This is a genomic window from Streptomyces sp. SCSIO 75703, from assembly GCF_036607905.1.
Lineage (GTDB): Bacteria > Actinomycetota > Actinomycetes > Streptomycetales > Streptomycetaceae > Streptomyces.
In genome coordinates this window covers 3,212,918-3,441,882 of sequence record NZ_CP144555.1, presented here as the reverse complement: position 1 = coordinate 3,441,882, position 228,965 = coordinate 3,212,918, and the positions used below count along the sequence as shown (strand labels likewise).

The window sequence follows — 228,965 nt, the reverse complement described above, 5'->3', positions numbered from 1 at the left end:
CACGCACTCCGTGTGGCGCTCCTTCTTCCGGGACGCGCGGTTCACCCCGTCGCTCGCCCAGCGCCGGCTGGTCGAGTCCGGCCGGCTCGGCCGCAAGAGCGGCCGGGGCTGGTACGCGTACGGGGAGGGCGCCGAGCGCCCCGCCCCGCACACCGCCGCCCCCGCGGACCCGCCCGCGCACGTCGCCGTCACCGGCGGCCTGGGCCCCGCCGCCGGCCTGCCCGGACTGCTCCGCGAGGCCGGGATCGAGGTCCGCGACGGGGCACCGGACGGCGCGGGCGCGCTGCTCCTGCCCGGCGGGGGCCGCCTCCGTCTCGCGGACGGGCGCACCTCCGCCGAGCTGGGGGACACCGTCCAGTTCGACCTGGCGCTCGACTACGGCGCGGCCGGCCGGATCGCCCTGGCCGCCGGGGAGGGCACCGCGCCGCGCACCCTGGCGGAGGCCACCGGCCTGTTCCAGGCGCTCGGCAAGGAGGTCAGCGTCGTCGGAGACGTCCCGGGCATGATCGTCGCCCGTACGGTCGCGCGGATCGTCGACCTGGCGCACGACGCCGTCGCCCAGGGCGTCGCCACGCGCGAGGACGTCGACACGGCCATGCGGCTCGGCGTCAACTACCCGCTCGGTCCCTTCGCGTGGGGCGACCGGCTCGGCCGCGGATGGGCCCACGCCCTGCTCACCGAGGTGCACCGGCGCGAGCCCGCGGGGCGCTGCGCCCCGTCCCTCGCGCTGCACCGCCACGCACACGCCCGCGACGCAACGGAGGGCAGCGCCCCATGACCACCGCCAAGCGCGACACGTACACCCCCGAGACGCTGCTCTCCGTCGCCGTCCAGGTCTTCAACGAACGCGGCTACGACGGCACCTCCATGGAGCACCTCTCCAAGGCCGCCGGCATCTCCAAGTCGTCGATCTACCACCACGTCGCCGGCAAGGAGGAACTCCTGCGACGCGCCGTGAGCCGCGCCCTGGACGGCCTCTTCGCCATCCTCGACGAGGAGCGGGCGCGCGAGGGCGGCGCCGCCGCGCGCCTGGAGCACGTCGTGCGGCGCATGGTCGAGGTGCTGATGGCCGAACTGCCGTACGTGACGCTGCTGCTGAGGGTGCGGGGCAACACCGGCACCGAGCGGTGGGCGCTGGAGCGGCGGCGCGAGTTCGACCACCGGGTCGCCGCGCTGATGAGGGCCGCGGCGGCCGAGGGGGACGTGCGCGCCGACGTGGAGCCGCGGCTCGCCACCCGGCTCGTCTTCGGCATGATCAACTCGATCGTCGAGTGGTACCGGCCCGACGGCCGCGGCGCGGCCGAGCGCGAGGTGGCCGACGCCGTGGCGCGGCTGGTCTTCGGCGGGCTGCGCGGCGACCGGACGGCCTGACCCGCCTCGGGCCTCAGCCCTGCGGTTCCAGGTCCTCCGTCTCGAACACCAGCAGCGTGCGGGTGCTGAGCACCTGGGGTATCGCCTGGATGCGGGTGAGCACCAGCTCGCGCAGGGCCCGGTTGTCCTGCGTGTGCACCAGCAGCAGGACGTCGAAGTCACCGCCCAGCAGGGCGATGTGGGAGGCGCCGGGAAGCTGCCTGAGCTGCTCGCGCACCGTGCGCCAGGAATTCTGGACGATCTTCAGAGTGATGTAGGCCGAGGTGCCCTGGCCGGCCCGCTCGTGGTCGACGCGGGCGCCGAAGCCCCGGATGACGCCGTCCTCGATGAGCCGGTTGATGCGCGCGTAGGCGTTGGCGCGCGAGACGTGCACCCGTTCGGCGACCGAGCGGACCGAGGCGCGGCCGTCCGCGCGGAGCATGCGCAGGATGTCGTGGTCCACCGCGTCCAGCGGGCGCGGGGGCGGCGGGGTGCCGGACTCCTCCGGGCGCTCGGCCATTTGTTCAGATGCCATGTCCCCCCGCCTTCCTACCATGGACGTACTGCGTCCATCACAGGCTGTGGAGAACCGATTGTCCACAGCCTGGGGCCGCCTGTAGCCAAAATGCACCGACGACCGAACAATCGGTAGGTGAGGCCCGTCACACCCGTGGCGAGCCCGAAGCCGCTCCCACGAGGAGGTGCCGTCATGACGGTCATGGAGCAGCGGGGCGCTTACCGGCCCACACCGCCGCCCGCCTGGCAGCCCCGTACCGATCCCGCGCCCCTGCTGCCCGACGCGGAACCCCACCGCGTCCTGGGGACCGAGGCCGCCGCCGGGGCCGACCCCGCACTGCTGCTCCGGCTCCACGCGGAGCTGGTCAAGGGCCGCCGGTACAACGCGCAGGCCACCGCCCTCACCAAGCAGGGCCGGCTCGCCGTCTACCCCTCCAGCACCGGCCAGGAGGCGTGCGAGATCGCCGCCGCCCTCGTGCTGGCCGAGCGGGACTGGCTCTTCCCGAGCTACCGCGACACCCTCGCCGTCATCGCCCGCGGCGTCGATCCCGTCGAGGCCCTCACCCTGCTGCGCGGCGACTGGCACACCGGGTACGACCCCCGCGAGCACCGGGTCGCCCCGCTGTCCACGCCGCTCGCCACCCAGCTCCCGCACGCCGTCGGCCTCGCGCACGCGGCCCGCCTCCAGGGCGACGACGTGGTCGCGCTCGCCATGGTCGGCGACGGCGGCACCAGCGAGGGCGACTTCCACGAGGCGCTGAACTTCGCGGCCGTCTGGCAGGCCCCGGTCGTCTTCCTCGTGCAGAACAACGGCTTCGCCATCTCCGTCCCCCTCGCCAAGCAGACCGCGGCCCCCTCGCTGGCCCACAAGGCCGTCGGCTACGGGATGCCCGGCCGCCTCGTCGACGGCAACGACGCCGTCGCCGTGCACGAGGTCCTCGCGGACGCCGTGCGCCACGCCCGCGCGGGCGGCGGCCCCACCCTGGTCGAGGCGCTCACCTACCGCGTCGACGCCCACACCAACGCCGACGACGCCACCCGCTACCGGGGCGACGACGAGGTCGAGACCTGGCGGCGGCACGACCCGATCGCCCTGCTGGAGGAGGAGCTGACCCGGCGCGGGCTGCTCACCGAGGACGCCGTGCGCGGCGCGCGCGAGGACGCCGAGGCGATGGCCGCCGACCTGCGCGCGCGGATGAACGAGGACGCGCGCCTGGACCCGATGGACCTCTTCGCACACGTCTACGCCGAGCCGACCCCGCAACTGCGCGAGCAGCGGGACCTGCTGCGGGCGGAGCTGGCGGCCGAGGCCGAAGCAGAGACCGCCCCGACCACCGGGACCGGCCGGACCACCGGGACCGCCGCGAGCACGGAAGGACCCCGATGACGACCGTCGCCGCGAAGCCGGCCACCATGGCGCAGGCCCTGACCCGGGCGCTGCGCGACGCCATGGCCGACGACCCCGCGGTGCACGTCCTCGGCGAGGACGTCGGCACCCTCGGCGGCGTCTTCAGGATCACCGACGGGCTCGCCGCCGAGTTCGGCGAGGACCGCTGCGCGGACACCCCGCTCGCCGAGGCCGGCATCCTCGGCGCGGCCGTCGGCATGGCGATGTACGGGCTGCGCCCGGTCGTGGAGATGCAGTTCGACGCCTTCGCCTACCCGGCGTTCGAGCAGCTCGCCAGCCATGTCGCCAAGATGCGCAACCGCACCCGCGGCACGCTGCCCCTGCCGCTGACCATCCGCATCCCCTACGGCGGCGGCATCGGCGGCGTCGAGCACCACAGCGACTCCTCCGAGGCGTACTACATGGCGACCCCGGGGCTCCATGTCGTCACGCCCGCGACCGTCGCCGACGCCTACGGGCTGCTGCGCGCCGCCATCGCCTCCGACGACCCGGTGGTCTTCCTCGAACCCAAGCGGCTGTACTGGTCGAAGGACTCCTGGAACCCGGAGCGGCCCTCACCCGTTGAGCCGATAGGCCGCGCGGTGGTGCGGCGCTCCGGCCGGAGCGCCACGCTCCTCACGTACGGGCCCTCGGTCGCCGTCTGCATGGAGGCCGCCGAGGCGGCCCGAGCCGAGGGCTGGGACCTCGAAGTCGTCGACCTGCGCTCGCTGGTGCCGTTCGACGACGAGACGGTCTGCGCCTCGGTGCGGCGGACCGGACGCGCGGTCGTCGTCCACGAGGCGCACGCCTTCGGCGGCCCCGGGGGCGAGATCGCGGCCCGGGTCACGGAGCGCTGCTTCCACCACCTGGAGGCGCCGGTGCTGCGCGTGGCCGGGTTCGACGTCCCGTACCCGCCGCCGATGCTGGAGCGCCACCACCTGCCCGGTGTGGACCGCATCCTGGACGCCGTGGGGCGCTTGCAGTGGGAGGCCGAGAGCTGATGGCACAGGTGCTGGAGTTCAAGCTCCCCGACCTCGGTGAGGGGCTCACCGAGGCGGAGATCGTGCGCTGGCTGGTCGAGGTCGGCGAGCCGGTCGCCGTCGACCAGCCGGTCGTCGAGGTGGAGACCGCCAAGGCGATGGTCGAGGTGCCCTGCCCCTACGCCGGAGTGGTCACCGCCCGCTTCGGCGAGGAGGGCACGGAGCTGCCCGTCGGGGCGCCGCTGATCACGGTCGCCGTGGGCGAGCCGGCGCCGGAGGGGACCGCGGCGACCGGTCCGGGCACCGGGGCCGCCGGCACCCGGCAGGCCCCGGAGGGGGAGCGGGCGCCCGAGGCGGAGCGCGGGCAGGCGGCACCGGCCGAGGGCTCGGGCAACGTCCTGGTCGGCTACGGCACCTCAAAGGCCCCCGCCCGCCGGCGCCGGGTGCGGCCGGAGCGCACCGGCCCCGCCGCCCGCCTACCGGCGCGGGCCGACAGCCACCCGGCCCCCGCCGAGCAGCCGGACGGCCCGGTCCCCGTCATCTCCCCCCTGGTGCGCAGGCTCGCCCGGCAGAACGACCTCGACCTGCGCGAGATGACCGGCTCCGGACCCGACGGGCTGATCCTGCGCGCCGACGTGGAGTACGCGCTGCGCGCCGCCGCCGCACAGGGCGGCAGGACCGCCGCCGAGGCCGGGCCGCGCCCCGCCGCGCCGGTCGCGGCGCCGCCGCCCGCCGAGGGGACGCGCATCCCGCTCAAGGGCGTCCGGGGCGCCGTCGCCGACAAGCTCTCCCGCAGCCGGCGCGAGATCCCCGACGCCACCTGCTGGGTGGACGCCGACGCGACCGAGCTGATGCGGGCCCGCACCGCGATGAACGCCGCGGGCGGTCCGAAGGTCTCCCTGATCGCGCTGCTGGCCCGGATCTGCACCGCCGCCCTCGCCCGCTTCCCCGAGCTGAACTCCACCGTCGACACCCAGGCCCGGGAGGTCGTCCGCCTCGACCGGATCCACCTGGGCTTCGCCGCCCAGACCGACCGGGGCCTGGTGGTGCCCGTCATCCGGGACGCGCACACGCGGGACGCCGAGGGACTCACCGCCGAGTTCGCCCGGCTCACCGAGGCCGGCCGCGCCGGTCGGCTGACTCCCGGGGAGCTGAGCGGCGGCACCTTCACCCTCAACAACTACGGCGTGTTCGGCGTCGACGGCTCCACGCCGATCGTCAACCACCCCGAGGCGGCCATGCTCGGCGTCGGCCGCATCGTCCCCAAACCCTGGGTCCACGAGGGCGAGCTGGCGGCCCGCCAGGTCGTACAGCTCTCGCTCACCTTCGACCACCGGGTCTGCGACGGCGGCACCGCGGGCGGCTTCCTGCGGTACGTGGCGGACTGCGTCGAACAGCCGGCGGTGCTCCTGCGCACCCTGTGACCGGGTGACGGGGACCGTCGCCCCACCTCGTCCCCGTCTCCTCCGTCTCCTCCGTCTCCTCCACCGTCCGCGCGGCCGTGGGAGCGGCACCGGGAGGCTCCGCCCGGCGCGCGGTGTCCGGCCCGGCGTGTGCGCGGAGCGTGCCGTGGTGTGCCCCGGTGCTCGGATACGGGCCCCGACCCGCCCGCGCCGCACCAAGGCGGTGGGCCGGGGCGGGGGGGCCGGTCCGTGGCATCCGGCCAGGCCGGACGCCACGGACCGGTGCCGGCGGGGTGACGCCGGGCAGCCGGTCGCCCGAGCGTGACCCCGCACGCGGTGCCGGGGATGCCGGTCTCGTCCCCCTGCCGTTGTTGCCGCCGGTGGCGCCGGTGGCCGGTCGGCGGGGTCCCGCCCGGCACGCGGTGTCGGCCCGGGTGCCGGTGGCGCCGCCCCGTCGCCCCGCCGCCCCGTCGCTCCGTCGCCCCGCCGGGCCACCGGGCCGGGCGGGGGCGGCATCCGGGGCGGGGTCTCCCCGGGGCGGGTGCTCGCGCTGCTGCGGGGCGGCCCGCCGGGTGACCGGGCCGCCGGCGGTCCCTTTCCCGGGGGCGGGTGGGCGCACCGGGCGTGTCGTCTCCGCTCGGCGGCGGGCGCCGCCCCGCAGCCGACGGGCCCGGGAGGAGGGCGGCGGGCGCCCCCACGTTCCCTGTGATCGCGCGGACACGCATACTCGGGGGGTGACCGCGTACCGACCGCCCGGTGACCCAGGAGCCGGCCCCGCCCCCGCGCCGGGGACGGCGGCCGTCGCGTACGACGCCGTCGTGCTCGCCGGAGGGGCCGCACGGCGGCTGGGCGGCGCCGACAAGCCCGGTCTCCGCGTCGGCGGCCGGGCCCTGCTCGACCGGGTGCTCGCCGCGGCGGCCGGGGCGAACACCACCGTCGTCGTCGCCGACCCCCGGCCCACCGCCCGGCCCGTGGTCTGGGCGCGCGAGGACCCGCCGGGCGGCGGACCGCTCGCCGCGTTCGCCGCCGGACTGCGGCACACCACGGCCGAGCACGTCCTCGTGGTCTCGGCCGACCTGCCCTTCCTCGACGCCGCGGTCGTCGGCCGGCTGCTGGCGGAACTCGCCGCGGGCCCCGCCGACGCCGTGCTGCTCACCGACGCCGAGGGCCGCGACCAGCCCCTCGTCGCCGCCTACCGCGCCGGTGCGGTGCGCCGCGTCCTGGCCGGGCTCTCCGACGAACGGGGCGGCCTGGCCGGGCTCCCCCTGCGCCGGCTCACCGCCGCACTCCACCTCAGCCGCGTCCCCGACGCCGTCGCGTCCTTCGACTGCGACACCTGGGACGACATCGCCACCGCAAGGGCACGTATCAGGGAGCATGGTCACGTGTTGGATGAATGGATCTCCGCAGCCAAGGACGAGCTGGGCATCGACCTCGACGTCGACATCACCCTCCTGCTCGACCTCGCCCGCGACGCCGCGCACGGTGTCGCCCGCCCGGCCGCCCCGCTGACCACCTTCCTCGTCGGCTACGCCGCGGGACGGGCCGCGGGGGGACCGGAGGCCGTCGCCGAGGCCGTCCGCAAGGCCGAGGCACTGGCCCTGCGCTGGGCCGAGGAGGCGGCGGAGCCGGCGCCCCCCGGCCCGGCCACAAACACCGTCCCGCCGGGCGGCGACGGAACCGGGGCGCGTCCCGACAGCCAGCCGGACGTCTGATGACCGCCCCGGGCACGCGGGCCGGCGAGGAAGCGGACGATCTCGGCGCCGAGGAAGCACTCGCCCTGGTGAAGGAGAACCGCCCCCCGCACGACCCGGCGCCCGCGTCCCGCGCACCGCACACCCACGACGGCGCCCCGGCCCGTACGCCGGACCACCGCCACCGGGCCACGCCCTGGCCCGAGGCCCGCGCGACCGCCGAGCGCGCCGCGCGCACCGCCGTCCGCGCGGCCGGCCGGGCACCGCTCACCGTCCCCCTCGACGCCGCCCTCGGCCTCACCCTGGCCACGGCCCTGCCCGCCCTCACGGACCTGCCCTCCTTCGACACCTCCGCGATGGACGGCTGGGCGGTCGCCGGACCGGGCCCGTGGACCGTCCGCGAGGACGGGGTGCTCGCCGGGCACGCGGCGGCCCCGCCCCTCACCGACGGCGAGGCCGTCCGTATCGCCACCGGTGCCCGCGTCCCCCCGGACACCACGGCCGTCCTGCGCACCGAACACGGGCGCGTCGACCACGGGCGCCCGGGGGCGGGCCGCGGAGTGCAGGGCCGCACCGGGCCCGCGGTCACCGACGACGGCCATCCCGGCAGTCGTCCCGACAGCGGTCCCGGCGGCGGCCACGCCGAGCACGGCCGTACCGGACACGAGAGCGCCGCGTCCCGGGGCACCGGCGGTCCCGACCGGCTGCACGCCACCCACGAGGTCGTGCACGGCCAGGACATCCGCCCCCGGGGCCAGGAGTGCCGGGGCGGCGACCAGTTGCTGCCCCTCGGCACCCTGGTGACCCCCGCCGTGCTCGGGCTCGCGGCGGCGGCCGGTTACGACACCCTCGACGTGGTCCCCCGGCCGCGCGTCGACCTCCTCGTCCTCGGCGACGAACTGCTCACCGCCGGACTGCCCCGCGAGGGCCTCATCCGGGACGCCCTCGGCCCGATGCTGCCGCCCTGGATCCGGGCCCTGGGCGGCGAGACGGGCGCCGTCCGCCGGATCGGTGACGACGCCGAGGCCCTGCACCGGGCGATCACGGAATCGACCGCCGACCTGATCGTCACGACCGGCGGCACCGCGGCGGGCCCCGTCGACCACGTCCACCCGGTCCTCGCGCGGATCGGCGCCGACCTGCTGGTGGACGGGGTCAGGGTGCGTCCTGGGCACCCCATGCTGCTGGCCCGGACCGGGGAGGCCCAGCACCTCGTCGGGCTGCCCGGCAACCCCCTCGCCGCCGTATCCGGCCTGCTCACGCTGGCCGAGCCGCTGCTGCGCATTCTCGCCGCCCGGCCCGCCCCCGCGCCCCGCGCGCTGCCGGCCCGGGGCGCGGTGCCGGGCCATCCGTACGACACCCGGCTGGTTCCCGTCGCCCTGCGCGGCGGCGGCGCCGTGCCGCTGCACTACAACGGTCCGGCGATGCTGCGCGGCATGGCCGCGGCCGACGCCCTGGCGGTCGTCCCGCCCGGCGGCGTGCGGCCGGGACAGGAGACCGAGATCCTCGACCTGCCCTGGGCGGCCGGTGGAATCGGAGTGTGTTTCACGTGAAACTTCCGGGCCAGGACGCGATCGCCCGCCAGGCGGACGAACACCTCGTGACCCACCGGGTGAAACTCCCGAGGAAGGCGGTGGAACGGCCGTTCCGCCAGGTCGCCAAGCGGCTCTCGATGGCGGTGCTCGTCCTGATGGTCACCTCGGTGATCGTCTACGCCGACCGGGGCGGCTACCACGACGGCGCGGGCGACTCCGTGGACTTCCTCGACGCCTGCTACTACGCCACCGTCACGCTCTCCACCACCGGATACGGCGACATCACCCCGGTCGGGGACGCCGCCCGGCTGACCAACATCCTCGTCATCACGCCGCTGCGGGTGCTCTTCCTGATCATCCTCGTCGGCACCACGCTGGAAGTCCTCACCGAACGCACCCGGGAGGAATGGCGCCTGAACCGCTGGAGGTCCGCGTTGCGCGACCACACCGTCGTCGTCGGCTTCGGTACGAAGGGACGCTCGGCGCTCCAGACCGTCTGCGCGGCGGGGCTCCGCAAGGAGCAGGTCGTCGTGGTGGACCCGAGCAGCAAGGTGATCGACGCCGCCGCGGCCGACGGCTTCGCCGGGGTGGTCGGCGACGCCACCCGCAGCGATGTGCTGAAGCGCGCCGAGGTCCAGCGGGCCCGGCAGATCATCATCGCCACCCAGCGCGACGACACGGCCGTGCTGGTGACGCTGACCGCCCGGCAGATCAACCGCGGCGCGAAGATCGTGGTCGCGGTCCGCGAGGAGGAGAACGCGCCGCTGCTGAAGCAGTCCGGCGCCGACGCGGTGATCACCAGCGCCAGCGCCGCCGGCCGGCTGCTCGGGCTCTCCGTGCTCAGCCCCGCCGCGGGCATGGTGATAGAGGATCTCATCCACCAGGGCACCGGGCTCGACCTCGTGGAACGCCCCGTCATAAAGGCCGAGGTGGGCCGGAACCCCCGCGAGCTGGACGACCTCGTGGTGAGCGTCCTGCGCGGACACCGGGTGCTCGGCTACGACGATCCGGCCGTCGGCGGACTGGAGCTGACGGACCGCCTGATCACCATTGTCCGGGCCACCCCGGGCCGGCAGGTGACGCCCGACATCCGCCCGCTGCCCCGCGACTGACGCGTTTTCCCTTCCGCCACACCGGTTCCCGGACGGTGGCGGAAGGGTAGCGTCGGCCCCATGCATGCGATCACGATTCCCGAACCCGGAGGCCCCGAGGCGCTGGTGTGGGCCGAGGTCCCCGATCCGGTGCCCGGCGAGGGCGAGGTCCTGGTCGAGGTGGCGGCGAGCGCCGTCAACCGGGCCGACATCATGCAACGCATGGGCTTCTACGACCCGCCGCCCGGCTCCTCCCCCTACCCCGGCCTGGAATGCTCCGGGCGCATCACCGCGATCGGCACCGGTGTCTCCGGCTGGGCGGTCGGCGACGAGGTGTGCGCGCTGCTCGCGGGCGGCGGATACGCCGAGAAGGTCGTCGTCCCGGCCGGACAGCTCCTGCCGGTGCCCGAGGGCGTCGGCCTGACGGAGGCGGCGGCGCTGCCCGAGGTGGTCTGCACGGTCTGGTCCAACGTCTTCATGGTCGCCCACCTGCGCCCCGGGGAGACGCTTCTCGTGCACGGCGGCTCCAGCGGCATCGGCACCATGGCGATCCAGCTCGCCAAGGCCGTCGGCGCGAAGGTCGCCGTCACGGCGGGCACCGCGGCCAAGCTGGAGCGGTGCGCCGCGCTGGGCGCCGACATCCTGATCAACTACCGGGAGCAGGACTTCGTCGCCGAGATCAGGGAGGCCACCGGCGGCGCGGGCGCCGACGTCATCCTCGACAACATGGGCGCCAAGTACCTCGACCGCAATGTGCGGGCCCTCGCCGTGAACGGCCGCCTCGCCATCATCGGCCTCCAGGGCGGCGTGAAGGGCGAGCTGAACATCGGGGCCCTGCTCACCAAGCGCGCCGCCGTCAGCGCGACCTCCCTGCGGGCCCGCCCGCTGGAGGAGAAGGCGGCGATCGTGGCGGCCGTACGGGAGCACGTCTGGCCGCTGATCGCCGGGGGCCACGTGCGGCCGGTGATCGATCGTGAGCTGCCGCTGAGCGCGGCGGCGGACGGGCACCGGGTGCTGGAGGAGAGCGGGCACATCGGCAAGGTGCTGCTGATCGCCGGCGCGTAGCGGCTCCCCCGGGCCACCCGGCCCGGCGCCCGCCCTGGCCACCGGCCCCGCCCCGGCCCTGGCCCCGGCCCCGGCCCCGCCCACCGATCCGCCCCGGCTCAAGCCGCCGCGGCCCCGGCTCGGGAGACCGCCCGGGGCCGGGGTCGCCGCCTGGAGAGCGGGGGCCCGCCCCGGCCTCCAGACCGCGCGGCCGGCCGCGCCACGGAGAGCCGTCCGCGTCCCGGGCACACGCGGACGGCCCCGGTCCGGCCCCACACCGGCATCGACGGCCAGACACCCGCCGGCCGTGTCACCAACCTGTCCGGACAGCAGACCCTAGTGACGGCGCAGGCGGAGGCCGACGAAGGCGAGGGCCAGGCCGAGGCCGACCAGGACCAGTCCGGTGCCGAGCGGCAGCAGCCGCCGGACCGGTGCGCCGGCCGCGGCGGGCGTGCCGGTGTCCACCTCCGTGGCCGACGGGGTCGCGGAGGGCACGTGGAAGGCCGCGGAGGGCGGGACGGGGGTGTCCGGACCGTCGGGGACGCCGCTGCCCCCGGCCTGGGCGTCGCCGTCCTCGACCGCGGCGTCGGCGTCGGCGTCGGCGTTCTCCTCCGGTTCGGGGCGTCCCGGCCGCGGTCGTCCCTCACCGGGCCGGCTGCCCGCCCGGGAGGGCTCGGCCGAGGCGGACGGGGACGCGGCCGGGCCGGAGGGGTCGGTGGACGGGGGCCCGGGGGCGGGCACCGGTCCGTCGTCGGCAGGCGCGGCCGTCTCCGTGCCGCCCCGCCCGGCGTCGTCCCCGCCGTCGCCGCCCACGGCGTTCCCGGGCCCCGGCGGAACGGCCCCGCCGTCCGTCTCCTCCCGGTCTTCCCGGTCCGTGCCGTCGGCGTCCCCGGCCGGAGGGCCCGCCGTCGGTGGGACGGCCCCGCCCGGAGACGGCGCCGCCGAGGCCGGCCCGGCGGCCCTCGCCCCAGCGGTACCGGCCCTCACCCCACCGTCGCCGCCGCCCCCGTTCCCGTACGTCGGCCCGGACCCGGACCCGCCCGCGGACCGCGGCGCCGTCTCGTTCCCGCCCCCGGGCCCCGACCCCACCCCGGCCCCGCCGCCGTCCCCGCGCACCGAAACCCCCGGCCCGGCTCCCGTCCCCGCCTCCGACCGGGCGCCCGTCCCCTCCACCGCCGCTGTCAGCGTCCCCGGACCCGCCGCGTGTGCTCCGGCGGGGACGGGGGCCGTCGCGAGGGTGCCCAGGGTCAGGGCGCCCGCGAGGCCCGACGCGTGCAGGGTGCGGCGCCACGGAGTCATACGGAGACCCCCTCCCGGTCCGGATCGGCTCGGTCGACCCCGGTCCGCCGGCGCGGTCGACGGGACAAGCGTCACATTCCCCGGACCTCGCGGCATTCCGGATGCCGCCGAACGCGAGAACGGCGCCGGACCGGGGGGCGCCACTCGGACAGGAACGCCGGGTGCGCGACAATGGACGCATGGAGATGCCGAGGAACGACAGGTCGCCGGAGAAGCCCCAGATCCTGGTCGTCGGCCAGGACGGAATGGCGCTCAGCGGCGGCGGAGACGGCGGCGAGGACCGGGAGATCCCGGTGACGGAGCAGGTCGAGCAGCCTGCCAAGGTCATGCGGATCGGCAGCATGATCAAGCAGTTGCTCGAGGAGGTGCGGGTCGCGCCGCTGGACGAGGCGAGCCGGGTCCGGCTCAAGGAGATCCACGCCAGTTCCGTCAAGGAACTGGAGGACGGCCTGGCGCCCGAGCTGGTCGAGGAGCTGGAGCGGCTCTCGCTGCCCTTCACGGACGGAGCCACGCCCACCGACGCCGAGTTGCGGATCGCGCAGGCCCAGTTGGTCGGCTGGCTGGAGGGGCTCTTCCACGGCATCCAGACCACGCTGTTCGCCCAGCAGATGGCCGCCCGCGCCCAGCTCGAGCAGATGCGCCGCGCCCTGCCGCCCGGCGCCGGGCACGACGGCGACGAACCCCACCCCGGCGGTCGTACCGGCGGGCCCTACCTCTGAGACACCCCTCACCGCACCACGTGCGCGAAGGGCCCGGCAGCACCGGCTGCCGGGCCCTTCGTCGCGGGCGGGAGGGGGTCAGGAGGCGGGGTTGCCCGTCGAGACCTTGAGCTGGATCTCCGGCATGTCGTCGGGGTCGACGTCCGTGCCCGCCGAGGGGAACTGGTCGCGGACCGAGCCCTCGCCGTAGGTGTTCTCGTCCACGTGGACGATCTTCATCTGCCAGCCCGCGGCCTGGAAGCACTCCTTGACCGAGTCGATGTGCTTGAAGGTGAAGTCGGGCACCTTGACCTTGTCGGGGTCGTTGTACGACTCGTCGGGCTCCGTGCACTTGTCGGAGTCGATCTGCTTGCTCTTGTCCGGGCCCCGGTACCCCTCGGCCTTCGACGCCGAGGCGGACGCGGAGGCGCCGCCCCCGGCCCGGTCGTCCTTGCCGTCGCCCGCGTTGGCGTACATCAGCGCGCCGATCAGACCGCCGGCCACCAGGACGGCCCCCGCGACCATCCCGACGAGCATGCCCTTGCCGCCCCGGCCGCCGCCGCCCTGCGAGGGGGGCCCGACGGCGTAGGGCGGGGGCGTCGGCGTGCCCTGCTGCGGGTAGCCCGTGCCGTGCGGCGTCGGGTAGCCGCCCTGCTGCGGGTAGCCGTAGGACGGGGTCGGTGCCGGGGTGCCGTAGGGGTGCTGCTGCTGGGGGGCGGGCTGGTAGGGCGTCTGGACCGGGCCGGTCGGCGCCGGGGTGCCCTGGTCGACGGGAGGGAACACGGCGGAGCCGACGCCCGCGCCGCTGCCCGTGGCGGCGCCGGGGACGATGCTCGGCGGGGCCGCCTGGACGGAGGCCGCCACCCGCAGGCACTCGGACCGCATCGCCTCGGCGCTGGGGAAGCGTTCGTTGGGGTTCTTGCGCAGCGCGCGGCCGATCAGCGCGTCCACGGCCGGCGGCACCGAGCGGTTCACCGAGGAGGGGGCGACCGGCTCCTCCTGCACGTGGGCGTAGGCGATGGCCAGCGGCGAGTCCGCGTCGAAGGGCAGCCGCCCGGTGACGAGCTGGAAGAGCATGATGCCGACCGAGTACAGGTCGGAGCGGGCGTCCACGCCGCGGCCGAGGGCCTGTTCCGGCGAGAGGTACTGCGGGGTGCCGACGACCATGCCGGTCTGCGTCATGGACGTGACGCCGGACTGCATGGCGCGGGCGATGCCGAAGTCCATCACCTTGACCACGCCGCGCTTGGTCACCATCACGTTGCCCGGCTTGATGTCCCGGTGGACCAGGCCCATCTCGTGGCTGATCTCCAGGGCGGCCAGCACGTCGGCGGTGACCTCAAGGGCCTGGTCGACGGGCATGGCGCCCTGGCGCCGGACGTCCTCGTCGAGCACGGAGCCGAGCGGGCGGCCCTCCACGTACTCCATGACGATGTACGGCGTGGTGAGACCGTCGACGTCGTCCTCGCCGGTGTCGAAGACGGAGACGATGTTGGTGTGGGTGAGCTTCGCCACGGCCTGTGCCTCGCGGCGGAAACGCTCGCGGAACGCCTGCTCGCGGCCCAGCTCGGTGTGGAGGGTCTTGACGGCGACCTGCCGGTCCAGTACCGAGTCGTACGCCAGGTGGACCGAGGCCATGCCGCCCTCGCCGAGCAAGTCGCGAAGCTGGTAGCGGCCGCCGGCGAGCGCGCGCCCCGCGTACCGGCCCTGTCCGGCGTCCTGGCTCATGATCCGTGTCCCCCGTCGGCGCTCCGGCGCCGGAGGCAGCGACGCGAGCGCTCGTTGATCGAAAGTGTTATTCCCGGCCAAGTCTGCCCCAGGGCACCGACACGTCAAGCGCGGTGCCCGTTCCGTGACCGTACGCGAAAGAAGCGTCGCGGAAGCGTTACAGCGGGCACACGGCCGGTGCGCGGAATTTGCACGACGGCGCGGGAGCGGGGTTTCATGACCGGTCCGTCTCGTGCCGGTCCTGGCGCCCATCTCGGACCGGAGGCCCCTGCGAAGGCTGTAGCGTGGCCGACGGAGACCGTGACAACACCGCGCGCACCGCGGGCAGAAACGACGGCGAGGACTGATGGCACAGCAGCAGCGCGCCCAGGGCCCGTCCGACCCCGAGGCGACTGGCGGCGGTACGTCTGACGCGCCGGAGGCCTGGGGGAACGGCGGACTGGTCGGCGACGGTCGGTACCGGCTGACCCACAGACTCGGCCGGGGCGGCATGGCCGAGGTGTTCGCCGCCGAGGACGTGCGGCTCGGGCGCACCGTGGCGGTGAAGCTGCTCCGCGCCGACCTCGCGGAGGACCCGACCTCCAAGGCCCGCTTCACGCGCGAGGCGCAGTCCGTGGCCGGTCTCAACCACCATGCCATCGTGGCGGTGTACGACTCCGGCGAGGACATGGTCGGCGGCCAGTCCGTGCCGTACATCGTCATGGAGATCGTGGAGGGGCGCACCATCCGCGACCTCCTCCTCAACGCCGAGGCGCCCGGCCCCGAGCAGGCCCTGATCATCGTCACGGGCGTCCTGGAGGCGCTGGCCTACTCGCACCAGCACGGCATCGTGCACCGCGACATCAAGCCGGCGAACGTGATCATCACGCACAACGGCGCGGTGAAGGTCATGGACTTCGGCATCGCCCGCGCCCTGCACGGGGCGTCGACGACGATGACGCAGACCGGCATGGTCATGGGCACGCCGCAGTACCTCTCCCCGGAGCAGGCGCTCGGCAAGCCCGTCGACCGCCGCTCCGACCTGTACGCCACCGGTTGCCTGCTCTACGAACTCCTCGCGCTGCGCCCGCCGTTCACCGGCGAGACCCCGCTGTCGGTGGTCTACCAGCACGTCCAGGACATCCCGACGCCGCCCTCCGAGGTCTCCGACGCCTGCCCGCCGGAGCTGGACGGCCTCGTCATGCGCTCGCTGGCGAAGGAGCCGGACGACCGGTTCCAGACCGCCGAGGAGATGCGCGGCCTGATCCAGTACGCGCTCCAGATGCTCTACGACCAGGGCGGTCACACCGGCACCTGGAACACCGGCCCGGTCGACATGCACGACGGCCGGCACACCCCCGCGGGCGGCATGGCGGGCACCACCGCGCTGCCCCACCCGGACATGGGCGCGGGCACCACGCAGATCCCCCAGCCGATCCTGCCCGCCGGCTACGGCGGGGGCGACGACGGCGGCTTCGAGGGCCACGGCAACGCGGGCAGCGGCCGGGGCAAGCTGTGGGTGCTGGCCGTGCTCGCGGTGATCGCCGTGGTCGCGGGCGTCGCCCTGGCGCTGAACAACGGCGGTGGCGGCACGGGCGACAACACCGGCACCACGCAGTCGCCGACCACCTCGCCGAGCGCCCAGGAGGACGAGCCCAGCGCGACGCCGAGCGACGAGGCGACCGAGCACACCACCGACCCCGGCACCGGCCAGGGCGGCACCGGCGGTGGCTACGGCGGCGGCTACACCCCGTCGTACACGCCGTCGTACCCGCAGACGCAGCCCACCACGCAGGAGCCGAGCGACGACGTGCCGGACGACCAGACGCCGCCGACCTCGCCGACGACCGAGCAGCCGGGCGGCGGCCAGACCTCGAACCCGCCGCCGGTCTCCCCGCCGGGTGAGGGCGAGGAGGACCCCGGAGGCATCGAGAACCCCCTCGGCGGCTGACCCGGGCCCGCCGGACCCCTTAAACGACCGCCGCGCGCGTGCGCCCCGACGAGGGCGCACGCGCGCGGCACGTCGGGGGTGCGGTCCCGGGCGCTCAGCGCTCGCCGGGGGCGGTGGTCCGCAGCGCGGAGGCGGACTGCTGTCCCGGGACGCCCTCCGCGGAGTGCACGGTGCCGAAGCGCGGCTCGATGCGCAGGTAGACGGGGTCGTACGGTTCGCCGTCCACCTGGAGCGGGGCCGGGCCGAACCGCTCGATCTCGGCGGCGGTCGGCTCGTGCGGCTCGCAGCGGCCCACCACCTGCACGGCCCACAGCCCCTCGCCCGGCCGGGCCGAGCCGAGGTTGTCCGAGCCGTAGGCGACGACGCTCCCGGCGCAGACCTCGTGGTATCCGCAGCTTCGGGGCATGCGCAGCAGGACGTGGCCGTCGGCCACGATGTGCCGCGCGAAGGCGAGGGTGGGCAGGGCGCGCAGACTGGTGGCCGCCCGGCCGTAGGCGGTGCGGCCCAGCAGGCCGACCGCGAGCTGTTCGTCGGAACGCATGTACTCACTGTGCGTGAGCGGACGCGTCCCGCACAGAGTCGCCCGCCCCCGGTGCGGGGGGACGTAAGTCCCGAATGCGGCGGACCGGGCAGGCGCTCCGCGCCACCGGCCCGGGTCCGTCACCCGTCGCACCGCGCCACCGGCCCGGGTCCGTCACCCGTCGGTCCGCGTCCGCACCGGCACCCACGGCCCCCGCCCGTACGGCCGGCCGGCGCCCCGGGTCAGCGGTGCTCGGCCTGCATCCGGGCGACGAACGCGGCGGCCTGGGAGCGCCGCTGCATCCCCAGCTTGGCCAGCAGACTGGAGACGTAGTTCTTGATGGTCTTCTCGGCGAGGTGCAGGCGCTCGCCGATGGCGCGGTTGGTGAGCCCCTCGCCGATCAGCTCCAGGATGCGCCGCTCCTGCTCGGTGAGGCGGGCCAGCCGGTCGTCGCCGCGCCGCTCGCCCTCCCGCAGCCGTTGCAGCACCCGCGCGGTGGCCGAGGGGTCCAGCAGCGACCGGCCGGCGGCGACGTCCCGTACGGCGGAGAGCAGTTCGGTGCCCCGGATGTCCTTGAGGACGTAGCCGGCCGCCCCGGCCATGATCGCGTCGAAGAGGGCCTCGTCGTCGGAGAAGGAGGTGAGCATGAGGCACCGCACGGACTCGTCGCCGGAGCGGATCTCGCGGCAGACCTCCACCCCGCTGCCGTCCGGCAGCCGGACGTCCAGCACGGCCACGTCGGGCCGGGCAGCGGGGATGCGCGCCAGGGCGTCGGCCGCCGTCCCGGCCTCGCCGACCACCTCGATGTCGGGCTCCCCGGCGAGCAGCTCGTGCACCCCCCGGCGGACCACCTCGTGGTCATCAAGGAGGAATACCCGGATTTGTTCACTTTCGCGCACGAGGTCAGTCAAACACACCAAGTCTTCCCGTGCCCGGGGTGGCCGGGATAACGTGCCGTTGTTCCGGCCCCCTGCGAGGCTGTTGACCAGCACCTGTTCCGGACTGTGCCGATTTACTTGGAAACCCAAGTAAAAACGCAGGTCAGGCAGGGTTTCACAGAAATGTGGAGCACTGGGTAACGTGCCTTGTGCAGGGCGCTCGCCGGGGCACCTGTCACGCCTGACCCCGTCCGGTCCGCACCCACCCTGTGCGTCGGAGGGGCTCGGGCGAGCCGCTCCCCCGTCTCCTGAACGGAGCCGGGGGAATCCCAGCACCCGGCGAACCCGGGCGCCGGACCGACGGAGGAGCACACGTGACCGTGGAGAGCACTGCCGCGCGCAAGCCGCGACGCAGCGCCGGAGGCAAGGCCAGCACCACCGGCACCAAACGCACCACCCGCACCACCGCGAAGAAGGGCTCCGAGACGCAGCTCGTGCAGTTGCTGACGCCCGAGGGCAAGCGCGTCAAGAACGCCGCCGACGCGGAGTACGCGTCGTACGTCGACGGCATCACCGCCGACGAGCTGCGCGCCCTCTACCGCGACATGGTGCTGACCCGGCGTTTCGACGCCGAGGCCACCTCTCTCCAGCGCCAGGGCGAGCTGGGCCTGTGGGCCTCGCTGCTCGGCCAGGAGGCCGCCCAGATCGGCTCCGGCCGGGCCACCCGCGAGGACGACTACGTCTTCCCCACCTACCGCGAACACGGTGTCGCCTGGTGCCGCGGGGTGGACCCGACCAACCTCCTCGGCATGTTCCGCGGGGTGAACAACGGCGGCTGGGACCCCAACGGCAACAACTTCCACCTCTACACGATCGTCATCGGCTCCCAGGCGCTGCACGCCACCGGCTACGCCATGGGCGTCGCCAAGGACGGCGCCGACTCGGCCGTGATCGCCTACTTCGGCGACGGCGCCTCCAGCCAGGGCGACGTCAGCGAGGCGTTCAACTTCGCCGCGGTCTACAACGCCCCCGTCGTGTTCTTCTGCCAGAACAACCAGTGGGCCATCTCCGAGTCCAACGAGAAGCAGACCCGGGTGCCGCTCTACCAGCGCGCCCAGGGCTTCGGCTTCCCCGGCGTCCGCGTGGACGGCAACGACGTGCTCGCCTCCCTCGCGGTCACCCGCTGGGCGCTGGAGCGGGCCCGGCGCGGCGAGGGCCCGGCGCTCATCGAGGCGTTCACCTACCGCATGGGCGCCCACACCACCTCCGACGACCCCTCCCGCTACCGCCACGACGACGAGCGGGCCGCCTGGGAGGCCAAGGACCCGATCCTGCGCCTGCGCCGCCACCTGGAGGCCGACGGCCACGCGGACGAGGCGTTCTTCGGCGAGCTGGAGGCCGAGAGCGAGACGCTGGGCAGGCGGGTGCGGGAGGCGGTCCGCGCCATGCCGGACCCGGACCGCTTCGCCGTCTTCGAGAACGTGTACGCGGACGGGCACGCGCTCGTCGACGAGGAACGGGCCCAGTTCGCCGCCTACCAGGCGTCGTTCGCGGACTCCGAGGGGGTCTGAGATGTCGCAGACGGTGAAGAACCTGGCACTGGCCAAGGCGATCAACGAGTCGCTGCGCCGCGCGCTGGAGACGGACCCGAAGGTCCTGATCATGGGCGAGGACGTCGGCAAGCTCGGCGGCGTCTTCCGGGTGACGGACGGGCTCCAGAAGGACTTCGGCGAGGACCGCGTCATCGACACGCCGCTGGCCGAGTCCGGCATCGTCGGCACCGCCATCGGCCTGGCCCTGCGCGGCTACCGGCCGGTCGTGGAGATCCAGTTCGACGGCTTCGTGTTCCCTGCCTACGACCAGATCGTCACGCAGCTCGCCAAGATGCACGCCCGCTCGCTGGGCAAGGTCAGGCTGCCGGTCGTCATCCGCATCCCCTACGGCGGCGGCATCGGGGCGGTCGAGCACCACTCCGAGTCCCCCGAGGCGCTGTTCGCCCACGTGGCGGGCCTCAAGGTGGTCTCCCCGTCGAACGCGTCGGACGCCTACTGGATGCTCCAGCAGGCCATCCAGAGCGACGACCCGGTGATCTACTTCGAGCCCAAGCGCCGCTACTGGGACAAGGGCGAGGTCGACACCGAGGCCATCCCCGGCCCGCTGCACACCGCCCGCGTGGTGCGCGAGGGCACCGACCTCACGCTCGCCGCGTACGGCCCGATGGTGAAGCTCTGCCGGGAGGTCGCCGACGCGGCGGCCGAGGAGGGCCGCTCCCTGGAGGTGCTGGACCTGCGCTCGGTCTCGCCGCTCGACTTCGACACCGTCCAGGCGTCGGTCGAGAAGACCGGCCGGCTGGTCGTCGTGCACGAGGCGCCCGTCTTCTTCGGCTCCGGCGCGGAGATCGCCGCCCGGATCACGGAGCGCTGCTTCTACCACCTGGAGGCCCCGGTGCTCCGGGTCGGCGGCTACCACGCCCCGTACCCGCCGGCCCGCCTGGAGGAGGAGTACCTGCCCGACCTGGACCGGGTGCTGGACGCCGTCGACCGCTCGCTGGCGTACTGAGGAGAGGCCGTGACGACGATGACCGACAGCTCGGTACGCGAGTTCAAGATGCCCGACGTGGGCGAGGGGCTGACCGAGGCCGAGATCCTCACGTGGTACGTCAAGCCCGGTGACACGGTCACCGACGGCCAGGTGGTGTGCGAGGTCGAGACGGCCAAGGCCGCCGTCGAACTCCCCATCCCCTACGACGGCGTGGTAAGCGCCCTGCACTTCCCCGAGGGCACCACGGTCGACGTGGGCACCTCGATCATCGCGGTCGCCGTCGGCGGCGGCGCCGCGGCGCCCGCCGCCGCGCAGGGCCCCGCCCCGGCGGGGGAGGCCGCGGCCGGGACCGCGCCGGAGCCGGCCGCCGCGCCGGCCGAGGCCGCCGGGGAGCCGCGCAAGGAGGGCCGCCAGCCCGTCCTGGTCGGCTACGGCGTGGCCACCTCCTCGACCCGCCGCCGCCCCCGCAAGGGCGCCCCGGCCGCCGCGGAGCCGGCCGCCGCGGAGCCGGCCGCCGGGCCCGCCGCGCCGAACGGGCGGGCCCCGGCGAACGGGCGGGCCCCCGCCGCCCCGCAACGCCCGCTGGCCAAGCCGCCGGTGCGCAAGCTGGCGAAGGACCTCGGCGTCGACCTGACGACCGTGGTGCCCTCCGGCCCGGACGGCGTCATCACCCGCGAGGACGTGCACGCCGCGGCGGCGCCCGCCCCCGCTCCCGCGCCGGCCGCCGAACCGGCCCCGGCCGCGCCGGCGGCCGCCGCGTCCCCGGCGGCGGTGTCGTACGACACGGGGCGCGAGACCCGCGTGCCGGTCAAGGGCGTCCGCAAGGCGACGGCCGCGGCGATGGTCGGCTCGGCCTTCACCGCGCCGCACGTCACGGAGTTCGTGACCGTCGACGTGACGCGCACCATGAAGCTGGTCGAGGAGCTGAAGCAGGACCGCGACTTCGAGGGCCTGCGGGTCAACCCGCTGCTCCTGATCTCCAAGGCCCTGCTGGTCGCCATCCGGCGCAACCCGGAGATCAACGCCTCCTGGGACGAGGCGAACCAGGAGATCGTGGTCAAGCACTACGTCAACCTGGGCATCGCCGCGGCCACCCCGCGCGGCCTGATCGTGCCGAACATCAAGGACGCCCACAGCCGGACGCTGCCGCAACTGGCCGCGTCCCTGGGCGAACTGGTGGCGACGGCCCGGGAGGGCAAGACCTCCCCGGCCGCGATGCAGGGCGGCACGGTGACCATCACCAACGTCGGCGTCTTCGGCGTCGACACCGGCACGCCGATCCTCAACCCGGGGGAGTCCGCGATCCTCGCGGTCGGCGCGATCAAGCTCCAGCCGTGGGTGCACAAGGGCAAGGTGAAGCCGCGCCAGGTCACCACCCTGGCGCTCAGCTTCGACCACCGCCTGGTCGACGGGGAGCTGGGTTCCAAGGTCCTCGCCGACGTGGCGGCGATCCTGGAACGCCCCAAGCGCCTGCTCACCTGGGGCTGAGCGCGGGACAGGACACGGAACGCCGGGGCGGCCCAGTCGGGCCGCCCCGGCGTTCCGGTCTCCGCGGCGGACGGCCGGCTCCGGCGCCTGGGCGCCGGCCGGCCCGTGCGGCCGGTCAGCGCGTGCGGCCGGCCAGCGCGTTGAGCAGGGCCGCGCCCCGTTCCGCGTCGTCGACGCTCACCGCGAAGTCCGAACGGCGCCCGCGGGGGCGTACCACCAGGCACTCCCCGGCGCGCAGCATGACCGTCGTGCCCAGGTCGCTGAAGCGGTACCCCCAGCCTCCGGTCTGGGAGGGCGTGCGCCGCTCCGCGCGGGCGGTGACGATGTCGGCCGCGGCCCAGCGCCGCCGGAGCAGGCCGAAGGGCCCGAAGGAGATCTCCAGCCCCCGCTCCGAGACCCGGGCCTGCACCGAGGAGCACAGGCCCCCTGCCAGCGAGGCGACGGCCAGTCCGGCGAACAGCCCCCACAGTCCGCCCGGGTCGGCGAGGCCCCCGGCGAGCGCGGCCAGCGTGGCGACGGCGCCGAGACCGGTGACGGCGGCCAGCAGTTGCAGCCAGGGGTTGGCGGCGCGGGAGAACCACACCATCCGACGGCCCTCGGGGATCTCCAGCGCCGGCGCGCCGCCCCCGCCGCCGTGGGTGTCGCCGTGGCGCCGGGTGACGAGGAGCCAGCCCGCCACCCCGGCGAGCGTCGCGGCGATCAGCACCGCGGCGACCCACCAGCCCGGCATCCTGGCCTGGTGCCAGTCGGCGAGGTCGAGGTTGGACCGCACGACGGCGGCCTGCGCCCCGCCCAGCACGATTCCGGTCGGCAGCAGGACGACCGCCCACAGTCCGGCGGTCCGCCGGGCCGTCAGGATCACCACGGCCGCCGTCGCCAGCCAGATCAGCGCGGGCACGACGGACGCCGCCCACAACGGCATCGACCCGTCCGGGGCGGAGGAGTTCCAGTGGGTCGCCAGGCGTTCGGGCAGCCGCCCGCGCACCAGGAGCGGGGCCCCGGCGAGCACCGCCGTGATCCCGGCCGTCCAGAGCCAGGCGGGCCAGGCCGGCCCGGCCCGGCGCGCGGCGGAGCCGCCCCCGCTGCCCGTGCCCGTCCCGCTGCCGGTGCCGAGCCCGCCCGCGCCGGTGCCGGCGGGCCCGTCCGGGCCGTGGCCGGCCGTCCTCGGCGTGGCCGGTGTCCCGGGTCCGCGCCTCGCGCCCGGCGTCCCGTTCGTCCTGTCCGTCACGGCAGCCCCCTGATCATGTCGACGACATCGTTCCTGCTGTAGCCCAGCCGGGCCGCCTCGGCGACCAGCTCCCGTGCCCGCAGGTGCAGGACGGAGCGCGCGTCGGCGCCCGCGGCGACGGTGACGCCCCGGCCCCGGCGGAAGTCGAGCAGGCCCTCGTCCCGCAGCCCGCGCAGCCCGCGCAGCACGGTGTTGACGTTGACGTCCAGGGCCTCGGAGAGGTCGCGTGCCGACGGCAGGCGGTCGCCGGGCCCGCACTCGCCCTCGGCGATGGCCCGCCGGATCGCTCCGGCGACCTGCTCGTGCAGAGGGCGGGTGTCGTTCTTGTCGAGACTCAGCAGCATGGTGCTAATGACACTATCACCATGTGCTCCATTCGAGGAGGGCGGGAAACGCCGGAGGGCCCGTCGCCGCGCGACGGGCCCTCCGGGCAGCGGTGTGCGGGCGTCAGCCCAGCCGGGCGAAGCCGTAGTCCATGAGCCGGGTCGCGTCCTTGCCGCGCTGGGTGGCGGACGAGGACGCCAGGACGGTGCCGATCACGGTCTTGCCGTTCCGGGTCGCGGCGAAGACCAGGCAGTACTTGGCCGCCGGGCCCGAGCCGGTCTTCACCCCGGTCGCGCCCCGGTAGCTGCCGAGCAGGGTGTTGGTGTTGGACCAGGCCGCCATGGTGCGGGTGCCGCCGGTCTTGGTGGTCGTCTTGGCGGTGTACGACCTGGTCTTGACGATCGTGCGGAAGGTGGGGTTCTTCATCGCGCTGCTCGCGAGCTTCGTCAGGTCGCGCGGCGTGGAGTAGTTGGTGCCGTTGCCGATGCCGTCGAACGAGTCGAAGTGGGTGTTCTTCATCCCGAGGCCCTTGGCGGTGGTGTTCATCTTGCCGATGAACGACTTCACCCGGGCCGCCCGCGTCGAGCCGGTGCCGTAGGCGTCGGCCAGCGCGTAGGCCGCGTCGCAGCCGGAGGGCAGCATCAGCCCGTAGAGGAGCTGCCGGACGGTGACCTTGTCGCCCACGATCAGCCGGGCGGAGGAGGCGTTCTTCGACACGATGTAGTCGCTGTACGCCATCTGGATCGTGACCTTGCGGTCCAGGTTCAGCTTGGGCTGGGAGAGCACGACCTTGGCGGTCATGATCTTCGTCGTGGACCCGGTCGACAGCTTGGTGTCCGCCGCCTTGGTGTAGAGCGCGGAGCCGTTCGCGTCGTTCATCACGAAGCCGCCCTTGGCGGCGATCGCCGGCGCGGTGGCGGCCTGGGCGGGCGCGGTGGCGAGAGCCCCGCCGGCGAGCACGGCGCCGGTGGTCACGGTGACGACGGCGGCTCTGCGGAGACGGATGCCCGGAATGCCATTGATCAAGAGATATACCCCGATTGTGTGAAGTCGCCTGCGGGGCGGCCGGGTGGTGGGTGGAGCGCGGAGGGGTCCGCAACAGTGCGACATCCGGGCGGGCGGGATGGTTGCACCCCCCGCGGGGGAAATCGGGGCATCCCAGGTCGGGTGCGCGCCGTCCGCATGGTGGACGGCGGCCTCGTTGCACCCCTGTTGTATCTATCCTGTGGGCATGTCCCTGGCCGTGAAGCAACCCCCCGCCGCCGACCGCGTCTACGCCCACGTCAAACAAGCCGTCCTGGAACGCCGTTACGAGGGCGGCACGCTGCTCACCGAGGGGGAGCTGGCGGAGGCCGTGGGCGTCTCCCGCACGCCGGTGCGCGAGGCCCTGCTCCGGCTGGAGGTCGAGGGGCTGCTCCGGCTCTACCCGAAGAAGGGCGCCCTGGTGCTGCCGGTCTCCGCGCAGGAGATCGCCGACGTGGTGGAGACCCGGCTGCTCGTCGAGGAGCACGCGGCCCGCAAGGCCGTACCGGCCCCGCCCGGCCTCCTGGACCGGCTGGAGGAACTCCTCGCCCGGCAGCGCGAGCAGGCCGCCGCCGGGGACTTCGCCGCCGCCGCGGTCACCGACCGCTGCTTCCACGCCGAGATCGTCCGCAGCGGCGGCAACGAGATCCTCTCCCGCCTCTACGACCAGCTCCGCGACCGCCAACTGCGCATGGGCGTCGCCGTGATGCACTCCCACCCCGACCGCATCGCCAAGACCCTCGTCGAGCACGCCGAGATCCTCCGGGCGCTGCGCGAGGGCGACGCGGAGGCGGCCGTCGAGGCCGTCCACCGGCACGTGGGCTGGTTCTCCCACCTGGCCCGGGGCGAGGTGCGATGAACCCGGCGGACTCCGCGCGGTTCCCGGGCCCCGGCCGCCGGCGCGCGCTCCCCGGCGATCCGCCGGGCGGGCGCCGCGCCCTGGCCGTCTGGGGCGTCGGCGTCGCGGTCTACTTCGTCGCCGTCATCTTCCGCACCTCGCTGGGCGTGGCCGGACTGGAGGCGGCCGACCGCTTCCACGTCAACGCCTCGGCGCTGTCCACCTTCTCCATCCTCCAACTGCTCGTCTACGCGGGCATGCAGATACCCGTCGGGCTGCTCGTCGACCGGCTCGGCACCAGGAAGGTGCTGGGCATCGGCGTGGTGCTGTTCACGGCCGGCCAGCTCGGCTTCGCCCTCTCCCCGAGCTTCGGGACGGCGCTGGCCGCGCGCGCCCTGCTCGGCTGCGGCGACGCCATGACCTTCATCAGCGTGCTGCGGCTCGGCTCGCGCTGGTTCCCGGCCCGGCGCGGCCCCCTCGTCGCCCAGCTCGCCGGGCTGGTCGGCATGGCCGGCAACCTCGTCTCCACGCTCGTCATCGCCCGGCTGCTGCACGGCATCGGCTGGACCGCGGCCTTCGCGGGAAGCTCCCTGGCCGGCGTGGTCGTCCTCGTCCTGCTGCTGCTCTTCCTCAAGGACCACCCCGAGGGCCACGAGCCGGAGCCGCTGCCGCACCACGGCGCCGCGTACGTCCGGCGGCAGATCGCCACCTCCTGGCGGGAGCCGGGCACCCGGCTCGGCCTGTGGGTGCACTTCACCACCCAGTTCCCGGCGATGGTCTTCCTGCTGCTGTGGGGGATGCCGTTCCTGGTGGAGGCGCAGGGCCTCTCCCAGGCCAGGGCCGGCGAACTGCTGACCGTGGTCGTGGTCTCCAACATGAGCGTCGGCCTGGTCTACGGACAGATCGTCGGCCGGCACCACAACGCCCGGATGCCGCTGGTCCTCGGCACGGTCGGCACGACCGCCGCCCTGTGGGCCGCGACGCTCCTCCACCCGGCCGACCGCGCCCCGATGTGGCTGCTGGTGGCGCTCTGCGTGGTGCTGGGCGCCTGCGGACCGGCGTCGATGATCGGCTTCGACTTCGCGCGCCCCGCCAACCCGCCCGAACGTCAGGGCACCGCCTCCGGCATCACCAACATGGGCGGTTTCGTCGCCTCCATGACGACGCTGCTCGCCGTGGGTGTGCTGCTGGACGCGACCGGCCAGAACTACACCGTCGCCTTCTCCTCCGTCTTCGTGCTCCAGGCGCTCGGCCTCTCGCAGATCCTGCGCCTGCGCGGCCGGGCCGTCCGCCGCGAGCGGGAACGGCTGGTCGCCAGCCGCGTGGAGACGGTGCACGTTCCCGTCTGACGGCGGCCCGCGCCGCCTCCCCGGCCCACCCGGGCACGGGGAGGGCGGCGCGGGCCGCCGCGCTACGGGGTGACCGTGAAGTGCCGCAGGATCGCCGCCGCCAGCTCCGGGTCGCCGTCGGTCTTGACCCGGTCCCCCGCCGCCTCCGGGGTGATCCGGCCGCAGGCCAGCCGTACGTACGTCTCCCAGTCGAGGGAGAGGCTCGCGGCCGGGCCGAGCGCGGGGGAGGTCTCCAGGGTGCCGCGGCCCTGGATGTCCACGCGGACCGTGCGCAGGAACTCGACCGGGCCGTGCACGTCGAAGACGACGGCCGAACTGCGGGGCGCCTGCGCGTCGTCCGCGACCACCCGCGGCAGCTCGGCCAGGAGCACGTCGCGGGCGACGTACGCGCCCGGGGAGTCGAGGTTGCCCGGCTCGCCGAGGGCCGTGCGCAGGTCCTGCTCGTGCGCCCACACCGCGAAGGCGTGCCGGCGCATGGACTCCTCCAGCGTCAGTTCGGTGCCGAGGGGGCCGCGCACCGTGGCCGACGGGATCCGGGTCTCGTTCCGGAGCTGCCGGTTGCGCCGGATGATCATGTACTCCAGCTCGGAGGTGATCTCGGGCGCCGTGTGGTGGCGGCGCACGTCGACCTGCATCTCCATGTACCGCTGGTGGTCGTTGGTGACGTGGAAGAGGTCACGCGGCAGGGCGTGGATCGGCCGCGGGTCGCCCAGCATCTCCGAGTCCAGGCCCATCACGTGCGAGACGATGTCCCGCACGGACCACCCCGGGCAGGGGGTTCGACGGTTCCAATCTGCTTCCACGAGCGGCTGGACCAGCGCGGATATCGCCTCGATGGAGTGAGTCCAGGCGTCGGCGTAGGGCTGGAGGGTGGGATGCAGACTCACGGAACGGGACCCCTCGGCGGTCGGTACACGGGCAGGTGGTGGCGGCGGTGCCAGTGGGAGTGGCTGCGGTCGTCGGGCGTCGTGGGCCCCCCGAGCTCTCGCCTCCGCTCGAGCCGGGAGGGACCCCCAAGTTACGCTGCTGTGCGGCACCCCGGCAGTGCTTTCGTGTGACGATCGTAGGCCCGAGTCGACGACTCGCATGCCAGGACGGTGGTAGTGTGCGCGCTTCATTGATCCAAATCGCCGTGAACGAGGACGAAACGGCCGAAGCCCGCCGCCTGCGGGCGGCGTCGCTGGTCCGCGCCCAGGCGGGGGCCGACCTCGTCGTGCTGCCCGAGCTGTGGACCACGGGGGCGTTCGCCTTCGAGGAGTTCGCCGCGCGGGCCGAGCCGCTGGAGGGGCCGACCCACGAGGCGATGGCGAAGGCCGCGAGCGAGGCCGGCGTCTGGCTGCACGCGGGCTCCTTCCCCGAACGCGACGAGCACGGCGCCCTCTACAACACCTCCCTCGTCTTCTCCCCCTCCGGCGACCTGGCCGCCGCGTACCGCAAGATCCACCGCTTCGGCTTCGACAAGGGCGAGGCCGTGCTGATGAGCGCGGGCGACGCGCTCGTGACGGCCGCCCTGCCCGGCACCACCCTGGGCGTGGCCACCTGCTACGACCTCCGTTTCCCCGAGCTGTTCCGCGCCCTGGTCGACGCCGGCGCCGAGACGCTCGTCGTGCCGGCGGGCTGGCCGGAGCGCCGCCGCGCGCACTGGACGCTGCTGGCCCGCGCGCGGGCGGTGGAGAACCAGGCGTTCGTCCTGGCCTGCGGCACGGCCGGGACCCACGCCGGGGTGCCGCAGGCGGGCCACTCGCTCGTGGTCGACCCCTGGGGCGAGGTGCTGGCCGAGGCGGGCTCCGGCGAGGAGGTCCTCACCGTGGAGTTCGACCCGGCGGAGGTGGCCCGGACCCGGGAGCGCTTCCCGGCCCTCAGGGACCGCGTCCTGGGCCTGGACCGGCCGGCCCCCCGCGCCTGACACCCGGGGGCCGCCCCGGTCAGCCCTCCCGTTCCTTCTCCGCCAGGTGGATCACGCAGACCGCCAGGGCGATCAGCAGCGAGGGGTCCGCGTCCTCGCGGACCACGTCCACGCCGTAGGTGTCGCGCAGGGTCAGCCAACGCCGCGAGACGACCGCGAGCAGCTCACCGTCGTACTCGATGGCGAACTCGCGGTCGAGCACCTTGCCGCTGACGTCCAGTTCGGTGCCCTCGGCCATGGTGACCCGGTAGTGGTTGCGCAGCAGGGAGAGCCGCTTGCGCTTCAGGGTGGCGAGCGGTTCGCCGCCGCGCTCGATCACCATGGTGTCCCGCAGCGCGAACATCTTCCGGTGGATGTCGATCAGGACGCGGCCCCGGGTGTCCTTCAGCTCCCAGGTGTCGCGCAGCCGCATGGCCTTGCCGTCGACGAGGAACACCTTGTTGCCGTCGGCGTCCTCGATCCAGTAGTCGTCGCCGATGCCGAGGAGCCGGTCGTACACGAGGAATCTCATGCCGGATCGCTTCCCGTTCCGCCTCCGCGAAACCCGGCCGCCACACCGACGGCCGGTCCCCCGGGCGCCCGGCGGACGGGCGGGGGCGGGCGCGCGCGGGGGAGCGCGGCGGTAGTGGCACTCTTGGAGGCATGAGTAAGCGTGCCCGCGTCCGCGCCCCTGAGCTGCGAGGACGGTCCTGGATCAACACCGGCGGCAAGGAGCTGTCCCTCGCGGGCCTCCGGGGCCGCATCGTGGTGCTGGACTTCTGGACCTTCTGCTGTGTCAACTGCCTCCACGTCCTCGACGAGCTGCGGGAGCTGGAGGAGAAGCACCGGGACACCGTCGTGATCGTCGGCGTGCACTCGCCGAAGTTCGCGCACGAGGCCGAGCACCGGGCGGTGGTCGACGCGGTCGAGCGGTACGGCGTGGAGCACCCGGTGCTCGACGACCCGGAGCTGGCCACCTGGAAGCAGTACGCGGTGCGGGCCTGGCCCACCCTGGTCGTCATCGACCCCGAGGGCCACGTCGTCGCCCAGCACGCCGGCGAGGGGCACGCGCACGCCATCGAGAAGCTGGTGGCGGAGCTGGAGGCGGAGCACGGGGCGAAGGGCACGCTGCGGCGTGGCGACGGGCCCTACGTGGCGCCGGAGCCCGAGCCGACCGTGCTGCGCTTCCCGGGCAAGGCGCTGCTGCTGCCCTCCGGGACCTTCCTGGTCACCGACACCACCCGGCACCAGCTCGTCGAGCTGGACGAGGACGGCGAGAGCGTCCTGCGCCGGATCGGCGACGGCACCCGGGGCCTGGCCGACGGCCCGGCGGACCGCGCCCGTTTCCAGGAGCCGCAGGGCCTCGCGCCGCTGCCCGACGGCACCGTCGTCGTCGCCGACACGGTCAACCACGCGCTGCGCCGCTTCGACCCGGCGACCGGCGAGGTCACCACCCTGGCCGGCACCGGCCGCCAGTGGATGCAGGGCGAGCCCACCGCGGGCCCCGGCCGCGAGGTCGCCCTCTCCTCGCCCTGGGACGTGGCCTGGTGGCGGGACCGGGTGTGGATCGCCATGGCCGGCGTCCACCAGCTCTGGGCCTACGACCCGGCCGACGGCAGCGTGGGCGTGACCGCCGGCACCACCAACGAGGGCCTGGTCGACGGGCCCGGCGCCGAGGCGTGGTTCGCCCAGCCGTCCGGGCTCGCGGCCGGTACCGACCGGCTCTGGGTCGCCGACTCCGAGACCTCCGCCCTGCGCTTCGTGGACACCGACGGCACGGTCCACACCGCCGTCGGCACCGGCCTGTTCGACTTCGGCCACCGCGACGGGGAGGCGGGCCAGGCCCTGCTCCAGCACCCGCTGGGCGTCACCGTGCTGCCCGACGGCTCGGTCGCCGTCGCCGACACCTACAACCACGCCCTGCGCCGCTACGACCCGGCGAGCGGGGAGGTGACGACGCTCGCCACCGATCTGCGCGAGCCGAGCGACGCCGTCCTGGTGGGCGACGACATCGTGGTCGTGGAGTCGGCCCGGCACCGGCTGACCCGGCTGCGGCTGCCCGAGGAGGCGGTCCGCGTCGAGGCGGTCGCCCACCGCACGCGGCGCGAGGCGACCGAGGTGGCCCCGGGCACCCTCCTGCTCGACGTGGTCTTCCAGGCGCCCGCCGGGCAGAAGCTCGACACCCGCTACGGGCCCTCGACCCGGCTGCTGGTCTCCGCCACGCCGCCCGGCCTGCTGCGCTCGGGCGAGGGCGCGGGGACCGGCCTGGGCCGCGTGCTGGAGCTGGACCCCGAGGTGACGGAGGGGGTCCTGCACGTCTCCGCGATGGCCGCGTCCTGCGACGACGACCCGGCCAACGCGTACCCGGCCTGCCACGTCCACCAGCAGGACTGGGGCGTCCCGGTCCGGCTGACCGCGTCCGGCGCGACCCGGCTGCCGCTGGTCCTCGCCGGACTCGACGAAGGCGGCGCGGACGGCGCCGAGGGCACGGGCGCCGGCGCGGGTCAGACGCCGTAGCCGTCGTCGTACCCGTCGCGGGGGTGGTGGTGGGGCCGGTCCTCGACGATCGGGGTCGCCGGCGGCATCACCACCCGGCGGCGCCGGGCGATGCTGCCGAACGTGGCGACCCCGATCAGTCCGACGACCATGAAGATGACGCCGACCAGGTCGAGGTCGACGCCCCGCATCTCCCAGTCGGTCGCGAACGTGAGGATGGCTCCCACGGCGATGAGGATGATGCACCCGCCGAGGCCCATGAGCGTCGCCTCCCTGTAGGTCCGGTCGGCCGGACTCTCCGGCCGATCCGGTCCGTTCGGGTACCCCCGGGCGGAACGCCCATGCGGCCGGGGGGTGTTGCCCGCCGCGCGCGGCGGGCCTCCCGCGGCCCTATGGCCCTCAGCCCGTCAGGAACGCCGTCAGCGCGGCGGCGAGGAGGTGGGGGTCCTCGCCGCCGCACAGCTCCCGCGCGCTGTGCATCGACAGGATCGCCACGCCGATGTCGACGGTGTGGATGCCGTGCCGGGCCGCGGTGATCGGGCCGATGGTGGTGCCGCAGGGCATGGAGTTGTTCGAGACGAAGGTCTGGAAGGGCACGCCCGCCTTCTCGCAGGCGGCGGCGAACACCGCCCGGCCCGAACCGTCCGTCGCGTAGCGGTTGTTGACGTTGACCTTGAGGATGGGGCCGCCGTTGACGCGCGGGTGGTGTGTCGGGTCGTGCCGTTCGGCGTAGTTGGGGTGGACCGCGTGCCCGGTGTCGGAGGAGAGGCACACGGTGCCCGCGAAGGCCCGCGCCCGGTCCTCCCAGGAGCCGCCGCGGGCGAGGACGGAGCGTTCCAGCACCCCGCCGAGCAGCGGACCGTCGGCGCCGGTGTCGGACTGGGAGCCGTTCTCCTCGTGGTCGAAAGCGGCGAGCACGGGGACGTACGGCAGCGGCCCGCCGGACGCGGCGGCGGCGGTCAGCGCGGCCACCCCGGCGTGCACGGAGAGCAGGTTGTCCATGCGGGGGCCGGCCACCAGCTCGCGGTCGCGGCCCAGGTACGCCGGGGGCTCCACGGGGTGGGTCATCAGGTCCCAGCCGGTCACCTCCCCCGGGGCGACGCCCGCCTCCTCCTCCAGGAAGGCGACGAGGTCGCCGTCGCGGACGGTGTCGGCGAGGCCCCAGACGGGCTGGAGGTGGCGCTGCTTGTCCAGCTTGAGGCCCTCGGAGGAGACCGTGCGGTCCAGGTGGATGGCGAGCTGGGGCACGCGCAGCAGCGGCCGGGCGACGTCGACCAGGCGGGTGGTGCCGTCGCGCAGGCTCAGCCGGCCGGCGAGGCCGAGGTCGCGGTCGAGCCAGGAGTTGAGCAGCGGTCCGCCGTAGATCTCCACGGCGACCTGGCGCCAGCCGTGCGCCCCGCTGTCCGGGCGGGGCTTGACGCGCAGGTTGGGGGAGTCGGTGTGTGCGCCGACGATGCGGAAGGGGGTGTGCGGCCGGGCGCCCTCGGGGACGTACCAGGCGACGATCGCGCCGCCGCGCAGCACGTACCGTCCGCCGCTCCCCGCGGCGGAGACCTCCGCCGACTCGTCCCAGGAGTCCGTCTCCGACACCTGCCGGAAGCCGGCCTTCTCCAGCCGCTCGGCGGCGTTGGCCACGGCGTGGTACGGCGTCGGACTGGCGGCCAGGAAGGACATCAGGTCGTCGGTGTGACCGCGGTCGAAACGGAGGGGTTCGCTCATGGGTTCACCTTAACGACGGACCGGGGCCCGCTCCCGTCGGTGGGAGCGGGCCCCGTGAGGAGAGTGTGGAGGTACCCCCCGGGGGTCCGGGCCGCGCGGGCCCGGACCGGGGTCAGAAGGCGGCCTCGTCCAGCTCCATGAGGTCCAGCTCGACGCCCTGGGCGACCTTGCGGGCCAGGGTGACGCCGGGCAGGACGGTGGCGGCGAAGAACGTGGCCGCCGCGATCTTGCCGGTGTAGAAGGCCCGGTCCTTGGCGGAGGCGGTCGGCAGCTTCTCGGCGGCGACGGCGGCGCCCTTGAGGAGCAGGTAGCCGACGATCACGTCGCCGGAGGCCATCAGCAAGCGGGTGGTGTTGAGCCCGACCTTGTAGATGTTCTTGACGTCCTGCTCGGTGGCGGCGAGGTCGGTGAGCATGAGGCCGACCAGGGCCTCCAGCTCGACGGCGGCCTTCGCCAGGTGCTCGCGGGCGGCGGACAGCTCCTCGCCGCCGGTGGCGAGGGCGAGGAACTCCTTGATGTCCTCGGCGAGGGCGTTGAGCGCGGCGCCCTGGTTGCGGACGATCTTCCGGAAGAAGAAGTCCTGGCCCTGGATGGCCGTGGTGCCCTCGTAGAGGGTGTCGATCTTGGAGTCGCGGATGTACTGCTCGATCGGGTACTCCTGCAGGAAGCCGGAGCCGCCGAAGGTCTGGAGCGACTGCGCGAGCTGCTCGTAGCCCTTCTCGGAGCCGTAGCCCTTGACGATGGGCAGGAGCAGGTCGTTGAGGGCGTGGTCGGCGGTGGTGTCCTCGCCGTTCGCCTCCTTGACCGCGATGGTGTCCTGGACGGAGGCGGTGTAGAGCACCAGCGCCCGCATGCCCTCCGCGTACGCCTTCTGCGTCATGAGCGAGCGGCGCACGTCGGGGTGGTGCGTGATGGTGACCTTGGGCGCGGCCTTGTCCATGAAGTTGGCCAGGTCGGGCCCCTGGACGCGCTCCTTGGCGTACTCCAGCGCGTTGAGGTAGCCGGTGGAGAGGGTGGAGATCGCCTTCGTGCCGACCATCATGCGGGCGAACTCGATGATGCGGAACATCTGGCGGATGCCGTCGTGCTTCTCGCCGATCAGCCAGCCCTTGGCGGGGTGGCGGTCGCCGAAGGTCATCTCGCAGGTGTTGGACGCCTTCAGGCCCATCTTGTGCTCGACGTTGGTGGCGTAGACGCCGTTGCGCTCGCCCGGCTCGCCGGTCTCGGCGTCGAAGAGGTACTTCGGGACGAGGAAGAGGGAGAGGCCCTTGGTGCCGGGGCCGGCGCCCTCGGGGCGGGCGAGGACGTAGTGGAGGATGTTCTCGGACATGTCGTGCTCGCCCGAGGTGATGAAGCGCTTGACGCCCTCGATGTGCCAGGAGCCGTCCTCCTGCTTGACCGCCTTGGCGCGGCCGGCGCCCACGTCGGAGCCGGCGTCCGGCTCGGTGAGGACCATGGTGGAGCCCCACTGGCGCTCGACGGCGATCCGGGCGATCTTCTTCTGCTCGTCGGTGCCCTCGTCGTGGAGGATGCCGGCGAAGGCGGGGCCGGAGGAGTACATCCACACGGCCGGGTTGGCGCCCAGGATCAGCTCGGCGTAGGCCCAGATCAGCGAGGGCGGCGCGGTGGTGCCGCCGATGGCCTCGGGCAGGCCCAGCCGCCAGTACTCGGAGTCCATGAAGGCCTGGTAGCTCTTCTTGAAGGACGCGGGGACCGGAGCCGTGTTCGTCTCCGGGTCGAAGACCGGCGGGTTGCGGTCGGCGTCGGCGAAGGACTCGGCCAGCTCGTTCTCGGCGAGGCGGGTCAGTTCCTCGAGGACGCTGCGGGCGGTGTCGGTGTCCATCTCCGCGAACGGGCCGGTGCCGTACAGCTTGTCGCGGCCGAGCACCTCGAAGAGGTTGAACTCGATGTCCCGGAGATTCGGCTTGTAGTGCCCCATGGCGATGGCTCCGTTGAGAGATCGGCGAGGCGCTGTCTCCTCGCGTCCGTACACGTTCCGATTGGTGTTCCGATGATGCTACCCGTCGGTAATAAGAAGCAACCCCAAGCGGTCCATCTGTGACTCGTTACTCTTTGCCGCATGTACGGCTACGACCAGACCGCGGGCCCTCAGCAGCAGTACGCCCCGCCGCAGCAGCCGATGTCCGGCGGATACGGGCAGCAGCCGCCGCTGTACCCCGAGCCGTCCCCGCCCTCCCTCGCGGACGCGGTGCGCGCGTTCACGACGGGGCAGATGGCCGCCGAGGACTTCCAGCAGATCTTCGCCACCTCGAAGGTCTACTGCCCACGCGGCGACAACCCCGGCTTCCTCGCCCTGCACAACACCCAGCAGCCGGTGATCCCCATGTTCACCTCGCTCAAGGAGTTGCGCCGCTACGCGGGCAAGGAGTCCAAGTACTTCGTGATCACCGGCGCGGAGGTGATCGACCTGCTGCCGACGGGGTACGGCTTCGTGCTGGACATGGAGGGCGAGCACCGGATGGTGTTCGACGCCAAGGCCGTCGAACAGATGGTCGATTTCGCCATGCGCCGGATGTACGGATGACGCGCCGGACGCGCGGCTGACGTGGTCGCGCCGAAGCGAGCCCGGAGGGAATACCCTCCGGGCTTTCTCGGTTGGGAGTGGCAAGAAGTTCAACGCTCAACTAAAGTGGTCGTACCCGAGGAGGTACCGACATGCCCGCAGTGACCGTCGAGAACCCGTTGACGCTGCCCCGTGTATCCGCGCCCGCCGACGCCGTGGCGCGCCCCGTGCTCACCGTCACGACCGCGCCCGGCGGTTTCGAGGGGGAGGGCTTCCCGGTGCGCCGCGCGTTCGCCGGGATCAACTACCGCCATCTCGACCCGTTCATCATGATGGACCAGATGGGTGAGGTGGAGTACGCGCCCGGGGAGCCCAAGGGCACGCCCTGGCACCCCCACCGCGGCTTCGAGACCGTCACCTACATCATCGACGGCACCTTCGACCACCAGGACAGCCACGGCGGCGGCGGGACCATCACCGACGGCGACACCCAGTGGATGACCGCCGGCAGCGGCCTGCTCCACATCGAGGCCCCGCCGGAGGAGCTGGTCGTCTCCGGCGGCCTCTTCCACGGCCTCCAGCTCTGGGTGAACCTGCCGGCCAAGGACAAGATGATGGCGCCGCGCTACCAGGACATCCGCGGCGGCAGCGTCCAGCTCCTCACCTCCCCCGACGGCGGCGCGCTGCTGCGCGTCATCGCCGGCGCGCTGGACGGCCACGAGGGCCCCGGCATCACCCACACGCCGATCACCATGATCCACGCGACGCTGGCACCGGGCGCCGAGATCACCCTGCCCTGGCGCGAGGACTTCAACGGCCTCGCCTACGTCATGGCCGGCCGCGGCAGTGTCGGTGCCGAGCGGCGCCCGGTCCACCTGGGCCAGACCGCCGTCTTCGGCGCGGGCTCCTCGCTGACCGTCCGCGCGGACGAGAAGCAGGACTCCCACACCCCCGACCTGGAGGTCGTCCTGCTCGGCGGCCGGCCGATCCGGGAGCCGATGGCCCACTACGGCCCGTTCGTCATGAACACCCGCGAGGAACTCCAGCAGGCCTTCGAGGACTTCCAGAAGGGCCGTCTGGGCTCGGTCCCCGCCGTCCACGGCATGTCCGGCGAGGGCCCGGGGGCCTGATCCCCGGCTGACGCCGTGTCACCCGGGCGGCCTTCCGCACAGGACAGGCCGCCCGGCGCGTGGTCGGGTGGAGGCTGTGCAGCTCCTCCCCGACCCGGTACGCCGCTTCGCCGCCTGGTGCGTGGTCCTCCTGCTCGCCAGCGGCGTCGGCTGGGTCGCCATCCGGATCTGTGTCGAACTGCGCACCGCGGTCACGCCCGTCCTGCTGGCCCTGCTCGGCACCGCCCTGCTGCGGCCCCTGCACCGACGGCTCGTACGGGCCCGGGTGCAGCGTTCGCTCGCCGCCGGGCTGACCTGCGTCGCCGTCGTCGCCGTGGTCGGCGGTGCCGTCTACGTCGTGGTGACCGCGCTCGTCGACAGCGGCGCCCAGATCCTCGCCTCGCTGCGGCACGCCGCCCGCGGCATCGCCGAGCACTTCGGGGCGGCCGGCACCTCCCTGGACGACCTCGCCACCAACGCCCGCGAACTGCTGGCCAAGTTCGGCGGCACCGCCGCCTCCGGGGTGATCAGCGGGGTGAGCGTGGTCGGCGAGACCGCCGCCGTCGCGGTCCTCGCCCTGCTCCTCGTCTTCTTCTTCCTGCGCGACTCCGACCGCGCCGTCGGCGCTGTGCGGGCGGTGGCCCCGACGCACAGCGCCGACACGGTCGAGGCCATGGCCCGGCGGGCCTACGGCGCCGTCGAGGGCTTCATGCGCGGCACCACCTTCATCGCCCTGATCGACGCCTTCTGCATCACCGTCGGCCTGCTGGTCCTGCGCGTCCCCGGCGCGCTCGGCCTCGGCGCCCTGGTCTTCGTCGGCGCCTACATCCCCTACCTCGGCGCCTTCATCTCGGGCACCGTCTCCGTGCTGGTGGCCCTCGCCGACCGGGGGTTCGTCATCGCCGTGTGGGCGCTCGGGGTGGTGGTCGCCGTGCAGGTGCTGGAGGGGCACGTGCTCCAGCCGGTGATCCAGAGCCGCACCGTGCAGATGCACCCCGCGGTCGTGCTGCTCGCGCTGACCGCGGGCGCCGCCGTCGCCGGCATCCTCGGCATGCTCCTGGCCGTGCCGCTCACCGCGGCGGCCTTCGGCATCGTGCACGAACTCCAGGACCGCTACGCGGCCCCGCCGCCGGGAACGTCCCCGGGCTCCGCCGGGGCACCGGACTCGTAGACCTCGTACCAGATGCTCTTGCCGGTGCCGCGCGGGGCGACGCCCCAGGCGTCCGCGAGCATCTCGATCAGCACCAGTCCGCGCCCGGACGACGCCATCTCCCCCGGCCGCCGCTTGTGCGGCAGCTCCTTGCCGGAGTCGCTGACCTCCACGTGGATGCGCCGCTCGCCGGGCTCCCCGGTCACCTCCGCGACCAGCAGCGCGTCGGCGTCGGTGTGGACCAGGACGTTGGTCAGCATCTCGGAGAGCAGCAACACCGCCGCGTCCCGCTGCTCGCCGTCCGGCCAGTCGTACAACAGGTCCCGCAGGTGTTCGCGGGCGGCGGCGATCCGCTCCGGCTCGGCCTGCGCGATCGTCAGCATGGTCCGCCGGACCGGGGGCCGCCGCGCCGGGGCCCCGCCGGCCCCGGCCGCCACGTCCTGGCGGCACAGGAGCAGCAGGGCGATGTCGTCCTCGCGCCGGTCCACGAGGGGCCCGGTCGTGTAGTACGAGGTCGGGCCGTGCACGACCCCGACCAGGGCGTCGGCCAGCGCCTCCAGGTCGCCGGTGTGCCGCTCCAGGACGTTCCGCAGCCGGACCCAGCCGCTCTGCAGGTCGTGGCCGCCCGTCTCGACCAGCCCGTCCGTGCAGAGCAGCAGGGTGTCGCCGGGCTCCAGGGCGAGCCGCGTGGTCGGGTAGTCGGCGTCCGGGTCGATGCCGAGCGGCAGCCCGCCCGCCGTGGCCCGGATCAGCGCCGTCCCGTCCGCCATCCGCACCACCGGGTCCAGGTGCCCGGCGCGGGCGCTGTGCGCGGTCCCGGTGAGCGGGTCGACCTCGATGTAGAGGCAGGTGGCGAAGCGCACGTCGCCCGGGTCCTCGTCCGAGCCGTTGATGCCGCACAGGAAGCGGGAGGCGCGGGTGAGCACCGCGTCCGGGCGGTGGCCCTCGGCGGCGTAGGCGCGCAGCGCGATCCGCAACTGGCCCATCAGCCCGGCGGCCCGTACGTCATGGCCCTGGACGTCTCCGATGACCAGGGCGAAACGGTCGCCGGGCAGCGGGATCAGGTCGTACCAGTCGCCGCCGACCTGGAGCCCGCCGCCGGTCGGCACGTAGCGGGCGGCGATGTCCACGCCGGGGATGTCGGGGCCCAGCACGGGGAGCATGGACCGCTGGAGCCCGTCCGTCAGCTCCCGCTGCGTCTCCGCCGCCCCGGCCCGTGACAGCGCCTGTGCCAGCATCCGGGCGACGGTGGTCAGCACCGAGCGCTCGTCCGGGGTGAAGCCGACCGGGTAGGTGAAGCCCGCCATCCAGGCGCCCATGGTGTGGCCCGCCACCGTCAGCGGCAGGAAGGCCCAGGAACGGCGGTCGAAGGGCTCGGCGAGCGGCCAGGTGAGCGGGTAGCGGGTGCGGTACTCCTCGGGGGAGGAGAGGTAGACCGCGCGGCCGGTGCGGACCACCTCGGCCGCCGGGTAGTCGGTGTCCAGCGGCATGTTCGCGAAGGGGACCTCGTCGCCGTCCTGCTGTCCGTGGTGGCCGATGATGGTCAGCCGGTCGCCCTCCACCCCGAACACCGCGAGCCCCTCCGGGGAGAACCCCGGCATCGCCAGTCCCGCCGCGACCCGCAGCACCTCCCGGGTCGACCGGGCCTCGGCCAGCGCCCGTCCCGCGTCCAGCAGGAACGCCTCGCGCGAGCGGCGCCAGTCGCCGGTGACCGCCCGGCGCCCGGCGGGGGTGCCCGGTTCCGGCTGGGCGACCTCCTGGAGGGTGCCGATCAGCTCGTACGCCTTGCGGACGGGGTCGAAGGTGGGCCGGGAGCGGCTGCGCACGATCCGGACGACGTGATCCCGTTCGTCCATGATCCGCAGCCGGACCTCGGCGAGCGTGCCCTCGACGGCGGCGAGCCGGACCACACCGGTGATCTCGTTCCAGTCCTCGGGGTGCAGCCGGGCCCGCACCTGGACCTCGGTGAGCCGCACGCCGCGGGCCGGCAGCCCGAGCAGCCGGGCGGCCTCCGCGTCGACCGTGACCTCTCCGGTGGCGGTGTCCCACTGCCACAGGCCGGTGGCGAGAGCCGCCAGGACGTCCCCCACCTCGGGCAGGGGCTCACCAGTGCGCATTGCCCCACTTTAAGAAGAGGTGATCGGGGGCTGCCACCGCTCGCCCGCTCGACAAGTGGGAGGAAGCAGGCCATGAGTCCCCGGTACGCTGGGGTTGTTTCACGTGAAACACGGACCGTGAGCGCATGGGCCGTGCGACGCCGTGAGGCACCGTGATCCCCAGACCCCGATCCGCGAAGACTGGATGAACGACGATGCATCGGTACAGGTCCCACACCTGCGGCGAGCTCCGCGCCTCTGACGTCGGCACCGACGTCCGGCTGAGTGGCTGGCTGCACAATCGGCGAGACCTGGGCGGCATCCTCTTCATCGATCTGCGCGATCACTACGGCATCACGCAGCTCGTCGCCCGTCCGGGTACGGAGGCGTACGAGGCGCTGGACCGGATGACCAAGGAGTCGACCGTCCGCGTGGACGGCAAGGTCGTCTCCCGCGGCGCCGAGAACGTCAACCCCGAGCTGCCCACCGGCGAGATCGAGGTCGAGGTGGGCGAGGTCGAGCTGCTCGGCGCCGCCCAGCCGCTGCCCTTCACCATCAACACCGATGACGGGGTCAACGAGGAGCGGCGCCTGGAGTACCGCTTCCTCGACCTGCGTCGCGAGCGGATGCACCGCAACATCATGCTGCGCACCGCGGTCATCTCGGCCATCCGCCACAAGATGGTGGCCCTCGGCTTCAACGAGATGGCGACGCCCATCCTCACCGCCACCTCCCCCGAGGGCGCCCGCGACTTCGTCGTGCCCTCCCGGCTGCACGCGGGCCGCTTCTACGCCCTGCCGCAGGCGCCCCAGCAGTTCAAGCAGCTCCTGATGGTCTCCGGCTTCGACCGCTACTTCCAGATCGCGCCCTGCTTCCGCGACGAGGACGCCCGCGCCGACCGTTCGCCGGGCGAGTTCTACCAGCTCGACGTCGAGATGAGCTTCGTCGAGCAGGAGGACATCTTCCGCCCGGTCGAGCAGCTCATGACCGAGCTGTTCACCGAGTTCGGCGAGGGGCGCGAGGTCACCTCGCCCTTCCCGCGCATCCCGTTCCGCGAGGCGATGCTGAAGTACGGCTCCGACAAGCCGGACCTGCGCGCGCTCCTGGAACTGGTCGACATCACCGACATCTTCGAGGGCTCCGCCTTCAAGGCCTTCGCCGGCAAGCACGTGCGGGCCCTGCCGGTGCCGGACGTCTCCGACCGGCCCCGCAAGTTCTTCGACCAGCTCGGCGACTACGCCGTCTCGCAGGGCGCCAAGGGCCTGGCCTGGGTCCGTGTCGGCGAGGACGGTTCGCTGACCGGCCCGATCGCCAAGTTCCTCACCGAGGAGAACGTCGCCGAGCTGACCAAGCGGCTCTCGCTCGCCGCCGGCCACGCGGTCTTCTTCGGTGCCGGCGAGTTCGACGAGGTCTCCAAGATCATGGGCGCGGTGCGCGTCGAGGCCGCCCGCCGGGCCGGCCACTTCGAGGAGAACGTCTTCCGCTTCTGCTGGATCGTCGACTTCCCGATGTACGAGAAGGACGAGGAGACCGGCCGGATCGACTTCTCCCACAACCCCTTCTCGATGCCCCAGGGCGGTCTGGAGGCCCTGGAGAACCAGGACCCGCTGTCCATCCTGGCCTGGCAGTACGACATCGTCTGCAACGGCGTCGAGCTGTCCTCCGGCGCGATCCGGAACCACGAGCCGGAGATCATGCTCAAGGCGTTCGAGATCGCCGGGTACGACGCGGAGACCGTCGAGCGCGAGTTCGCGGGCATGCTGCGCGCCCTCCGCTTCGGCGCCCCTCCGCACGGCGGCATCGCCCCGGGCGTCGACCGCATCGTCATGCTGCTCGCCGACGAGCCCAACATCCGCGAGACGATCGCCTTCCCGCTCAACGGCAACGCCCAGGACCTCATGATGGGCGCCCCGAGCGAGCTGGACGAGGCCCGGCTGAGGGAGCTGCACCTGACGGTGCGCAAGCCCCAGCCGAAGTGACGGACGGCGGACCACGACGGACGACGGGCGGGGCCCGGCACCGGTACACCGGTGCCGGGCCCCGCCCGTCGCGTCGGCGACCCTAGCGGGCCACGAACTCGGTGAGGATCGCCTGCACCTCGTAGATGTCGACGCCCTTGGTGAAGGTCTTCTCCACCGGCTCCGCGGTGCCGGAGATCCAGATCTTCAGCTCGGCGTCCAGGTCCAGGTGCCCGGCCGTCTCCACCGAGAAGTGCGTGATGCTCCGGTACGGGATCGAGTGGTACTCCGTCTTCCGCCCCGTGATGCCCTGCTTGTCGATCAGCAGCAGCCGCCGGTCGGTGAAGAGGATGGTGTCGCGGATCAGCAGGTAGGCGGTCCGCACCTGCTCGCCGTGGCCCAGCAGCCGGGCGTACTCCTGCTGCGCCTGGGCCGGGTCGATGCTGTGCGCGTTGCCGAACAGTGCCATGGGTGACTCCCCCGGTGCGGTACGGCGGCCGGCCGGCCGCCGTACCGCGATCCTCGCAAGAACACGGGGACCGGGAGGGGGAAACCCCCCGCCCGGTCCCCGGTCGCGGCAGAGCCGTTACGCGTTCGGCTTCTCCTCGAGACGCGGGAACAGCACGGCGCCCTTGGTGACCGTGGACCCGGCCGGCAGCCGGCCCCAGTCGGCGGCCTCGCCGACCTTCTGGTCCGCGAGCGCCCCGAGGGACGCCTCGGCGCCCAGGGACTCCCACAGCTTGGCGCTGCTCTCCGGCATGACCGGGTTCAGCAGCACGGCGACCGCGCGCAGGGACTCGGCGGCCGTGTAGAGGATCGTCGCCAGGCGGGCGCGGCCCTCCTCGGAGGTGTCCTTGGCGACCTTCCAGGGCTCCTGCTCGGTGATGTAGCCGTTGACCCGCTTGACGAAGTCGAAGATCGCCAGGATGCCGCCCTGGAAGTCCAGCTCCTCGCCGATCTTCCGGTCGGACTCGGCGACGGCCAGGGCCAGCGCCTCGTGGATCGCCCGCTCGGCCTCGCCGTCCGCCGTGGCCTGCGGCAGGGCACCGTCGAAGTACTTGCCGACCATGGCGGCCACCCGCGAGGCGAGGTTGCCGTAGTCGTTGGCCAGCTCGCTGGTGTAGCGGGCGGAGAAGTCCTCCCAGGAGAACGAGCCGTCCTGCCCGAAGGCGATGGCCCGCAGGAAGTACCAGCGGTAGGCGTCCACACCGAAGTGCGAGGTCAGGTCCTGCGGCTTGATGCCGGTCAGGTTCGACTTCGACATCTTCTCGCCGCCGACCATCAGCCAGCCGTTGGCGGCGATCTTCCCCGGCAGCGGCAGGCCCTGCGCCATCAGCATCGCCGGCCAGATCACGGCGTGGAAGCGGAGGATGTCCTTGCCGACCAGGTGCACGTCGGCCGGGAAGGTGGCCTCGAACTTCTCCTGGTTCTCGTTGTAGCCGACCGCCGTGGCGTAGTTCAGCAGCGCGTCGACCCACACGTAGATGACGTGCTTGTCGTCCCAGGGGATCGGGATGCCCCAGTCGAAGGTGGAGCGGGAGATCGACAGGTCCTGGAGGCCCTGACGGACGAAGTTCACGACCTCGTTGCGCGCGGACTCGGGCTGGATGAAGCCCGGGTTGGCCTCGTAGTGCGCGAGGAGCTTGTCGCCGTACTCGCTCAGCTTGAAGAAGTAGTTCTCCTCGGCGAGGATCTCCACCGGCTTCTTGTGGATCGGGCACAGCTTCTGACCGGCGTACTCGCCCTCGCCGTCGAGCAGCTCGCCGGGGAGCTTGTACTCCTCGCAGCCCACGCAGTACGGGCCCTCGTAGCCGCCCTTGTAGATCTCGCCCTTGTCGTGCAGGTCCTGCACGAACTCCCGGACGCGGTCGGTGTGCCGCTGCTGCGTGGTGCGGATGAAGTCGTCGTTGGCGATGTCGAGGTGGTCCCACAGGGGTTTCCACGCCTCGTCGACGAGCTTGTCGGCCCACTCCTGGGGGCTGACGCCGTTCGCCTCCGCGGTGCGCATGATCTTCTGACCGTGCTCGTCCGTGCCGGTGAGGTACCACACCTTCTCGCCGCGCTGACGATGCCAGCGCGTGAGCACGTCCCCTGCGACGGTCGTGTAGGCGTGGCCCAGGTGAGGAGCGTCGTTGACGTAGTAGATGGGGGTGCTGACGTAGAACGCCTTGCCACCCTGCTTCTCGGTTCCAGTGGCCGCCATGGGCGAAATCCTACTGGTCCGCGGGAGGTCGCCTCACCCGCGTTCCGGGTGCCGGAACGGGCCCGCCCCCCGGCGGCGGCCTGGGGGCCGCGGCCGGGGGGCGGGCGGGTGTGCGGGCGGGGGGAGCCTTCCCGGGTGCCCGTGCGGGGTGTCTCCGCTACGGGCGCCAGCCCGCGAGGACGCCCTCGTACAGTTCCGCGTCGGTCAGCTCGCGCGGGGTCTCGCCGGCGAGGAAGTACGACGTGTTCGGCGTCTTCAGCTTGCGCAGGTAGTCGAACGCCTTGTTCTCCGGGTCGCCGAAGGCGACGAACGCGAAGAAGACGCCGGGGTGGGTCTCGGCTGCGGCCGTGAGCGCCTGGGTGGCCGGCGTCTTGGCGTCCGGGGCGCCGTCGGTCTGGAAGACCACCAGCGCGGGTGTGCCGGCGGGCTCCTCGCCGTGCCGGGCGAGGACCGCTTCGACGGCCACGTGGTAGCTGGTACGGCCCATGCGGCCCAGCGAGCCGTGCAGCTCGTCGATCTTGTTCTCGTACGCGTCCGGGGTCAGCTCGCCGGTGCCGTCCACCTCCGTGGAGAAGAACACGACCGGGACGGTGGTGCCCTCCGGGTCGAGGTGGGCGGCGAGGGCCAGGGTCTGCTCGGCGAGCGCCTGGGCGGAGCCGTCCTTGTAGTACGGGCGCATTGAGGCGGAGCGGTCGAGGACGAGGTAGACCTTGGCGCGGGTGCCCGTGAGGTCGTGGGCGCGGAGGGAGTCCTCGGCGGGGGTGCCTCCGGCGGGGGCGGGGGTGGCCTCGGCGGGGGTGCCTCCGTCGGCGGGGGTGGCCTCGGCTTCGCCTTCGGCCTCCGTGTTCCCACCCGCGCCACCCGTGCGGGATGCGTCGTCGGGTGCGGGTGCCGCCTGTGGGGTGTCCTCGCCGTCGGCGGGCGCGGGCTCGGGGGCCGACACGGGGGCCTCCGGCTCCGTCGCGGCCTCCGGCTCCGGCTCCGGCTGGGGTTCGGGGTCCGGGGTGGGCTGGGCGGGCGGCTCGGCCTCCGCCGCGGGTTCGGCTTCGGGGGTGGGCTCGGGTTCGGGGGTGGGCTCGGGCTCCGCTTCGGCCACGGGCCCGGAGGTGGGCTCGGTCGCCTGCTCCGGCTCCGGGGCGGGCTCCGGCTTCGTTTCGGCAGCGGGCTCCGGCGCCGGGGCCGGCTCCGTTTCCGCCGTCGGTTCCGGGGCGGGCTCCGCGGCCGGCTGCGCGGGCTCCGGCTCGGGGGCGGGTTCCGTCTCGGCCGTCGGCTCCTCGGCGGCCTGGGCCGGCTCCGTCGCGGCCTCCGGCTCCGGCTCCGGCTGGGGTTCGGGGGCCGGGGCGGGCTCGGCGGCCTGCTCGGGCTCGGGGGCCGGGGTGGGCTCCGGTTCGGGCCGGGCGGGCGGCTCGGCCTCCGCCGCGGGCTCGGGGCCGGCCTCGGGGCCGGGGGCCTCCGGTGCGTCTGCCGGCTCCGGCTCGGTGGCCGTCCCCGCCGCGGGCTCGGGGGCCGGCTCCGGGGCGGGGGCCGGTTCTTCCGCCGTCGGGGCGGGCTCGGGCGCCGGGGCCGGCTCTTCCCCCGTCGGCTTCGCGGCGGGGGCCGTGGGGGACTCGGGCCGCTCGGGCCCTTCGGGGGAGGTGGGGTGGGGGACCGTGATGTGGGCGAAGGCGGCGGTGACGAGTTCGTGCTCCCCGTCATCCTGCTCCTCCGTGCCGGCCGGCCGGGGCTCGGGGACCTGGGCGGCCGGAGCGGCCGGTTCGGCCGCGGGGGTGGGGGCGGTGGACTGGGAGGGGAGCTTCGGCTCCGGGGTGGCCGGTGCGGCGTCGTCGTCGGGGGCGGTCGGCGGCGCCGTCTCCGGCGTCACACCCTCCGCCTGGGCGGTCCTTGCTTTGCGTGACCGACCGAACGCGTTCCGCAGGAGAGTGAGAATGCCCATGTGCGCAACCCTTCGCGTGAGTTGATGCCCGTCAATCCCTGGCCAGGACGGACACGTAAGGTTAGCGGCCCCGGCTTGTGATCTTGTGCAGGGCCTGCCATGGAAGTCGGGGCGCGTCAAGAGCCGTAACGAGCCGTCCTCACCGTTCAGCCCGGGTCGGCGATCAACTTCCCTCCGTCTGCCACGGGTTCATCCGGCGTTCATTCCGCCGCCCGGCTCCCGCACGTATGTGCCCCTACGGTCGCGCTGACACCAAGGGTCTGCCAGGGGAGAACGAAGTGCGCAAGCCGCTGCCGCTCATCACCACGCCGTCCGGATCGCATCCCGGCGGACGGTCCGCCATGACCTGCCGCTTCCGGTGCGGTGACGCCTGCTTCCAGGAGGTTCCCAACACCAGCTCCAACGAGTACGTCGGTGACGTCATCGCGGGCGCGCTCAGCCGTCGTTCGATGATGCGCGCCGCCGCCGTCGTCACCGTCGCCGCCGCGGGGGCCACCGCCGCCGGCACCGCCCTCGCGCCGCCGGCCCAGGCCGTCCCCGTCGCCGGCAAGGGCAACGGGGAAACGCCGAAATCGCAGGCCGCCCGCGGGCTCCGCTTCACCCCCGTCGCCCCCAACACCCGCGACGCCGTGGTGATCCCGGACGGATACCGCCAGGACGTCGTCATCCGCTGGGGCGACCCGATCCTGCGCGGGGCCCCCGCCTTCGACCCGGAGCGGCAGACCGCCAGGGCACAGGCCGGGCAGTTCGGGTACAACAACGACTTCCTCGCGCTGCTGCCGCTGCCCGGTGAGCGGGGCCGCCAGGTCCTCGTCGCCAACCACGAGTACACCGACGAGGTGCTCATGTTCCGGGGCTACGACCCCGAGAACCCCACCCGCGAGCAGGTCGAGATCGCGTGGGCGGCGCACGGACTGTCCAGCATCGTCGTGGAGGAGGACCGCCGCACCGGCAACCTCACCCCCGTCCCCCGCCACCCCCTCAACCGCCGGCTCACCGCCACCAGCGAGTTCCGGCTGACCGGCCCCGCCGCCGGCTCCGCCCTGGTGCGGACCTCCGCCGACCGCAGTGGCACCACCGTGCTCGGCACCCTCAACAACTGCTCCGGCGGCACCACCCCGTGGGGCACGACGCTGCACGGCGAGGAGAACTTCAACCAGTACTTCACCGGCGGCGACCGGCCGACGGACAAGCGGTACGGCATCGGCACCGGCGCCACCGAGCGCAAGTGGGAGCGGTTCGACGAGCGGTTCGACATCGCCCGCGAGCCGAACGAGGCGCACCGCTTCGGCTACGTCGTCGAACTCGACCCGTACGACCCCACCTCCACGCCGCGCAAGCACACCGCGCTCGGCCGCTTCAAGCACGAGGCGGCGACGGTGCGCATGACCCGCGACGGCCGTCCGGTCGTCTACTCGGGCGACGACGAACGGTTCGACTACTTCTACAAGTTCGTCGGCAGCAAGCGCATGATGCCGGGCAACAGCCGCGCCGCGCGCCGCCACAACCTGACGCTGCTGGAGGAGGGCACCCTCTACGTCGCCAAGCTGACCGGCGACTCCCCGGCCGGGGACATCGACGGCACCGGGAAGCTGCCGAGCGACGGCGAGTTCGACGGCAGCGGCCAATGGATCCCGCTGGTCACCGCCACGGCCCGGGGCGCCGTCTCGCACGTGGAGGGCATGACCGCCGAGGAGGTCTGCGTCTTCACCCGGCTCGCCGGCGACAAGGCCGGCGCGACCAAGATGGACCGCCCCGAGGACATCGAGCCCTCGCCGCGCACCGGCAAGGTCTACGTCGCCCTCACCAACAACACCAAGCGCGGTGTCGGCTCCAACCCGGCGGCGGACGAGGCCAATCCGCGCAACGCCAACAAGCACGGCCACATCCTGGAGCTGACCGAGCGCGGCGACAAGGCGGAGAGCACCACCTTCGCCTGGTCGCTGTTCCTGGTCGCGGGCGACCCGCAGGACCCGTCGACCTACTTCGCGGGATTCCCGAAGGAGGCGGTCAGCCCGATCTCCTGCCCGGACAACGTGGCCTTCGACGACCACGGCAACCTGTGGATCTCCACCGACGGCAACGCGCTCGGCAGCCACGACGGCCTCTTCGGCGTCGCCACCACGGGCAGCCGGCGCGGTGAGCTGAAGCAGTTCCTGACCGTGCCGACCGGTGCGGAGACCTGCGGCCCGGTCATCCAGGACCGCCGCGTCCTGGTCGCCGTGCAGCACCCCGGCGAGGTCGACGGCGCCTCCGTCGAGAAGCCGGCCAGCACCTGGCCGGACGGACCGGGCCGGATCGTGCGCCCGGCGGTCGTGGTGGTGTGGCGCGCGGACGGATCCGGCATCGGCGTCTGATCCGCGGCCCCCCGCGGGGCGGTGGCGGGTCAGCCGTCGCCGTGCAGGGTGAGGTCGACGACGAGCGCCCGGTGGTCGGTGCCGGCCAGGCGCAGGAACCGGGCGCGGTGCGCGGTGAAGTGCTCCGACACCAGCACGTGGTCGATCTGCGCGCCGAACGCCGGGGTGCTCCGGGACGGCCAGCTCGGCGCGCGGTCGGCCCCGGCGAGGCGGGCCGCGTCCGTCAGCCCGGTGTCGAGCAGGCGCCGGAAGGCGGCGTGGTCCTGGGCGGCGTTGAAGTCGCCGGCGAGGATGGCGGGCCCCCGGCCGTCCCCGGCGGCGGCGTCGCGCAACGCCCCCAGTTCCGTGCGCCACAGGCTCACCTGGCCCGGCAGCGGCGGCATCGGGTGCGCCAGCCGCAGACGTACGGCGTGGCCGCGCACGTCGGCGACGGCCGCGGGCATGCCCATCGTGGCGGGGACGCCGGGCGCCGCCGTGAGCGGGTGGGCGCCGAGGATGACGGACCCCTCGGAGCCGCCGCCGGGGACGGCGCTGCGGTGCGGGTAGTCGTCCCCCAGCCCCTCTCGCAGCGCGGCCTCGCACCCGGGGTCGCACTCCTGGACGAAGACCAGGTCGGGCCTCTCGCGGCGCACGGTGGCGATCAGCGCGGACGTGCCCCGCCCGAACTCCACGTTCGAGGTCAGCACCCGCAGTTCGGCGACGGGCGGACCGGACGGGGGCCCGCCGGTCTTCCCGTACGGCCCGGTGTACCAGGCGAGCAGTCCCAGCAGCGCCACGCCCCACACCAGGCCGGTCCACCAGCGGGCGCGCAGCGCCAGCAGCAGGCCGAGGCCGACCGGGACCAGCAGCCAGGGCAGGAAGGCGAGCAGTTGCGGCACCGGCGTGACGCCGTCGGTGTCGGCGGCCCGGCAGGCGACGACCGCGCTCACCCCGGCGAGGAGCAGCCCGCCGCACCAGGCCCGCGGCCCGCGGCCCGGCCGGCGGTCCGGACGCTGCGAACCGGGCTCCTCCCGGTCGCCGGCCGCCGCCGTGTCGGTGTCCACGTGCCGCCTTCCGCTCGGCTGGGGCGCTGCCCTGGGGTGGCGCGGGCGGCGCGTACTGCGTCCGGCCGGGGCGCCGGGTGGTCCGGGGCGGACCGGGGTCCTTCCGTCCGGAGGACGGTCGGGGCGGACGGAAGGTTCCCGTCCGGGGTGGGCGGGGCCGGGCCCGGCCGGACGGCGCGGGGCCGGTCCCCGGCGGGTCAGAGGCGGGCGCGGCTCGGCGCGGGGCCGACGGCCGGCCCGGTGGGTACCCGGCGGCGGGCGCGGAGGCGGCCCGCGAGCCAGGAGAGCACGGCGACCGCCAGGCCGAGGCCCACCAGGACCCAGGCCGCCGTCCGCAGCGTCGCGGTGAGCGCGTCGTAGACGGCGCCCGCGGCCGGGCCGTCCACCGGGCCGGGCAGGCCCGCGACGGTGAGCCGCCGGCCGACCACGACGGCGAGCGCGAGCAGCCCGCCGCCGAGCGCGGTGCCGAGCCCGGTCGCGGTGACCGCCCGGCGGCGGCAGGCGGCGACGGCGATGCCCGCCACGGCGAAGACGACGGCCGCCAGCGGCAGCCAGAACGCGGCGACGTCGACCACGTGGTAGCCCTTCCTGAGCCGGTCCACGTCGTGGGCCGGGAGCACGGTGACCGGGGTGGGCCGGACGGGGATGCGGTCGGCCATCGGCACGTGGTCCTCGGCCAGCCGGTCGCGGACGCGGGCGGTGACGGGGGCGAGGTCGACGGTGACCGCGCGGCCGGTCCGCTCGTCGCGCAGGGCGCGCAGCACGGCGCCGTGCACGGTGCGGTTGGCCGCGTCCCAGCCCGCGCGGTACGCCGCCGTCCGGGTGAACGACCGCGCCGCGTCCCGGACGAACAGGCGCACGCCGTCGCTCGCCGGCACGGCCTGCCCGGCGCCCGGCACGCCGGTGTCCCGCGCCCCGGCCGTCTCCACCTCCGCGAGCACCCCCTCGCCCACCGCGTCGGCCACCGCCTCCCGCACGTGGGGATCGGTGGCCAGGGGCGCCATCGCGGCGACGTAGCGGCCCGTGTCGCCCAGCCCGTACGCCGCCCACGCGGCCAGCGCGCCGCACGGGGCGAGCAGGCAGGCGAGGACGGTCAGGAGGGCCGACAGACGGCTCCGCAGGCGTGGCGACACCCTTCCAGGCAACGCCCGGCGCGCGGGGCGGGCGAGCCGGGCGACTGCATATGGCCCTCCCCGCCCCGCCGAACGTGCGCCCGCCGGCCTGCCGGCGGCTCGGGTGCCTCAGGGCGGCTGGGGGCCCGCGTCCGGTGCGCCGACCGGGCTGAGGGACCGCGTCCGGTGCGCCGGGACCCGTACGGCGTCGGACCGTGCGCCGCCCGGCCCCGCCCGGAGACCCGGGCGGGAACCGTGCGCCGCCCGGCCCCGCCCGGAGACCCGGGCGGGAACCGTGCGGCGTCAGGCCGTACGGGGTGGGGCCGTGCGGCGTCAGGCCGTGCGGCGGCCCGCCGCGTCCTCGTGGGTGTAGTAGCGGTAGAAGAGGACGAGGAACGTCGCCGCGGCCACCACCAGCGACAGCCCGATGCACGTGAACATCGCCACGCCGGTCTGCGTGTACAGGAAACCCAGCGCGCTGCCGGTGAACGCCGCCCACAGCGCCGCGTGGCCCTCGCGCGGCAGCCGTCCCGCCACCGCCCGGACCGCCGCGTAGAGGACGGCGAAGGCGAGCGCCGCCATGAAGCCGTAGAACACGTTCCAGCCGGTGATCGGTCCGCCGAAACGGCGGTTGGCCGCCACCCAGTAGCCGTAGACCAGCCCCAGGACGACGGGGAGCACCCAGTGGGCCGCCAGATGGGTCCGCTCGCCGAAGACGTCGGGGGCTGCGCGCGGCCTCGCGGACGGGCCGCGCGCGGTTCCGGGGGTACCGGACGTCGGTAGTGCCTGGTGCGCCATGAGAGCACTCCTCTCTCCACGTCCCGGCTACCAGAGCACACCCGGATCGGCCGCCTGGCAAGTCCGGGATGCGGGGGACCGGATCGCGTGCTTCGCTGGGGCGCGTGAGGGGTCGTGTCCACAGGCGGGTGACCGGCCGATGGCAGTTCGTCGGCCGGCTGGTCGGGCGGACCGACGTCGAGTTGCGGCACGAACTGTTCAGCGTCCGCGGGCGCAGCATCGCGTGGCTGTTCCCCCTGGCGCTGCTGGGGGGCATCGCCGCCGTCGACGTCACCACCGGGGCGTTCCAGGTGATCTCCTGGACCGTGCTCGTGCCCGGTATCGCCGCCGCCATCTGCGGTGTCTGGGCGACGGCCGCGCTCGCCGTGCTGGCCGTGCTCGTCTACCTCCTCGCCGACACCTTCTGGCAGGTGCATAACAACACCGGTCTGCCGGGACTCGTCCTGGTGCTCCTCGGCGGCGTCATCGCCGTCGTCGCCTCCAGCGTCCGGGTGCGCGGCGAGGAACGCATGCTGCACATGCGGGACATCGCCGACACCACCCGCCGCACTGTGCTGCGCCCGATCCCGCAGGGGTGGGGGGGCCTCGACCACGCCGCCGTCTACCTGGCCGCGGACACCGAGGCCCGCGTCGGCGGCGACTTCTACGACATCCAGCTCGGCCCGCACGGCACCCGGGTCCTCATAGGGGACGTCCAGGGCAAGGGGCTGGGGGCGGTGGAGACGGCGTCCGCCCTGCTCGGCACCTTCCGGGAGACCGGCTACCACGAGGCCGACCTGCGCACCGTCGCCGAACGGCTCGACCAGCGCCTGCTGCGCCACCGCCAGCACAGCCAGGGGCTCGGCTACGCCGAGGGCGACGGCGACCGCTTCGCCACCGCCGTGCTGGTCGGCTTCTCCGAGGATCTGCCGGACGAGGTGGACGCCGTGGTCTTCGGCCACGAACCCCCGCTGGTCGTCGGCCCCAACGGCGTGCGGCGCCTAGGCTCCGAGGCCGGTCTGCCGCTCGGCATGGCCGACATCGCGCCCAGTGTGCTGCCGCCGGTGTGCCGGGTGGCCCTCGCCCACGACGAGACCCTGCTGCTGATGACCGACGGGGTGACGGAGGCCCGCGATCCCGAGGGCCGCTTCTACCAGCCGGCCGAGGACATCGTCCGCGCCCTCGCCGCCGATCCGGACGGCGTCGTCGTGCCGCAACGGCTGGTCGCCCTGGTCCGCGACGGCACGCTGCGGCACTGCCGGGGGCTGCTGGTCGACGACACGACGATCTTCGCCGTGCGGCGGGTCGCGAAGTGAGCGCCCCGTGGCGGGGTACGAGCGGTTAACGTGCTGATGTACGTGATCGATCGGGGGAGGGTCCGTTGTCCGGAACCGTGCTGCTGCTCGCGGCGTCGCCCGTGGGCCGGGGGTGCCTGGTGGACGCCGCGTCCGTCCTCCCCGTGCTCGCGGCCGTGCCGCCCGCCGTGCTCTCCGGCACGGAGACGGCGAACGTCGTGGAACTCGCCGACCCGCTGGACCCGCAGGCCGTCCTGACCCGGCTGCGCGCCGCGGCGGCGGCACCGGGCCCGCTGACGGTGTACATCGCCGGGCAGCTCCAGCTCGACCGGCGCCAGCGTCTGCCGCACCTCGCGCTGGCCCGGACGACGGCGGCGACGATGCGGTACACGGCGCTGCCGTGGCACTGGATCCGCGAGGAACTGCGGCTGCGGCCGAGCGGCGCGACGACGCTGTTCCTGGACCTGCACGCGGACCAGGAGACGTGGCGGTGGCTCCGGGAGTCGTCGGGCGGCGGGACGGCGGGGGCGCCCGGGGACGGCCCGTCCGGGGCGTTCGGGGTGTCCGGGGTGTCCGGGAGCGCGGTGGCGGGCGGTGGTGCGTTGGCCGGTGCCGGGGCGTCCGGGGCCGGTGTGGGACGGGCCGGCGGGGCCGGCGTGGGCGAGGCCGGTGCCGGTATGGCCGGTGCCGGTGTGGCCGGTGCCGGTGTTGCCGGGAGTGGGGCGGCGGCCGTTGGGTCTGGCGGGGCTTTTGCTGCCGCTACGACGGCCGGGGCTGGGGTGCCTGGTGGGGCGAGGGTGCCTGGTGGAGCTGGACAACCTGGTGAGGCCGCTGGAGCGCATGGTGGGGGTGGGCACCCTGGTGGGGCTGGGGTGCCTGGTGAGGCTGCTGGAATGCCCAGTGGGTTCACAGTGCCACCGGGGTTCACACCGGTGCGGGAGCCCGCGGCGGAACACGGGTGGACTCCGCCGCCGGGGTTCACAGGCTCACCAGAGTTCACACCCCCGGCGGGGCAGGCACCGGCAGCCGGGTTCACACCGTCACCGGAGTTCACAGCGCCCGACGGGCCCGCGCCGACACAGGAGTTCACACCGCCACCCGGGTTCACAGCGGCCCACCGCACCGCCGGGCCAGGCCCGGCGCCGGAGTTCACACCGACACCTGAGTTCACAGCATCTTCCGGGAACGCTTCGGTTCACGGGCTCACAGCCCGCCCCGAGTTCACAGCCCCAGCAGAGTTCACGGCCTCATCAGGGTTCACAGCTCCGCCCGGGTTCACAGAGGCACCAGGACGCCCCGGCGATCATGGGTCAACGCGGACAACCGAGTTCACAGCCTCCCACGGGTTCACACCCCCGCCCTCGGTTCCCCCAGCTCCCCCAGCCTCGGCAGCGCCCGCAGCGCCCGCAGCGCCCGCAGCCCCCACGGGCCCCCTGCCCACCCCGCCCCGGCCCGCCGCCCAGGCGGCACCTCGGCCCACCCCGTCGCTCCCCCTGGACTCCGGCCGGAACAACGCCGTCTACGGCCGCATCGCACCGCCGCCCTCCCGGCGGACGATGGGTTCCCCGTCGTACATGCGCACCCTCGCCACGATCCTGCGCAGCGGACACCGGCCGCCGCCGGACCTGCTCCACCAGCAGGTGCTGGCCCGCCTCGCCGCCGAGGACGCGGCGGCCGGCCCCGGCCTGGTGCTGACCGCTCCGGGACCCGCGGCCGGGGACCCCCACGCCCGGGTCGCCGACGCCGTACGCGCGGGCCGGCACACGGAGGCCGACGCGCTCGCCGCCCACCACGAGCGGGCCGCCGCGCAGGCACGCGGACCCGCCTCCGAGGACGCCCTGCACTGGGCGGAGGTCCGGGCCGACCTGGCGATGTTCGCCGGTGACCCGGTGCGGAGCTGCCGCGCCTGGCTGACCGTCGCCGAGGCCCGCCTCCGGGCCGGCCAGGCGCCGGACGCCCCCGCTGTCGAGGCCGCCGTCGACCGGGCCCACCACCAGTGGGGACGCATCACCTCCGCCGCGCAGGCCCGCGAACTGGGCGCGGCCCTCGCCGTACTCCGGGGTCACGTCCCCGGCCGCCGGGAGGGCGCCCTCGCCCACGTCCACCGGGAACTCCACCGCCTCCAGTCCCAGCCCTGACCCGAGGAGCCCCGACCCGAGGAAACCCGGACCCGGGGAGTCCGGACCCGGGGGCCCGGACCCGCCCGGCGCGGACGCCCGGCCGGTACCCCGCCGGAAATGCCCGCGTACGGCGACCGGTGCCCTTCCGGCCACCGCCGGGAACCCGCGCCGGGTGCGCAGGCCACCCGCCACACCGGGCACCTGCCACAACTGCCACCTGCCACACCGGGCAGCCACCGCACCGGCCAGCCACCACACCGGGCACACCGGCTCACACCGGACGCCCAGCACGCCGCCACACCCGGCTCAGCCGCCACACCCGCCTCACGCCGCGCGAAGGTACCGGTGGCCACCCGGGCTCCCCGGCGGCATCCCGGGCTTCCTGGCGGGGCGAGCCCGTCAGGGATTCAAGGGGTTCAGGGAGTCGGCCATGGGGGCCGTGTCCCGCTGGGGCGGGGCTGCCGGGGAGGCGGGCTCGGCCGTACGGGTCTGGCTCGCGGTTCCGGCCAGGAACAGGCAGGCCACGGCCGCCACGGCGGCGGCGAGGCCCCTGGCGTACCGTTCGGCGGTGCGGGTGCGTGTGGCCACGGCGTCCTCTGCGGGATCGTGTCAAGCGCTGTTAAGCGCGCTTAATTCGCGGTTTAACCTAGGGCCGTCGGAGCCTAACGGCAAGAGGCACAGGGGGAGTTGGCAGTGGGGGACCGTGACGACCGGGGCACCATCGGGCGACGGGTGCAGCGGTTGCGGGTGGAGCGCGGGATGACGCAGCGCCAGCTCGCGGAACCGGCGTACACGCCCGCGTACATCTCCACCCTGGAGGCCGGCCGGGTCCGGCCGTCGGACGACGCCCTGCGGCACATCGCCGAGCGGCTCGGCGTCGGTTACGAGGAACTGGTCACCGGACGCCCCGCCCGGCTCGCCACCGATCTGCGGCTCCGGCTCACCGAGGCGCAGCGCACGCTGGCCGCCGGGGACGCGGCGCGGGCGGCGGAGCTGTACGGCGGGCTGCTCGCGGAGGCGGAGGCGTACCACCTCGACGAGGAGCGGGCCGCCGCGCTGCTCGGGCTCGGCGAGTGCGCCGTGGACACCGGCGAACTGGACGCCGCCCACGAACACTTCGAGCGGGCGGAGGCGTGTCTGGCGGACGCCCCGCTGCCGGCCCGGGTCCCGGCGTTGCGCGGCCGGGCTGTCACCCACTACCTCGCCGGCGAACTCCGCTACGCCGTCTACCTGCTGGAGTCGGCGCTCGACGAGCTGAACCGCGGCGGGCTGCACGATCCCGACGCACTGCTGCTGCTCTACGCCAGCGTCATCGGCCCCTACATGGACATGGGCGCGCACGCGCGGGCCGCCAAGGCCGCCGAGTACGCCCTCGCGCTCGCGCCCCGGGCCGGTGACCCGGCGCTGGTGGCGCGCATGCACCGGTCCGTCGCCCGCACGCTGCTCGCCGAGGGCCGGCTCGCCGACGCCGACGCCTCGCTGGCCAAGGCGGCCGAGCTGTACCGCACGCTCCAGTTGCGCACGGAGCTGGCCAACTGCCACTGGATGCGCGGCTACGTCTACGCCCAGAACGGAGAACTCCAGCGTGCTGAGGAGGAGTTGCGTGAGGCGCTGGGCATGCACTCCGCGACCCGCGCCGCCCTCTACAGCAGCCAGGTCGCCGTCGAACTGGCCGACGTCCTCCACCGGCGCGGCAAGTCCGAGGAGGCCGCCGGGCTCCTGCGCGGTGTGCTGGACGACCTGTCCTCCGAACGCGGCGCGGTGCACTCCGCGGGCGCCCACCGGCTGCTCGGCATCATCGCCGAGGACGCCCGGGACACGGAGGCCGCCGAGGAGCACTACGTACGGGCGCTGAGCCTGCTGGAGCGCGCCGGTGCCGCCGGGGACCTCGCCGACCTGTGCCGGCTCCTGGGCGACCTGCTGCGCCGTACCGGCCGGGTGGAGGCGGCCCTCGACGCCTACCGCACCGGCCTCGGCCACCGCACCGCCCCCGGCACCACCACCCTCGGCCCCGCGCCCGCGCAACCGCCGCTCTAGCCGCCGCCGTTCCTCCGGCAGTGGTCCCTCCAGCAGTGGTCCCCCGGCCGCTGCTCCGGCAGTGGCCCCCCGGGCGGGTGCGGTCCCTCCGGTCGTGGCCCCTCGGTCGTGGCCCCCCGGCCGTTTCGCGGCCCCGTGCCGGGCAGTCGGGCGGCGGCGCCGCGGGACGAGCGAGGAGCGACGTCGCCCACGACGTGGTCGCCCACCGGCACCGCCTCCACCGGGACGCGTGACGGACACCGGCAGGGCACGAGGGGTCCCCAGACCGCGCCCGGCTCCGGCGGCGGATGTTCCCGGACCCGCGCCCGGCTCCGGCGGCGAGGTCGCTAGACCTGTGCGCGGCCCTGGCGGCGGATCTCCGTCAGGCGTTCCGCGCCGGTCTCCACGGCGGTACGGGTCGCCTCCTCGTCCGGCACGCCCCGCGCGCCGTGGGTGAGGCTGATCGCGTCCTCGCCGACCCGTACGGCGACGAGGTCCACGACGAGGACGTCCGGTGCGCCGGCGTCAGCCGCCGGTGCGCTCACCGTGATCCGCAGGCCCCGCCGGGCGTCCCCCGCCTCGGGTACCGGCGCCGGTTCCACCCGGACCTCGCGGGCGGCGTCCTTCGCCCCCCGGGCGGTGAACCGGCCGCAGGTGCCGGGCAGCGTGCCGAGCCAGTCCAGGGTCCTGTCGAGACCGGCCTCGGGGGCGGAGACGATCCGGTAGTGGAGCTGAGCCCCGTCACCCGCGCCGCTCCCGTCACCCGCGCCGCCCCCGTCGCCCACGCCGCTCCCGTCCTCGTCCCTCTCCCCGGCCTCACCCTCCCCGGCCCCGTCGCCCGCGTCGCCCGAGTCGTCCTCACCCGCGTACGCGTACGCCTCCTCCCCGCCGTCCAGGGCGGCCGTCGCGCGCGGGGCCGTGCCGAAGAGGTCCTCGGTGTAGAGGGCGTCCAGGAGGCGCCCGCAGTCCGGGTGGTCGGCGGTGGCCTTCAGCAGGGTGTCCCGCCAGGTCGCGGCGCCCCGCGTGGGTCGCCAGGGCTCGCCCAGGTCGGCGTCGGTGATCAGCGCGGCGCGCGCCTGCGCGGTGGTCAGCACGGGCGGGGCGGCCGGCGGGGCGGACGGAACCGCGGACGGTGGCCCGGCCGGGGCGGTGCCGGGCGGGCGTCCCGCCTCCGCGCCCGGGGCCGCGCAGGCGCTCGCCGCGAGGAGCAGGGCGGCGGTGGACGCACGGGCGGCGAGTCGGCGGCGGGCGGCCGGGGCGGTCAGCATCGGGGGAGCCTCCAGGGGAGCCGGGGCGGCCGTGCGGTCACGGCCCCTCCACGGCACCACCGGCCCCGCGCCGTCACCAGCGCGGGGGCCCGTCCGGGTGAGCCCGGCCTCCCGTCGCCGCGACCGTGAGAGCGCCCCGGCCGCCGCCTCCCCCGGCGACGGAACGTCAGGGCGCGTCACCGTGCGGAAGCGAGCGTTCCCTGTGTGACGAAGCTGTGAGCGGTCAAGAACTACCTTGAAATAATCGCGAGTTGACAGTATTCGGCGGCAGGACCACGATGGCTCCCACTGTGGCCCGAGTGATCGTGGGGCCCAGTCCTTCTCACTCACTCACCCCGGTACGGCCGGCGCGCGCTCGGTCGCTGCCCTGCCGCCGTCACCCGGGTGCAGCACACGCCAAGATGGGACCCGCATGTCGATAGCACGACGTGTCACCATGCGCCGCCTGCTGGGGACGGGCGCCGTGAGCCTCGCCCTGTGCGCCGCCTCCGTCGCCGGGGCCTCGGGCGCCTTCGCCCACGGCACGCCCGGCGGCGACGGCTGGAACAAGGGCGGCTCCTACAAGCCGGGCAGCGGCGCGGGGACGGCCACCGGGGAGGACCGCTGCCAGTTCTCGCTGGACGGCACCGACTTCCGCGACTCGGTCCAGGTCGACGACCGGAGCCTGCGGCCCACCGAGGACGGCAAGGTCCACATCCGGGTCCGCGCGGCCCGGGGCGCCGCTTCCTGCACCGCCTCGCTCTCCTCGTTCCTCGCCCACGGCCCGACCTTCGCCACCTCCGGCGAGCAGGTCTTCGTCGACTTCGACACGGCGACGGTCGAGCCGGGCGAGACCGGCACCCTGGACATCGCCGTGCCGGACGCGGGCTGCTTCGCCCAGATCGACCTGTACCGGGGCGCCGTCCGCTTCGACGGCAGGATCGGTGCGGACGACGGCTTCGAGCACGGCGAACTGCCCAAGGGCCCGGACCGCCCGGTCATCAAGGACAAGCTGATCGCGGCCTGGAACGGCGGCACCAGGGACTGCACGACCCCGGCCGGCGAGACGACCGGGGCGCCGGCCCCGGGCACCCCGGAGACCCCGGAGACCCCGGAGACCCCGGAGCCGGCGCCCGCCGCGCCGTCGGACACCCCCGAGAGCGCCACACCGTCGGCCGGGGCGCCTTCCGGGACCCCCGCCGGCACCCCGTCCGCCTCGGCCTCCCAGCCGGCCGCCGGCCCGGACGTCACCGCCCACGGGAGCGGCGGAAACCTCGCGGAGACCGGCGCCGACAGCAACACCGGCCCGGTCGCCATCGGCGCCGCCGTGCTGCTCATCGGCGGTATGGCGATCGTCGTCGCCACCCGGCGCCGCGACGCCGCCCGCTCCTGACCCGGGCCGGGCGCCCGCCGGGGCGGCGACGCCCCGGCCTCCGGCGCCCGGCGGCGCGCCCGCGCGGACCGCTCACCGCGCGGGCGCGCCCGTACCCGCGAAGAGCCGGCCCGCCGCCCCCGCCTCCCGGCACCCCGTCCCTCCCGCGGAAGTCCCCGCCCCGACGGGGGCCGGTCCCACGTCCCTCCCGCGGAGGTTCCTCGCCCTGTGGGAGAAGGCAACCGTGGGGAAAGATCGCGGCCGAGCGGTCTCGGGCACCCCGTGCAGCTCCGGCCGGTCGGGGAAGGCGGTCCATGGAGCCAGTCCGGGTGGTTCCGGATGAACTCCCGCAGCCCGGGATGCCGAGCCCCCGGCTCAGCGGCTCGCACGCCTGCTCGACACCCCGGCCAGAGCCAGAGGCATCATGGTCGCGTGGACATTGAGCTGCTTTACTTCGCGGGCTGCCCGAACTGGACCGTCGCTCAGGAGCACCTCACCGCGGCACTCGCCGCCGCAGGCCGCTCCGACCTGGACGTGAAGCTCCGCGCCGTCGAAACGGACGAGGAAGCCCAGGCAGCGCACTTCCCCGGCTCTCCCACGATTCACATCAACGGCCAGGATCCGTTCCCCGCCGCCTCCGATACATACGGTCTGACCTGCCGCGTCTACTCGACGCCGGGCGGCCTCGCAGGCGTGCCCACCGTCGATCAGCTCGTCCAGGCCCTCACCCGGACCTCCTGAGATCGTCGCAACACTCACCGGTGTTGCGACGATCCCTGGAATCCGCCGCGGTGGGCCGTGTCCGGTCACCGCCCCCCGGGGGCCGCGTCACAGGGAGCGCAGGGCGCTCCGGGCGAGGCCGGTGTCCCTCAGCGGCCTGAGCACCAGGCGGATGAGGACCAGCGGGTTGTCGTCGCCGGCGATCCGGTTGGCGCTCAGCCCACCGCACGCGCGGCACTCGTGGATGATCATCCACTCGCCGTCGGGCCGGACCGACATGCTCAGCGCCTCCATCCGGCCCCGGCAGTCCGCCGCCCGGTCGCCGGGCACCCGGCGGTCGACGTGCAGGCTGGCCAGGCAGTTCGGGCAGTGGTTGCGGTGGGTGGTGCCCGGCGCGTCCGGGGACACGTCCAGGCGGCAGCCCACACAGCGGAAGGCGTGCGTCCGGTGCCGTCCCTGGCCGTGGAGGACGTCCTTGGGCCGCTGCGGACGCCGGGCGGCCTGGGCACGCCGGCGCGGGTTCCTCGCTCGTCTCGGCATGGCGGGGTCCTTCTCCTTCCGGTTCAGAGGTCGCCGAAGGCTTCGAGCGGGAACGGGGGCTGGGCGAGGGGCCGTACGGCCATGCGCATCAGGACGAGCCGGTTGTCGTCGGCGTGGACGGGGCTGGAGGTCAGCTCGTCGCAGCGCACGCAGCGGTGGATGACCCGCCAGTCGCCCGTGCGCGGTACGGCGATGGAGAGCGGCGGCATCCGGCCCTCGCAGTCGCTGGGCCCGCCCTCGACGTGGTCGAGGACGTGCCGGGAGTGCAGGCAGGAGGGGCAGTGGTTGCGCGGGACGCCGTCGTCGGCGACGGAGGACACCGCCAGGCCGCACCATGCGCAGGCGAACGTGGCGGCGCGGGGGTCGTGAGGGTGGGACACCCGGGGGCTCCTTGCTGAGGAAGTCTGCGTGACAGCAAGAGCAGGCCGAGCGCCTCGGCGAGGGATCAGGGCACCGCGCGGCGGCGTCCGGTCACCGTCCGCGGGGGACGGCGTCGAGGACGGGGCCGGTCAGGCGGTGCTGCGAGGCGCGCTCGGCGCGGGCCGGGGCACAAAGTCTCTTTTCCAGGGCACGGAAGGCCCAGAGCAGGGAAAACGAACGGAGCGGAGCGACCGTAACACGGGGGCCGGGCGGGGTTCGACGGATTTAACGGGGCCCCGGGCCACTCGCCGGGGCCGGGTCCGGACGGCTCGTCGTGTGGGTTCGGGACGGCAGGGCGCCCGTCGTGGTCCCGCTCGGCCGGCCGCGTCAGGAGGCGCGCGTACGCCCCCCGCCCCCGGCCCCTGGGGCACCCGGGGTGCGCCGGCGGTATCGCCGGGGGTCGCCGGGGGTCACACGTGTCCCGGTCCGCCGCTGCCGAAGGCACCGCTCGACCCGGGCAGCCAGCGCCGCCGCGTCTGGTCGGCGCCCCGTCTGCTGCCGGAGTGGTGGAGCTGGTACGGCATCAGCCGTGGGCTCCCGTCCGTCGTCAGCGGGATCTCGTCGGGCTCCCGCATCTCGCGTTCCTCGCGGACGGCGCCGGTGGGCGGGAGCGTGGGCTGCTCGTCGGAGCGCGGCCGGGCCGGCTCCTGGTCCATGACCCGCATGCCGATCCGCACGGCCAGGATCAACGCACCCACGATCACCAGACCACCGACGAACGCCCCGGTCATCGCGAGCGCGTCGGGAGCGGCCTGCAGCACATACATCGCCGTACTCATGTTCTGATTATGTACCCGAAACGGAGAGAAAGCTCCCGGTATGTCCGGATCGCCGGTCCGTGCAGGTCCAGGGGTCGGCCGCGGCCCCGGGGGTGGCCGTCAGTCCCGGGAGGGCTCCGCGCCGGGGCGCCGCTCGTCCCGGTCGACGACCTCGCCCTGGATCACCCGGGGCGCGGCCGTGCCGTCCGGCTCGGCCGGGGCCGGAGCCGGGGCCGGAGCCGGGGCCGGGGCCGCCGGAGCGCCCTGCTCCTCCTTGAGGGCGCGCGCCTCCGACTTGAGGATGCGCGCCGACTTGCCCGCCGAGCGGGCCAGCTCGGGGAGCTTCTTCGCGGCGAGCACGGCGATGACGACGATGAGAATGATCGCGAGTTCGCTCAGTCCGAACACGACGCTCCCCGGGTGGCAGGCGGTCCGGGCCCGCACCCGCGGGCCCGCACGGAATCTACGGCAGACAGGGGCCGGCGGTCGACCGGCCGCGGGCCGGAAGAGGCCGGTCGCGGGCCCGGCCGTCCTCCGGCCGGGCCCGCGACCGGAGGGCCGCCCGGGGGCGGCTCAGAGGTCGAACTCGTGCGGCGGCAGGTCGAGCGCGAAGCACGCCTCGCGCACCACGGCCCGCTCGGTCTGGTCGAAGTCGCCGTCGGCGCCGCCGATGACGATGCCGATCTGCACCACCGCGCGCGCCTCGGCGGGCTTCTTCTTCGTCTTGGCGATCTCCTGGAGGATGCTGACCTTGCCGAAGTCGAAGTCGGCGGTCAGCTTGTCCAGATAACCCTCGAAGCGGCGGCGCAGGTCGTCGGCCGGGAAGTTCTGCAGCACCTCGTTGCTCGCGATGAGCTGCGCCACCCGCTGGCGCTCCGAGGGGTCGACGGAGCCGTCGGCGGCGGCGACCAGCGCGCACATCGCCATGCTCGCGTCGCGGAAGGCGCCGCTCTTGAGGTCGTTCTTCTTCGCGACGAGCTGGTTCTGCATCTGCGATGCGGATTCCTTGAGGCGATCCCAGAGGGCCATGAGAACTCCGTGAGGTCGAGAGGTGGTTCACCGGGGCGTGACGAAATCTACAGTTCTGTAGAAGTTATCAGGTCGGCTTTCCCGTCACGGGCGCCGCTCACTCGCCGTCCTCGCCGTCACCGGCGTCGTCCTCGAAGAAGTCGCCGACCTCGTCGATCACCTCGGCGGCCACCATCCCGCCCACGACGCCGACCGCGAGCCCCGCCGCGCCCGCCGCGACGGCGGTGCCGATGCCGGGGCCGGAGCGGGGCGCGTGCCCGCCGTCGTGGCCGTGGCCCGCCTCGTGGCCGTAGACCGCGTGCGAACCGTAGGCGGCGCGGTGCTCGACGAGCTGGCGGATCCAGCCGTCGACCAGGGCGTTCCAGTCCTGCGGGGCGGCCTCCTCGTGCGGGACCGTGAAGCGGCTGAGCGCGTCGTGCCCGTCGGAGAAGAGGCCGCCGCGCTTGTCCGCCTCCAGGACGATCTCCAGCCCGCCGGGCGTGGCGAGGAAGGTCAGCTCGATCTCCTCGACCTGGTGGGCGTAGCGCGGGGCCGGGCTCAGCTCGATCTCCTGGTAGAAGGGGAGCTGCTGCCCCGTGCCGCCGATCCGGCCGTACTCCAGGTCCGCCGAGCGGAAGCCGAAGCCCAGTTGGCCGAGGGCCTCCAGGATCGCCTCCTGGGCCGGCAGCGGCGTCACCGTCAGCGGGTCCAGGTCGCCCTTGTCGCGGGCGCCGGCCACCGCCAGCTCGGTGCGCACGCCGAGCACGATGCCGAGCGGCTGCCCGTACAGCTCGGTCACCGGCGTCTCCCAGGGCAGCACCAGCGTGAAGGGCAGCTCGCGGCGCTCCTCCGCCGCCAGCCGGAAGGCGCCCGCGACCACGTGCCGGTCGAAGGCGACCACGCCCTCGCCCTCCCCGCCCGCGTGCTCGGCCTCCACCCGCGCCACCAGTTCCAGCGTGACGTGCTCGATCTCGACGTCGGACGCCCCGCCGACCAGGTGGACCCGGCCCGACAGCGCGCCGCCCGGCCGGACCGCGACCGGATCGAGGACCGTGTCCACCGTGGGCCCGCCCACGCCGAGCGAACCGAGCAGCCGTTTGAACACCATCGCGGCGCTCACTCCTTCATCTCCGACGAGTGCGTCCGTGCAGCGCGTACGGGGAACGTCGGCAGGTCACCGGCGGTTCCGCGCAAGCGGGTAGAAGCATAGGGGCGGGAAGATCCACCGTCGGCGCGCTCCCGGCCGGTGTCCCCCGCCGGGCGGCCCTCCGGCCCGGGAAAGGCCGAAAATCGCCGTGCGGAAGTCGGGACGAAAGACCCGGTCACCTCCCTTTGCACGTCCTTTACCATGGTGGGGACCGTCCTCGGGCGGCCGGTCCCACCGGCCCCCCGCCGACCTCGATAGGAGCCCCGTTCCGTAATGGAGCCTCCCAGTACCGGCCGCGACGCGGCCGGCCCGTCACCCGCACCGTCCACGTGCCCCGTACGCACCGTGCGTGAGGGAAGCGGGGTGGCACGGTGACCGAGGTCCTGCTGCTCCTGCTGGCCCTCCTCCTCACACTCGCCTGCGCCGTCTTCGTCGCCGCCGAGTTCTCCCTGACCACCGTCGAGCGCGGTGACCTCGAACGCGCCGCCGAGTCCGGCGAGCGCGGCGCCGAGGGCGCGCTCAGGGCCGTCCGCGGGCTGACCCTCCAGCTCTCCGGCGCCCAGCTCGGCATCACCGTGACCTCCCTGGTCATCGGCATGCTCGCCGAACCGTCCCTCGCCGTCCTGCTCCGCGGCCCGCTGACCGCGCTCGGACTGGACGGCGCCGCGCCCACCGTCGCCACCGTGCTCGGCGTCGCCGTCTCCACCGTGGTGCTCATGGTCGTCGGCGAACTGGTCCCCAAGAACTGGGCGATCTCGCGCCCGCTGGCCGTCGCCAAGGTCGTCGCCGGCCCCCAGCGCGGCTTCACCGCCGCCTTCGGGCCCTTCATCCACCACCTCAACGACACGGCCAACCGCGTCGTACGCCGCTTCGGCCTCGAACCGGCCGAGGAACTGGCCTCCGCCCGCAGCCCCGAGGAACTGGTCGCCCTCGCCCAGCACTCGGCCGCCCTCGGCGCCCTGGAGGCCGACTCCGCCGAACTCTTCGTGCGGACCCTGCACCTGGGCGAACTGACCGCGGAGAACGTCATGACCCCGCGCGTGGACGTCAAGGCCCTGGAGGCCCACGCCACCGCCGCCGACGCCGCCAACCTCAGCCACGCCACCGGCCGCTCCCGCTTCCCCGTCTACCGGGGCACGCTGGACGAGGTCATCGGCACCGTCCACATCCGCGACGTCCTGGCGCTGGAGCCCGAGCGGCGCGCGGCCACCCCGGTCACCGAACTGGCCACCGCGCCGCTGCTGGTGCCCGACAGCCTGCCCGCCGACCGGCTCCTGGAGCGGATGCGGGCCGGCCGCACCATGGCCGTCGTCATCGACGAGTACGGCGGCACCGCCGGTGTGGCGACCGTCGAGGACATCGTCGAGGAGGTCGTCGGCGAGGTCCGCGACGAGCACGACCCCGCCGAGACCCCCGACCTCGTGCCCGTCCCCGCCGCCGGGGACGCCCCGCCGGCCTGGGTGGCCGACGGCTCGCTCCGCCTCGACCTGCTGGCCCGCACCGGCCTGACCGCGCCGGACGGCCCGTACGAGACCGTGGCCGGGCTGGTCGCCACCCACCTCGCCCGCATCCCCGCCGTGGGCGACGCCGTCACCCTGGACGGCTGGCGCCTGGAGGTCCTCGGCGTCGACCACCACCGCGCCCAGCGGGTCCGGGTCACCGCGCCCGCCCCGGCCGCGCCCGACGCCCCCGAGGCGCCGGGCGGCGCCACCGTGCCCGCCCCGCAGGCCGCACCCGCCGCCCGCCGCGAGCCGGAGGCGGCCCGATGACCGCCGTGCAGCTCCTCATCGGCGCCCTGACGCTGGTGACCAACGCCTTCTTCGTGGGCGGCGAGTTCGCCCTGATATCCGTACGCCGCAGCCAGATCGAGCCGCGCGCCAAGGAGGGCGACAAGCGGGCCCGCATGACCCTGTGGGGCCTGGAACACCTCTCCGCGATGATGGCCACCGCCCAGCTCGGCATCACCGTCTCCTCGCTGGTGCTCGGCGCGGTCGCGGAACCGGCCATCGCCCACCTCATGGAGCCGGTCTTCGCCGCCGTGCGCATGCCGCAGGGGCTGGTGCACCCGGTCGCCTTCGCCATCGCCCTGATCCTGGCGACCTACCTGCACATGCTCATCGGCGAGATGATCCCGAAGAACATCGCGCTGGCCGCCCCCGCGCCCACCGCGCTGCTCCTCGGCCCGCCGCTGGTCGCCCTCACCCGGGCGCTGCGGCCGGTCGTCTTCGGCATCAACGCCTTCGCCAACACCCTGCTCAAGCTGATGCGGGTGGAGCCGAAGGACGAGGTCGAGTCGGTCTTCACCGACCACCAGCTCGCCCGCATGGTCGTCGACGCCAGCGAGGCCGGACTGCTCAGCCCGGCCGACGGGGAACGCCTGCGCGACGCGCTGGAACTGGGCACCCGCCCGGTCGGCGAGATCCTCGTCCCCGTCCCCCGGATGCGCACCGCCCCGCACACCATCACCCCGGCCGGCCTGGAACGCCTCGCCGCGGAGGCGGGCTACTCCCGTTTCCCGGTCACCGGCCCCGGCGGCACCGTCCTCGGCTACCTCCACGTCAAGGACACGCTGGGCCTGACCGAGCGCGACCGGCCCTTCCCGCGCGCCGCGCTGCACCGCGTCACCCGGGTCGGCATCGACACCCCCCTCGACGACACGCTCACCGCCCTGCGCGCCGAGGACAGCCACCTGGCCGCCGTCACCGGCGAGAGCGGCGCCGTCCTGGGCTTCGTCACCATGGAGGACGTCCTGACCGAACTGGTGGGCCCCGCCCCGGCGACCCCCTGACCGGCCCCGCCCCGCCCGCTCGGTCCCCCTCCGCCGCGGAGGCGGACCGAGCGGGCTCGGCGAGGTGGGCGTGGGGGTCGTGTGGAGGGGTACCTGTGTTCGCCGGAGGAGGTATGTGGGGGGCGCGACTAGAATTCTGGTGCGGGGGAAGAGGATTCCCCGCGGCGGGCCGTGTCCCCAGCGGTCCGCGGGAAGGTATGCATGCCCCCGGAGAGCAGGCTGAGCGCCGAAGGTCGGCCGCAGGCCGCCGACCGGCTCGACGACGACGATTACCCGGCGTACACGATGGGCCGGGCCGCCGAACTGATCGGTGCCACGCCCGGATTCCTCCGTGCCCTCGGTGAGGCGCGCCTGATCAGCCCGATGCGGTCGGAGGGCGGTCACCGCCGTTATTCGCGCCGCCAGTTGCGCCGCGCCGCCCGAGCCCGGGAACTGGTCGACCAGGGCACGCCGGTCGAGGCCGCCTGCCGCATCGTCGGGCTGGAGGACGAGCTGGACGCGGCCCTGCGCGCCAACGAGGAACTGCGCGCGGCGGCCGGGCGGAACGGCGACGGATGAATATCTGTCCCGGGCGGGGGAGATATTCACGGGCCGTGGGAGCCGGTGTTTCCGGGAGATTCGCCGGGTGTTATTCCGGGTGATTATTCCTCCCGGTCGCCGGTGAAATGGGCGGGCTCCGACGGTGTTAGGGTCGTGGGTAGTTGCAGTTGTGGTTGCCGTGTGCGTTACCGGGTTTCCGGGCGGGTGATCATCGCAGCGATGGGAAGGTCCGCACAGTGCGGGTCTCCGGCATTGCTATAGGAGTCAATGACATGGCCACCGGTACCGTGAAGTGGTTCAACGCCGAAAAGGGCTTCGGTTTCATCGAGCAGGACGGCGGCGGCGCCGACGTCTTCGCCCACTACTCGAACATCGCCACCCAGGGCTACCGCGAGCTCCAGGAGGGCCAGCGGGTGAACTTCGACGTCACGCAGGGCCAGAAGGGCCCGCAGGCGGAGAACATCACCCCCGCGTAATGCACGGGTGAATCGCGACGAAGGGCCCGCACCGCACGGTGCGGGCCCTTCGTGCGTCCCGGTCCCGGACCTGGCCCCGGTGACCGCTCCCGGCCCCGGCCGGTGACCGCTCCCGGCCCCGGCCGGTGACCGCTCCCGGTCCCGGCGACCGCGCGGGCCGCCCACGGCTTTGCCCTCTCTTTACAACCCGGGCCGGGCGCGGGTCGTCTCTCCGCTCGATTCCGTGGACCCGTCCGGTCGTCGAGACCGGGCGGGCCGACCCCGAGAGAGAGCGATCCGATGCGCCGAACCCTGCTGTCCGCCGCCGCCCTCGCGTGCGCCGCCGTCGTGGCCGCCACCGCCCCCGCCCTCGCCGACGACTCGGCCCCCACCCCGGTCCCCTCACCCACCCTGGCCCCCGCCGACCCGGCCCCCGCCCCGGCCGAGCCCACGCCGGTGCCGTCCGTCAGCTCCCCGGCCGTGGCCGAGGAGCCCGCCCGGGAGGGCCAGGTCTCCGCCGTCCCCGAGGGCGCCCCCGACACCGGCGCCGTGGCGCGGGACGCCTCCTGGACCGGCGCGGGTGCCGCCGGCACGGGAGCCGTGGCGCTCCTCGCGGCCGGCGCCTCCGTCTACGTCGTACGGCGCCGGCGGGCGACCGGCGCGTGACCCCGTTCTCCGGGCGGGCCCTCGCCGCCCTCGCCCTGGCCGCGCTGCTCGCCGGCTGCGCCGGTTCCGGCGCCCCCGCGCCCCACGCCCGTACGGCGGCGCCGCCGGTGACGGCCGCCGGGCCCCCGGCGCGGCCCCTCGCGCGGTCCGTGCCGGTCGGCCTGAGCATCCCGGCGATCGGCGTCGACACCCCCGTGACCCGGCTCGGGCTCAACCCGGACGGCACGGTGGAGGTCCCGCCGCTCACCGCGCGCGACCCGGCCGGCTGGTACCGGCACTCGCCGACCCCCGGCCAGACCGGGCCCTCGGTCCTGCTCGGCCACGTCACCGTCGGCCGCCACGGCGACGGCGTCTTCCGCCGGCTGGACCGGCTGCGCCCCGGCGACCGGGTCCTGGCCCGCCTGGAGAACGGCACCACCGCCCCCTTCGCCGTCACCGAGGTCCGTACGGTGCGCAGGTCGCGGTTCCCGACCGACGACGTCTACGGCGACGTCGACCGCCCCGAGCTGCGGCTGGTCACCTGCGGAGGCCCCCGTTCCGGCGACGGCTACCGTGACAACGTGATCGTCTTCGCCGTGCTCACGGCACCGGACGACGACCCCGCCCCGCCCCCCGCGTCCGGCGCGCCCGACGACGACCCCGGAGGGCGCTGAGACGGTGAAACGGTCCCGTGACACGGAGGCGTCCGAGCTGTTCGGCGTCCTCTACCCACGCCTGGCCGGCTGGTGCCGCCGGCTGGTCGACGACGACGAGACGGCCCACGAGATCGCCTCGGAGGCGTTCACCCGGCTCTGGGCCCGCTGGACGTCCGTGGAGGAGCCCCGCGGCTTCCTCTACGTCACCGCCGCCAACCTGGTCCGCGACCACTGGCGCAAGCTGGAACGCGAGCGGCGCGCCGTCCGCCGGGTCACCGTGGAGGCGGCCGTGCGCCCGCACACCGAGCCGGCCGACCCGTCGGTGCGGCTCCTCGTGCAGTCCCTGCCCGAGCGGCTGCGCGTGCCGATCCTCCTCCACTACTACGCTGACATGCCGATCCGGGAGGTGTCCGCGCTGACCGGGCGCAAGGAAGGGACCGTCAAGGCCGACCTCCACGCGGCCCGCGAACTGCTCCGCGTCCACCTGAGGAGGAGCCTTGACCACACGCTGTGACGACGACCCGGAGTTCGGGCCGGACGATCCGCTGCTGGTCGTCCTGCGCCCCGGCGGAGACCGGCTGTCCCCGCCCCCCGGGCGTTACGAGGCGGTCCGCCGGGCCGCCGCCCGCCGGCGCCTGTTCCGCACCCTCGCGGGGGCCGCCGTGGCCTCTGCCGCCGCGGTCCTCGTCGCGCTGCCGCTGCAACGCGCCGTCGAACCGCCGGCCACCCGGCCCGTGGTCCCGCTGGCCCCGCCGCCCGCCACCGCCCCGTCGGGCCCGTCCGACCGGTCCCCCGTCCCCTCCCTCCCGCCCACCGCTCCGTCCGACCCCGCCCCCGTGCCCTCCGAGTCGGACCCCCGCCCCACCCCCACCGTCTCCGGCCCCGAGGCGCCCACGCCCTCCCCGAGCCTCACCGTGCCCGCCGCCACCGAGACCCCCGGCCCGCCGGCCGGCCGGTGACGGCGTGGGCCGGGCGGGGCCGCCTCAGTCCCGTGAGTTGCCGAACAGCAGGCGGTAGCCGATCAGCAGCACCAGGGCGCCGACGATCGCCGAACCCCACGTCGCCGCGTCGAAGAACTCCCGCTGCACCGGCCGCCCCAGGAACTGCGCCGACAGCCAGCCGCCCAGGAAGGCGCCCGCGATCCCGATGAACGTGGTCCCGACGCAGCCGCCGGGGTCCCGTCCGGGCAGGAGCAGCTTGGCGATCCCCCCGGCGAGCAGTCCCAGTACCAGCCAGGCGATGACACCCATCTCTTCCGTTCCCCTCTCTCGACGTCCTGTCCTTCATGAAGTGCTCGGGAAGCCTAGCTTCTACACTTGTGTAGAGGATGTGGCCGGAGCCGGCCGCGGGTCTGGCGGCGGGCGGGGAGGGGAACCGGGCGTCTATACGATGTCCGCCCGGAAGGCGGGCGGTGGCGGAAGGAGGCTCGGCGTGACGGATCACCCGCGTCCGCGGCGGCGCGGCCAGGGCGAGCTGGAGGCACTGGTACTGGCGGCGCTGCGCGAGGCGCAGGCACCGGAGACGGCCGGCGGCGTGCAGGAGCGCCTCGGCGGCGACCTGGCGTACACCACGGTGATCACGATCCTGACGCGGCTGCTGGACAAGGGCGCGGTCAGCCGGGAGCGTACGGGCCGGTCGTTCACGTGGACGGCCGCGGCGGACCAGGCGGGCCTGGCGGCACGGAAGATGCGCAAGGTCCTGGACGCCGAGAGCGACCGGGAGGCGGTGCTGGCCAGCTTCGTCACCGGCCTGGGCCCGGCCGACGAGCGGCTGCTGCGGGAACTGCTCGGGCAGGCACACGGCCCGGGGGACGACTGACGCCTCATGGGGGTCTTCGTCTTCCTGCCGCTGGTCCTGCCGCTGACCGCGTGGCCCATCGCCCGGCTGGCCGAGCAGCACCTGCACCCGCGCACCGCGACCCGGCTGCTGACCGGCGTCGCCGCCGTGATGGCGCTGTGCAGCACCGTCTCCCTCGCGCTGGTGATGGTGGTCGGCACCGCCCAGCTCCCGGGCAACCCGCTGCCCGACGGCTGGTCCGACCCGCAGGTGCGCGAGGCGGTGCCCTACGACGAGGTGGCGGGCAAGGCGGCGATACCCGCGCTCTGCGGGGTGCTGGTGGCGTGGGTCCGGGAGCTGTGGCGGCACGGGCGGGTACGGCGCGGGGCGCAGCGCGCGCTGGCCGGGCTCCCGGACACCTCCGTGGCCGTGCTGCCGGACCGGGTGCCGTACGCGTACGCGCTGCCCGGCGGGCGGCGGGACCGGGTGGTGGTGACCACCGCCCTGCTGGAGAAGCTGGAGTCCGCCGAGCGGCGGGCGCTCTTCGCGCACGAGCGGGCCCACCTCACCGGCCGGCACCACCGGTTCCTGCTGGCCGTGCGGCTCGCGGCGCTGGCCAACCCGTTCCTGCGCCCGCTGCGCACGGCGGTGGCGTACACGGCGGAGCGGTGGGCCGACGAGGAGGCGGCACGGGAGGTGGGCAGCCGCCGGGTGGTGGCCCGCGCGATCGGCAAGGCGGCGCTGGTCTCGCCGGGGACCCCGGTGCCGACGCTGGCCGGGCTGGCCGCCCCGGGCCCGGTGCCGCGCCGGGTGGCGGCGCTGCTCGGCCCGGCACCGGCGGCCCGCGCCTGGCCGTCGGTGTTCCGGTCGGTGTTCACGTCGGTGGGGCTGGCGGCGTGGGCCGCGGCGGCGGGGACCGCGGTGTCGGCGATGTCGTCGGCGAACTCGGCGGTGACGATGTTCTTCGTCCTCCAGGCGGCGGCGCCGCTGTGACGACACCGCGGCGGCGCCGCCGTGACGCCGCGGGGCCCGGCGCCGCCGTGACGCCGCGCGGCCCGGAGCGCCGGGCGCCGGGTCCGGTGACGGTGGGTGACCGGCGGCTCCGGCGGAGGGCGCCCCGCCCCGTCGCCCCCGCTGGTCCTTCCGTACACCTTCACCCTCGGCAACCCCTCCAACCCCGTTCTACATGACTGTAGAGTTCGCTTGTTCGTCGGAAAGAGCGTCGGACGCCCGTACGCGAGAAGCGGGCTGGGACAGGCCGGACAGAGGGACGTACCTCAGTGAGCGGTAGCGGAAGGCGGCGGCGCGCTGCCAGGGGAGACGGACCGGCCCGGCTGACCAAGCGGGGCAGGTACCTGCTGTGGGGCGCGGGCGTGTGCTCCGCCCTCCTCCTCGGCGTCGCCGGTGTCGGGGCCTGGGTCTACAACGACCTGAACGACAACATCCACTCCGCCGACCTCGACGACAAACTCGGCGGGAACCGCCCCGTCAACCTCAGCCCCGGCTCGAAGAACATCCTCGTCGTCGGATCCGACAGCCGCGACGGCGACAACGCCAAGTACGGCAAGGGCCTGACCACCATGCAGTCGGACACGCTGATGGTGCTGCACATCCCGGCCGACCGGAAGTGGGCCGCGGCGGTCTCCCTGCCCCGCGACTCCTGGGTGCGCATACCCAGTTGCGACAAGGGCGACGGCAGTACCTCCGACCCGCACCACTTCAAGATCAACGAGTCGTTCGCGATCGGCGGCACCACCGGTGAGGTCGCCGGGGCCGCCGCCTGCACCATCAAGACCGTCGAGGCCAACACCGGCCTGCGCATCGACCACTTCGTGTCCGTCGACTTCCAGGGCTTCAAGGGCATGGTCAACGCCCTGGGCGGCATCGAGATCTGTCCCGAGCAGGCCATCCACGACGAGAAGGCCCACCTCGACCTGGAGGCCGGCTGCCAGACCGTCCGCGACGAGCAGGCCCTCGGCTACGTCCGCGCCCGCTACGGCGTCGGCGACGGCTCCGACGTCGGACGCATCGGCCGCCAGCAGGAGTTCATGCAGGCCCTCGCCGACAAGGCGCGCTCCAAGCTGACCAGCCCGAGCGCCCTCTACGGCTTCCTCCAGTCCGCCACCAAGTCCCTCACCACCGACGAGGCCCTGGCCGGCATCAAGCCCCTGTCCGGCCTCGCCTCCGAGCTGAAGGACATCCCCGGCGACCGGCTGACCTTCCTCACCGTGCCCCACTACCCGCGCGAGGCGGACGTGCCGGGCGACAAGGCCAACGTGGTCTGGCAGTACCCGCAGGCCGCGGAGGTGTTCGCCGCGCTCGCCAAGGACCGGGAGATCGACAAGAAGCGGGTGGAAGAGGACGCGAAGGACCCCGTCTACGCCTCCCAGGTCCGCGTCCAGGTCCTCAACGGCACCGGCGTGCCGGGCCGGGCCGCCGCCGTGTCCGAGAGGCTGACCGAGGCCGGGATCGGCGTCGTCGGCACCGGCAACGCCGAGAAGAGCGGACGCACCACGGTCACCTACCCGCCCGGCCTGGAGCGGCGGGCCGCGGTCCTCGCCGGCCGGCTGCCCGGCGCGCAGACCCGCGAGGACGCCGAGGCCACCGCCGGCGTGGTGACCCTCGTCGTCGGCACCGACCTCGCGGTCGACGACATCCGCTGAGGGCCCGCCCCCGCGGCCGGTGGCGGGCCCCGCCTCTCCGGCCGGGGGAGGCGCCCGTCCCTCCTGCCGGTGGCGGGCCCCGCTCCTTCGGACCGTGGCGGGCCCAGCCTCTCCTGCCGGTGGCGGGCCCTGCTCCTCCGGATCGTGGCGGGTCCAGCCTCTCCTGCCGGTGGCGGGCCCTGCTCCTCCGGATCGTGGCGGGGCCCAGCCTCTCCTGCTGGTGGCGGCCCCCGCCTCTCCCGACCCTGGCGGGCCCCGCCCGTTGCTCGCCGGTCGAAACGGCGCACACCGCCGCGAAGCGGCCGCTCCCGTCCGACGTCCCCGCCCCCGAGGGACGTTGGGCCCCGCGGCCGGGACCCGGCGGGGACTGTTCGGCCCTGTCCGCCCCCGTGCCCCCGTGCCGATCATGTGACTGCGGCCGGGAAGTGCCGCGTCCTCTCCCGGCCACGCGGTACTTCCCCGCCGTCCAGGCCGGGGCGGTCCCGCCGACCGCCACCGCCCCGTCCGGCGCCCCGCCCTGGCCGGCGGCCACCGCTCCGCTCGCGGTGGTCGCCCTCGCCCTCGCCAAGGCGCTCGGCGGTCGCGGCATCACCGTCAACGCGGTCGCCCCCGGCATCGTCGACACCGACATCAACGCCTCCTGGCTGCGCGGCAACGAGGCCGCCGAGCGGTCCGCCGCCGCGCTCTCGGTCCTCGGCCGGGTGGGCCGGCCCGAGGACGTCGCCGACGTGGTCGCCTTCCTCGCCTCCGACGGCGGCCGCTGGGTGACGGGGCAGGTCGTCGACGCCACCGGCGGATCCCACCTCTGACGGAACCGGGCCCGCCCCGCCGAACGCGTACTCCTCCTGCTCGCCGGACCTCCCTCCGGCGCCCCGGCGTGGGGGCTGGTACGGCGAGAGGCGGCGAGGGGGAGGCGGCCCCGTCCGGGCGCGCTCCGACACCACCGCCGCCACCGCGCCGGGCTCGGTGGCGGCGGTGAGAGGGCACCTCATGCCTGACGGTGCCCGGCCGGAAGCGGTCCGACCGGGCGGCCGCTGAGGAGGCCCGCGCGGTTCACTTCCTCACGGTCGTGCCGAACGCGTCCCGAGCCCGGTCCAGCAGGGAGGCGAAGGGCCCGAGCGTCCACTGCATGGCCGGCGAGCCGGCGGCCGTGGGATGCGGATGCGTGGGCGCCGTCCGCTCCGCGGTGAGCAGCCGCTTGCCCATGGCCCGCCGTTGCTCCGGGGTGCAGCCCGACTCGATGGCGGGGAACTCCTCCATCTCCTCGTGCCGCGCGTGCGCCAGAACGTCCTGCTCGAACCGGGAGAAGCGGGTGTCGAACTCGGCGCTGGAGACGTCCAGCCTCTCCAGCTCGGCCAGGACCTTGTTGGCTTCCTTCTCCTCGGCGTTGCGGGCCTCGGCCTCCTCCTTGCCGGCGGTCTTCTTCGCTGCCGGACGCAACACCATCTCCTCGGCGGTCTCGTGCACGGCCAGCAGCCCCCGCAGCGTGTCGAAGGCATCCTGCTTCCGCTCGCCCTGGGAGTCCCTCACCTCACCGAAGAGGGTCCGGATACGGGCATGCTGATCGAGCAGGATCGTCACCACGTCCTCGTCGTGCGGCCCCGCGGTCTCGCCCTGACGGGACCGCCCGCCAGGCTCCGGGTTGTGTGTGCTCACGGCGTCGTCCTCTCGGTCTGCGCTGGGTGCGGAGGCTCCCGGGTGACCCCGCGGACCCACGCCAAACGCCCCGCCGCGCCCGTTGCCGGCGGGACCGGGGGCGAGAGGAGGACGCCCCGCCCCGGCCGCGCGGCCATGGCGGTCGCCGGGCCGGGCGGGGCAGGTCGCGGGCGGTCGCCGGGCCGGGCGGGGCCGGTCGCGGGCGGTCGCCGTGGCCTCGCTACGCGTCGGCCGGCCGCTCGCCCGGCGAAGGTGCCCGGCCGGGCTCCGGGTCCCGGCGGCGCTGCCGGATCAGGGCGACACCCGCCAGGACCGACACGGCCAGGAAGAGCAGGGCGCCGCCGGCCGCCATGACCGCCCCGACGGCCGCCCCGCCACCGTCGACGTCGCCGTCCAGGGCGACCACCCGAGGATCACCGGCCCGGTACCGGACGGGCAGCCGCGTGCCGACGGACGACTTGCCGGCGCCGCTGCCGACCGGCAGGTCCGCCACCACGGTCCGTCCGGCCGCCTCGAACTCGACCTGACAGTTGCCCGCCATGCACCCGCCCTGCCGGACCAGCGTCGCCTCGACCAGCTCCCCGTCCCGCAGGGAGCGCAGGTGCCCGGCGGCCGGGAACATCACCAGCAGCGACAGCGCGGCCAGCAGCAGCGCGATCACCAAGGAGACGATCACGGCTGCCCGGGGCGCCTGCACCGGCGTGGCCGCGGTCCGCCCCGGCGCCCCGGAAGACCCTGCGCTCACCATGCCGTCCAGTCCCCCTGCCGTCCGTTCCAGTGGTCCGAGCCGCGGGGTTCCGCCCCGCGGGGTCACGCGGTTCAGGGAACGGCCGGCGCGGCCCGGCCCGATTCTCCGTGGCCCGGCCCGCACTGTCCACCCGGCCCACCGGCCCGCCCCGGCACCGGAGTTGAGCCGCACCGCAGGAAACACCCACGCGGGAACGCCCCCGCCGCGCCGCCGGGGAACCGGAGGGCGATCGCCGGACGACCACCCCGCCCCGGGCGCGCGGACACCACGACGGGGAATCCGGGGGCATCGTCCCCCTCGTACGCCGGATGATGACGCGGACGGCCGAGGGGGCCGGGCGGCGCCACGCCTGCTGACGGGCCGGCACGACGGAAGGCGGCGGGGACGACGGCCCTCGTCTGCGCGAAGCGCGGAACGCGCCTCACCCCGGACCACTCGGCACGGGCGGCCCGACATGGCCTGCGGATGCGGCGCACGCCTCGCCCCCCTCGCCGCCGCATGCCTGGGGCCGTACGAACTCTTCCGCCCGCCGCGCACCCACCCCGTCGCAGGAGGACGCCGCGCTGAGCGGGTGCCGGCGAGGGCGGGGCCGGGCTCAGAGGGAGGGGACGCGTTTGCGGAGGAGGCAGAACTCGTTGCCCTCCGGGTCGGCGAGGACGTGCCAGGTCTCAGTGCCGGTCTGGCCGATGTCGGCGGGGCGCGCGCCGAGGGCGAGCAGGCGCTCCAGTTCGGCGTCCTGATCGCGGTCGGTGGGGCTGACGTCGAGGTGCAGCGGCAGCTTCCCGGCCCGGGGGGCGCTGGTGGGGCTGAGGACCAGGACGGGCCGGGGGCCGCCGAAGCCGGTGTCGGGCGGGCCGATCTCGACGCCTCCGTCGTCCTCCCGGCCGAGTTCGACGTAGCCGAGGACCTCGCACCAGAACGCCGCGAGCCGTTCCGGGTCGGCACAGTCGATGACCAGTTCGCTGATGCGGCATGCCATGTCCGCAGCGTACGCACTCGCCCGGCCGCGCGGGGCGAAGCGCCGTGCGGCGGCGGGAAATTGGCTGACAAGGGCGTGACGGCGTGTCTACGATGCCCGCGATGACGAACTCCTCGTGTGGGATGGGGGAATCATTCGCGCAAGGTGAGTGCTGATGGCACTTCACCGCGTGCACGTGATTCCGGCCCGCCTGTTGATGTGGCAGCGCGTGCGGAAGTACGCCGTGCCACCGTCCATGGTCGACACCGCGACCGCACGGCGTACGACCGGTGACTGGGCGGGGGCCTGCGCCGCCGCCCGGGTCGACGTCGACCTCGATCCGCGTGCCGTGCGCGACCGCCACGGCACCGAACTCGCCGCTCGGCTCCGGGCGGATCTGCGCCGGCTGGCGCCCGACCTGCTCCGCTGGCACATGCCCCGGAGCGCCCCCGACGGGCGGCTGCGGCCCGGTCTGACCCTCACCCTCGCCCGTTACCCGCGTCCCGGCGCCCCGCCGCTGCGGTTGGTGGTGCGGACGCCGCCCGCCCGTGCCGACGGCGGTCAGCGGATGTCCCTCGCCCTGTGGGAGGGGCCCGGCCACGGCGTCCCCGGACAGCATCCGCACCCGTATCCCGACCGGCGTTTCCGGCTCGACCTGCACCGGCACCTGTGGGACGCCTCCCGCAGCGGCGAGCTGGCCCGGCGCTCGGAGGACGGGGTGCCGGCCGTGATGCCCGCGGTGGCGGGGCCGGACGCGTCGCTGGCGGTGGGGCGCTGGGCTGCCGAGGGCGAGCTGCTGTTGCGGGCCGAGGGCCGGTCTCGCGGCGCCTTCACCGTACGGCTGGGCGCACGGCGCCGCGCCGTGCTCGAACTCGCCGCCCCCGACGACAGCCACGCCCCCGCCCTCCGGCCGTTGCGGCACGCGCTGCCCGCGCAGGAGATCGCCGCGCTTCCGGTACTGCCCGAGGCCGCGGTCAGGCGCCTTCCGGATCTGGAACTGCTGCGGGCCGGGCTGGTCCCGGCCGGGCGACTGCATCCGCTGGTCGCCGCGGCGCTGGACGCGATCCCGGCCGCCGGTTCCGCGTGCGAGGGCGGTGACCCGCCCGGCGGTGATCCGCACCGGGTGGAGTGCCGGGGCGAGGTGCACCGGATCGCCCTGCGGGACGGCGTGCTGACGGCCGTCGACCATACGCCGGACGAACTGCGCCGGGAGGACCTGCTCGTGGCGCTCGGCGGCCCCGCCCTGCCGTGCCTGCGGGCGATCGACGCGGTCCACCGCACCCCGGAGGCGCTGCCCGCCGTCCGGGAGCGGCTCGGTCACGGTGACGTCGTCGGCGCGCTGGACGTCGTCGAGGCGCTGCTCGGCCCCGGCGCCGTGTTGCGCGAGGGACCGCTGCGGGAGGCACTGGAGTCGGCGGCGGACCGCCGTGTCGGCCACGGTCTCTTCCGGGCCGGGCTCGTCACCGCGCATCCCGCCGCCGCCGAGCCGGGCCACCGGCTCCGGCCGGACCGGCACACGCCCGCCGTCCTGCGCCGCAAGCGCGCCGGCCGGACCCGTCCCCGAAACGGCCACGCCCCCTCCGACGGCCTGTAGGCCCTGTGCCCGGGCCCCGCGGGGCCCGCCACACCCCTTCGTGCCCTTCCTCCGGGACGAGAGGTCCCTCGTTCCCCCAACCACCCCGGGTGATGCCCATGAACCCCAGTGCCCCCCTGCCCACCCCCGAGCCCACCCCCACCCTCGGTACCGACGCCCAACTCTCCGTCGCCGGCGAGCTCCTGGACCTCCTCCGGTCCTCCACCACGGAGCCGCGCCCCGACGACCAGCTCGAAGCACTCACCCTCGCCGTCGCGGCCGACCTGCCCGTCCTGCTCTGGGGCGAGCCCGGCATCGGCAAGACCGCGGCCCTGACCCGGCTCGCCGCCTCCCTCGGGCTGCCGCTGACCACCGTCATCGCCAGTGTCCACGAGCCGTCCGACTTCTCCGGCCTGCCCGTCGTCGGAGACGACCCCGCCGTGCAGGGCGTGCCGATGGCGCCGCCGCAGTGGGCCGTGGAACTCGTCCGGGCGGGACGCGGACTGCTCTTCCTCGACGAGCTCTCCACCGCCACACCGGCCGTGCAGGCCGCCCTGCTCCGGGTCGTCCTGGAACGCCGGGTCGGCGCGCTCCGGCTCCCGCCCGGCGTACGGATCGTGGCCGCCGCCAACCCCCGCGCGTCGGCGGCGGACGGGTGGGAGCTGAGCCCGCCGCTGGCCAACCGGTTCGTGCACCTGTACTGGGTGCACGACCGGGAGGTGGTCGTCCGCGGGCTCGGCGGCGTCTGGCCCCGGGCCGGGCTGCCCCGTCTGGCGCCCCAACGGCTGGCGGAGGCCGTGCGGTTCGCGCGGGACGCGGTGTGCGGGTTCTTGGCGGTCCGGCCGACGCTGATCCACCGGCTGCCGACCACCGAGACGGGGCGCGGCGGGGCCTGGCCCTCGCCCCGGAGCTGGGAGGCCGCCCTGACGTTGCTGGCCTTCGCCACGGCTGCCTCCGTCTCCCGGGACGTACTGGCTCTCCTGGTCCGGGGGGCGGTCGGCGACGGTCCGGGGCTCGAACTCCTCGCCCACCTGGACCGGATGGACCTTCCGGACCCGGAGGAACTGCTGGCCGACCCGGCCTCGGCCGAGCTGCCCGTACGCGGCGACCTGCGGCAGGCCGCGTTGGACGCGGTGGTGGCCGCCGTCGGCGCGCGGCCCGAACGGGAACGGTGGGAGGCCGGATGGGCGGTGCTGGTAAGGGCGTTGGAGACCGGTGCCCCGGACCTGCTGGTGGCCCCGGCGCGGACCCTCGCCGCGCTGCGGCGCGCGGACTGGGAGGTGCCGGCGGCCGTGGAGCGGCTGGCGTCGGTGATCGGCCTCGCCCGGCGCGCGGACCGGTCGGTGCGGCGGGTCGCGGCGGCCACCGGGGGCCGAGGCGGAGGCGGGCACGGGTCGTGTGCCGGTACCGGCACCGGCACCGGGGCGGCGGGGGCGGGCCGATGACGGGGGCGAACGGGCAGGCGGGGCCGCGTCCGGGAGGCGAGGGGCGGGAGGCCGTGCGGCCGGGGTCCGACGGCCGCACGGCGCCGGGTCTGCGGCCGGCTCCGCCGCCCCGGCCGCTCCCGCGCCCCGCGCCGCCCCGCTCCGCACGGGGCGCCGGCGCCGGGCCGCCGTCCGGCCCCTCCGGCCGGTCCGCGGACCGTGCCCCGCTGCCCCTGGACCGGGACAAGCTGCTGGCCGCCCGCCTGCACGCGGTGAAGGTCCGCCCCTACCTGGCCGACGCGCTCTTCGCCCTGCACGTCGTGGAGGACCCGTCGGTGCCGACGATGGCGGTCGACGCGTACTGGCGCTGCTACGTCTCCCCCGGTTTCGTCGCCCGTACCCCCGTCGGGGAACTGGCGGGTGTCTGGGTGCACGAGGTATCCCACCTGCTCCGCGACCATCACGCCCGCAGCGAAGGGTACGCGCGCGAACACGAGGACCACCGGCCGCGCGGGCGGGCCCGTCCCGGCCATGCCCGGGACGGGGAACGGGCACGGCTGCGGCGGAACATCGCCGCCGACTTCGAGATCAACGACGACATTTACGGCGATGGCCTTCCCCTGCCCACCGGCGCCGTACTGCCGTCGATGCTGCGGCTGCCCGACGGACTGCTGATGGAGGAGTACCTGCGGACGTCGTCGATGTCCGGGCTCACCGGCGACCTGGCCTGGCTGGACTGCGGCAGCGGCGCCGACGGGCACGAGCGGCCATGGGAGCTGGGGCCCGACGGGGCGTACGGGCTGACCGCGCAACAGCGGGACGCCGTCCGATTCCGCGTCGCCGAGGGCATCAGGGGGAGGCCGGGCGAAGCGCCGCGAGGGTGGACGCGGTGGGCGGACGAGGCGTTCCATCCGCCGCAGCCCTGGCAGCGGCTGCTGGGCGCCGCGGTGCGCTCGGCGGCGGGCGCACCAGGGGCGGGCGAGAACCACAGCTACGGGCGTCCGTCGCGGCGTTCGGCAGTCCTGCCCGGGGTGGTGCTGCCGAGCCTGCGCCGGACACCGCCCCGGGTGTGCGTCGTGATCGACACCTCCGGGTCTGTGAGCGACGGCGAGCTGGGCAGCGCGCTCCTGGAGGTGGCCGCGATCTCGCGGGCGGTGGGCGGACGGCGCGACCTGGTCTCCGTGATCTCCTGCGACAAGGCCGCCGGGGTCGCCGTGCCGCTCTGCCGCGCCGAGAGGCTCACGCTGATCGGCGGGGGCGGGACCGACCTGCGCTCCGGGTTCGCCCGCGCGCTGCGCTCCGGCCCCCGCCCCGACGTCATCGTCGCGCTGACGGACGGGCAGACGCCGTGGCCCTCGGTCCCGCCGCCCTGCCGTACCGTCGTCGGTCTCTTCCCGCGCCCCGCCCGCGCGGTGGACGAGGAGAGTCCCGAGTACGTCCCGGACGCCCCGCCCTCCTGGGCCCGGGTCGTCGCCATCGGCTGAGGGAGACGGACGTCCCCCGCCCCTCGGCCCCTCAGCGCCCCGTCGGGCGGAACGCGGCGTCGTACACCGTCCGGTAGTCCGGGACGACGACGCGGGCCGCGGGGGACGCCTTCCCGACCTGGGCGAGGAAGGCGTCGAGGTCCATCGCCGGGTCGCGCACGGGCGTACCGGCCAGCGGCACCTCGAAGTTGTCCCAGTGGACGGGGACGACGACGCCGGGGTGGCCCAGCGCCGTCAGCAGGCGGGGCACGTAGCGGGGGGTGACGGTGCTGGAGGGGACGGCGACCATGGCGAGGTCGGGACGCGGGCCGCGTACCGCGCGCTCGTCGAAGTCGCTGGCGCCCATGAGGAAGGCCGACGGGCCGTCGGGGCCGACGGTCACCCGGAAGGCGAGCGTGTCGCCCTCGGGCAGGTCGGCGATGGTGCTCGGGGCGGTCGGCGGCGGGGCGTGCAGGGTGCCGGGGGCGAAGTAGGAGTACGCCTTGTTGCGGCTGTGCAGGCTCGGCACCGCCTCGACGGTGATGCCGCCGAAGTCCATCACCTCGCCGCCCTTCACCACGGAGATGTGCTCCGCGGCCACGCCGAGTGCCACGAGCAGGTGGTACGTGGTCTCCGTGCCGACGACGCGGGCGCCGGTGGTCTTGGCGATGTGGGGGACGTCGGCGAGGTGGTCCCAGTGGGAGTGGCTGACCAGGACGAGTGCGGGGCGGCCGATGTGCGCGTCCACGGTGTCCGGTTCGGACAGCAGCGGCGTCTTCGGGTCGAAGCCGCCGTCGAAGAGGCCCGTGGGGAAGCGGGTGAGGTACGGGTCGAAGAGGACGGTCCGTTCGCCCACGTCGATCCGCCAGCCGGCGGTGCCCAGCCAGCGGAACGACGCCGCGCCGGGGGCAGGGCCCCGCCCGCCCCTTCCGGCCCTCCCGGCCGGGGAGGCGGAAGCGACGGTGGGGGGCGTGGCGGTCGCGGCCGAGGCCGCGATCAGCGGGGCGGTCGCGCCGAGCGCGGCACCGCGCAGCAGTGCCCGGCGGCCGAGGCGGCGGCGGGAGGGCACGTCCGGCCCGCCCGTGACGTGGGTGTCCTGGGTCATGGGACGAGCAGACCAGGGCGTGAACGCGCCTGTCCAAGACCGGAACACGCCCCGGTCGATACGCGAACGCATATGCGGCCTGGTCAGCGGCGGTGGTTCCCGTCCCGGAGGTGGCCGACGGCGAGTGCCGCGGCCCGGCCGATCGCGGCGTCCACCGCGGTGCGGGAGGCGGCCAGGTCGTGGGTGCGGGCGAAGACGGCGATGGCGTAGTGCGCGCCGTCCGGGTAGCGGGCGACGCCGGCCTCCATGTGCAGTCCCGGCAGGGTGCCGGTCTTGGCCGCGACCGCGACGTCATCCGGGAAGCCGGACACCAGCCGATGCCGGAAGACCTGCCGTGCCATCAAGTCCCGTACGAACGCGCAGGCGTCCGGCGGGGCGGCGGTGTCGTCCCAGACGAGACGGAGCAGCCGGGTGATGTCGCGGGGGGTGCTCGCGGTGGTGTGGCGGGGGTCCAGTACGGCCAGCCGCCGTTTGCGCTCGTCGGGCAGGGCGGGGTAGCGGACGGCGAACTCGGCCTCGTCGCGCGCCCCGGTCTCCGCGAGCATCGATTCCAGGAGGTCGCGCGGGCCACCGGTGATCCGGGTCCGCTCCAGCCCGAGGCTCGCGGCGAGCAGCCGTACGGTGTCCAGGCCGACGCGGTCCAGCAGCACGTCGGCGGCGGTGTTGTCGCTGACGGACAGGGCGAAGTGGGCCAGATCGCGCAACGACAGTTCGACGTCGTCCAGGCAGCCGGCGGTGCCCCAGCCGCCGAGCCGGTCGGCCGCGGTCACCCGGACCCGCTCGCGCGGGTCGAGCTGCCCGGCGACGGCCTGCCGGGCGAACTCCAGCACCAGCAGCACCTTGAAGACCGACGCGATGACGACGGGGGTGTCGGCGCCCACGGCGACCTCCCGGCCGCCCGCTTCCGACCCGGAGTACCGGGCCTCCGCCTCAGTACCGGAGCGCCGGGCGTCCGCCTCCGCACCGGAGCGCAGGGCGTCCCCGGGGCGCCCGGTGTCCCCGGCGCCCGCCAAGTTCCCGGCGCCTCCCGAGTTCCGGGCGTCCCCCGTACGTCGTCCGCTCCGCGCCTCGGCGGGGCAGTCGATGGGAAGGACGTGCACCTGCCCCTCGGCGCCCGCCCCGGCGAAGACCTGCCGGACGCGTTCCTCGATCACTGTGAACCCCTTGCCGTCGATGGGTCGTTCCGTCGTGCCGGCCGCCAGGCGGCGCTTCCCGTACGATCCCGGGCGTGGATCTCTTGCGCCACCTGCGTCTCTTCGTCACCGTCGCCGACGAACTGCACTTCAGCCGCGCCGCCGAGCGGCTGGGCATGGCGCAGCCGCCGCTCAGCCAGGCGATCCGGCGGCTGGAGCGGGACCTCGGCGCGGAGCTGTTCGACCGTTCGCAGCGCGGGGTCCGGCTGAGCGCCGCCGGTGCGGCACTGCTGGAGGAGGCCCACGACCTCCTCGCCCGGGAGGAACGGCTGCGCGCCCTGGCCCGCCGCGCCGGTGACGGGGCGCTGGGAACCCTCCGCGCGGGAGTGCCGCCCGACACCACGGCCGCCGTGCTCTCCGCCCTGCTGACCGCCTGCGCGGAGCACGCCCCCGGGCTCTCCGTCGACCTCCAGGAGGTGACCACCGGGGAACAGGTGCGGCTGCTCGCCTCCGGCGGCCTGGACGTCGGACTCGTCCACCATCCCGTCGACGCCACCGGACTGCGACTGGGCCCCGAGGTCGCCCTCGACCTGGGCGTCGTCCTGCCGCGCACTTCGCCGCTGGCCCGGCTGCCGGAGGTGTCGCTCGGCGAACTGCCGGGCCACGATCTGGTGCTCTTCCCGCGCGCCCACGCGCCAGGCCGGTACGACCGGGTCCTCGATGTGTGCCGGGCCGGGGGCTTCGTCCCCGGGCGGCTACGGCACGCCTCCAACCCGGAGTTCCTGCTCGCCCTGGTGACGGCGGGGCACGGGGTCGCCTTCGACCAGGGCCCGGTGGCCCGCAAGGAACCCCGCGTGGCCTGGCGGCCGTTGGCCGGCCGCCCCCTCACCCTGCGCGTCGGCGGCGCCTGGCCCGCCGGCCGCGGCGCCCACCCGGCCGCCGCCCGCTTCGCCGACCTGGCCGCCGGCGTCCTCGCCCGTGATCACACCGCCGCCCGCGCCGGCCTCCCCCTGGCCGGCCCCCGCCCCTGGTCGGTGGTATACGGCTGACGCGCCGCCTCGGCTCCGGACCCGGGGCCGCCCCGGCGACCGCGCGTACGGCGGACGGGCGGGCTCTTTCCCGGTGGGGTCGGGGTGAGGACAATGGGCACTTCGCGGGCTTCGGGGGAGGGGCCGGATGGCGTGGTGGCCGGTGCGGCGGGGCGGGGCGGTGGGACGGCGCGGCGCCCTGGAGCGGCGGGGCGGGGGGCCTCCCGCGGAGCGGCACGTCGCGGGGCCCCTGTACGAGGCCGGCAGGCTCGGCTTCGTCGACCGGCCCGGGCGGGAGTACTGGTGGGACCGGCTCGGCGAGGGGGTGCGCGAGCGGATGGAGGCCCGGGTGGGGCCGGTCGTCGACTGGTGGGCGTACTGCCACCGGGGCGGCGAGCGCCCGTACGCCGTGGTCCTCGGGGAACGGGGTCTCGCCGAGTGCACGCCGACCGTCAACGACCGTGGCGGCCCGGCCCAGTTGCTGACCGTGGTGCCCTTCGTGCCGGCCTCGCTGCGGCACGCGGTGGTCGTACGGAAGGCGTCCCGGGCGCCCTTCGGCGGGAAGGACGGGAAGGACGGGAAGGGCGGGCCCGGGGGCGGGGAGGGCGGGCCCGGGGGCGGCACGGTGCCGTTGTCGGCGCGGATGCGGGGGTTCATGGGGCACCTTCCCGAAGAGGCGCAGGCCCGGTTGCAGTGGCCGTTCCTCGACGGCGACGTCCTCGACCGGGGTGACTTCCACTACCGCGGCGACGAACACGCCCTGGACGTCTGGTGCTACCTCGCCGGACGGCGCTGGGTGACCTTCGTGTCGGGCCACGGGACGGGGCTCTCCGGCCCCGCGCACCGGGCCTCCTGGCGGCTGGTCTGCCGCCGGGCCGAGGTCGCGGTGCGATGACCCCAAACGGCGAACCCGACCTCTACGCCGTGCTCGGCGTCCCGTCCGACGCCGACCGGTCCGCGATCACCCGGGCGTTCCGCCGCCGGGCCTTCGCCGGCCATCCCGACCGGGGCGGTGACGCGGAGACCTTCCGGCGCCTGCAGCGGGCCCGCGAGACCCTGCTCGACCCGGCGCGGCGGGCCGCGTACGACCGCCGCCGTACGGCCCCGCCGACGCCCGGAGCGGCCGGCGGTGCGGCGACGGGGGCGGCCGGTGAACCGGCGGGCTCCCGTGCGCGTGGGGACGCCGGCGCGGGGTCCGCACCGCCTGCGGCGGCCGGCGCGGGCTCGGCGGCCGATCCCTTCGCCTGGGAGCCGGGCGCCGGACCGGGGGCGGGCCCTCCCGGCACGGAGCCCGCCGCCGACGTCTCCTTCCCGGGGCGCGAGTCCGGGCGCTCGTGGCGCCGGGAGGACAGGTTCTCCTGGTGGCGGACGGAGGGGGAACCGCCGCCGGAACGGCCGCGCCGCCGCCGCTGAACCGACCGGCACCGCCCCTGCTCACCCGTCCGGGTCGAGCGGCACGATCGGCGGGCTGACCGACGGGACCGGGAGCCGCGCCGTGAGGCTCGGCCAGGGCAGCGGTTCGCCGAGGCCCGGGTCCGGCAGCCGCACCGGGGCGGACACCGTCGGCTGGAGCGGCCCCTGCGGAGGCACCGGCCGGTACGGCGGCGGGCTCGGCCGGTACGGGTCCGCCCCGATCAGCGCCGCCACCCACACCATCGCCGTGACGGCCAGCGCGCCCACCGTCACCCGGGCCACCCTCCGCTGGCGCCGCAGTTCCTCGACGACCAGGTCCGGGGCGCGCCGGGCGGGCCGCCTGGTCGTCGTCCGCCCGGCCGGCGCCGCGACCGTCCGCAGCGCCAGGACGACCGGCGCCCCGACGTCCAGACCGAGCCGCGTCAGCTCGCCGCGCAGGGCGCGCACCCCCGCACGGTCCCGGGCCGCGTCCGTCACCAGGGCCTCCAGGCGTCCGTCCGGGTCCCGCGGGCACTCCAGCACGTAACCCCGCGTCCAGCTCAGCACCCAGCGCGCCCGGCCCGCCCCGGCCAGGGCCTGCCCGGTCAACGCGTAGAGGGCTTCGGCCAGTTGTGCTTCGGGGTCGGCCGCGTCGGTGAGGCGGCGCAGCAGTTCCGCGCGGACGCCGGCGTGGTCGCGGTGGGTGCGGTCGCCGGGGTGGGTGCGGTGGGCGCGGTCGTCGGGGCTGCCGGGGTCGCCGGCGTCGTGTTCCAGCAGGCCGAGGACGGTGGCGAGGGTGGGCGGCGCGGACGGTTCGGTGCCGCCCGCCGCGTCGAGGAGGAGGCTCGCCGGCTCGATGGCGAACGCCTCGGCCGCCACCTCCGCCCACACCGCCGTCGGCAGCGCGGTCGCCGGGCCGCCCGCCTCGGCGAGCAGTCTCCGCTGTACCCGCAGGACCGGTGCCCGGTCGGTGAGCAGCGGCTCCTCCCCGACGGTGACGCGGGGCTCCGCGGCGGGCCGGGACTCGATCAGCGCCAGCCGCCGCGCCAACGGCGGGTGGGAGTCCAGCGGCGAGCGGGCCGTCTCGACCGGGTGCGCGCGCAGCGCCGCCGTCCGCTCCCGGACGAGCGGATCGTCCAGCATCGCGCCGAACGCCTCGTACACGTCCTCGGGGACGAACCCGACCCCCTGCACCGGCCGCAGGAACCGGCTCACGAACCCGGCCCACGCGGTGCCGAGCGCGTGGACCGAGCGCAGCGCCCCGGCCGTCGCCGCCGGCCCGGCCAGGGCCACCGCCTCCGCGTCCGCCTCCAGTTCCTGACGCCGGCGCACGGCGAGCGACACGCGCAGGTACAGCCACGCGTAGGCGCCGATCACCGCCTGGAACAGCCAGGCGTACCCGAGCCGGGCACCGTCCGACCGCGCGGTCATCCGCAGCCGGAACAGGGTCGACCGCAGCGAGGCCGCCCCGCGGTGGGTGAGCGCGCCGAAACGGGTGTGCCGGCCCGCGTAGTGGCCCAGTTCGTGGCAGAGGACGGCACGCAGTTCCAGCGGCTCCAGCCGCAGCAGGGGCACGCCGAGGTACAGGGTGCGCCGCCCGACGGCGAAGCCGAGCAGCCGCGCCTCCTCCGACACGGAGGCGTTGGCGTCCGGGGTGAGGCAGACGCGGCCCGGCGGGCGGGTGCGCAGGTGCCCGGCCAGCTCCTCGACCAGCCGCCACAGGCCGGGCGCCTCGGCCCGGCGGACCAGGACCGCGCCCGGCGGACGCGTCTCCACGCGGCTGACCGTGGCGACGCCGTACACGAGGGCGGCCACCGCCGGGATGCTGCCGCCCACGGCGAGGGACCAGTTGCCCGCCCGCGCCGGTGCCTCGGCCATGGTCCACAGCACCACGGCGACCAGGGCGGTGTCGGCGGCGAGCAGGGCCAGCGCCACGACGTAGAAGCCGGCGAGCAGCCCCACCGCGAGCAGCCCGCGCGCCCACCCCAGGAGCGTGCCCACGCTCACTCCTCCAGCCGTCGGGCCAGCGCGGCGCGTGCCCGTTCCCGGGTCTCCGGGGCCGCCTGGAGCGCCGCGCGCAGCCACGCCTCCGTGGTGCGCAGCGCCGTGACCACGGGGTCGCGGGAGGGGCCGGCCGGTCCGGGCGGCCCGGCCGGGGTGAACCGGCCGATGCCGGACGGGTCCGGCGCGGCCACGAAGGGGTCCCGGCCTGTCGTGTCGTCCGCCGCCATGTCCAGGGCCTCCCTCAGGGTCGCGCGGGCCTTGGACACGTTCGCGGCGACGCCGCCCCGCGTCATCCGCAGCGCCTTGGCGATCTCGCTCTGCGTCCAGCCGTGCAGGCAGAACAGCACCATGGTGATCCGCTGGCGGGGCGGCAGGGCGGCCAGCAGCGCCAGCACCTCGCGGGCCTCCGCGCTCTGCTCGGGGCTCGCCCGGACGGGCACCGGCAGGTCCGGCAGCCGCTCCCGGCCCCTGCGGCGTCGCCGCGCCGCCTTCCACACCCGCTGGACGGCGACCCGGTACACCCACGCCTCGGGCAACTCGTACCCGGCGATGCGGTCCCAGACCCGGTACGCCTCGACGAACGCCTCCTGGAGGGAGTCCTCCGCGTCCTCCCGGCTGCCGGCCACCATCATGAGCTGGGCCAGCAGGCGCGCGTGGGACTCGGCGAAGAACGTCTCGAAGTCGCGTGCCCACAGGGCCGGTTCGGCGGTCATCGGGGGGCCGCCACGGTGGTGCGGCGGGTGGTGCGCGCGCTGTTTCGGGGGGTGGTCCGGGTGGTGGGTTGGGGGGTGGTCCGGGTGATGGTTCGGATGGTTGCGGGCGCCGGGGACGGGCCGGGGGCGCGGTCACGGCGGGGGGACTGGGGGGCCTGGGTGTTCCCTGTCGGTTCCGTGGGTTCCGTGGGTTCCGTCGGCTTCGCGGCCCGGCGTGCCGTGAGTCTGTCACCGTCGGCGCGGGTGACCTCGACCACGCCGCCGGGCCCGGACGCCCGCACCACCGTGGCCACGGCGTGCGCCCACGACCGCTCCCACGCCGGGCGCGTCCACAGCGCCACCAGCGCGTACACCAGCCGGGCACCCGCGAGCGCCACGACCACCACCACAGGCTCGACCATCTCCAGCGTCCCCCTTCGGGATCAGAGCAGTTCCACCCTGATACAGCCGCTGCCGCCCTCGTGGTTTACCCCGGCCGGACAACCTCTCCCCTCGCGGATGTCATGCAGCCGGACCGGGCCGGACCGGACCGGGCCGAGGACGAGGGTGAGGACGTGCACGACTCGACACGTGCCCCGACGGAACCCCTACCCCTCGTTCTTCCCGGCCGCGCTCAGCCGGGGATGTCGGGGCTCACCTCGTCCCGCCCCCACTCGGAGGAACCGAGCGGATGGGTGTACGCGGGCCGGCCCACGTTCCCGCTCGTCCGGAAGGGCGAGCCGTTGTCGTCGACGCGCACCGTGCCCCGCCGGTCGCCGCTGGACCAGGTCAGCTCCAGGTACCAGCTCACGTGGTGCGCCCGCGCGTCCGCGAAGACGTAGAAGACCTCGGGATCGGACTCGCTCACCTTGTACGGGAAGTCGCGTTGACCCGCCCTGGGGGTGAGCGCGGGCCGCCCGGCATCGAGGTCCACCTCGAAGGCCGTCGTCTCCACGCCGCCTCCGCACCCGACGCCCATCACGAAGTCGTTCCAGGCGAGGGGCGCGCTCTTCTCCACCACCCGTACGTGCAGTTCTTCCAGGACGACGGTGGCGCCGCCGGTGCCCTGCACGGTCAGCGCGAGCAACTGCTGCCCGCCAGCGACCCCGCCCAGCGCGGTGACCCACCCGCGCGCGTCCGGCTCGCTCGGGGGCGGCGACACCCGCTCGGGCTTCCGGTCGACCAGGTAGTGCTGGCTGCACGGTCCTTCCCACTTGTACGGATTGACGGCGACGGCGGGCGGGCCGGCCCCGTTCACGGTCCCGCCGTCCCGGGCCGCCCCGCCCGCACCGGCCGCCCCGGTCCCGGAGGCGGAGACGGACGGCGCCGCGCTGCCGCCGAGCGAGGCGGACGGCGAGGCCGGCCGGCCCTTCGCGTCGGCCGGCTCGGAGGCGCCGGAGCCTTCGTCGGCGGCGTCGACGGAACGAGAGGCCGCTCCCACCGACCGCCGTCCGTCCGGGTCGTCCTCGCCCTGGCCGAGCACGAGACCCGCCGCGAGGGCGACCGACACCAGGGCGGCGGCCCCGGCGAGGACGGCGGTACGCCGCCGGGCCACGGGACGCTTCGCCGAGGGCCGGTGCTCACCCCCGGGCCCGGCCTCGACCACCATCTCCGGCGGCACCGGCCCGGCCGCCGCCGGTCCTGCCTCCGTCCTGCCGGGCTGTGCGGGTCCTGCCTCCGTCCTGCCGGGCCGCGCGGGCCCCGCCTCCGCCATCCCGGGCTGCGCCGGCCCGGACACCGTTGTCTCGGGCCTCGCCGTACCGGCCCCGGCCTCCTCGGCCCCGGCCTCCTCGGCCCCGGCCTCCTCGGCCCCGGCCTCCCCGGTCTCGGTCCCCCCTGTCCCGGCCAAGCCCCCGCCCGCCGCCCGGGTCCGCGGTTTCTCCTCGGCGGTGGCCCCACTCGCCCTCTGCCTCCGCCGGGCGTCCGCGAGCACCCACCGCCGGTGCAGTTCCACCAGTTCCTCGGGCGTGGCCTTGCACACCCGCGCGAACCGCTCCACGGGTGCGTAGTCCGTCGGCACGGCATCTCCGTTGACGTACCGGTGCAGCGTGGAGGTACTCGTGTGCAGTCGCTTCCCGAGTGCGCCGTAACTGAGCCCCGACCGCTCCTTCAAGTGGCCCAACAAATCGGAGAATTCGTCCCCCGCCACTGTTCCGTTCCCTTCCCGCGTCCCGGAACCCCGTCCCAGGGGGAGGTCATTCCCCCAGGTCAGAGCCATGAAAGGCGTTCCAGCGTCCCGGATACCCCGTCAGCCGTGGCGCTCGGGACGGAACGCCGCACAAGCTTGGGGACATCCAAGCACGCCGCTCCCGACGACCGGGTGAGCGGCCGACGCCACCGCGTGCACCACTCAAGGGGGATCACATGTCCACTCGCACCCACCACACCCACCACACCCACCACACCCACCAGGTCCACGAGGCCCACCAGACTCACCGCACCCACCGCACCCGCCTGTTCGCCGCCGCTGCCCTCGCCGCCGCCGCGCTGACGTTGACGGCGTGCGGTGGGGGACAGGGACTCCACGACGAGGGGGCCGCCTCGGCCGGTTCCGCGTCCTCGTCGGCGCCCACGGCCTCGCCCGGGGCGAGCGGGGGAGCCTCGGGGCCGAGCGACGCGGGCCAGGCGGGCTGGGCCTCCGGGGGCTCGGCGGACGGCGCGGCCGGTGCGAACGGCACGACGGGCACCCCGGGTGCGAACGGCTCCACGGGTGCGAAGGGCTCCACGGGCACCGAGGACTCGGCGTCCGCCTCGGCCCCCTGCACCGGCACCTCCACCCGGGTGACCGCCGCGGAGGTCACCCGCCCCCTGAACCACCTGCTCCTGACCGTCACCAACACCGGCTCGAAGAACTGCGACCTCGTCGGCTACCCGGCGGTCCGCTTCGACGAGGCCCAGTCCGTCCCGCCGGCCATCGAGGACTCCAAGCCGCAGGCGGTGGTCACGCTGGCCCCCGGCGAGTCCGGCTACGCCAGCGTCCTGCTCTCGGCCGCGGACGGCAGCGGTTCCCACGGCTACACCGCCACGTCCCTCACGGTCTTCTTCAACGACGGCGCGGGCACCGCCCGCCCGGCGCTCCCGGCGAAGGGCGTGTACGTGGACGACTCGATCGGCGTCTCGTACTGGCAGGCGACCATGGAGGACGCCCTGACCTGGTGACCCGGCGGTACCCAGATCCGACAGGCGCCACCTGATCACGGCAGGCGGCAAGCAGCAGCCGGCAAGCAGCAACCAGCAACCAGCAAGCAACAGCCAACAACCAACAGCCGGCAGGCAGTCGGCGGCGGGCGGCGGGACGGCCCGGGTCACATGATCCGGGCCGTCCCGCCGCCCGCGAGGCATGTCGCCGGCTCCCGCCCACATGCCTCTTGACCTGCACATACCCCTGTGCCTATTTTCACCGGGCGTCGGCCGGGGGGTGGCTCGGCAGGACGGCGGCGGTCCCGCCGCAACCCTGGCGGTGATCGTGCGTCTTACTTCTGTGGGCAGCTCTTTGCGAGGAATGAGCAGTTCCAGTCGCAAGTGACGAGAACAGCCCACGCTTCATGGCCGATACCTAACAAAGTAGTCACACGTTGATACCCATACCGCCGCGGGACGCCCCGCCGACAAGCCGAAGATCCGTGTTCTCCGCGAGCCCGCGGCCACGGGCGGGACTCTGGGCCGCAGCGGGTGTCGCGGCCCTCGGATTCCTGATCGCGCTGGAGTTCACCGCGCACCGCCACGGCCTGCCGGGGCCGATCGCCGGCCAGGTGCGGGAACTGGTCGTCGCCCCCAAATCGGGTGGCCTGCTCTACGCCGCCCTGGCGCTGACGATGGTGGTCCTCACCTGGCGGCAACGGTTCGTCGCGGTGGGCGCGGCGATCGGTATCGACCTCGTCTTCGCGCTGGTCCGGTGGATGACCGACGGCGGTACGAGCGGCGGCCACCCCTTCGGCAACGGCGCGCTGTGGGTGGTCCTCGGCTGCGGGGCCGTCGCGGTCACCCGCCGCACCGGCGAGGAGCGCGTCCTGCTGCTGAAGGGCGTCGGGCTCGGCCTGCTGCTGGTGGCCGGCCGCAAGACCGGGGACACCTGGCTGCTGATCACCTCGAAGGCCCGCCCGACCGTGCTCGACCAGTACGTGGCGACCGCCGACCACGCACTGGGCGAACCGTCCTGGCTGGTGGGCCGGGCGGTCGCGGCCACCGGCTCCCTCGGCTTCAACCTCCTCGACATCGTCTACGGCCAGCTCGCGGTGGCCGCGGTCGTCGTCGCCCTGTACCAACTGCGCGGAGTGGCGCGCGAACGCCGCTTCCCGGCCCATCACCTGGTGCGCACCTTCCTGGTGATCGGCCTCCTCGGACCGGCCTTCTACATGATCTTCCCGGTGGTCGGACCGCTCTTCGCCTACGGCACCGGCACCGACTACTGGGCGCCGGTCAGCCTGTGGGCCCCGGACATCCCGTCCAGCACGCAGTGGGCGGTGGGCGACCTGTGGCCGCGGACGCTGCCACCGCTCGCCACCCCACAGGCCATGCCCTTCGACGGGATCACCCCGCGCAACTGCATGCCCAGCCTGCACACGGCGTGGGCCGTGGCCATCTTCCTCCACACCCGCAAGGGCCCGCGCCTCCTGCGGTACGCAGGAACGTTCTGGCTGGTCGCCACCCTCACCGCGACCCTGGGCTTCGGCTACCACTACGGCGTGGACCTCATCGCCGGCGTGGTGTTCGTGCTCACCGTCGAGGCGGCCCTGCGCGCGTACGACCGGGGCTGGGACCGCGCGGGCACCCGGCTGGTCGCCTACGGAGCGACGGTCTTCACCGCCCTGCTCCTCTCCTACCGCTACCTGCCCCTCCCGATGGCCGAACACCCCCTGGTCGCCGGTCCGCTGCTCCTCCTGGCGACGACCTCGGTGATCTACGCCTACACCCGCACCACCACCTCGACCGCCACACCCCCACCCCGCCCCACCCCCACCCCCCAACCGGAACCCCTCTGACCGCCCACCCCCGGCCCACTCCGTGCGCCCGGAGCCGGGACGGCGCTCGCCGTCCCCGACGGAAAGCACGGGAGACCGAGGGGACGGCCTGGGACCGGCGCCTCCCGCCTGCTTTCCCCGGAGGGTGAGGCGATCCGCGCTCTCGGCGTGCCTGTCGCCCGCCCCGGGCGTCCACGTGCGGGGTTCGGCCGATCGGCGTGTCCGCACCGGGCGGGTCGCTTCGGGGCGGCACCCGGGTGCGGGGAGCCGGTCGGGGTACTGGAGCGCGGCTGAAGCCTCGCTCGGGAAGGCATCCAGGGCCGTCGCTCGTGGCGGCGGCGTCTGTAACGCTCGGGCCGAGAGACCTCGAATGTCTCGGACCTCGTGACGGGGAGTTCCGCATGCCCAGTGCCGCCTCTTCCATCGAATGCTCCGCCGTGCCTTCCGCCGGGGCCACCACCGGTGTCCTCCTCCGGCAGTTGGTGCTGTTGGCCGGACCGCTCAACGTGCTCCAGATCGGCTGCCCGCCCGAGTCGGTCACCGCCGGGCTCGCGGCGGCGCTGAGCGAGAACGGGCGCGGCCGGGTCATCTGCTGCGAGCCGGACCCCGTACGCGCCGAGGCCACCGCGGCGGCGGTCGAGAAGGCCGGGCTCGGGCGGTACGCGGAGGTGCGGGCGGATGGGCCCGAGCGGTTGCACACGACCGCCCCCGGGCCGGTCGACCTGCTGCTGCTCGGTGGTCCGCCGCAGTCCTTCCTCGCGTTGCTGAGGCTGGTGGAGCCCCGGATGCTGCCGGGCGCGGTGGTGGTGGCCCATGGCGCGCGGGACGTCGGGACGACGTGCGCCGAGTTCCTCGCCCACGTCCGGTCCTCCGGCGGCTACGTGTCGCTTGCGCTTCCCCTCGACGACGGTGTGGAGATGGCCGTCCGGGCCGCTTGACGACTCCGTCGCATCGACCCCATCGATACTTGGGAGTGCCGTGCCCCTTCGTCCGTTCGATCCGGATCTCCTCCCCGAGGGGCATCCCGACAAGAGCGCCGTATCACCCCGCCGCACTGCCCTGGAAGCTCTGTGGCGGTGGCTCGCGCGTTTCCTCCTGCTGCCGTCCTACCGGGCCCTGGTGGCGCTCGGGTCCGTGCACGCGGTCGCGTTCCGGCACCCGGGCTGCGAGCCCTTGTGCCGTCCGCCGCGGGCGGATCCGCCCCGCTACAGGGCGTTTCGAGCGGATCTTGAGAGGAGGCCGGAAGGCTGGCCGGGACATTCCACTCCCCCAGTTTCCCCAGAGAGCCGAGGAGATCTGTCATGAGCGACGTACGGTTGGTCGGCACCTGGACCACGCGGTTGGACGACGACGGGAAGGCCGTTCCCGGGCTCGTCTGCTTCTCGGCGGACGGTTCGGTCGTCTCCACGCAGCTCAACACCAAGAACATCGGCCTGGGTACCTGGCGTGCCACGGGCCCGGACAGCTTCGAGTACGGGTTCCACATCCTGGCCGCAGATCCCGAGGGCCGGCACGTGGGGGAGGCACACGTCCGGGTGTCGGGCGAGTTTGTCTCGGACACCGAGTGGCAGGGCACCGGCGGCGCCGACTTCTTCGACCCGCAGGGCACCAGGCTGCGCGGGCACGCGGGCTCAAAGGTGACCGCGGGCAAGTTCGGCCTCGACGGCTGATGCGGGCCGCGGTGCTGCGGGAACGGCTCGACGGGGACCTGGTTCTGCCGGACGAGGCGGGTTTCGCTCTGGCCCGGCAGCTCCAGAACACCGAGTACGACACGATCGAGCCGCACGCCGTCGCGTACTGCGTCTCCGAACGGGATGTCGCGCTGTGCGTGCGCCACGCCCGGGAGCACGGGGTGCGGCTGCACGTCCGGGGCGGCGGCCACAGCTTCAACGGCTGGTCGACCGGTCCGGGGCTGGTCGTCGACCTGTCCCGGATGAACCACGCCGTGACCCGGGGGCCCGTGGTGGGGCTCGGCGGGGGCGTCCGGTCGCTGGACGCGCTGGACGCCCTGCGCACCCAGGGACGGCAGATCACCACGGGCACGTTTCCCACGGTCGCCGCGGGCGGATTCCTGACCGGCGGCGGTATCGGCTGGCAGACGCGGAGGTTCGGACTCGGCAGCGACCGGGTCACCGCGGCACGTGTGGTGCTCGCGGACGGCAGGACGGTCCGCTGCTCGCCCACCGAGGAGCCCGATCTGTACTGGGCGCTGCGTGGTGGCGGCGGAGGAACCTTCGGCGTGGTCACGGAGTTCGACGTGCGTCCGATCCACGCGCCCGAGCTGACCGGCTTCGAGACGCTGTGGGCGTACGACGACGCCGTCGAAGTGCTGACGGCCTGGCAGCAGTGGGCCGTTGACGGCCCTGACGAGTTGGGCACCTCGCTGGTGGTGCTGCCGGGCATGTTCGGGCCCGGCGGACGTCCCGTGGTCAAGGTCTGGGGCGTGCACCTGGGCTCGGACGGGGCGTTGCGCGCGGGGCTGGACGAACTGGCGGAACGGGCCGGGAGCAAACCGCTGAGCCGCACCGTGGGCGCGCGAGGCGGCTACGCCGAGGTGATGCACGAGGCGCTGTGCGGTTCGAAGACGGTGGCCCAGTGTCGTCGTACCGGGACCGGACCCGGGGCGGAAGGGCACCGGCATCCGTACACTCGCCAGAGCTACCGGCTGACCGCCCGGGCCGCGACCCGGACGGAGTCGGCGGCGCTCCTCGCCGCCTGGGACCCCTCGCTCGACGCCGCGGGCCAGGAGCGGTACCTGCTGTGCATCGCGCTGGGCGGTGCGGCGAGCCGGGTGCCGGGGGCCGCGACCGCTTACGCCCACCGGGACGCACGGTTCCTGATCGGCTATCAGTTCGCGTGCCGCAGGGCGGCCGAGGACCCGGAGGCGCCGGCGAGGCTGACCACGCTGGCGGACCGTGCGGCGACGGCACTGGAACCGCTCGCCTGCGGCTCGTACATCAACTTCCCCAGCTCACGGATGGCCGGGGACTGGGAGAGGGAGTACTTCGGCGCGAACCTTCGCCGGCTGCGCGCCGTGAAGCGGGCCTACGACCCGGACGACTTCTTCCGGCACGCGCAGAGCATCGGCCTGCGCGCCCCGACGACCGAGGCGGAGTCATGAGGACGGATCTGCGGAACAAGGCCGTGCTGGTCACCGGCGCCTCTTCGGGCATCGGCCGGGCGACGGCGGTGGCGTACGGGGAAGAGAGGGCCAGGGTCGCGATCACCTACCACAGCGATAGGGACGGGGCCCGGGAGACGGCCCGGCTGGTGACCGAGGCGGGCGGTACACCGCTGGTGGTGCGCTACGACCTCGCGGACGAGCGGTGCATACGGGACACGGTGGGACGGGTCGCCGAGGAGTGGGGCGGCCTTGATGTGCTGGTGGCCAACGCGGTGGTCTGGAGCGAGGCGATCCCGCGGCCCGGGCAGCCGGTGCCGCGCTTCGAGGACGTACCGGCGAAGCAGTGGCAGGAGGTGCTGCGCACATCGGTCGACGCCGTGTTCCACACGCTGCAGGCGGCGCTGCCGTGGATGCGCGGGCGACCGTGGGGCCGGGTCGTGCTACTGGGGGCGGGACTCGCGGACACCGGCAAGGCCGGGGCGGGAGCATACGGCGCGGCGAAGTCCGCGTACTTCGGGCTGATGCGGAGCCTGGCCTGGGAGCTGGGGCCCGAGGGAATCCTGGTCAACATGGTGGTGCCGGGGCAGACCAGCACGCAGACCGTGCGGGCGCACGTGCCCCCCGGCTTCCTGGAGGAGAAGGGCCGCACCCTCCCGTCGGGCCGGATGTCGGCACCCGAGGACGTGGCCGCGGCCGTCGTCTTCCTCGGCTCGGCCGCCAACCGCAACACCCACGGCGAGACGCTCCGCGTGACCGGCGGCGCCTGACGCGTCCGGCCGGCTGCCCCTCGTCGTACCGCGCCCCCGTCGCCTCGCAGGGAAACCTGGAGCGCGACGGGGGCCGGTCCCTTTCCGTGCCGGTGCCCGCGTCCGGTGTCGAGTTGTCCTCGACGGTGCTTCGAGAGATCCGGGCCACCTTGTGGGCATGGAGATTCGAGCTCTCGACGGCGATGAGCCGGCGACCATCGCCGCGTTGCTTCCCGGGTTCCGGGAGACCATGAGCCTTGAGCTGCCCGGTGACCCGCCGGTCACGGAGTCGCTTCTGGCGCGGCTGTTCCAGCGACGGCAGGGGACCGAGCGGATCGTGCTCGTCGCGTACGACGGCGGCACCCCGGCCGGGGTGCTGAAGCTCGGGCTGGACCTGGAGGATCCGACCGGACCGGGACACGGTTCGCTGTGGGTGTTCCCCGGCTTCCGGCGACGTGGCGCCGGGCGGGCCCTGGCGGCCGCAGGACTGGCGGGGCTACGGGAGCGGGGACGGGAACTGCTGTTGGCCGACGCTCCCAGGACGGCGGCCGGTGAGCGCTTCGCGGCGGGGCTCGGCGCGGAACTCACCGGCGAGAGCGTGCGCCACCGGCTGTGTCCGGACGGTCCCGCCCGTGCCGTGCTGCAGGCCGCCGCGGCTCGGCCGGTGCCCGGATACCGGCAGGTGGCGTGGCAGGGTTCCTGCCCCGACGACCTGGTGGAAACCTACGCGCGGGCCTGGAGCGCGCTGGAGGAACGGGTCAACGGCCAGTCCCGGATGCGACGCCCCGCCGTCGACGAGGTAAGGGCGCGGGAGGCCGAGGCGGAGCGGGCCGGGCACCGGCCCCACGTGGTCGCGGCACTGCCCGAGGAAGGCACGGCGATCGTCGCGTACGCCACCGTGTTCGTGCGCAGCGGCCCCATGGCGGACGTCGGCGAGACGCTGGTGCTGCCACAGCACCGGCGGCGCGGTCTCGCCACGTGGCTGAAGGCCGCACTGCTGCTCGGGGCCGCCGGGGAAAACAGCCGTCTCGCGCTGTTCCAGGTCTTCAACGACACCGCCAACACGGCCGTGGTCGCGCTCAACCGGAAGCTCGGCTTCGAGGCCGACTCGCACTGGTCGACCTACGCGCTCAGGGCAGAGCGGTCGCCCGTTCCTGACCCTCCCCTACAAGAGCCGAACTGAGAGGACCCCATGACCACCGTGACCCCCGCCGGGCAGCGCGCGCGCAACGCCGAACTGGTCCGTGAGCTGTACGGGGCGCTCTACCGCGAGCGCCGCTTCGAGGAGACGGACCGCTTCTTCCACGCCGACTGGGTCGAACACGACCCGGAGGGCAGGCGGACACGGGACCGCGAATTCCCGGAGCTGCGCGCCGACATCGATCATCTGGTGGCGGACAACGACCGGGTGATGCTCTTCGCGAGGTGGACCGGACGCACCCGGTCGGGTGCCGATATCCGGCTGCACACGGCCGAGTTGTACCGGCTGAGGGACACCCGGGTCGCCGAGCACTGGAACGTGGTGGACCGGGACGTGCTCGCCGCGCTCGGCGTGGACTTCGGGCCGGAGCAGCCCCGTCAGCCGGCCGCCCCCGGTCTGCACGGCCCGCACACCGACATCGAGCGGGCCAACGCGGAGCTGGTGCTCGGCGCGTACCGTGACGTCTTCAGCCGGCACCGGCTGGACCTGGCCGGACGCTATTACCACCAGGACTACCGGCACCACAACATGCGTACCGACGCGGTGCCGGACGGGCTCGACGCGTTCAAGGCGTTCTTCGCGGACAACATCGCCGCCTTTCCCGATCTGGTCACCACCGTGGACCACATCGTCGCCGTGGACGACCGGGTGATGGTCTTCGTGACCTGGACCGGCACGCTCACCGGCGCGTGGAGCGGCGGCGGACCCTCCGGGCTGCCGCTTCGGATGCGTACCTGCGACCAGTTCCGCATCGAGCGCGGCAAGGTCGCGGAGCACTGGGAGGTCGTCGACTACCTGGACCTGGGCCGCGCTGGGCTGCCGACCCCGTGAGCAGAGCGATGCCCCGTTGCGTGAGCCGATGCCCGAAGCCGACGTCCAGAGAGGGACTTGTGCGATGACGACTGTCTCCGACCCTTCCCCCAGCGCGCCCGTACTGATCGTCGGCGGCAGCCTCGTCGGGCTGTCCACCGCCCTGTTCCTGGCCCGGCACGGAGTCCGGTGCACCCTGGTGGAGCGCCATCCGGGCACGTCCATCCACCCGAGGGCCGTCGGCTACTACCCCAGGACCGGGGAGCTGCTGCGGCAGGCCGGCGTGGAGGACGCGGCCGTACGGGAGGCGGCGGGGTTCGCCACCCACCGCACGCGTGCCGGGGTGACCTCGCTGGCGGGGGAGGTGCTGTTCAGCAAGGAGGAACTGGAGGGCGACGACGACCTGGGTGACCTCACCCCGTCGCGGCTGCTGCTGCTGCCCCAGGACCGGCTGGAGCCGCTGCTGCGTTACCGGGCCGCGGAGCTGGGCGCCGACCTCAGGTTCGGCACGGAACTGTCGTCCTTCGTGGAAGATCCGGAGGGGGTGACCGCCGTCCTCGGTGACGACAACGGCGCCCGCACCTTCCGAAGCTCCTACCTCGTGGCCTGCGACGGGCCGCGCAGTACGGTGCGAGAGGCACTGAAGGTGCCCCGGCAGGGGCGTGGTGTGCTGTCCCGGCATGTGAGCATCGCTTTCGGGGCGGATCTGCGGCCGGTGCTGGGGGAGCGCCGCTACAGCGTGATTCATGTGAAGAACGACCAGGTCACCGGCATCCTCGTGCATGACGACACCTTGACCGGGGGCACACTGATCGTCGAGTACCGGCCCGAGGACGGCGAGAGCCTGGAGGACTTCACCGAGGGCCGCTGTGCCGAGTTGGTGAGGGCCGCCGTAGGGGCGCCCGCGGCCGAGGTGACGATCCGATCGCGCTTCCCGTGGGACATGGCGGAACAGGTCGCCGAGGGCTTCGTGCACGGGCGGGTGCTGCTCGCCGGGGACGCGGCGCACGTGGTGCCGCCGACCGGGGGCTACGGAGCCAACACCGGTATCGCCGACGCCCACAACCTCGCCTGGAAGCTCGCCCTGGTGGTCGGGGGCGTCGCGGGGCCGGGCCTCGTGGACACGTACGACACCGAACGGCGGCCCGTGGCCGGCTACACGGCCGAACAGGGGGCCCTTCAGCTCGCCCTGCGCTCCGGCACCGCCACCCCGGAGCAGCGGGCCGCCGTCGCGGACGCGGTGACGGTGACGTCCGGCCAGGCGTACCGCTCCGCCGCGGTCGTCGGTGAGCCGGGAGGAGCGCACCTTCCCGTCGCCTCCGATCCGCGGGCGCTGCGCGGCGTGCCGGGGACCCGTGCGCCCTACGCGACGTTGTCACGGGGCGGCGAACCCGTCTCGACGCTCGACCTCTTCGGACGGGACTTCGTCCTGCTGACCGGGGAGCGCGGCGGCGAGTGGATCTCGGCCGCAGTCTCCGCGTCCGCCGAACTGGGCCTGCGACTCGTGGCCCGCCGGGTGGTGCCGGGCGCGGGCGGCGGGGCGGGCACGCTCACCGACCCGGACGGCACCTTCTCCGAACGCTACGGCGGTCTGCGCCCCGAGGGCGCGGTACTGATACGGCCGGACGGTGTGGTCGCGTGGCGGTCGCCGGGCGCGGACCCGCGGGGCGAGGAGACCGGGGTGCTGACGGCGGTCCTGCGCAGCGTCCTCGCGCGGGACTCCCGTACGGGTGAGGGGTAGCGGACCGGGGGCCGCGGCGATGGCCGTCGCGGCCCCTTCCCCGCTCGTGCCGGAGGGTCAGGCCGAGCCGGCATCCTGCTGCAACTCGCCTACGGAGTCCACGTACTTGATCAGCAGGCGGGCGAACTCCAGCCGTTCCTCCTCCGGCCAGTCCCCGGTGATGCGCTCGAAGGCCGCGCGCTGGTGGCGGCGGAAGCGGGCGAGCGTGTCATGCCCTTCCGGGGTGAGCTGGAGGATCGTACGGCGGCCGTCGCGTTGTGAGGCCGCGCGGATCAGATAGCCGGCGGTGATGCAGTCGGAGACCATCCGGCTCGCCACGGAGGGGTCGACGGCGAGTCGCTCGCCCACGACACCGACGGTGATCTCCTGGCCCTCCTGGTCCGGCCCGTCCTGGACGATGTTGAGGACCAGCGTCCTGGTCAAGTCCTTGCGGGACACCTGCTTCTCCACGTTCAGCGCCTGCGCACGCCGCAGCCGGGAGAAGGCGGGGCCGACGGCGTCGAGCAGGTCCTCTGCCCGCGGCGGGGGCTGAGTCGAAGTGTCCATGTCCGCATTCTAGGCGAGTTGATTACAACAGACGAGCATCTGTATGCTCTCCATCCACTGCATGACATCAAGCATATACCTGCTTTGGCGCATGTATTGCTCCCGTCCTTGGAGGACGCCGTGTCCCGTCCCTTGCCACCGGAGTCCGATCGTGACTTCGAGATCACCTACGACACCGACGTCGACTTCGACGTGCTGATCGTCGGCGGCGGCCCCGTCGGCATGCTGCTCGCCGCGGAGCTCCGCATCTCCCGGGTCCGGGCGGTCGTGCTCGAGCGGCTGCCCGAGCGCACCCCGCACTCCAAGGCATTCGGGCTGCACGCCCGCTCCCTGGAGTCGCTCGACCGGCGGGGCCTGCTCAAACGGTTCCGCGACGGCGCCCGCTCCTGGAACAACGGCCACTTCGCCGGTCTGGGCGAATGGGTCGACTTCTCCGCCCTCGACAGCGAGCACGGCTACGCCCTGCTCAGCGAGCAGACCAGGACCGAACGCCTGCTGGAGGAGCGTGCCGCCGAGTTCGGCGCCGAGATCCGGCGAGGACACGAGGTCACCGCGATACGGCAGGACACCGAGGGTGTCGAGGCCGAGGTGACCGGGCCCGACGGCTCCTACACCGTGCGCGCCAAGTACGCCGTGGGCTGCGACGGCGGTCGCAGTCTGGTTCGCCGGGAGGCCGGCATCGCCTTTCCGGGCACCGGCGGACGGGTCACCGCCCGGCTCGGCGACGTGATCCTCGCCGACCGAGAGAACGCCCCCATGGGCATGGAGCGCACCGAACGCGGCCTGTTGTTCTGTGTACCCCTCGACGACACCTACCACCGGGTGTCCACGTTCGACTTCGGGGCCGACCGGGAGTCCGGTGCGGAGCTCACCCTGGACGAGTTGACCGCGAGTCTGTGTGAGATCTGGGGCGACGACCTCGGCGCGCACTCGCCGCGCTGGCTCTCCGTCTTCACCGACTCCGCCTGCCAGGCCGACCGCTACCGCGAAGGCCGTCTGCTGATCGCGGGCGACGCCGCCCACACCCACTTCCCGGTCGGCGGCCAGGGTGTCAACCTCGGCCTCCAGGACGCCTTCAACCTCGGCTGGAAGCTGGCCGGCGCGGTGCACGGCTGGGCTCCCGAGGGCCTGCTCGACAGCTACGACCGCGAGCGTCAGGCTCCGGCCCGCGAGGTGCTGGCCAACACGCGGGCGCAGATCGCGCTGATGGACCCGGATCCGTATGTCACCCCGCTGCGCCGGCTCTTCACCGACCTCATGCGCAAGGAGCAGGTGAACCGCCACCTCGCCGAGATGCTCAGCGGGGTCACCGTCCGCTACCCGATCGCCGGCCCCCGGCATCGGCTGCTCGGCGACTTCGCCCGCGACCTGGAGCTGAGGACCGAGGACGGCGTCCGGCTCCTGCCCAAGTACCTGAAGCGCGGTACCGGCGTGCTGCTCGACCTGACCGGGGAGACACAGATCGGCCAGGTGCACGAAAAGTGGGCCGCGGGCGTCTCCTGGGCGGGCCGACTCCAGCACGTCCGGGCCGCGTGCGCTCAGGAACCGCAGTTGGCCGGCCTGCTGGTCCGCCCCGACGGCTATGTCGCCTGGGCCGCGGACCGGGACATGCCGGAGGCGGACCTGCGGGAGTCGCTGACCGCGGCCGTGACCACCTGGTTCGGCACCGTCTGACGAGGGGCCGAGGCGGCCGGGGCGCGGCCCCATTCCTTCGGCCGACGTGGCACCCTCACCCACACCACGTGTGCACGCAAGAGGACGAAGTGAGCAAACCCCCCTGGTCGCAAGAGTTGTTGGACAAGAGCGACCTGATCACCCCGATGGCCATCAGAGTGGCCGCCACCCTCGGACTGTCGGATCACATGGCCTCCGGAACGGTCACGGTCGAGTCGCTGGCCCGTGCGGCGGAGGTGGACGCGACCGCTCTGGGCCGCCTCCTCGGCCACCTGGTCAACGCCGGGATCTACCGCCCGCTCCCCGAGGGGGGCTACGAGCCGACCGAACTCGGCGCCCTGCTGCGCCACGACGTTCCGCAGTCGGGCCGCGACTGGCTCCGTCTGGACGGCCCGACCGGCCGGGGCGAGGCCGCGGCGTTCCGCCTGCTCGACGCCGTGCGCTCCGGCTCCCCCGTCTACCGTGCGCTGTACGGGCAGGAATTCTGGGCGGACATCGAGTCGGACCGCGCGCTCGCGGAGACCTTCGCGCGGCGGATGGCCGCGAGCATGCGCTGGGTCGTACCCGATCTGCTGGCCCAAGGCGACTGGCACGCCGTACGGCACGTCGTCGACGTGGGCGGCGGCAGTGGCGACCTGCTCGCGGCCGTGGTCGCCGCCACCCCGGGCGCGCGGGGCACCCTGCTCGACCTGGAGGGGCCCGCTGCGGCGGCCGAGCGGGACTTCGCGGCCGCCGGACTCCAGGAGCGCTGCCGCGCGGTGGCGGGCAGCTTCTTCGATCCGCTGCCCGCCGGCGGAGATGTGTACCTGCTGTCCAACGTCCTGCTGAACTGGCCCGACGGCCGGGCGGCCGAAATCCTGCGGCGCTGCGCCGAGGCAGTCCGCCCGCGCGGGCGGGTCCTGGTCATCGAGGGGCTGCTCGATGTCCAGACCGACCAGACCGATCTGGACCTGCGGATGCTCGTCTACCTGGGCGGGAGGATGCGCACCACCGAGCAACTGCGCGACCTGGCGGCCGGAGCCGGACTCTCGCTGGGCCGGGTGGCCGGGCTGGGCCGGGTGCGCTCGCTCGTCGAACTCGCCCCGGCCCGATCCGGCTCGTTACCGTCCCTCACCCCGTAACGCACTCGGCAGAACCCGCAGTGCACGCGAAAGAAAGAGGAATACGTCCATGCACATCGTCCGACACCACGAGTTCGGCGCCCCCTCGGTGCTGCGACTCGAGAAGGCCGGTACACCTGTTCCCGGTCCCGGCCAGGTCCTGATCCGCACGGAGGCGGTGGGGGTCAACTTCGCCGAGTGCCAGCGTCGTCAGGGCATCCCGGTCGGCGGCCCGGCCACCCTTCCCGGCTCGCCGGGCGGCGACGTGGCGGGTGTCGTGGAGCAGGTCGGCGAGGGCGTCGACCAGGTCGGAGTCGGCGACCGGGTGGTCACCGGGGTCGCCCAGGACGGATACGCCGAGTACGTCGTCACCCGGGCCGACTGGCTGTTCGCCGTCCCCGAGGGGATCGACGCCGGCCAGGCCACCTCGCTGCCCATCCCCGGCCAGACCGCTTACCACGTGATCGTCACCGCGGCGAAGCTCCGGCCGGGCGAGTCCGTATTGATCACCGCCGCGGCGGGAGGTATCGGCCATCTGCTGGTCCAGATGGCCAAGGCACTCGGTGCGGGCCAGGTCATCGCCGCCGCCCGCGGAGCGAAGAAGCTGGCCTTCGCCGCGTCGCTCGGCGCGGATGTCACCGTCGACTACGGCGAGGACGGCTGGGAGGAGAAGGTGCGCGCCGCGACCGGCGGCCGGGGGGTCGACGCCGCTTTGGAGACCGTCGGCGGGGAGATTCTCACCAAGTGCGTGAACCTCACCGCCCAGTTCGGGCGGACGGTGGTGTACGGCGCGGCGGGCGGCGAACTGCCGGCCCTCGAGGTCGCCGACATCTTCGACAACCGCGTCGTCATGGGTTTCAGCATGTGGGGTGTGATGGGCGGGAAGCCGGACGCCATGGCCGAGGGTGCCCGGGAACTGCTGCACATGGTGACCTCCGGCAAGGTCCGTCCCGTCGTCCACGCCGAGCTGCCGCTGAAGGACGCCGCGGCGGCGCACGAGCTGATGGAGTCGCGCTCCCAGCTCGGCCGCGTCGTGCTGGTTCCCTGACCCTCACCTCGATGCATTGATGCACAGATGTGCATCTTGACAATTACATGACTGATGACATGTAATGAAGGGGTGGCGGCACGCGATCGCCGTCCGCACTCCACCTTCCGCAACCCGGATCCCTGGGCGGAGCCGTCAGGCGATGAGTCCGCGGCTCGACAACACCTCCTAGTTGGGAGAACACCATGCGCATCGTCCGCCACTACGAGCACGGGGCCCCCTCGGTGCTGCGTGTCGAAGAGGCGGAGAGGCCGCAGCCCGGACCGGGCGAAGTGCTGATCCGCACCCAAGCCGTCGGCGTCACGTTCGCCGAGGTCCAGCGCCGTCAGGGCATCCCGATCGGCGGCCACGCCTCGCTGCCCGGTGCCCCCGGCGGCGATGTCGCCGGCGTCGTCGAGGCACTCGGCGAAGGCGTCACCCACGTCGGCATCGGCGACCGGATCGTCGTCGACGTCGACCGCGGCGCCTACGCCGACTACGTGACCGCCGACGCCGCCTGGGCCATCACCATCCCGGACACCATGGACGCCGCCGAGGCGACCCTGCTGCCCAGCCCGGCCCAGACGGCGTACCACGCCATCAAGGAGTCCGGCCGGCTCCAGCCCGGCGAGTCGATCCTGATCGACGCGGCCTCCGGGGGCGTCGGCCACCTCGCCGTGCAGATCGCCAAGGCGATGGGCGCCGGGAAGGTGATCGCCACCGCCGGCACCCAGGCCAAACTGGACTTCGTCCGTGACCTGGGTGCCGATGTCACGGTCAACTACACCGACGACGACTGGGACGAGCAGGTCCGGGCCGCCACCGAGGGCCGGGGCGTGGACGTCGTACTGGAGACCGTGGGCGGCGACATCCTCACCAAGAGCGTCGCCCTCACCGCCCAGTTCGGCCGACTGGTCTTCTACGGCTCGGCCAGCGGCGACATCCAGCCCATTCACCCGCTGATGCTCAGCCGGATGAAGACCGTGGCCGGATTCGCTCTCTACGCCATGCTCTACAACAAGCCCGAGGTCATCGCCGCGGGACAGCGCGACCTGCTCGACATGATCGCCACCGGCAAGGTGCGCCCGGTCGTCCACGAGCGGCTCGGGCTCGACGCGGCCGTCAAGGCACACGAACTGATGGAAGCCCGGGCCCAGCTCGGCAAGATCGTCCTCGTCCCCTGACGCGGGACCGGCGCCCGGCCTCCCGACCGACGTGACCGGTCACGATCATCCCCCGCTCGGGGCCGGTCACCCGCCGTACGGCACGCGAGGGTCTCGTCGTGCCGTACGGCGCACCCACCGCAGTCCACAGCGATCCCCCGACGGATCCCACACCGCAGACGACGCCGGCCGTACACGGCCGGCGGGACGGGGATGGCACTCACTCCAGCCCGAAAGGCGAATCACCGTGCCCTCCCGCACCACGGGGACCGACAGCCCGCTCACCGCCGTCGGCCCCCCGTCCCGGACCCGGATCCAACCCGTCATCGCCGCCTGCCTGCTGGCCGTCTTCCTGGCCATGCTGGACTCCCAGATCGTGGCCACCGCGCTGCCCCGCATCGTCGGGGACCTCGGCGGTCTCGACGTGTTCTCCTGGGTGACGACCGCGTACATCATCGCCGCCGGCGTCACCACGCCCGTCTACGGGAAACTGGGCGATCTCTTCGGCCGGAAGAAGATCTTCCTGTTCGCGGTCGTGGTCTTCCTCGTCGGCTCCGCGCTGAGCGGCGCCGCCCAGTCCATGGAGCAGCTCATCCTGTTCCGCACCGTGCAGGGCATCGGCGCCGGCGGCCTCTTCGTCTCGGTGCTCGCCATCATCGGAGAACTGTTCAACCCACGTGAGGCCGCCAGGTACTTCAACCTCTTCGGCATCGTCTTCGCGCTCGCCGCGCTGGCCGGCCCCGCCGTCGGCGGCGTGCTCACCGACCTGCTCGGCTGGCACTGGGTCTTCCTGATCAACCTGCCCGTGGGCATCGTGATCCTCGTCCTGGTCTCCGCCTCTCTGCACCTGCCGCGTACCGACCGCCCGGCGCGCATCGACTACCCGGGCTTCGTCCTGCTCAGCGCCGCGATCGTCGCGCTCACCCTGGCCGCGAGCTGGGGCGGAGTGAAGTACGCGTGGCTGGACTGGCGCATCCTCGGCCTCGCGGCAGGCGCGGTGCTGCTCGCCGTGGCCTTCGTCGCCGCCGAACGCCGGGCCGCCGAACCCGTCATCCCGCTGCACCTCTTCCGCGACTCCACCTTCAGCGTGAGCGTGCTGGTGAGCGTCGCGGCGGGCATCGTCTTCCTCGGCTCGGTCAACTTCCTGGCGATCTACATCCAGGTGGTGACCGGTGCCAGTCCCACCATGTCCGGTGTGGTGCTGCTGCCCATGATGTTCGGCCTGGTCGCCTCCTCGGTCGTCAGCGGCGTCGCGATCACCAAGACGGGGCGCTACAAGTGGTACCCCGTGCTCAGCATGGCCATCGGCGTCGTGGGCGCGCTGCTGCTGGCCACCATGGACGCCGGTACCTCCCGTGCCGTGGTCATCGGCTTCATGCTGGTCTTCGGCGTCGCCGCCGGCCTGAACATGCAGGTGCTCACCATGGCCGCGCAGAACACCGCGCCCCGCCACGACATCGGCGCGGTACACGCGACGGTGTCCTTCGCCCGGCAACTGGGCACCACCGTGGGCATCTCCCTGTTCGCCTCGATCTTCTACAGCAGGCTCACCGAGGAGATCGCCGAGCGGACGCCCGCCGACGCGCTGCGCGGCATCGACACCGACGCGCTGAACTCGACCGAGACCCTGGACCGGCTCACCGAGCCGGTGCGCAACGCGGTGGAGCAGTCGTACGCCGCCGCGCTCACGCCCGTGTTCCTCACCGCCGTACCGGTCCTCCTCCTCGGGCTGCTGGCCGCCCTGACGATGAAGAACCTCCCCCTGCGCGGCGAGGAGCACCAGGAGCACCAGGAGCACAGGGACCACGAGACGGAGGCCGTCGACAACTGACCCGCCTCACCTGCCGTACGTGAGCCGCCCTTCCGCACAGGGGGAGGGCGGCTCAGGCACGTCTTGCGCCTCCCCGCGCCCGGGCGGCCTTCAGCGCCCTTCGAGTCCGAATCGACGGCGCGCGAGCATCGTCGGCACTGCACAGCCGTACAACGCAGGCCGATCGACAGGCAGCGGCAGAGCAGGAGGCTCGCGTGACAACGACCGAAGACCCGCAGACGGCCCCGGCGGTCGACCCCGGACCACTGATCCGGCTGACCATCGCCGACTGTGCCGCGAAGGTGCTGCACAGCGCCGTGACCCTCGGAGTGTTCGGCGTGCTCGCGGGAGACCCCGCCGACGCCGCCGAGGTGGCCCGGCGCACCGGCATCCACCACCGGATGGCCCCGGACTTCCTGGACGCACTGGTCGGGCTCGGTCTGCTGGAGCGCACGGGGGGCCGCTACCGGAACTCCCCGCTGGCACGGGCCTACCTGGTCCCGGATTCCTCCACGTACCTCGGCGGCTTCGTCGAGCTGACCAACGAGACGCTGTACGGCACCTGGGGCCGGCTCACCGAGGCGCTGCGCTCGGGCGAACCCCAACACCTCGACGCGGACAAAGGCGGCTTCGTCGGGGACCGGCACGAGGACCCCGCCAGGATGAAGCGGTTCCTGGCCGGCCTCGACGCGTACAGCGACCGGATGGGTGCCGAACTCGCCCGGTGCCTCGACTGGACCCGGCGCTCCTCGTTCGTCGACCTCGGCGGCGCGCGCGGCAACCTCGCGGCCGTCCTGGTGCGGGCCTATCCGCATCTGCGGGCGACCTGCTTCGACCTGGAGCGGACACGGCCGCTGTTCACCGAGCACATCGGCGGCCTCGGCCTGGCCGAACGGGTCGCCTTCGCCGGCGGGGACTTCTTCACCGATCCGATCCCGCGGACCGACGTCGTCGTCCTCGGCCACATCCTGCACGGCTTCGACACCGCCCGACGGCGCGAGCTGATCGGCCGGGTGTTCGAGGCGGTGCGGCCGGGCGGCACGGTCCTCGTCTACGACCGGATGATCGACGACGACCGCAGCGACCCGGAGCGGCTGCTCAGCAGCCTGCACATGCGGCTGGTCAGTCCCGACGGCTCCGAGTACCGGGCCGCCGACTGCCGGGCCTGGCTGCGCGGGGCCGGCTTCACCGACGACGACGCACAGCCCCTGCTCGGCACCCACACCCTGGTCACCGCCCACAAGGAGGCAGCGTGAAGACGCACCGGACCCCAGTGCTCATCGTCGGCGGCGGGCTGACCGGACTGTCCGCGGCCCTCTTCCTCGCGCATCACGGCGTCTCCGCCACCCTGGTGGAGCGTCACGCCGACACCTCCACTCACCCCAAGGCCCGAGCCATCAACCCGCGGACGATGGAGCTGTACCGTGCGGTCGGCATGGAGGAGCGGGTACGTGCCGGGCGTTCCCCCATCTCGGGCAACAGCGACCTGGTGCACGTCGAGAGCCTCGCCGGCCGGGAACGTCTGCGGATGCCCAGCGCCTCCCCGGAGGACATCGGCCGGATCAGCCCCACCCAGTGGACGCTGATCGACCAGAACCAACTGGAGCCGATCCTGCGGGAACGGGCTGCCGAGGCTGGTGCGGACGTCCGCTTCGCCACCCGGGTCGACACGCTGCGCGAGGATGCGGAAGGGGTGCTGGTCGGCACCACCGACCTGGCCACCGGGGCGAGTTCGCGGATTCGGGCCGACTACGTCATCGCGGCGGACGGCAGTCGCAGCCCACTGCGAGCGATGCTGGGCATCGGGGCGCACGGCCGGGGCACCCTCACCGACCTCGTCAGCTTCTTCTTCGAAGCCGACCTGACCGAGGCGCTGCGCGGCCGTCGGATCATCGCGGCCTACGTCAACAACCCCGAGGTACGCGGCACGATCATCCCCATCGACAACGACCGCCGCTGGGTCATCAACGTCTCCTTCTTCCCCGAGAGGGGCCAGCGCGCGGAGGACTTCACCGAGGAGCGCTGCGGCGCACTGGTGCGGGCCGCGGTCGGGGTGCCCGATCTGCCGCTGAAGATCGAGTCGGTGGACATGCCCGCCTGGGACATCTCCGCACGTGTGGCGGACACCTTCGCGACCGGCCGGGTGTTCGTCGCCGGTGACGCCGCCCACGTGATGCCGCCCACCGGGGCGTTCGGCGCCAGCACCGGCATCCAGGACGTGTACAACCTGGCCTGGAAGCTGGCCCTGGTGCTGTCCGGCACGGCCGGCCCCGGGCTGCTGGAGAGCTACGACACCGAACGGCGGCCGGTGGCCGAGGAGACCGTCCGGCAGGCGATGCTGCGGTTCGCGGTGCGGGAGGGCAAGCGGTATCAGGAGGTCGCCGGCGATCTGCTGGACGAGACGACCATGACGTTCGGGTACTGCTACCGCTCCGGGGCCTTCGCCGAGGAGGAGGGGGCACCCGACTCGATCGTGGAGGACCCCGCGCATCCCGGCGCACGGCCCGGCGCACGGGCCCCGCACGTCCGGATCGACGCTCCCGAGGGGCCGATGTCCGTCATCGACCTGTACGGCGACGGGTTCACGCTGCTGGTGGACGAGGCGGCGGGGCGGTGGACCGGGGCGGTGGAGCAGGAGGCCGCGCGCCTCGGTGTCGGCCTGAAGGCCGTCCGCATCGGACCCGGCACCGGCTTCCGTGACCGGGACGGGACCTTCCGCAGCCGGTACGGCCTGCCGGCCGGCGGGGCGGTTCTGGTTCGGCCCGACGGGTTCGTCGGCTGGCGTACGACCGCAGGGCGCAGCGGACAGTCCGGCCGCAGGGCGATCGCGGCCCTGCGGGCGATCCTGGACCGGGCGTAGCGCCCCCGCACCGCACGGCCGCGGTGTTCCTTCCCGGAGCACCGCGGCCGTGGTGTGGGCGGGTCCGGAACCTACGGCCGGTCCCGCGCGGGGGCCGTGCGGTGCAGGACCGTGTCGAGAGCGGCCGTCAGGGACTCGGCGGGGTTCTGCGGCAGGCCGGTGCCGCGCCAGGCGATGAAGCCGTCCGGGCGGAGCAGGACCGCGCCGGTGTCCTGGACGCCGTAGCGGGTGAGGAAGCGCTCGACGACCCCGGCCGGCTCCCGTGCGCCGACGCGGTGGAAGGGCAGGCCGAGGGCGGCCGCCGGCTCTTGCCAGCCGGCGCCGTCCGGGCCGGCGAGGAGCCAGAAACCACCGTCGAGGAGGTCGTGCAGGGCAGTCTCCTTGCCCTGGCGGACCAGGGGGAGATGGGGGGCCCGGGTGCCGGGGCGGCCACTGGGGGCGGTCGGGTCCTCGACCACCGAGGTGTCGTCGTCGTCCTCGTTGACGAGGGCGCCGGACCGGTACACGTGGCCGAACAGCACCGTGGTCTCGGGACGGTGCCGGGCCGCTGCCGCCTCGTCGAGGCCACTGCGCTGGAGGTAGCGGATGACGCCTTGGTCGACGGTGAACTCCGCGACCGGCGCCCGCTCCTGTTCGTAGGTGTCCAGCAGCCCGGGACCCGCCTGCCCACGCAGCACCCGCGCGAGCTTCCATGCCAGGTTGTGCGCGTCCTGGATCCCCAGGTTGCCGCCGAACCCTCCCGTGGGCGGCATCACATGCGCACAGTCACCGGCGAGCAGCACCCGGCCGGAGCGGAACCGGTCCGCGACCCACGCGGCGATCTCCCAGCTCGTCGCGGACTCCACCGTTACCCGGAGACCGGGCACCCCCGCGGCGGCCCGCACCAGGTCCACGCAGTCCTCGGTGCCGTAGGAGCGGTGGTCGGCCCCGGGCGGCAGGCTCGGTGCGAGCACCCAGCGGTCGGAGTCCGCGCCACCGAGTTTGCCGAGTACGCCCTTGACGGCCGGGTTGCTGACGAAGCAGAGGAAGAAGGCGCGCCCCGCGACGTAGGGGTCGAGGTGGGCATGGAAGACGATGTTCATCTGCCTGCCGAACACGCCCGGTCCGTGGTGACCGATGCCGAGCGAGGTACGGATAGCCGCCCGTGAGCCGTCGGCCGCGACCAGGTACCGTGCCCGCACGGTCCGCTCGCAGCCGTTGCCCGGGCCGCGCAGGACGGCCGTGACTCCGTCCGCGTCCTGGGTGAACCCCGTCAGCTCGGTGGCGAAGCGGATGTCCGCGCCGAGTTGCTCCGCCCGCTCCCGCAGCACGGGTTCGAGACGGTCCTGCCCGATCAGGGTCCAGCCCGTCGTACCCACCTCGTCCGGGTCGTGCCGGAACGGGCCGGCGAAGCGCCCCAGTTCGGGCCCGGCGAGCGATTCGGCCTGCAGGATGTCGCCGTACTGGGCGTGCGGGTTCTCCCGGGCCCGCACCGCGTCCTCCAGGCCGAGCGCGCGCAGCAACTCCATGGTCCGCGGGCTCGCCGCCTGCGCCCGGGGGTGCGCCGAGATCTCCGCGTGCCGCTCCACCAGCAGTGCACGGATGCCCTGGCGCGCGAGGAACAGGGCCTGGGCAAGGCCCACCATGCTGCCGCCCACGATGAGTACTTCGGTCGTCTCGTCCGCCATACCGGCTCCTCGAAGGTCTGGGGATGTGTTCGGTTTCGGCGGCCCGATGCAACACCCGGAGCCTCGAACCGGGATCGCGGCGCGGGCGAACGGAACCCGCGCGGGGAGGCGCGCTCCCAGACGGATTCGAGTGTCGTGCGAGGAGCGGCTGACAGGTTCGTCCTGTTCCGGGCCCGAGGCGCGGCGCAGGACTCGAAGGAGGCGGAAGCGGTGGTGGAAGCATTGAGTGTGCTGGTGCTGACGGGCACCGGCCTGGTGGCGGGCGTGCTCTTCGCGGTCGCGGTGAGCGTGATGCCCGCGCTGACCGCGATGACACCGGAGCGGTACGTGTCCACGCACATCCTGCTCGGCAGGCGCTACGACCGGATCATGCCGTTCGTCGTCACCGGTTCCACCGCCGTGGACGCGGGGCTCGCGGTACGGGTGTCGGGCGGTCCCCGGCTTCTGTTCGTGGCCGCCGCCCTCTGCATGGCGGGGGTGGCCGTCGTGTCGCAGACCCGGAACGTACCGATCAACCGGACGGTCAAGCGGACCCGGCCCGAGGACCTGGGACCCGGCTGGCGCGACCCGCGGCCGGCCTGGCGCGACTGGCACCTGGTGCGCACCTGCCTCGCGATCGCGGGCTGTGTACTGACGGCAGCCGCGGTGGTGTGGTCATGACCCCCGTAGTCGTACGTGATCTGCCGCAAGGGGCGGAACGGGACGCGGCCGACGCCCGGATGAAGGAGTTGCTGGCCCGCCCCGAGCCCGGTCCGGCGGCCGAGCGGCTCGTACTGCTGCACTTCACAGGACGGCGCAGCGGGCGGCCGTACACCGTGCCCGCCGGTGTGCACACCCTCGGCGGCGCGCTGGTGGTGGCGACCGGCAGCGGCTGGCGACACAACTTCGCCGGCGGCTCGGCGGGCGAGCTGACCTGGCGGGGGGAGCGGCGACCGGTGCGGTTCGCGCTGGTCGACGACGCTGAGCGGACCGCGCGTGGCTATCTGGAGTTGTACCGCCGCTACGGGGACACGGCCCCACGCCGGCTCGGCATCGCGGTGCGCGGCGAGGGAACGCCCGGACTCGGCGCTTTCCGGGACGCCGTCGTCCGGGACGGGCTCTCCCTGGTGGAGGTCAGCCCCGCCGCCCGCGCCCCGGAGGGGAACGAAGCACCGTCATCAGACGCAGCGAACGAGAGGGCACGACGATGAGCGGAATCGCCGGCTGGGTGGACTTCGAGCGGGACCTGACACCGGAGGCGCCTACCGTACGGGCGATGGCGGAGGCACTCGCGCACCGTGGCCCCGACGGGGCCGGTGAGTGGGTCGAGGGGCATGCCGCGCTGGCCCACCGGCGGCTCGCCCTGCTGGACCCCGGACACGCGGTCCAGCCGGCCCTCGTGGATTCGGAGTCCGGAAGCCCGGTGGCCGTGCTGACCCTGGACGGGAGCATCACCAACCACCTGGAGCTGCGCAGTGCGCTGGCCGCCAAGGGACACCGATTCGCGACGTACGGCGATGCCGAGGTGGCGCTGCACGCCTACCTGGAGTGGGGCCCCTCGTTCCCCGAACGGCTGGAGGGGCTGTTCGCCCTGGCCGTGTGGGACGTACGACGGCAGGAACTCCTGCTGGTCCGGGACCGGTTGGGGGTAAAACCGCTGTGCTACTTCCTGACCCCGGCCGGGGTGGTCTTCGGCTCGGAGCCCAAGGCCCTCCTGGCGCACCCCTCGGTGCGACCGGTGGTCGACGCCGACGGGCTGCGGGAGCTGTTCGCGCACAGCCGCAAGCCGGGCACCGGGGTGTTCCGGGGCGTGCGCGAGGTACTTCCCGGCCACGCGATGACCGTGCGGGCTCCTGGCACCGGACACCGGCGTTACTGGTCGCTGCCCGCGCGTCCGCACACCGACGGCCTGGAGACCACGGTCGCCACCGTACGCAGGCTGCTGTCGGACGCGGTGGCAGCGCATCTGCGCGCGGATGTGCCGGTCGGCGCGATGCTCTCGGGCGGGATCGACTCCAGCGCGCTGACCGCGCTCGCCTCCCGGGAGCGGCGCGCGGCGGGGGGCGGGCTGAAGTCGTTCTCGGTGAACTTCACCGGATACGCACAGAACTTCGAGCCGCACCCGACCATGCGCGCCACCCCCGACGCCCCTTACGCGGCCCTCGCCGCGGAGCACATCGGCACCGAGCACACGGAGATCCTGCTGCGGACGTCGGCGCTCGCCGACCCGCGGACCCACGCCGCCGCCCTGCGCAGTCAGGACGCACCCTCGCCGCTCGGTGACATGGATGTCTCGCTGCTGCTGTTCTTCGAGGCACTGCGCGGATCGGGGATCACGGCCGTGCTCTCCGGGGAGACCGCCGACGAGGTGTTCAACGGCTTCTTCTGGGCGTACGACCCGGCGCACAGCAATTCCACCACCTTCCCCTGGGTCTCCTTCGAACGGGGCCACGACGCCGCCGCCGGCGGGTTGGGCTGCTCGCTGGTCGACCGCACCCTTCGCGGGGAGTTGGATTTCATGGAGTACGCCGACCAGCACTACCGCGACGCCCTCACCGAGGTTCCGCGGGTCTCCGGGGAGAGTGCCGCCGAGCGCAGGGCACGCGAGGTCACCTATCTGGCACTGACCAGGTGGGCCCCGACCCACCTGGACCGTGCCGACCGGATGAGCATGGCGCACGGGGTGCAACTGCGTCCGCCGTTCTGCGACCGGGCGCTGGTGGAGTACGTCTACAACGTGCCGGCCGCGATGAAGCGCGTGAACGGCCAGGAGAAGAGCCTGCTGCGCGCCGCTGTCGCCGATCTGCTGCCGGAGCCGGTGCTCAAGCGGCCGAAGAGTGCCTATCCGACGGTGCAGGAGGCGGCGTACGGCGAGTTCGTGCGGCAGCGCTTCGGGGACGTGGCCGGGGACCCGTCGGCACCGGTCGCCCCGCTGCTGGACACCGAGGCGACCCGGGTGACGCTGGGTGCGGCGGCGGCTCCCAGCGGTGCCTTCGCGTGGGTGGAGCGGGCGAGCATGGAGATGGTGCTGCGGTTGAACACCTGGCTGGAGGAGTACCGGGTCGAGCTGAGTCTGTGAGGCTGCCCGGAGGCTACACGATCCACATAAATGTGCATCTTGTCATCCATATGTCCGCTGGCATAGGATGCGTGGGCAAGGGTCAGGGGAATGCGGCATTCGGCTGGAGTGGAAACTCGACACCCCGCCGACGGTGGCCGCAGGGTTTTGTCGGATTCAACTTCTTTTCGGTGAACCGATTTCACGGGTAAAGGCGAGGCAATTTCTGGAGTTGCCGCCCGCGGAAAGTGTTTCGCTTGGAAATGAGTGACGCAGGAAGGTGAGCAGACGACAGCCTTCACCACATAGTGCGGCCAACTCAGGGGGAATGCAGTGATAGAGATCGGCCTGCTGGGCTCCATGCGAATACGAAGGAACGGGGAGGACGTCACACCGTCGGCCCCCAAACTGCGTCAAGTGCTGGCCCTGCTGGTGCTCAATGTCAACTCACTGGTCAGCGTGGACCAACTGTGCGAGGAGTTGTGGGAGGACCATCCCCCGCTCAGTGCGCTGACCACCCTGCAAACCTACATTTATCAACTGCGCCGGAGGCTGCTGTTGGCCACCGAACAGCACGGCGCGCCTTTCGGATCCCGCCCACCGCACGGCAGCCCCGCCATCCTGACCCGAGTGGGCGGGTACGAACTGCGGCTGGACGACAAGCGGTCGGTGGACGCCTACCGCTTCGACCGGCTCGCCGAACAGGGCATGGCACAGCTCCGTACCGGCGCTCCGCAGGAGGCGGCGGAGACCCTCAAGTCGGCCCTTTCCCTGTGGCACGGCGGGGCGCTGGTCGACGTCAGCACCGGACGCCGGCTGTCGGCTTGGTCGACCCAACTGGAGGAACGCCGGAAGAGCGTCCAGGAGCAACGTTTCTCCTTAGAGCTGGAACTCGGCCGTCACCAGGCCGTGCTGGACGAGCTGGCGGAAGCCTTCCGCGGCCACCCCACCCACGAGGCGTTCGCCGGGCAGTTCATGCGGGCCCTGCACCGTTGCGGGCGCCGCCCCGACGCCCTGAACGCCTTCCGTACCCTGCGCAGCCATCTCGTGGAGGAACTCGGACTGGAGCCCTCGGCGCAGTTGCAGCGGCTGCACCAGGAGGTGCTTGCGGACCGCGGCCACCTCAGGGGTCCGGCGCCGGCCAAGACCGAGGCCGGGCCCGGGACGCGCGCGCTCGTGCCGGGCCCGGCCCAGCTCCCCGCCGACGTGGGTGACTTCGTCGGACGGGAACGGGAACTGGGGCAACTGGAGACGTTCCTGGGCGCGGACCGGTCCAGCTCCGGCATGCGGGTCGTGGAGGTGCACGGCCCGCCCGGCGTCGGCAAGAGCGCCTTCGCCGTCCGAGCCGCGCACCGGCTGCGCCCGCGCTTTCCCGACGGGCAGCTCTTCATCGACCTGTCCGCCGTCGGCGAGGGCTCCCGACAACTCGCCGACGTGCTGTCGGCCTGTCTCACCGCCTGCGGCATCCAGCGCCGGGCCCAGCCCGCCGGGCTCGACGAGCTCAGCCGGCTCTTCCGCACCTGGACCGCCGACCGCCGGGTGCTGGTCGTGGTCGACGACGCGCTCACCGCCTCTCAGATCCGTGCCGTCCTGCCGGGCGGATCAGGCTGTGCGGTGATCGCCACCAACCGCTATCGGGCGCACAGCCTCTCCAGCGGCCGCAAGATCGTGCTCCCCGCCCTGTCCTCCAAAGAGTCCCTCCAGCTCTACGACAGGGTCGCCGGGGAGCGCTCACGGCAGGAGGACCCCGTGGCGGTGCAGGAGCTGATGGGGATGTGCGAAGGACTTCCCCTGGCGATCAGGGCGGTGGCCGGTCGGCTCACCGCCCGGCCCGGCTGGTCAGCGGCCCGGCTGGCACTGCGGCTGCGCGGCAACCACCGGACGCTGCTCGAACTCCCCGACGGCACACAGTCCTTCATGACCACGGTGGCTGCCAGCCACCGGCACCTGCCCGCCCGCTCCCGGCAACTCCTGCACCTGCTGCTCCAGCGCGAGCGCCCTCACTGGAGCCTCGCCGAGGTGGTGGCACGGCTGGGGCCCGGCATCGGTGACGCCGAGACGCTCCTCGAATACCTCGTCGACGTCCACCTCGTCCAGGAACACCTGACACCGGACGGTGAGCCTCTGTACTCCGTGCCCCGGCTCACCCGGCAGGCCCTGATCCTCCTGCTGCGGGGCACCTCCATGGGCTGCACGAACGGCCGGACGGCCGGGGCCGGTGACGTCGGCGACGGCGACGGCGTCACCCTGATGAAGGCGGACGTCCACCGTTAGCACAGCCCTCCACGGCCCGCCGCACCCCGGGTGCGGCGGGCCGCAGTGCTGACCCCAGCCTGCCGCAACGGGGGCCGCCAGCGGTTCTCCAGGCGCCCTCCAGAGCGCCTCGACCCAGGCCCACCAGGGTGAACGCAGAACCGACAAGCCGGGAGGACATCGTGCACCGAACGCTGATCGTGGCGAGGATGGATCTCGCCGACGCCGAGGGCGTCGCGCAGGTCTTCGCCGATTCGGACAGCACCGAACTGCCGCACCTGGTGGGGGTGTCGAGGCGGACCCTGTTCGCGTTCCACGACCTGTACTTCCATCTGGTGGAAGCCGACCAGGACATCGCGCCGAACCTGTACAAGGCGCGCAGCCACCCGCTCTACGAGGAGATCAACACCCGGCTCGGGCAATTCATCTCGCCCTACGACCCCGAGTGGCGCGAGCCCAGGGACGCCATGGCGGTCCCCTTCTACTCATGGACGCCCCAGCAGGGCCCGCGGACCGGCGCCCCGCGCTCGGCGAACCTGGGCGGTACCCGATGAGCGCCGCCACCACCAAGGTCTCGGCGAACGAGGTCCCCGCCAACACCAGGCGGGGCGGCGACATCCGGGTCACCCTCAGCCCCAGGACCGTGGGCTGCACGTCCGGCTTCGGCGGAGTGCTCCGACTGGCCGCCGGACACCATGTCACCGAGCACTACCACCCGTACTCCGAGGAGTTCCTGCATGTGATCCGGGGCCGCCTCGAAATGACGCTGAGCGGCGGCACCCCGGTCGAACTCGGCCCCGGCGACTCGCTGCTGGTGCCCATCGGAGTCCGCCACCGCCTGGTCAACAGCGGGACCGGGCCGGCCGAGGCGGTCTTCCACCTCGCGCCGCTCGCACCGCGCCCGGAGCTGGGCCACGTCGACACCGAGCAGCCACGCGACGCGTCCGCGGACAACCCCGACGTGGGAGCGCCCCGATGACGGCGCCGCACCGACGCGCCGTGATCACCGGGGTGGGTGCCGTCGCACCCGGCGGAACCGGCCGGGACGCCTACTGGGAGCTGCTCACCACCGGCCGCACTGCCACCCGCCGCATCAGCCTGTTCGACCCGGCCGGGTTCCGTTCCCAGGTCGCCGCAGAGTGCGACTTCGACCCGCTCGCCGCCGGGCTCACCCCCCAGGAGGCACGCCGGATGGACCGGGCGGGCCAGTTCGCGGTCGTCGCCGCCCGCGAGGCCGTCGCCGACAGCGGCGTCGAACTGCCCGGCACCGCCCCGGAGCGGGTCGCCGTCAGCATCGGCAGCGCCGTCGGCTGCACGATGGGCCTGGAGGAGGAGTACGCGGTCCTCTCCGACGGCGGCCGCGACTGGCTGGTCGACCACAGCTACGGCGTTCCCCACCTGTACGGCTACATGGTGCCCAGCACCCTCGCCGTCGAAGTGGCCCGGCAGGCCGGCGCCGAGGGGCCGGTCGCGCTGATCTCCACCGGCTGCACCTCGGGCCTGGACGCCATCGGACACGGCGTCCAGCTCATCGAGGAGGGCACGGCCGACGTCGTGCTCGCCGGCGCGACCGACGCCCCGTTGTCACCGATCACTTCCGCCTGCTTCGACGCCATCAAGGCCACCACCGCCAACAACGACGATCCCGAACACGCCTCGCGCCCCTTCGACGGACGGCGGGACGGCTTCGTCCTGGGCGAGGGTTCCGCCGTCATGGTGATCGAGGAACTGGAGTCGGCCAGGCACCGCGGCGCCACCGTGTACGCCGAGATTCTCGGTTTCGCCGGGCGCAGCAACGCCTTCCACATGACCGGACTCAAGCCCGACGGCCGGGAGATGGCGGAGGCCGTCCGGGTCGCCCTCGGCCGGGCGCGGCTCGCCCCCGGCGACATCGACTACATCAACGCGCACGGCTCGGGCACCCAGCAGAACGACCGGCACGAGACCGCCGCGTTCAAGCGCAGCCTCGGACAGCGTGCCTACGAGGTGCCGGTCAGCTCCATCAAGTCGATGATCGGGCACTCGCTCGGTGCCATCGGCTCCCTGGAGATCGCCGCCTGCGCACTGGCCCTGCGCCACCAGGTCGTCCCGCCGACGGCCAACCTGTCCACGCCCGATCCCGAGTGCGACCTCGACTACGTGCCGGTGACGGCCCGGGAACACCGGATGAACCGGGTGCTGAGTGTCGGCAGTGGGTTCGGCGGCTTCCAGACCGCGATGGTCCTGGGCCGGCCGGTCCCCGGCCGCGGGGAGGCGGCATGAGTGCTTCCGGCATACGTCCCGGCCGTCGCGGCCGGTCCGTGGTCACCGGGATCGGGGTGGTCGCGCCCACCGGGATCGGCGCCGCCCGGCACTGGGAGTCGGTGCTCGCCGGAAAGAGCGGCCTCGCCCGGATCACCCGCTTCGACCCGACCGGGTACCCCGTCCACGTGGCGGGCGAGGTACCCGGATTCCAGGCCGGCGAGCACGTGCCGGGACGGCTCGTCCCGCAGACCGACCGCTTCACCCACTTCGCGCTGGCCGCCGCGGAGGCCGCCCTCCTCGACGCCGCAGCCGACCCGGCGACCCTTCCGGAGTACGAGATGGCGGTGGTGACGGCCAGTTCCTCGGGCGGCACCGAGTTCGGACAGCACGAGATGGAGAACCTCTACCAGAAGGGCTCCCCCTGGGTCGGCGCCTACCAGTCCATCGCCTGGTTCTACGCGGCCACCACCGGCCAGATCTCCATCCGGCACGGCATGCGCGGCCCCTGCGGGGTCATCTGCGGCGAACAGGCCGGCGGCCTCGACGCCCTCGGCCAGTCCCGGCGACTGCTGGACACCGGCTCCCGGCTCGTGCTCAGCGGCGGCACCGACGCCTCGTTGTGCCCGTACGGCCTGGTGGCGCAGTTGTCCACCGGGCGACTGTCCACCGAGGACGATCCCGCCCGTGCCTACCTGCCCTTCGACACGGCCGCGTCCGGCTTCGTCCCGGGGGAGGGCGGCGCCATGCTCGTCGTCGAGAATGCGGGCACGGCACGCGCCCGCGGGGTCCCGGCGTACGGCGAACTACTGGGCTACGCAGCCGGGTTCGATGCAGCGGCGCACGACGGCGCCGCGCGGCACTCCGTGCTGGCCGCCGTCGTCCGGCGGGCCCTCGCCGACGCCTCGCTCGCCCCCGGCGACGTCGACGTGGTCTTCGCCGATGCCGCCGGAACCCTCGCCGAGGACCTCGCCGAGGCCCGCGCCATCACCGAGGTCTTCGGCCCTGGCGGCGTACCGGTGACCGCGCCGAAGACCCTCACGGGGCGCCTGTACGCGGGTGGCGCCGCACTGGACGCGGCGACCGCGCTGCTCAGCCTGAGCGCCGGCGTGATCCCGCACACCGCGGGGCTCGGCCGGCCGGCCCCCGGCTGCGACATCGACCTCGTACTCGACCGCCCCCGCCGGACCGACCCCCGCACGGCCATGGTCCTGGCCCGGGGCCACGGCGGCTTCACCTCCGCACTGATCCTCGGCGCCGGCGCTCACGACGCCCGCCCCAGGTGACCGGCCCACCATCCACGACGTACGAAAGGCGGCTCCCCATGGCGGAGTTCACCCTCGACGACATCCGGCGGATCCTGCGCGCGAGCGCCGGCGTCGACGAAGAAACCGATCTGGACGGCGAGCACTTCGCCGACACCGCGTTCGCCGACCTCGGCTACGACTCGCTGGCCCTGTTGGAACTCGTCAACCGCGTCGAGCGCGAGCACGGCATCCGGATCCCCGACGGCGACCTCACACACACCCAGACACCTCTCGAGGCCGTCTCCTATGTCCATGACCGGATCAGGAAGGCCCGCGTCTGATGGCTGGACACACCGACAACGCGATCGTCGTCGAGGCACCGATGGACCTGGTGTGGCGGATGACCAACGATGTCGCCGCCTGGCCCAAGCTCTTCAGCGAGTACGCCTCCGCCGAGATCCTCGGCAAGGAAGGTGACACCGTCACCTTCCGCCTTGCCCTGCACCCGGACGAGAACGGCACGGTCTGGAGCTGGGTCTCCGAGCGCACCGCCGACCCGGCCACCCGCACCGTCGTGGCCCGCCGTGTCGAGACCGGTGTCTTCGCCTACATGAACATCCGCTGGGAGTACGAGGAGGTGCCCGGTGGTGTACGGATGCGCTGGATCCAGGACTTCGCGATGAAGCCCGGCGCTCCGGTCGACGACACCGGGATGACGGCCAGACTCAACCGCAACACCCCGGTCCAGATGCGGCTGATCAAGGCCAAGGTGGAGACCGCGGCCCGCGCCGGGCGGCAACTGCGCGGAAAGCGCGTACTGGTGACCGGCGGCAGCCGCGGCATCGGGCGGGGTATCGTCCTCGCCGCGGCCCGTGCCGGCGCCGACATCGTCACCTGTTACCGCACCCCGGGCCCGGCCGTCGCCACCCTGGAGGAGGAACTGGCCGGCACCCCCGGCAAGCATCAGGTGCTGCGGGCCGACGCCGCCGCGCAGACGGATGTGGACCGGCTGGCCGCCGCGTGCGAGGCGAGCCTCGGCGGACTCGACGCCGTCGTCAACAACGCCGCCGCCTTCCGGCCCCGGGCCTACGCCGACCTCGGACACGCCGAGTGGGCCGCCAACCTCCGGGACAATCTCACCGCCACGCACCTGGTCACCCAGCGCGCCCTGCCGCTGCTCGGCGCCGGCTCCTCGGTGGTCAACATCGGGTCCACGGTCGCCTTCATCGGTATGGCCGGCGGCGTCCACTACACCGCCGTCAAGTCCGCGCTGGTCGGCATGACCCGTTCGCTGGCCCGGGAACTCGGACCGCGCGGAATCCGCGTCAACACGGTCTCGCCCGGCCGCATCGCCACCGAGGCGCTCGGCGAACTCCCCACCGAGGAGGCCGAACGGCAGCGCGCCACCTTTGCCTCCTTCACCGCGCTCGGCCGGCTCGGAACCCCCGACGACATCGCCCAGGCCGTGCTGTTCCTCATCAGTGACCGCGCCGGCTACATCACCGGCCAGAACATCCACGTCGACGGCTGCGTCTGAGCCGCGGCCCAGCCATGGAGGGAATCCCAGTGGACATCGCACTGCACGGCAGGAAACTGCTCGTCACCGGCGGCACCCGGGGCATCGGCCGGGGCATCGTCCTCGCCGCGGCGCGGGCAGGCGCCGACGTCCTCACGTGCTACCGGCAGGAGAGCGAGGCCGTCGACAGCCTGACCGCCGCGTTGAAGGAGACGGCCGGCGACCACCACGTGATCCGCGCGGACGTGGGCGACACCACCGAGGCCGACCGCCTCGTCGGCGAGGCCGAGGACCGCTTCGGCCGGCTCGACGGGATCGTCAACAACGCGGGCGTGATCAGCCACATCCCGTTCGCCGACCTGCCCGCGGACGAGTGGGCGCGGATCCTCGACACCAACCTCACCGCCGCCTACCGGATCACCCAGCAGGCGCTGCCGTTGCTGGGCGCCGGCGCCTCGGTGGTCAACATCGGCTCGCGCGGAGCCGCCGCGGGTATCCCGCTGCGCGCCCACTACACCGCCGCCAAAGCCGCGATGATCGGGCTGACCCGCTCCCTCGCCAAGGAACTCGGCCCGCAGGGCATCCGCGTCAACGTGGTCGCCCCCGGCGTCGTCGAGACCGAGGCCCTCGCCACCATGCCCCCCGACCGCGCCGACGGACTGCGGGCCACCTACTCCCGCAAGACCGCGCTCGCCCGCCTCGGCACCGTCGGGGAAGTCGCGGGCCCGGTGCTGTTCCTGCTCTCCGACGCCGCCGCGTACATCACCGGCGAGACCCTCAACGTCGACGGGGGGATCTGACGTGCTCGAACACGACGAGAAGGTGTTCCGGGTCATGCTGCGGATGCAGATCAAGCCCGGCATGGAGAACGACTTCGAGAAGGTGTGGCTAGAGGTCGGCGACTCGGTCACCACCCACCCCGCCAACCTCGGCCAGTGGCTGTCCCGCAGCACCGAGGAGGACGGCGTCTACTACATCGTCAGCGACTGGACGAACGAACCACTGTTCCGCGACTTCGAGACCAGTCACCGGCACCTGGAGCACCGCCGGAAGCTCCACCCGTACCGCTCCGGCGGCTCCATGACGACCATGCACGTCGTCGCCGCCCTGTCCGGCGCCGCATCGTGACCGGCGGCGCCATCGAGGTGGTGCTCTACCACCTGAGCGACGACCCGGGCCTGGTACTGCCCGCGTACCACGAGTCCAGCCGCCGGATGGCGGGCACCGCCGGTCTGCTCGGCAACAGGCTGCTGCACGCCATGGGCGACCCGCACTCCTATGTCGTGGTCAGCCGCTGGTCGGACTGGGAGGCGTTCAGCGCCTGGGAGAGCGGCCCCGCACACAAGGACCAGACCGCCCCGCTGCGGCCGCTGCGTGACACCGGCCGGGACCGGCCCTTCGAGATCTACCGGGAACTCGCCGGCTACACGGGAGACCGGGCAACCGCCGACGTCACGGAGGGAGTCTGACAATGGCAGGTACCAAAGCCCGGCAGACCACCGCGCCGATGGACCTGTTCACCCCCGCCTTCCACCAGAACCCGCACGAGGCGCTGGCCGGCCTGCGCCGGACCGCGCCCGCCGTGCCCGTGACGACACCGAACGGCCTGCGCACCTGGCTGGTCACCGGATACGAGCACGCCAGGGCCTTGCTCGCCGACCCCCGGCTGAGCAAGGACATGCGGGTAGGCAGGGACCTCATCCCGCAGAACTTCACCGACCCGGACAAACGGCGGGAGTTCCTCGCGGAGTCGGGCGAGCGAAGCCAGTTCCCGCACGTACTCAGCGTGCACATGCTGGACAGCGACCCGCCGGACCACACCCGGCTGCGCCGGCTCGTCGGCCGGGCGTTCACCGCACGCCGGGTCGAGTCCCTGCGACCGCGCATCACCGCGCTCACCGACGAACTGCTGGACGCCATGGCACGGCACGAGCGGCTGGACCTGATGGAGGCGCTGGCCTTCCCGGTGCCGTTCACGGTCATCTGCTGGCTGCTCGGGGTGCCCCCGGACGACCGGGCGGCCTTCCGCCGGTGGTCCAACCTGCTCGTCTCGGGCGCGGGCACGGACGAGGTGCGCGAGGCCGCCGTGTCGATGATCACGTACCTGAAGGCACTGCTCGAGGCGAAGCGGGCCGAACCGGCCGACGACATGCTCACCGACCTGGTGCACGCCAAGGACACCGACGGCGGTCTGTCGTCCGACGAACTGGTCTCCATGGCCTTCCTGCTGCTCGTGGCCGGACACGAGACCACGGTCAACCTCATCGGCAACGGCACCCTGGCCCTGCTCACCCACCCCGAGGCGCGGGAGCAACTCGCGGTGGACGAGTCGCTGTGGCCCGCCGCCGTCGAGGAGTTCCTCCGCCACGACGGCCCGGTCACCAACGCCACCTGGCGGTTCACCACCGAGCCGGTCGAGGTCGGCTCCGTGACCATCCCCGGGGGCGAGTTCGTGACCATCTCACTCGGCGCCGCCGGCCGCGACCCCGCCCGTTACCCCGAGCCGGACCGACTGGACATCACCCGGGCTCACACCGCCTCGGTCGCCTTCGGCCACGGCATCCACCACTGCCTGGGCGCCCCGCTCGCCCGGCTGGAGGGTCAGATCGTCCTCAGCCGCCTCTTCACGCGCCTTCCCGGACTGCGACTCGCCGCGGACGCGGGCCGACTGCGCTGGCGCAGCAGCCTGATGATGCGCGGCCTCGAAGAACTCCCGGTCCACACGGCGTAACGGCCGCCCCCATCCGCCCCCTACCGGAGGAGACCCCCGTGAAACGCCAGGACACCGAAACGGACCGCCCCGCCTGGGCGCCGCCGGAGGTCGACATCACCACCCCGAGCATCGCCCGGGTCTACGATCACTGGATCGGCGGCACCCACCACTTCGCGGTGGACCGGGAACTCGCCGACAAGGTCGCGGCGGGCAACCCCGGCCTCCCGGACACCCTCAGGGCCAACCGGGCCTTTCTGCGCCGCGCGGTACGCGAACTGTCCGCGCTCGGCATACGGCAGTTCCTCGACATCGGCTCCGGCATTCCTGCCGACGGCAACGTGCACGACATCGCCCTCTCCGCCCACCCGGACAGCAAGGTCGTCTACGTCGACATCGACCCGGTGGCCGTCGCACACGGCCGGGCACTGCTCGCCGACGAACCCAGAGCGACGGTCTTCCAGGGCGACTTGTACAAGTCCCAGGAGGTCCTGGAAGCGGAGGACACCCGCGGGCTGATCGACTTCGGCCGTCCGGTCGGACTGATCCTCGCCGCCGTACTGCACTTCGTTCCGGACGGCGACGACCCGCGCGCTCTGGTGGGCCGGTACACCGAGCGGCTGGTTCCCGGCAGCGCCATGGTGATCTCGCACGCCGGCGCGGAGGAGGTGCCGAGGGCAGCGCCGGAGGCGGCCGAGGAGTACCGGGGAGCCGTGAGCCGGGTGATATGGCGGGACAACCGGGAACTCGCCGCGCTGTTCGAGGGATTCGAGTTGATGGACCCCGGCGTGGTCCGGGCCCCGCTGTGGCGTCCCGAACCGGCCGAGACCCCCGACCCGGGGCTCGCGATGCTGGCCGGAGTGGCGTTGAAACCGGCCGGGTGACTCCCGGTGGACACCTCCCCGACTCCGTCACCGGACGCACGGCCGCTGTCCGCACCCGTCGTGGCGGTACCGGCGGGAAACCGCCGTGGCCCCGGCTTCGGCACCCTGCTCGCGGTCGACCTGTGGGAGCGGTTCAGCTTCTTCGGCATGGCGGCGATCCTGGTTCTCTACCTGACCGCTTCCGAGGCTCGCGGCGGCCTGGGCATGGCACCGCAGCCGGCCACCGCGCTCTTCGCCGCGTACATGTCGCTCACCTTCATGGCCGGCCTGCCGGGCGGCTGGCTCGCCGACCGGCTGCTGGGCGCGCGCCGGGCCGTGCTGCTCGGCGGTGTGCTCATCACCTGTGGCCACGCGGTACTCGCGGTACCGGTGACGGCAACGCTCTACGCGGGACTGCTGCTGGTCGTCGCGGGAACAGGGCTGGTCAAGCCCGCCATGGCGGCCATGGTCGCGGGAGTCAGCGGGGCCGGGCAGGGCCGGCGCGAGGCGGCCTTCTCGCTCTTCTACATGTGCATCCAGGCCAGCGCGCTCGTCGCCCCCGTGGTCACCGGGCTTCTGGCGGAGCGCGTCGCCTGGCATCTCGGTTTCGGGGCGGCTGCCCTCGGCATGACGGCAGGGCTGATCCAGTTCGCCGCGGGCCTGCACCGGTACGGCGACGTGGGCGCGCGTCCGCCCCGCCCGCTGCCACGCCCCGAGGCCGCGGCCACGCTCCGGCGCGTCGCCTGGGCCACCGTGGCGGTGGGTGCGCTCCTGGTCCTGCCGGCGGCGAGCGGGCTGCTGCCTCTCCCCGCGGTGCTCGCCGTCCTCGGCCTCACCACGGTCACCCTGCCCTTCTGGTACCTGTGTTCATTGCGCCGGACCCACGCGCTGGGAGCCGTCCACAAGCGGCGGCTGACCGGGTTCACCGCGCTGATGGCCGCCTCTGCCGCATTCTGGATGATCTTCGCGCAGAGCGGATCGGTGCTCAGCCTGTTCGCCGAGCGGCACACCGACCGGGACCTGCTCGGCTTCGAGGTCCCCGCCAGTTGGTTCCAGTCGGTGCACCCGCTTCTCGTCCTGTTGGCCGCTCCGCTCTTCGCCCGGCTGTGGCTGCGGGCCGGGCCGCGCGTCGACGTGTCCGTCAAGTTCGCGGGCGCGCTGGTCGCCGCCGGGCTCAGCTTTCTACTCATGGCCGTGGCGGCCCGGCTCGCCGAGCACGGTCCGGTGGGCCCCCAGTGGTTGCTGCTGGTCTACCTGCTCTACTCCTGCGGCGAGATCGCACTCGCCCCGGCCGGTCTGGCGCTGGCCGCCACGGTCGCGCCTCCCGGCAGCACCAGCCGTCTGCTCGCGGTGAACGGCATGTTCGGTGCCGTGGGTGTGGTGGTGGGCGGCCAGCTCTTCCGGCTGACCGCGGTACTGTCGCCGGCGGCCTACTTCCTGCTGGTGGGGTCCTTCGTGCTTCTCGCCGGTACGGCTGTCGCGCTGGGCACCCCACGACTACGCAGGCTGCTCGGCCGGCAGGCCGGCTCCACCGGCGGCTGAGGGCACGCCCTGGCCGGGGCGGGCTACGGATGCACTGCGGAGAAGCGCTCCAGGCGAACGACGGCCCCGCTGCTTCGCCTCGCGTGAGGCTCACGCTCCGCTCACCACACCTTGAGTACGGGTCGGAGGTCGCTGCCGGCCGGGAACACCGGGCTGAGGGCTCGCCTTCCGGCCGGCTCCTCGTGCGCACCACAAGGAGGAGCCACCGGAGAGCTGACGGCATGTGACCATCTGCCTTGCCGAGTCCACGCAGGCTCTGTATCGTTTTTCGATGCATCGATAATCGATATAGGGGCGTCGTGTCGAAGGTCCGCAATCCTCTGGAGCCGACATCGACGGCGGTCATGGCCGGACTGACGGTGGTCGCGACACTGACGGGCATGGGGCTGCTCGTGGCGCTGTTCGCCGACGACGCGTCCGTTCTCGGCATCGGCGACAAGTCCTTCTGCGTCACGGACACCACCACGACGATCGGTGTCGACGAGCAGCCGATTCCGGCCTTCAGGCCCGCACCGGGGGCCAGCTTCCGCGTGGACGCCCACCCGGAGTACTGCACTGAAGCTCCCAGTACGGTCCAGGCCCTGCTCAACGCCGCAACCCAGTTGGTTCCCTTCGTCTTCATCGTCGGGGCGCTCCTGCTCGCTCTCCGGCTGATCCGGGGCGCGGCGCGCGACGGCCTCTACATCACACGGACCGCGGAGCGGCTGCGCCGCCTGGGTTGGTGGCTGCTGGCAGGCAGTGTGCTCACCGCGATTGCCACCTCCATGGCTGAGAAGGCTCTCCTCGCCTCCCTGCGGCTCGACAGTGACATCAGTGCTGTCTCCGGACTGCTGTCGTGGGACGTTCCCTTCATGGCGGGCTTCGCCGGCCTCGGTGTCCTCTCCTTCGCCCGGATCATGCGCCTTGGCATCACCATGCGCGAGGACCTCGAAGGAACAGTCTGATGTCCGAGGAGGAGCAGGACCACGCGATCGAGGTCCATCTCGACCAGTTGCTCGCGGAGCGGGGGATGACTCTGACGGAGCTTGCCGGCCGGGTCGGAGTCACCCACGCGAATTTGTCGATCCTCAAGAACGGCAGGGCGAGAGCCGTGCGGTTCACCACCCTGAGCCGCATCTGCGAGGTGCTGGAGTGTCAGCCGGGTGATCTCCTCAGTCACCGTCCGCGCTGAGTGGTCGGCGAGCGGTCACCGCACCCGGGCGCGCGCTCGCGCGCCGAGCCGAGCGGGGTGACGTGCCCGGCGTTCGAGCCGGCCATGGTGCCGGGCCGCCGGTTCTCCGGCCATTGGCGCGCGGTTGTGGTGCGCGCGTCGCCGACCGGTCTGGACAACAAAGAACCCCCGGGTCACTGACCTGGGGGTTTCGCGTGGAGCGGGTGACGAGAATCGAACTCGCGCTCTCAGCTTGGGAAGCGACGGCGCTTGGGCGGGCTCTATGGCTCTGACCAGCTCAGATATCTGGTCGTCGGGATGGTCGTGTGGATCGGATCGCACCGCTGTTTACCGTGGTTTTCCGTCCTTACGGGCACGCGCAGGGCACGGAATCCCGGAATGGGGGAGACCGGCGCCACTGAGGGGGCAACTGCGCACGGTCCGCCCGGCGGGGATGTCAGCTACTGAAGGGGCGTTGCGGCTGCATAGCACCCACGTGCCTCCGGCCGCTGGGTTGCTTTGTCACCCGGTCTGAGCCTCGTGGCGCACTTGCCGCCCGCTATGCCATTTTCAATGGCATACTCGAGGTGTGGCTGATGAAGACGTTGACTTCCCACCCGGCGACGGCCCCACCAGTGGTATCTCCGTCACCCTGACCGCCGGAACTCTGCAAGCCATCCGCGAGCGGGTCGGCAAGCGGGGCGTCTCGGCGTACCTGGAGAAGGCGGCCCAGCGGCAGATTGAGCGGGACAATCTGGACGAGCTGATCGCGGACTTCGACAAGGTGCACGGCCCGGCCGATCCCGAGGCCGTGGCGGCCAAGCGTGCCCGGCTGACTGGCGACGCTTCAAACTCTGGGACGGCTGCGTGAGCGGTGCCCTGGTCCTGGACAGCGAGGGCCTGGCGAAGGCCGTACAGCGTGATCGGGAAATCCACGAGTGGCTGACGGCGGCTCGCGACGCGGACCTGCCCGTGGTCACGTCAGCTGCTGTGCTGGTCGAGGTGATCCACCCGAAGATCAACGACGCCGCGCTGAAGTGGACCCTGTCCCGTCTGGCCGTCGAGCCGGTGACCCAGGCCGTTGCGCACTCCGCTGCCGGCTTGCTACGGGCAGCGGGGCTGCACGGCCACAAGTACGCCATCGACGCCATGCTGTGCGCGACCGCCTTGCAGCATCCCGGCCGGGTGACGATTCTGACTTCGGACTTCGAAGACATCAGGCTGCTCACTGCCGGGCATCCGCGCCTGAGCGCCGAGAAGGTCTGAGCCGCGACGCCTTGTGGAAGCGGTGCTCGCCGTCCGGACTCGGCTCTGGCTCAGCGGTCTCCTTCCCAGCCTGCAGGCCGGCTGGGGGGCATCTCCTCCACCGGCTCGGATCGGGCTGCATGAGAGCGTGGTCGGCATCGGGCAGGGGTGCATTAAACGCGAGTAGCCGAGCCGTCACTGTTCCGAGTCCCCCGGAAGGGCACGGACTCGGGCTCCGGCACGCGCCAGACGATGCGGACTTGCTCGTCGAGAGGAAGCAAGGGGCCACCAATGTATATGCAGTGGATGAAATAGAGAACGGCCAGTCTGAATGCCTCCGGTTGGATGTCGGTCGACTTCGTCACCGTGGCCCGGCTCAGCTTGTTCACTTGGCGCACGGCGCTTGAATCGACTTCGAGTGGACCGAGCTCGCTGAGGATCTCCGGATCGAGTTCGGCTTCCTCGCGCATGGCCTGGATCGACCGTCTCAGCAGGTCAGGCTCCGATTCGACCCGCTCGACGATGCGGGCGATGACGTAGTCGTGGAGAACATCCGCCTCGATGCTGCCGTGCTCCACCGGCTCTTCGCCCGTGCAACTCAGGCATCCCTCGCACTCAGTGGGTTCGTCAGCCTCCCGACTGGAGACGAAGCACGAGACCACCCACATGATCTCGGCACGGTTCAGCTCCAGTTCCTCGGCGGTCGACAGGTCGGGGTCGCCCCATTGACTGCCGGAATCACTGCCATCTCCGTCTCCACCTCCCGGCGGCGCCATCTCGGAGCGCAGCAGGGATTCCAGACTGACGAGGTACGGTTCCCAGCCTTGCGCGCTCATCAGTAGCGTCGCCAGCGCGTCCCCCGGGCGCTTCCAGAAGATGAGGTCTTCGTCGAAACCGTTGACGAAGTGCAGGACGTGGTCCGTCGAATCGAACTCCACTCCGGACATCTCGCTCAGGTGGGTCAGGACCGCCTGACGACCCCGGTAACGTCCGACGTAACGGCGGGCCTGAGCGGCGAAGAACGGCACAGTGCCGTCGTTCAGCACAGCGTTTGGGCTGACGCCGATGAAACGGGGGGGATTCAGCGGACCGGACCGTCGGAGCTGTTGCGTCGCGTTCGCCCAGTGCAGTCGTCTGGTATCCGGGTCGTACACCACGCAGTAGACAGGAATGTTCCCGTCCGCCCAGGTGTCAGCGTGCTGGTCGACAGGCACCGCATAGCCGTTGCCTCGGCGCCAGCTAGTCCCACCCTTGACCTGGACCTTGATCGTGTCGCTCGTGAGATGTCCGTCGTCGGCGAAGGTGACGTAAAAATCCTCTCCGAAGTCGTTCTGCCCGGATATCTCTTGCACGATGTGGTCGTGGTCTTCAAGCAGGGTGCGCAACGCGTTCACGGCAGCCTGCCCCACACGCCGCCCCTTCGAGACCTTCGGCATGCCGTGCCCCCTCCGGAAGGTTCCTCGCCGGCCCCGCGGATGAAAGGCCGGTGTCTGCCCGGATCAGCCTGCCCCATAGCTATGACACCGCGGTCGGAACGAGGGAGGTCGCACGACGCCTGCTATGCGGCCTGGCATGGAGGAGTCCGGAAATGACTGAGGCCCAGGTCATGACCTGGGCCTTCTTCATGGAGCGGGTGACGAGAATCGAACTCGCGCTCTCAGCTTGGGAAGCTGATGTTCTACCATTAAACTACACCCGCGTGGTACGGACGCCGCTTCGAGTCGGTGTCCGGATGCTCGCTCACTGTACCTCATCGCAGGCCCCCGGCGTTCGTGCCGTTGGGGCCCGTGGTGCTTTCCGGGGGTGAACCGGCTGCGGTGGGCCGGAGTTGGGGCGTACGGTGGGGCGGTCGCGGAGGGGTGTGCGCGGGCCGGAGTGCCGCCTGGAGAGTCCTCCCTTTGATCCCGTAATGTGGCTTTTGTCGTCAGGGCAGCAAGCCAGACGCGGCTCTTGGGGAAGGGACTTGAAGGACTTGATGGAGCGCACCGTCGTCCGCTGTGCCGATGGGCACGTGTTCACCGCCACCTCGTTCCCGATGCAGCAGGCCGAGCGGCTCGGCCCCTGCCGGCTCGTGCGATGTCCGCGCTGCGCGCGGCTGCGGAGCGCGGTGCCGGTGAACGGGCGGAAGCGCTAACCGCGACAGCGGTGGCCCGCCTCGGAAGGGGGCGGGGCCGGTGGTTACACCATCGGGGTCGGCGCGTGGCGCGGCGGTGGTTGTCGTCGTGCCGCGCGCCTTGCGTATCCTCGGGGCGTGCTTCTCTCAGACAAGGACATCCGGGCCGAGATCGACGCCGGACGGGTGCGGATCGATCCCTACGACGACTCCATGGTGCAGCCGTCGAGCATCGACGTGCGCCTCGACCGCTACTTCCGGGTGTTCGAGAACCACCGGTACCCGAACATCGACCCCTCCATCGAGCAGGAGGACCTCACCCGGCTCGTGGAACCGGTGGGGGACGAACCGTTCATCTTGCACCCCGGTGAGTTCGTGCTGGCCAGCACCTTCGAGGTGATCGGCCTGCCGGACGACCTCGCCTCCCGCCTGGAGGGCAAGAGCTCGCTAGGCCGGCTCGGCCTCGTCACGCACTCGACCGCCGGGTTCATCGACCCCGGGTTCTCCGGGCACGTGACCCTGGAGCTGAGCAACCTGGCGACCCTGCCGATCAAGCTGTGGCCCGGCATGAAGATCGGCCAGCTCTGCCTGTTCCGGCTCACCTCGCCGGCCGAGCACCCCTACGGCAGCGAGCGGTACGGCTCCCGCTACCAGGGGCAGCGCGGTCCGACGGCGTCCCGCTCCTTCAAGAACTTCCACCGGACCCAGGTATGAGCGACGTCCGGGAGAACCTCACCTACGAGCAGTTCGGCGGCGCCGTCCGCGAGCTGGCGCAGGCGATCGCCGACGACGGCTACGAGCCGGACGTCGTGCTCTCCATCGCCCGCGGCGGCGTCTTCGTGGCCGGGGGACTGGCGTACGCGCTGGACTGCAAGAACATCCACCTGGTGAACGTCGAGTTCTACACCGGGGTCGGCACCACGCTCGACATGCCGGTGATGCTCGCCCCGGTGCCCAACGTCATCGACTTCTCCGACAAGAGGGTCCTCATCGCGGACGACGTCGCCGACACCGGCAAGACGCTGAAGCTGGTGCGGGACTTCTGCCTGGACACCGTCGCCGAGGTCCGCAGCGCGGTGATCTACGAGAAGTCGCAGTCGCTGGTGAAGTGCGAGTACGTGTGGAAGCGCACCGACGACTGGATCAACTTCCCCTGGAGCGTCCTGCCGCCCGTGCACCGGTCCGGTGAGGCGGCCAGGGCCAACACCGAGGCGCTCTGAGGGGGCCCCGGCGGGCGCCGGGTTCAGCGTCCCGTGTGCCGTTCGCCGAGCCAGTGCTCCACGCCGGTCAGCGCGGTCCGCGCCAGGGCGGTGGGGTGGCCGGTGAAGCCGTGCGGGGCCTCGGGGTAGATCCGTAGCTCCACGTCGTTGCCGGCGGCGGAGAGGCGGCCCGCCAGGGCGAGGTTGTCCTCCAGGAGGACGTCCGCCGCGCCGACCACCAGCAGCGTCGGGGGCAGCCCGTCGAGGGCGCCGTAGGACGGGGAGACGTCGGGCAGCGTACGGTCCTCGACGTGGCCCGCGTACGCCCGCAGGAAGTACTCGTCGGCGATGCGGCGGCCGGCCGGGGTGCGGGCGCTCAGGTCGTACGCGCCGTACCGCAGAGCGGCGCCGCGGAAGGCGCCGGCCGCGCCCCGGGCCTTCAGCCGCAGCAGCGTCGTCAGCGCGAGCGTGGCCCCCGCCGAGCGGCCGCCGATGGTCAGCCGGGACGTCCCGAAGAGGGCACCGGCCCGCTCGACGAGCCAGAGCGCCGCCGTCTCGCAGTCGTCGGGCGCGGCCGGCCAGGGGTGTTCGGGCGCGAGCCGGTAGTCGACGCTGACGACGGAGACGCCGAGGGCGTCCGCGAGGCGCCGGTTGCCCACGTCGCCCTCGGCGGCGGAGCCCTGGTAGAAGCCGCCGCCGTGGATCTCCAGGTGGACGCCGCGCGGCGGGCCGCCCGAGGGCGTGAGGATCCTCACCGGGACGCGTGCCCCCGCGGCCCCGGCGGTCTCCTCGACAGCGGGCGGATCGGCGGGACGCGGGGCGGACCGCCTCGCACGGGCTTCCTTCAGCTCCTCCGGGCTGGCGGGGCCGCGACCCGGCTTCCTCGACGCGTAGAAGGCGCGGGCCTCCTCGACCTGCTCCGCGGGCACGTCGGCGAACAGTGCCTCCAGCGCGAGCCGCACGCGTCCTCCTCGTCACTCGGGTGGTCCCGGCCCACGCTATCGCCGTTCGGCGGGCACCGGACCCAACCCCCTTGCGGCGCCCCGTCGTCGACGGCGCCGGCACGTGGTGGTGCGGGAACGCGAGGTCTCCGGGGAGCGGACGGACAGCCCGGACGCGGACAGCGCCACGCGGACTGCCCGGACGCCGGCGACCACGGGTCCGGCGGGCACGGCGCCGGCCGCCGGCGGGGCGCTTCGGGACGTTCTCGGCGGGCACCGGCCGGGTGCGGGGGCTCGCCCGGCGGTCGTGGTGGACCGGGCGGGCGCGGCTCGCCGACGACACCTCCCGGAGCGAGCCGCCGGCGTACCGGCGGAACCGGCCCGTCGAAGGCGTCGCCCGGAGAGACGGCGCCAGGGCCGCGCCGCTTTCGCAAGCGGGGCGCACGGTGCGGCCAGGAGCCCGGTCCGGCCGCGTGCCCGGAGGGAGGTGTCGGGCCCGGTCGTATCGCCGGACGGAGCCCTGGCCGCGGGACTGGCACAGAGCCTGCCCGCTGCCGCCAGTCGCCCGGTCGGTTCGCGGGTGGACGGGCACGCGCACCCCCGGCAGGGCGCGTTACGGCGTCCCTCGGACGGGGGCCCCCGCCAGGCGGTCCCACCATGAGCCCCTGCGCGGCGCCCCAGGACGCCGAAAGGCCCTCCGGGGCGGTCCCCCGTGGGGGGCCGGGGCCCGGAGGGCCTTGGGGTGCCGGTGGGGCCGCGGGTTACAGCGTGCCCAGCTTGACCAGGGAGAGCAGGGCGACCAGTTGGATGGCCGAGGCGCCCAGCGCGCGCGGCCACGGCAGGTCGTGCGAGCGGGAGACCATCAGGGTCAGCAGCGCGCCGCCGGCGACCCAGGTGGCCCAGCCGAGGATCTGCACGAAGGGCGCGTCGCCGCCGAGGAAGAGGGCGAAGACCAGGCGCGGCGCGTCGGTGATGGACATGATCAGCATGGAGAGGCCGACCGTCGGCTGCCAGGCGCCGTCGCCGCCGAGCTGGCGGGCGAGGGTGTGCGTGACCACGCCGAGGATGAGGGCGCTGAGCACCATGGCGACCGCGGTGATCAGGACGATCGGGATCGCGTTCGAGAGGGTGGCGTTGATCGCGTCCTCGCGGGCGGTGTCGAATCCGAAGATCGCGAGCAGGCCGTAGAGGAAGGTGACGACGAGGGCGGGCCCCCACATCGTGTAGTCCCGCATCCGGAGGAAGGTGCGGTCGGGGGAGAGGACGATCCCCTTGAGGAGGTCCTTCCAGTGCAGTCGGGGCCCGATCGGGCCGGGTGCCGGGGCGGCGCCGGCGCGGTAGGTGTCGCCCTGGCCGTAGGGTTCCTCGCCGAGCGAGAACGCCTGGGTGTGACCCGGGTTGTTGGCCGCGTACGGGTCGTACGGGGCGCCCCCGCCGTGCGGGTGCCGCGGGCCGCCCTGGGGGTAGCCGCCGTCGCCGAAGTACTCCGGCTCGCCGTGCCCGCCGGCGTTCGGCCAGGGCGAGCCGCCGGGGGCGCCCGCGCCGTACGGCTGCTGCGGGTACGGCGGTCGCGGCGCGGCGGGGCCGCCGTACGACGGTCCCTGCGGCGTCTGCTGCCCGTACGGAGGGTGTTGCGGTCGCGCGTGAGGAGCGCCGTCGTCCCGGCCGCGTCCGATCCTGAATCCAGCCACGCCATCGAACGTACCCGGTCCCGGGGAGTGAGGTGTGGGGGCGGTCCGTTCGAGTGAGGGTTTGCGGCCGAGCTGTGACATCCCCTACGGCTGCTCCCCGAGGCTTCCCTGAGCGCGGCCCCGAGCGCGGCCCCGAGACGCGGACGCGGACGCCCCGTGGTCCGGGGCGGCGTCCGCGGGGTCCCGGAACGCGCCGGAGGCCGCCGGGGGACCGCGGCGGTGCCCCGCGGAACGCCGACACCCCCGGGACGGCGTGGTCCCGGGGGTGTCGGTACGGACGGTGTTACTTCACCGGTTCCGGCGTCGGCTCGTTCTCCGACTCGGCTTCACCGGCCGGGTCGGCCGGGGTCTTGACGGACTCCAGCAGGAGCTGGGCGACGTCGACGACCTGGATGGACTCCTTGGCCTTGCCGTCGTTCTTCTTGCCGTTGACCGAGTCGGTCAGCATGACGAGGCAGAACGGGCAGGCGGTGGAGACGATGTCCGGGTTCAGGGCGAGGGCCTCGTCGACGCGCTCGTCGTTGATGCGCTTGCCGATCCGCTCCTCCATCCACATCCGGGCGCCGCCCGCGCCGCAGCAGAAGCCGCGCTCCTTGTGGCGGTGCATCTCCTCGTTGCGGATGCCCGGGACGCTGGCGATGATCTCGCGCGGGGGCGTGTAGATCTTGTTGTGGCGGCCCAGGTAGCACGGGTCGTGGTAGGTGATGATGCCCTCGACCGGGGTGACCGGCACCAGCTTGCCCTCGTCCACCAGGTGCTGGAGCAGCTGGGTGTGGTGGATGACCTCGTAGTCGCCGCCGATCTGCGGGTACTCGTTGGCGAGGGTGTTGAGGCAGTGCGGGCAGGTGGCGACGATCTTCTTCGCCGAACGGGGCTTGCGGGACTCCTCGGTCACCTTGCCGTCGTCGTCCATCTCCTCGCCGAAGGCGGCGTTGAGGGACATGACGTTCTCCATGCCGAGTTCCTGGAACAGGGGCTCGTTGCCGAGGCGGCGGGCGGAGTCGCCGGTGCACTTCTCGTCGCCGCCCATGATGGCGAAGCGGACGCCGGCCATGTGCAGCAGTTCGGCGAAGGCCTTGGTGGTCTTCTTGGCGCGGTCCTCCAGGGCGCCGGCGCAGCCGACCCAGTACAGGTACTCGACCTCGGTGAGGTCCTCGATGTCCTTGCCGACGACGGGGACCTCGAAGTCGACCTCCTTGAGCCACTCCAGGCGCTGCTTCTTCGCCAGGCCCCAGGGGTTGCCCTTCTTCTCCAGGTTCTTGAGCATCGTGCCCGCCTCGGACGGGAACGAGGACTCGATCATGACCTGGTAGCGGCGCATGTCGACGATGTGGTCGACGTGCTCGATGTCCACCGGGCACTGCTCGACGCAGGCGCCGCAGGTGGTGCAGGACCACAGGACGTCCGGGTCGATGACGCCGTTCTCCTCGGCGGTGCCGATCAGTGGCCGCTCGGCCTCGGCGAGCGCGGCGGCGGGGACGTCCTCGAGCTGGTCCTCGGACGCCTTCTCCTCGCCCTCCATGGTCTTGCCGCCGCCGGCCAGCAGGTAGGGGGCCTTGGCGTGCGCGTGGTCGCGCAGGGACATGATCAGGAGCTTGGGGGAGAGCGGCTTGCCGGTGTTCCAGGCCGGGCACTGCGACTGGCAGCGTCCGCACTCGGTGCAGGTGGAGAAGTCCAGCAGGCCCTTCCAGGAGAACTGCTCGACCTGGGAGACGCCGAAGACGTCGTCCTCGCCGGGGTCGGTGAAGTCGATCGGCTCCCCGCCCGAGGTCATCGGCTGGAGCGCGCCGAGGGCGGTGGAGCCGTCGGCCTCGCGCTTGAACCAGATGTTCGGGAAGGCGAGGAAGCGGTGCCAGGCCACGCCCATGTTGGTGTTGAGCGAGACCACGATCATCCAGACGAACGAGGTCCCGATCTTGATCATGGCGACCAGGTAGACCAGGTTCTGCAGCGTCGTGACGCCGAGGCCCTTGAAGGCGAGGACCAGCGGGTACGAGGCGAAGTACGACGCCTCGTAGTGGCCCACGTCGTGCAGGGCGCCCTCCAGGCCGCGCAGCACGTAGATGGCGAGGCCGATGGTGAGGATGACGTACTCGACGAAGTACGCCTGGCCCGACTTCGAGCCGGCGAAGCGGGACTTGCGGCCGGGGCGGGACGGCAGGCTCAGCAGGCGGATGACGATGAGCACGGCGATGCCGAGCACGGTCATCACACCGATGAACTCGATGTACATCTCGAACGGCAGGAAGCCGCCGAGGACGGGCAGCACCCAGTCGGCCTTGAAGAGCTGGCCGAACGCCTGGGCGAGGGTCGGCGGCAGTGTCAGGAAGCCGACCGCCACGAACCAGTGGGCGACGCCGACCACGCCCCACTTGTTCATGCGGGTGTGACCGAGGAACTCCTTCACCAGCACCACGCTGCGCTGGTAGGGGTTGTCGGTGCGGGTGCCGGCGGGCACGGGCTGGCCCAGCTTGAAGTACCGGACGAACTGGCCGATGGCGCGCGCGATCAATGCGACGCCGACCACGGTCAGGACCAGCGACACGATGATCGCGGCGAGTTGCATGAGGGCTCCTCGGGCCTGCGAGGCGGTTCTGCTGAGGCGTTGGCGGAGAGGGAACGGGGGTGGTGGTAACGGAGATTACTAAGCGGTAACTTACCCAGTCGGTCCGAGACTACCCGTATCCCCAGCCGCACTGTAGTCAGGGCGGCGGTGATCTGCGTCGCTGAGGCATGCCTGAGCGGCGGCCGTGCCGGACGGCCGCCGCCACGCCGGTCTGGGCAGGCGGTTCATCGCAAATCGTGATATTCCGCTTAGTTTAGTGCCCGTGCTCTACGGGATCGCCGCCGCCACCGCCTCCTTCCTCCTCGCCGCGCTGCTCACCGCACTGCTGCGGGCCCCAGCCCTGCGCCTCGGCCTGACCGACCGGCGCCGCCGCCGCCCGGTGCCGGTGCTCGGCGGGGTCGCCGTCCTCCTCGTCACCTGCCTCGTCGCCGTCGTCTGCGACCGGACCGGGCTCGTCCCGCTCGGCTCCGGGGCCGGGCGGCTGCTCGCCGCCGCGGCGGCCGTCGGCGGGCTCGGCCTGGTCGCCGACCTCCTCCGGCTGCGCCGGCGCTGGGTACTGGCCGGCACCGCGGCCGCCGCCGCGTGCGCCGTGCCGTACGCCGAGACGGGGATCGCCGCCGGGCTCTGCGCGGCGCTGTGGATCGCGCTGGTCGCCACCGCCTTCCGGGGGCTGGACCACGCCGACGGGGCGGCGGGCACGGTCGGTGTCCCGACCGCCTTCGGCGTCGGCATCTGCGCGGCGGCGGAACTGATGGACGGGCTCGCGGTGCTGTTGAGCGTGCTCGCCGCCGCGCTGACCGGCTTCCTGCTGCACAACTGGCACCCCGCGCGGATCACGCTGGGCACCTCCGGCTCGGCCTTCACCGGTTTCCTGCTCGCCGGGGGAGCGGTCTTCGCCCGGGCGGGACACGGGCCCGGGACGGGCGCCGGGGTGCTGTTCGTGCTGACCGCCGTGGTCAGCGCCGACGGCGTGCTCTTCCTGCTCGCGCGCCGGCCCGCCCGCGGTTCCGCGCCGCGCGGGCCCGGCCACCTCGTGCACCGGCTGCGGCGGCTCGGGCTCACGGCGCACGGCACGGTGGTGCTCCTCGGCGCGGGCGCGCTCTGCGGGGTGGTCGCGGGGGTGCTCGTGCACACCGGCGGGGCCGGCGAGACGGCCGTGGCGTGGGTGGCGGGCGGCTGGACCGCGCTGGTGCTGGGACTGCTGCGGGCGGGCACCCGGCGCGGTCCGCGGCCCCAGGTGGCGCGCCCGGTACGGACGTCCCCGCGCGGGGTGCCGGCGCGGGCGGCGGGGGTGCGGACCGGCGTGTCGCGGGGGCACTGTGCCGACACGGCCGGCGTGTCGCGTCGGCGCTCCGCCGACACGACTGACACGACCGACACGACCGACACGACCGACACGACCGGTGTGACGCGTGCGTCGCGGGGCAGGCGCGGCGTGTCGCGGATGGTGCGGAGCGGAAGGAGTGGCGTGTCGCGGGTGTTCTCGGTGGGGAGTGGCGTGTCGCGGCGGCTTCGGTTCGGCCGCGACGGCGTGTCGCGCGCACCGGGGAGGCGCGGGGTCCCGGCGGGCGTGTCCCGAGGGCGTCTCGCGGACGGCACCGGTGCCTTCCCCGCACGCGGCGGGCGTGGCGGGCGCGGGGCGCGGGAGGCGTCGTCCCCCGTCGGCTCCGTGGACGCCTGGGCCCCGGAGGACCCGTACGCCGCCGAGCCGTACTTTGTCGACCCGTACGCCGATGCCCGTGACGATCCGTACGCGGGCGGACGCGCGCCCGCGTACCGGGGTGTCCGCGCCGACGGCAGCCCGGAGCGGCGCCCTGACGGTCACCCGGACCGCCGCCCGGACCACCGGCCCGACGGCCGCCCCGCTCCGCTCGGCGGGGGGAGCGTGCCGCTGAGCGGGGCGCTCCGGGGGGCCGGCTTTCCGGTGCGGCAGGCCACTTCCGGCGAGAAATCGCAGGCCACGACGTCGTTGCGCGTAAGGAACGGATAAGAGTTGAGTCCGCTCGACTCACCTCTGTTGACCCGGCGCAGGCCGTCATGCACACTTGAGCCTGTTCCACTCAAGTCAGCTGGAGGAAATCACCATGGCACGTGCGGTCGGCATCGACCTGGGCACGACTAACTCCGTCGTCAGCGTTCTGGAGGGCGGCGAGCCCACCGTCATCACCAACGCCGAGGGCGCCAGGACCACGCCGTCCGTCGTCGCCTTCGCCAAGAACGGTGAGGTGCTCGTCGGCGAGGTCGCCAAGCGCCAGGCCGTCACCAACGTCGACAGGACCATCCGGTCGGTCAAGCGCCACATGGGCACCGACTGGAAGATCAACCTCGACGGCAAGGACTTCAACCCGCAGCAGATCAGCGCCTTCGTGCTGCAGAAGCTGAAGCGGGACGCCGAGGCATACCTGGGCGAGAAGGTGACCGACGCGGTCATCACCGTCCCGGCCTACTTCAACGACGCCGAGCGCCAGGCGACCAAGGAGGCCGGCGAGATCGCCGGCCTGAACGTGCTGCGCATCGTCAACGAGCCGACCGCCGCCGCGCTGGCGTACGGCCTCGACAAGGACGAGCAGGTCATCCTGGTCTTCGACCTCGGCGGCGGCACCTTCGACGTCTCGCTGCTGGAGATCGGCGACGGCGTCGTCGAGGTGAAGGCCACCAACGGCGACAACCACCTCGGTGGTGACGACTGGGACCAGCGCGTCGTCGACTACCTGGTCAAGCAGTTCCAGTCCGGGCACGGCGTGGACCTGTCCAAGGACAAGATGGCCCTCCAGCGGCTGCGCGAGGCGGCCGAGAAGGCCAAGATCGAGCTGTCCTCCTCCACGGAGACCTCGATCAACCTCCCCTACATCACCGCCTCCGCCGAGGGCCCCCTGCACCTCGACGAGAAGCTGACCCGCGCCCAGTTCCAGCAGCTCACGGCCGACCTGCTCGAGCGCTGCAAGACGCCGTTCAACAACGTCGTCAAGGACGCCGGCATCCAGCTCAGCGAGATCGACCACGTGGTCCTCGTCGGCGGTTCGACCCGTATGCCCGCCGTCGCCGAACTGGTCAAGGAGATGACCGGCGGCAAGGAGGCCAACAAGGGCGTCAACCCGGACGAGGTCGTCTCCATCGGCGCCGCCCTCCAGGCCGGTGTGCTCAAGGGCGAGGTCAAGGACGTCCTGCTGCTCGACGTCACCCCGCTGTCCCTCGGCATCGAGACCAAGGGCGGCATCATGACCAAGCTGATCGAGCGCAACACCACGATCCCGACGAAGCGTTCGGAGATCTTCACCACGGCCGAGGACAACCAGCCGTCGGTGCAGATCCAGGTCTACCAGGGCGAGCGCGAGATCGCGGCGTACAACAAGAAGCTCGGCATGTTCGAGCTGACCGGTCTGCCCCCGGCGCCGCGCGGCGTCCCGCAGATCGAGGTCTCCTTCGACATCGACGCCAACGGCATCATGCACGTCACGGCGAAGGACCTCGGCACCGGCAAGGAGCAGAAGATGACCGTCACCGGCGGCTCCTCGCTGCCGAAGGACGAGGTCGACCGCATGCGCGAGGAGGCCGAGCGCTACGCGGAGGAGGACCACAAGCGCCGCGAGGCCGCCGAGTCCCGTAACCAGGGCGAGCAGCTCGTCTACCAGACCGAGAAGTTCCTCAAGGACAACGAGGACAAGGTCCCCGGCGAGGTCAAGACCGAGGTCGAGGCCGCCGTCGCCGAGCTGAAGGAGAAGCTCAAGGGCGAGGACCCGGCCGAGATCCGCACGGCCACCGAGAAGGTCGCCGCGGTCTCGCAGAAGCTGGGCCAGGCGATGTACGCCGACGCCCAGGGCGCGCAGGCCGCCGGCGGTGCCGGTGACGCGGGTCAGGCCAAGGCCGACGACGACGTCGTCGACGCCGAGATCGTGGACGACGAGCGCAAGGACGGTGCGGCGTGACCGAGGAGACCCCGGGCTTCGAGGAGAAGCCCGACGTCCCCTCCGGCGCCACCCCTGACGCCGCCGAGCCGGCGGCCGCCCCCCAGGAGGAGGCGGCCCCGGCCGGGGACGCGAACGAGAAGACGGCCCTGGTGGCCGAGCTGGACCAGGCCCGCACCGCGCTCAACGAGCGCACGGGCGACCTCCAGCGCCTCCAGGCCGAATACCAGAACTACCGCCGTCGCGTGGAGCGGGACCGGGTCGCGGTCAAGGAGGTGGCAGTCGCGAACATCGTGTCCGAACTGCTGCCCGTGCTCGACGACATCGGCCGCGCCCGGGACCACGGCGAACTCGTCGGCGGCTTCAAGTCCGTCGCCGAGTCGCTGGAGACGGTCGTCGCGAAGATGGGCCTCCAGCAGTTCGGCAAGGAGGGCGAGCCCTTCGACCCGACGATCCACGAGGCCCTGATGCACTCGTACGCGCCCGACGTCACCGAGACGACGTGCGTGGCGATCCTCCAGGCCGGGTACCGGATCGGCGAGCGCACCATCCGCCCCGCGCGGGTGGCGGTGGCCGAGCCGCAGCCCGGCGCGCAGACCGTCAAGGCGGAGGAGCCGGCCGAGTCCACGGAGCCCGCGGACGCCGCGGAGTCCGCGGAGGACAAGGAGAACGGTGGCCCGGAGGAGGGCTGACGTCACGTCGTACGAGGGCACCCCGCACACCGCAGCCGCGTACGCACGAGAGGAGGGACGCCGGGGATGAGCACCAAGGACTTCATCGAGAAGGACTACTACAAGGTCCTCGGCGTCCCCAAGGACGCCACCGAGGCGGAGATCAAGAAGGCGTACCGGAAGCTCGCCCGCGAGTACCACCCGGACGCCAACAAGGGGAACGTCCGGGCCGAGGAGCGCTTCAAGGAGATCTCCGAGGCCAACGACATCCTCGGCGACCCCAAGAAGCGCAAGGAGTACGACGAGGCCCGCACCCTCTTCGGCAGCGGCGGATACCGTCCGGGGCCGGGCGCGGGCGGCGGCTCCTTCAACTTCGACCTGGGCGACCTCTTCGGCGGCGGCGGCCAGGGCGGCGGCGGTGCGGGCGGCTTCGGCGGCGGCATCGGCGACGTCTTCGGCGGGCTGTTCAACCGCACCGGGACCGGCACCGGCACCCGGACCCAGCCGCGGCGCGGCCAGGACATCGAGTCCGAGGTCACGCTGAGCTTCACCGAGGCCATCGAGGGGGCCACGGTGCCGCTGCGGATGTCCTCCCAGCAGCCCTGCAAGGCGTGTTCGGGCACCGGCGACAAGAACGGCACCCCCCGGGTGTGCCCGACCTGCGTGGGCACCGGGCAGGTCGCGCGGGGCTCCGGGGGCGGTTTCTCGCTCACCGACCCGTGCCCCGACTGCAAGGGCCGCGGTCTGATCGCGGAGAACCCCTGCGACATCTGTCACGGTTCGGGCCGCGCCAAGTCCTCGCGCACGATGCAGGTCCGCATCCCGGCCGGGGTGGCGGACGGACAGCGCATCCGGCTGCGGGGCAAGGGCGCGCCCGGCGAGCGGGGCGGTCCCGCGGGCGACCTGTACGTGGTCGTCCACGTCAAGGAGCACCCCGTCTTCGGCCGCAGGGGCGACAACCTCACGGTCACCGTCCCGGTCACCTACCCGGAGGCGGCGCTCGGCGGGGAGGTGCGGGTGCCGACGCTCGGCGGGCCGCCCGTCACGCTGAAGCTGCCGGCGGGCACGCCCAACGGCCGCACCATGCGCGCCCGGGGCAAGGGCGCGGTGCGCAAGGACGGCACCCGCGGCGACCTCCTGGTCACCGTGGAGGTGAGTGTCCCGGCGGACCTGACGGGGAAGGCTCGTGACGCACTGGAGGCGTATCGCGAGGCGACCGTGGACGAGGACCCGCGGGCGGAGCTGTTCCAGGCGGCGAAGGGAGCTTGAGAGAGATGGACGGTCGTCGGCGCAACCCGTATGAACTGACCGAGGACACTCCGGTCTACGTCATCTCGGTGGCGGCCCAGCTCTCCGGTCTGCATCCACAGACCCTCCGCCAGTACGACCGCCTGGGCCTGGTCTCCCCGGACCGGGCGGCCGGGCGCGGCCGGCGCTACTCGGCCCGTGACATCGAACTGCTCCGGCAGGTGCAGCAGTTGTCGCAGGACGAGGGCATCAACCTGGCCGGCATCAAGCGCATCATCGAACTGGAGAACCAGGTCGCCGCGCTCCAGTCCCGCGTCGCCGAGCTGGAGTCCGCCCTCGACGGCGCGGCGACGGCGATGCGGCAGCGGGAGGCCGCGGTGCACGCCTCCTACCGCCGGGACCTGGTCCCGTACCAGGAGGTCCAGCAGACCAGCGCGTTGGTGGTCTGGCGGCCCAAGCGGCAGCAGCAGGCGCCGGACTGACGGCGCGCGGCACACGGTCCAGGGGCCCGGGAGTTCGGTCGAACTCCCGGGCCCCTGGCCGTGGTTGGGGCGGCTCGATGCATGCCCCGTACATGCGTGCCGGGTGGAGTGGCTGTGAAGGGAGTCAGGAGGCGGTTCCGCTCCGTCTTCACGACGACTGCGGAGCGTGGTGTTGCCATCTCGTTAAGTGGTTCCGCTTGACGGTGGGTGCGCCGGAGCGTTGGCTTTTCAGTCACCTGGGTTGCAATGCGGCACCCGCGTCCGTAAGTCACCAGAAGTGAGCTCCTGCATGCGTCGTATCGCCATATCCGCGGCCGTGTCCGCCATGACCGTCTCACTGGGCGCCTGCGGCGTACTGGGGGCATCCGACAGCGGCGGGGGCGCGAGCCCGTCGAAGGGCAACGACATCACCGTCGGCCTGTTGCTTCCCGAGAAGGACAACACCAGGTACGAGGAGTTCGACTACCCCATCTTCAAGGCGAAGGTCGCCGACCTCACCCGGGAGCAGGGCAGGGTCGAGTACGCCAACGCCGAATCGAGCGCGACCAGGCAGAACGACCAGCTCCAGGAGATGATCGACGACAAGGTCGACGTGATCGTGCTGGACGCGGTGGACGCGCACGCGATCGCGGAGGGCGTGCGGAAGGCGAAGGACGCGGGCATCCCGGTGATCGCCTACGACCGGCTCGCCGAGGGCCCGATCGACGCCTACATCTCCTTCGACAACGCGCTGGTCGGCGAGGTCCAGGGCCGCTCCCTGCTGGAGGCGCTGGGCGTCAGCGGCAGCAGCTCCGAGAAGATCGTCATGATGAACGGCTCGTCGACCGACCCGAACGCCAAGCAGTTCAAGGCGGGGGCGCTGTCCGAACTGAACGGCAAGGTGACGATCGCCAAGTCCTACGACACCAAGGACTGGAAGCCGGAGAACGCCCAGGCGAACATGGCCGAGGCGATCGCCGCGATCGGCGCGGACGAGATCGCCGCCGTGTACTCCGCCAACGACGGCATGGCCGGCGGGGTCATCAAGGCGCTGGAGGCCGCCGGGGTGACGAAGCTGCCCCCGATCACCGGGCAGGACGCCGAACTCCCGGCGGTGCGGCGGATCATCGCGGGCGAGCAGTACATGAGCGTGTACAAGTCCTACCCGCGGGAGGCGGAGAACGCCGCGGAGATGGCGGTGGCCCGGGTGCAGGGCCGGGACATCCAGTTCGACGCGCTCACCCGGGACAAGGTCGACAGCCCCACGCACAAGGGCGTCCCGGCGCAGTTGGTGCCGGTGGTGGCGCTGACGAAGGAGAACATCAAGGCGACGGTCGTCGCGGACGGCATCTACAAGGTGTCCGACATCTGCACCGGCGCGTACGCGGCGGCCTGCGCGGAGATCGGGCTGAAGTGACCGTCCGCCGCTGACGGGCCGCGCCCGCCGGGAGCCGGACGGCCCGGCCCGCCCCCGCCGGAGCGCGCGGACCGGGCCTCGCCGACCGGCCCGGAGGACCGTCCGGGCATACCCGGGCCAACCGGCGCCAACCGGCCGCCGCCCGCTGCCGGCCCGTGTTGCGGACCCGGTCCCGGCCGCGCATAGTTGCGCTGCGGAAACAGCCGGAACCGGGGGTGGGATGGGCGATGGCCGGGCGCGGGGCGGAGCAGCATCCACACGGTGCCGACCGGCTGTGCGCGGCCGGGGACCGCGTGTACTCCCGGGCCGTGCGCCGCGGCCGGGTCGCCCGCCGTGACGCCGAGCCGGTGCCGTGCCTGCTGGAACTGGCCCTGCTGCATCCCGACCCGGACGACATGGACTGGCTGGTGCCGACGTCCCCGCAGGAGGTCATGACCCGGCTGCTGCGCGAGGTGTACGACGAGGTCAGCGCGGGCCAGCGCCGGGTCGGCTCGGCGGTGGCCGCCTTCGAGTGGTACGCGGGCCTCGGCAGCCGGCTCGGGGCGCCGCCCGGCACCGAGGGCACCGCGATCCGGGTGCTGGACGGACTGGCCCGCATCCAGGCGGCGATGGACGAGGCGACCGAGGCGTGCGCCTCGGAGGTGCTCACCGTGCAGCCGGGCGGCATCCGGCGCGAGCACGAACTGTCGGAGGGACTGCACCGGGCGCTGGCGCTGCGCGGGCGGGGGGTGCGGATGCGGGACCTCTACACGCACGTGGCCCGGCACGGGCAGGGGCTGCTCAACTACCTGGAGCTGATGGGCGACGCGGTCGAGGCGCGGACGCTGGACGAGGTCGTCGACCGGCTCATCCTCTTCGACCGTACCGTCGCCTTCATCCCGGCCAACGCCGAGCGCACGATGGCGCTGGAGTTGCGGCACCCGGCGCTCGTCGCCTACCTGGTGACCGTCTTCGAGCGGATGTGGCGGCTGGCGATCCCGTTGACGGCGCCGCTGCCGGACACCGGCATCGAGGGGATCTCCCACCGTGAGCGTTCCATCGCCGCGCTGCTGGCCGAGGGCCATCAGGACGCGGTGATCGCCGAGCGGCTGGGGATCAGCGTGCGTACCTGCCGGGCGCACATCGCCCGCCTCTCCGAGACCCTCGGCGCGGCCAGCCGCACCCAGCTCGGCGTGCGGATCGCCCAGGCGGGCCTGGACGGTCCGCCGGGCCCGGCCGCGGGGGTCAGCGCCCCGGGGCCTCCGGGTCAAGGATCCCCGAGCGCCCGATGAGGTAGCCGAGCTGGGCGCGGCTCTCGCTGCCGAGCGTCGCGGCGAGCTTGGCGATGTGCACCCGGGCGGTACGGACGTTCATGCCGAGGCGGGCGGCGATGGCGGTGTCGGTGTGCCCTTCGACCAGGAGGGCCGCGATGGCCCGCTGGCGGGGCGTCACGCCGCCCAGGGAGGGCAGCGGGGCCGCCCGGGGGTACATGGGGGTGGCGAGCCGCCACAGGCGCTCGAAGACGGTCGTGAAGTAGGAGAGCAGCGCGGGGTGGCGGACCTCCAGGGCGAGGGTGGCGTCCTTCTCGGCGGGGATGAAGGCGACCCTGCGGTCGACCACGATGAGCCGGTCGGTGACCTCGTCCAGGGAGCGGGCCTCGGCGTCGCCGCGCAGTTGCTCGTAGCGGGCCCGGACCAGCGGCAGGTGGCGCTGGGTGTGCTGGTAGAGGGCGCGGATGCGGGCGCCGCGGTCGAGCATGGCCTGGTCGCGGCGCAGCGAGACCTCGTGCATCACCTCGCCGCGGCGGCCGGAGTAGTGGGAGGCGGGCTGCACGCAGAGGAGTTCGGCGGTGGCCTCGGCCATGGCCTCGCCGATGGCCTGGTTGATGGTGGGCAGGCCGCTCAGGACGCGCAGGGCGCCGGTGTCCTCGCCGGCGGTGCGGCGGCCGTCGATGCGCATGAGGGGTTCGAAGGTCTCGGCGAGCCGGGCCTCGCGGCGGCGTTCGCCGGCGACGCGGTGCGCGGAGGCGGCCAGCAGCCGGTGCAGGGCGACGGCGGGGGCCACCGGCTCCAGCCAGCTCGGGGCGCCGACGGCGGGCTGGAGGAGGCCGAACTCGGCGAGGCAGGGTGCCGGCCCGGCCTGGGCGGCGGGCAGCCGGCCCTCGCGCAGGGCGCGGGCGTACAGCTCGGTCCCGGCCGGGCACAGGTCCTCCGGGCCGTGCCCGGGGTGCGGGGGGCTCGCGGTGGGGTGCGGCGGTCCGGCGTCGGGGTGCGGCGGTCTCTCCTCCGGGTGCGTGGGTGCGGTCACGGGCGCCGTCCTTCGCCGGGGGCCGGCTGGTCCTGTTCGAGGATGCCCGACTGGGCGATGAGGTAGCCGAGCTGGGCGCGGCTGCCGCTGCCGAGCGCGGTGGCCAGCTTGGCGATGTGGGCGCGGCAGGTGCGGACGTTCATGCCGAGGCGGCGGGCGATGGCCTCGTCGACGTGGCCCTCCACGAGGAGCTTGGCGATGGAGTGCTGGATGTCGGTGATGCCGTCGGGGGCCGTCTCGTAGGGGGCGCCGGCGCTGAGCGGGACGGCGCGGCCCCACATGAACTCGAAGACCTTGACGAGATAGCCGACGAGCCCGGGGTGGCGGATCTCCAGGGCGACCTGGCGGTCGTCGCGCACCGGGATGAAGGCGACCGTCTCGTCGCAGATGATGAGGCGTTCGACGAGTTCGTCGATGGTGCGGTACTCGGCCTTGCCGTTGGTGAACCGGTCGACGTACGCGAGCCGTTCGGGGCTGTAGCGGGCCGTGTGCTGGTAGAGGGTGCGGATGCGCACCCCGCGTTCGGTGAGGGTCTTGTCGCGCTCCAGGCCCTCGATGACGCGGCGTTCGGGGTGGCGGGCGCTGGGCTGGACGGTCAGCACCTCGTTGGTGCACTGGTTGGTGGCGAGGTCGAGCGCGGAGTTGATGCGGTCGAGGCCCTCCAGTACGGCGATCGAGTGGGTGGGGGTGGCGCCCTGGGCGCTGAGCGCCATGAACGGTTCGAACACCTCGGCCAGCTCGATCGAGGTGCGCCGGCGCTCGGCGATCTCCTGTTCGATGGGATTGAGCCGCTGGGCGAGGGCCACCGAGGGGGCCACGGGGCGCAGCCAGTCGGCGTCGTCCGGATCGGGGTGCAGGAGCGCGAGTTCCATCAGGCACGGGGCGTGCGCCACGTCCGCGCGGGCGATACGTCCTGTGCGCAGTGCGTTCGCGTAGAGACGCCCTCCCTCCCCGCACAGTTCAGTAATGCTGTGGGGATGTGTCTCGTTGGTCCGATTTATTGTCAAATCTCCACCCCCCAGGGTCCTGAACATGCAGGAACATGATGCACCGATCGTGTGGCCATGACGTGCCTGAATGAGCCATCGTCTTATCCGACGGGGGAAGAGGGGACCTTCAAGTGAGGACGAAGCCGACTATGTCTAAGAGATTGCTTCGCTCGGTGCTTGTCGCCGCCTTCTCCGCCGTTGTGGCCTTCGGAACGCTGAATGGCCTCGCCACTGCGCACAACGACGGGCGAGCGAGCAGTGCCGAGTCAGTGGTGTCCGCCGCGTCCGCCGGCCAGGACGCGCGCGCCATCACGAATGACACCATCTGGTCGTGACATGACTACTCCACCTGACGACCGCTCCTTCCGCCGCGAGATGGCGACGGCCTACCGCTCCGGCTGGCACTTCATCGATCTGGTCACCGCGCTCCCCCAGGCCGGCGACTCGCTGATGGTGACGGTCTTCGGCGAGCCGGTCGTGGTCACGCTGGAGGAGGACGGTGACGTACGGGCGTACCGGTGCCTGCGGCGGCCTCGGGGGGCGCCGCAGCCCGTGCGGTGTGCCATCCGGTACGGAATGATCTTTGTGAACCTGGACCAACGGGACCACCGGCTCGCCGAGCCGGAGGACTCCGACCTGAGGACCATCTCGGCCACCCCCCGCAGCGCCTGACGCGATTCCCCCGTCGTAAAAGATCGCTCAGGCGCTTCCCCCCGCAGCGGCGTCACCGTGACCTGAACACGGTGACGCCGCTGTCGTTTTCCGGGACATGTCATGAACTCGGCCGGTTCCGATCCTGGCCGAAAAAGCACTCGCGCGGCGGCCCGGGGCCGCCCGCCGGCCCGGTGCGCGCGCCACCGGGCGGTACTCCCGCCCCTTCCCGGGCACTCGGGATCCCTCCGCACCACCGGCTCGGCCCGTCGCCGCGCCGGTGGTGCGTGCCGTTTTCTCCTTGAGTGGAATAGACTCAACTTTATACACGCTGAGCATGTCAGCGCTGGGAGACAGGGCGCACCGCCGACCCCGAGGAGGAGAGCCAGACCGTGGACGCCGAGCTGACCAACCGGAGCCGGGACGCGATCAACGCCGCCACCAGCCGCGCCGTGACCGACGGACACCCCGACCTCACCCCCGCCCACCTGCTCCTGGCGCTGCTCCAGGGCCAGGACAACGAGAACATCACCGACCTGCTCGCCGCCGTCGAGGCCGACCTCGCGGCCGTGCGCTCCGGCGCCGAGCGGGTGCTCTCCGCGCTGCCCAGCGTGACCGGCTCCACCGTCGGCCCGCCACAGCCCAGCCGTGAGATGCTCGCCGTGGTCGCCGACGCCCAGGCACGCGCCAAGGAGCTGGGGGACGAGTACCTCTCCACCGAGCACCTGCTCCTCGGCATCGCCGCGAAGGGCGGCGCGGCCGGTGAGGTGCTGGAGGGGCAGGGAGCCGGTGCGCAGAAGCTGCAGGACGCCTTCCGCAAGGCCAGGGGAGGGCGCCGCGTGACCACGGCCGACCCCGAGGGCCAGTACAAGGCGCTGGAGAAGTTCGGCACCGACCTGACCGCCGCCGCCCGCGAGGGCGCGCTGGACCCCGTCATCGGGCGCGACCAGGAGATCCGGCGGGTCGTCCAGGTGCTCTCCCGCCGCACCAAGAACAACCCCGTCCTCATCGGCGAGCCCGGCGTCGGCAAGACCGCCGTCGTCGAGGGACTGGCCCAGCGGATCGTCAAGGGCGACGTGCCCGAGTCGCTGCGCGGCAAGCGGCTCGTCTCGCTCGACCTCGGCGCGATGGTCGCCGGCGCCAAGTACCGCGGCGAGTTCGAGGAACGGCTGAAGACCGTCCTCGCGGAGATCAAGGACTCCGAGGGGCAGATCGTCACCTTCATCGACGAACTGCACACCGTCGTCGGCGCCGGCGCGGGCGGCGACTCCGCCATGGACGCCGGCAACATGCTCAAGCCCATGCTCGCCCGCGGCGAACTGCGCATGGTCGGCGCGACCACCCTGGACGAGTACCGCGAGCGCATCGAGAAGGACCCGGCGCTGGAGCGGCGCTTCCAGCAGGTGCTGGTGGCCGAGCCGACCGTCGAGGACTCCATCGCCATCCTGCGCGGGCTCAAGGGCCGCTACGAGGCCCACCACAAGGTCCAGATCGCCGACAGCGCGCTGGTGGCCGCCGCGGCGCTCTCCGACCGCTACATCACCTCCCGCTTCCTGCCCGACAAGGCGATCGACCTCGTCGACGAGGCCGCCTCGCGGCTGCGCATGGAGATCGACTCCTCACCCGTGGAGATCGACGAACTCCAGCGCTCCGTCGACCGGTTGAAGATGGAGGAACTGGCGCTCGGCAAGGAGACCGACGAGGCGTCCCGCGAGCGGCTGGACCGGCTGCGCCGCGACCTCGCCGACAAGGAGGAGGACCTGCGCCACCTCACCGCCCGCTGGGAGAAGGAGAAGGAGTCCCTCAACCGGGTCGGCGCCCTCAAGGAACGCCTGGACGAACTGCGCGGTCAGGCCGAACGGGCCCAGCGTGACGGCGACTTCGACACCGCCTCCAAGCTGCTCTACGGCGAGATCCCCACCCTGGAACGGGACTTGGAGGCCGCCTCCGAGGCCGAGGAGGAGGCCGCCCGGGACACCATGGTCAAGGAGGAGGTCGGCGCCGACGACATCGCCGACGTCGTCGCCTCCTGGACCGGCATCCCCGCCGGCCGGCTGCTGGAGGGCGAGACGCAGAAGCTGCTGCGGATGGAGGAGGAACTCGGCCGGCGCCTGATCGGCCAGACCGAGGCCGTCCGGGCCGTCTCCGACGCCGTACGGCGCTCCCGGGCCGGCATCTCCGACCCCGACCGCCCCACCGGCTCCTTCCTCTTCCTCGGCCCGACCGGCGTCGGCAAGACCGAGCTGGCCAAGGCGCTCGCCGCGTTCCTCTTCGACGACGAGCGGGCGATGGTCCGCATCGACATGTCCGAGTACGGCGAGAAGCACAGCGTGGCCCGGCTGGTCGGCGCCCCGCCCGGCTACGTCGGCTACGAGGAGGGCGGCCAGCTCACCGAGGCGGTGCGGCGGCGCCCGTACACCGTGGTCCTGCTGGACGAGGTGGAGAAGGCCCACCCCGAGGTCTTCGACCTGCTGCTCCAGGTGCTGGACGACGGCCGGCTCACCGACGGGCAGGGCCGCACCGTCGACTTCCGCAACACCATCCTCGTGCTCACCTCCAACCTCGGCAGCCAGTACCTGGTCGACCCGCTGACCGGCGAGGCGGAGAAGAAGGAACAGGTCCTGGAGGTGGTGCGGGCCTCCTTCAAGCCGGAGTTCCTGAACCGGCTCGACGACCTCGTGGTCTTCTCGGCGCTCTCCAAGGACGAGCTGGGCCGGATCGCCCGGCTCCAGATCGACGCCCTCGCCCGGCGGCTCGCCGAACGGCGGCTCAGCCTGGAGGTCACCGACGAGGCCCTGGAGTGGCTGGCCGACGAGGGCAACGATCCGGCCTACGGCGCCCGCCCGCTGCGCCGGCTGGTGCAGACCGCCATCGGCGACCGGCTCGCCCGGGAGATCCTCTCCGGCGAGATCAGGGACGGCGACACGGTCCGCGTGGACCGCTTCGGCGACGAGCTGATCGTCGGCCCGGCGGGCGCGAAGACCCCGTAGGCGCTCCTCGCGGGACACGGCGCCCCGCCCGTGCGGCGGCGGGCGGGGCGCCGGCCGCCGCGGACCGGCCGGATCGCGTCAGACGGCGCAAGCCCGCCGCCCGGCGGGCTTGCCACCCCCCTCCCCGCATGAGGGAGGATGGCCAGATCCGTACGAAGGGAAATACTCGGTGAGCATCGACCCGTCCTCGATTCCGAATTTCGGGGGCCAGCCCGACCCGCAGCCCCAAGGACCGGCGGGCCCCGTCGTCCCGGATCAGGATCTCGTGAAGCAGCTCCTGGAACAGATGGAGCTGAAGTACGTCGTCGACGACGAGGGCGACCTCGCGGCGCCGTGGGAGCAGTTCCGCACGTACTTCATGTTCCGCGGCGAGGGTGACCAGCAGGTCTTCTCGGTGCGGACGTTCTACGACCGCCCCCACCAGATCGACGAGAAGCCGCAGCTTCTGGAGTCCGTCGACGACTGGAACCGCCGCACCCTGTGGCCGAAGGTCTACACGCACACCCACGACGACGGCACCGTCCGCCTCATCGGCGAGGCGCAGATGCTGATCGGCATGGGCGTCAGCCTGGAGCACTTCGTCTCCTCCACGGTGAGCTGGGTCCGCGCCGCCATCGAGTTCGACCGGTGGCTCGTGGAGCAGCTCGGCCTGGAGCAGGACGCCGGCGAGGCCGACGGGGCCGGCCAGGCGGACAAGCCGGCGGAGCAGGACGGCGAGTAGTCCGCCACCCGGAACAGGAGCCCGGTGCCGGGGCACGGGCCGCCGCGCGCGGCCCCGTACCGCCGCCGGGCTCACCCCTGTACCCGGCACCGCCACCGGGCTCACCCCCTTCCCGGCCCCCACGCCGCCGCCGGGTTCTCGTCGGTCCGGCCCCGCCGCTCTCAGCCCGCGGAGAGCGCCGTGAGCCGCCGCACGGCCTCCCCCAGCACCTCGGTCCGCTTGCAGAAGGCGAAGCGGACGAAGGGGGCGCCCGCCTTCCGGTCGTCGTAGAAGACCGCGTTCGGGATGGCGACCACCCCGGCCCGCTCGGGCAGGCTCCGGCAGAAGGCGAAGCCGTCGGTCTCGCCGAGGGGGCGGATGTCGGTGGTGACGAAGTAGGTGCCGGCCGGGCGGTAGACGCCGAAGCCGGCCTCCTGGAGTCCCGTCGCCAGCAGGTCCCGCCTGGCGCGCATGTCCTCGCGGAACCCGTCGAAGTAGGCGTCGGGCAGCGCGAGGGCCACCGCGACCGCGTACTGGAACGGGCCCGAGGCCACGAAGGTCAGGTACTGCTTGGCCGAGCGGACCGCCACGACCAGCGCGGGCGGCGCCGTGACCCAGCCGACCTTCCAGCCGGTGAACGACAGGGTCTTGCCGGCCGAGCCGATGGTCACCGTGCGCTCGCGCATCCCGGGGAAGGAGGCGAGCGGGAGGTGTTCGGCGCCGTCGAAGACCAGGTGTTCGTAGACCTCGTCGGTGACGACCAGCAGGTCCCGCTCCACGGCCAGTTCCGCGACGGCCGTCAGCTCCTCGCGGGTCAGCACGGTGCCGGTCGGGTTGTGCGGGGTGTTGATCAGCAGCAGGCGGGTGCGGTCGGTGACCGCGTCGCGCAGCTCGTCCAGGTCGAGCCGGAAGGCGCCCTCGTGCGGGCGCAGCGTCACCGGCACGCGCGTGCCGCCCGCCATGGCGACACAGGCCGCGTAGGAGTCGTAGTACGGCTCCAGGGCCACCACCTCGTCGCCCGGTTCCAGAAGCGCCAGCATGGTGGCGGCGATGGCCTCGGTGGCGCCGGCGGTGACCAGGACCTCGGTGTCGGGGTCGAAGGAGAGGCCGTAGAAGCGCTGTTGGTGTTCGGAGACCGCGGCGCGCAGTTCGGGCACGCCGGGGCCCGGCGGGTACTGGTTGCCGCGTCCGTCGCGCAGCGCCCGCACGGCCGCCTCCCGGACCTCCTCGGGGCCGTCCGTGTCCGGGAAGCCCTGGCCGAGGTTGATCGCCCCGGTCGAGGCGGCCAGGGCGGACATCTCGGCGAAGACCGTGGTCCCGAACTCGGCGAGCCGGCGGTTGAGGTACGGGCGGGCGCTGGAGGTCATGACGGCCATCCTGCGCCCAAGCTCTGGACTTCCTCAACTCCGCTTTGACGGGGCGCGGGCGGGGGCATGTCCCGGGCACGCACCGAGCGAGGCACCCACGGGGGGCGCTTCGGGACCCTCCGGGCTCCGGCCGAGGGGGGAATCGGAAGGAGGGTGCGCCATGGTCGTCGTCATCGTCCTGCTCGCCGTCGCCGCACTGGCCGGCTGGGGAGTGCTGTCCGGCCGGCGCCGTCCGGTCCGCGGGCCGGTCCGCCGTCCGGTCCGCGGGTCGGCCCGCGGCCGTCGGGCCGGGTCCTCGGGGGACACCGGGGGTGCCGGGGACAGCGGGGGACACAGTTGGTGGGCCGGCGGGGACGGCGGGGGTTCGTCCGGCGGCCACCACTCGGGCCACTCCTGCTCCGGCGGCTCGTCCTGCTCGGGCGGGTCGTCCTGCGGGGGAGGAGGCGGCGGCGGATGCGGTGGAGGCAGCTGACACGGGGCAGCTGAGCTCCGGCCAGGGGGAACCGCATCCTCCGCACCGGGACCGTACCGGGGAACCGGGCGGGCCCGGGGGGAGCGCCCGTCGGCACCGTGCCGGCGGGCGTTTTCGCGCACCGGCGCGCGGCCGGCCGTGTGCGGGCCCTGCGTGCCGTGTTGTTGAACAGGTGAACTGTAGGGCCCTCTGAGGGATGGAAACACCACGAAGTTGGGTAAAAACGCTGTGGTGGCGGCCCAGTTCGTGATTCGCTCTCTTCACCGACGCAGCCCCTCGGCCACCTCTCGTCTTCCCTTCCGGCCGGCCGACTGGGCTGACCGGGCCGCCTTCCCGGCACCGACCGGGGGCAGGCCCGCACCCTCCTCACCATGTGCGCTTGCGGAGCCGATCCATGCTCACGACCCTGAACACCGCCTACACCGACACGCGCGCCGCCGACCTGGCCTGGGCCCTGGGGCGCGAACCGCTGCCGGCGCTGGCCGCCCTCGACCTCGAACTCGCCGGAGCCAGATTGCAGTTGCGGCTCCTGGGCGCCTCCCACCAAGTCCTGCTGGAGGAGGAGCGCGGCGTCTGTTCGGAGACGGTGGCGTGCATCCCGGGCAGCAGCACCCCCCTCCCGCTCGGCGTGGCCAAGCGGGTGGGCGACTGGGAGTACGAGTTCGCCGCCCGGGTGGAGGTGATGACGCCGGGCTCCTTCGCCGGCCGGGCCCAGGAGTTGCTGGCGCTGGTCGCCGACCACCCGCACGGGCTGGCCGGCGTCTTCCCGGGCAGCCCGCACGCCTTCACGGCGCTGATGGCCCGCCGTCACGAGGGGCAGGTGCACTGGCGGACCTGGCACGCCTATCCGCAGGACGGCCAGCTGGTGGCGACCCGGACCCGGGTGGGCGTCCGGGTGCCGTCGCCGCAGCTCAGCGCGTCCGGAGTGTGAGCCGCGTAAACCTCTGGGGCTCACCTGTCCGGTAGTTTCACACGTGTGGGTGACGGTGCGCGACCGAAGCGTGACGTAACGTCACTGCGTGATCGAACCGCAAGCGCCCGCCCCTCCCGGCTCCCCGCCGTCCTGGGGCCGCCCAGGCGGTCCCCCCGGCCCGGAACCCGCCCCGGCACCCGGCCCGGTCGCCCGCGCACCGGCGGCCGGGCTGCCGGTCCGGCCGGGCACCGGGCGGTTCCTCGTCCTGGCGGGCGTCTTCGTCTGCGCGGCCTGCGGGCTCGTCTACGAACTCGAACTCGTCGCCCTCGCCTCCTACTTGATCGGCGACTCGGTCACCCAGGCGTCCGTCGTGCTCTCCGTGATGGTCTTCGCCATGGGCATCGGGTCCCTCGCCGCCAAACGGCTGCGCCGGTTCGCCGCCGCCGGTTTCGGCGCCGTCGAGGCGGTCCTCGCCCTCGTCGGCGGCTCCAGTGCCATGGCCCTGTACGCCGTCTTCGCCTGGACCGGCGGCTGGGACGGGCTGTGGGCCGAGGGGCCGCACGTCCTGCTGGTCGCCTTCTCGCTCACCATCGGCCTGCTGATCGGCGCCGAGGTGCCGCTGCTGATGGAGCTGATCCAGCGCATCCGGCGGCAGGACGCGGGCGGCGCCGTCGCCGACCTGTTCGCCGCGGACTACGTCGGCGCGCTCGTCGGCGGCCTCGCCTTCCCCTTCGTCCTGCTGCCCTTCCTCGGCCAGTTGACCGGCGCGCTGGTCACCGGCACGGTCAACGCGGTGGTCGGGGCCGCGCTGGTGCTCGGCCTCTTCCGCGGCGACCTCACCCGGCGGGCCCGCTGGCTGCTGGTGACCGTCAACGTCGTGGTGCTCGCCGTGCTCGCCGCCGCCACCGTCCTCGCCGACGACTTCGAACGCGCCGCCCGCCACGCCGTCTACGGCCAGGACGTCCGCGTGGCCGTGCGCACGGACGTGCAGGAGGTGGTCCTCGCCGGGGGCACCGGCGGCCGGCCGTTACGGCTCTTCCTGGACGGGCGGCTGCGGGTCGACGGCGCCGACGAGCGCCGCTACCACGAGGCGCTGGTCTTCCCCGCCATGACCGGCCCGCACGCGCGCGTGCTCATCCTCGGCGGCGGCGACGGGCTCGCCGCGCGGGAGGTGCTGCGCCACCCGGACGTGCGCCGGGTCGACGTGCTCGAACTCGACCCCGACCTCGTCCGCCTGGCCCGGCGTGACCCGGGACTGTCGGCGCTCAACGAGCACGCCTACGGCGACCCGCGCGTCCACGTCACCGCCGCGGACGCCTTCCGCCGGCTGCGCGGCGGCCCCGCGGCTCCGTACGACGTGGTGATCTCGGACCTGCCGGACCCGGGGCTCACGGCCAGTACGAAGCTGTACTCGCAGGAGTTCTACGCCCTGGTCCGCCGGGTGCTCGCCCCCCAGGGGAGGCTGGTGGTGCACGGCGGCCCCCTCGCCTCGCAGCCGGTGACCTTCTGGACGGTGGACTCGACGCTGCGCGCGGCGGGCCTGCGCACCACCCCCTACCGGGTCGGCGGCCGGGCCCCCGGCGGCGACCGGCCCCATGGTACGGCGGCGGCCCCCGGCGACTGGGGCTTCGTGCTGGCCGCCCGCTCCTCGCCCGACCTGCGCGTGGACCGCGCCGGTCCGCGCCCGCGCACCCTCACCCCCGCCGCGCTCGCCGAGGCGGCCCGGTCCGCGGGGCCCGCCCGCGACCCCGGGCCGCCGCCCTCGACGCTGGTCCACCCCCGGTACTGAGCGGGCGCGGGGGCCCGGACGTCCCCGGGGAGGGGCGACTTCCCCGCGGTGAGGGGTGGGGCGGGGGCGGGGTGGGTAGGGTGCGGAGACATGGAGCATGAGGTGTTCGTACCGGTGGCGGCCGAGCGGCTCAGGGACGTGCTGGCCGACCCGGCCCGGGTCGCGCGGGCGGTTCCCGGGCTCCAGCAGGACGCCGGCGCCGAGCCCGGCACGGGCCGGCTGAAGCTGCGCGTCGGCGGCCACTCCATCACCTACCGCGGCACCCTCGGTGTGACCGCCCGCGCCGACGGCGGCTACGACGTCGAGGGCGAGGCCGGCGAGGCGCGCGGCAGCGGCACCGTCTCCCTCGCGCTGACGCTGCGGCTGCGGGACGCCGAGGGCGGCTGCGTCCTCGTCTTCGACGGGACCGCCGTCGCCGACGGCCGGGTCACGGAACTGCCCGGGGACGCGGTGGCCGCCGCGGCGGCCCGGCTGCTGACCCGGTTCGCGGAGAACGCGGGCGCCGCCGCGGCCCAGGACCGGCCCGCCTCGGTCTTCGACACCGAGGTCCCGCCGTCCTCCCTCGACCCGGACGCCGACGAGGACGTGGGCCCCGGCGCCGACGGCCGCGAGGGCGAGTCCGGGCACGACGGGTTCCCCGAGATCCCCGACACCCCCGACGTACCGGAGCTGACCGAGACCCCCGACACCGCGGACCTCACGGAGCCGCCCGGCACCGAGCCGCCCGCCGAGGCGGCCCACGCCCGGCGGACGATGATCGGCCGCAGCGCCGAGGAGGTCGACCACGCCCCGCCGCGCGGCCGGTACGCGCCGGTCCCGGCCCCGGAGGCCGCCGCGACCACCACCCCGCTGCGCTGGGCCGCTCCCGCCGCCGCCCTGGTCGTCGCCTCGGCGATCGTCGTGGGCCGCGCCCTGCGCCGCCGCCGCTGACACGACCGGGGCCGGCCCTGCCTGTCCGGCCGGCGGCCGGACCGTCTGGCCGGGGACCGGCCTGTCCGACCGCGTCCGGTCCCGTCTGGCCGGGGGCCTGCCGGGGTACGGCCGCCGCGGGGACGGGCCCCCGCCGGGCCCCGCCGGCGGGGACACGGGCTTCGGGCCGGGCCCGCCGAAACCGCGCCGGGGCCCCGTCGGCGGAGTGCGGGCGCCGGGGCCGATCACCCCAGTAGGGTCGGGGCGTGAGTGACACACCCATCACGCTGACCGCGGGCGACGCGGAGGCGACCGTACTGCCGGGCGACGGCGGCCGGATCGGCGGGCTCCGCGTCGGCGGCACCGAACTGCTCCGCCAGGGCGACCGCTACGGCAGCTTCCCGATGGTCCCGTGGTGCGGACGCATCCGGGACGGCCGCTTCCGCGACGGCGCCGACGTCCACCAGATGCCGCTGAACTCCCCGCCGCACGCCATCCACGGCACCGCCCGCGACGGGGTCTGGCGCACCGCCCGCGCCGACGCCGGCGAGGCCGTGCTCACCCACGACCTCACCGCTCCCTGGCCCTACCCCGGCCGGGTCACGCAGGTGATCTCGCTCGCGCCGGACGCGCTGACGCTGACCCTCTCCGTGGAGACGTACGAGTCCTCCTTCCCGGCGCAGGCCGGCTGGCACCCGTGGTTCGACCGCACCCTCGGCGGCACCTCCGAGGGTGTGCGGATCGCCTTCGAACCGGCCTGGCAGGAGGAGCGCGGCGCCGACCACCTGCCCACCGGCCGCCGGATCGACCCGCTCCCCGGCCCCTGGGACGACTGCTTCGGCATGCCCGACGGCGTCGACGTCACCCTGACCTGGCCCGAACGGCTGGAGCTGCGGGTGACCAGCCGCGAGCCGTGGGTCGTCGTCTACGACGAGCAGGACGCCGCCGTCTGCGTCGAACCGCAGACCGGCCCGCCCGACGGGCTGAACACCCGGCCGCGCCTGGTCACCCCGCTGGAGCCGCTGGAGGCCCATACGACCTGGAGCTGGCGCCGGCTCTAAGCTGGCCGGCATGAGTGAGGTACGCGGCGCGCTGCTGCAGCAGATCAAGGACAAGGCCGTCGTGCACGGCAAGGTGACCCTCTCCTCGGGTCTGGAAGCCGACTACTACGTCGATCTGCGGCGCGTCACCCTCGACGGCGAGGCCGCCCCGCTGGTGGGCCAGGTGCTGCTGGACCTGACCGAGGGGCTGGAGTTCGACGCCGTGGGCGGGCTGACCATGGGCGCCGACCCGGTCGCCGCCGCGATGCTGCACGCCGCCGCCGCGCGGGGCCGCCGCCTCGACGCCTTCGTCGTCCGCAAGGCCGCCAAGGCCCACGGGCTCCAGCGGCGCGTCGAGGGCCCGGACATCCGGGGCCGCCGGGTGCTCGTCGTCGAGGACACCTCCACCACCGGCGGCTCCCCGCTCACCGCGGTCGAGGCCGTCCGCGAGGCCGGTGCCGAGGTCGTCGCCGTCGCCACCATCGTCGACCGGGCCACCGGCGCCGACGAGAAGATCCGGGCGGGGGCCGGGGTGCCGTACCTCCACGCGTACGGCAAGGACGAGCTGGGACTGGACTGAGGTCCCTCCGGGTCCACTCGGAGTATCCCGCTTCGTCTGGAAAGATGGGGCCCGACGATGACGTCGCACCCAAGGTTCAGGTCAGGGCCGTAAGACGTACACGACACCATCCGTACGTGCCCACCCGCGCACACAAGGAGCGGACAGATGCCCATCGCAACTCCCGAGGTCTACAACGAGATGCTGGACCGGGCGAAGGCAGGACAGTTCGCCTACCCGGCCATCAACGTGACCTCCTCCCAGACGCTGCACGCGGCCCTGCGCGGTTTCGCGGAGGCGGAGAGCGACGGAATCGTCCAGATCTCCACCGGCGGTGCCGAGTTCCTGGGCGGCCAGCACAGCAAGGACATGGTGACCGGCGCGGTCGCCCTCGCCGAGTTCGCGCACATCGTCGCCGCGAAGTACGACGTCACCATCGCCCTGCACACCGACCACTGCCCGAAGGACAAGCTGGACGGCTACGTGCGTCCGCTGCTCGCCGTCTCCGAGGAGCGCGTCAAGGCCGGCCGGGACCCGCTGTTCCAGTCCCACATGTGGGACGGCTCGGCCGAGACCCTCTCGGACAACCTCACCCTCGCCCAGGAACTGCTGGAGCGCGCCCGCGCCGCCCGCATCGTCCTGGAGGTCGAGATCACCCCGACCGGCGGCGAGGAGGACGGCGTCTCCCACGAGATCAACGACTCCCTCTACACCACGGTCGAGGACGCGATCCGCACCGCCGAGGCGCTCGGCCTCGGCGAGAAGGGCCGCTACCTGCTCGCCGCCTCCTTCGGCAACGTGCACGGCGTGTACAAGCCGGGCAACGTGGTGCTCCGCCCCGAGCTGCTCAAGGAGCTGAACGAGGGCGTCGCCGCGAAGTACGGGCAGCCGGCCGGCAGCAAGCCGTTCGACTTCGTCTTCCACGGCGGCTCCGGCTCCAGCGAGCAGGAGATCGCCACCGCGCTGGACAACGGCGTGGTGAAGATGAACATCGACACGGACACGCAGTACGCCTTCACCCGTCCGGTCGCCGCCCACATGTTCCAGAACTACGACGGCGTCCTGAAGGTCGACGGCGAGGTCGGCGACAAGAAGACCTACGACCCGCGGACCTGGGGCAAGCTGGCCGAGGCGTCGATGGCCGCGCGGGTCGTCGAGGCCTGCGGCCACCTGCGTTCCGCCGGTACGCGGATCAAGTAGCACCCGGCCGTCACCCGGCCGACCCACGAGCCCGGCGCCCCGCGCGCCGGGCTCGCTGTATACCTGGGGAATGCCCGACGTACGGCTGGCCTCGACGCAAGGCCGGTGGGTGCTGCTCACCACCGTGCTCGGCTCCAGCATGGCCCTGCTGGACTCGACCGTCGTCAACGTCGCCCTGCCGCACATCGGCCGCGACCTCGGCACCGGCCTCGCCGCCCTGCAGTGGACGGTCAACGCCTACATGGTCACGCTGGCCGGGCTGATCCTGCTCGGCGGCGCCCTCGGCGACCGGTTCGGCCGGCGCCGCGTCTTCGTGCTCGGCGTGCTGTGGTTCGCGGCGGCCTCGCTGCTGTGCGGGCTCGCGCCCAGCGCCGAGGTGCTGATCGCCGCGCGGGCGCTGCAGGGGGCCGGCGGCGCGCTGCTGACGCCCGGCTCGCTCGCGCTCATCCAGGCGACCTTCCACCCCGACGACCGGGGCCGGGCGGTGGGCCTGTGGTCCGGTTTCGGCGGCGTCGGCGCGGCGGTGGGGCCGTTCCTCGGCGGCTTCCTGGTGGACGGGCCCGGCTGGCGCTGGGTGTTCCTGCTCAACGTGCCGCTGGCGCTGCTGTGCGCGCCGATCGCCCTGTGGCACGTGCCCGAGTCCTCCGACGAGCGCGCCCACGCCCGCTTCGACGTGCTCGGCGCGGCCCTCGGCGCGGCGGCCCTGGCGCTGATCACCTTCGCGCTGATCGAGGCGCGCTCGGCGACCTGGGTGGTCGGCGCCGCGGCGGTGGCCGGGGTGGCGGCGGCCGTCGCCTTCGTCCTGGTCGAGCGGCGCCGGCCGGACCCGATGGTGCCGCCGGACGTCTTCGCCTCCCGGCAGTTCACCGCCGTCAACATCGTGACCCTCTGCGTGTACGCGGCCTTCGGCGGCTTCTTCTTCCTGACCGCGCTCCAGCTCCAGGTGGTCGTCGGCTGGTCGGCGCTGGCCGCGGGGACCGCGCTGCTGCCGACCACGGTGCTCATGCTGCTGCTCTCCGCCCGCTCCGGGGAGCTGGGCGAGCGGATCGGCCCGCGCCTCCAGCTCACCGTCGGCCCGCTGCTGTGCGCCCTCGGGATGCTGCTGATGCTGCGGGTGGGGCCCGGCGCCTCCTACCCGGCGGACGTGCTGCCCGCCCTGGTGGTCATGGGGATGGGCATGGTCACGCTGGTCGCGCCGCTGACGGCGACCGTGCTGGCCTCTGTGGACACCGCGCGGGCCGGCCTGGCCAGCGGGGTCAACAACGCGACCGCGCGGGCGGCGGGGCTGGTCGCGGTGGCCGCGCTGCCGCTGCTCACCGGGATGGGGCAGGAGGCGTACCGGACGCCGCGCCTGTTCGACGCGGCGTTCGGCTCGGCGATGCCGATCTGCGCGGGCGTGCTGGTGGTGGGCTCGCTGATCGCCTTCACCACGGTGCGCCGCCCGGCGCCGGACTGCCGCCGGCCCGAGTGCCGCACCCACGGCTCGGTCGCGGTTCCCCCGCTGGAAGGGGAACGCGCCCGCCCGGCGACCGGCCCCGGGGGCTGACGGAGGCCGGCGACCGGCCCCGGGGACTGACGGAGGCCGGTGGCCCGGGGGGCCGACCGTGCGGAGACCGGGGCGCGCGGGCGATGGCGCAGACTGGAGCCATGGCCATTCACGAGAACCTTCTCGGGGGACCGCCCCCGACCCACCTCCCCGACGACCCCGGACCGCGCGAGATGCTCGCCGGCGGGGCCTCCGCCACCGACGTCGCCGCCAAGTACCCGGCGTCCTCGCTGGCCTGGGCCCGCCTCGCCGACGAGGCGTACGAGCGGGGCGGTGTCGTGGAGTCGTACGCCTACGCCCGCACCGGGTACCACCGGGGCCTGGACGCGCTGCGCCGCAGCGGCTGGAAGGGCCACGGCCCGGTGCCGTGGGAGCACGAGCCGAACCGCGGCTTCCTGCGGGCCCTGCACGCCCTCGCCCGCGCCGCGCGGGGTATCGGCGAGGAGGAGGAGTACGAGCGCTGCAGCCAGTTCCTGAAGGACTCCTCGCCGGCCGCCGCCGAGGTGCTCGGCTAGCCGGAGCCCGACGAACGGCGCGGCGTACCGGCCCCCGGGTGGTTCCCGGGGGCCGGCCGTGTCGCCCGGGGGGAGCAGCCGGGCGGGCGGGCCTTGCGGGTGGCCCGCACGATTGCGGAGTATGCCCGTGGGGACCGGGGCCCCGTGCCGGTAACGGCAGGGCGGACCGCTACCCGGAGTGCACATCAGGAGACAGCGATGTCCCACCAGGCTCAGACGACGCCCCAAGAGGCCCACGAGCCCGAGGCTCCGCATCTCGACTTCGCCGGCACCACGCCGTACGAGGACTACGTCAAGGCGGACGTGCTCACCCACCTCCAGCACCCCCTCTCCGACGACCCAGGGGAGATGGTCTTCCTGGTGACCACCCAGGTCATGGAGTTGTGGTTCACCGTCATCGTCCACGAGTGGGAGACCGCCGCGCGCGCCCTGCGCGAGGACCGCGTCCCGACGGCGGTCGACGCGCTCAGGCGGTCGGTGCGGGAGCTGGAGGCGCTGAACGCCTCCTGGAAGCCGCTGGGGCAGCTCACCCCGGCCCAGTTCAACGCCTACCGGGGCGCCCTCGGCGACGGCTCCGGCTTCCAGTCGGCGATGTACCGCCGGATGGAGTTCCTGCTCGGCGACAAGTCCGCGTCCATGCTCGTCCCGCACCGGGGCGCCCCCCGGGTCCACGCGGAGCTGGAGAAGGCGCTGCACGAGCCGAGCCTGTACGACGAGGTGATCCGGCTGCTGGCCCGGCGCGGCCACGACATCCCGGCCGCCGTCCTGGACCGGGACCCGAGCCGCCGCCACGAGCCGTCCCCGCGGGTGGAGGCCGTCTGGGCGGCGGTCTACGCGGGCGACCAGAACAGCGAGGAGGTCCGCCTCGGGGAGGCCCTGACCGACGTCGCGGAACTGGTGTGGCGCTGGCGCAACGACCACCTCGTCGCCACCCGCCGCGCGATGGGCGCCAAGACCGGCACCGGCGGCTCGGCCGGGGTGGCCTGGCTGGAGAAGCGGGCCCGCAACCAGGTCTTCCCCGAGCTGTGGACGGCGCGGTCCCATGTCTGAGCTGAGGAGCAGGGCGGACGAACTCGACGCCGCGGACGCGCTGGCCGCCCTCCGCGGGCGTTTCGTCCTGGACGACGCGGTCTACCTGGACGGCAACTCCCTCGGCGCGCTGCCCGCGCACGTGCCCGCGCGGATCGCGGACGTGGTCGCCCGCGAGTGGGGCGAGCTGCGCATCCGGTCCTGGGAGGAGAGCGGCTGGTGGACCGCGCCCGAGCGGGCCGGCGACCGGATCGCCCCGCTGGTCGGCGCGGCCCCCGGGCAGATCGTGGTGGGCGACTCCACCAGCGTGAACGTCTTCAAGGCGCTGGTGGCCGCCGCCCGCATGGCCGGTGAGGACCGCGACGAGATCCTGGTCGACGCGACGACCTTCCCGACCGACGGGTACATCGCCGCGTCGGCGGCCCGGATGACCGGCCGCACCCTGCGTCCGGTGACGCCCGCCGAGGTGCCGTCCGCGGTGGGCGCGCGCACCGCCGCCGTCCTGCTCAACCACGTCGACTACCGCACGGGCCGGCTGCACGACCTGCCCGCGCTGACGGCGGCGGTGCGCGCGGCGGGGGCGTACGCGGTGTGGGACCTGTGCCACAGCGCGGGCGCGCTGCCCGTCGGGCTCGACGAGCACGGGGTGGGCCTGGCGGTCGGCTGCACCTACAAGTACCTGAACGGGGGGCCCGGTTCGCCCGCGTTCCTGTACGTGCGGCGGGACCTCCAGGACCGCTTCGACTCGCCGCTGCCCGGCTGGAACTCGCACGCCGAGCCGTTCGGGATGCGGCCGGAGTACGCCCCCGCCGAGGGGGCGGCGCGCGGCCGGGTGGGCACGCCGGACATCCTGTCCCTGCTCGCCCTGGAGGCGGCCCTCGACGTGTGGGACGGGGTGCGGATCGAGGGGGTGCGGGAGAAGTCCCTGGCGCTGACCGACTTCTTCCTGCGCTGCGTCGACGCCTACGCCCCCGGCGGACGGGTCGAGTCGCTGACCCCGCGGGCCCACGCCGAGCGGGGCAGCCAGGTCGCGCTGCGCTGCGTCCCCGCCGGGGGCGCCCCCGACGCGGCCGAGGTGATGCGGCGGCTGATCGCGCGCGGGGTGGTCGGGGACTTCCGCCGGCCGGACGTGCTGCGCTTCGGCTTCACCCCGCTCTACGTCGGCTTCGCGGACGTGGAACGGGCGGCGCGGGTGCTGGGGGAGGTGCTGCGGGAGACGGCCTGAGGAACCACGGCGGGCCCCGGCGCGTCGACACTGGTGTGGATCATGGAACTCGTGGCTGCGCCGGTCTCGCCGTCGCCGGGGCGGGCGCGGCCGGCGCCGTCCTCGCCTGGGCGCCGCACGCGCGCGTCAACGTCACCGGCGGATTCGCGGGCAGCCACCGCGACCTGAGCGTGCTGTACGTGGACCTGCCGCTCATCGCGCTCGGCGGCGCGCTGCTGCCGCTCCTCGCGGGGACGCTGGCCCTGCGCCTGCTCGGGCGGCCGTGGGCGGCGGCCCTCGTCGCCGTGGCGGCGCTGGGCCTCGGCGTGTGGGGGCTGACGAGCTGGTGGACGCCGTACCAGCGCCCCGAGTTCATGGGGTAGGGCCGCGCGCGCCGTCCGCCGCCGGCGGGGTGGCGGGACGGCGGGGGCCGCGCCGGCCCGCGGGCGGTGCGGCGGCCGGTGGGCCGTGCCGGCGGGCCGCCGGTGGGCCGACCTCTGGGCGGGCCGATCCCCGGGTGTGCCGACCGTGGGCCCGTCGTCCGTGTGCCGACCGTAGGCCCGCCGTGGGGGGACCGGCCGCCCGCCGTGGGTCCGCCGACCGGGGGCCGCCGTCGGTCCGCCGGGTCCGCCGACCGCCGGTCCACCGTGTCGGCCGACCGTCGGTTCGCCGGTCCGCCGGCCGTCGGTGCGCGGCCGGTCCGCCGCCCGAGGGCACCGCGCGGCGTCCCGGCGTGTCCCCGCGTCCGGCGAAGCCGCGCTCCCTCACCCTGTGTCACCTCCGCATGTGGGCACGTGCCAGGGGCCTGATACCGTCTCCCGCCAACGGCCGATTCCCCACCGCGGACCGCCAACACCGTGATGTCGCTGAGAGGTTGGAGCATGTCGGACGTCGCCGCAGAGCCGGGCACCGCTGCCGCGAGGGCCGAGGCGGAGGAGAGGTCGGCCCTCTCCCACCCGGCGGCCGACCCCGACGGCACCGCCTCCTACGGCGACCACCCCGACCAGGTGATCGACTTCTACGCCCCGCGCGCCGCCGGCGGTCCGGGCGGCCCCGCCCCCGTCGTCGCCGTACTGCACGGAGGCGCCTGGCGGGCCGGGTACGACCGGCGGCACATCAGCCCGTTCGCCGCCTTCCTGGCCGGGCGGGGTTTCGCCGTGGCCAGCGTGGAGTACCGGCGCGGCGCCCCCGGCGGCGGACCGGTCGCCGGGCGCTGGCCGGACACCTTCGACGACGTGGCCGCCGCGCTGGACGCGCTGCCCGGCCTGGTGGCGCGGCACCTTCCGCAGGCCGACGCCCGCCGCACCGTGCTCACCGGCCACTCCGCCGGGGGCCACCTCGCCCTGTGGGCCGCCGCCCGGCACCTGCTGCCCGAGGACGCCGGGTGGCGCACCGACCGTCCGGCGCCGCTGCGCGGGGTCGTCGCCCTCGCGCCGATCGCGGACTTCGAGGTCGCCGGGACACTGGACGTGTGCGGCGGCGCGGCCCGGGAGCTGCTGGGCGGGGCGGAACGCTTCGCCGCCCGCCGGCCCTACGCCGACCCGGTGCTGCTCCTGCCCACCGGCATCGCCACCACCCTGGTCCAGGGCCGGGCCGACACGGAGGTGCCGCAGGCGGTCGCCGAGTCGTACGCCGAGGCGGCGGCGCGGGCCGGGGAGGTCGTCGGCGTGACCCTGCTGGAGGACGTCGGCCACTTCCCGCTGATCGACCCGACGGCGGACGCCTGCGCGGTGGTGGCCGAGGAGATCGCCCAACTGGCCTGGTGAGCAAGGGCGTCGGCCGGCGGGACGGGTCCGTCCGGCCGACGGCGTACCCGCGTAGTACCTGAGAGGGACGCCGCGGGACCCGTCTCACTGGTGACGACGGCGCCCCCGGCTGCCCCTAACGTTGCCGACGTGACCGAGACGACTCAGACGAGGACCGTGCCGCCCGCGGGCGGGAACGGGGCCGGCAGCCCGGAACACCGGCTGGCCGTGGAGACGCTGGGCGGACTGCGCGCGGACCTCTTCCACGACGCCTTCGCCCTGCGGCCGATGCCCCCCATGTCCACGGACGGACCGCTGACCCGCCGCCTGCCCGACCGGATACGCGCCCGGGCGGCCCGCCTCCCGCACGCGATGGTCGGCCTCGCCGCCCTGCTGGCGTTCTTCATCGGCACGGTGAGCGGCCCCTACGCCCAGGCGCAGGGTGTGCTCGCCGGGGCGCTGTGCGCGCTGCCGGTGCTGCTGACCCTGGTCCGGCCGGTGGGCGCCTTCTGGGCCTCCATGGCCGTGCACCCGGTGATCGCGGTGGTCGGCGGCGTCTGGGGCGGCTGGCCGTGGGCGCCGGGCGCCTTCGTCTGCCACCTGTCGGTCCTGGTGATCGTGGCGATCCGGACCCGGCCGCGCACGGCGGTGTGGATGTGGTGCCTGACCGCCGCCTACGGCTTCGTCATGGAGAGCGTGCTCGGCGCCGGGCACTACGGCAACAACTCCGGCCCCATGCTGGTCTTCTCCGCCTTCGCCCTGCTGGTGGTCTGCGTCTGGCACGTGCGCCGCGACGCCCGCCAGGAGGTCAGCGCGCAGCAGACGGTGACCGCGCACGAGCGCTCCCGCCGGACGCTGCTGGAGGAGCGCACCACCATCGCCCGCGAACTGCACGACGTGGTCGCCCACCACATGTCGGTCGTCGCCATCCAGGCCGAGGCCGCCCCCTACCGGGTCGAGAACCCGCCGGAGGAACTGGAGCGGGCCTTCGCCACCATCCGGGAGAACGCGGTGGCCGCCCTGACCGAACTGCGCCGCGTCCTCGGCGTGGTCCGCGCCGAGGACTACGAGGCCCCCGACGCCCCGCAGCCCACCCTCGCCGATCTCGACGGGCTCCTCGCCAACGTGCGCGAGGCCGGCCTCGACGTGGAGCGGACGGTGACCGGCGCGGTGCGCGAACTGCCGCCCGGCGTCGAGCTGTCGGCGTACCGGATCGTGCAGGAGGCGCTGAGCAACACGCTGCGCCACGCGCCCGGCGCGACCGCCCGCGTCGAGGTCTCCTACGTGCTCGGCGGCCTCGGCCTGCGGGTGGTCAACGGGCCGATTCCCCCGACGTCGCTGGTCAAGCCGTCCCCCGGCGCCGGTCACGGGCTCACCGGGATGCGGGAGCGGGTGGCCATGCTGAACGGCGCGATGACGGCCGGCCCCGCCGGGGACGGGGGATACGAGGTGTCGGTGTTCCTGCCGGTCGCCGTGGTGGACGAGGACGAGGCATGACGACGATCCGCGTGGTGATCGCCGACGACCAGATGATGGTCCGCGAGGGCTTCTCGGTCCTGCTCAACGCGATGCCGGACATCGAGGTCGTCGGCGAGGCGGTGGACGGCCGGGACGCGGTCGCCAAGGTCCGTGAACTGGCCCCGGACGTCGTCCTGATGGACATCCGCATGCCCGGCGTGAACGGCATCGAGGCGACCCGCGAGATCGTCGCGGCGGACAGCGGGGCGAAGGTGCTGGTGCTGACCACCTTCGACCTGGACGAGTACGTGTACCAGGCGCTGCGCGCGGGCGCCTCCGGCTTCCTGCTCAAGGACGCCTCGGCCCGCCGGCTCGCCGACGGGGTGCGGGTGGTCGCCGAGGGCGAGGCGCTGCTCGCGCCCTCGGTCACCCGGCGGCTGATCACCGAGTTCTCCAAGCTCTCCGAGGTGCCCCGGCTGATGCCCTCGGCGCACGCGGCGTACGGGGAGCTGACCGAGCGGGAGACGGAGGTGCTGGTCCTCATCGCGCAGGGGCTCTCCAACGCCGAGATCGCCGCGCACCTGGTGGTCGCCGAGTCGACGATCAAGACGCACGTCAGCCGCATCCTGGTCAAGCTCGGCCTGCGCGACCGCACCCAGGCCGCGGTCTTCGCCTACGAGGCCCGCCTGGTCACCCCGGGCTGAAGACGGTGCGGGACGTGTGCGACCCCTGGTCAGGGCGGGTGGGCGGGGGTTAGCGTCCGGTCATGGCCGCTCCCGACCGATTCGACCCGTGGGACCCGGCGTTCGTCGCCGACCCCTATCCCGCCTACGCCGGGCTGCGCGAGCGCGGTCGCGTGCACTACTACGAGCCCAGCGACCAGTGGCTGGTCCCGCGCCACGCGGACGTCTCGGCCCTGCTGCGCGACCGGCGCCTCGGGCGGACCTACCGGCACCGCTTCACCGACGAGGAGTTCGGCCGCACCGCGCCCCCGCCGGAGCAGGAGCCCTTCCACACCCTGAACGACCACGGGATGCTCGACCTGGAGCCCCCGGACCACACCCGCATCCGGCGGCTGGTGACGAAGGCGTTCACCCCGCGCACGGTCGAGCGGCTGAAGCCGTACGTCGAAGGGCTGGCGGGCGACCTGGTGGCCGCGCTGGTCGACGCGGGCGGCGGCGACCTGCTGCGGGACGTGGCGGAGCCGCTGCCGGTCGCGGTGATCGCCGAGATGCTGGGCATCCCGGAGTCCGACCGGGCACCCCTGCGCCCCTGGTCCGCGGACATCTGCGGCATGTACGAGCTGAACCCGTCCGAGGAGACCGCGCGACGGGCGGTCCGCGCCTCCGTCGAGTTCTCGGACTACCTGCGCACCCTGATCGCGGCCCGCCGCGAGGACCCCGGCGACGACCTGATCTCCGGGCTGATCGCGGCGCACGACGAGGACGACGACCGTCTCACCGAGCAGGAGATGATCTCCACCTGCGTGCTGCTGCTCAACGCGGGCCACGAGGCGACGGTGAACTCCACGGTCAACGGCTGGTGGGCCCTCTTCCGCCACCCCGACCAGCTCGCCGCGCTGCGCGCCGACCACTCGCTGGTGCCGGGCGCGGTGGAGGAGCTGATGCGCTACGACACCCCGCTCCAGCTCTTCGAACGCTGGGTGCTGGACGAGATCGAGATCGACGGCACGGTCATCCCGCGCGGCGCGGAACTCGCCCTGCTCTTCGGCTCCGCCAACCACGACCCGGCCGTCTTCGCCGACCCCGGGCGGCTCGACCTCAGCCGCCGGGACAACCCGCACATCTCCTTCAGCGCGGGCATCCACTACTGCGTCGGCGCCCCGCTGGCCCGTATCGAACTGGCCGCGTCCATGACGGCCCTGCTGGAGCGGGCGCCGTCGCTGCGCCTGGCGAAGGAGCCGGAGCGGACGCCGAACTTCGTCATCCGGGGGCTGACCGGGCTAGCGGTCGAGGTCGGCTGAGCGGCGCCGCCCCCGGGTCAGCAGCCAGGCGGCGGCGCCCCAGAGCAGGGCGGGCAGGAGGGCCCCGGCGAGGAAGACGAAGGGGAGTTCGGCGACGGCGGCGCCGAGGTCCATGCCCTCGTTCTCGAATCCCTGGCCGAGGTGGCGCCGGGTCCGGGAGGACGTGCCCCACAGCGTCAGCGCGGTCCCGGCGCCGACGGCCGACACCGCGCAGCCGCCGCAGGTCAGTGCGTTGCGTGTCATACGGGGAGGGACGCCGCGGGCGGGCCCGGCGGTTTCCCGCGGGCCGCGGGTTCCGTCGCCGGGGGCGTCCCCTCGGGGCTCGCGGCGCCCCTCGCCGTACGGGAGGTCCCCTCCCGGGGCCGCGCCCTGGCCCCGGCCCCGCTCGGAGCGCGCCTTCCCCGGGCCCGGCCGGAGGCACGCGCCCACGGCCCCCGCTCGGGGCACGCGGGGCACGCGCCCCCCGGCCGACCCGAGGCACGCGACCCCCGCCCTCAGGAGGCCAGGTCCCGTCGGCGCAGGGCGGCCAGCCCGGCCCCCGTCAGCAGCGCGGCGAGCCCGGTGAGCGCGGCCGGCGGACCCCAGCGCATGGCCTCGCCGGGCAGCTTCGGCAGGTGGGCGAACGGGGAGGCGTGCAGTACCGCCGACGGCAGGTCCAGCGCCGGGCCGATCCACCCCAGCAGCAGCACCGCCACGGCCACCGCCCACGCCGCCGGCGCGGCCCGGGGCAGCGCCCCGTACAGCAGGACCGCCGCCGCGCCGAGCACCCACACCGCCGGCACCTGCACCAGGCACGCGGCGAGGACCCCCGGCACGTCCCGGCCGTAGCCGGCCGCGAAACCGGCCCCCGCCAGCAGCATCAGCAGCACCGACCCGCCGAGGGCGACCACCAGGTGCCCGGCGGCCCAGCGCACCCGGCCGACCGCCGCGGCCAGCACCGGTTCCGCCCGTCCGGAGGACTCCTCGGCGGAGAGCCGCAGCACCGAGGCGACCGCGAACAGGGCGGCGACCAGCCCGAGCATCCCGGTCGTCGTGGACACGAACGCGTCGGTGAGCCCCGTCTCGCCGCCCATCCGCTCGATGATCTCGCGGGCCCGCCCGCTGTCCCCGACCAGGCCGGCGGCGCCCTCGGCCAGCCCGCCGTAGACCGCCCCGGCCAGGAGGAAACCGGTGCCCCAGCCGAGCAGCGAGCCCCGCTGGAGCCGCCAGGCCAGCGCACCGGCCGTGCCCAGGCGCCCGTCGGCCGGGCCCGGCCGGGCCGGCAGGAAGCTCATGCCGGTGTCCCGGCGCCCGGCGAGCACGTAGGCGGCGGCGCCCTGGACGAGGACCGCGGCGGCGAACAGGGCGAGGACCGCCCAGCGTTCGCCCGCGAAGGGCCGCAGGTGCTCCGCCCAGCCCAGCGGGGACAGCCACGTCCCCGCGGAGTCGCCGTCGGCCGCCGCCGAGTCGCCCGCCGCGCGCAGCACGAACGCCGCGCCCAGCACCGCCGCCGTCAGTCCCCGGGCGAGCCGGGCGCTCTCGGTGAGCTGGGCGGCGACGGCCGCCGCCGTGGCGAAGACCATCCCGACGCCCGCCACCCCGAGGCCGAGCGCCACCGCGCCCGCCGCGCCGTGCCCGGCCAGCCCGGCCGCGACCAGCAGGGCGAGGAGCCCGTTGGCGAGGGCGGCGGTGAGCAGGGCCGCCGTCAGCGGGGCCCGGCGGCCGACCGCCCCGGACGCGGTCAGCTCCTGCCGCCCGCTCTCCTCCTCGTCCCGGGTGTGCCGTACGACGACGAGCAGGCTCATGGCGGCGGCCAGGAGGGCGGCGTACACCCCGGCCCGCCAGGCGGTGAGCGCGCCCGGTGAGTCGCCGAAGAGGGGGCCGGTCATCGCCCGCAGCGAGGCGCTCGCCTCCAGTTGCCGGACCAGCCCGGCGCGGGCGGCGGGGGTGTCGTAGAGGCTCTCCAGGGTGCCCGGCATGGAGAGCACCAGGAGGGCGTTGACGGCGACCCAGACCGGGATCGTCACCCGGTCCCGGCGCAGGGCGAGGCGCAGCAGCGTGCCCGTCCCGGCGAGCGGCACCCGGGTACCGCCGGGCCGGCCGGCGGTCGCGGGGACGGGGGCGGCGGCGGTCATCGGGCCACCGTCCCGTCCACCGGTTCGCCGCGGCCGTCGTCGTCCAGGCCGCTGCCGCTGCCGTCGTTGTCGTGGCTGTCGCCGCCGGTGCCGTGCCCGCCGTCCCGCCCGCCGGGACCGTCGTCGCGGTAGTGCCGCAGGAACAGCTCCTCCAGCGTCGGCGGGGCCGCCGTCAGCGACCGCACGCCCGCCTCGCCCAGCACGCGCAGGACGGGGCCCAGCTTGTCGGTGTCGGCCTGGAACCGCACCCGGCCGCCCCGCACGTCGAGCCCGTGCACACCGGGCAGGGCGGCCAGCGCCCCGGGGACGGTGGCGAGTTCGGCGCTCACGCCGGTCCGGGTCAGGTGCCGCAGCTCGGCCAGCGAACCGCGCTCCACCGTGCGCCCCTTGCGGACGATGGAGACCCGGTCGCACAGCTCCTCGACCTCGCCGAGGATGTGGGACGAGAGCAGGACGGTGCGCCCCCGCTCCCGTTCCTCGGCCACGCACCGCCGGAAGACGGCCTCCATCAGCGGGTCCAGGCCCGAGGTCGGCTCGTCGAGGATCAGCAGGTCGACGTCGGAGGCGAACGCGGCGACCAGCGCGACCTTCTGCCGGTTGCCCTTGGAGTACGTACGGCCCTTGCGGGTCGGGTCGAGGTCGAAGCGCTCGACCAGTTCCGCCCGCCGCCCGGCGTCCAGCCCGCCGCGCAGCCGGCCGTAGAGGTCGATGACCTCGCCGCCGGTGAGGTTGCGCCACAGGGTGACGTCGCCGGGGACGTAGGCGACGCGGCGGTTGATCTCCACCGCGTCCCGCCACGGATCGCGGCCGAGCACCCGTGCCGTGCCCGCGTCCGCCCGCAGCAGGCCGAGCAGCACGCGGATGGTGGTGGACTTGCCGGCCCCGTTCGGGCCGAGGAAGCCGTGGACCTCGCCGGTCGCGACCTCCAGGTCGAGGCCGTCCAGAGCGGACGTCCGGCCGAACCTCTTGTGGAGCCCGGAGACGCTGATTGCCTTCGTCATGACCGGGAACGTACGCTTAATTCAGAAGTTTGTGAAGTTAAGAAAACGTCAGGGGGGTGAGGGATGATCGGACGATGACCGAAGCAGCGGAGCAGGCCGGGCCGGGGCGCGACCCCGAGGCGGTGTCGAGGTTCGTCGAGGGCTTCGCCGCCCAGCTCGTCGAGGCCGGGATGCAGCGGATGCCCTCCCGGGTCTTCGCCGCGCTGCTCGCCTCCGACTCGGGCTCGCTGACCTCGGCCGAACTGGGCGAACAGCTCCGGGTCAGCCCGGCGGCCGTCTCCGGCGCCGTGCGGTACCTGGCCCAGCAGCACATGGTGGCCCGGGAGCGGGAACCGGGCTCGCGGCGCGAGCGGTACCGCGTGCACAGCGACCAGTGGTACGAGGCGCTGACCAACCGCGAGACCGTGCTCAAGCGGTGGGAGGCGGCCCTGCGCGAGGGCGTGGCGAGCCTCGGCGCCAACACCCCGGCGGGGCGCCGCATGGCGGAGACGCTCGCCTTCTTCGAGTTCGTCGAGGAGGAGATCGTCACGATGATGGAACGCTGGCGGGTCCACCGCGAGGCGGTCTTCGGCCCGCGCTGACCCGGCGCCCTCCGGACCGGCGCGGGCCCCGCCGGCCCGGCCGAGACGCCCGCGCGGCCCGGCCCGGACCCCCGCGGGCCCGCCGGTCCGGCCGGCACGTCCGCCGGGCCCGGTCGCCCGCCGGTCCGGCCGGCCCCGCCCGCGCCTCACCCCGGCAGCGTCAGCCCCCAGGCCGCTTCCCGCACGGTCCACGTGCGGGTGCGCACCGGACCCGAGACCACCGCGTCGGCCCGGTAGCGGAAGTGCGCCCCCGACACCGTCACCGTCCGCCCCCGCGCCCGCAGCGGCGACGCCTCCGGCCCCGCCGACGCGGGCCGCACCTCCACCTCGGCCAGCCCGCCCGCGCCCGGGGTCACCGTCACCGACCCCACCGCCCGGTCCAGGCCCACCAGCGTCACGCCGTCCACCTCGACCCGCAGCCGGGCCGCGCCGCCACCCGGAGCCGCCGCCGGCCGGGCCGCCGCCAGCGTCCGCACCAGGGACTGGCAGGTCCGCAGCCAGGGGTGGACCGGCGCCACCCCGGACTCCGCGCCCGCGCCCTCCACCACGGCCTCCTCCCGGCCGGCGGCCTCCCGCGCGGCGAGCGGCGGGATCACCACCGCGCCCAGCACCACCCCGTCACTGTCGTCCACGAGCAGGTCCAGCCGCCGCACCGCGCCGTCCAGCACCGCGCGCGCCGCCGCCACCGCCCCCGTCGGCAGCCCCAGCGACCGGGCCAGGCCCAGCGCCGGGCCGACCGGCACCACCGAGAGCGCGCACCCGTCCAGCTCCCGCTGCCGGTGCAGCAGCGCCACCGCCCGCAGCAGCGCGCGGTCGTCGCCGATCACCACCGGCCGCCGCGCGCCCCGTCGGCGCAGCACCCGCGCGAACTCCTCGGGGCTCTCCGGCAGACACACCTTCGTGTGGGCCGCACCCCCGCTGAGCACGTCTTTCGCGATCCTGACGGACTCGCCGTCCGCCTGCCGGGCGGACGGGTCGATGACCACCAGGAGCTGATCGGGCGTCGCGGAAGTCGCCACCTCGGCCATGCCTCGCTTCCTCGGGTAGCATCTTTGTGCAAGAGCCCCTTGCGCGATTGCGCCAGGGGCTTGGTCTATACCGGGGCTCCCGGTCCGAGGTTGGCGGCCAACGACGGTCGCGGTGCACACGGCGATGACCTCCGTGTACGCCCTTGACCTTGGACATGCCCCGCCCGGAAGGGGTGTACGCGCGTGCCCGCACTTGTGCTGCTCGGTGCTCAGTGGGGTGACGAAGGCAAGGGAAAGGCGACGGACCTGCTCGGTGGTTCCGTCGACTACGTGGTGCGGTACCAAGGCGGTAACAACGCCGGCCACACCGTGGTCGTGGGCGATCAGAAGTACGCCCTCCACCTGCTCCCTTCCGGAATCCTGTCTCCCGGCTGCACGCCGGTCATCGGCAACGGCGTCGTCGTCGACCCCTCGGTCCTGCTCTCCGAGCTGAGCGGGCTGAACGAGCGGGGCGTCGACACGTCCAAGCTCCTGATCAGCGGCAACGCGCACATCATCACGCCGTACAACGTCACCGTCGACAAGGTGACGGAACGCTTCCTCGGCAAGCGCAAGATCGGCACCACCGGCCGCGGCATCGGGCCCACCTACGCGGACAAGATCAACCGCGTCGGCATCCGCGTCCAGGACCTCTACGACGAGTCGATCCTCACCCAGAAGGTGGAGGCCGCGCTCGACGCCAAGAACCAGATCCTGACCAAGCTGTACAACCGCCGCGCGATCGCCGCCGGCCAGGTGGTCGAGGAACTGCTCGGCTACGCGGAGCAGATCCGCCCGTACGTCGCCGACACCGTCCTCGTCCTCAACCAGGCGCTCGACGACGGCAAGGTGGTCCTCTTCGAGGGCGGCCAGGGCACCCTGCTCGACATCGACCACGGCACGTACCCCTTCGTGACCTCGTCGAACCCGACCGCCGGCGGTGCCTGCACCGGCGCGGGCGTCGGCCCGACGAAGATCAGCCGCGTCATCGGCATCCTCAAGGCGTACACGACCCGCGTCGGCGCCGGTCCCTTCCCGACCGAGCTGTTCGACAAGGACGGCGAGGCGCTGCGCGAGATCGGCGGCGAGCGCGGTGTCACCACCGGCCGCGACCGCCGCTGCGGCTGGTTCGACGCGGTGATCGCCCGCTACGCGACCCGGGTCAACGGCCTGACCGACTTCTTCCTGACCAAGCTCGACGTCCTCACCGGCTGGGAGCAGATCCCGGTCTGCGTGGCCTACGAGATCGACGGCAAGCGGGTCGAGGAGCTGCCGTACTCGCAGACCGACTTCCACCACGCGAAGCCGGTGTACGAGATGCTGCCGGGCTGGTCGGAGGACATCACCGGCGCGAAGACCTTCTCCGACCTGCCGAAGAACGCGCAGGCGTACGTGAAGGCCCTGGAGGAGATGTCCGGGGCGCCGATCTCCGCGATCGGCGTGGGACCGGGCCGCGACGAGACGATCGAGATCAACTCGTTCCTCTGACGCCCCCGCGTTCTGAGAGATTGGAAAGGCGACCGGCACGGGTGACCCGGGCCGGCCGCCCTTCACAGATCCAGAACGGTGCCAGGGGAGCGTCCGATGCCCGTCCGTAAGCCGTCCACCGAACGGCAACGACGTCTGGGTGCAGAGTTGCGCAGAATGCGCGAGCACATCGGCATGTCGATCAATGAGGCCGCGGCCCTGCACCGCACGGATCGCACGACGGTGAGCAACACCGAGTCGGCACGCTCCGGTGTCAGTAGCGACCGCGTCCGCGTCTGGGCGGCCAACTACCGCTGTCCCGACGCCGCGTACATCGACGCGCTGGCCCTGATGGCCCGGGAGCGCGGACCGTACTGGTGGGACGAGTACCGGGACGCGCTGCCCGCAGGTCTCCTGGACATCGCGGAGATGGAGCATCACGCGGTGGCGCTGCGTTCGGCGCAGATCATGCATATGCCCGGTCTGCTCCAGCTCCCCGACTACATGCGCGGCATCTTCGACGAGGCCGTGCCGACCATGGCGTCCACGGACCTGGACCGGCACATGGCCTTCCGGCTGCGGCGGGCGGAACTGCTGGACCGTCCCGAACCGCCTCCGTGCGAGTTCCTCGTCCACGAGGCCGCGCTGCGGATGCGGTTCGGGGACAGGCAGGCTCTGCTGCGACAGATCGAGCACCTGCTGAAGGAGGCCGAGCGGCCCGCCGTCACGGTCCGGGTGGTGCCGTTCAGCGCCGGAGGCTTCGCGAACGCGGGCAGTTCGACCCTGTATGCCTGCGGACCTGTACAGCAGTTGGACATGGTGCAGATCGACGTGCCCACGGGCGTGAGCTTCCTGCACGCCGAGACCTACCTGGCGAACTACCGTGCCGTCCTCGACCGGATGCGTGAACGCGCCCTGGAACCAGGGGACTCCCTCACCTTCATCCGGCACGTTGCGAAAGAGATCTGAGGCGGGACCGAGTGGAACTTCAGTGGCGTAAGTCGTCCTTCTCGGCAGACACGGGGAGTTGCATAGAGGTCGCCGAGGAGGGCGATCGCATCTACCTGCGTGAGAGCGACGACCCAGGGCAGGTCGTAGAGACCACGCGTCGCAAGATGCGGGCCTTCCTGGAGGGAGCCAAGGCGGGCGAGTTCGACCGATTCGCCACATAGCGAAGCCGTCGGTACCCACTTACACACAACATGTTGTGTGTGCCGTCATGTTGTGCGTACGCTGTGTAGTGCAAGCCTGCCGTTCCGTGATGGTCCGGCGGGGTGTGCGCCCGTACAAAAGCCCCGGAGGTGAGCGACCACCTCCGGGGCGGAGCCAACGCTGTGAAGGAGCGTCAGCATGGACAACTCTATTCGGCATGCCCTGGAACGGGTACTCGCGCTGCTTTTCTCCCTGTTGCTTCCGGCCACCGGCCGGCGCCGGGGGACCCCGGGGACCGCCCCGGCCCCCGTACCGCCGCGCACCCTGTCCGGGCTGCGGCTGCTGATCCACCGCAGCGGTGTGGCCGGACTCTGCGCGCCGGTCCAGGAGCCCGGCCCCCTGGTCCGGCCCTACCTGCTCGCGTACGAGCGGGCGTACCTCGTGAACGGCCCGGCGGGGGTGGCGTACTGATGAGCGCCGCGCCGAACCAGCGGGTCCAGGTGAGCCGCGTGCCGAGCAAGCCGGTCCGACGTCAGGGTGACGGAAGGATCGCCATCGACCTGTGGCTGCGCCGCGACGGGGTCTTCGACGCGGACGCGGCCCTGAGCCTCACGACGGCGGAGGCGGAACTGCTCCACGCCCAGTTGTGCTACGCGCTGGACGGAGAGCCCGCCACCGACCGCGTACCGGACTGCCGCAAACCGCCGACGGCAAGGCGCGTCCCGGCCCGGGACGTGGGCGAGGGCCCGCACGGCTGACGTGGTGCCCGGACGGGGCGGGGGCGTCGACACCGCCCCGTCGATCCGGGGGCGGAGGCTTCGTCCACGTGTCACCCGCGCCGGGGCGTGGTCATCCTGGCCACGGGCGACAGGCCCCCGCAACGGGTGACGGCCGGCGGCAACGGCCCGCCGCTGCCGCCCTTCCCCGGGGGGTGACCGGCGCGGACCCGTTGCTCCGGAGGCCGGCCGCCGGCCACCTGATCGGGCCCGCTCAGCGGCGGGCCCAGCGGTCGTTGACGCCGCGGATGCGGACGCCGTAGAAGTCCAGCATGCGCAGGGTGCGGGCGCGGGTGTGGGGGCGCATGTGGGGCCAGGCGGCTTCCACCAGGCCGTCGGCGTCGAGGAGTTGTTCCAGGACCTGGAAGTACACCGCGCCGCTGACGTGTTCCGAGGAGTGGCCCACGATGCGCTCCACGAAGTCCCAGCACCGGTCGAGGAGTTCGGCGTCCGGGGTGGCGCTCGCCAACTGCGGCACGAGGACGGGCCGGGCGAAGCAGTCCAGGAGGATCTCGTACAGGTCGACGCAGACGTCCTCCGACAGGACGGCGCCGTCCGCCGGTATCCGGAACAACTCGGCCAGGGGCCCGGCCGTCTCGGGGACCGTGCGCAGCAGGAGGGGCGGGACGGCGGCGCACGGGACGTCGGCCGTCAACTGAAGACGATCATCGAGCCCTGGGCCAGGCTCCGGGTCGCGGCCGTGTGCAGGCCGAGCCAGACGTGGCGCTCGCGGGCGAAGGGGCTCGGGTCGTAGGGCGCGGGGGCGGCCGGCTCCGCCAGCTCGGTCGGCGCGGCCGGGGGCTGGGGGACGGCCGGCGGGTTGGCCGGATCGATGCCGAGGGCCGGGGCGACCGCCTCCAGCTCGCGCAGCAGGGCGTGCGAGGAGCCGAGGGGGCCGCCGCCCGCGAGGAGGTCGTCGTCGGCGAGGGGGTGCGGGAAGTCCACGGGGACGTACGCGCCGGCGTGGTCGTAGTGCCAGACCAGGTGCGACCGCTGGGCCGTCGACTCGAACATCTCCAGCAACTGCTCGTAGTCGCCGCCGAGTTCGTCCACCGGCGTCACCGGCAGCTCGCAGACCTGGAGCAGGTAGGCGCGGCGCAGGAAGTGCAGCGCGTCGTAGTCGAAGCCCGCCACCGGGGCGACCTCGCCGGACAGGCCCGGCATGTACTGGTACACGGGCACGGGCGGCAGGCCGGCCGCCGAGAGCACCGAGTCGTACTGCGCGAGTTCCTCGGCGAAGGGGTTGTCCGGGGTGTGGCACAAGACGTCGACGAGCGGCACCAGCCACAGGTCACAGGCCAAAAGAGGCTCCTCACACAGCTCGGCGGGCGGGCGGGTCGGTCACGAAAGCGTAGTCGGTGCCCTCGCGTGCAGGTCCCTTACCCACCCGGGGGCCGGGCCACCTCACGTCAGGGGGCGGCCGGCGGACCGGTGAGCCGTTCGATCAGCGCGAGGGAGTGGGCGTTGTACGCGGCGACCAGCGCGCGGGCCGTCGGGGCGTCGCGCCGGGTGAGCGCGTCGACCAGCTCGGTGTGGCCCGACCACAGCATGCCGCGCAAGTCTTCGAGCCGGCGCAGGTGCTGCACCGTGCACACCCAGCTCTGCACCCGCAGCCGGTGCAGGAAGTCGGAGAGGTACGGGTTGCCGAAGAGCGCGGCCAACTCCCGCCAGTACCGCAGGTCGTAGCCGATGAGGACGGTCAGCTCACCGGTGAGCGCGGCCCGCTGCGCCTCCTCGCCGCGCCGCCGGACCGCCGCGAGGTCGGCGGTCAGCCGGGCATCGCCGGGGCGCGGCCGCTCGTAGCGGTCGTCGGCGAGGGCGAGGAACATGCCGTCGGTGACCAGGCTGCGCGCCTGCACCATCCCCCGGAAGTCCTCGAACGAGTACTCGTGCACCCGGAATCCCCGGTGGTGGTCCGCGTCCAGGAGGCCCTGCGCGGACAGGTCGACCAGGGCTTCGCGGACCGGCGTGGCGGAGACGCCGTACTGCTCGGCGATCTCCTTCACGGTGAACTCCTGCCCGGGCTGGAGACGTCCGGCCAGGACCTCGTCGCGCAGGGCGTCGGCGATCTGCTGCCGCAGGGTGCTGCGCGTCACGGCACCGGTGCCGCTGGGGCCGGGCATGGTCGGGCGTCTCCTCGTCGCGTGCGGGTGGCGTGCGCATATATCTGTGCACGTCGAGGGGTGTACGTAGAGTTCTACGAGCACGCCACCTTACGCGTTCGATTCTTGCCCTACTCCGTGTGCTCGTCCGCCACGGAGAGCGCCGCGTCGAGCGCCGCCAGGCCCTCCTTCAGCTCGGCCTCGCTCGTGTTGCACGGCGGCACCACGTGGGTGCGGTTCATGTTGACGAAGGGCCACACGCCCTGCGCCTTCGCCGCGGCGGCGAACGCGGCCATCGGCGCGTTGTCCGCCCCGGCCGCGTTGTACGGCACCAGCGGCTCGCGCGTCTCCCGGTTCCGCACCAGTTCCAGCGCCCAGAACATGCCGACACCGCGCACCTCGCCGACGCTCGGGTGGCGCTCCGCCAGCTCCCGCAGGGCCGGGCCGAGGACGTCGGCGCCCACCCGGGCGGCGTGCTCGACGATGCCCTCCTCGGCCATCACGTTGATGGTGGCCACGGCGGCGGCGCAGGCCAGCGGGTGCCCGGAGTAGGTGAGCCCGCCCGGGTAGGGGCGCCGCGCGAACGTCTCCGCGATCTTCCCCGAGATGGCGATGCCGCCCAGCGGCACGTACCCCGAGTTGACCCCCTTGGCGAAGGTCATCAGGTCGGGCACGACGTCGTAGAGGTCGGCCGCGAACCACTCGCCGGTCCGTCCGAAACCGGCCATGACCTCGTCCAGGACGAAGACGATGCCGTGCCTGTCGCAGATCTCGCGGACCCCGGCGAGGTAGCCGGGGGGCGGCGGCATGATCCCGGCCGTGCCCGGGACCGTCTCCAGGACGATCGCGGCGACGGTCCCCGGACCCTCGAAGGCGATCGTCGTCTCCAGGTGCTCCAGCGCCCGCGCGCACTCCTGCTCCTCCGTCTCCGCGTAGAAGCGGGAGCGGTAGAGGAACGGCGCCCAGAAGTGCACGACGCCCGCCGCGGCACCGTCGGAGGCCCAGCGGCGCGGGTCGCCGGTGATGTTGATCGCCTGCTGCGTGCCGCCGTGGTACGAGCGGTACGCCGACAGCACCTTCGGCCGCCCGGTGTGCAGCCGCGCCATCCGCACGGCGTGCTCGACCGCGTCCGCGCCGCCGTTGGTGAAGAAGACCTTGTCCAGGTCGCCGGGGGTGCGCTCGGCGATCAGCCGGGCCGCCTCGGAGCGCGCCTCGACGGCGAACGCGGGCGCGAACGTCGTCATCCGCGCCGCCTGCTCCTGGATCGCGGCGACGACCTTCGGGTGCTGGTAGCCGACGTTCGTGTAGACGAGACCGCTGGTGAGGTCGAGGTACCGGTTGCCGTCGTAGTCCCAGAAGTACGAGCCCTCGGCGCCCGCGACGGCGAGCGGGTCGATGAGCTCCTGAGCGGACCAGGAGTGGAAGACGTGCGCGCGGTCCGCTGCCTTCACGGCCGCGCCGGCCTGGGGATGGGGCTGAGGGGTCATGCGGCGAGCGTAGGTGTCCGCGATGCGGAAACGGAATCGGCGTCCTGTCTGCGGGCGGGCCCAATCCACGACAGGTTGTCCACGCGCGGGCGTCCCGAGGGCGGGGCGCGGCCGGGAGTGTCGCCGGGGAGGGGCGCGGGGCAGGGCCGGGTGCGCGGGCGGGGCGCGGGGCCGGGTGCACGGGCGGGGCGCGGGACAGGGTGTGCGCGGTGTCGCCGGTCTGGCCGGAAGCGGCCTGTTACCGAACCGTGGACAACTCCCGGACACCGCGCGGGTGGCCCGCATTATCCTCGGGCTGTTGCTCACATCGGGGGGAAGGGGCGGCGCGGCATGGAGAAGCTCGGGGACGGGGACCCGCGGCACATCGGGGCCTACCGGCTGCTGGGGCGGCTCGGCGCGGGCGGCATGGGCCACGTCTACCTGGCCCGGTCCGACCGCGGACGGACGGTCGCCGTCAAGCTGGTGCGGGCGGAACTGGCCGCCCTGGAGGAGTTCCGCCGGCGGTTCCGGCAGGAGGTCGAGTCCGCCCGCCGCGTCGGCGGCCACTGGACGGCGCCCGTCCTGGACGCCGACACCGAGGCCGTCGTGCCCTGGGTCGCCACCGGGTACGTGGCCGGTCCCAGCCTCCAGCAGGTCGTCGGACACGACCACGGGGCGCTGCCCGAGCGCTCGGTGCGCACCCTCGCTGCCGGGCTCGCCCACGCCCTCCAGGACATCCACGCCGCCGGGATCGTGCACCGCGACCTCAAGCCGTCCAACGTCCTCGTCACCATCGACGGGCCCCGCGTCATCGACTTCGGCATCGCGCGGGCGCTGGAGACGGTGACCGACGGCGGCCTCACCCGCACCGGCGCGCTCGTCGGCTCGCCCGGCTTCATGGCGCCCGAGCAGGTGCGCGGCGACCGGATCACCCCCGCCTGCGACGTCTTCTGCCTCGGCTCCGTCCTCGCCTACGCCGCCACCGGCAGGCTGCCCTTCGGCTCCGCCAACAGCGGCGTGCACGCCCTGATGTTCCGCATCGCCCAGGAGGAGCCCGACCTGGACGCGGTGCCCGAGGGGCTCGCCGACCTCGTGCGGGACTGCCTCGCCAAGGACCCCGCGGCGCGGCCCGGCCTCGGCGAGGTGCTGGAGCGCACCGGCGCCCAGGACACCGTCGCCGACGGCCGCTCCCGCGATCCCTGGCTGCCCGGCGCCCTCGTCGCCCAGCTCGGCCGCCACGCCGTCCGCCTCCTCGACACGGAGAACCCCGAGGGCCCCGCGAGCCCCGGAGCGGCGGGGGGAACGCCCGGAACCGTCCCGGGCGGGCCGGGGGCGGCGGGTGTGCCGGGTGCGTCCGGTGCGCCGGGGGACACGCCGGTGGCACCGCCCGGTGCGGGCTTCCCGGGCGCGCCGCGTGCCGTGCGGAACGGCCATGCCGCCCCGGGCGTGTCCGGGGGCGGCGGTGCCCCCGCCGCCGCCGGAGGGCCGGGCGTGCCGGCCTCCCCGGCGCCCCAGGGAGCGGCCCCGGGCGTGCCGGACGGCGTGTCGTCCGCGCCAGGGGCCTTCGGAGCGTTCCCGGGCGTGTCGTCCGGCCCCGGCCCGGCCTCGTACGGACCCGGAGGCACCCCGGCGGCCCCCGGCCCGCCGCCCCCGGCGGGTCCTGGCGTGCCCTCCCCGGCGGGTCCCGGCGTCCCGCTGGACCACCTCCCGACGATGGCCGCGGGCCACACGCCGCCGCCCCCGCCCGTCGACCCCGCCTGGTCGGCCACGCCCCCGGGATACCACCCGTACGGCGGACACGGTTCGACCCCGCCGTACGGTTCGACCCCGCCCTGCGGACCACCGCCCGGCGCCGCCCACCCGCCGCCCTACGGCCCGCCGCAGGGAAACCCCCGGCACGGCCGTTCCACCGCGCTGCTGGTCGTCGTCGCCCTGGTGGTCGCGCTCGGCGCGGGCGGTTCGGTCTACGCCCTGATGAACGGCGACCGGGACGACCACCGGGCCGGTGGCGACCCGTCGGCCTCCCCGGGCGGCGGTGCCCCGCGGCACCCGGGCACCGGCGCCGCCACCACCGGACCGGACCCGGCGACCGGGACGCCGACCACCGCCCCGGCGGCCCAGGACGGCGCGATCCCCACCGGCTACCTGGGCTCGTGGTCCGCGACCATCGACAACGCGAGCGGCTCGCACAGCCGCCGGCTGACCATCCAGCAGGGCGGGGTGGGCGACACCGTCCTCTCCCTCGTCGCCGACGGCCCCGCGGGCGGCGGCACGTACCACTGCGTGTTCGAGGCGGGGCTCTCCACCGACCCGGGCACCGAGGGCCCGCTGCGGATCGGGGCCTCCCGGGTGACCGTCGGCCGCCCCGCCTCGTCCTGCTCCCCGGGCGAGCCCACCGTGGTCCGCCTCCTGCCCGACGGCACCCTGGAGCGCACCAACACCGGCACCGGCGAACGGCTCACCTACACCCGGGGCTGAGGCCGCCCGCCCCGCACCCGACCCCGCAGGGCGCCGGCCCGCGGGAGAGCGCCCTCAGCGGGGCTCCGGGGGCCGCTGGCGGGGCATGTTGGGGCGGGCGCCGGGCTGCGGGATGGAGAAGCGGCCCTGGGCGGACGGGCCGCCCTCCGCGCGCGTGCCGCCGGACGGCACCGACTGGAGGCCGAGCGGGGGCGAACCGGTGCGGAAGCCGACCATCCAGTCCGCCGTCTCCGCCCGCACCAGCTCCGTCAGGTCCTCCGAGAAGCGCCGCAGCACCAGCAGGCACCGCTCGGCCGCCTCGCTCGCCGTGCCGTCGGCCGGGCCCAGCACCTCGCGCACGCTCTCCGAGGCCCAGTCGAACTGGAGCACCTGGAGCCTGCGCTGCACGGCCTGCGCCGTCGCCACGTCCCGTATCCAGCCGGACGTCAGCCCGAAGTACCGGTCCCCGGCCACGCACGCCACCGCGAGCAGCACCGCCAGGTACCCCCACGGCGCGACCCCGACCGTGACCCCCGCCAGGTCCAGCAGCGGCAGCGCGGCCCCGGTGACGGCGCCCGCCGCCGCCCCGCACCGCAACAGCCGCGCGGCCCGCCGCTTGCCCGTCCGGTCCGCCAGGTACCAGGCGGCGGTGTCCAGCGCGCCGCGCTCCACCCACCGGTACAGCTCGTCCAGCCGCTCCGCGGGCACCGACCAGTCCCCGAGCGGAAACGGCCGCCCCGTCAGGTCGCCCGGCCGCAGCCCGGCCGCCCCCTCACCGCCCCTCCCGTCCTGCGGCGGCCCCTCGGGCTGCATCTCCGGCTGACCCACCCGGCACTCCCTACTGATCACGACAGCTCGGCGAGGCGATCACGGTGCGTGACGACGCCACGGCGCACGGATGGCCTCTTCGGTCGCGCCCCCGACCTCCGGGACCGACGTGCCGCCCCTTCCTACCCCCCAATGGGTGGCCCGGAACCAGGTTTCGCGGGCATTCCGTCCGGACATAGGCGTTGATCAGGTATAAGGCAGGCGGCCACCTCACTCGAAAGAGTGCCAGGGCGAGGGCCGCGCGGACCACGTAGGCTCGTGCCGAGCGGGAAATTCCCGCGGTGAACCCCGCAGCGACAGGAGCGGAACGTGATCCCCGGTGGCGGCCAGCCCAACATGCAGCAACTGCTCCAGCAGGCCCAGAAGATGCAGCAGGACCTGGCGAACGCACAGGAGGAACTGGCGCGGACCGAGGTCGACGGCCAGGCGGGCGGCGGTCTGGTGAAGGCCACCGTCACCGGCTCGGGCGAGCTGCGCGGCCTGGTGATCGACCCCAAGGCGGTGGACCCGGAGGACACCGAGACCCTCGCCGACCTGATCGTCGCCGCCGTCCAGGCGGCCAACGAGAACGCGCAGAACCTCCAGCAGCAGAAGCTCGGCCCGCTCGCCCAGGGACTGGGCGGCGGCGGCATCCCCGGTCTGCCCTTCTAAGACGGGCCCCGGCCCTCTACCGTACGTAGCAGCAACCTCAGGAAGGACGGCAGTCCGTTGTACGAAGGCGTGGTCCAGGACCTCATCGACGAGCTGGGGCGGCTGCCCGGCGTCGGGCCCAAGAGCGCGCAGCGGATCGCCTTCCACGTCCTCCAGGCCGAACCGGCCGACGTACGGCGCCTCGCCCAGGCCCTCATGGAGGTCAAGGCGAAGGTCCGCTTCTGCGCCACCTGCGGCAACGTGGCGCAGGAGGAGCTGTGCGGCATCTGCCGCGACCCGCGGCGCGACCCGTCGGTCGTCTGCGTGGTGGAGGAGCCCAAGGACGTCGTCGCGATCGAGCGCACCCGCGAGTTCCGCGGCCGGTACCACGTGCTCGGCGGCGCGATCAGCCCCATCGACGGCGTCGGCCCCGACGACCTGCGCATCCGCGAACTGCTCGCCCGGCTGGCCGACGGCACGGTCACGGAGCTGATCCTGGCCACGGACCCGAATCTGGAGGGCGAGGCCACGGCCACCTACCTCGCCCGCATGATCAAGCCCATGGGGCTCAAGGTCACCCGCCTGGCGAGCGGCCTTCCGGTGGGCGGTGACCTGGAGTACGCGGACGAGGTGACCCTCGGACGCGCCTTCGAGGGGAGACGACTCCTAGATGTCTGACGCCACGCTGCACGCGACCCACCAGAATCCCGACGACTTCGCGGTCCAGATCGCCGACCAGATCGAGAGCTTCCTGGTCGCCGTCACGGAGGTCGCCAAGGGCGCCGAACCGGACTCGGCGGTGCCCTTCCTGCTGCTGGAGGTCTCCCAGCTCATGCTGGCGGGCGGCCGGCTGGGCGCCCACGAGGACATCCTCCCGGAGGAGCGCTACGAACCGGACCCCGGCCCGGAGCCGGACGTGGACGAACTCCGCGAGAACCTCGCCCGCCTGCTGGAGCCCATCGACGTCTACTCCGAGGTCTTCGACCCCTACGAGCCGCGCCGCGCCCCCGTCCCGGCCCGGATCTCCGACGACCTCGCCGACGTCATCACCGACCTGCGCCACGGCATGGTCCACTACCGGGCCGGCCGCACCACCGAGGCCCTGTGGTGGTGGCAGTTCTCGTACTTCTCCAACTGGGGCTCCACGGCCTCGGCGAGCCTGCGCGCCCTCCAGTCGGTGGTCGCCCACGTCCGTCTCGACCAGCCGCTGGAGGCCCTCGACGGCCTCGACACCGACCAGCACCTCGGCGACGACACGCTGGAGAAGGAGGCCGGCCGGGTGATGGCCCGCGAGATCGCCGGCCCGCTCGGACTGCGCCCGGTCACCTGATCCGGACGGAGGGCGTTCCCCCGGCCCATCCGTCGGCCAAGGGCGTTCGCGGCCGTGTGACACACCGCACTTTTCCGAGTGAGGGGCCCTCTCGTGGGCATGAGCCAGCCTGAAACGAGAGCCCGGAAATCTCACGATGCGGTACCGCGGGGGGGAATTCCGGACGCTCGGTAAAATGAGCCGACCGCAGTGCATATACGCACGTGCGGAAAGAGACGGATTGAGCGAGGAGCGCACGTGGGCCTTGTCGTGCAGAAGTACGGAGGCTCCTCCGTAGCCGATGCCGAAGGCATCAAGCGCGTCGCCAAGCGGATCGTGGAAGCGAAGAAGAACGGCAACCAGGTGGTCGCCGTCGTTTCCGCGATGGGCGACACGACGGACGAGTTGATCGATCTCGCCGAGCAGGTTTCCCCGATTCCCGCGGGACGCGAGCTCGACATGCTGCTGACCGCCGGAGAACGCATCTCCATGGCCCTGCTGGCTATGGCGATCAAAAACCTGGGCCACGAGGCCCAGTCCTTCACCGGGAGCCAGGCGGGAGTCATCACCGACTCGGTCCACAACAAGGCCCGGATCATCGACGTCACCCCCGGCCGCATCCGCGCCTCCGTGGACGGCGGCAACATCGCCATCGTGGCCGGCTTCCAGGGCGTCAGCCAGGACAAGAAGGACATCACCACGCTCGGCCGCGGCGGCAGCGACACCACGGCCGTGGCCCTGGCCGCCGCGCTCGACGCCGACGTGTGCGAGATCTACACCGACGTGGACGGCGTGTTCACCGCCGACCCGCGCGTGGTGCCCAAGGCGAAGAAGATCGACTGGATCTCCTTCGAGGACATGCTGGAGCTTGCCGCCTCCGGCTCCAAGGTGCTCCTCCACCGCTGTGTGGAGTACGCGCGCCGGTACGACATCCCGATCCACGTCCGCTCCTCCTTCAGCGGACTGCGCGGCACGTGGGTCAGCAGCGAGCCGATCGAGCAAGGGGACAAGAGGGTGGAGCAGGCCATCATCTCCGGTGTCGCACACGACACCTCCGAGGCCAAGATCACGGTCGTCGGCGTGCCGGACAAGCCGGGCGAGGCCGCCTCGATCTTCCGGACCATCGCCGATGCCGAAGTCAACATCGACATGGTCGTGCAGAACGTCTCCGCCGCCTCCACGGGCCTGACGGACATCTCCTTCACGCTGCCCAAGTCCGAGGGCCGCAAGGCCATCGACGCGCTGGAGAAGAACCGCGCGGGCATCGGCTTCGACTCCCTGCGCTACGACGACCAGATCGGCAAGATCTCCCTCGTCGGCGCCGGGATGAAGGCCAACCCGGGCGTCACCGCCGACTTCTTCACCGCCCTGTCCGACGCCGGGGTCAACATCGAGCTGATCTCGACGTCCGAGATCCGCATCTCGGTCGTCACCCGCAAGGACGATGTGACCGAGGCCGTCCGCGCCGTGCACACCGCCTTCGGACTCGACGCCGACAGCGACCAGGCCGTCGTCTACGGAGGCACCGGCCGCTGATGTCCGGCACCGGACACCCGGGGTGGGCCGCACCGGCCTCGCAGGTCCGGGCCGCGGACCGCACCGGCCGGCCCGTGCTCGCGGTCGTGGGGGCGACCGGCGCGGTCGGCTCGGTCGTGCTCCAGATCGTCTCGCAGCACGCGGACGTCTGGGGCGAGATCCGCCTGATCGCCTCGTCCCGTTCGGCCGGCCGCAAGCTGACCGTGCGCGGCGAGGAGACCGAGGTGGTGGCGCTCACCGAGGACGTCTTCGACGGGGTCGACGTCGCCGTGTTCGACCTGCCCGACGAGGTCACCGCCCGGTGGGTGCCGGTGGCCGCCGGGCGCGGCGTGGTCGTGATCGACAACTCCGGCGCCTTCCGGATGGACCCGGACGTGCCGCTCGTCGTGCCCGAGGTCAATCCGCACGCCGCCCGGCTGCGTCCGCGCGGGATCGTGGCCAACCCCAACTGCACGACCCTCTCGATGATCGTGGCGCTGGGCGCGCTGCACGCCGAGTTCGGGCTGCGCGACCTGGTCGCCACCGCGTTCCAGGCGGTGAGCGGGGCCGGGCGGGTGGGCGTGGAGACGCTGCGCCGCCAGCTCTCCGCGGTGGCCGGCACCGAACTGGGCACCCACCCCGGGGACCTGCGCCGGGCCGTCGGCGAGGACACCGGCCCCTTCCTGGAGCCGGTCGCGCTGAACGTCGTGCCGTGGGCCGGCTCGCCGCGGGAGGACGGCTGGTCCTCGGAGGAGATGAAGGTGCGGGACGAGACCCGCAAGATCCTCGGCCTGCCCCGGCTGCCCGTCGCCGTCACCTGCGTGCGGGTCCCGGTGGTCACCACGCACTCCCTCACCCTGCACGCCCGCTTCGAGGACGAGGTCACCGTGGAGCGGGCCCGGGAGATCCTGGACACCGCCCCCGGGGTCGTCCTCTTCGACAACCCGGCCGCCGGCGAGTTCCCCACCCCCGCCGACGCGGTCGGCACCGACCCCGCCTGGGTCGGCCGGGTCCGGCGGGCGCTGGACGACCCGACCGCCCTGGAACTCTTCGTCTGCGGGGACAACCTGCGCAAGGGCGCCGCCCTCAACGCGGTGCAGATCGCCGAGCTGGTCGCCGCCGAGACGGGCTGACCACGGCAAAAATCCTCGGCCACCGAGACGTTCGTTCTCTAGGATTCCCGTACGGGATGTGATCCGGAAGACGAACCGGGGCACTTGTCCCGCGCCCGTCGGCATCGGAGGATTTCCTCCCCGCCCCCCGCAACCGCGCGGCGGCGGGGAGCGTCTTTGCGGTCACCCTCTTCGGGGCGTGGGGACACAGGTGTGCCGGCGCGGGGCCGCCGGCGGCGGGCGCGAGGGGACGCCCGTTCACAGCGACATAGGGGATGAGCGGGGCGTATGAGGGCCTTTGACGCGGTGTCGGACGGGTGGCGGTCCGGCACGGACGGGAACGTGACGTCCGGCACGTACAACCCTTGCGGGGGCAAGGGGGTCCAACTGGCGTGGCAGAGGTACTCGACTTCACCGCGGCGACACGCGGTGCGGCTCTGCGGGCAGCCGTCCGGCCCGTCCGGCCCCCTCGTCCCCGCGCCGTCGGCGCGGCCGGTGGCATGCCGGTGATCGCGCCCATGCCCGCGGCGCGGCCGGCCCGCCTCACCGAACAGCGCGACGGCGCGGAGGAGAGCGTGGTGACGGGCACCACCGTCGACCACCTCACGGAGACGTACCGGGCCCACTACCGGTCGCTGCTCGGCCTCGCCGCGCTGCTCCTGGACGACACCGCGTCCTGCGAGGACGTCGTCCAGGAGGCGTTCATCCGCGTCCACTCGGCGCGCAAGCGCGTCCGCGACCGGGACAAGACCCTCGCCTACCTGCGGCAGACCGTCGTCAACCTCTCGCGGTCCGCGCTGCGCCGGCGCATCCTCGGCCTCAAGCTGCTCTCCAAGCCGATGCCCGACATGGCGAGCGCGGAGGAGGGCGCCTACGACCGCCTGGAGCGCGACTCGCTGATCCAGGCGATGAAGGGGCTCCAGCGCCGCCAGCGCGAGGTGCTGGTCCTGCGCTACTTCGCGGACATGACCGAGGCTCAGGTCGCCGAGACGCTCGGCATATCCCTGGGCTCGGTCAAGGCGTACGGATCGCGCGGCATGGCGGCGCTCAGAGTGGCCATGGGAGCCACGACATGAGCGCCGGGGACGCGCGGCGGGACGCCGCCGAGGGCCGGGACGCCCCCGGGGGGCCGGCCCCGTACGAGGAGGCGCCGCCGGACGGCGCCGACGCCGGGCCGCCGCGCCCGCACACGCACGAACCGACGCACACGCACGCTGGGAACGGAACTGTGAACCACGGCCCCGCCGACCCGGGCCCCACCCCCGGGGACACCCCCACCGACCACCTGCCGGGCCCGCCGGCCGCCACGCCGGACGACGATCCGACGTCGGAGGGCCCGGACCCGGACGACTCGGGCCCGGAAAGCCCGCCGGCCGCCGACGGCACCGCACCCGCCGTCCCGGCCGCCGACGGCACCGCTCCGGTCGCCCCCGTTCCGGAGGGCCCCGGTCCCGAAGGCGCCGGGGGCACCTCCGGTGACAGGGCGCCCATCGCCCTCGTGCCGGCCCCCCGGGCCGCGGACGGGGAGGAGCCCGACGCGCTCGGCGGCGACGAGGCCGCGCTGCGCGGTCTCCTGCACCAGGCGGTACGGGAGGTGGCGCCCCGCGACGGCACGCTGGAGCACCTGCGCCGCGCCGTGCCCGCGCGCCGGGCCCGCAAGCGCCAGGCCGCCGTCGGCCTCGCCGCCGCCGCGCTCTTCCTCGGCACGGCCGTCCCCGCCGTCGTGCACGTCTCCTCCGCCGGAGGACTCGGCGCCGACCCCTCCGTCGCCGGCAGCGCCTCCCAGGCGCAGGGCGGCGCCACCCAGGGCACCGACCCGGCCGGCGGGCGCGGTGGCACCGCCGGCACCGGCGGCCCGGCCGAGGGCGAGCACGGCACCGGACCGGCGCGTACGCCGGACGACGCCGAGACCGGCGCCGCCGCGGGCTCGCCCGACGCCGCCGACCCCTCCGCCGGCGGCGACGCCGACTCCGGCGCGTGTACGGCGGGCCGGCTCGGGCCGGCCGTCGCGAGCAGCTCGGCCCCCGACTCCACCGGCGCCGTCTACGGCACCTTCCGCGTCACCAACGTCTCCGCGGCCGGGTGTACCGTCGCCGGTCCCGGCAGCCTCTCCGTCAGTGCCCTGGGCGCGGCGGACGCCGGCCGGATCGGCACCGCGCGGCACACGGCCGGGGATGCGGCGGCGGCCCTGCCCGACCCGTCGCTGGAGGCCGCCTCGCTGACCCTGGCGCCGGGCTCCTCCTACGAGGTGCGGTTCGCCTGGGTGCCCTCGGAGACCTGCCCCAGCACGGGTGGCACCCCCGGCGGTGCCTCGCCCGACCCGACGCCCTCCGAGGACGTCGCCACGAACAGCGGCGGCTCCACCGGCGGCGACACAGACCCCCAGACCCAGCTCGTCACCGAGGACGCGCCGGCCGACGCCGGCGTGGCGGTGACGTACGCCCCCGAGGGAGGCTCGGGGGCGGCGACGGCCACGGTGTCCCACGCGTGCGCGGGGACCGTGTACTGGACGGGAGTGCTCCCGGCCTCGTCCTGACCGGGGAGCGGCCCCGGGCCCGGGGTGCCGTCCGGGCCCGCGCGGCCCGGCTCAGACGCCGGTCGGGCTGGGGCGGTCCTCCCGCTCCCGCCCGGCACCGGCGGTCTCGGCGGCCCCGGTGGTCGCGGTGGTCTGCGCGGCCACGGTGGTCCCGGTGGTCGCGGTGCCCTCGGGGGCGAGGCCCAGCTCCGCGTCGCGGGTGAGTTCCACCTCGCGGCGCAGCAGCCGGAACCACATGAAGATCACGAAGCCGACGAAGGCGAACCACTCGGCCGTGTAGCCGAGGTTCTGGAACGCCTTGAGGTCCAGGCCGGTGTTCTGCGGGGCGCTCACCGGCACCGCCCGCATCCCGGAGTCGCCGTCGTTGAGCGTCACCCACGCGTCGTACAGCTCGTACGGCACCAGGTTGACGAGCGTGGCGGTGCTGATCGCGCCGGCCTGGCCGGCGGGCAGTCCGGAGCGGGAGCGGACCCCGTTGTTGCCGGGCGTCTCGGACGCCTGGAGCGCCCCGGTCACCGTGACCTCGTCCCCCGGCGGTGCCGGGGCCTTCGCCGGGTCCGGCGTGCCGGGCAGCCAGCCCCGGACGACGGGCAGCGCGCGCCCCTCGTCGGTGCGCAGCAGGGTCAGCACGTAGTACCCGGTGCGCCCGTCCAGCGTCCGGTCCGGTACGAGGAACTGGTCCTCGTACCTGCCGGTGGCGGTGGTCTGCTTGCCGACCGTGGACCGGTCGACGGGGAGCAGGCCGGCCAGCGGGCGCGCGGCCTCCCGGCGGTCGGAGGCCGCCTGGGTGTCCGCGCGGTCGTGGGCCTGCACCCGGTCCTCGAACCGGCCGAGCTGCCAGGACCCCATGAAGATGCAGAAGGGGATGGACAGGACGAGGAAGACGTTGATCCCCCACCACCGGGGCGTCAGCAGAAACCGGTACACGTCTCCACGGTACGGGGCGCCCGCGCCGGAGTCGGCCCCGGGGCGGCCTGTGGGCGAGGTTGTCCACAGGCTGGGGACGCGGTCCGCGCCGGTCCGCCCGGACCGGGCAGTATGGGGCCATGACTGAGAGCAACGGGTCCGTCTCGCCGCAGCGGCGGGAGCGGGCCGAAGAGATGCCCGACTGGGAGAAGCGGTTCCGGGCGCCGAGGGTGTCGCTGCCCGACTGGGCGCAGGACGCGCCGCACCGCTCCCTGTTCGTGTCCAACGCGACGGGGACCTACGAGCTGTACGCCTGGGACCGGTCGACGGGCGGGCAGCGCCAGGCCACGGACCGGCCGAACGGCACCACGGTCGGTGTGCTCTCGCCCGACGGTGAGTGGATCTGGTGGTTCGACGACACGGACGGCGACGAGTTCGGCGTCTGGCGCCGCCAGCCCTTCGCGGGCGGCGCGGACGAGCCGGCGGTGCCCGGACTCGACCCCTCCTACCCGGCGGGACTCGCCCTCGGCCGGGACGGGAGCACCGTGGTGGTCGGGCGTTCCACCGACGCCGACGGCACCACGATCCACCTGGCGCGCGCGGGCGGGGAGCCCGTGGAGATCTACCGGCACCGCGAGTCGGCCGGCGTGGGGGACCTCTCGCACGACGGCACGCTGATCGCCGTCGAGCACACCGAGCACGGTGACGCCATGCACGCGGCGCTGCGCGTCCTGCGCCCCGACGGCACGGCCGTCGCCGACCTCGACGACACCCGGGGCGGCACCGAGGAACTGGGTCTGGAGGTGCTCGGCTTCGCCCCCGTCGACGGGGACACCCGCCTGCTCATCGGCCACCAGCGCCGGGGCCGCTGGGAGCCCCTGGTGTGGGACGTGGCGACGGGCGAGCAGACCGACCTCGCCCTGGAACTGCCCGGCGACGTGAGCGCCGAGTGGTACCCGGACGGCAGCGGCCTGCTGATCGTGCACGGCTTCGAGGCCCGCAGCGAGCTGTTCCGGTACGACCTGGCGGCGCGCGAGCTGGTGGAGATCCCCACCCCGGCCGGCACGGTCTCCGGTGCGACGGCCCGGCCCGACGGCAGCGTGGAGTACCTGTGGTCCTCGGCCGCCGAGCCGTCCGCGGTCCGTTCCACCACCGGCCGCGTGGTGCTGGACCCGCCCGGCATGCGGTCGCCGCGCTCGGTGCCGGTGGAGGACGTGTGGGTGGAGGGGCCGGGCGGACGCGTCCACGCCCTGGTGCAGAAGCCGGCGGGCGCGAGCGGGCCGCTGCCGACCGTCTTCGACATCCACGGCGGCCCGACCTGGCACGACAGCGACGCCTTCGCCGCCGGCCCCGCCGCCTGGGTCGACCACGGGTACGCGGTGGTCCGGGTCAACTACCGCGGCTCCACCGGGTACGGCCGGGCCTGGACCGACGCCCTCAAGCACCGGGTGGGCCTCATCGAGCTGGAGGACATCGCCGCGGTGCGGGAGTGGGCCGTCTCCTCCGGCCTCGCCGATCCCGCCCGGCTGATCCTCACCGGCGGCTCCTGGGGCGGGTACCTGACCCTGCTCGGCCTCGGCACCCAGCCCGAGGCGTGGACGCTGGGCATCGCCGCCGTCCCCGTCGCCGACTACGTCACCGCGTACCACGACGAGATGGAGGGGCTGAAGGCCCTCGACCGCACCCTGCTCGGCGGCACCCCGGAGGAGGTCCCGGAGCGCTTCGAGGCATCCTCGCCGCTGACCTACGTCGACCGGGTCAAGGCCCCGGTCCACATCTCCGCCGGGGTCAACGACCCGCGCTGCCCGATCCGCCAGATCGAGAACTACGTGGCGCGCCTGGAGGCGAGGGGCGCGGTCCACGAGGTGTACCGGTACGACGCGGGGCACGGCTCCCTCGTCGTGGAGGAGCGGCTCAAGCAGGTCCGCCTGGAGCTGGACTTCGCCGCCCGCCACCTGCCGCCGGCCCGGTAACGGCCGGGTGCCTCCCGGCCCCGGCGGACGCCGGGGCCGGCCGGGACGGCGCGGGAGGCGTCCCCGGTGGCCGGGGCGGGGCTGGTACGCGCCCGGCGGCACGGGTGTCCGCCGGGCCGGGGCGGCGCCCTCACCGGACCCGCCCGCCCCCGGTGTCTCCGTACGGGTGCGGGCCCGGGACCCGGGCGCGGCGGCCCAGGAGTTCCGCGAGGCCCTGCCGGGTCGCCGCCAGCACCACCCGGTCCCGGGCTTGCAGGACGTAGGTCCGCGGCAGTTCCCACACCAGCCCCGACGACCGCAGCCCCTCGGCGCCGCCCGCCTCGCCGGGGCGGCGGTCGCCGTCGGCCCCCGCGTCCAGCGCCAGCACCCGCCACGCCCCGGCCCGGAACGCCTCCCCGACGGTCCGCCCCTCCAACTGGGGGTGCCCGGCCACCGTGACGGCGGCGAAGAGCAGCACCCGCCGCTCGACGGGGATCGCCCCCAGGATCTGGCGGCCCATCATCGCCGCGGCGAACGCGGGCGCCGCCAGGTGCGACACGCTGCGGCTGCGGGTCAGTGCCTGCGGGTGCGCGGCCCGCAGGGTGCGGTACACGGCGGTGGCGAAGTCGTCGTCGTACAGGCGCAGCACCACGCGCAGGTCGGACCGCAGCGACCGGGCGTAGAGGACCGCCTCCAGGTTGGTCGAGTCGGCGCTGGTCAGCGCGAGCAGCGAGTGCGCCCGGTGGACCCGCGCCGCCTCCAGGACACCCTCCTGCGTGACGTCGCCGAGCACCACCGGCACCCGCAGCCGCCGCGCGGTGGCCATGCCGCGGGCCTCCGGGTCCGCCTCGACGCACACCACCGGGATGTCCAGTTCCCGCAGCCGGGTCAGCACCCGGGTGCCGATCTTGCCGAGGCCGAGCAGGACCACGTGCCCGCCCAGCCCGCGCGGGGGCTTGCGCAGGGCGGAGGCGTTGCGGAAGGTGCCCAGTGCCTCCAGCACCGCCGCCAGCAGGACCGGCAGGAGCAGGAGCCCGGTGAAGCCGGAGAGGAGTTGCAGGATCTGCTCGCCGGCCGACTGGTTGTGCGCCGGCTCGTTGATGGCGAAGAGGTCGAGCAGGGTCACGTAGGTGGCGTGCAGGGCGTTGTCGCCGGTGACCACCGCCAGCGCCACCGCGAGCGCGACCACACAGGCCACCAGGCCCGCCAGCGACCAGCGCAGCCGCCGGGAGAAGAGCGAGGCGAACGGCGGCACCCGGGTCCGCGCGGCCGACAGCGCGGGACCGGAGTAGGAGACCTGCTCCAGGGCGACCGTCCCGCGCCCGGTGGCCGCCTCCACGGCCGCCGCGTCGGGCAGCAGGTAGGGCGCCTGGTCGCCGCTGGTCTCCGAACCGTCCGCGCCCGCCGGGTCGTTGCTGGTCGCGGAGAGCAGCGCCAGCGTGCACAGCCCGGGGTCGGCGACCTCGCCGGGGCGCGGCGGGTGCCGTTCCACCGCGCGCAGCAGCAGCCCGTCCGTCTCCACCACCTTGCCGGTGCCGACCAGCGCCGTCGCCGCCAGCGCGGGGGCGGCCGTGTCGGCGTCGGAGAGCACGGTCGTCGAGGCCCCGGCGCCGTCCAGGCCCCCCGCCCGGCCGTCGCCGGCGGACAACGCGGCGGTCTGGTCGAGGAGTTCCTCGATGTGCTGGCCGAGGCGGCGGTTGTAGAGGCGCAGCACGAGGCGGAGGCGGGGGTTGAGCCGGCGGGCGGTCAGCGCGGCCCGGATGTTGGTCTCGTCGTCGTCGTAGACGAGGGCGAGGGCCGCGGCCCGGTCCACGCCGGCCCCGGCGAGCACGTCCTCGGTGGGTTCGAGGGCCTCCACCGGGCGGGGCGTGCCGTTGGCCTCGCCGCCGCGGTTGACGGTCGCGTTGACCACCCGGTCCAGCAGCGCCGCCGAGGCCGCGCGGGCCCGGCCGACGACCGGCCGCCGCACCTGGCCGACGGAGGGCGGGACGACGAGGGTGACGTGTTCGCGGTACACGCCCCGCAGTTCGGCGGCGAGCCGGTGGGCCAGCCCGTCGTCGCCGCAGACCACCATGTGGGTCGCGTCGCCCGGCGGGCCGCCCTGCGGACCGCTCGGAGGACCCTGGTTCGGAACGATCGCCACGAGGGACAAGACTGCCTCAACGCCACCGCCGGTTCCAGACCCCCCGGCGCGCGGGAGCGGCCCCGGGCGGGACCGCTCCCGCGGCCTTCCGTGCCATACCGTTACCGACGGGTCACCGTTCGCGGACAGGCGCCCGACCGCGAGTTCCGTAGGATGAGGACGGTTGCGGGAGAGGGCGGCATAAAAGCAGCGTAAAGATTGCCGGAGCCGGGCAATGACATCGTCTTCCCCGCATGTGAGGATTCGTTTCACCGAAGCTCAGCGACGGGCGAGAGGGGGACGGCGCATATGGCCTGGTTTCTTGGGCTGGGTATCACGGGGGTTGTGCTGCTCGCCTTGTCGCTGATCTTCGACGGGCTGCTGGAAGGCGTCTTCGACGGTGCCCTGGACGGTCTCCTGGAGGGGTGGCTGTCCCTGCCGGTCATCGCCGGGTTCACCGCGATGACCGGCTTCGGCGGGGCGATCGCCCTGGGCACCGGCTGGACCGGCCCGGCGGGCGCCGTCGCGGTGGGGGCCCTGGCCGGTGTCGCCGCGGGCTGGCTGACGTACCGTCTCAGCCGGGCGCTGATGCGGGACCAGACGGACGGCACGCCCACCCACGACCAGCTCGTCGGCACCTCGGGACGGGTGGTGACCGCCATCCCCGCCGACGGTTTCGGCGAGGTCATGCTCCGGCTCGCCGGCCAGCCGCTGAAGTGCTCGGCGCGCAGCGCGCTGCCCGTGGCCCGCGGCACCGAGGTGTGGGTCGAGTCGGCGCCGACGTCGACGTCGGTCGTGGTGCGCCCGGTGGAGCGCTGAGCGGTGGAGAGCGACGCGGCCCGTTTCGCCCCCGCCGGGGCGTACGGGTCCATTCCGCGCGCCTTTCCTTTACCGCCGCGCCCGGTATTCCTTCCCCACCCCTCCTTTCCCACGTGTTCTTTTCTCGTTCCTTCTCCGTGATTCGGGGGCAGTGTCATGAGTCCTGTCGTGATCGCGGTACTGGGAGTCGTCGTACTCCTGGTACTGCTCGCGCTGGTGGTCGTCAGCCGGTACAAAGTCGCCGGGCCCAGTGAGGCGTTCATCGTCACCGGCCGGCGCGGCAAGAAGTCCACCGATCCGGAGACCGGCCGGGTGTTCACCGACAACAGCGGCCAGAAGGTCGTGGTCGGCGGTGGCGTCTTCGTCGTGCCGTTCGTGCAGCAGCGCTTCACCCTCGACCTCTCCTCGCGGCACATCCCGGTCGCCGTCCGCGGCGCGGTCACGCTGCGCGGGGTGAAGGCGAACCTGGACGGCGTCGCCATCGTCAAGGTCGGCGGTACCGAGGACGCGATCCGCGCCGCCGCCCAGCGTTTCCTGATGCAGCAGGAAGGCATCGTCGGCTTCACCCAGGAGGTGCTGTCCGGCGCGCTGCGCGCGATCGTCGGCCGGATGTCCGTGGAGGACGTCATCCGCGACCGCGCCGCCTTCGCCGGCCAGGTCGCCGAGGAGGCCGAGGCGAGCCTGTCCGGGCAGGGCCTGGTGCTGGACGCCTTCCAGATCCAGGACATCACCACCGAGGGCTCCTACCTGGAGGACCTGGGCCGCCCCGAGGCCGCCCGCGCCAAGCAGGAAGCCGACATCGCCGAGGCCGTGGCCCGGCGCGCGGCCGAGCAGGCCCGGCTGAAGGCCGAGGAGGAGATCGCGGTCGCGCAGCGGACCCTCTACCTGAAGCAGGCCGAGATCAAGGCCGAGACCGACCAGGCCGCGGCCCGCGCCAACGCCGCCGGCCCCCTCGCCGAGGCGGCCCGCCAGCAGGACATCCTCGCCGAGCAGGAGAAGGTCGCCGAGCACCAGGCCGCGCTGAAGGACCGTCAGCTCGACACCGAGGTCCGCAAGCCCGCCGACGCCCAGCGCTACGCCGCCGAGCAGGAGGCGGAGGCCCGCCGGGTGGCCCGCGTCAAGCAGGCCGAGGCCGAGCGTTCGGCCGAGATCGCCGCCGCCCAGGCCGAGGCCGAGCGGGCCCGGCTCACCGGTGAGGGTGAGAAGCAGCGCCGTGGCGCGCTCGCCGAGGCCGAGGCCATCGAGGGCCTCAAGCAGGGTGAGGCCGAGCGGGCCCGGCGTGCGGCGATCGCCGAGGCGGTCCGGCTGGAGGGTGAGGCGGAGGCCGCGGCGATCGGCGCCAAGGGCTCGGCCGAGGCCGAGGCGATGCGGCAGAAGGCCGACGCCTTCGAGCAGTACGGCGAGGCCGCCGTGCTCCAGATGCTGGTCGAGGTGCTGCCGCAGGTGGTCGCCAAGGCGTCCGAGCCGCTGTCGGCCGTGGACAAGATGACGGTCATCTCCACCGACGGGGCGAGCCAGCTCTCCCGCACGGTCGCGGACAACGTGGCCCAGGGCATGGAACTGCTGAACTCCACCACCGGTGTCGACCTCGCGGCGCTGCTGAAGAACGTCGCCGCGAGCGCCGGCCCGCTCGGCGGGAAGAAGGACGACGGCGCGGAGCCGGCCGACAACGGCAAGGTCCAGATCACCGGCTGACCCTCCCGTCCGGACCGGGGCACCGCGCCTCGCGTCCGGACGGGCCACCGGCCCGGTCGGGGTTCCCCGGCCGGGCCGTCGCGCGTCGCCGGGTCAGAGGTCCTGGTCGGGCCAGCCCAGGAGGCGGGCCCCGATGACCGCGGTCTGGAGGGTGTACCGGTTCACCGGGTCGGCGGGGTCGGCCCCGGTGAGCTGGTGCACCCTGTCCAGCCGGTACGTCAGCGCCCGCACGCTCAGGGAGAGCCGGCGGGCCGCCTCGGCCGCGGTGCAGCCGGCGTCGAAGTACACCTCCAGCGTCCGCAGCAGCGGTTCGGCGCCGCCCCGGGCCTCCCGCAGCGGGCCGAGGACGCTCAGCACCAGGTCGGCCATGGCCTGCCGGTCCCGGGTGAGCACCGGGTAGACCAGCAGGTCGGCGGCGCGCACCACGGGGTCGGCCAGATCCAGCCGCTCGGCGAGTTCGAGGGTGCTCAGCGCCTCCTCGTAGCTGTGCACCACGCCGCCGGGGCCGCTCCGGGCCCGTCCGAGGGCGACCCGGCCGCCGTCGGTGGCGGCGTACGCCTGCTTGGCGAAGAAGGCCAGGATCTCGTCCTGGTCGCCGGGGGCGATGCAGACCAGGTGCCCGTTCTTGGTGGTGATCAGGACGCGCCGGTCGCCGAAACGGGAGATGAGCGCGGTCTCCACGAGCCGCGTCACGGGCGCGGTGTCGTCGTAGGGCTCGGGCCCCTCGGCCACGGCGACGGCGTGGGCGCGGGAGAGGGCGAGGCCGAAGCGTTCGGCGCGCTCGGCGAGCCGGCCCAGGTCGCTGCGCCCGTAGAGCAGGTCGTCGATGAACTCGCGCCGCACCGCCTCCTCCTGGCGTACGGCGAGGCGCTGGGCGCGTTCGTAGCCTTCGGCGAAGGCGTCGACGGCCTGGGCGACGGCGGCGAGCACGTGCGGGACGGTCCCCTCGGTACCGGCTTTACCTGGCCATGACAGGCGGGTGGCGTGCAGATGCTCCCGGACCAGGGTGCGCAGGCTGTGGCCGATCTCGGCGGCCTCCTCGCCGAGCCTGCGTCGCCCGTCCAGCTCGTCGCGGGTCAGTCGCCGGCCGGTGCCCGCCACCTCCGCCAGGATCTCGGCGTACCCCGCCAGGTACGCCTCGTTTCGCTCCCCCATGTCCGCGCCCTCCCTGCCGTTCACGCCCCGGTGCGCGGTATCCGGCAACGAGAGGGTAGTAAATCTTGCCGGAGCCCGGCAACGCGGGGGGAGCGGAGCGTGCGGAGCCGGCCGGCGGACCGGGCGGGCACGGGGTCCGGGAGCGGGCGAGGGGCAGCCGGGGCGCGGGGAAAGGGGCCGCCCACCGGCGCGGGCGGCCCCTTCGGGCACTACGGGGTGACAGGGGCGGCCGCGTGCGCCGGGGCGTCACACGTATCCGTACGAACGGAGGCCGGCGCCCGGCCGGGTCAGACCGGGGCGCCGTCGGACGGCGGGACGCCGGCGGGAGCGGTACCGGGCCCGGCCTGGGCGGGCACGGCGGCGGAGCCGTTCGCGGCGAGGGCGTTGGCCTGCCGGGCGAAGGCGCTCATCGCCTTGAAGTCGGGCAGCACCCGCAGGACGAAGATCCCGGCCATGGAACTCGCCGGAAACCCGGCGAGCAGCACCGCGTACCCGGACTCGCCCCGCTGGACCATGTGGTAGGCGAGGAAGAGGAACCCGCCCACGAGCCCGGCGGCGAAGAGCTGGCCGAGCAGGTTCTGCGCCATCTGGCCGATGGCCTGTATCCGCTGCACCCGGTAGTCGGCGGTCACGGCGTGCAGGACGGTGCGCAGGTGCCGCTTGTTGGCGACCTCCAGATGCTTCGCCAGTTCGATGAGCTGGGCGACGAGCGGGGAGTCCGCCGGGGCGGTGGCCGCCGGGCGTTCGTTCAAGCGCTTTTCTCCTGGAGGTCGGCGACCATCATGTGCAGTGCCTGCCGGACCGGGTGGGTGGGGCTGGCCGACCGCATCAGCCGGCGCGCGGTGTGGGGCGTCGGCACGGGGCGCAGGGTGCCGGGGGCGCCGCGGGCGGCCGACGCCTCCTCGTACTCGGTCAGGATCCGGAAGAGGAGCGCCCGCGCCATCTCGTGGTCGCGTTCGCTCTGCCGCATGAGCTGCGCGGTGTCCAGCTCCTCCACCCGCTTGAAGGCGAGGGCACGCAACTCCGAGTAGAGCGCCCGCCCGCGCCGTCCGCGGCGGGCCAGGGCGTGCCGCAGCGCGCAGAGGAACGCGGCCAGGGAGGAGAGGGTCACGGCGGAGAGCACGACTATGACGACCACCGGCCAGCGGGAGTCGACCACCAGGGCCAGCACCGCCAGGACCGCCGACAGCGCGGCCGAGGTGAAGCTCACCGTCACGGCGACCAGCCGCAGCGTGGCCAGCGCGTCGCGCATCTGCCGCGCGTCCGTGCCGTCCTCCGCGGGGGCGACGGGCAGGCGCGAGGCCGTGTCCAGGGCCGCGTTGACGGCGGCGAGCCGCTCACCGAGACCGGGGCCCGGTCCGGCGCCGGTCCGATGGGCGGGGAACACGGCGCCGGTCGGGTCCAGAACGCTCAGGGCACCGGCGCGTACATCTCTCCATGACATGGAGCCCCCTAGGTACGACAACCCCGCGCATGCTAGCACGCTGTGTACGGTGCGTGACTACCCGTGAGCAAGGGGCCGTGAACCCGACGGCGTTCCGAGCCGGTCCCGGGGCTGCGGCAGCACGGCGGTGAACGGAGGGCGAGGAGACCGCGGGGCGCGCTCCGCCGGCCCCCGCTCGACCACCTCCCCGGCGTCCGGCACGGCGGTCCGGCACGGCGGTCCGGTGGGCCGGAGCCAGTGCCTCCGGATCGCGTGTGACCAGCGTGTGTGACCAGGAGGAGGGCCAGATCGTCCCGGCTCGGGAGCAGCGTGGCAGAACGCCGAGGGCGCCCCGGCGGGTCACCGGGGCCGGCCCGGAGGCGATCTCGTCGCGGACCAGGACGCGGGGGCGGGCCGACAGGGCGCGCACCAGGGTCGCGCGCTGCACTTCGCCCCCGGAGAGCCGGTCCGGGCGCCGGTGCGCGACGGCCCCCGCCAGACCGAGGCCGGCCAGGGCGTCCACCCCCTGCGCACCACCGCGTCCCCCGGGGCCGCCGGGTCCGCCGGGCAGCCGGACGGCCGTGTGGCCGTGCGGGCGGCCGGCCGTGCGAGCGGTCGGCCGAGGACCGGACGGTGCTCAACGACACCGGCCCGGACGGAAGCGACGTGGCCCACCCGCCCGCACCCGCCCGCACCCGCCCGGACACCGCGCGCCGACACCGGCCGCCGGCGCGCGACGCGCCAACGCCCCGGTGATCCGCCGCAGAAGGCGAGGCCGCCGCATCGGCGATCACTGCGAAAAGAGCATGTGCGTTCGGTCAATTCCGGCAGGCGGGAGAAAGAACCGGCCACATGCCCGTACGCCGGTTCTCCCGAACACGACGCGGCGGCACCATGGTCTGTCACGCGCAGGGCGCGCCGTGCCGGGAAGCGCGATCGTCGGGGGGTACTGGTGCATCACGCATGGCCGCCGTCCACCTTTCTCGGCCGCTTACGGCCGGCGACACGCGAGGAACTGCTCACACTGGGCACTCCGATCGTCTACCACCCGCACCGCGCCCTGCTGCAACAGGGCGACGACAGCCGGCACGTCCTGCTGGTCACGCGCGGCGTGGTGAAGGTCGTCGCCAGCGCGGAGAGCGGTTACGACATGCTGCTCGCCGTCCGCATAGCGGGCGACCTGGTCGGCGAGATGGCCGCGTTCGAGGAGCGCCCCAGGTCCGGCACGGTGATCGCCTGCTCGGACGTGACCGCCCGCGTCATCCAGGTGGGAGCGCTGGAGTCCTTCCTGACCCGGCACCCGGACGCCATGCGGGCCATCCTCCACATGCTCTGCGCGCGGCTGCGCTGGGCCAACCGCCGGCGCATCGACTTCCAGGCGTACGACTCGCTGACCCGGCTGGCACGGGTCCTGGCCGAGCTGAGCCAGGCGTACGCCCAGCCCGTGCGGGACGGCGACGGCAAGAGGTGCGACCTCGGGGTGACCCTCACCCAGGCGGAACTCGCCTCACTGGCCGGACTCGCCCTCGCCACGGCCGAGAAGTCCCTCGCCGCGCTGACGGCCAAGGGCCTGGTCGAGCGCAGCTATCGCAACATAACCATCTGTGACGTCCCGAAGCTTCTGGCGTTCGCCAAAGTCGTGGCCGACAACCCGTATTGATACGGAATCACTCCGGTCACTCTCTCCTAGCCTCTCGGAAAACGGCACGTGGGCACCATCCGTCCACGGCTGGAAGAAGAGAGGAACGATCGGGTGGTTGAGTGGAATGGGTTCTTCCCCAGCCTCTGCATAGCCGTGGACGCGGAGTCCTACGGCAGGAACAACGACCGAGGGCAGACCGAGGTCCAGCACGACCTGCCGCGCCTCCTCGACCGGGCCGCCAGAGGCGCCGGCCTGGACCGCACCGAGTGGCTGATCCAGCGCAAGGGGGACGAACAGCTCGCGGTGCGCCGCCAGGACGGCACCGACCCGCGCCTGGTCGACGACTACATCCGGTACCTCGCCGCCGAGCTGCGCGAGCACAACGCCCGGCGTGTCCCCACCGCGCGGTTACGGCTGAGGGCCGTCATCCACCAGGGACTCGTGGCGCCGGCCGACAACGGTTTCGCGGGAACGGCCGTGGTGGTCACCGCACGCCTGCTGAGCGCGCGGCCGCTCTACGACGCGCTCGCCGACCATCCCGGCAGCGACCTGGTGCTGCTGCTGTCCGACGACGTCTTCCGGTCCCTCGTCGCGGGCGGCCACACGACCCTGTCCCCCGAGGACTTCGCTCCCGTCCCCGTCGAGGCCAAGGAGTACCACGGCGCGGCCTGGCTGCACGTACCCGGTCGCGGCGCACCCGCCGCCGCGCACCCGCCCGTGACGGAGGGGACCCAGGAGCCGGCGGATCCCGCGACGCGGGGACGCCCGGAGCCGACGGAGTCCGAGGCGGACCGGGACCGGCGGACCGCCCCGAGCGTGCCCGGCCCGGGCTTCGACCAGCAGTTCCGGGCCGCGGAACTCAAGGTCACCAACGTCAACGGTTCCGTCGACGCCCGGGGCGCCGTCTTCGGCTTCGGGAGCCCCCGTGGCTGAGACCCCGGAGCCGGACGCCCCGTACGGTCCGGTGACCGGGGAGCCCGCGCCCGAGGACCCGGCGGGCGCGGCCGAGGCCGGTGCGGAGTACTTCCCCCCGGGGCCCGGGCCCGGCCCGGGCCCCGGGGGCGGGGACGAGCCGGACGCACACGAACAGGACAACCGCGGCTACGACGAACTGCGCGACGTGCAGCAACTCGTCAACAACAACTTCTACGGCGTCGTCGACGCCTCCGGAGCCGCGTTCGGCTTCGGCGCCGCCTCCTCACCCGGGCTCACCCCCGGCACCATCGAACCCGGGGAGGCAGCCCAGGCCCTGCGGTTCTACGTTCCGCCGCGGCCCTGCTTCGACGAAGCCCTCACCATGCTGCGCGAGGACGGCCTCGTCGTGCTGACCGGCCAGGACGACTGCGGCCGGGGAGCGGGAGCCCTCGCCCTGCTCAGGACGATCCTCGGCGACCGTGCCCGACTCCGCAGCCTGTCGCCCGCCGACGCCCTCGCCGAGCTGACCGCCTCCCGGGTGCTCAAGCCGGGCCAGGGGTACGTCATCCTCGACTACGTCGGCGAGCTGCAGGTGGAGGCCGTGCAGGCATACGAGATCCGACGGCTGAGCGAGGAACTCCGCCGCGAGGGCTCGTACCTGGTCGTCACGGCCGACGACACGACGCTTCGGCGGCTGGCCCTGCGCGACCACTGTGTGCGATGGCGGGCCCCGGACCCGGTGGAGCTGTTCCGCCACTGCGGAGAAGAGCTGGCGCTCGCCGACCTCGAACCGGACACCGAGAAGGAGCTGCTGGACCGGGTCGCCGAACAACGACGTCCGGCGGACGTCGTCGCCGTGGCCCTGGCACTGTCCCACAAGGGCCCCGAGGAGGCCCTGGAGACCGTACGGGACCGGGACCGCGAACGGGTCCGGGACTGGTTCGGCAAGCGGCCCCCCGCGGACGACCTGCTCCCGCTCGCGGCCCTGGCCTTCCTGGAGGGCGTCCCGGAGCGGACGTTCGAGAAGGAGTGCGCCGTCCTCGCCGCCCACGTGCGCGCCTGGGAACAGAGCGGCGAGGCGCCTGCCGCGGAACCGGACCCCGCCACCGGGGCACCGCCCGGAGGCGCGGCGGCGGACCAGTCCCGGGCCCGGTGGAGAGAACGCTCGGTGGGGCTCGTGACAACCGAGTACCGGTACGGGCCGGGACGGGAAGGCGGCCGGAGCGAACGCTGCCTGGTCTTCGCCTCACCACGCGTCCGCGGACTGGTCATCGCCGAACTGCACGAACTCTACGGCTACGCGCTCTGGTACCCGCTGCGCCGATGGCTCGGCCACCTGGCCCTGCACGGCGACCTCGGCGCCCGGACCGAGGTGGCGCGAGGCGTCGCACTGCTCGCCCGGCACGCACTGGTGGAGGTCGACGAGTACCTGCTGAAGGTCTGGTCCGACGGCGTCACCAGCCAGCGCGTGACAGCCGTCCTGACACTGCAGTTCATGTGCGACGCCGACCGGCTCGCCCCGCAGGCCCTGAACATCGTCCTGGGCTGGGTCGACAACAGGGGCGCCGGCCGTGCCCTGAGCGCGGCGATGGCACTGCCCGGCCGACTGGGCTCGCTCTACCGGCTGGACGCGCTCTACTGGCTGTGGTTCCTGACGCAGCGCGGAGAACGCATCGCCTCCTCCGCGCGGCGTTCCCTGGTACTGCTGCTGCAGACCGCCGAGCACGACCCCGAACACACCGTGCTCGTCCTGCGGTACACCCGGACCGTGATCGAACGCACCGCCCGCGGCTCCCGCGAGCGGTCGATCGCCCTCACGACCGCCCTCCAGCTCCTGGAGGCCACCCGGCTGGACGCCGCCGAGCCCCTCACCGCGGAACTGCTCCGCTCCGTCCCGGACGGCGTCCGCCACCTCGGGGCGCTGTGGGCGCACCTCCTGCACAGCGGCTACCGGGGCAAGGCCGTCACCGCGCTGTGCCGCACACTCGCCCGGCTGCGGGACGACCCGTCCGTCACCGGGACCGTACGGGAACTCGGCGAAGCGCTGCGCGACGCCATGACCGCACGCCAGTGGGCGGCGCTCCGCCACCACCTGACGATCGCCCTGAGGCACCCCGAACACGCCCTCCCCACGACCCACCGGCTGGCACGGGCGCTCATCGGTCCACCGCGCGGCCGGTGACCGGGAACCCACGGCGGCCCCTCGCACGGCACACCACTGTTTCCCTTTCTTCCGTCCAAGGAGGACGAAGCACGTGAACTACCCCGTCCTGTCCGAACACATCCTGTCCACGGTCCCGGGCACCTGGTGGTCCAAGCGCCGCCGCCGTGAGGACGTCCCCCCGCTGCCACCCGGCGCGGTCCACGTCTTCCGGGTCGGCGGGAACTACCGCACCTTCCCCGAGGGCATGGTGTTCGACCCCGCCCACCCCGACGTGCTCGACGCCTCCTCGGTGAGCCTGGTCGACGTCCGGGCCCGTCTGGTGGAGGTGGAACGCCCGCTGCCGTCCGTGAGCGAGGCGGACAACTTCACCCTGCGGGCCTCGTTCACCTGCCAGGTGACCGACCCCGTCGTCGTCGCCCGCCAGGGCATCATCGACGTCACCACGCCGCTGCGCGCCTACCTCATGGCCGACGCCGACCTGCCGAGGGTGAGCGCCGGACACCGCGTCGAGGAGATCAACGCCGTCCGTACCGAGGCCGGCCACCGCATGGCCGCCTACAGCACCATCGTCGCGCCGCGCGTCGCGGGCATGTCCGTCGAGTACGTCACCACCGAGGTGCACGCCTCGGACGACCTGAGGGACTGGGAACAGACACTGCGCGACGAGCGGCGCTCCAGGGAACTCCGGCGCGGCAAACGCGACTTCGAAGCGCAGGACACGATGAGGATCGCGGAACTGCTCTCCCAGGGCTCCGATCACGTGGACGCCTTCGGCATCGCCCGCGAGGAGATCGACCTCACCGAGGTGGCGGCCCGCATCCACCGGAGCACCGAGGAGGAGACGGCCCGCCGCCGCCAGGCCGAGGCGACGGCACAGGCCCATGCGCAGGCCCTGGAGACGGGGGACGCGCAGATGCGGCGCGAGATGCTGGTGACGGTGGTCCGGAACATCGTCAACAACGAGTACGTCGACTACCAACTGCTCGAACAGGTCCTGGGGGAGATCAACGGAGGGGCCGCGCCGGGCATCGGAGCCGCCGCGGACCCCACCCGCATGATCGAGCACGGACGGTCCCGCCCGGGACACGACGCGGCCGGCCGCGACGGCGCGCAGGGCGGCTTCGTGAAGGACGAGGACGATCTCGTTGACTGACTTCCTGACGACGGACCGCCCCCCGTCCACCGGCCCCGCGGAGGCACCCGCCACCGAGGAGAGGGCGGCCCCCCGGCCCTCCCGGCATGCGAAAGGCCGGGCCGGCACCCGCCCCGGGGCCGGCGGGCGGCCCGCGGCACGCGCCGCCCACCGCTCCTCCGACTCCACCGCCGCCCGCCGGCTGCGCTCCCTGACCGGCGTCGACGAGGAACTGCTCGCCCGCGTCGCATACGAGCGCAGCAAGTACACCGCCCTCGGCGGCGTGGTGCTCGGCACCTCCGTCATCGCGGCGTTCTCCATGTGGAACTTCACGGCCGAGGCACTCGGCAGGGTCTCCCTCGTCGCCCTGGTCCCGACCGTCATCTGGATGCTGTTCGTCCTCAACCTCGACCGCTGGCTGGTCACACCGCAGCCGGACACACGGCGACGCCTGGGACCGCTCCTCATGCGTCTGCTGATAGCCCTCCTGCTCGGCACGGTGATCGCCGAACCGCTGGTGCTGCGCATCTTCCAGACGGCCATCGAGGAACGCGTCGAGGACGAACGAACCGACGCCCTCGACCGGTTGCGCGCCAACCTCGTCCGGTGCAACCCCGTGCCGTCCGCCACGCGGACCGACCCGCCCAAGGGCTGCGACAGGACGTACGTCCTCTCCTTCCGTGCGACGCCCGCCGAAGGGCAGGAGGAACTGACCACCCTGCGTACGGACGCCGCGGCCCTCCAGGAGCGGGTGGACCGCAACACAAAGCGGCTGGAGGAGATCGACTCCGAGGTACGGGACGAGTGCCGCCGGCTGATCCGGGTGGCGTCCAGCGGTCTCCTCCAACGGACGTCCGAGTGCCTGCGTCTGCGGGAGAAGGCACGGGACTACCGGACCACGCACCGCACCGAGGAAGAAGAGCAAAGGCTCGCCGGCATGCACGGCCGGATCTCCGAGATCGAGTCCGAACTGACCTCGTCACGCGGCGCGTTCCTCCAGGCCCGAGCCGACGGCATCGAGGAGCGGCTGGAGCAGGAACGCGGCAAGCACCGGGACATCGGCGTCCTGGAACGCATCCGCGCCCTGGACGCCCTGGCGAGCGGCAACGCGGTGCTCTTCGTCGGCGTCTGGCTCGTCCGCCTCCTGTTCGTCCTCCTCGACGTGCTGCCCGTCCTGGTGAAGTACCTCAGCGGGGAGACCGCGTACGACCGGATGCTGACCAGCGAGAGCAACAGCGCGGTCAAGATCCACGGCGAGGAGGTCCGCCTCGGCGAACGCCGTTCCCTGGCGGATCTGGAGATGGCCCAGCACAGCATCGAGCAGGAGATCCGGCGCCACCGCGCCGAGTGCGAAGCGGCGTCCCGGGAACACACCGCGGCGATGAACATCCGGGCCCGCCAGGCCGTGAACGCCCTGGAGGAAGAGATCCGCCGCACCGTCTGACGCCCCGCCCCTGCCAGGAACAGCGCACCTCGCACGCCCGAAGACGACAGAAGAGGGGGAAGGCATGACCACACCCGGAGGCGACCCCGGCGCGGAGCCCGAGACCGGAACCGGGACCGACGGCGTCGCGCAGCTCACCAGGACCCTGCTGACCGAAGCCCGTGAGGAACTCGGCAAGGCGGACAACAAGGCCGGGCTCATGCTGGCCTCCCTGGGAGCGGCCCTGACCGTACTGCTGGGCGCGATCGGCAGCGGCATCATCACGCCGCGGCTCTACCCGCTGGTCCCGCAACTCCTCCTCTGGGCGGGCTGCGCGGCGTGCGTGCCGGCCCTTGTGCTGCTGGGCCTGGCCGTGATCCCGCGGCTGGGCCACCCGCGCTGCTCCCGCATCCACTACTTCGGCGACGCGCGGCTGACCCTGTCCGTCCCCCACCTGGAGCGGGCCGTCCGCCGCACGGACCCCGTGTCCAGGGACCTGAGCCAGTTGACGACCCTGTCCCAGATCGCGTGGACCAAGTACCGCTGCATACGCCACGCACTGGTCTGGGGCATGGCGTTCCTCACCCTCACCGTGCTCGGCATCCTGACCGGGACGTCGGCCTAGCCGTGCCGACGCCCGCGTGCCCCCGAAGCAGACCCGGGATCCTGCTGTACGGACCGCCGGCCTCGGGCAAGGACACACTCACCACCGCCCTCGCCGAACTCGACGGCCGGTACGCCCTCTTCAGCCGCCTCAAGATCGGTGGTGGCCGGACCCGGGGGTACCGGATGGGCACCCCGGAGCACTTGGCGGAACTGGAGGCACACGGGAACGTCGTCCACCGCAACGACCGCTACGGCAACACCTATGTCGTCGACCGGCCGGGTCTGGGGCGTGCCATGGACGGCGGACGGGTGCCCGTGGTCCTCCTGGGCCAGATCGCCGGAGTCCAGCGGGTCGCCTCCCGGTTCCCCGCAGGGTGGCGACGGGTCCTGTTGTGGTGCTCCCGGGAGACCACGGCCCAGCGGTCGTCCCGGCGGGGCGACACCGACACCGAGGCCCGGCTGGCCGCCTGGGACGCCACCCGGACCGACCTCGCCGGGTGGCCGACGGTCCGGTGGGACCTGTCCGTCGACACGGACGCCACCAGGCCGAGGAAGGCGGCGAGGCGGATCGACGAGGCGGTGCGACGGCCGGCCCACGTCCCGGAAGCCTGGCCCGCTTGACGACGACACCCCCGGGGCGGCCCCCCGGAACGCCGCTCGAGGCCCGGAAGCCCGCCCTCGCCCACGTCCGGCCGGGCAGGGACCGGGCGGAGCGGAAAGAGCCCGGCCACCCACCGGGACCGGCCGGGACCGGCCGAGCAGAGCACCGGCGCCTTCCGACCGCGGGGTGCCGACCCGGCCACGGCACCATCCGGCACCCCCACGCGGACCGACACCCGGCAACCCGGCACTCCGCCGGCCGCGCCCGGGGCACCGGATAAACACCAGAGGCCTGGCGCAACCTACACACCAAACCCTGAGGTTCCCCCGAGATGCGGAGAATGGTGACAGCAGGTCAGGTAGGACTCACAGAGAGGAGCCCTGCTGATGCCTGCCCCGAGGAAATACCCACTGGAGTTGCGTGAGCGCGCGGTGCGGATGTACCGCACCGCGGAGCCGAAGCCCGTGATCCGCCGCATGGCCGAGGAACTCGGTGTCCATCACGAGGCCCTGCGCGGCTGGATCCGCCAGGCCGAGGCCGACGCCGGCGAACGCGACGACCTGCTCACCAGCGACGAACGCGCCGAGCTGACCGCGCTGCGCAAGGAGAACACCCAGCTCAAGCGGTCGAACGAGATCCTGCGGACGGCCTCGGCTTTTTTCGCGGCACAGCTCGACCCGACCCGGCCCAGGTGACCGCGCTCCTCGACGAGCACGAGAACCTGGAGGTCGAGCCCACCCTCCGGGAACTGCACATCCCCTCCTCCACCTACTACCGCTGGCGCCGGGCGAAGAAGGAGCCGTGCGAACGGCACCGCCGGGACACCGAGCTGACCAGGCAGATCCAGCAGATCCACACCGACTCCGGCGGAATCTACGGCTCGCCCCGCGTGCACGCTGTCCTGAAACGCGAAGGCGTCCACGTCGGCCGCAAACGAGTTGAACGGCTCATGCGCGAAGCCGGCCTCGCCGGGATCAGTCCCCGCCGGACGGGCAAGGGCTTCACCCGCCGCGACCGGGACGCCGACCTCGCCCCGGATTTGGTCAGGCGCGACTTCACCGCCGACAGGCCGAACCGGCTGTGGGTCACCGACCTCACCATGATCTCGACCCTTGAGGGGCCCTTGTGGCTGTCGGCGATCAGGGACGCGTTCTCCCGCCGGGTGGTGGCCTGGGAGGCCTCCGCCCACGCGGACGCCGACCTCGTGCTGGCCACCCTCGAGTACGCCCTCGCGTCCCGGGAGGTCGAACCCGGCCAGCTGATTCACCATGCGGACCACGGCTGTCAGTACACGTCCGTGAAGCTCACAACACGCTTGGTGCGGGCAGGAATTGAGGCATCCATGGGCTCCGTCGGGGACTCGTACGACAACGCCCTCGCGGAGAACCTCTGGATGCTCATCAAGACCGAGGGCCTCCGCGGCCGCACCTTCGCCACCCGGGCCGAGGCGAACCTCGCGCTCTTCGAGTACATCGACGGGTTCTACAACAGTCGGCGCATCCAGAAACGCCTCGGCTACCTCAGCCCCGTCGAGTTCGAAGAGAAGCACTACGCCGAGCAGGCAGCGTCCGAACGAGCGAACCTGAAACCCCGCCAACCCGCTCTGACCAGCTGATCAGCCCCTCCCGAGCAACGGGGGAACCTCACCTTGCCTGAGTACGAGAGGCGAAGCGAGAACAAGTAGCACGTCACCAGCTCGCCGGCCAGGCGAACGGTCACATCGCCGAAGTCGACCTCCGCCTCGTGGCCCGGCAGGTGGGTCTGCGGCACGAACGCTTCCACCGGGGCCTTGACCGAGGCCGCAAGGATCTCCGGCTTCCGGTCCGCCACGTAGCGCCGGACCATCTGGTAGGACACATCGGCGCCGTGCTCCTCGATAGGCCGGTGGAAGATCCGCGTGATCGTATGGCGCTGCTTGCGCGGCGCGTCGAGGTCCGTCCGCAACATCTCGTCGATCACCGACTTGTACGGATCCAGCGCAGTCGGCCGCGGCGGCAGCTTCTTCCGGGGCTCCGGCCAGACCGAGTCCACTGCCTTCCTGACCATCCGCCACGACACGTTGTACTTGCGCTCAAGCTCGCGCATCTTCATGCCAGCACGGTGATCACGCCGGATCGCCGCATACAGCTCGACCTTCGACATCTGCGGCATGACCAGGACCTTTCACCAGAAGCATCCCGATGTTGCCCTGGCAAGGACCTCAGTGCTGTCAAAACTCGTGAACATCACCCGACCGTGGATCTGGGTGCCTCCCAAACCCATGAACAACTGACGGCACTACTCGTGAACAAAGCCACCTTGCGTGAGTCAACGTCGATCAAGATGGGTTCTCGATAGCTGAACCAGTGTGGAAGGGAACAGGTCAACAGGCCGCGCTGTCAGTGCCGTCAGCGAGACTGCCAGGGTGCTCGAACTTTTGTGGTCAACCCTAGTAGTGGCCATCAAGGCGGTCTTGACCGTTTTCGGAGTGGTCTTCTGGCCCTTGCTGCTGGGCGTGTTCATCTGGTCGATATCGATGCAGGTCGACCCCCGCGATGTGCTGCGGGTCCGGCGGTTCTTGGAGTGGATAGCCGCTCTCGTCAAAGGCGTCGGGCATCTCCTGCTCGGTATGTGCCTGTGGGTGTACAGACAGACCCTCGGCGGAGCCTACCTCCGGCGGAGCAGGCGCCGCACTGCGCAGCATCTGGTCTGGGCACGGCGGGGTTTCGGCCAGGATGCCAGCAGGCTGTTCCCTGTCAGTCGGCAAGTGCGTACCGTGCTGCGTTCGTGGCATCAGGCCGTCCCTCTGGCCGCGGTCGCGTACATCGTCAAGGCGTACTTCCTGCTGCTGGTGTTGCTCAACCTCGGGGGCCTCGTCGATTCCGTCACCAGGTGGTCGTCCCGTACGTGGGCGGAGAGCGAGCATGCGCCGGTTCCGTGGTGGGTGCCTGGAGGCGGCCTGTGGGGGCCGGCCCGGCAGGTCGCGGAGACCGGCGAGGCGCCGGGTATCGTCGTGACGATCGTGGCGAGCTTCCGGGCATTCGGTGAGGCGATCTGGGGGAAGGCCGCTCAGTATCTTCCAGCCCTCGCAGCTCCGGAAGGCCGGCCTGCCGAGGCGGTCACTGCGATGGCCGGACTTGTTCTAGTCCTCGTGCTGCTCCTTGCGTTGAGGGCTGTGATGGGAGTTCTCGGTCGGCGCCCTGGCCCGTCGCGGGAAGGCCACAGACGCAATCCAGGCTTCGTCGACCCCCTTCCTCGTTGGTGGTGGTTGTGGTCGCTGTTGAGCCTGCGCCCGGGTGTGGCCAGTCGTACCCGGCCGGTCGCGGTCCTGGTCGACTGTCTTGCCCGTGTGGGCTCGGCTCGGCGCTACTACCAGAGCGTTACGCAGACTCGTAGCACCCTTTATGTCCCTCGTGTGGACCTTTCCGGGGCTGAGAGGGTGGTGTGGTCCGCCTGGAAGGTTCGACACGGTCCGGTGCGCGGTGCGCTTCGGCGGGACTACCGGAAGCACGCGGCCGAGGTAGTGGGGGCAATCCGGCGGCTAGAGGCACGGCAGAACATCGACGACAACACAGGCCAAGTCTTTGAGGAAATGGCGCGTGTGCTGGTGACGATTGCTGAACGGTATGCGAGCGGCAACACACTCGCCTTGCTCGATCCCACGGACGTGGACGGCGTAGAACCTGCAGTTGACAGGGAATGGGTGCGATTGGTCATCCTCGGCGTGGCCATGACCGGCGCAGCCATCGCAGCGGGCTTGTCGGAGCTGTCGGCCGCAGGGTCCACCCAGATCGTTGCCGTGGTCGGCGCCATCGCCTGGGTGCTTTTGTACCGGGACCGGCTGTCCCCGGGGGATGTGCTGGACGTGATGCGTGGCCAGAGCCGCAAGTAACCATGCTGGAGTCCGCGGTCCTCGCACTGTCGGCAGCGTGTTGACTACTCAGCAGGCAGCGCAGTGAACCGCCCCGGGTTCTGTAGAGACCTCAGATTGTGGTGGTGACCTGGGGTTTCGTGAGTTCCGTGTAGTAGTTGGTCTCGTACTCGACGGGTGGGACGTGGCCTATCTCACCGTGCAGTCGGCGGTGGCAGTACCAGTCGACCCACTCGGCGGTGGCCAGCTCGACCTGGGAGAGGGTCTTCCAGGGCCGCTGCGGCTTGATCAATTCGGTTTTGAACAGGCCGATCGTGCTCTCCATCAGGGCGTTGTCGTACGCATCGCCGACAGATCCGATCGAGGCCGCGATGCCGGCCGCGTCCAGGTGTTCGGCCAGCCGGAAACTGGTGTACTGGCTCCCCGCGTCGCTGTGATGTATCAACTCGCCGCGAACATGGGGGTGTTCATCGCGGTCGCGCTGCCACAGTGCCATCTCCAGAGCGTCCAGGACGAGCTGGGTCTCCTTCGACGTCGCGGCGGACCAGCCGACGATCCGGCGGGAGAAGGTGTCCACGACGAAGGCCATGTAGACCACCCCGGCCCAGGTCGCCACGTGCGTGAAATCCGCGACCCAGCAGCGATTCGGCGCGCCGGCGACGAAGTCGCGGTCCACCCGGTCCGGGGCCCGCTCGGCCTGGTGGTCCGGAATCGTGGTGAGAGGACCCTCTTGCCGCGGACCGCGCCGGCGATGCCCAGCTCGCGCATCAGCCGTTCGACGGTGCAGCGGGCCACCGCGTGACCCTGCCGGTTCAGCTCCCGCCAGATCTTCCGGGCCCCGTAGACACGGTAGTTGTCGGTGTGGACCTGGCGGATCCGCTCCTTGAGTTCCGCGTCCCGCACGGAACGGGCAGACGGGACGGCCAGGCGTTTCTTGTGCGCGTAATAGGTGGAAGGGGTGATCTTGCAGTCGTGCTCGGTGAGCATCCTGCAGATCGGCTCGACGCCGCCGAAGCGGTCCCGGTGCTCGTCGATGAACGCTACGAGCGTGTGTGTGGCCGGTCGAGCTCGGCCGCGAAGAAACTCGCTGCCGCCTTCAGGATCTCGTTCGCCCGCTTCAGCTCGGCGTTCTCCTTCTTCAATGCCTTGAGCTGGGCGGACTCCTCCGTCGTCGTTCCCGGCCGCGTCCCCGCGTCGATCTCGTGCTGCTTCACCCAGTTCCGCAGCGTCTCGCGGGACCCGATGCCGAGCTTGTCGGTGACCGCCTGCAGAGCGGCCGTCTCGTTCGGGTGGTCGTCGCGCACCTCGGCGACCATGCGCACCGCGCGACGGCGCAGCTCAAGCGGGTAACGGGAAGGTCGTGCCATGACTCGATCCTTTCATGAAATCGAGTCTCCATTCGAACCGGGGCGGTTCAGGCCGAGCCGTGCCCGGCCGCTGGGAAGGAGACCTGATTATCGGGCTGAACCGGTCGGCGATCGGCACGCTCGTGGAACGAACGACCCGCTACACGATGCTCGTTCACCTGCCGCGGGCCGAAGGTCACGGCACCATCCCACGGACCAAGAACGGCCCCGCCCTGGGAGGCTACGGGGCCGTTGCCATGAAAGACGCCCTGGCCACCACGATGGCCACCATGCCCGACCAGCTCCGCCGCTCACTGACCTGGGATCGCGGCAAGGAGCTGTCCGCTCACACCCAGCTCACGGTCGAGACCGGGCTGCCGGTCTACTTCGCGGACCCGCACGCCCCGTGGCAGCGGGCCACGAACGAGAACACAAACGGGCTGTTGCGCCAGTACTTCCCGAAGGGCACCGACCTGTCCCGATGGAGCGGCGACGAACTGGCCGCCATCGCCACAACCCTCAACTCCCGTCCCCGCAAGACCCTCGCCTGGAAGACCCCCGCGGAAGCCCTCAATGATCATCTACGATCAGCACAAGCCAGTGTTGCGACGATCGGTTGAATCCGCCTTGCGACCCGCGGTCGCTGTGATGAATGAGGCCGGAGTCCTTCTTGATCCTCCGTCTCCACAACGCCATCTCCAGTGCTTCCTAGGTGTTCTGTCCCGGGAGGTTGTGGACGGGTGAGTCAGGTCTCGGCTGTGGGATCTTGAACAGGTGAGGGCCTTCCGGTTCGGTGTGGATTGCGACGTCTACACCTGACCGAAAGGCCCTCGTGCCCCACCGTAATGCACCCCTGACCGAGACCGGACGGCTGCGCCTGGCTCGCTGCGTGGTCGAGGACGGCTGGCCCCTGCGCCGGGCCGCCGAGCACTTCCAGGTCTCGCCGACCACCGCCCAGCGCTGGGCCGGGCGCTACCGGCAGTTCGGCGAGGCCGGCATGTCCGACCGCTCCTCCCGCCCGCACGCAAGCCCGCGCCGCACCCCGACCCGCACCGAACGCCGGATCATCAAGGTCCGTCTCCTGCGCCGGTGGGGACCGGCCCGCATCGCCCACCTGCTGCGTCTGGTGCCCTCGACCGTGCACCGGGTACTGACCCGCTTCGGCCTGGCCCGCCTCACCCACCTGGACCGGGCCACCGGCCGGGTCATCCGCCGCTACGAACGCGAGCGGCCCGGCGAGCTGGTGCACGTGGACATCAAGAAGCTGGGCAACATCCCCGACGGCGGTGGCCACAAGATGCTGGGCCGGCAAGCGGGCCGCAGGAACCGCAAGAACGTCGGCTACAGCTACCTGCACACCGCCGTCGACGACCGCTCCCGCCTCGCCTACAGCGAGATCCACACCGACGAGAAGAAGGAAACCGCCACCGGCTTCTGGACCCGCGCCCACGCCTTCTTCACCGAGTGCGGGATCACCGTCGAGCGCGTGCTGACCGACAACGGCTCCTGCTACCGCTCACGCGACTGGCGCGACGTGCTCACCGCGGCCGGGATCACCCACAAACGCACCCGGCCCTACCGCCCGCAGACCAACGGCAAGGTCGAACGCTTCAACCGCACCCTGCTCGACGAATGGGCCTACGCCCGCCCCTACCGGTCCGAAGCCGAGCGCCGCGAAGCGTTCCCGCAGTGGCTGCACACCTACAATCACCACCGCGGACACACCGCACTCAACGGCCAACCACCCGCCAGCCGCGTCCCCAACCTCACAGGGCAATACAGCTAAGCGACTCGCAGTTGATACGCGCCTTGGAATTTCGGCTCCCAGACGGCTCCCAAGAGGGGCCCGGAAACCACTCAGGGGCCTGATTCGATCTCTCGAATCAGGCCCCTGACCTGGTCTTACGGCTGTCGGGGTGGCGGGATTTGAACCCACGACCTCTTCGTCCCGAACGAAGCGCGCTACCAAGCTGCGCCACACCCCGATGTCACTGCTTGTCGCGGTGACGTCGTTTACTTTAGCCCACCGGGGGCCGGAGGCGAAATCCGGTTACGGGGAGGTGGCGGGCCGGGTCGGGGCGGATGTGGTCGGTGGCGACGAGCAGGGCGGCGAGGGCGTAGCAGGCGAGGCCGACGAGGAGCGCGTTGCCCAGAACGCCGCGGTAGCCGTGGTGCTCCACGTCCAGGAAGGGGTAGAGGTACCGCCCCCGCGCGCCCGGCAGGAGCAGTTCCCCGCGGGCCAGTGAGAAGCCCAGGTAGGCCAGGGGATACAGCAGCCACGTCATGGTGTGCCGCAGGTGCAGTCGGCCCGGGGTGGTGAGCAGGAGCCAGTTCACGGCGGCCGCGATCGGTGCCGTCGTATGGAGGATGTGGCTTGCCACCGCTCGTTCGCCGGGCGGCGTCGCCACCGCGTCGGGGAGCGCGAAGGGGCTCGCCGCGTTGGCCGGCAGCAGGTGATGGACCAGGGCGGCGATCGCCACGTAGAGCAGGGCCGCTCCGGTCAGCGCGGCCGGCAGGGGTGGGCGTGCGCGCCAGGCGCGCCAGGCCGAGGCCAGCATGACCAGCGCGAGCAGCAGGTTCGCCTGGATCGCGAACTGGCTCAGGGTGCGGCCTGCCGGGTCGGCGGAGAGGAGGGCGAGTGCCACCCCGGTCAGTGCCAGCAGGGCGGTGAGCAGGCGGTACGCCGCGGCCAGGCGGCGGCGGACCGGCGGTACGACGGCCGTCGCCGGGACCGGGGAGGGGAGGAGGGCCGGCGGGTGGGGGAGCGCGGGCACGTCCGGCATGTCCCTGGGTATCGGGGCTGTCATGCGTTTCACGCTAGGCAGGACGGACATATCGGGCCAGTGTGAGGGGCCCGGGTGGGGGACGGGCCGGACGCGCAGCCCCGGCGGGCGGGCACGGATTCCCCGCTCCGGCGGTCGGGCACGGACGTCCGGCTCCGGCGGGCCGAGTCTTCGCTGGCAGAGAGACCGCCGACGGCCACGTTCCCCGCCGAAGCCGAAGCCGAAGCCGAAGCCGAAGCCGAAGCCGGGGCCGAAGCCGAAGCCGGGGCCGGGGCCGAAGCCGAAGCCGGGGCCACCGTCGGTCACATCCGTGCCGCTGCCCTACCGTCGACCCGTTGGTCCGCGGCCGGCACCGCCGCCCCACCACCGGCCGCGCGCCGCCGCCCCGCCGTGGGTCGGCTCCGGCATCGCCGTCCACGTCTCGCGCCGCCGCCCTGGTGCCGAGCACGGGCCTCGCCCCCGCCGCGTCACGGTGCCCGTGTCCCACCGCCCCGCCAGCGCCCGCGCCGCCCCCCGCCGCACATCCCGCGCCGACCTTCCAGCCCCTCGGGCCCCTGCTTCCGGCCCCGGCGCTCCTACTCCCGCCCGACCAGCGTCAGCAGGGTCGCCTCCGGGGGGCAGGCGAAGCGGACCGGGGTGTAGCGGTTCGTGCCGCAGCCGGCCGAGACGTAGAGGTACGACGTGCGGCCCGCCGCCGTGTGCGTGGAGAGGTCCTTCGCCCGGTTGGTGTCCAGGTCGCAGTTGGTGACGAGCGCGCCGTAGAAGGGGATGCGGAGCTGGCCGCCGTGGGTGTGGCCGGCGAGGATCAGCGGGTAGCCGTCCGCCGTGAACGCGTCCAGCACCCGCAGGTACGGAGCGTGCACGACGCCCAGCGAGACGTCCGCCGAGCCCGAGGGGCCGCCCGCGACCTCCGCGTACCGGTCGCGTTTGATGTGCGGGTCGTCCAGCCCGGTCAGCTCGACGGAGACGCCCTCGATCTTCAGCGTGCCGCGGGTGTTGGTCAGGTTCAGCCAGCCGGCGGCGTCGAAGCCGTCGCGCAGGTCCTCCCACGGGTTGTGGATGGCGCCGACGGCGGGGGCGTTGCCGTTCAGCCCATGCCGGCCCTGCATCCTCTCCAGCAGGTAGCGGGCGGGGTTGCGGAGCTTGGGGCCGTAGTAGTCGTTGGAGCCGAAGACGTAGGCGCCGGGGAACTCCATCAGCGGGCCCAGGGCGTCCAGGGTCTCCGGGACGGCCTCCGGGTCGGAGAGGTTGTCCCCGGTGTTGATCACGAAGTCGGGGCGGAGCCCGGCCAGGGAGCGCAGCCAGCGCTGCTTCTTGCGCTGGCCGCCGACCATGTGGATGTCGGAGACCTGCAGGACGCGCAGGGGGCGCGTCCCGGGCGGAAGGACGGGGACGGTCACCCGTCGGAGGCGGAAGGAACGGGCTTCGAGGCCCGCGTAGGCCACACCGGCGACGCCAACCGCCGTGATTCCCAGGGGCACTTTGTATCGCGCGCGCATGTGTCCATCGTGTCAGAAGCGGTGCCGTGCGCCGACTTCGCGTCGGGCCGGGCGTGCAGCGGACAAATGGACGGGCGCCGGCCCCCCTCCACCTGAGAGAATCGGTCGTATGACCACGCTCAAGGCGAAGCTGCACGACGACCTCAACACCGCGATCCGGGAGCGGGACGAGCTGCGCTCCTCGACGCTCCGGCTGACGCTCACCGCGATCACGAAGGAAGAGGTCGCGGGCACGGAGAAGCGGGAGCTCTCCGACGACGAGGTGCAGAAGGTGATCGCCCGCGAGGCGAAGAAGCGCCGTGAGGCCGCCGACGCCTTCGCCCAGGGTGGCCGGCCCGAGCAGTCCGCCCGGGAGAAGGCGGAGGGCGAGATCCTCGCCGCGTACCTGCCCCAGCAGCTCTCCGACGAGGAACTGGACACGATCGTCGCCGGGGCCGTGGAGGAGGCGCGGGCGGGCGGTGCCGAGGGGCCGCGGGCCATGGGCGCCGTCATGAAGATCGTCAACCCGAAGGTCGCCGGGCGGGCCGAGGGCGGCCGGGTCGCCGCCGCGGTGAAGAAGCGGCTCGCGGGCTGAGCCACCGGCCGGAACCCAGGGATGGGACGCCCGCGGGGGACACCGGCAGGCGCCTAGCGGCCGGAACGTCCGCGGGGACACCTGCGCGAACACCGGCTCGGCCACCGCCCGGAACATCGGCTGCGACGCCCGCGCGGGAACACCCCGCTCGATACGCCGACGGCGACGCCCGCGGAGCCACCGGCTCGGCCACCGGCCGGAACTCGCATGAACATCCCGCCGGAACACCCGCCGGAGCGCACCGGCGTCCCAGTGAACGGGCGGCCACCGCGACGACGCCGACGGCCCCCTTCCCGTATCGGAAGGGGGCCGTCGGCGCGTGCCGCGTACGGGCCGGTCAGCCGCGGCGTCCGCCGGGGCCGTGACCGTTGCCGTTGTTGCCGCCGTTGCCCGGGAAGCCGGGGCCGCCGTTGCCGGTACCGCCGTCGATCAGACCGCCGATGAAGCCCTCGTCACCGTTGCGTCCGTCGTCGCGGCCCTTGTCGCGGTCCTTGTCCTTGTCGCGGTCCTTGTCCTTGTCTTTTTCCTTGTCCTTGTCCGGGTCCGGAATGTCGACGAGGTTGAAGGAGCCGGCCGGCTTGCCCGCGAGGGCGTTGGTCATGGCGTCGCGCCAGATGGGACCGGGCACCGATCCGCCGTAGACCTTGGGGTGGTAGGTGCCGCCGATGCTGATGTTGACCATCTTGACCTGCTGGGTGGCGCTGCCGACCCAGACGGCGCCCGACAGGTTCGGGGTGTAGCCGACGAACCAGGCGTTCTTCCGCTCGTCCGTCGTACCGGTCTTGCCGGCGTTGGCACGGTCGCGGAGGCCGGCCTGCTGGCCCGTTCCGGAGTCGACCACGCCCTGGAGGAGGGTGCTGATGGTGTCCGCGGTCTTCTCGCTCATGGCCCGCGAGCACGTCGACTTCGGCACGTCCAGGGACTTCTGCCGTTCGCCGACCTTCTGGCTGATCGACTCGATGGCGACCGGCGTGCAGTACGTGCCCCGGGAGGCGAAGGCGGCGTACGCGGACGCCATGGTCAGCGGGGAGACGCCCTGGGAGCCGAGGGAGACGGCGGGCACCTCGGGGAGCTTGTCCCCGCTGCCCTGCACCACGTGCAGCGCGTCCGTCAGCTTCACCACGGGGCACAGGCCGATGTCGGCGACCATCTGCACGAAGTAGGTGTTGACCGACTTGGCCATGGCCTCGTTCAGCCGGTACGGGCCCACCTCGGACTTGTCCTCGTTGGGGACGGTCTCGCCGGTGGTGTTCACCCAGGGCTTTCCGCTGCACGTCTGCACCGGTCCCGGGTAGGGCATCTCGTACGGCGACGAGTACTCCTGCGTGGGGGGCCTGCCCTGTTCCAGGGCGGCCGCCGCGACGAAGGGCTTGAACGTCGAGCCGGTCGGGAAGCCGTAGTTGGAGCCGCCCGTGCGGTGGTCGACGGAGTAGTTGATCTCCGTCTCGTTGTTGCCGTAGCCGTACGGCTTGGACTGGCCCATGCCGAGGACCCTGCCCGTGCCCGGCTCGACCAGGGTGATCGCCGCGGCGACCGAGTCGTTCTTGTTGACGTGGTTCTTCAGGGAACTCTGCACCGACTCCTGCGCCTGCGGGTCCAGGGTGGTGCGGACGGTGAGGCCGCCCTGGTTCCAGACCTTGGCCCGGTCCTCCCGGGTCTTGCCGAAGACCGGGTCGGTCAGGAAGACCTGGCGCACGTAGTCGCAGAAGAAACCGGCGCCCTTGACGGCGGTGATGCAGCCGTTCTTGGGCCGGCTGACCTTCAGCTCCAGCGGCGCCTTCTGGGCCTTCTCGGCCTCCGCGGGGGAGATGTCGCCGACCTCGGCCATGCGCTGGAGGACGGTGTTGCGCCGCTTGACGGCCTCGGCCTCGTCGTTGATCGGGTCGTAGCGGGTGGGCGACTGGACGATGCCGGCCAGGAGCGCGGACTCCGGCAGGCTGAGGTCCTTCGCGGGCTTGGAGAAGTACCGCTGGGCCGCCGCCTCGACGCCGTACGCCTGCTGGCCGAAGAAGGTGATGTTCAGGTAGTTCTCGAGGATCTTCTTCTTGCCCAGCTCCTCCTCGACCTGGATGGCGAACTTCAGTTCGCGGATCTTGCGGCCGATGGTCTGCTGGGTGGCCTGGGCGACCTTCGTCGGGTCGTCGCCGGCCTCCTCGACGAAGACGTTCTTCACGTACTGCTGGGTGAGCGTGGACGCGCCCTGGGAGACGCCACCGCTGCGGGCGTTCTTGTTGACCGCGCGCAGCACGCCCTTCATGTCGACCGCGCCGTGCTCGTAGAAGCGCGAGTCCTCGATCGCGACGATCGCCTTCTGCAGGTACGGCGAGATGTCCTTCAGCCCGACCACCGTGCGGTCGCGCGAGTACACCTGGGCGATGGTGCCGCCGTCGGCGTCGAGGATGGTCGTGCGCTGGCTGAGCGGAGGCGTCTTCAGGTTGGCCGGGAGTTCGTCGAAACTCTCCACCGATCCCTTGGCGGCCAGTCCCAGCGCGCCCACGGCGGGCAGCGCGATGCCCGCCAGGACAGCCCCCGAGAGGACACTGACACCGAGGAACTTGGCGGCCTGCTGCGTGGGGGACAGACCGCCGCCCGAGCGCTTCTTTGGCATGGGGGCAGCCTAATCCCTCGCCGGAGCCGCTCCGCGGGAGCGGATGGGTGCCGCGGGGTTCAGTGCCCGATCGTGACATCCGGGAGCCGCCGGACGGCAGACAGCGCCGCGGGCGACAGGGTGCGGTCGGGTGACCTGCCGGTGCGTGGGCCCGGACCTCGCGGGCGTCGCCCACCCCCTGGCACCCGGTGCCGGATGAGGTTCATGCCGCGAACGTGACGGTGTGCGGCAAGAGGGGATGCGGACGTTCTCATTCGCCGGACACGCGGATATGCATTGGCCTAAGCTGCTCCCAACTGTCACGGCAGTGAGGCCACGTACCCATACGTCCGGCGACCCCGAATCGTTCCGGACGCGCTCGATCTTCTCCGTGCGGCCCCTCTGGCGGGGCGCGTTGACGCGTGCCGGCGCGAGTGTGGTGCGGGGAATTCGTGTCCGATACCGCCTTGTGTGGTGCCTGGTGTCCGTTGTGGCGCAGCAGAGATGACCCGAATGCCGGGATCGTCACGCATGTCGCCAGCTCACTCCCCCGGGTGATCTGCCGCTTACCCATAGTCCGTTCGGGCCATCCAAGATTGGGCCCGAAGGGGGTGTTGTGTTCTGCCCGCCTTCCGTAACGTCCTCAACTGGCGGCGGTGAATATGCCGCTGCCGCCGTGGGGGAGCCTCGATTCGGGAGAGGACGGCGCCGGTATGGGCTGGGTTACCGACTGGAGTGCGCAGGCCGCCTGCCGCACTACCGATCCGGACGAACTGTTCGTTCAAGGAGCAGCGCAGAACAGGGCCAAGGCGGTGTGCACCGGGTGCCCGGTGCGGACCGAGTGCCTGGCCGACGCGCTCGACAACCGCGTCGAATTCGGCGTGTGGGGAGGCATGACGGAACGGGAACGCCGCGCACTGCTGCGCCGGCGGCCCACCGTGACCTCCTGGCGCCGCCTGCTGGAGACGGCGCGGACGGAGTACGAGCGAGGGGCCGGCATCGTGCCCCTCGACGACGAGGTCTACGAGGACTACGCGGCCGTCGGCTGAGACCGGCGGGCCGCGGACAACCAGGCCGGACCAGGTGACGGTCCTCCGCCGGACAGCCGCGCCGGACCAGGTGATGGCCCTCTGTCGGACAGCCGTGCCGCGCCAGGTAACGGTCCTCCGCCGGACAGCCGTGCCGGGCCGGTCGCCGGTCCCGGGCGGGACACCGGCGCCGGGGCACGAGCCCCGTGGGACGCGGGTGGTGGTGGATGCCGTGCCGGGCGGGTGGAGTACGTGCGGTGCCCGACCCGGGTGGTGCGGTCGGTGCCGATGAGAGCGGGCGTGCGCGGGGCTCACGTCCACGGTGCCGGACGCCGTGTGAGCCGGGGCGTGAGCCGGCGGCGCGTCAGCTCTGTGTTTCGGGCAGCTCCGGGTGGCCCGTGGCGAGACGGTCCCCGATGTCGCGCAGGCCCGCGAGGTCGTGCACGTCGCCGGGAAGGGCGGCCACTTCGGTGACCGCCACCTCGGGGTGACGTGCCGTGAAGCGGTCGCGTGTGCGCTGCTCGCGGGCGAGCAGGTGCATCCGGTCCGCGTGCAGTCGTAGCAGGCCGGCGGTGAGCCGGTCGACGGAGTTGTCCGGTGTGCCGGGGGCCTCGTCGGCGGCGGTGTCCGCCGCCGTGCTCGACGCCGTGTCCGACGTGGTGCTGCCCGAGGCCTGGTCCACGGTGCCGTGTGCGGTCAGGCCCGCGGTGCGGTGTGCGGTCTGGTCCGAGGTTCGCTCCGGGGTCCGGTCCGACGTCCCGTCCGCCCCCGGGACCGACGCCGAGTCCGGAGCCGGGGCCGGGGAGCTGGGGGCGCCGGAGACGGCCGTGGTCCGTGGGGCTGCTGAACGGGGGTCGGAGGAGTCTGAACTGCCGTACGTGTCGGGAGAGTTACGAACCTCAGCTTTCCCACCGACCTGATCCGCCATGCGGGAATCCTCAAGATTTTCCGCGGCGGCGATCGCCCGTTCGGCGGACAGCCGGTCGGCCCCGCTTCCGTGCACCCGGTTGAGCACCAGTCCGGCCAGCGGCATGTCCTCGGCGGCCAGCCGCTCCACGAAGTACGCCGCCTCGCGCAGCGCGTCCCGTTCCGGCGCCGCGACCACCAGGAAGGCCGTCCCGGGCGCCTGGAGCAGCTTGTACGTGGCGTCCGCGCGCGTACGGAAGCCGCCGAACATGGAGTCCATCGCGGCGACGAAGGTCTGGACGTCCTTCAGCAACTGCCCGCCCAGCACCTTGCCGAGGGCGCCGGTCATCATCGACATGCCGACGTTGAGGAACTTCATGCCGGCCCGGCCGCCCACCTTGGCCGGGGCGAGCAGGACGCGGATCAGCTTGCCGTCCAGGAAGGACCCGAGGCGCTTGGGCGCGTCCAGGAAGTCCAGCGCCGAACGGGACGGCGGCGTGTCGACGACGATGAGGTCCCACTCGTCCTTGGCGCGGAGCTGCCCCAGCTTCTCCATCGCCATGTACTCCTGCGTGCCCGCGAAGCCCGCCGAGAGCGACTGGTAGAAGGGGTTGCCCAGGATCGCGGCGGCCCGGTCCGGATCCGCGTGCGCCTCGACGATCTCGTCGAAGGTACGCTTCATGTCGAGCATCATGGCGTGCAGTTCGCCGCCGGCCGCGTCGTCGACGCCCTTCACCCGGCGCGGGGTGTTGTCGAGCGAGTCGATGCCCATCGACTGGGCGAGCCGCCGGGCCGGGTCGATGGTGAGGACGACCACCTTGCGGCCCCGCTCGGCCGCGCGCAGGCCGAGGGCCGCGGCGGTGGTCGTCTTGCCGACGCCGCCCGAGCCGCAGCAGACCACGATGCGTGTCGCCGGATCGTCCAGCAGCGGGTCGACGTGGAGCACGCGCGCGGGGGAGAGCGGCCGGCCGCCGGCCTCGTGCGCGGCGGCGGACCCGGTGCCGGAACCCCCCGGCCCGCCCGCCCTCCCCGCGCCCCCGGTGGTCTTCTCGGTACGGGCCTCGGCGCGGGCCGGGTCCTGGCTCATGCGATCCCCTGCTTCCGCAACTCGGTGGCCAGCTCGTACAGCCCCGCCAGATCCATCCCCTCGGCGAACAGCGGCAGCTCGTGCAGCGGCAGCCCCAGTTCGCCCAGCGCGGCCCGCTGCTCCTGCTCCAGCGCGTACCGCTCGGCGTACTCCTCCGCCTGCTCCAGCAGCGGGTCCACCAGCCGCTCGGCGCGCCCGCCGCGCCGCGCCCCACCGAGCCCGGCCCCGGACAGCGACCGCGCGAGGGCCGAGCGGGGCGTGCTCCGCACCAGCTCCAGGCCGTCCCCGTCGAGGATCTCGGGGCGGACCATGTTGACGACGACCCGGCCCACCGGGAGGCGGGCCGCGCGCAGCTCG

General features: G+C 73.5%; 204 protein-coding genes, 2 tRNA genes and 6 pseudogenes (2 of these 212 running past the window's edge). 142 read left to right on the top strand and 70 right to left on the bottom strand.

Translation table 11 applies throughout. The features are described 5' to 3' along the window. Together VM636_RS14995 and VM636_RS14990 are read left to right on the top strand one after the other, a co-directional pair. On the top strand, nt 1-778 hold the 3' portion of the coding sequence (locus tag VM636_RS14995; RefSeq protein WP_030421083.1) for a 3-hydroxyacyl-CoA dehydrogenase. It extends 740 nt beyond the left edge of the window; only the last 778 of its 1,518 coding nucleotides appear in the window; its start codon lies off the left edge, out of view; its stop codon occupies nt 776-778. Continuing rightward, nucleotides 775-1,371, top strand: a complete 597-nt coding sequence (locus VM636_RS14990; protein ID WP_030421082.1) for a TetR/AcrR family transcriptional regulator — start codon at nt 775-777, stop codon at nt 1,369-1,371. The genes VM636_RS14995 and VM636_RS14990 overlap by 4 nt, the downstream gene beginning before the upstream one ends. 13 nt (nt 1,372-1,384) lie before the next feature. On the opposite strand, the gene VM636_RS14985 is transcribed toward VM636_RS14990, so the two are convergent. Beyond that, the gene (locus tag VM636_RS14985; protein ID WP_030421081.1) at nt 1,385-1,870 is read right to left on the bottom strand and encodes an Lrp/AsnC family transcriptional regulator; all 486 of its coding nucleotides are present in this window, start codon (nt 1,868-1,870) and stop codon (nt 1,385-1,387) included. Nucleotides 1,871-2,059: 189 nt separating this feature from the next. On the opposite strand from VM636_RS14985, the gene pdhA (VM636_RS14980) reads away from it, so the two are divergent. From pdhA (VM636_RS14980) to VM636_RS14950, 7 genes are all read left to right on the top strand, one after another. Beyond that, nucleotides 2,060-3,253: a pyruvate dehydrogenase (acetyl-transferring) E1 component subunit alpha gene (gene pdhA, locus VM636_RS14980; RefSeq protein ID WP_051821399.1), complete on the top strand. Its 1,194-nt coding sequence runs from the start codon at nt 2,060-2,062 to the stop codon at nt 3,251-3,253. Next, entirely contained in the window at nt 3,250-4,254 is a 1,005-nt protein-coding gene (locus VM636_RS14975) for an alpha-ketoacid dehydrogenase subunit beta (RefSeq protein WP_030421079.1), read from the top strand. Before pdhA (VM636_RS14980) ends, VM636_RS14975 begins: the two co-directional genes overlap by 4 nt. Further along, complete coding sequence (locus VM636_RS14970) at nt 4,254-5,657, top strand: dihydrolipoamide acetyltransferase family protein (protein WP_030421078.1); 1,404 nt, start codon at nt 4,254-4,256, stop codon at nt 5,655-5,657. The genes VM636_RS14975 and VM636_RS14970 overlap by 1 nt, the downstream gene beginning before the upstream one ends. A gap of 713 nt (nt 5,658-6,370) precedes the next feature. Continuing rightward, nucleotides 6,371-7,351, top strand: a complete 981-nt coding sequence (locus tag VM636_RS14965; protein ID WP_199809400.1) for an NTP transferase domain-containing protein — start codon at nt 6,371-6,373, stop codon at nt 7,349-7,351. Then, nucleotides 7,351-8,883 carry a molybdopterin molybdotransferase MoeA gene (locus VM636_RS14960; protein WP_338484796.1) on the top strand — a complete coding sequence of 511 codons (1,533 nt, stop codon included), beginning with the start codon at nt 7,351-7,353 and terminating at the stop codon, nt 8,881-8,883. The genes VM636_RS14965 and VM636_RS14960 overlap by 1 nt, the downstream gene beginning before the upstream one ends. Further along, a complete protein-coding gene (locus tag VM636_RS14955; RefSeq protein ID WP_030421075.1) occupies nt 8,880-9,977 on the top strand; it encodes a potassium channel family protein in 1,098 nt (365 codons plus the stop codon). The genes VM636_RS14960 and VM636_RS14955 overlap by 4 nt, the downstream gene beginning before the upstream one ends. Before the next feature lie 60 nt (nt 9,978-10,037). Further along, nucleotides 10,038-11,021, top strand: a complete 984-nt coding sequence (locus tag VM636_RS14950; RefSeq protein ID WP_053913004.1) for an NAD(P)H-quinone oxidoreductase — start codon at nt 10,038-10,040, stop codon at nt 11,019-11,021. A 315-nt stretch (nt 11,022-11,336) separates the two neighbouring features. Here the strand turns inward: VM636_RS14950 and VM636_RS14945 are convergent, their stop codons facing one another. Then, nucleotides 11,337-11,813 (bottom strand): hypothetical protein, encoded by a 477-nt coding sequence (locus tag VM636_RS14945; RefSeq protein ID WP_037858511.1) that lies wholly within the window; start codon nt 11,811-11,813, stop codon nt 11,337-11,339. Between the two features lie 665 nt (nt 11,814-12,478). Here VM636_RS14945 and VM636_RS14940 point away from each other — a divergent pair. Further along, nucleotides 12,479-13,018, top strand: a complete 540-nt coding sequence (locus VM636_RS14940; RefSeq protein ID WP_030421073.1) for a bacterial proteasome activator family protein — start codon at nt 12,479-12,481, stop codon at nt 13,016-13,018. A 78-nt stretch (nt 13,019-13,096) separates the two neighbouring features. On the opposite strand, the gene VM636_RS14935 is transcribed toward VM636_RS14940, so the two are convergent. Beyond that, nucleotides 13,097-14,725: a protein kinase gene (locus VM636_RS14935; protein ID WP_030421072.1), complete on the bottom strand. Its 1,629-nt coding sequence runs from the start codon at nt 14,723-14,725 to the stop codon at nt 13,097-13,099. Between the two features lie 346 nt (nt 14,726-15,071). On the opposite strand from VM636_RS14935, the gene VM636_RS14930 reads away from it, so the two are divergent. Then, a complete protein-coding gene (locus VM636_RS14930) occupies nt 15,072-16,655 on the top strand; it encodes a protein kinase (RefSeq protein WP_030421071.1) in 1,584 nt (527 codons plus the stop codon). Nucleotides 16,656-16,749: 94 nt separating this feature from the next. On the opposite strand, the gene VM636_RS14925 is transcribed toward VM636_RS14930, so the two are convergent. Continuing rightward, complete coding sequence (locus VM636_RS14925; RefSeq protein ID WP_051821398.1) at nt 16,750-17,196, bottom strand: hypothetical protein; 447 nt, start codon at nt 17,194-17,196, stop codon at nt 16,750-16,752. Between the two features lie 221 nt (nt 17,197-17,417). Next, nucleotides 17,418-18,074: a response regulator transcription factor gene (locus tag VM636_RS14920; protein ID WP_030421069.1), complete on the bottom strand. Its 657-nt coding sequence runs from the start codon at nt 18,072-18,074 to the stop codon at nt 17,418-17,420. A gap of 353 nt (nt 18,075-18,427) precedes the next feature. Between VM636_RS14920 and pdhA (VM636_RS14915) the strand changes: the two genes are divergently transcribed. From pdhA (VM636_RS14915) to VM636_RS14905, 3 genes are read left to right on the top strand one after another with little or no spacing between them, the layout of a single operon-like run. Next, nucleotides 18,428-19,624 (top strand): pyruvate dehydrogenase (acetyl-transferring) E1 component subunit alpha, encoded by a 1,197-nt coding sequence (gene pdhA, locus VM636_RS14915; protein ID WP_030421068.1) that lies wholly within the window; start codon nt 18,428-18,430, stop codon nt 19,622-19,624. Between the two features lies 1 nt (nt 19,625). Beyond that, on the top strand, nt 19,626-20,612 hold the full coding sequence (locus tag VM636_RS14910) for an alpha-ketoacid dehydrogenase subunit beta (RefSeq protein ID WP_030421067.1): 987 nt from the start codon (nt 19,626-19,628) through the stop codon (nt 20,610-20,612). A 9-nt stretch (nt 20,613-20,621) separates the two neighbouring features. Beyond that, nucleotides 20,622-22,082 (top strand): dihydrolipoamide acetyltransferase family protein, encoded by a 1,461-nt coding sequence (locus tag VM636_RS14905; RefSeq protein ID WP_338484791.1) that lies wholly within the window; start codon nt 20,622-20,624, stop codon nt 22,080-22,082. Nucleotides 22,083-22,197: 115 nt separating this feature from the next. Here VM636_RS14905 and VM636_RS14900 read toward each other — a convergent pair whose 3' ends face one another. The 3 genes from VM636_RS14900 to VM636_RS14890 all read right to left on the bottom strand — a co-directional run bounded on the left by VM636_RS14900 (nt 22,198) and on the right by VM636_RS14890 (nt 24,660). Continuing rightward, a complete protein-coding gene (locus VM636_RS14900) occupies nt 22,198-23,100 on the bottom strand; it encodes a DUF1648 domain-containing protein (RefSeq protein ID WP_037858520.1) in 903 nt (300 codons plus the stop codon). 206 nt (nt 23,101-23,306) lie between these two features. After that, nucleotides 23,307-23,654 (bottom strand): GntR family transcriptional regulator, encoded by a 348-nt coding sequence (locus tag VM636_RS14895; protein WP_030421064.1) that lies wholly within the window; start codon nt 23,652-23,654, stop codon nt 23,307-23,309. Nucleotides 23,655-23,757: 103 nt separating this feature from the next. After that, the gene (locus tag VM636_RS14890; protein WP_338484789.1) at nt 23,758-24,660 is read right to left on the bottom strand and encodes a D-alanyl-D-alanine carboxypeptidase; all 903 of its coding nucleotides are present in this window, start codon (nt 24,658-24,660) and stop codon (nt 23,758-23,760) included. A gap of 205 nt (nt 24,661-24,865) precedes the next feature. On the opposite strand from VM636_RS14890, the gene VM636_RS14885 reads away from it, so the two are divergent. Next, a complete protein-coding gene (locus VM636_RS14885) occupies nt 24,866-25,516 on the top strand; it encodes a GntR family transcriptional regulator (protein WP_030421062.1) in 651 nt (216 codons plus the stop codon). Continuing rightward, nucleotides 25,513-26,844, top strand: coding sequence for an MFS transporter (locus tag VM636_RS14880; RefSeq protein WP_338484787.1), 1,332 nt, complete (start codon nt 25,513-25,515; stop codon nt 26,842-26,844). The genes VM636_RS14885 and VM636_RS14880 overlap by 4 nt, the downstream gene beginning before the upstream one ends. Before the next feature lie 62 nt (nt 26,845-26,906). Here VM636_RS14880 and VM636_RS14875 read toward each other — a convergent pair whose 3' ends face one another. Next, nucleotides 26,907-27,731 (bottom strand): maleylpyruvate isomerase family mycothiol-dependent enzyme, encoded by an 825-nt coding sequence (locus tag VM636_RS14875; RefSeq protein WP_030421060.1) that lies wholly within the window; start codon nt 27,729-27,731, stop codon nt 26,907-26,909. Between the two features lie 218 nt (nt 27,732-27,949). Here VM636_RS14875 and VM636_RS14870 point away from each other — a divergent pair, with 218 nt between their 5' ends. After that, nucleotides 27,950-28,750: a carbon-nitrogen family hydrolase gene (locus VM636_RS14870; RefSeq protein ID WP_030421059.1), complete on the top strand. Its 801-nt coding sequence runs from the start codon at nt 27,950-27,952 to the stop codon at nt 28,748-28,750. Between the two features lie 19 nt (nt 28,751-28,769). Here the strand turns inward: VM636_RS14870 and VM636_RS14865 are convergent, their stop codons facing one another. After that, nucleotides 28,770-29,261 carry an LURP-one-related family protein gene (locus VM636_RS14865; RefSeq protein ID WP_338484785.1) on the bottom strand — a complete coding sequence of 164 codons (492 nt, stop codon included), beginning with the start codon at nt 29,259-29,261 and terminating at the stop codon, nt 28,770-28,772. A gap of 131 nt (nt 29,262-29,392) precedes the next feature. On the opposite strand from VM636_RS14865, the gene VM636_RS14860 reads away from it, so the two are divergent. Beyond that, nucleotides 29,393-31,246, top strand: coding sequence for an NHL domain-containing thioredoxin family protein (locus tag VM636_RS14860; protein ID WP_338484783.1), 1,854 nt, complete (start codon nt 29,393-29,395; stop codon nt 31,244-31,246). Here the strand turns inward: VM636_RS14860 and VM636_RS14855 are convergent. From VM636_RS14855 to VM636_RS14845, 3 genes are all read right to left on the bottom strand, one after another. Continuing rightward, nucleotides 31,234-31,485, bottom strand: a complete 252-nt coding sequence (locus VM636_RS14855) for a DUF6458 family protein (protein WP_030421056.1) — start codon at nt 31,483-31,485, stop codon at nt 31,234-31,236. The two genes, VM636_RS14860 and VM636_RS14855, sit on opposite strands and share 13 nt — an antisense overlap. A 139-nt stretch (nt 31,486-31,624) precedes the next feature. Further along, the gene (locus VM636_RS14850; RefSeq protein ID WP_338484780.1) at nt 31,625-32,944 is read right to left on the bottom strand and encodes a M18 family aminopeptidase; all 1,320 of its coding nucleotides are present in this window, start codon (nt 32,942-32,944) and stop codon (nt 31,625-31,627) included. 112 nt (nt 32,945-33,056) lie between these two features. Further along, complete coding sequence (locus VM636_RS14845; RefSeq protein WP_030421054.1) at nt 33,057-34,883, bottom strand: acyl-CoA dehydrogenase; 1,827 nt, start codon at nt 34,881-34,883, stop codon at nt 33,057-33,059. Between the two features lie 141 nt (nt 34,884-35,024). Here VM636_RS14845 and VM636_RS14840 point away from each other — a divergent pair, with 141 nt between their 5' ends. The 3 genes from VM636_RS14840 to VM636_RS14830 all read left to right on the top strand — a co-directional run bounded on the left by VM636_RS14840 (nt 35,025) and on the right by VM636_RS14830 (nt 37,748). Then, on the top strand, nt 35,025-35,489 hold the full coding sequence (locus tag VM636_RS14840) for an SseB family protein (RefSeq protein ID WP_030421053.1): 465 nt from the start codon (nt 35,025-35,027) through the stop codon (nt 35,487-35,489). A 131-nt stretch (nt 35,490-35,620) separates the two neighbouring features. Beyond that, the gene (locus VM636_RS14835) at nt 35,621-36,598 is read left to right on the top strand and encodes a pirin family protein (RefSeq protein WP_030421052.1); all 978 of its coding nucleotides are present in this window, start codon (nt 35,621-35,623) and stop codon (nt 36,596-36,598) included. 76 nt (nt 36,599-36,674) lie between these two features. Further along, on the top strand, nt 36,675-37,748 hold the full coding sequence (locus VM636_RS14830) for an AI-2E family transporter (RefSeq protein ID WP_030421051.1): 1,074 nt from the start codon (nt 36,675-36,677) through the stop codon (nt 37,746-37,748). On the opposite strand, the gene VM636_RS14825 is transcribed toward VM636_RS14830, so the two are convergent. Beyond that, nucleotides 37,691-39,844 (bottom strand): SpoIIE family protein phosphatase, encoded by a 2,154-nt coding sequence (locus VM636_RS14825; RefSeq protein WP_030421050.1) that lies wholly within the window; start codon nt 39,842-39,844, stop codon nt 37,691-37,693. The genes VM636_RS14830 and VM636_RS14825 overlap by 58 nt on opposite strands. 194 nt (nt 39,845-40,038) lie before the next feature. Here VM636_RS14825 and aspS point away from each other — a divergent pair, with 194 nt between their 5' ends. After that, complete coding sequence (gene aspS / locus VM636_RS14820) at nt 40,039-41,802, top strand: aspartate--tRNA ligase (protein ID WP_030421049.1); 1,764 nt, start codon at nt 40,039-40,041, stop codon at nt 41,800-41,802. An 82-nt stretch (nt 41,803-41,884) separates the two neighbouring features. Here aspS and VM636_RS14815 read toward each other — a convergent pair whose 3' ends face one another. The 3 genes from VM636_RS14815 to VM636_RS14805 all read right to left on the bottom strand — a co-directional run bounded on the left by VM636_RS14815 (nt 41,885) and on the right by VM636_RS14805 (nt 45,917). After that, nucleotides 41,885-42,250: a PH domain-containing protein gene (locus VM636_RS14815; protein WP_030421048.1), complete on the bottom strand. Its 366-nt coding sequence runs from the start codon at nt 42,248-42,250 to the stop codon at nt 41,885-41,887. Nucleotides 42,251-42,367: 117 nt separating this feature from the next. Further along, nucleotides 42,368-43,984: a methionine--tRNA ligase gene (gene metG / locus VM636_RS14810; RefSeq protein ID WP_030421047.1), complete on the bottom strand. Its 1,617-nt coding sequence runs from the start codon at nt 43,982-43,984 to the stop codon at nt 42,368-42,370. Nucleotides 43,985-44,141: 157 nt separating this feature from the next. Beyond that, nucleotides 44,142-45,917 (bottom strand): VWA domain-containing protein, encoded by a 1,776-nt coding sequence (locus VM636_RS14805; RefSeq protein WP_338484774.1) that lies wholly within the window; start codon nt 45,915-45,917, stop codon nt 44,142-44,144. 278 nt (nt 45,918-46,195) lie between these two features. On the opposite strand from VM636_RS14805, the gene VM636_RS14800 reads away from it, so the two are divergent. Further along, complete coding sequence (locus VM636_RS14800) at nt 46,196-48,274, top strand: PhoX family protein (protein ID WP_338484772.1); 2,079 nt, start codon at nt 46,196-46,198, stop codon at nt 48,272-48,274. A 29-nt stretch (nt 48,275-48,303) separates the two neighbouring features. Here the strand turns inward: VM636_RS14800 and VM636_RS14795 are convergent, their stop codons facing one another. The 3 genes from VM636_RS14795 to VM636_RS14785 all read right to left on the bottom strand — a co-directional run bounded on the left by VM636_RS14795 (nt 48,304) and on the right by VM636_RS14785 (nt 51,227). Beyond that, complete coding sequence (locus VM636_RS14795; RefSeq protein WP_338484770.1) at nt 48,304-49,317, bottom strand: endonuclease/exonuclease/phosphatase family protein; 1,014 nt, start codon at nt 49,315-49,317, stop codon at nt 48,304-48,306. Nucleotides 49,318-49,514: 197 nt separating this feature from the next. Beyond that, the gene (locus VM636_RS14790; protein ID WP_037858506.1) at nt 49,515-50,450 is read right to left on the bottom strand and encodes a hypothetical protein; all 936 of its coding nucleotides are present in this window, start codon (nt 50,448-50,450) and stop codon (nt 49,515-49,517) included. Nucleotides 50,451-50,762: 312 nt separating this feature from the next. Further along, nucleotides 50,763-51,227, bottom strand: coding sequence for a hypothetical protein (locus VM636_RS14785; protein WP_338484767.1), 465 nt, complete (start codon nt 51,225-51,227; stop codon nt 50,763-50,765). 128 nt (nt 51,228-51,355) lie between these two features. Between VM636_RS14785 and VM636_RS14780 the strand changes: the two genes are divergently transcribed. From VM636_RS14780 to VM636_RS14770, 3 genes and pseudogenes are all read left to right on the top strand, one after another. Further along, nucleotides 51,356-52,522, top strand: a complete 1,167-nt coding sequence (locus VM636_RS14780) for a PP2C family protein-serine/threonine phosphatase (RefSeq protein WP_030421041.1) — start codon at nt 51,356-51,358, stop codon at nt 52,520-52,522. Nucleotides 52,523-52,587: 65 nt separating this feature from the next. Continuing rightward, nucleotides 52,588-52,998 (top strand): annotated as a pseudogene (locus tag VM636_RS14775) (hypothetical protein); the annotation flags it as partial. Between the two features lie 993 nt (nt 52,999-53,991). After that, a pseudogene (locus tag VM636_RS14770) lies at nt 53,992-54,639 on the top strand (hypothetical protein); the annotation flags it as partial. Nucleotides 54,640-55,020: 381 nt separating this feature from the next. Here VM636_RS14770 and VM636_RS14765 read toward each other — a convergent pair. Continuing rightward, nucleotides 55,021-55,209, bottom strand: a complete 189-nt coding sequence (locus tag VM636_RS14765; protein ID WP_030421039.1) for a hypothetical protein — start codon at nt 55,207-55,209, stop codon at nt 55,021-55,023. Nucleotides 55,210-55,314: 105 nt separating this feature from the next. On the opposite strand from VM636_RS14765, the gene VM636_RS14760 reads away from it, so the two are divergent. Beyond that, nucleotides 55,315-56,658, top strand: a complete 1,344-nt coding sequence (locus VM636_RS14760) for a helix-turn-helix transcriptional regulator (RefSeq protein WP_030421038.1) — start codon at nt 55,315-55,317, stop codon at nt 56,656-56,658. 326 nt (nt 56,659-56,984) lie between these two features. Here the strand turns inward: VM636_RS14760 and VM636_RS14755 are convergent, their stop codons facing one another. Then, complete coding sequence (locus VM636_RS14755) at nt 56,985-57,905, bottom strand: hypothetical protein (protein ID WP_338484764.1); 921 nt, start codon at nt 57,903-57,905, stop codon at nt 56,985-56,987. Between the two features lie 412 nt (nt 57,906-58,317). On the opposite strand from VM636_RS14755, the gene VM636_RS14750 reads away from it, so the two are divergent. Next, a complete protein-coding gene (locus tag VM636_RS14750; protein WP_338484762.1) occupies nt 58,318-59,277 on the top strand; it encodes an LAETG motif-containing sortase-dependent surface protein in 960 nt (319 codons plus the stop codon). Between the two features lie 411 nt (nt 59,278-59,688). After that, a complete protein-coding gene (locus VM636_RS14745) occupies nt 59,689-59,997 on the top strand; it encodes a thioredoxin family protein (protein WP_338484760.1) in 309 nt (102 codons plus the stop codon). Nucleotides 59,998-60,084: 87 nt separating this feature from the next. On the opposite strand, the gene VM636_RS14740 is transcribed toward VM636_RS14745, so the two are convergent. The 6 genes from VM636_RS14740 to VM636_RS14715 all read right to left on the bottom strand — a co-directional run bounded on the left by VM636_RS14740 (nt 60,085) and on the right by VM636_RS14715 (nt 63,810). Then, a complete protein-coding gene (locus tag VM636_RS14740) occupies nt 60,085-60,516 on the bottom strand; it encodes an RNHCP domain-containing protein (protein ID WP_338484758.1) in 432 nt (143 codons plus the stop codon). Between the two features lie 23 nt (nt 60,517-60,539). Continuing rightward, the gene (locus VM636_RS14735; RefSeq protein ID WP_053912991.1) at nt 60,540-60,896 is read right to left on the bottom strand and encodes an RNHCP domain-containing protein; all 357 of its coding nucleotides are present in this window, start codon (nt 60,894-60,896) and stop codon (nt 60,540-60,542) included. A 450-nt stretch (nt 60,897-61,346) separates the two neighbouring features. Continuing rightward, nucleotides 61,347-61,715, bottom strand: coding sequence for a DUF6479 family protein (locus tag VM636_RS14730; RefSeq protein WP_030421032.1), 369 nt, complete (start codon nt 61,713-61,715; stop codon nt 61,347-61,349). A gap of 99 nt (nt 61,716-61,814) precedes the next feature. After that, nucleotides 61,815-62,102 (bottom strand): twin-arginine translocase TatA/TatE family subunit, encoded by a 288-nt coding sequence (locus tag VM636_RS14725; RefSeq protein ID WP_338484756.1) that lies wholly within the window; start codon nt 62,100-62,102, stop codon nt 61,815-61,817. A gap of 165 nt (nt 62,103-62,267) precedes the next feature. Further along, a complete protein-coding gene (locus VM636_RS14720) occupies nt 62,268-62,723 on the bottom strand; it encodes a TerB family tellurite resistance protein (RefSeq protein ID WP_030421030.1) in 456 nt (151 codons plus the stop codon). A 97-nt stretch (nt 62,724-62,820) separates the two neighbouring features. Beyond that, nucleotides 62,821-63,810, bottom strand: coding sequence for a sporulation protein (locus VM636_RS14715; protein WP_338484754.1), 990 nt, complete (start codon nt 63,808-63,810; stop codon nt 62,821-62,823). A gap of 410 nt (nt 63,811-64,220) precedes the next feature. Here VM636_RS14715 and VM636_RS14710 point away from each other — a divergent pair, with 410 nt between their 5' ends. The 8 genes from VM636_RS14710 (at nt 64,221) to VM636_RS14675 (ending at nt 69,892) form a co-directional block, all read left to right on the top strand. Further along, on the top strand, nt 64,221-65,618 hold the full coding sequence (locus VM636_RS14710; RefSeq protein WP_078962555.1) for a hemolysin family protein: 1,398 nt from the start codon (nt 64,221-64,223) through the stop codon (nt 65,616-65,618). Next, a complete protein-coding gene (locus tag VM636_RS14705; protein WP_030421027.1) occupies nt 65,615-66,637 on the top strand; it encodes a hemolysin family protein in 1,023 nt (340 codons plus the stop codon). The genes VM636_RS14710 and VM636_RS14705 overlap by 4 nt, the downstream gene beginning before the upstream one ends. Nucleotides 66,638-66,838: 201 nt before the next feature. Then, entirely contained in the window at nt 66,839-67,195 is a 357-nt protein-coding gene (locus VM636_RS14700) for a MerR family transcriptional regulator (protein WP_338484751.1), read from the top strand. A gap of 254 nt (nt 67,196-67,449) precedes the next feature. Continuing rightward, nucleotides 67,450-67,653: a cold-shock protein gene (locus VM636_RS14695; protein ID WP_030421025.1), complete on the top strand. Its 204-nt coding sequence runs from the start codon at nt 67,450-67,452 to the stop codon at nt 67,651-67,653. 279 nt (nt 67,654-67,932) lie between these two features. Beyond that, nucleotides 67,933-68,298, top strand: coding sequence for a hypothetical protein (locus VM636_RS14690; RefSeq protein ID WP_030421024.1), 366 nt, complete (start codon nt 67,933-67,935; stop codon nt 68,296-68,298). Further along, on the top strand, nt 68,295-68,951 hold the full coding sequence (locus VM636_RS14685; RefSeq protein ID WP_078962554.1) for a class F sortase: 657 nt from the start codon (nt 68,295-68,297) through the stop codon (nt 68,949-68,951). The genes VM636_RS14690 and VM636_RS14685 overlap by 4 nt, the downstream gene beginning before the upstream one ends. 4 nt (nt 68,952-68,955) lie before the next feature. Next, on the top strand, nt 68,956-69,447 hold the full coding sequence (locus VM636_RS14680) for an RNA polymerase sigma factor (RefSeq protein WP_030421022.1): 492 nt from the start codon (nt 68,956-68,958) through the stop codon (nt 69,445-69,447). Then, nucleotides 69,431-69,892 carry a hypothetical protein gene (locus VM636_RS14675; RefSeq protein ID WP_053912989.1) on the top strand — a complete coding sequence of 154 codons (462 nt, stop codon included), beginning with the start codon at nt 69,431-69,433 and terminating at the stop codon, nt 69,890-69,892. Before VM636_RS14680 ends, VM636_RS14675 begins: the two co-directional genes overlap by 17 nt. 24 nt (nt 69,893-69,916) lie before the next feature. On the opposite strand, the gene VM636_RS14670 is transcribed toward VM636_RS14675, so the two are convergent. After that, nucleotides 69,917-70,183 (bottom strand): GlsB/YeaQ/YmgE family stress response membrane protein, encoded by a 267-nt coding sequence (locus VM636_RS14670; RefSeq protein ID WP_030423358.1) that lies wholly within the window; start codon nt 70,181-70,183, stop codon nt 69,917-69,919. A 181-nt stretch (nt 70,184-70,364) separates the two neighbouring features. Here VM636_RS14670 and VM636_RS14665 point away from each other — a divergent pair, with 181 nt between their 5' ends. The 4 genes and pseudogenes from VM636_RS14665 to VM636_RS14650 all read left to right on the top strand — a co-directional run. Further along, complete coding sequence (locus tag VM636_RS14665) at nt 70,365-70,751, top strand: BlaI/MecI/CopY family transcriptional regulator (protein ID WP_030423357.1); 387 nt, start codon at nt 70,365-70,367, stop codon at nt 70,749-70,751. Between the two features lie 6 nt (nt 70,752-70,757). Then, nucleotides 70,758-71,702: a M56 family metallopeptidase gene (locus VM636_RS14660; protein WP_053912988.1), complete on the top strand. Its 945-nt coding sequence runs from the start codon at nt 70,758-70,760 to the stop codon at nt 71,700-71,702. A gap of 362 nt (nt 71,703-72,064) precedes the next feature. After that, on the top strand, nt 72,065-73,372 hold the full coding sequence (locus VM636_RS14655) for an LCP family protein (protein WP_338486379.1): 1,308 nt from the start codon (nt 72,065-72,067) through the stop codon (nt 73,370-73,372). 554 nt (nt 73,373-73,926) lie between these two features. Further along, a pseudogene (locus VM636_RS14650) lies at nt 73,927-74,181 on the top strand (SDR family oxidoreductase); the annotation flags it as partial. A gap of 244 nt (nt 74,182-74,425) precedes the next feature. Here the strand turns inward: VM636_RS14650 and VM636_RS14645 are convergent. The 3 genes from VM636_RS14645 to VM636_RS14635 form a co-directional block, all read right to left on the bottom strand. Further along, complete coding sequence (locus tag VM636_RS14645; protein ID WP_078962553.1) at nt 74,426-75,028, bottom strand: hemerythrin domain-containing protein; 603 nt, start codon at nt 75,026-75,028, stop codon at nt 74,426-74,428. 220 nt (nt 75,029-75,248) lie between these two features. Beyond that, nucleotides 75,249-75,704, bottom strand: a complete 456-nt coding sequence (locus tag VM636_RS14640; RefSeq protein ID WP_234312858.1) for a DUF3592 domain-containing protein — start codon at nt 75,702-75,704, stop codon at nt 75,249-75,251. A gap of 667 nt (nt 75,705-76,371) precedes the next feature. Beyond that, nucleotides 76,372-76,755, bottom strand: coding sequence for a VOC family protein (locus VM636_RS14635; RefSeq protein ID WP_030423351.1), 384 nt, complete (start codon nt 76,753-76,755; stop codon nt 76,372-76,374). A gap of 154 nt (nt 76,756-76,909) precedes the next feature. On the opposite strand from VM636_RS14635, the gene VM636_RS14630 reads away from it, so the two are divergent. The 3 genes from VM636_RS14630 to VM636_RS14620 all read left to right on the top strand — a co-directional run bounded on the left by VM636_RS14630 (nt 76,910) and on the right by VM636_RS14620 (nt 81,215). Further along, nucleotides 76,910-78,328, top strand: coding sequence for a hypothetical protein (locus VM636_RS14630; RefSeq protein WP_338484744.1), 1,419 nt, complete (start codon nt 76,910-76,912; stop codon nt 78,326-78,328). Between the two features lie 98 nt (nt 78,329-78,426). Beyond that, complete coding sequence (locus tag VM636_RS14625) at nt 78,427-79,752, top strand: MoxR family ATPase (RefSeq protein WP_338484742.1); 1,326 nt, start codon at nt 78,427-78,429, stop codon at nt 79,750-79,752. Between the two features lie 206 nt (nt 79,753-79,958). Beyond that, nucleotides 79,959-81,215 (top strand): VWA-like domain-containing protein, encoded by a 1,257-nt coding sequence (locus tag VM636_RS14620; protein ID WP_338486378.1) that lies wholly within the window; start codon nt 79,959-79,961, stop codon nt 81,213-81,215. A gap of 31 nt (nt 81,216-81,246) precedes the next feature. Here the strand turns inward: VM636_RS14620 and VM636_RS14615 are convergent, their stop codons facing one another. After that, entirely contained in the window at nt 81,247-82,299 is a 1,053-nt protein-coding gene (locus tag VM636_RS14615) for an MBL fold metallo-hydrolase (RefSeq protein ID WP_338484739.1), read from the bottom strand. A gap of 83 nt (nt 82,300-82,382) precedes the next feature. Next, nucleotides 82,383-83,453 carry a serine hydrolase gene (locus VM636_RS14610; RefSeq protein WP_030423181.1) on the bottom strand — a complete coding sequence of 357 codons (1,071 nt, stop codon included), beginning with the start codon at nt 83,451-83,453 and terminating at the stop codon, nt 82,383-82,385. 74 nt (nt 83,454-83,527) lie between these two features. Between VM636_RS14610 and VM636_RS14605 the strand changes: the two genes are divergently transcribed. The 3 genes from VM636_RS14605 (at nt 83,528) to VM636_RS14595 (ending at nt 85,873) form a co-directional block, all read left to right on the top strand. Next, on the top strand, nt 83,528-84,481 hold the full coding sequence (locus VM636_RS14605; RefSeq protein WP_234312829.1) for a LysR family transcriptional regulator: 954 nt from the start codon (nt 83,528-83,530) through the stop codon (nt 84,479-84,481). Nucleotides 84,482-84,608: 127 nt separating this feature from the next. Next, entirely contained in the window at nt 84,609-85,355 is a 747-nt protein-coding gene (locus VM636_RS14600) for a hypothetical protein (RefSeq protein ID WP_338484736.1), read from the top strand. Continuing rightward, nucleotides 85,352-85,873: a J domain-containing protein gene (locus VM636_RS14595; RefSeq protein WP_338484734.1), complete on the top strand. Its 522-nt coding sequence runs from the start codon at nt 85,352-85,354 to the stop codon at nt 85,871-85,873. The genes VM636_RS14600 and VM636_RS14595 overlap by 4 nt, the downstream gene beginning before the upstream one ends. A gap of 21 nt (nt 85,874-85,894) precedes the next feature. Here the strand turns inward: VM636_RS14595 and VM636_RS14590 are convergent, their stop codons facing one another. The 4 genes from VM636_RS14590 to VM636_RS14575 form a co-directional block, all read right to left on the bottom strand. Next, nucleotides 85,895-87,853 (bottom strand): M48 family metallopeptidase, encoded by a 1,959-nt coding sequence (locus VM636_RS14590; protein WP_338484732.1) that lies wholly within the window; start codon nt 87,851-87,853, stop codon nt 85,895-85,897. A gap of 2 nt (nt 87,854-87,855) precedes the next feature. After that, complete coding sequence (locus tag VM636_RS14585; protein ID WP_338484730.1) at nt 87,856-88,569, bottom strand: sigma-70 family RNA polymerase sigma factor; 714 nt, start codon at nt 88,567-88,569, stop codon at nt 87,856-87,858. After that, a complete protein-coding gene (locus tag VM636_RS14580) occupies nt 88,566-88,970 on the bottom strand; it encodes a hypothetical protein (RefSeq protein ID WP_338484728.1) in 405 nt (134 codons plus the stop codon). The genes VM636_RS14585 and VM636_RS14580 overlap by 4 nt, the downstream gene beginning before the upstream one ends. Before the next feature lie 212 nt (nt 88,971-89,182). Beyond that, a complete protein-coding gene (locus VM636_RS14575) occupies nt 89,183-90,697 on the bottom strand; it encodes a helix-turn-helix domain-containing protein (RefSeq protein WP_338484726.1) in 1,515 nt (504 codons plus the stop codon). 215 nt (nt 90,698-90,912) lie between these two features. Between VM636_RS14575 and VM636_RS14570 the strand changes: the two genes are divergently transcribed. The 9 genes from VM636_RS14570 to VM636_RS14530 all read left to right on the top strand — a co-directional run bounded on the left by VM636_RS14570 (nt 90,913) and on the right by VM636_RS14530 (nt 101,131). Continuing rightward, the gene (locus VM636_RS14570) at nt 90,913-91,707 is read left to right on the top strand and encodes a DUF4232 domain-containing protein (RefSeq protein ID WP_338484724.1); all 795 of its coding nucleotides are present in this window, start codon (nt 90,913-90,915) and stop codon (nt 91,705-91,707) included. 464 nt (nt 91,708-92,171) lie between these two features. After that, the gene (locus tag VM636_RS14565) at nt 92,172-93,530 is read left to right on the top strand and encodes a phosphatase PAP2 family protein (protein WP_338484722.1); all 1,359 of its coding nucleotides are present in this window, start codon (nt 92,172-92,174) and stop codon (nt 93,528-93,530) included. Nucleotides 93,531-93,910: 380 nt separating this feature from the next. Then, on the top strand, nt 93,911-94,447 hold the full coding sequence (locus VM636_RS14560; protein WP_051821321.1) for a class I SAM-dependent methyltransferase: 537 nt from the start codon (nt 93,911-93,913) through the stop codon (nt 94,445-94,447). 363 nt (nt 94,448-94,810) lie between these two features. Further along, nucleotides 94,811-95,179, top strand: coding sequence for a hypothetical protein (locus VM636_RS14555; protein ID WP_030420270.1), 369 nt, complete (start codon nt 94,811-94,813; stop codon nt 95,177-95,179). After that, nucleotides 95,179-96,630, top strand: a complete 1,452-nt coding sequence (locus VM636_RS14550; protein WP_037858146.1) for an FAD-binding protein — start codon at nt 95,179-95,181, stop codon at nt 96,628-96,630. The genes VM636_RS14555 and VM636_RS14550 overlap by 1 nt, the downstream gene beginning before the upstream one ends. Beyond that, the gene (locus VM636_RS14545) at nt 96,627-97,400 is read left to right on the top strand and encodes an SDR family oxidoreductase (RefSeq protein WP_030420268.1); all 774 of its coding nucleotides are present in this window, start codon (nt 96,627-96,629) and stop codon (nt 97,398-97,400) included. Before VM636_RS14550 ends, VM636_RS14545 begins: the two co-directional genes overlap by 4 nt. 157 nt (nt 97,401-97,557) lie before the next feature. Continuing rightward, entirely contained in the window at nt 97,558-98,562 is a 1,005-nt protein-coding gene (locus VM636_RS14540; protein ID WP_107091309.1) for a GNAT family N-acetyltransferase, read from the top strand. A gap of 9 nt (nt 98,563-98,571) precedes the next feature. Next, complete coding sequence (locus VM636_RS14535; protein ID WP_338484717.1) at nt 98,572-99,411, top strand: ester cyclase family protein; 840 nt, start codon at nt 98,572-98,574, stop codon at nt 99,409-99,411. 64 nt (nt 99,412-99,475) lie between these two features. Beyond that, nucleotides 99,476-101,131: an FAD-dependent oxidoreductase gene (locus VM636_RS14530; RefSeq protein WP_338484715.1), complete on the top strand. Its 1,656-nt coding sequence runs from the start codon at nt 99,476-99,478 to the stop codon at nt 101,129-101,131. A 57-nt stretch (nt 101,132-101,188) separates the two neighbouring features. Here the strand turns inward: VM636_RS14530 and VM636_RS14525 are convergent, their stop codons facing one another. Next, on the bottom strand, nt 101,189-101,677 hold the full coding sequence (locus VM636_RS14525; protein WP_030420264.1) for a MarR family winged helix-turn-helix transcriptional regulator: 489 nt from the start codon (nt 101,675-101,677) through the stop codon (nt 101,189-101,191). 120 nt (nt 101,678-101,797) lie between these two features. Here VM636_RS14525 and VM636_RS14520 point away from each other — a divergent pair, with 120 nt between their 5' ends. From VM636_RS14520 to VM636_RS14490, 7 genes are all read left to right on the top strand, one after another. Beyond that, on the top strand, nt 101,798-103,351 hold the full coding sequence (locus VM636_RS14520) for an FAD-dependent monooxygenase (protein WP_158786430.1): 1,554 nt from the start codon (nt 101,798-101,800) through the stop codon (nt 103,349-103,351). Between the two features lie 89 nt (nt 103,352-103,440). Then, complete coding sequence (locus VM636_RS14515) at nt 103,441-104,472, top strand: methyltransferase (RefSeq protein ID WP_159042097.1); 1,032 nt, start codon at nt 103,441-103,443, stop codon at nt 104,470-104,472. A 49-nt stretch (nt 104,473-104,521) separates the two neighbouring features. After that, the gene (locus VM636_RS14510) at nt 104,522-105,499 is read left to right on the top strand and encodes a zinc-binding dehydrogenase (protein WP_030420261.1); all 978 of its coding nucleotides are present in this window, start codon (nt 104,522-104,524) and stop codon (nt 105,497-105,499) included. 185 nt (nt 105,500-105,684) lie between these two features. Further along, nucleotides 105,685-106,662, top strand: coding sequence for a zinc-binding dehydrogenase (locus tag VM636_RS14505; protein WP_053912979.1), 978 nt, complete (start codon nt 105,685-105,687; stop codon nt 106,660-106,662). Nucleotides 106,663-106,888: 226 nt separating this feature from the next. After that, nucleotides 106,889-108,472, top strand: coding sequence for an MDR family MFS transporter (locus tag VM636_RS14500; RefSeq protein WP_051821318.1), 1,584 nt, complete (start codon nt 106,889-106,891; stop codon nt 108,470-108,472). A gap of 194 nt (nt 108,473-108,666) precedes the next feature. Beyond that, nucleotides 108,667-109,707, top strand: coding sequence for a methyltransferase (locus VM636_RS14495; RefSeq protein WP_051821317.1), 1,041 nt, complete (start codon nt 108,667-108,669; stop codon nt 109,705-109,707). After that, nucleotides 109,704-111,311 (top strand): FAD-dependent oxidoreductase, encoded by a 1,608-nt coding sequence (locus VM636_RS14490; protein ID WP_030420257.1) that lies wholly within the window; start codon nt 109,704-109,706, stop codon nt 111,309-111,311. Before VM636_RS14495 ends, VM636_RS14490 begins: the two co-directional genes overlap by 4 nt. Nucleotides 111,312-111,382: 71 nt before the next feature. On the opposite strand, the gene VM636_RS14485 is transcribed toward VM636_RS14490, so the two are convergent. Continuing rightward, nucleotides 111,383-112,978, bottom strand: coding sequence for an FAD-dependent monooxygenase (locus VM636_RS14485; protein WP_338484709.1), 1,596 nt, complete (start codon nt 112,976-112,978; stop codon nt 111,383-111,385). 135 nt (nt 112,979-113,113) lie between these two features. Here VM636_RS14485 and VM636_RS14480 point away from each other — a divergent pair, with 135 nt between their 5' ends. From VM636_RS14480 to VM636_RS14380, 21 genes and pseudogenes are all read left to right on the top strand, one after another. Beyond that, entirely contained in the window at nt 113,114-113,638 is a 525-nt protein-coding gene (locus VM636_RS14480) for a DUF1772 domain-containing protein (RefSeq protein ID WP_338484707.1), read from the top strand. Beyond that, nucleotides 113,635-114,168, top strand: a complete 534-nt coding sequence (locus VM636_RS14475) for a hypothetical protein (protein ID WP_158786426.1) — start codon at nt 113,635-113,637, stop codon at nt 114,166-114,168. Before VM636_RS14480 ends, VM636_RS14475 begins: the two co-directional genes overlap by 4 nt. Then, nucleotides 114,165-116,036 (top strand): asparagine synthase (glutamine-hydrolyzing), encoded by a 1,872-nt coding sequence (gene asnB / locus VM636_RS14470; RefSeq protein ID WP_030420253.1) that lies wholly within the window; start codon nt 114,165-114,167, stop codon nt 116,034-116,036. The genes VM636_RS14475 and asnB overlap by 4 nt, the downstream gene beginning before the upstream one ends. 312 nt (nt 116,037-116,348) lie before the next feature. Next, entirely contained in the window at nt 116,349-118,289 is a 1,941-nt protein-coding gene (locus VM636_RS14465; RefSeq protein ID WP_078855909.1) for an AfsR/SARP family transcriptional regulator, read from the top strand. Nucleotides 118,290-118,450: 161 nt separating this feature from the next. Beyond that, nucleotides 118,451-118,822, top strand: a complete 372-nt coding sequence (locus VM636_RS14460) for a TcmI family type II polyketide cyclase (RefSeq protein WP_030420251.1) — start codon at nt 118,451-118,453, stop codon at nt 118,820-118,822. Then, nucleotides 118,819-119,247, top strand: coding sequence for a cupin domain-containing protein (locus VM636_RS14455; RefSeq protein ID WP_030420250.1), 429 nt, complete (start codon nt 118,819-118,821; stop codon nt 119,245-119,247). The genes VM636_RS14460 and VM636_RS14455 overlap by 4 nt, the downstream gene beginning before the upstream one ends. Then, nucleotides 119,244-120,530: a beta-ketoacyl-[acyl-carrier-protein] synthase family protein gene (locus tag VM636_RS14450; RefSeq protein WP_338484704.1), complete on the top strand. Its 1,287-nt coding sequence runs from the start codon at nt 119,244-119,246 to the stop codon at nt 120,528-120,530. Before VM636_RS14455 ends, VM636_RS14450 begins: the two co-directional genes overlap by 4 nt. Further along, a complete protein-coding gene (locus VM636_RS14445; protein WP_030420248.1) occupies nt 120,527-121,795 on the top strand; it encodes a ketosynthase chain-length factor in 1,269 nt (422 codons plus the stop codon). Before VM636_RS14450 ends, VM636_RS14445 begins: the two co-directional genes overlap by 4 nt. Nucleotides 121,796-121,833: 38 nt before the next feature. Next, nucleotides 121,834-122,097 (top strand): acyl carrier protein, encoded by a 264-nt coding sequence (locus VM636_RS14440; RefSeq protein ID WP_030420247.1) that lies wholly within the window; start codon nt 121,834-121,836, stop codon nt 122,095-122,097. After that, nucleotides 122,097-122,543 (top strand): annotated as a pseudogene (locus VM636_RS14435) (SRPBCC family protein); the annotation flags it as partial. The gene VM636_RS14440 and the pseudogene VM636_RS14435, both read left to right, overlap by 1 nt. Continuing rightward, entirely contained in the window at nt 122,526-123,293 is a 768-nt protein-coding gene (locus tag VM636_RS14430) for an SDR family oxidoreductase (protein ID WP_037858159.1), read from the top strand. The pseudogene VM636_RS14435 and the gene VM636_RS14430, both read left to right, overlap by 18 nt. 29 nt (nt 123,294-123,322) lie before the next feature. Beyond that, entirely contained in the window at nt 123,323-124,072 is a 750-nt protein-coding gene (locus tag VM636_RS14425; RefSeq protein WP_030420245.1) for an SDR family oxidoreductase, read from the top strand. A gap of 34 nt (nt 124,073-124,106) precedes the next feature. Further along, the gene (locus VM636_RS14420; RefSeq protein ID WP_030420244.1) at nt 124,107-124,400 is read left to right on the top strand and encodes an antibiotic biosynthesis monooxygenase family protein; all 294 of its coding nucleotides are present in this window, start codon (nt 124,107-124,109) and stop codon (nt 124,398-124,400) included. Continuing rightward, nucleotides 124,397-124,741: an antibiotic biosynthesis monooxygenase family protein gene (locus tag VM636_RS14415; protein ID WP_053912974.1), complete on the top strand. Its 345-nt coding sequence runs from the start codon at nt 124,397-124,399 to the stop codon at nt 124,739-124,741. The genes VM636_RS14420 and VM636_RS14415 overlap by 4 nt, the downstream gene beginning before the upstream one ends. A 2-nt stretch (nt 124,742-124,743) precedes the next feature. Next, nucleotides 124,744-126,003 carry a cytochrome P450 gene (locus VM636_RS14410; RefSeq protein ID WP_053912973.1) on the top strand — a complete coding sequence of 420 codons (1,260 nt, stop codon included), beginning with the start codon at nt 124,744-124,746 and terminating at the stop codon, nt 126,001-126,003. A gap of 38 nt (nt 126,004-126,041) precedes the next feature. Beyond that, nucleotides 126,042-126,866 (top strand): SAM-dependent methyltransferase, encoded by an 825-nt coding sequence (locus VM636_RS14405; RefSeq protein WP_053912972.1) that lies wholly within the window; start codon nt 126,042-126,044, stop codon nt 126,864-126,866. Nucleotides 126,867-126,926: 60 nt separating this feature from the next. Next, nucleotides 126,927-128,387 (top strand): oligopeptide:H+ symporter, encoded by a 1,461-nt coding sequence (locus VM636_RS14400; RefSeq protein WP_159042096.1) that lies wholly within the window; start codon nt 126,927-126,929, stop codon nt 128,385-128,387. 299 nt (nt 128,388-128,686) lie between these two features. After that, nucleotides 128,687-129,331, top strand: coding sequence for a DUF2975 domain-containing protein (locus VM636_RS14395; RefSeq protein WP_159042095.1), 645 nt, complete (start codon nt 128,687-128,689; stop codon nt 129,329-129,331). Then, a complete protein-coding gene (locus tag VM636_RS14390; RefSeq protein WP_030420238.1) occupies nt 129,331-129,558 on the top strand; it encodes a helix-turn-helix transcriptional regulator in 228 nt (75 codons plus the stop codon). Before VM636_RS14395 ends, VM636_RS14390 begins: the two co-directional genes overlap by 1 nt. A 568-nt stretch (nt 129,559-130,126) precedes the next feature. Then, nucleotides 130,127-130,408 carry a hypothetical protein gene (locus VM636_RS14385; RefSeq protein WP_030420237.1) on the top strand — a complete coding sequence of 94 codons (282 nt, stop codon included), beginning with the start codon at nt 130,127-130,129 and terminating at the stop codon, nt 130,406-130,408. Then, nucleotides 130,405-130,803, top strand: a complete 399-nt coding sequence (locus VM636_RS14380; RefSeq protein ID WP_030420236.1) for a PIN domain-containing protein — start codon at nt 130,405-130,407, stop codon at nt 130,801-130,803. Before VM636_RS14385 ends, VM636_RS14380 begins: the two co-directional genes overlap by 4 nt. 152 nt (nt 130,804-130,955) lie before the next feature. Here the strand turns inward: VM636_RS14380 and VM636_RS14375 are convergent, their stop codons facing one another. Beyond that, nucleotides 130,956-132,218, bottom strand: coding sequence for a DUF4365 domain-containing protein (locus VM636_RS14375; RefSeq protein ID WP_053912970.1), 1,263 nt, complete (start codon nt 132,216-132,218; stop codon nt 130,956-130,958). Between the two features lie 189 nt (nt 132,219-132,407). Then, a tRNA-Gly gene (locus tag VM636_RS14370) sits at nt 132,408-132,481 on the bottom strand. Nucleotides 132,482-133,033: 552 nt separating this feature from the next. Between VM636_RS14370 and dcd the strand changes: the two genes are divergently transcribed. Continuing rightward, the gene (dcd, locus tag VM636_RS14365) at nt 133,034-133,609 is read left to right on the top strand and encodes a dCTP deaminase (RefSeq protein WP_030420235.1); all 576 of its coding nucleotides are present in this window, start codon (nt 133,034-133,036) and stop codon (nt 133,607-133,609) included. Next, nucleotides 133,606-134,115, top strand: a complete 510-nt coding sequence (locus tag VM636_RS14360) for a phosphoribosyltransferase (protein WP_030420234.1) — start codon at nt 133,606-133,608, stop codon at nt 134,113-134,115. Before dcd ends, VM636_RS14360 begins: the two co-directional genes overlap by 4 nt. 23 nt (nt 134,116-134,138) lie before the next feature. Here VM636_RS14360 and VM636_RS14355 read toward each other — a convergent pair whose 3' ends face one another. The 3 genes from VM636_RS14355 to VM636_RS14345 form a co-directional block, all read right to left on the bottom strand. Further along, on the bottom strand, nt 134,139-135,056 hold the full coding sequence (locus VM636_RS14355) for an alpha/beta hydrolase (RefSeq protein WP_053912969.1): 918 nt from the start codon (nt 135,054-135,056) through the stop codon (nt 134,139-134,141). A gap of 740 nt (nt 135,057-135,796) precedes the next feature. Continuing rightward, nucleotides 135,797-136,807: a YIP1 family protein gene (locus tag VM636_RS14350; protein ID WP_037858141.1), complete on the bottom strand. Its 1,011-nt coding sequence runs from the start codon at nt 136,805-136,807 to the stop codon at nt 135,797-135,799. 202 nt (nt 136,808-137,009) lie between these two features. Then, nucleotides 137,010-139,292 (bottom strand): (Fe-S)-binding protein, encoded by a 2,283-nt coding sequence (locus tag VM636_RS14345; protein WP_030420231.1) that lies wholly within the window; start codon nt 139,290-139,292, stop codon nt 137,010-137,012. Between the two features lie 262 nt (nt 139,293-139,554). Here VM636_RS14345 and VM636_RS14340 point away from each other — a divergent pair, with 262 nt between their 5' ends. The 7 genes from VM636_RS14340 to VM636_RS14310 all read left to right on the top strand — a co-directional run bounded on the left by VM636_RS14340 (nt 139,555) and on the right by VM636_RS14310 (nt 148,265). Further along, the gene (locus tag VM636_RS14340; protein WP_338484693.1) at nt 139,555-141,282 is read left to right on the top strand and encodes an MraY family glycosyltransferase; all 1,728 of its coding nucleotides are present in this window, start codon (nt 139,555-139,557) and stop codon (nt 141,280-141,282) included. Between the two features lie 94 nt (nt 141,283-141,376). Further along, nucleotides 141,377-143,218, top strand: coding sequence for a molecular chaperone DnaK (gene dnaK / locus VM636_RS14335; protein WP_030420229.1), 1,842 nt, complete (start codon nt 141,377-141,379; stop codon nt 143,216-143,218). Next, nucleotides 143,215-143,889, top strand: coding sequence for a nucleotide exchange factor GrpE (gene grpE, locus VM636_RS14330; protein ID WP_030420228.1), 675 nt, complete (start codon nt 143,215-143,217; stop codon nt 143,887-143,889). Before dnaK ends, grpE begins: the two co-directional genes overlap by 4 nt. 66 nt (nt 143,890-143,955) lie before the next feature. Beyond that, nucleotides 143,956-145,137 (top strand): molecular chaperone DnaJ, encoded by a 1,182-nt coding sequence (gene dnaJ, locus VM636_RS14325; protein WP_030420227.1) that lies wholly within the window; start codon nt 143,956-143,958, stop codon nt 145,135-145,137. 5 nt (nt 145,138-145,142) lie between these two features. Continuing rightward, entirely contained in the window at nt 145,143-145,598 is a 456-nt protein-coding gene (locus VM636_RS14320; RefSeq protein WP_030420226.1) for a helix-turn-helix domain-containing protein, read from the top strand. A 289-nt stretch (nt 145,599-145,887) separates the two neighbouring features. Next, a complete protein-coding gene (locus tag VM636_RS14315) occupies nt 145,888-146,994 on the top strand; it encodes a substrate-binding domain-containing protein (RefSeq protein ID WP_234312570.1) in 1,107 nt (368 codons plus the stop codon). 227 nt (nt 146,995-147,221) lie between these two features. After that, entirely contained in the window at nt 147,222-148,265 is a 1,044-nt protein-coding gene (locus VM636_RS14310) for a helix-turn-helix transcriptional regulator (protein ID WP_053912968.1), read from the top strand. Here VM636_RS14310 and VM636_RS14305 read toward each other — a convergent pair. Both VM636_RS14305 and VM636_RS14300 read right to left on the bottom strand, forming a co-directional pair. Beyond that, nucleotides 148,219-149,178 carry a helix-turn-helix transcriptional regulator gene (locus VM636_RS14305; protein WP_051821324.1) on the bottom strand — a complete coding sequence of 320 codons (960 nt, stop codon included), beginning with the start codon at nt 149,176-149,178 and terminating at the stop codon, nt 148,219-148,221. The genes VM636_RS14310 and VM636_RS14305 overlap by 47 nt on opposite strands. 98 nt (nt 149,179-149,276) lie before the next feature. Next, a complete protein-coding gene (locus VM636_RS14300; protein WP_199809379.1) occupies nt 149,277-150,314 on the bottom strand; it encodes a helix-turn-helix transcriptional regulator in 1,038 nt (345 codons plus the stop codon). Between the two features lie 291 nt (nt 150,315-150,605). Here VM636_RS14300 and VM636_RS14295 point away from each other — a divergent pair, with 291 nt between their 5' ends. The 3 genes from VM636_RS14295 (at nt 150,606) to VM636_RS14285 (ending at nt 154,631) form a co-directional block, all read left to right on the top strand. Then, nucleotides 150,606-150,941, top strand: coding sequence for a hypothetical protein (locus VM636_RS14295; protein ID WP_030420220.1), 336 nt, complete (start codon nt 150,606-150,608; stop codon nt 150,939-150,941). 371 nt (nt 150,942-151,312) lie between these two features. Continuing rightward, nucleotides 151,313-153,910, top strand: coding sequence for an ATP-dependent chaperone ClpB (gene clpB / locus VM636_RS14290; RefSeq protein ID WP_030420219.1), 2,598 nt, complete (start codon nt 151,313-151,315; stop codon nt 153,908-153,910). A 169-nt stretch (nt 153,911-154,079) separates the two neighbouring features. Continuing rightward, the gene (locus tag VM636_RS14285) at nt 154,080-154,631 is read left to right on the top strand and encodes a YbjN domain-containing protein (RefSeq protein ID WP_030420218.1); all 552 of its coding nucleotides are present in this window, start codon (nt 154,080-154,082) and stop codon (nt 154,629-154,631) included. 161 nt (nt 154,632-154,792) lie between these two features. Here the strand turns inward: VM636_RS14285 and VM636_RS14280 are convergent, their stop codons facing one another. Continuing rightward, nucleotides 154,793-155,986 (bottom strand): pyridoxal phosphate-dependent aminotransferase, encoded by a 1,194-nt coding sequence (locus tag VM636_RS14280; protein ID WP_338484685.1) that lies wholly within the window; start codon nt 155,984-155,986, stop codon nt 154,793-154,795. Nucleotides 155,987-156,843: 857 nt separating this feature from the next. Here VM636_RS14280 and VM636_RS14275 point away from each other — a divergent pair. From VM636_RS14275 to VM636_RS14205, 15 genes are all read left to right on the top strand, one after another. Further along, on the top strand, nt 156,844-157,380 hold the full coding sequence (locus tag VM636_RS14275) for a DUF2617 family protein (RefSeq protein WP_030420216.1): 537 nt from the start codon (nt 156,844-156,846) through the stop codon (nt 157,378-157,380). Nucleotides 157,381-157,468: 88 nt separating this feature from the next. Beyond that, nucleotides 157,469-159,151 carry a polyamine aminopropyltransferase gene (locus tag VM636_RS14270; protein ID WP_030420215.1) on the top strand — a complete coding sequence of 561 codons (1,683 nt, stop codon included), beginning with the start codon at nt 157,469-157,471 and terminating at the stop codon, nt 159,149-159,151. Nucleotides 159,152-159,241: 90 nt separating this feature from the next. Next, entirely contained in the window at nt 159,242-160,081 is an 840-nt protein-coding gene (locus tag VM636_RS14265; RefSeq protein ID WP_338484682.1) for an SRPBCC family protein, read from the top strand. 245 nt (nt 160,082-160,326) lie between these two features. Beyond that, nucleotides 160,327-161,121, top strand: coding sequence for an aldose epimerase (locus VM636_RS14260; RefSeq protein WP_030420213.1), 795 nt, complete (start codon nt 160,327-160,329; stop codon nt 161,119-161,121). Nucleotides 161,122-161,131: 10 nt separating this feature from the next. Beyond that, a complete protein-coding gene (gene pyrE, locus VM636_RS14255) occupies nt 161,132-161,680 on the top strand; it encodes an orotate phosphoribosyltransferase (protein WP_030420212.1) in 549 nt (182 codons plus the stop codon). Between the two features lie 147 nt (nt 161,681-161,827). Beyond that, nucleotides 161,828-162,859 (top strand): class II fructose-bisphosphate aldolase, encoded by a 1,032-nt coding sequence (fbaA, locus tag VM636_RS14250; protein WP_030420211.1) that lies wholly within the window; start codon nt 161,828-161,830, stop codon nt 162,857-162,859. Nucleotides 162,860-162,929: 70 nt separating this feature from the next. Then, a complete protein-coding gene (locus VM636_RS14245) occupies nt 162,930-164,405 on the top strand; it encodes an MFS transporter (RefSeq protein WP_053912964.1) in 1,476 nt (491 codons plus the stop codon). A gap of 101 nt (nt 164,406-164,506) precedes the next feature. Beyond that, the gene (locus tag VM636_RS14240; protein WP_030420209.1) at nt 164,507-164,920 is read left to right on the top strand and encodes a DUF3151 domain-containing protein; all 414 of its coding nucleotides are present in this window, start codon (nt 164,507-164,509) and stop codon (nt 164,918-164,920) included. Nucleotides 164,921-165,118: 198 nt separating this feature from the next. Next, nucleotides 165,119-165,970 (top strand): tryptophan 2,3-dioxygenase family protein, encoded by an 852-nt coding sequence (locus VM636_RS14235; protein WP_053912963.1) that lies wholly within the window; start codon nt 165,119-165,121, stop codon nt 165,968-165,970. Continuing rightward, entirely contained in the window at nt 165,963-167,174 is a 1,212-nt protein-coding gene (kynU, locus tag VM636_RS14230; RefSeq protein ID WP_338484679.1) for a kynureninase, read from the top strand. The genes VM636_RS14235 and kynU overlap by 8 nt, the downstream gene beginning before the upstream one ends. 35 nt (nt 167,175-167,209) lie before the next feature. After that, nucleotides 167,210-167,536: a hypothetical protein gene (locus tag VM636_RS14225; protein WP_030420206.1), complete on the top strand. Its 327-nt coding sequence runs from the start codon at nt 167,210-167,212 to the stop codon at nt 167,534-167,536. 498 nt (nt 167,537-168,034) lie between these two features. Beyond that, nucleotides 168,035-168,919: an alpha/beta hydrolase gene (locus VM636_RS14220; protein ID WP_053912961.1), complete on the top strand. Its 885-nt coding sequence runs from the start codon at nt 168,035-168,037 to the stop codon at nt 168,917-168,919. Between the two features lie 129 nt (nt 168,920-169,048). Further along, nucleotides 169,049-170,395 carry a histidine kinase gene (locus VM636_RS14215; protein ID WP_338484676.1) on the top strand — a complete coding sequence of 449 codons (1,347 nt, stop codon included), beginning with the start codon at nt 169,049-169,051 and terminating at the stop codon, nt 170,393-170,395. Next, the gene (locus VM636_RS14210) at nt 170,392-171,060 is read left to right on the top strand and encodes a response regulator transcription factor (protein WP_030420203.1); all 669 of its coding nucleotides are present in this window, start codon (nt 170,392-170,394) and stop codon (nt 171,058-171,060) included. The genes VM636_RS14215 and VM636_RS14210 overlap by 4 nt, the downstream gene beginning before the upstream one ends. 62 nt (nt 171,061-171,122) lie before the next feature. Next, nucleotides 171,123-172,340 (top strand): cytochrome P450, encoded by a 1,218-nt coding sequence (locus tag VM636_RS14205; protein ID WP_338484674.1) that lies wholly within the window; start codon nt 171,123-171,125, stop codon nt 172,338-172,340. Here the strand turns inward: VM636_RS14205 and VM636_RS14200 are convergent. From VM636_RS14200 to VM636_RS14190, 3 genes are all read right to left on the bottom strand, one after another. Then, nucleotides 172,320-172,583, bottom strand: coding sequence for a hypothetical protein (locus tag VM636_RS14200; protein WP_338484672.1), 264 nt, complete (start codon nt 172,581-172,583; stop codon nt 172,320-172,322). The genes VM636_RS14205 and VM636_RS14200 overlap by 21 nt on opposite strands. A 251-nt stretch (nt 172,584-172,834) precedes the next feature. After that, nucleotides 172,835-174,454 carry an ABC transporter permease gene (locus VM636_RS14195; protein WP_338484670.1) on the bottom strand — a complete coding sequence of 540 codons (1,620 nt, stop codon included), beginning with the start codon at nt 174,452-174,454 and terminating at the stop codon, nt 172,835-172,837. Further along, a complete protein-coding gene (locus VM636_RS14190; RefSeq protein ID WP_338484668.1) occupies nt 174,451-175,455 on the bottom strand; it encodes an ABC transporter ATP-binding protein in 1,005 nt (334 codons plus the stop codon). Before VM636_RS14190 ends, VM636_RS14195 begins: the two co-directional genes overlap by 4 nt. Before the next feature lie 74 nt (nt 175,456-175,529). On the opposite strand from VM636_RS14190, the gene VM636_RS14185 reads away from it, so the two are divergent. Further along, entirely contained in the window at nt 175,530-176,036 is a 507-nt protein-coding gene (locus VM636_RS14185) for a MarR family transcriptional regulator (RefSeq protein WP_030420198.1), read from the top strand. Nucleotides 176,037-176,182: 146 nt separating this feature from the next. On the opposite strand, the gene VM636_RS14180 is transcribed toward VM636_RS14185, so the two are convergent. Then, nucleotides 176,183-177,064, bottom strand: a complete 882-nt coding sequence (locus VM636_RS14180; RefSeq protein ID WP_053912957.1) for a diacylglycerol kinase family protein — start codon at nt 177,062-177,064, stop codon at nt 176,183-176,185. A 183-nt stretch (nt 177,065-177,247) separates the two neighbouring features. Here VM636_RS14180 and VM636_RS14175 point away from each other — a divergent pair, with 183 nt between their 5' ends. From VM636_RS14175 to VM636_RS14155, 5 genes are all read left to right on the top strand, one after another. Continuing rightward, nucleotides 177,248-178,531 (top strand): adenylosuccinate synthase, encoded by a 1,284-nt coding sequence (locus VM636_RS14175; RefSeq protein ID WP_030420196.1) that lies wholly within the window; start codon nt 177,248-177,250, stop codon nt 178,529-178,531. Nucleotides 178,532-178,627: 96 nt separating this feature from the next. Continuing rightward, on the top strand, nt 178,628-179,479 hold the full coding sequence (locus VM636_RS14170) for a helix-turn-helix transcriptional regulator (protein WP_338484664.1): 852 nt from the start codon (nt 178,628-178,630) through the stop codon (nt 179,477-179,479). A gap of 11 nt (nt 179,480-179,490) precedes the next feature. Further along, a complete protein-coding gene (locus tag VM636_RS14165) occupies nt 179,491-179,682 on the top strand; it encodes a DUF397 domain-containing protein (RefSeq protein ID WP_338484662.1) in 192 nt (63 codons plus the stop codon). Between the two features lie 178 nt (nt 179,683-179,860). Next, a complete protein-coding gene (locus VM636_RS14160) occupies nt 179,861-180,133 on the top strand; it encodes a hypothetical protein (protein WP_338484660.1) in 273 nt (90 codons plus the stop codon). After that, nucleotides 180,133-180,420 carry a hypothetical protein gene (locus VM636_RS14155; RefSeq protein WP_338484658.1) on the top strand — a complete coding sequence of 96 codons (288 nt, stop codon included), beginning with the start codon at nt 180,133-180,135 and terminating at the stop codon, nt 180,418-180,420. The genes VM636_RS14160 and VM636_RS14155 overlap by 1 nt, the downstream gene beginning before the upstream one ends. A gap of 232 nt (nt 180,421-180,652) precedes the next feature. Here VM636_RS14155 and VM636_RS14150 read toward each other — a convergent pair whose 3' ends face one another. From VM636_RS14150 to VM636_RS14135, 4 genes are all read right to left on the bottom strand, one after another. Continuing rightward, the gene (locus VM636_RS14150; protein WP_053912952.1) at nt 180,653-181,093 is read right to left on the bottom strand and encodes a hypothetical protein; all 441 of its coding nucleotides are present in this window, start codon (nt 181,091-181,093) and stop codon (nt 180,653-180,655) included. Further along, the gene (locus VM636_RS14145; RefSeq protein WP_030420184.1) at nt 181,090-181,740 is read right to left on the bottom strand and encodes a hypothetical protein; all 651 of its coding nucleotides are present in this window, start codon (nt 181,738-181,740) and stop codon (nt 181,090-181,092) included. Before VM636_RS14145 ends, VM636_RS14150 begins: the two co-directional genes overlap by 4 nt. Before the next feature lie 107 nt (nt 181,741-181,847). After that, nucleotides 181,848-182,561, bottom strand: a complete 714-nt coding sequence (locus tag VM636_RS14140; protein WP_030420183.1) for a GntR family transcriptional regulator — start codon at nt 182,559-182,561, stop codon at nt 181,848-181,850. Between the two features lie 110 nt (nt 182,562-182,671). Further along, the gene (locus VM636_RS14135; RefSeq protein WP_030420182.1) at nt 182,672-184,027 is read right to left on the bottom strand and encodes an aspartate aminotransferase family protein; all 1,356 of its coding nucleotides are present in this window, start codon (nt 184,025-184,027) and stop codon (nt 182,672-182,674) included. 330 nt (nt 184,028-184,357) lie between these two features. Between VM636_RS14135 and VM636_RS14130 the strand changes: the two genes are divergently transcribed. Continuing rightward, nucleotides 184,358-186,484, top strand: coding sequence for a serine/threonine-protein kinase (locus VM636_RS14130; RefSeq protein ID WP_338484656.1), 2,127 nt, complete (start codon nt 184,358-184,360; stop codon nt 186,482-186,484). 54 nt (nt 186,485-186,538) lie between these two features. Here VM636_RS14130 and VM636_RS14125 read toward each other — a convergent pair whose 3' ends face one another. Further along, the gene (locus tag VM636_RS14125; protein WP_338484654.1) at nt 186,539-187,291 is read right to left on the bottom strand and encodes an SLATT domain-containing protein; all 753 of its coding nucleotides are present in this window, start codon (nt 187,289-187,291) and stop codon (nt 186,539-186,541) included. Nucleotides 187,292-187,600: 309 nt separating this feature from the next. Here VM636_RS14125 and VM636_RS14120 point away from each other — a divergent pair, with 309 nt between their 5' ends. The 7 genes from VM636_RS14120 to VM636_RS14090 all read left to right on the top strand — a co-directional run bounded on the left by VM636_RS14120 (nt 187,601) and on the right by VM636_RS14090 (nt 194,393). Then, nucleotides 187,601-187,942, top strand: coding sequence for a YbaB/EbfC family nucleoid-associated protein (locus VM636_RS14120; protein WP_030420179.1), 342 nt, complete (start codon nt 187,601-187,603; stop codon nt 187,940-187,942). 57 nt (nt 187,943-187,999) lie between these two features. Next, nucleotides 188,000-188,599, top strand: coding sequence for a recombination mediator RecR (gene recR, locus VM636_RS14115; protein WP_030420178.1), 600 nt, complete (start codon nt 188,000-188,002; stop codon nt 188,597-188,599). Beyond that, a complete protein-coding gene (locus tag VM636_RS14110; protein ID WP_030420177.1) occupies nt 188,592-189,251 on the top strand; it encodes a DUF5063 domain-containing protein in 660 nt (219 codons plus the stop codon). The genes recR and VM636_RS14110 overlap by 8 nt, the downstream gene beginning before the upstream one ends. Nucleotides 189,252-189,488: 237 nt before the next feature. Continuing rightward, nucleotides 189,489-190,766: an aspartate kinase gene (locus VM636_RS14105; RefSeq protein ID WP_030420176.1), complete on the top strand. Its 1,278-nt coding sequence runs from the start codon at nt 189,489-189,491 to the stop codon at nt 190,764-190,766. After that, nucleotides 190,766-191,878, top strand: coding sequence for an aspartate-semialdehyde dehydrogenase (locus VM636_RS14100; RefSeq protein WP_051821312.1), 1,113 nt, complete (start codon nt 190,766-190,768; stop codon nt 191,876-191,878). Before VM636_RS14105 ends, VM636_RS14100 begins: the two co-directional genes overlap by 1 nt. Nucleotides 191,879-192,249: 371 nt before the next feature. Then, nucleotides 192,250-192,933 (top strand): SigE family RNA polymerase sigma factor, encoded by a 684-nt coding sequence (locus tag VM636_RS14095; protein ID WP_199809377.1) that lies wholly within the window; start codon nt 192,250-192,252, stop codon nt 192,931-192,933. 152 nt (nt 192,934-193,085) lie between these two features. After that, complete coding sequence (locus VM636_RS14090; protein ID WP_338484649.1) at nt 193,086-194,393, top strand: hypothetical protein; 1,308 nt, start codon at nt 193,086-193,088, stop codon at nt 194,391-194,393. 51 nt (nt 194,394-194,444) lie between these two features. Here VM636_RS14090 and VM636_RS14085 read toward each other — a convergent pair whose 3' ends face one another. Next, nucleotides 194,445-195,320, bottom strand: a complete 876-nt coding sequence (locus VM636_RS14085) for an SURF1 family protein (protein ID WP_338484647.1) — start codon at nt 195,318-195,320, stop codon at nt 194,445-194,447. A gap of 119 nt (nt 195,321-195,439) precedes the next feature. On the opposite strand from VM636_RS14085, the gene VM636_RS14080 reads away from it, so the two are divergent. Continuing rightward, nucleotides 195,440-197,272 carry a prolyl oligopeptidase family serine peptidase gene (locus VM636_RS14080; protein ID WP_030420171.1) on the top strand — a complete coding sequence of 611 codons (1,833 nt, stop codon included), beginning with the start codon at nt 195,440-195,442 and terminating at the stop codon, nt 197,270-197,272. Between the two features lie 130 nt (nt 197,273-197,402). Here VM636_RS14080 and VM636_RS14075 read toward each other — a convergent pair whose 3' ends face one another. Next, nucleotides 197,403-199,325 (bottom strand): NAD-binding protein, encoded by a 1,923-nt coding sequence (locus VM636_RS14075; RefSeq protein WP_051821322.1) that lies wholly within the window; start codon nt 199,323-199,325, stop codon nt 197,403-197,405. 357 nt (nt 199,326-199,682) lie between these two features. Between VM636_RS14075 and VM636_RS14070 the strand changes: the two genes are divergently transcribed. Next, on the top strand, nt 199,683-200,192 hold the full coding sequence (locus VM636_RS14070) for a hypothetical protein (protein ID WP_030420169.1): 510 nt from the start codon (nt 199,683-199,685) through the stop codon (nt 200,190-200,192). Nucleotides 200,193-200,348: 156 nt separating this feature from the next. Then, on the top strand, nt 200,349-201,887 hold the full coding sequence (locus tag VM636_RS14065; protein ID WP_030420168.1) for a flotillin family protein: 1,539 nt from the start codon (nt 200,349-200,351) through the stop codon (nt 201,885-201,887). A 93-nt stretch (nt 201,888-201,980) separates the two neighbouring features. Here the strand turns inward: VM636_RS14065 and VM636_RS14060 are convergent, their stop codons facing one another. From VM636_RS14060 to VM636_RS14050, 3 genes are all read right to left on the bottom strand, one after another. Further along, the gene (locus VM636_RS14060; protein WP_030420167.1) at nt 201,981-203,042 is read right to left on the bottom strand and encodes a helix-turn-helix domain-containing protein; all 1,062 of its coding nucleotides are present in this window, start codon (nt 203,040-203,042) and stop codon (nt 201,981-201,983) included. Nucleotides 203,043-203,329: 287 nt separating this feature from the next. Further along, entirely contained in the window at nt 203,330-203,794 is a 465-nt protein-coding gene (locus tag VM636_RS14055; RefSeq protein WP_030420166.1) for a hypothetical protein, read from the bottom strand. Beyond that, a complete protein-coding gene (locus VM636_RS14050; protein ID WP_158786418.1) occupies nt 203,791-204,486 on the bottom strand; it encodes a hypothetical protein in 696 nt (231 codons plus the stop codon). Before VM636_RS14050 ends, VM636_RS14055 begins: the two co-directional genes overlap by 4 nt. Nucleotides 204,487-205,417: 931 nt before the next feature. Here VM636_RS14050 and VM636_RS14045 point away from each other — a divergent pair. The 9 genes from VM636_RS14045 (at nt 205,418) to VM636_RS14005 (ending at nt 214,563) form a co-directional block, all read left to right on the top strand. Next, nucleotides 205,418-206,125: a Crp/Fnr family transcriptional regulator gene (locus VM636_RS14045; RefSeq protein WP_078962546.1), complete on the top strand. Its 708-nt coding sequence runs from the start codon at nt 205,418-205,420 to the stop codon at nt 206,123-206,125. A 93-nt stretch (nt 206,126-206,218) separates the two neighbouring features. Then, nucleotides 206,219-207,040 (top strand): hypothetical protein, encoded by an 822-nt coding sequence (locus VM636_RS14040; protein WP_338484642.1) that lies wholly within the window; start codon nt 206,219-206,221, stop codon nt 207,038-207,040. Further along, the gene (locus VM636_RS14035) at nt 207,033-209,204 is read left to right on the top strand and encodes a hypothetical protein (protein ID WP_338484640.1); all 2,172 of its coding nucleotides are present in this window, start codon (nt 207,033-207,035) and stop codon (nt 209,202-209,204) included. The genes VM636_RS14040 and VM636_RS14035 overlap by 8 nt, the downstream gene beginning before the upstream one ends. 73 nt (nt 209,205-209,277) lie before the next feature. Next, complete coding sequence (locus VM636_RS14030; protein WP_338484638.1) at nt 209,278-210,339, top strand: hypothetical protein; 1,062 nt, start codon at nt 209,278-209,280, stop codon at nt 210,337-210,339. Next, nucleotides 210,332-211,762 carry a DUF4407 domain-containing protein gene (locus tag VM636_RS14025; protein ID WP_338484636.1) on the top strand — a complete coding sequence of 477 codons (1,431 nt, stop codon included), beginning with the start codon at nt 210,332-210,334 and terminating at the stop codon, nt 211,760-211,762. Before VM636_RS14030 ends, VM636_RS14025 begins: the two co-directional genes overlap by 8 nt. A 64-nt stretch (nt 211,763-211,826) precedes the next feature. Then, nucleotides 211,827-212,366, top strand: coding sequence for a Pycsar system effector family protein (locus VM636_RS14020; protein ID WP_053912942.1), 540 nt, complete (start codon nt 211,827-211,829; stop codon nt 212,364-212,366). A gap of 2 nt (nt 212,367-212,368) precedes the next feature. Next, entirely contained in the window at nt 212,369-212,968 is a 600-nt protein-coding gene (locus VM636_RS14015; protein ID WP_053912941.1) for a guanylate kinase, read from the top strand. A 366-nt stretch (nt 212,969-213,334) separates the two neighbouring features. Continuing rightward, nucleotides 213,335-213,643: a transposase gene (locus VM636_RS14010; RefSeq protein WP_030423472.1), complete on the top strand. Its 309-nt coding sequence runs from the start codon at nt 213,335-213,337 to the stop codon at nt 213,641-213,643. Continuing rightward, on the top strand, nt 213,640-214,563 hold the full coding sequence (locus VM636_RS14005; RefSeq protein ID WP_338484633.1) for an IS3 family transposase: 924 nt from the start codon (nt 213,640-213,642) through the stop codon (nt 214,561-214,563). The genes VM636_RS14010 and VM636_RS14005 overlap by 4 nt, the downstream gene beginning before the upstream one ends. Here the strand turns inward: VM636_RS14005 and VM636_RS14000 are convergent. Next, the gene (locus VM636_RS14000; RefSeq protein WP_338484631.1) at nt 214,497-215,099 is read right to left on the bottom strand and encodes a hypothetical protein; all 603 of its coding nucleotides are present in this window, start codon (nt 215,097-215,099) and stop codon (nt 214,497-214,499) included. The genes VM636_RS14005 and VM636_RS14000 overlap by 67 nt on opposite strands. A 253-nt stretch (nt 215,100-215,352) precedes the next feature. Between VM636_RS14000 and VM636_RS13995 the strand changes: the two genes are divergently transcribed. Further along, nucleotides 215,353-216,819, top strand: a complete 1,467-nt coding sequence (locus tag VM636_RS13995) for a hypothetical protein (protein WP_338484629.1) — start codon at nt 215,353-215,355, stop codon at nt 216,817-216,819. A gap of 91 nt (nt 216,820-216,910) precedes the next feature. On the opposite strand, the pseudogene VM636_RS13990 reads toward VM636_RS13995, so the two are convergent. Further along, nucleotides 216,911-218,165, bottom strand: a pseudogene (locus VM636_RS13990) (IS3 family transposase). A gap of 53 nt (nt 218,166-218,218) precedes the next feature. On the opposite strand from VM636_RS13990, the pseudogene VM636_RS13985 reads away from it, so the two are divergent. Then, nucleotides 218,219-218,764: pseudogene (locus VM636_RS13985) on the top strand (IS30 family transposase); the annotation flags it as partial. A 212-nt stretch (nt 218,765-218,976) separates the two neighbouring features. Further along, nucleotides 218,977-219,930 carry an IS481 family transposase gene (locus tag VM636_RS13980; protein ID WP_338484627.1) on the top strand — a complete coding sequence of 318 codons (954 nt, stop codon included), beginning with the start codon at nt 218,977-218,979 and terminating at the stop codon, nt 219,928-219,930. Between the two features lie 125 nt (nt 219,931-220,055). On the opposite strand, the gene VM636_RS13975 is transcribed toward VM636_RS13980, so the two are convergent. The 3 genes from VM636_RS13975 to VM636_RS13965 all read right to left on the bottom strand — a co-directional run bounded on the left by VM636_RS13975 (nt 220,056) and on the right by VM636_RS13965 (nt 222,426). Next, a tRNA-Pro gene (locus VM636_RS13975) sits at nt 220,056-220,129 on the bottom strand. A gap of 33 nt (nt 220,130-220,162) precedes the next feature. After that, nucleotides 220,163-220,951 carry a Pr6Pr family membrane protein gene (locus tag VM636_RS13970; protein WP_053914548.1) on the bottom strand — a complete coding sequence of 263 codons (789 nt, stop codon included), beginning with the start codon at nt 220,949-220,951 and terminating at the stop codon, nt 220,163-220,165. A 551-nt stretch (nt 220,952-221,502) separates the two neighbouring features. Then, nucleotides 221,503-222,426 (bottom strand): metallophosphoesterase, encoded by a 924-nt coding sequence (locus VM636_RS13965; RefSeq protein ID WP_053914547.1) that lies wholly within the window; start codon nt 222,424-222,426, stop codon nt 221,503-221,505. Nucleotides 222,427-222,535: 109 nt separating this feature from the next. Between VM636_RS13965 and VM636_RS13960 the strand changes: the two genes are divergently transcribed. Then, nucleotides 222,536-223,000: a GatB/YqeY domain-containing protein gene (locus VM636_RS13960; RefSeq protein WP_338484624.1), complete on the top strand. Its 465-nt coding sequence runs from the start codon at nt 222,536-222,538 to the stop codon at nt 222,998-223,000. A gap of 337 nt (nt 223,001-223,337) precedes the next feature. Here the strand turns inward: VM636_RS13960 and VM636_RS13955 are convergent, their stop codons facing one another. After that, on the bottom strand, nt 223,338-225,608 hold the full coding sequence (locus tag VM636_RS13955; protein ID WP_053914545.1) for a transglycosylase domain-containing protein: 2,271 nt from the start codon (nt 225,606-225,608) through the stop codon (nt 223,338-223,340). 692 nt (nt 225,609-226,300) lie between these two features. On the opposite strand from VM636_RS13955, the gene wblA reads away from it, so the two are divergent. After that, nucleotides 226,301-226,636: a transcriptional regulator WblA gene (gene wblA / locus VM636_RS13950; protein WP_030422463.1), complete on the top strand. Its 336-nt coding sequence runs from the start codon at nt 226,301-226,303 to the stop codon at nt 226,634-226,636. A gap of 343 nt (nt 226,637-226,979) precedes the next feature. On the opposite strand, the gene VM636_RS13945 is transcribed toward wblA, so the two are convergent. Next, nucleotides 226,980-228,608 (bottom strand): ArsA family ATPase, encoded by a 1,629-nt coding sequence (locus VM636_RS13945; protein ID WP_234312765.1) that lies wholly within the window; start codon nt 228,606-228,608, stop codon nt 226,980-226,982. Beyond that, nucleotides 228,605-228,965, bottom strand: partial view of an ArsA-related P-loop ATPase gene (locus tag VM636_RS13940; RefSeq protein ID WP_338484621.1) — the end only. Its footprint extends 617 nt past the window's final position; only the last 361 of its 978 coding nucleotides appear in the window; the start codon falls outside the window, past its right edge — the gene reads right to left on this strand; its stop codon occupies nt 228,605-228,607. Before VM636_RS13940 ends, VM636_RS13945 begins: the two co-directional genes overlap by 4 nt.

What these genes read in the sequence shown, in the direction of transcription:
- VM636_RS14990 (WP_030421082.1), top strand. Translation starts at nt 775, where the DNA reads ATGACCACCGCCAAGCGCGACACGTACACCCCCGAGACGCTGCTCTCC.
- VM636_RS14985 (WP_030421081.1), bottom strand. Translation starts at nt 1,870, where the DNA reads ATGGCCGAGCGCCCGGAGGAGTCCGGCACCCCGCCGCCCCCGCGCCCG.
- pdhA (WP_051821399.1), top strand. Translation starts at nt 2,060, where the DNA reads ATGACGGTCATGGAGCAGCGGGGCGCTTACCGGCCCACACCGCCGCCC.
- VM636_RS14975 (WP_030421079.1), top strand. Translation starts at nt 3,250, where the DNA reads ATGACGACCGTCGCCGCGAAGCCGGCCACCATGGCGCAGGCCCTGACC.
- VM636_RS14970 (WP_030421078.1), top strand. Translation starts at nt 4,254, where the DNA reads ATGGCACAGGTGCTGGAGTTCAAGCTCCCCGACCTCGGTGAGGGGCTC.
- VM636_RS14960 (WP_338484796.1), top strand. Translation starts at nt 7,351, where the DNA reads ATGACCGCCCCGGGCACGCGGGCCGGCGAGGAAGCGGACGATCTCGGC.
- VM636_RS14950 (WP_053913004.1), top strand. Translation starts at nt 10,038, where the DNA reads ATGCATGCGATCACGATTCCCGAACCCGGAGGCCCCGAGGCGCTGGTG.
- VM636_RS14940 (WP_030421073.1), top strand. Translation starts at nt 12,479, where the DNA reads ATGGAGATGCCGAGGAACGACAGGTCGCCGGAGAAGCCCCAGATCCTG.
- VM636_RS14935 (WP_030421072.1), bottom strand. Translation starts at nt 14,725, where the DNA reads ATGAGCCAGGACGCCGGACAGGGCCGGTACGCGGGGCGCGCGCTCGCC.
- VM636_RS14930 (WP_030421071.1), top strand. Translation starts at nt 15,072, where the DNA reads ATGGCACAGCAGCAGCGCGCCCAGGGCCCGTCCGACCCCGAGGCGACT.
- VM636_RS14925 (WP_051821398.1), bottom strand. Translation starts at nt 17,196, where the DNA reads ATGCGTTCCGACGAACAGCTCGCGGTCGGCCTGCTGGGCCGCACCGCC.
- VM636_RS14910 (WP_030421067.1), top strand. Translation starts at nt 19,626, where the DNA reads ATGTCGCAGACGGTGAAGAACCTGGCACTGGCCAAGGCGATCAACGAG.
- VM636_RS14895 (WP_030421064.1), bottom strand. Translation starts at nt 23,654, where the DNA reads ATGCTGCTGAGTCTCGACAAGAACGACACCCGCCCTCTGCACGAGCAG.
- VM636_RS14885 (WP_030421062.1), top strand. Translation starts at nt 24,866, where the DNA reads ATGTCCCTGGCCGTGAAGCAACCCCCCGCCGCCGACCGCGTCTACGCC.
- VM636_RS14880 (WP_338484787.1), top strand. Translation starts at nt 25,513, where the DNA reads ATGAACCCGGCGGACTCCGCGCGGTTCCCGGGCCCCGGCCGCCGGCGC.
- VM636_RS14865 (WP_338484785.1), bottom strand. Translation starts at nt 29,261, where the DNA reads ATGAGATTCCTCGTGTACGACCGGCTCCTCGGCATCGGCGACGACTAC.
- VM636_RS14860 (WP_338484783.1), top strand. Translation starts at nt 29,393, where the DNA reads ATGAGTAAGCGTGCCCGCGTCCGCGCCCCTGAGCTGCGAGGACGGTCC.
- VM636_RS14855 (WP_030421056.1), bottom strand. Translation starts at nt 31,485, where the DNA reads ATGGGCCTCGGCGGGTGCATCATCCTCATCGCCGTGGGAGCCATCCTC.
- VM636_RS14850 (WP_338484780.1), bottom strand. Translation starts at nt 32,944, where the DNA reads ATGAGCGAACCCCTCCGTTTCGACCGCGGTCACACCGACGACCTGATG.
- VM636_RS14845 (WP_030421054.1), bottom strand. Translation starts at nt 34,883, where the DNA reads ATGGGGCACTACAAGCCGAATCTCCGGGACATCGAGTTCAACCTCTTC.
- VM636_RS14840 (WP_030421053.1), top strand. Translation starts at nt 35,025, where the DNA reads ATGTACGGCTACGACCAGACCGCGGGCCCTCAGCAGCAGTACGCCCCG.
- VM636_RS14835 (WP_030421052.1), top strand. Translation starts at nt 35,621, where the DNA reads ATGCCCGCAGTGACCGTCGAGAACCCGTTGACGCTGCCCCGTGTATCC.
- VM636_RS14825 (WP_030421050.1), bottom strand. Translation starts at nt 39,844, where the DNA reads ATGCGCACTGGTGAGCCCCTGCCCGAGGTGGGGGACGTCCTGGCGGCT.
- aspS (WP_030421049.1), top strand. Translation starts at nt 40,039, where the DNA reads ATGCATCGGTACAGGTCCCACACCTGCGGCGAGCTCCGCGCCTCTGAC.
- VM636_RS14815 (WP_030421048.1), bottom strand. Translation starts at nt 42,250, where the DNA reads ATGGCACTGTTCGGCAACGCGCACAGCATCGACCCGGCCCAGGCGCAG.
- metG (WP_030421047.1), bottom strand. Translation starts at nt 43,984, where the DNA reads ATGGCGGCCACTGGAACCGAGAAGCAGGGTGGCAAGGCGTTCTACGTC.
- VM636_RS14805 (WP_338484774.1), bottom strand. Translation starts at nt 45,917, where the DNA reads ATGGGCATTCTCACTCTCCTGCGGAACGCGTTCGGTCGGTCACGCAAA.
- VM636_RS14785 (WP_338484767.1), bottom strand. Translation starts at nt 51,227, where the DNA reads ATGGCGCACCAGGCACTACCGACGTCCGGTACCCCCGGAACCGCGCGC.
- VM636_RS14755 (WP_338484764.1), bottom strand. Translation starts at nt 57,905, where the DNA reads ATGCTGACCGCCCCGGCCGCCCGCCGCCGACTCGCCGCCCGTGCGTCC.
- VM636_RS14750 (WP_338484762.1), top strand. Translation starts at nt 58,318, where the DNA reads ATGTCGATAGCACGACGTGTCACCATGCGCCGCCTGCTGGGGACGGGC.
- VM636_RS14740 (WP_338484758.1), bottom strand. Translation starts at nt 60,516, where the DNA reads ATGCCGAGACGAGCGAGGAACCCGCGCCGGCGTGCCCAGGCCGCCCGG.
- VM636_RS14730 (WP_030421032.1), bottom strand. Translation starts at nt 61,715, where the DNA reads ATGAGTACGGCGATGTATGTGCTGCAGGCCGCTCCCGACGCGCTCGCG.
- VM636_RS14720 (WP_030421030.1), bottom strand. Translation starts at nt 62,723, where the DNA reads ATGGCCCTCTGGGATCGCCTCAAGGAATCCGCATCGCAGATGCAGAAC.
- VM636_RS14715 (WP_338484754.1), bottom strand. Translation starts at nt 63,810, where the DNA reads ATGGTGTTCAAACGGCTGCTCGGTTCGCTCGGCGTGGGCGGGCCCACG.
- VM636_RS14705 (WP_030421027.1), top strand. Translation starts at nt 65,615, where the DNA reads ATGACCGCCGTGCAGCTCCTCATCGGCGCCCTGACGCTGGTGACCAAC.
- VM636_RS14700 (WP_338484751.1), top strand. Translation starts at nt 66,839, where the DNA reads ATGCCCCCGGAGAGCAGGCTGAGCGCCGAAGGTCGGCCGCAGGCCGCC.
- VM636_RS14695 (WP_030421025.1), top strand. Translation starts at nt 67,450, where the DNA reads ATGGCCACCGGTACCGTGAAGTGGTTCAACGCCGAAAAGGGCTTCGGT.
- VM636_RS14690 (WP_030421024.1), top strand. Translation starts at nt 67,933, where the DNA reads ATGCGCCGAACCCTGCTGTCCGCCGCCGCCCTCGCGTGCGCCGCCGTC.
- VM636_RS14670 (WP_030423358.1), bottom strand. Translation starts at nt 70,183, where the DNA reads ATGGGTGTCATCGCCTGGCTGGTACTGGGACTGCTCGCCGGGGGGATC.
- VM636_RS14660 (WP_053912988.1), top strand. Translation starts at nt 70,758, where the DNA reads ATGGGGGTCTTCGTCTTCCTGCCGCTGGTCCTGCCGCTGACCGCGTGG.
- VM636_RS14635 (WP_030423351.1), bottom strand. Translation starts at nt 76,755, where the DNA reads ATGGCATGCCGCATCAGCGAACTGGTCATCGACTGTGCCGACCCGGAA.
- VM636_RS14630 (WP_338484744.1), top strand. Translation starts at nt 76,910, where the DNA reads ATGGCACTTCACCGCGTGCACGTGATTCCGGCCCGCCTGTTGATGTGG.
- VM636_RS14625 (WP_338484742.1), top strand. Translation starts at nt 78,427, where the DNA reads ATGAACCCCAGTGCCCCCCTGCCCACCCCCGAGCCCACCCCCACCCTC.
- VM636_RS14615 (WP_338484739.1), bottom strand. Translation starts at nt 82,299, where the DNA reads ATGACCCAGGACACCCACGTCACGGGCGGGCCGGACGTGCCCTCCCGC.
- VM636_RS14600 (WP_338484736.1), top strand. Translation starts at nt 84,609, where the DNA reads ATGGCGTGGTGGCCGGTGCGGCGGGGCGGGGCGGTGGGACGGCGCGGC.
- VM636_RS14595 (WP_338484734.1), top strand. Translation starts at nt 85,352, where the DNA reads ATGACCCCAAACGGCGAACCCGACCTCTACGCCGTGCTCGGCGTCCCG.
- VM636_RS14585 (WP_338484730.1), bottom strand. Translation starts at nt 88,569, where the DNA reads ATGACCGCCGAACCGGCCCTGTGGGCACGCGACTTCGAGACGTTCTTC.
- VM636_RS14580 (WP_338484728.1), bottom strand. Translation starts at nt 88,970, where the DNA reads ATGGTCGAGCCTGTGGTGGTGGTCGTGGCGCTCGCGGGTGCCCGGCTG.
- VM636_RS14570 (WP_338484724.1), top strand. Translation starts at nt 90,913, where the DNA reads ATGTCCACTCGCACCCACCACACCCACCACACCCACCACACCCACCAG.
- VM636_RS14560 (WP_051821321.1), top strand. Translation starts at nt 93,911, where the DNA reads ATGCCCAGTGCCGCCTCTTCCATCGAATGCTCCGCCGTGCCTTCCGCC.
- VM636_RS14555 (WP_030420270.1), top strand. Translation starts at nt 94,811, where the DNA reads ATGAGCGACGTACGGTTGGTCGGCACCTGGACCACGCGGTTGGACGAC.
- VM636_RS14550 (WP_037858146.1), top strand. Translation starts at nt 95,179, where the DNA reads ATGCGGGCCGCGGTGCTGCGGGAACGGCTCGACGGGGACCTGGTTCTG.
- VM636_RS14545 (WP_030420268.1), top strand. Translation starts at nt 96,627, where the DNA reads ATGAGGACGGATCTGCGGAACAAGGCCGTGCTGGTCACCGGCGCCTCT.
- VM636_RS14540 (WP_107091309.1), top strand. Translation starts at nt 97,558, where the DNA reads ATGGAGATTCGAGCTCTCGACGGCGATGAGCCGGCGACCATCGCCGCG.
- VM636_RS14535 (WP_338484717.1), top strand. Translation starts at nt 98,572, where the DNA reads ATGACCACCGTGACCCCCGCCGGGCAGCGCGCGCGCAACGCCGAACTG.
- VM636_RS14530 (WP_338484715.1), top strand. Translation starts at nt 99,476, where the DNA reads ATGACGACTGTCTCCGACCCTTCCCCCAGCGCGCCCGTACTGATCGTC.
- VM636_RS14525 (WP_030420264.1), bottom strand. Translation starts at nt 101,677, where the DNA reads ATGGACACTTCGACTCAGCCCCCGCCGCGGGCAGAGGACCTGCTCGAC.
- VM636_RS14510 (WP_030420261.1), top strand. Translation starts at nt 104,522, where the DNA reads ATGCACATCGTCCGACACCACGAGTTCGGCGCCCCCTCGGTGCTGCGA.
- VM636_RS14505 (WP_053912979.1), top strand. Translation starts at nt 105,685, where the DNA reads ATGCGCATCGTCCGCCACTACGAGCACGGGGCCCCCTCGGTGCTGCGT.
- VM636_RS14485 (WP_338484709.1), bottom strand. Translation starts at nt 112,978, where the DNA reads ATGGCGGACGAGACGACCGAAGTACTCATCGTGGGCGGCAGCATGGTG.
- VM636_RS14475 (WP_158786426.1), top strand. Translation starts at nt 113,635, where the DNA reads ATGACCCCCGTAGTCGTACGTGATCTGCCGCAAGGGGCGGAACGGGAC.
- asnB (WP_030420253.1), top strand. Translation starts at nt 114,165, where the DNA reads ATGAGCGGAATCGCCGGCTGGGTGGACTTCGAGCGGGACCTGACACCG.
- VM636_RS14455 (WP_030420250.1), top strand. Translation starts at nt 118,819, where the DNA reads ATGAGCGCCGCCACCACCAAGGTCTCGGCGAACGAGGTCCCCGCCAAC.
- VM636_RS14450 (WP_338484704.1), top strand. Translation starts at nt 119,244, where the DNA reads ATGACGGCGCCGCACCGACGCGCCGTGATCACCGGGGTGGGTGCCGTC.
- VM636_RS14445 (WP_030420248.1), top strand. Translation starts at nt 120,527, where the DNA reads ATGAGTGCTTCCGGCATACGTCCCGGCCGTCGCGGCCGGTCCGTGGTC.
- VM636_RS14440 (WP_030420247.1), top strand. Translation starts at nt 121,834, where the DNA reads ATGGCGGAGTTCACCCTCGACGACATCCGGCGGATCCTGCGCGCGAGC.
- VM636_RS14420 (WP_030420244.1), top strand. Translation starts at nt 124,107, where the DNA reads ATGCTGCGGATGCAGATCAAGCCCGGCATGGAGAACGACTTCGAGAAG.
- VM636_RS14410 (WP_053912973.1), top strand. Translation starts at nt 124,744, where the DNA reads ATGGCAGGTACCAAAGCCCGGCAGACCACCGCGCCGATGGACCTGTTC.
- VM636_RS14390 (WP_030420238.1), top strand. Translation starts at nt 129,331, where the DNA reads ATGTCCGAGGAGGAGCAGGACCACGCGATCGAGGTCCATCTCGACCAG.
- VM636_RS14375 (WP_053912970.1), bottom strand. Translation starts at nt 132,218, where the DNA reads ATGCCGAAGGTCTCGAAGGGGCGGCGTGTGGGGCAGGCTGCCGTGAAC.
- VM636_RS14360 (WP_030420234.1), top strand. Translation starts at nt 133,606, where the DNA reads ATGAGCGACGTCCGGGAGAACCTCACCTACGAGCAGTTCGGCGGCGCC.
- VM636_RS14350 (WP_037858141.1), bottom strand. Translation starts at nt 136,807, where the DNA reads ATGTCACAGCTCGGCCGCAAACCCTCACTCGAACGGACCGCCCCCACA.
- VM636_RS14345 (WP_030420231.1), bottom strand. Translation starts at nt 139,292, where the DNA reads ATGCAACTCGCCGCGATCATCGTGTCGCTGGTCCTGACCGTGGTCGGC.
- dnaK (WP_030420229.1), top strand. Translation starts at nt 141,377, where the DNA reads ATGGCACGTGCGGTCGGCATCGACCTGGGCACGACTAACTCCGTCGTC.
- dnaJ (WP_030420227.1), top strand. Translation starts at nt 143,956, where the DNA reads ATGAGCACCAAGGACTTCATCGAGAAGGACTACTACAAGGTCCTCGGC.
- VM636_RS14320 (WP_030420226.1), top strand. Translation starts at nt 145,143, where the DNA reads ATGGACGGTCGTCGGCGCAACCCGTATGAACTGACCGAGGACACTCCG.
- VM636_RS14315 (WP_234312570.1), top strand. Translation starts at nt 145,888, where the DNA reads ATGCGTCGTATCGCCATATCCGCGGCCGTGTCCGCCATGACCGTCTCA.
- VM636_RS14310 (WP_053912968.1), top strand. Translation starts at nt 147,222, where the DNA reads ATGGCCGGGCGCGGGGCGGAGCAGCATCCACACGGTGCCGACCGGCTG.
- VM636_RS14300 (WP_199809379.1), bottom strand. Translation starts at nt 150,314, where the DNA reads ATGTTCAGGACCCTGGGGGGTGGAGATTTGACAATAAATCGGACCAAC.
- VM636_RS14295 (WP_030420220.1), top strand. Translation starts at nt 150,606, where the DNA reads ATGACTACTCCACCTGACGACCGCTCCTTCCGCCGCGAGATGGCGACG.
- VM636_RS14280 (WP_338484685.1), bottom strand. Translation starts at nt 155,986, where the DNA reads ATGGCCGTCATGACCTCCAGCGCCCGCCCGTACCTCAACCGCCGGCTC.
- VM636_RS14275 (WP_030420216.1), top strand. Translation starts at nt 156,844, where the DNA reads ATGCTCACGACCCTGAACACCGCCTACACCGACACGCGCGCCGCCGAC.
- VM636_RS14265 (WP_338484682.1), top strand. Translation starts at nt 159,242, where the DNA reads ATGGAGCATGAGGTGTTCGTACCGGTGGCGGCCGAGCGGCTCAGGGAC.
- pyrE (WP_030420212.1), top strand. Translation starts at nt 161,132, where the DNA reads ATGAGTGAGGTACGCGGCGCGCTGCTGCAGCAGATCAAGGACAAGGCC.
- fbaA (WP_030420211.1), top strand. Translation starts at nt 161,828, where the DNA reads ATGCCCATCGCAACTCCCGAGGTCTACAACGAGATGCTGGACCGGGCG.
- VM636_RS14245 (WP_053912964.1), top strand. Translation starts at nt 162,930, where the DNA reads ATGCCCGACGTACGGCTGGCCTCGACGCAAGGCCGGTGGGTGCTGCTC.
- VM636_RS14240 (WP_030420209.1), top strand. Translation starts at nt 164,507, where the DNA reads ATGGCCATTCACGAGAACCTTCTCGGGGGACCGCCCCCGACCCACCTC.
- VM636_RS14235 (WP_053912963.1), top strand. Translation starts at nt 165,119, where the DNA reads ATGTCCCACCAGGCTCAGACGACGCCCCAAGAGGCCCACGAGCCCGAG.
- kynU (WP_338484679.1), top strand. Translation starts at nt 165,963, where the DNA reads ATGTCTGAGCTGAGGAGCAGGGCGGACGAACTCGACGCCGCGGACGCG.
- VM636_RS14220 (WP_053912961.1), top strand. Translation starts at nt 168,035, where the DNA reads ATGTCGGACGTCGCCGCAGAGCCGGGCACCGCTGCCGCGAGGGCCGAG.
- VM636_RS14210 (WP_030420203.1), top strand. Translation starts at nt 170,392, where the DNA reads ATGACGACGATCCGCGTGGTGATCGCCGACGACCAGATGATGGTCCGC.
- VM636_RS14205 (WP_338484674.1), top strand. Translation starts at nt 171,123, where the DNA reads ATGGCCGCTCCCGACCGATTCGACCCGTGGGACCCGGCGTTCGTCGCC.
- VM636_RS14200 (WP_338484672.1), bottom strand. Translation starts at nt 172,583, where the DNA reads ATGACACGCAACGCACTGACCTGCGGCGGCTGCGCGGTGTCGGCCGTC.
- VM636_RS14195 (WP_338484670.1), bottom strand. Translation starts at nt 174,454, where the DNA reads ATGACCGCCGCCGCCCCCGTCCCCGCGACCGCCGGCCGGCCCGGCGGT.
- VM636_RS14190 (WP_338484668.1), bottom strand. Translation starts at nt 175,455, where the DNA reads ATGACGAAGGCAATCAGCGTCTCCGGGCTCCACAAGAGGTTCGGCCGG.
- VM636_RS14185 (WP_030420198.1), top strand. Translation starts at nt 175,530, where the DNA reads ATGACCGAAGCAGCGGAGCAGGCCGGGCCGGGGCGCGACCCCGAGGCG.
- VM636_RS14180 (WP_053912957.1), bottom strand. Translation starts at nt 177,064, where the DNA reads ATGGCCGAGGTGGCGACTTCCGCGACGCCCGATCAGCTCCTGGTGGTC.
- VM636_RS14170 (WP_338484664.1), top strand. Translation starts at nt 178,628, where the DNA reads ATGCCCGTCCGTAAGCCGTCCACCGAACGGCAACGACGTCTGGGTGCA.
- VM636_RS14160 (WP_338484660.1), top strand. Translation starts at nt 179,861, where the DNA reads ATGGACAACTCTATTCGGCATGCCCTGGAACGGGTACTCGCGCTGCTT.
- VM636_RS14155 (WP_338484658.1), top strand. Translation starts at nt 180,133, where the DNA reads ATGAGCGCCGCGCCGAACCAGCGGGTCCAGGTGAGCCGCGTGCCGAGC.
- VM636_RS14140 (WP_030420183.1), bottom strand. Translation starts at nt 182,561, where the DNA reads ATGCCCGGCCCCAGCGGCACCGGTGCCGTGACGCGCAGCACCCTGCGG.
- VM636_RS14135 (WP_030420182.1), bottom strand. Translation starts at nt 184,027, where the DNA reads ATGACCCCTCAGCCCCATCCCCAGGCCGGCGCGGCCGTGAAGGCAGCG.
- VM636_RS14130 (WP_338484656.1), top strand. Translation starts at nt 184,358, where the DNA reads ATGGAGAAGCTCGGGGACGGGGACCCGCGGCACATCGGGGCCTACCGG.
- VM636_RS14110 (WP_030420177.1), top strand. Translation starts at nt 188,592, where the DNA reads ATGTCTGACGCCACGCTGCACGCGACCCACCAGAATCCCGACGACTTC.
- VM636_RS14100 (WP_051821312.1), top strand. Translation starts at nt 190,766, where the DNA reads ATGTCCGGCACCGGACACCCGGGGTGGGCCGCACCGGCCTCGCAGGTC.
- VM636_RS14080 (WP_030420171.1), top strand. Translation starts at nt 195,440, where the DNA reads ATGACTGAGAGCAACGGGTCCGTCTCGCCGCAGCGGCGGGAGCGGGCC.
- VM636_RS14075 (WP_051821322.1), bottom strand. Translation starts at nt 199,325, where the DNA reads ATGGTGGTCTGCGGCGACGACGGGCTGGCCCACCGGCTCGCCGCCGAA.
- VM636_RS14070 (WP_030420169.1), top strand. Translation starts at nt 199,683, where the DNA reads ATGGCCTGGTTTCTTGGGCTGGGTATCACGGGGGTTGTGCTGCTCGCC.
- VM636_RS14065 (WP_030420168.1), top strand. Translation starts at nt 200,349, where the DNA reads ATGAGTCCTGTCGTGATCGCGGTACTGGGAGTCGTCGTACTCCTGGTA.
- VM636_RS14060 (WP_030420167.1), bottom strand. Translation starts at nt 203,042, where the DNA reads ATGGGGGAGCGAAACGAGGCGTACCTGGCGGGGTACGCCGAGATCCTG.
- VM636_RS14050 (WP_158786418.1), bottom strand. Translation starts at nt 204,486, where the DNA reads ATGTCATGGAGAGATGTACGCGCCGGTGCCCTGAGCGTTCTGGACCCG.
- VM636_RS14020 (WP_053912942.1), top strand. Translation starts at nt 211,827, where the DNA reads ATGACCACACCCGGAGGCGACCCCGGCGCGGAGCCCGAGACCGGAACC.
- VM636_RS14010 (WP_030423472.1), top strand. Translation starts at nt 213,335, where the DNA reads ATGCCTGCCCCGAGGAAATACCCACTGGAGTTGCGTGAGCGCGCGGTG.
- VM636_RS14000 (WP_338484631.1), bottom strand. Translation starts at nt 215,099, where the DNA reads ATGCCGCAGATGTCGAAGGTCGAGCTGTATGCGGCGATCCGGCGTGAT.
- VM636_RS13970 (WP_053914548.1), bottom strand. Translation starts at nt 220,951, where the DNA reads ATGACAGCCCCGATACCCAGGGACATGCCGGACGTGCCCGCGCTCCCC.
- VM636_RS13965 (WP_053914547.1), bottom strand. Translation starts at nt 222,426, where the DNA reads ATGCGCGCGCGATACAAAGTGCCCCTGGGAATCACGGCGGTTGGCGTC.
- VM636_RS13960 (WP_338484624.1), top strand. Translation starts at nt 222,536, where the DNA reads ATGACCACGCTCAAGGCGAAGCTGCACGACGACCTCAACACCGCGATC.
- VM636_RS13955 (WP_053914545.1), bottom strand. Translation starts at nt 225,608, where the DNA reads ATGCCAAAGAAGCGCTCGGGCGGCGGTCTGTCCCCCACGCAGCAGGCC.
- wblA (WP_030422463.1), top strand. Translation starts at nt 226,301, where the DNA reads ATGGGCTGGGTTACCGACTGGAGTGCGCAGGCCGCCTGCCGCACTACC.
- VM636_RS13945 (WP_234312765.1), bottom strand. Translation starts at nt 228,608, where the DNA reads ATGAGCCAGGACCCGGCCCGCGCCGAGGCCCGTACCGAGAAGACCACC.